Annotated in this window: 226 protein-coding genes and 53 pseudogenes (2 of these 279 only partly in view); 59 read left to right on the top strand and 220 right to left on the bottom strand. The window is 38.3% G+C overall.

What is annotated here, in order from left to right; genetic code table 11:
- From prfB to G4D76_RS17110, 8 genes and pseudogenes are all read right to left on the bottom strand, one after another.
- Nucleotides 1-467 (bottom strand): annotated as a pseudogene (gene prfB / locus G4D76_RS11670) (peptide chain release factor 2); it reaches 632 nt to the left of the window's first position.
- A 15-nt stretch (nt 468-482) separates the two neighbouring features.
- A pseudogene (gene secA, locus G4D76_RS11665) lies at nt 483-3,007 on the bottom strand (preprotein translocase subunit SecA).
- 138 nt (nt 3,008-3,145) lie between these two features.
- Complete coding sequence (gene hpf, locus G4D76_RS11655) at nt 3,146-3,706, bottom strand: ribosome hibernation-promoting factor, HPF/YfiA family (RefSeq protein ID WP_026859909.1); 561 nt, start codon at nt 3,704-3,706, stop codon at nt 3,146-3,148.
- A 45-nt stretch (nt 3,707-3,751) separates the two neighbouring features.
- Nucleotides 3,752-4,432: a ComF family protein gene (locus G4D76_RS11650; protein WP_213809961.1), complete on the bottom strand. Its 681-nt coding sequence runs from the start codon at nt 4,430-4,432 to the stop codon at nt 3,752-3,754.
- On the bottom strand, nt 4,429-5,349 hold the full coding sequence (locus G4D76_RS11645) for a helicase-related protein (protein ID WP_250129966.1): 921 nt from the start codon (nt 5,347-5,349) through the stop codon (nt 4,429-4,431). Before G4D76_RS11645 ends, G4D76_RS11650 begins: the two co-directional genes overlap by 4 nt.
- Nucleotides 5,346-5,666: a hypothetical protein gene (locus tag G4D76_RS15365; protein WP_250129965.1), complete on the bottom strand. Its 321-nt coding sequence runs from the start codon at nt 5,664-5,666 to the stop codon at nt 5,346-5,348. Before G4D76_RS15365 ends, G4D76_RS11645 begins: the two co-directional genes overlap by 4 nt.
- Before the next feature lie 59 nt (nt 5,667-5,725).
- Complete coding sequence (locus G4D76_RS17115; protein ID WP_371814485.1) at nt 5,726-6,136, bottom strand: DegV family protein; 411 nt, start codon at nt 6,134-6,136, stop codon at nt 5,726-5,728.
- On the bottom strand, nt 6,102-6,524 hold the full coding sequence (locus tag G4D76_RS17110; RefSeq protein ID WP_371814690.1) for a DegV family protein: 423 nt from the start codon (nt 6,522-6,524) through the stop codon (nt 6,102-6,104). The genes G4D76_RS17115 and G4D76_RS17110 overlap by 35 nt, the downstream gene beginning before the upstream one ends.
- 151 nt (nt 6,525-6,675) lie before the next feature.
- On the opposite strand from G4D76_RS17110, the pseudogene G4D76_RS11635 reads away from it, so the two are divergent.
- Nucleotides 6,676-7,303: pseudogene (locus G4D76_RS11635) on the top strand (YigZ family protein).
- Here the strand turns inward: G4D76_RS11635 and G4D76_RS11630 are convergent.
- A pseudogene (locus G4D76_RS11630) lies at nt 7,304-8,352 on the bottom strand (glycosyltransferase family 4 protein).
- A gap of 352 nt (nt 8,353-8,704) precedes the next feature.
- On the opposite strand from G4D76_RS11630, the gene G4D76_RS11625 reads away from it, so the two are divergent.
- Nucleotides 8,705-9,544 (top strand): GGDEF domain-containing protein, encoded by an 840-nt coding sequence (locus G4D76_RS11625; protein WP_250129964.1) that lies wholly within the window; start codon nt 8,705-8,707, stop codon nt 9,542-9,544.
- A gap of 29 nt (nt 9,545-9,573) precedes the next feature.
- Here the strand turns inward: G4D76_RS11625 and ytxJ are convergent, their stop codons facing one another.
- Both ytxJ and G4D76_RS11610 read right to left on the bottom strand, forming a co-directional pair.
- The gene (ytxJ, locus tag G4D76_RS11620; RefSeq protein WP_026859902.1) at nt 9,574-9,894 is read right to left on the bottom strand and encodes a bacillithiol system redox-active protein YtxJ; all 321 of its coding nucleotides are present in this window, start codon (nt 9,892-9,894) and stop codon (nt 9,574-9,576) included.
- A gap of 359 nt (nt 9,895-10,253) precedes the next feature.
- Nucleotides 10,254-11,147 (bottom strand): EMYY motif lipoprotein, encoded by an 894-nt coding sequence (locus G4D76_RS11610; protein WP_213809960.1) that lies wholly within the window; start codon nt 11,145-11,147, stop codon nt 10,254-10,256.
- A 135-nt stretch (nt 11,148-11,282) separates the two neighbouring features.
- Between G4D76_RS11610 and murB the strand changes: the two genes are divergently transcribed.
- Nucleotides 11,283-12,200 carry a UDP-N-acetylmuramate dehydrogenase gene (gene murB, locus G4D76_RS11605; RefSeq protein ID WP_213811046.1) on the top strand — a complete coding sequence of 306 codons (918 nt, stop codon included), beginning with the start codon at nt 11,283-11,285 and terminating at the stop codon, nt 12,198-12,200.
- Between the two features lie 308 nt (nt 12,201-12,508).
- Here the strand turns inward: murB and G4D76_RS15360 are convergent, their stop codons facing one another.
- The 10 genes and pseudogenes from G4D76_RS15360 to nrdI form a co-directional block, all read right to left on the bottom strand.
- A complete protein-coding gene (locus G4D76_RS15360; RefSeq protein WP_250129963.1) occupies nt 12,509-12,718 on the bottom strand; it encodes a TroA family protein in 210 nt (69 codons plus the stop codon).
- The gene (locus G4D76_RS11600; protein ID WP_250129962.1) at nt 12,718-13,647 is read right to left on the bottom strand and encodes an ABC transporter substrate-binding protein; all 930 of its coding nucleotides are present in this window, start codon (nt 13,645-13,647) and stop codon (nt 12,718-12,720) included. Before G4D76_RS11600 ends, G4D76_RS15360 begins: the two co-directional genes overlap by 1 nt.
- 111 nt (nt 13,648-13,758) lie before the next feature.
- Nucleotides 13,759-14,574 carry an iron ABC transporter ATP-binding protein gene (locus G4D76_RS11595; RefSeq protein ID WP_213809959.1) on the bottom strand — a complete coding sequence of 272 codons (816 nt, stop codon included), beginning with the start codon at nt 14,572-14,574 and terminating at the stop codon, nt 13,759-13,761.
- Nucleotides 14,571-15,524 carry an iron chelate uptake ABC transporter family permease subunit gene (locus G4D76_RS11590; RefSeq protein ID WP_026859896.1) on the bottom strand — a complete coding sequence of 318 codons (954 nt, stop codon included), beginning with the start codon at nt 15,522-15,524 and terminating at the stop codon, nt 14,571-14,573. The genes G4D76_RS11595 and G4D76_RS11590 overlap by 4 nt, the downstream gene beginning before the upstream one ends.
- Nucleotides 15,517-16,482: an ABC transporter permease gene (locus tag G4D76_RS11585; protein ID WP_026859895.1), complete on the bottom strand. Its 966-nt coding sequence runs from the start codon at nt 16,480-16,482 to the stop codon at nt 15,517-15,519. The genes G4D76_RS11590 and G4D76_RS11585 overlap by 8 nt, the downstream gene beginning before the upstream one ends.
- A gap of 144 nt (nt 16,483-16,626) precedes the next feature.
- A complete protein-coding gene (locus G4D76_RS11580) occupies nt 16,627-17,298 on the bottom strand; it encodes an SDR family oxidoreductase (protein WP_026859894.1) in 672 nt (223 codons plus the stop codon).
- 49 nt (nt 17,299-17,347) lie between these two features.
- Nucleotides 17,348-17,764, bottom strand: a complete 417-nt coding sequence (locus tag G4D76_RS11575) for a FixH family protein (RefSeq protein ID WP_213809958.1) — start codon at nt 17,762-17,764, stop codon at nt 17,348-17,350.
- 473 nt (nt 17,765-18,237) lie between these two features.
- Nucleotides 18,238-19,225: pseudogene (gene nrdF / locus G4D76_RS11570) on the bottom strand (class 1b ribonucleoside-diphosphate reductase subunit beta).
- 13 nt (nt 19,226-19,238) lie between these two features.
- Nucleotides 19,239-21,344 (bottom strand): class 1b ribonucleoside-diphosphate reductase subunit alpha, encoded by a 2,106-nt coding sequence (gene nrdE / locus G4D76_RS11565; protein WP_026859891.1) that lies wholly within the window; start codon nt 21,342-21,344, stop codon nt 19,239-19,241.
- On the bottom strand, nt 21,328-21,723 hold the full coding sequence (nrdI, locus tag G4D76_RS11560; protein WP_026859890.1) for a class Ib ribonucleoside-diphosphate reductase assembly flavoprotein NrdI: 396 nt from the start codon (nt 21,721-21,723) through the stop codon (nt 21,328-21,330). The genes nrdE and nrdI overlap by 17 nt, the downstream gene beginning before the upstream one ends.
- Before the next feature lie 370 nt (nt 21,724-22,093).
- Here nrdI and G4D76_RS11555 point away from each other — a divergent pair, with 370 nt between their 5' ends.
- On the top strand, nt 22,094-22,972 hold the full coding sequence (locus G4D76_RS11555) for a DMT family transporter (RefSeq protein WP_213809957.1): 879 nt from the start codon (nt 22,094-22,096) through the stop codon (nt 22,970-22,972).
- A 473-nt stretch (nt 22,973-23,445) separates the two neighbouring features.
- Here the strand turns inward: G4D76_RS11555 and recQ are convergent.
- The 6 genes and pseudogenes from recQ to G4D76_RS11525 all read right to left on the bottom strand — a co-directional run bounded on the left by recQ (nt 23,446) and on the right by G4D76_RS11525 (nt 29,083).
- Nucleotides 23,446-25,225 (bottom strand): annotated as a pseudogene (gene recQ, locus G4D76_RS11550) (DNA helicase RecQ).
- A 180-nt stretch (nt 25,226-25,405) separates the two neighbouring features.
- Nucleotides 25,406-26,350, bottom strand: coding sequence for a 5-oxoprolinase subunit C family protein (locus G4D76_RS11545; RefSeq protein WP_213809956.1), 945 nt, complete (start codon nt 26,348-26,350; stop codon nt 25,406-25,408).
- Nucleotide 26,351: 1 nt separating this feature from the next.
- A complete protein-coding gene (locus G4D76_RS11540; protein WP_213809955.1) occupies nt 26,352-26,609 on the bottom strand; it encodes a hypothetical protein in 258 nt (85 codons plus the stop codon).
- Nucleotides 26,610-26,693: 84 nt separating this feature from the next.
- The gene (locus G4D76_RS16190; RefSeq protein WP_256440479.1) at nt 26,694-26,828 is read right to left on the bottom strand and encodes a hypothetical protein; all 135 of its coding nucleotides are present in this window, start codon (nt 26,826-26,828) and stop codon (nt 26,694-26,696) included.
- Nucleotides 26,829-26,836: 8 nt separating this feature from the next.
- Nucleotides 26,837-28,168, bottom strand: coding sequence for a bifunctional chorismate-binding protein/class IV aminotransferase (locus tag G4D76_RS11530; protein ID WP_371814689.1), 1,332 nt, complete (start codon nt 28,166-28,168; stop codon nt 26,837-26,839).
- Between the two features lie 579 nt (nt 28,169-28,747).
- Nucleotides 28,748-29,083, bottom strand: a complete 336-nt coding sequence (locus tag G4D76_RS11525; protein WP_213809953.1) for a glutamine amidotransferase-related protein — start codon at nt 29,081-29,083, stop codon at nt 28,748-28,750.
- A gap of 156 nt (nt 29,084-29,239) precedes the next feature.
- Here G4D76_RS11525 and G4D76_RS11520 point away from each other — a divergent pair.
- Both G4D76_RS11520 and G4D76_RS11510 read left to right on the top strand, forming a co-directional pair.
- Nucleotides 29,240-30,419: pseudogene (locus G4D76_RS11520) on the top strand (MFS transporter).
- A gap of 1,197 nt (nt 30,420-31,616) precedes the next feature.
- Nucleotides 31,617-32,864: an amidohydrolase family protein gene (locus G4D76_RS11510; RefSeq protein ID WP_213809952.1), complete on the top strand. Its 1,248-nt coding sequence runs from the start codon at nt 31,617-31,619 to the stop codon at nt 32,862-32,864.
- 57 nt (nt 32,865-32,921) lie between these two features.
- On the opposite strand, the pseudogene G4D76_RS11505 reads toward G4D76_RS11510, so the two are convergent.
- The 8 genes and pseudogenes from G4D76_RS11505 to G4D76_RS11475 all read right to left on the bottom strand — a co-directional run bounded on the left by G4D76_RS11505 (nt 32,922) and on the right by G4D76_RS11475 (nt 39,823).
- Nucleotides 32,922-34,044: pseudogene (locus G4D76_RS11505) on the bottom strand (5-methyltetrahydropteroyltriglutamate--homocysteine S-methyltransferase).
- Between the two features lie 106 nt (nt 34,045-34,150).
- Entirely contained in the window at nt 34,151-34,591 is a 441-nt protein-coding gene (locus tag G4D76_RS11500; RefSeq protein ID WP_026859879.1) for an ASCH domain-containing protein, read from the bottom strand.
- Nucleotides 34,592-34,596: 5 nt separating this feature from the next.
- On the bottom strand, nt 34,597-35,490 hold the full coding sequence (locus G4D76_RS11495) for an ABC transporter ATP-binding protein (protein ID WP_213809951.1): 894 nt from the start codon (nt 35,488-35,490) through the stop codon (nt 34,597-34,599).
- Entirely contained in the window at nt 35,447-36,211 is a 765-nt protein-coding gene (locus G4D76_RS11490) for an ABC transporter ATP-binding protein (protein ID WP_213809950.1), read from the bottom strand. The genes G4D76_RS11495 and G4D76_RS11490 overlap by 44 nt, the downstream gene beginning before the upstream one ends.
- A gap of 111 nt (nt 36,212-36,322) precedes the next feature.
- Nucleotides 36,323-37,348: an ABC transporter ATP-binding protein gene (locus tag G4D76_RS17105; RefSeq protein ID WP_371814484.1), complete on the bottom strand. Its 1,026-nt coding sequence runs from the start codon at nt 37,346-37,348 to the stop codon at nt 36,323-36,325.
- A gap of 8 nt (nt 37,349-37,356) precedes the next feature.
- Nucleotides 37,357-38,052, bottom strand: a complete 696-nt coding sequence (locus G4D76_RS17100; protein WP_371814483.1) for an ABC transporter transmembrane domain-containing protein — start codon at nt 38,050-38,052, stop codon at nt 37,357-37,359.
- Between the two features lie 391 nt (nt 38,053-38,443).
- The gene (locus G4D76_RS11480) at nt 38,444-39,391 is read right to left on the bottom strand and encodes a zinc-binding dehydrogenase (RefSeq protein ID WP_371814482.1); all 948 of its coding nucleotides are present in this window, start codon (nt 39,389-39,391) and stop codon (nt 38,444-38,446) included.
- A gap of 24 nt (nt 39,392-39,415) precedes the next feature.
- On the bottom strand, nt 39,416-39,823 hold the full coding sequence (locus tag G4D76_RS11475) for a hypothetical protein (protein WP_213809949.1): 408 nt from the start codon (nt 39,821-39,823) through the stop codon (nt 39,416-39,418).
- Between the two features lie 391 nt (nt 39,824-40,214).
- On the opposite strand from G4D76_RS11475, the gene G4D76_RS11470 reads away from it, so the two are divergent.
- Together G4D76_RS11470 and G4D76_RS11465 are read left to right on the top strand one after the other, a co-directional pair.
- Complete coding sequence (locus G4D76_RS11470) at nt 40,215-41,075, top strand: alpha/beta fold hydrolase (RefSeq protein ID WP_213809948.1); 861 nt, start codon at nt 40,215-40,217, stop codon at nt 41,073-41,075.
- A 442-nt stretch (nt 41,076-41,517) separates the two neighbouring features.
- Nucleotides 41,518-41,844, top strand: coding sequence for a DUF805 domain-containing protein (locus G4D76_RS11465; RefSeq protein WP_371814481.1), 327 nt, complete (start codon nt 41,518-41,520; stop codon nt 41,842-41,844).
- 56 nt (nt 41,845-41,900) lie between these two features.
- On the opposite strand, the gene G4D76_RS17095 is transcribed toward G4D76_RS11465, so the two are convergent.
- Nucleotides 41,901-42,164: an L-asparaginase family protein gene (locus tag G4D76_RS17095; protein ID WP_342664950.1), complete on the bottom strand. Its 264-nt coding sequence runs from the start codon at nt 42,162-42,164 to the stop codon at nt 41,901-41,903.
- Between the two features lie 122 nt (nt 42,165-42,286).
- On the opposite strand from G4D76_RS17095, the gene G4D76_RS11460 reads away from it, so the two are divergent.
- The gene (locus G4D76_RS11460) at nt 42,287-43,654 is read left to right on the top strand and encodes a PQQ-dependent sugar dehydrogenase (protein WP_213809946.1); all 1,368 of its coding nucleotides are present in this window, start codon (nt 42,287-42,289) and stop codon (nt 43,652-43,654) included.
- 55 nt (nt 43,655-43,709) lie between these two features.
- Here the strand turns inward: G4D76_RS11460 and G4D76_RS11455 are convergent, their stop codons facing one another.
- From G4D76_RS11455 to G4D76_RS11430, 8 genes are all read right to left on the bottom strand, one after another.
- On the bottom strand, nt 43,710-44,675 hold the full coding sequence (locus G4D76_RS11455; protein WP_250129961.1) for an asparaginase: 966 nt from the start codon (nt 44,673-44,675) through the stop codon (nt 43,710-43,712).
- 69 nt (nt 44,676-44,744) lie between these two features.
- Entirely contained in the window at nt 44,745-45,212 is a 468-nt protein-coding gene (locus G4D76_RS11450; protein WP_213809944.1) for a GNAT family N-acetyltransferase, read from the bottom strand.
- 34 nt (nt 45,213-45,246) lie between these two features.
- Nucleotides 45,247-45,429 (bottom strand): amidohydrolase family protein, encoded by a 183-nt coding sequence (locus G4D76_RS15355; RefSeq protein ID WP_250129960.1) that lies wholly within the window; start codon nt 45,427-45,429, stop codon nt 45,247-45,249.
- Between the two features lie 14 nt (nt 45,430-45,443).
- Nucleotides 45,444-46,391, bottom strand: a complete 948-nt coding sequence (iadA, locus tag G4D76_RS11445) for a beta-aspartyl-peptidase (protein WP_250129959.1) — start codon at nt 46,389-46,391, stop codon at nt 45,444-45,446.
- Nucleotides 46,392-46,412: 21 nt separating this feature from the next.
- Nucleotides 46,413-46,790, bottom strand: coding sequence for a hypothetical protein (locus tag G4D76_RS15350; protein ID WP_250129958.1), 378 nt, complete (start codon nt 46,788-46,790; stop codon nt 46,413-46,415).
- Nucleotides 46,732-47,352 carry a bile acid:sodium symporter family protein gene (locus G4D76_RS15345; RefSeq protein ID WP_250129957.1) on the bottom strand — a complete coding sequence of 207 codons (621 nt, stop codon included), beginning with the start codon at nt 47,350-47,352 and terminating at the stop codon, nt 46,732-46,734. The genes G4D76_RS15350 and G4D76_RS15345 overlap by 59 nt, the downstream gene beginning before the upstream one ends.
- A gap of 24 nt (nt 47,353-47,376) precedes the next feature.
- Nucleotides 47,377-47,586: a hypothetical protein gene (locus G4D76_RS11435; RefSeq protein WP_213809943.1), complete on the bottom strand. Its 210-nt coding sequence runs from the start codon at nt 47,584-47,586 to the stop codon at nt 47,377-47,379.
- 18 nt (nt 47,587-47,604) lie between these two features.
- Complete coding sequence (locus G4D76_RS11430) at nt 47,605-48,507, bottom strand: LysR family transcriptional regulator (protein ID WP_213809942.1); 903 nt, start codon at nt 48,505-48,507, stop codon at nt 47,605-47,607.
- Between the two features lie 124 nt (nt 48,508-48,631).
- On the opposite strand from G4D76_RS11430, the gene G4D76_RS11425 reads away from it, so the two are divergent.
- From G4D76_RS11425 to G4D76_RS11400, 6 genes are all read left to right on the top strand, one after another.
- Nucleotides 48,632-48,838 (top strand): hypothetical protein, encoded by a 207-nt coding sequence (locus G4D76_RS11425; RefSeq protein ID WP_213809941.1) that lies wholly within the window; start codon nt 48,632-48,634, stop codon nt 48,836-48,838.
- Between the two features lie 33 nt (nt 48,839-48,871).
- Nucleotides 48,872-49,057 (top strand): hypothetical protein, encoded by a 186-nt coding sequence (locus tag G4D76_RS11420; RefSeq protein WP_213809940.1) that lies wholly within the window; start codon nt 48,872-48,874, stop codon nt 49,055-49,057.
- Complete coding sequence (locus tag G4D76_RS11415) at nt 49,054-49,233, top strand: hypothetical protein (RefSeq protein WP_213809939.1); 180 nt, start codon at nt 49,054-49,056, stop codon at nt 49,231-49,233. Before G4D76_RS11420 ends, G4D76_RS11415 begins: the two co-directional genes overlap by 4 nt.
- 104 nt (nt 49,234-49,337) lie before the next feature.
- The gene (locus G4D76_RS11410) at nt 49,338-49,847 is read left to right on the top strand and encodes a hypothetical protein (protein ID WP_213809938.1); all 510 of its coding nucleotides are present in this window, start codon (nt 49,338-49,340) and stop codon (nt 49,845-49,847) included.
- An 84-nt stretch (nt 49,848-49,931) separates the two neighbouring features.
- Nucleotides 49,932-50,771: an SDR family NAD(P)-dependent oxidoreductase gene (locus tag G4D76_RS11405; RefSeq protein ID WP_213809937.1), complete on the top strand. Its 840-nt coding sequence runs from the start codon at nt 49,932-49,934 to the stop codon at nt 50,769-50,771.
- A 24-nt stretch (nt 50,772-50,795) separates the two neighbouring features.
- Nucleotides 50,796-51,263 (top strand): hypothetical protein, encoded by a 468-nt coding sequence (locus G4D76_RS11400; protein ID WP_213809936.1) that lies wholly within the window; start codon nt 50,796-50,798, stop codon nt 51,261-51,263.
- A gap of 33 nt (nt 51,264-51,296) precedes the next feature.
- Here G4D76_RS11400 and G4D76_RS11395 read toward each other — a convergent pair whose 3' ends face one another.
- From G4D76_RS11395 to G4D76_RS11375, 5 genes are read right to left on the bottom strand one after another with little or no spacing between them, the layout of a single operon-like run.
- A complete protein-coding gene (locus G4D76_RS11395; RefSeq protein WP_213809935.1) occupies nt 51,297-51,467 on the bottom strand; it encodes a hypothetical protein in 171 nt (56 codons plus the stop codon).
- A gap of 3 nt (nt 51,468-51,470) precedes the next feature.
- The gene (locus G4D76_RS11390; RefSeq protein ID WP_213809934.1) at nt 51,471-51,794 is read right to left on the bottom strand and encodes a hypothetical protein; all 324 of its coding nucleotides are present in this window, start codon (nt 51,792-51,794) and stop codon (nt 51,471-51,473) included.
- 6 nt (nt 51,795-51,800) lie between these two features.
- Nucleotides 51,801-52,181, bottom strand: a complete 381-nt coding sequence (locus G4D76_RS11385; RefSeq protein ID WP_213809933.1) for a hypothetical protein — start codon at nt 52,179-52,181, stop codon at nt 51,801-51,803.
- A 31-nt stretch (nt 52,182-52,212) separates the two neighbouring features.
- The gene (locus tag G4D76_RS11380) at nt 52,213-52,665 is read right to left on the bottom strand and encodes a GNAT family N-acetyltransferase (protein ID WP_213809932.1); all 453 of its coding nucleotides are present in this window, start codon (nt 52,663-52,665) and stop codon (nt 52,213-52,215) included.
- Nucleotides 52,666-52,685: 20 nt separating this feature from the next.
- Entirely contained in the window at nt 52,686-52,883 is a 198-nt protein-coding gene (locus G4D76_RS11375) for a hypothetical protein (protein WP_213809931.1), read from the bottom strand.
- A 113-nt stretch (nt 52,884-52,996) separates the two neighbouring features.
- On the opposite strand from G4D76_RS11375, the gene G4D76_RS11370 reads away from it, so the two are divergent.
- The gene (locus G4D76_RS11370) at nt 52,997-53,458 is read left to right on the top strand and encodes a DEAD/DEAH box helicase family protein (protein ID WP_213809930.1); all 462 of its coding nucleotides are present in this window, start codon (nt 52,997-52,999) and stop codon (nt 53,456-53,458) included.
- 413 nt (nt 53,459-53,871) lie between these two features.
- Nucleotides 53,872-54,181 (top strand): annotated as a pseudogene (locus tag G4D76_RS11365) (hypothetical protein).
- Nucleotides 54,182-54,236: 55 nt separating this feature from the next.
- Here the strand turns inward: G4D76_RS11365 and G4D76_RS11360 are convergent.
- From G4D76_RS11360 to G4D76_RS16180, 3 genes are all read right to left on the bottom strand, one after another.
- The gene (locus G4D76_RS11360) at nt 54,237-54,656 is read right to left on the bottom strand and encodes a hypothetical protein (RefSeq protein WP_213809929.1); all 420 of its coding nucleotides are present in this window, start codon (nt 54,654-54,656) and stop codon (nt 54,237-54,239) included.
- A 228-nt stretch (nt 54,657-54,884) separates the two neighbouring features.
- Nucleotides 54,885-55,160: a hypothetical protein gene (locus G4D76_RS11355; protein ID WP_213809928.1), complete on the bottom strand. Its 276-nt coding sequence runs from the start codon at nt 55,158-55,160 to the stop codon at nt 54,885-54,887.
- 216 nt (nt 55,161-55,376) lie between these two features.
- Nucleotides 55,377-55,511 carry a hypothetical protein gene (locus tag G4D76_RS16180; protein ID WP_256440477.1) on the bottom strand — a complete coding sequence of 45 codons (135 nt, stop codon included), beginning with the start codon at nt 55,509-55,511 and terminating at the stop codon, nt 55,377-55,379.
- A 217-nt stretch (nt 55,512-55,728) separates the two neighbouring features.
- On the opposite strand from G4D76_RS16180, the gene G4D76_RS11350 reads away from it, so the two are divergent.
- Nucleotides 55,729-56,211 carry a hypothetical protein gene (locus G4D76_RS11350; protein ID WP_213809927.1) on the top strand — a complete coding sequence of 161 codons (483 nt, stop codon included), beginning with the start codon at nt 55,729-55,731 and terminating at the stop codon, nt 56,209-56,211.
- A 52-nt stretch (nt 56,212-56,263) separates the two neighbouring features.
- Here G4D76_RS11350 and G4D76_RS17090 read toward each other — a convergent pair whose 3' ends face one another.
- Nucleotides 56,264-56,587, bottom strand: coding sequence for a metallophosphoesterase family protein (locus G4D76_RS17090; RefSeq protein WP_371814709.1), 324 nt, complete (start codon nt 56,585-56,587; stop codon nt 56,264-56,266).
- A 110-nt stretch (nt 56,588-56,697) separates the two neighbouring features.
- Nucleotides 56,698-56,952: pseudogene (locus G4D76_RS17085) on the bottom strand (metallophosphoesterase); the annotation flags it as partial.
- A gap of 217 nt (nt 56,953-57,169) precedes the next feature.
- On the opposite strand from G4D76_RS17085, the gene G4D76_RS11340 reads away from it, so the two are divergent.
- The 4 genes from G4D76_RS11340 to G4D76_RS11325 all read left to right on the top strand — a co-directional run bounded on the left by G4D76_RS11340 (nt 57,170) and on the right by G4D76_RS11325 (nt 58,972).
- Nucleotides 57,170-57,553, top strand: coding sequence for a S41 family peptidase (locus G4D76_RS11340; RefSeq protein ID WP_213809926.1), 384 nt, complete (start codon nt 57,170-57,172; stop codon nt 57,551-57,553).
- Between the two features lie 233 nt (nt 57,554-57,786).
- Complete coding sequence (locus tag G4D76_RS11335; RefSeq protein WP_213809925.1) at nt 57,787-58,002, top strand: S41 family peptidase; 216 nt, start codon at nt 57,787-57,789, stop codon at nt 58,000-58,002.
- On the top strand, nt 57,989-58,420 hold the full coding sequence (locus tag G4D76_RS17080) for a S41 family peptidase (protein WP_213811045.1): 432 nt from the start codon (nt 57,989-57,991) through the stop codon (nt 58,418-58,420). The genes G4D76_RS11335 and G4D76_RS17080 overlap by 14 nt, the downstream gene beginning before the upstream one ends.
- Before the next feature lie 36 nt (nt 58,421-58,456).
- Nucleotides 58,457-58,972, top strand: coding sequence for a DUF5694 domain-containing protein (locus tag G4D76_RS11325; protein WP_213809924.1), 516 nt, complete (start codon nt 58,457-58,459; stop codon nt 58,970-58,972).
- A 45-nt stretch (nt 58,973-59,017) separates the two neighbouring features.
- Here G4D76_RS11325 and G4D76_RS11320 read toward each other — a convergent pair whose 3' ends face one another.
- Nucleotides 59,018-59,779 carry an ATP-binding protein gene (locus tag G4D76_RS11320; RefSeq protein ID WP_213809565.1) on the bottom strand — a complete coding sequence of 254 codons (762 nt, stop codon included), beginning with the start codon at nt 59,777-59,779 and terminating at the stop codon, nt 59,018-59,020.
- Nucleotides 59,776-61,296 (bottom strand): IS21 family transposase, encoded by a 1,521-nt coding sequence (gene istA / locus G4D76_RS11315; RefSeq protein ID WP_213809923.1) that lies wholly within the window; start codon nt 61,294-61,296, stop codon nt 59,776-59,778. Before istA ends, G4D76_RS11320 begins: the two co-directional genes overlap by 4 nt.
- A gap of 260 nt (nt 61,297-61,556) precedes the next feature.
- On the opposite strand from istA, the gene G4D76_RS17075 reads away from it, so the two are divergent.
- The 4 genes from G4D76_RS17075 (at nt 61,557) to G4D76_RS17070 (ending at nt 62,905) form a co-directional block, all read left to right on the top strand.
- A complete protein-coding gene (locus tag G4D76_RS17075) occupies nt 61,557-61,751 on the top strand; it encodes a DUF5694 domain-containing protein (RefSeq protein WP_371814688.1) in 195 nt (64 codons plus the stop codon).
- A 231-nt stretch (nt 61,752-61,982) separates the two neighbouring features.
- Entirely contained in the window at nt 61,983-62,234 is a 252-nt protein-coding gene (locus tag G4D76_RS11310) for a GNAT family N-acetyltransferase (protein ID WP_213809922.1), read from the top strand.
- Nucleotides 62,235-62,261: 27 nt separating this feature from the next.
- Nucleotides 62,262-62,708 carry an 8-oxo-dGTP diphosphatase gene (locus G4D76_RS11305; RefSeq protein WP_213809921.1) on the top strand — a complete coding sequence of 149 codons (447 nt, stop codon included), beginning with the start codon at nt 62,262-62,264 and terminating at the stop codon, nt 62,706-62,708.
- 32 nt (nt 62,709-62,740) lie between these two features.
- The gene (locus G4D76_RS17070; protein WP_213809920.1) at nt 62,741-62,905 is read left to right on the top strand and encodes an LPXTG cell wall anchor domain-containing protein; all 165 of its coding nucleotides are present in this window, start codon (nt 62,741-62,743) and stop codon (nt 62,903-62,905) included.
- Between the two features lie 155 nt (nt 62,906-63,060).
- On the opposite strand, the pseudogene G4D76_RS17065 reads toward G4D76_RS17070, so the two are convergent.
- The 4 genes and pseudogenes from G4D76_RS17065 to G4D76_RS11280 all read right to left on the bottom strand — a co-directional run bounded on the left by G4D76_RS17065 (nt 63,061) and on the right by G4D76_RS11280 (nt 65,790).
- Nucleotides 63,061-63,391 (bottom strand): annotated as a pseudogene (locus G4D76_RS17065) (HIT family protein).
- A 132-nt stretch (nt 63,392-63,523) separates the two neighbouring features.
- Nucleotides 63,524-64,054, bottom strand: a complete 531-nt coding sequence (locus G4D76_RS11290) for an isochorismatase family protein (protein WP_213809918.1) — start codon at nt 64,052-64,054, stop codon at nt 63,524-63,526.
- 98 nt (nt 64,055-64,152) lie between these two features.
- Nucleotides 64,153-64,796: pseudogene (locus G4D76_RS11285) on the bottom strand (uridine kinase).
- 2 nt (nt 64,797-64,798) lie between these two features.
- Nucleotides 64,799-65,790: pseudogene (locus tag G4D76_RS11280) on the bottom strand (S66 peptidase family protein).
- Nucleotides 65,791-65,943: 153 nt separating this feature from the next.
- Between G4D76_RS11280 and G4D76_RS11275 the strand changes: the two are divergent.
- From G4D76_RS11275 to G4D76_RS11260, 4 genes are all read left to right on the top strand, one after another.
- A complete protein-coding gene (locus G4D76_RS11275) occupies nt 65,944-66,381 on the top strand; it encodes an HIT family protein (protein ID WP_250129956.1) in 438 nt (145 codons plus the stop codon).
- 34 nt (nt 66,382-66,415) lie between these two features.
- On the top strand, nt 66,416-66,583 hold the full coding sequence (locus G4D76_RS11270; protein WP_213809917.1) for a hypothetical protein: 168 nt from the start codon (nt 66,416-66,418) through the stop codon (nt 66,581-66,583).
- A gap of 114 nt (nt 66,584-66,697) precedes the next feature.
- Entirely contained in the window at nt 66,698-67,111 is a 414-nt protein-coding gene (locus G4D76_RS11265) for a DUF402 domain-containing protein (protein ID WP_213809916.1), read from the top strand.
- 21 nt (nt 67,112-67,132) lie between these two features.
- Nucleotides 67,133-68,011, top strand: a complete 879-nt coding sequence (locus G4D76_RS11260; protein WP_213809915.1) for a GNAT family N-acetyltransferase — start codon at nt 67,133-67,135, stop codon at nt 68,009-68,011.
- A 125-nt stretch (nt 68,012-68,136) separates the two neighbouring features.
- On the opposite strand, the gene G4D76_RS15340 is transcribed toward G4D76_RS11260, so the two are convergent.
- The 15 genes and pseudogenes from G4D76_RS15340 to G4D76_RS11190 form a co-directional block, all read right to left on the bottom strand.
- A complete protein-coding gene (locus G4D76_RS15340) occupies nt 68,137-68,598 on the bottom strand; it encodes a hypothetical protein (protein ID WP_250129955.1) in 462 nt (153 codons plus the stop codon).
- A 1-nt stretch (nt 68,599) separates the two neighbouring features.
- On the bottom strand, nt 68,600-68,878 hold the full coding sequence (locus tag G4D76_RS15335) for a class I SAM-dependent methyltransferase (protein WP_250129954.1): 279 nt from the start codon (nt 68,876-68,878) through the stop codon (nt 68,600-68,602).
- Between the two features lie 9 nt (nt 68,879-68,887).
- Nucleotides 68,888-69,337, bottom strand: a complete 450-nt coding sequence (locus G4D76_RS11250; RefSeq protein WP_213809914.1) for a CPBP family intramembrane glutamic endopeptidase — start codon at nt 69,335-69,337, stop codon at nt 68,888-68,890.
- A 124-nt stretch (nt 69,338-69,461) separates the two neighbouring features.
- Nucleotides 69,462-69,722: a hypothetical protein gene (locus tag G4D76_RS11245; protein WP_213809913.1), complete on the bottom strand. Its 261-nt coding sequence runs from the start codon at nt 69,720-69,722 to the stop codon at nt 69,462-69,464.
- A gap of 245 nt (nt 69,723-69,967) precedes the next feature.
- Complete coding sequence (locus tag G4D76_RS11240; RefSeq protein WP_213809912.1) at nt 69,968-70,783, bottom strand: hypothetical protein; 816 nt, start codon at nt 70,781-70,783, stop codon at nt 69,968-69,970.
- Complete coding sequence (locus G4D76_RS11235) at nt 70,740-71,024, bottom strand: hypothetical protein (protein ID WP_213809911.1); 285 nt, start codon at nt 71,022-71,024, stop codon at nt 70,740-70,742. Before G4D76_RS11235 ends, G4D76_RS11240 begins: the two co-directional genes overlap by 44 nt.
- A 42-nt stretch (nt 71,025-71,066) precedes the next feature.
- Nucleotides 71,067-71,435, bottom strand: coding sequence for a VOC family protein (locus G4D76_RS11230; protein WP_213809910.1), 369 nt, complete (start codon nt 71,433-71,435; stop codon nt 71,067-71,069).
- A 19-nt stretch (nt 71,436-71,454) separates the two neighbouring features.
- Nucleotides 71,455-71,907 (bottom strand): GNAT family N-acetyltransferase, encoded by a 453-nt coding sequence (locus tag G4D76_RS11225; RefSeq protein ID WP_213809909.1) that lies wholly within the window; start codon nt 71,905-71,907, stop codon nt 71,455-71,457.
- Between the two features lie 187 nt (nt 71,908-72,094).
- The gene (locus tag G4D76_RS11220; RefSeq protein WP_256440476.1) at nt 72,095-72,583 is read right to left on the bottom strand and encodes an alpha/beta fold hydrolase; all 489 of its coding nucleotides are present in this window, start codon (nt 72,581-72,583) and stop codon (nt 72,095-72,097) included.
- Between the two features lie 30 nt (nt 72,584-72,613).
- Nucleotides 72,614-73,755, bottom strand: a pseudogene (locus tag G4D76_RS11215) (IS3 family transposase).
- Between the two features lie 109 nt (nt 73,756-73,864).
- A complete protein-coding gene (locus G4D76_RS11210) occupies nt 73,865-75,016 on the bottom strand; it encodes an alcohol dehydrogenase catalytic domain-containing protein (RefSeq protein ID WP_213809907.1) in 1,152 nt (383 codons plus the stop codon).
- 266 nt (nt 75,017-75,282) lie between these two features.
- Nucleotides 75,283-76,533 (bottom strand): amidohydrolase family protein, encoded by a 1,251-nt coding sequence (locus G4D76_RS11205; RefSeq protein WP_213809906.1) that lies wholly within the window; start codon nt 76,531-76,533, stop codon nt 75,283-75,285.
- Between the two features lie 164 nt (nt 76,534-76,697).
- Nucleotides 76,698-77,530: pseudogene (locus G4D76_RS11200) on the bottom strand (alpha/beta fold hydrolase).
- Nucleotides 77,531-77,581: 51 nt separating this feature from the next.
- Nucleotides 77,582-78,255 (bottom strand): annotated as a pseudogene (locus tag G4D76_RS11195) (metallophosphoesterase family protein).
- 42 nt (nt 78,256-78,297) lie between these two features.
- Nucleotides 78,298-78,825: a GrpB family protein gene (locus G4D76_RS11190; RefSeq protein ID WP_213811042.1), complete on the bottom strand. Its 528-nt coding sequence runs from the start codon at nt 78,823-78,825 to the stop codon at nt 78,298-78,300.
- 249 nt (nt 78,826-79,074) lie between these two features.
- Here G4D76_RS11190 and G4D76_RS11185 point away from each other — a divergent pair, with 249 nt between their 5' ends.
- Nucleotides 79,075-79,608: a class I SAM-dependent methyltransferase gene (locus G4D76_RS11185; RefSeq protein ID WP_213811041.1), complete on the top strand. Its 534-nt coding sequence runs from the start codon at nt 79,075-79,077 to the stop codon at nt 79,606-79,608.
- Nucleotides 79,609-79,660: 52 nt separating this feature from the next.
- Here G4D76_RS11185 and G4D76_RS11180 read toward each other — a convergent pair.
- The 6 genes and pseudogenes from G4D76_RS11180 to G4D76_RS11160 all read right to left on the bottom strand — a co-directional run.
- A pseudogene (locus tag G4D76_RS11180) lies at nt 79,661-80,017 on the bottom strand (TspO/MBR family protein); the annotation flags it as partial.
- A gap of 229 nt (nt 80,018-80,246) precedes the next feature.
- Nucleotides 80,247-80,732, bottom strand: a complete 486-nt coding sequence (locus G4D76_RS11175; protein WP_213809905.1) for a GNAT family N-acetyltransferase — start codon at nt 80,730-80,732, stop codon at nt 80,247-80,249.
- Nucleotides 80,733-80,751: 19 nt separating this feature from the next.
- Nucleotides 80,752-82,368 (bottom strand): gamma-glutamyltransferase family protein, encoded by a 1,617-nt coding sequence (locus G4D76_RS11170; protein ID WP_213809904.1) that lies wholly within the window; start codon nt 82,366-82,368, stop codon nt 80,752-80,754.
- 153 nt (nt 82,369-82,521) lie between these two features.
- A pseudogene (locus G4D76_RS11165) lies at nt 82,522-83,085 on the bottom strand (SDR family NAD(P)-dependent oxidoreductase); the annotation flags it as partial.
- 26 nt (nt 83,086-83,111) lie between these two features.
- Nucleotides 83,112-83,309: an SDR family NAD(P)-dependent oxidoreductase gene (locus tag G4D76_RS16175; protein WP_256440475.1), complete on the bottom strand. Its 198-nt coding sequence runs from the start codon at nt 83,307-83,309 to the stop codon at nt 83,112-83,114.
- Nucleotides 83,310-83,356: 47 nt separating this feature from the next.
- Nucleotides 83,357-84,103, bottom strand: a complete 747-nt coding sequence (locus G4D76_RS11160) for an SDR family NAD(P)-dependent oxidoreductase (RefSeq protein WP_213809903.1) — start codon at nt 84,101-84,103, stop codon at nt 83,357-83,359.
- A 170-nt stretch (nt 84,104-84,273) separates the two neighbouring features.
- On the opposite strand from G4D76_RS11160, the gene G4D76_RS11155 reads away from it, so the two are divergent.
- A complete protein-coding gene (locus tag G4D76_RS11155; RefSeq protein WP_213809902.1) occupies nt 84,274-84,882 on the top strand; it encodes a TetR/AcrR family transcriptional regulator in 609 nt (202 codons plus the stop codon).
- Nucleotides 84,883-84,946: 64 nt separating this feature from the next.
- Here the strand turns inward: G4D76_RS11155 and G4D76_RS11150 are convergent, their stop codons facing one another.
- The 9 genes and pseudogenes from G4D76_RS11150 to G4D76_RS11110 all read right to left on the bottom strand — a co-directional run bounded on the left by G4D76_RS11150 (nt 84,947) and on the right by G4D76_RS11110 (nt 94,128).
- The gene (locus G4D76_RS11150) at nt 84,947-85,891 is read right to left on the bottom strand and encodes a nucleoside hydrolase (RefSeq protein WP_213809901.1); all 945 of its coding nucleotides are present in this window, start codon (nt 85,889-85,891) and stop codon (nt 84,947-84,949) included.
- A 396-nt stretch (nt 85,892-86,287) separates the two neighbouring features.
- Nucleotides 86,288-86,755: a hypothetical protein gene (locus G4D76_RS11145; protein ID WP_213809900.1), complete on the bottom strand. Its 468-nt coding sequence runs from the start codon at nt 86,753-86,755 to the stop codon at nt 86,288-86,290.
- 473 nt (nt 86,756-87,228) lie between these two features.
- Nucleotides 87,229-87,483 (bottom strand): JAB domain-containing protein, encoded by a 255-nt coding sequence (locus tag G4D76_RS17060; protein ID WP_213809899.1) that lies wholly within the window; start codon nt 87,481-87,483, stop codon nt 87,229-87,231.
- Nucleotides 87,447-87,782: a JAB domain-containing protein gene (locus tag G4D76_RS11135; RefSeq protein WP_213809898.1), complete on the bottom strand. Its 336-nt coding sequence runs from the start codon at nt 87,780-87,782 to the stop codon at nt 87,447-87,449. Before G4D76_RS11135 ends, G4D76_RS17060 begins: the two co-directional genes overlap by 37 nt.
- Nucleotides 87,783-88,506: 724 nt before the next feature.
- Nucleotides 88,507-90,059 (bottom strand): annotated as a pseudogene (locus G4D76_RS11130) (hydantoinase/oxoprolinase N-terminal domain-containing protein).
- Between the two features lie 23 nt (nt 90,060-90,082).
- Nucleotides 90,083-91,147, bottom strand: a complete 1,065-nt coding sequence (locus G4D76_RS11125; protein ID WP_213809897.1) for an S-methyl thiohydantoin desulfurase family protein — start codon at nt 91,145-91,147, stop codon at nt 90,083-90,085.
- Nucleotides 91,148-91,150: 3 nt separating this feature from the next.
- A complete protein-coding gene (locus G4D76_RS11120; protein WP_213809896.1) occupies nt 91,151-92,224 on the bottom strand; it encodes an S-methyl thiohydantoin desulfurase family protein in 1,074 nt (357 codons plus the stop codon).
- A 5-nt stretch (nt 92,225-92,229) separates the two neighbouring features.
- A complete protein-coding gene (locus G4D76_RS11115; RefSeq protein WP_256440579.1) occupies nt 92,230-93,489 on the bottom strand; it encodes a purine-cytosine permease family protein in 1,260 nt (419 codons plus the stop codon).
- 42 nt (nt 93,490-93,531) lie between these two features.
- Nucleotides 93,532-94,128 carry a TetR/AcrR family transcriptional regulator gene (locus tag G4D76_RS11110; RefSeq protein ID WP_213809894.1) on the bottom strand — a complete coding sequence of 199 codons (597 nt, stop codon included), beginning with the start codon at nt 94,126-94,128 and terminating at the stop codon, nt 93,532-93,534.
- Between the two features lie 364 nt (nt 94,129-94,492).
- Between G4D76_RS11110 and G4D76_RS11105 the strand changes: the two genes are divergently transcribed.
- Nucleotides 94,493-94,879 carry a transposase gene (locus G4D76_RS11105; RefSeq protein ID WP_250129953.1) on the top strand — a complete coding sequence of 129 codons (387 nt, stop codon included), beginning with the start codon at nt 94,493-94,495 and terminating at the stop codon, nt 94,877-94,879.
- Here the strand turns inward: G4D76_RS11105 and G4D76_RS11100 are convergent.
- From G4D76_RS11100 to G4D76_RS17045, 10 genes and pseudogenes are all read right to left on the bottom strand, one after another.
- A pseudogene (locus G4D76_RS11100) lies at nt 94,874-97,985 on the bottom strand (type I restriction endonuclease subunit R). The gene G4D76_RS11105 and the pseudogene G4D76_RS11100 overlap by 6 nt on opposite strands.
- Nucleotides 97,960-98,544 carry a restriction endonuclease subunit S gene (locus tag G4D76_RS11090; RefSeq protein ID WP_250130325.1) on the bottom strand — a complete coding sequence of 195 codons (585 nt, stop codon included), beginning with the start codon at nt 98,542-98,544 and terminating at the stop codon, nt 97,960-97,962. Before G4D76_RS11090 ends, G4D76_RS11100 begins: the two are co-directional and overlap by 26 nt.
- Complete coding sequence (locus tag G4D76_RS11085) at nt 98,537-99,163, bottom strand: restriction endonuclease subunit S (protein WP_213809892.1); 627 nt, start codon at nt 99,161-99,163, stop codon at nt 98,537-98,539. Before G4D76_RS11085 ends, G4D76_RS11090 begins: the two co-directional genes overlap by 8 nt.
- Nucleotides 99,153-100,666: pseudogene (locus G4D76_RS11080) on the bottom strand (type I restriction-modification system subunit M). Before G4D76_RS11080 ends, G4D76_RS11085 begins: the two are co-directional and overlap by 11 nt.
- An 881-nt stretch (nt 100,667-101,547) precedes the next feature.
- Nucleotides 101,548-101,856, bottom strand: coding sequence for a pentapeptide repeat-containing protein (locus G4D76_RS17055; protein WP_371814687.1), 309 nt, complete (start codon nt 101,854-101,856; stop codon nt 101,548-101,550).
- Nucleotides 101,857-102,628: 772 nt separating this feature from the next.
- Nucleotides 102,629-103,018 (bottom strand): hypothetical protein, encoded by a 390-nt coding sequence (locus G4D76_RS11070; protein ID WP_213809891.1) that lies wholly within the window; start codon nt 103,016-103,018, stop codon nt 102,629-102,631.
- An 83-nt stretch (nt 103,019-103,101) separates the two neighbouring features.
- Nucleotides 103,102-103,356, bottom strand: a complete 255-nt coding sequence (locus tag G4D76_RS11065; protein WP_213809890.1) for a hypothetical protein — start codon at nt 103,354-103,356, stop codon at nt 103,102-103,104.
- A 338-nt stretch (nt 103,357-103,694) separates the two neighbouring features.
- Nucleotides 103,695-103,979, bottom strand: a complete 285-nt coding sequence (locus tag G4D76_RS17050) for a DUF5677 domain-containing protein (protein WP_371814480.1) — start codon at nt 103,977-103,979, stop codon at nt 103,695-103,697.
- A gap of 587 nt (nt 103,980-104,566) precedes the next feature.
- Nucleotides 104,567-104,818: a hypothetical protein gene (locus tag G4D76_RS11060; RefSeq protein ID WP_213809889.1), complete on the bottom strand. Its 252-nt coding sequence runs from the start codon at nt 104,816-104,818 to the stop codon at nt 104,567-104,569.
- Between the two features lie 725 nt (nt 104,819-105,543).
- A pseudogene (locus G4D76_RS17045) lies at nt 105,544-105,640 on the bottom strand (YolD-like family protein); the annotation flags it as partial.
- 395 nt (nt 105,641-106,035) lie between these two features.
- Here G4D76_RS17045 and G4D76_RS11050 point away from each other — a divergent pair.
- The 4 genes from G4D76_RS11050 to G4D76_RS11035 all read left to right on the top strand — a co-directional run bounded on the left by G4D76_RS11050 (nt 106,036) and on the right by G4D76_RS11035 (nt 108,672).
- Nucleotides 106,036-106,269: a heavy-metal-associated domain-containing protein gene (locus G4D76_RS11050; protein ID WP_213809887.1), complete on the top strand. Its 234-nt coding sequence runs from the start codon at nt 106,036-106,038 to the stop codon at nt 106,267-106,269.
- Between the two features lie 156 nt (nt 106,270-106,425).
- Entirely contained in the window at nt 106,426-106,746 is a 321-nt protein-coding gene (locus G4D76_RS11045) for a hypothetical protein (RefSeq protein WP_213809886.1), read from the top strand.
- Nucleotides 106,747-107,148: 402 nt separating this feature from the next.
- Nucleotides 107,149-107,598 (top strand): immunoglobulin-like domain-containing protein, encoded by a 450-nt coding sequence (locus G4D76_RS11040; RefSeq protein ID WP_213809885.1) that lies wholly within the window; start codon nt 107,149-107,151, stop codon nt 107,596-107,598.
- A gap of 663 nt (nt 107,599-108,261) precedes the next feature.
- Entirely contained in the window at nt 108,262-108,672 is a 411-nt protein-coding gene (locus G4D76_RS11035; protein ID WP_213811037.1) for a type III toxin-antitoxin system ToxN/AbiQ family toxin, read from the top strand.
- A 613-nt stretch (nt 108,673-109,285) separates the two neighbouring features.
- On the opposite strand, the gene G4D76_RS11030 is transcribed toward G4D76_RS11035, so the two are convergent.
- The 13 genes and pseudogenes from G4D76_RS11030 to G4D76_RS10970 form a co-directional block, all read right to left on the bottom strand.
- Nucleotides 109,286-109,726, bottom strand: coding sequence for a hypothetical protein (locus tag G4D76_RS11030; protein ID WP_213809884.1), 441 nt, complete (start codon nt 109,724-109,726; stop codon nt 109,286-109,288).
- A gap of 70 nt (nt 109,727-109,796) precedes the next feature.
- Nucleotides 109,797-110,792 (bottom strand): DEAD/DEAH box helicase, encoded by a 996-nt coding sequence (locus tag G4D76_RS11025; protein WP_213809883.1) that lies wholly within the window; start codon nt 110,790-110,792, stop codon nt 109,797-109,799.
- Complete coding sequence (locus G4D76_RS11020) at nt 110,785-111,750, bottom strand: ATP-dependent nuclease (RefSeq protein ID WP_371814686.1); 966 nt, start codon at nt 111,748-111,750, stop codon at nt 110,785-110,787. Before G4D76_RS11020 ends, G4D76_RS11025 begins: the two co-directional genes overlap by 8 nt.
- Before the next feature lie 82 nt (nt 111,751-111,832).
- Nucleotides 111,833-112,258, bottom strand: a pseudogene (locus G4D76_RS11015) (AAA family ATPase); the annotation flags it as partial.
- Between the two features lie 624 nt (nt 112,259-112,882).
- Complete coding sequence (locus G4D76_RS11010) at nt 112,883-113,632, bottom strand: multicopper oxidase family protein (RefSeq protein WP_213809881.1); 750 nt, start codon at nt 113,630-113,632, stop codon at nt 112,883-112,885.
- A 22-nt stretch (nt 113,633-113,654) separates the two neighbouring features.
- The gene (locus G4D76_RS17040; RefSeq protein WP_256440474.1) at nt 113,655-113,924 is read right to left on the bottom strand and encodes a multicopper oxidase domain-containing protein; all 270 of its coding nucleotides are present in this window, start codon (nt 113,922-113,924) and stop codon (nt 113,655-113,657) included.
- On the bottom strand, nt 113,921-114,313 hold the full coding sequence (locus G4D76_RS17035) for a multicopper oxidase domain-containing protein (protein ID WP_213809880.1): 393 nt from the start codon (nt 114,311-114,313) through the stop codon (nt 113,921-113,923). Before G4D76_RS17035 ends, G4D76_RS17040 begins: the two co-directional genes overlap by 4 nt.
- 115 nt (nt 114,314-114,428) lie before the next feature.
- Entirely contained in the window at nt 114,429-114,698 is a 270-nt protein-coding gene (locus G4D76_RS10995) for a hypothetical protein (protein WP_207187089.1), read from the bottom strand.
- A 191-nt stretch (nt 114,699-114,889) separates the two neighbouring features.
- Entirely contained in the window at nt 114,890-115,123 is a 234-nt protein-coding gene (locus G4D76_RS10990) for a heavy-metal-associated domain-containing protein (protein WP_213809879.1), read from the bottom strand.
- 114 nt (nt 115,124-115,237) lie between these two features.
- The gene (locus G4D76_RS10985; RefSeq protein WP_092596282.1) at nt 115,238-117,145 is read right to left on the bottom strand and encodes a heavy metal translocating P-type ATPase; all 1,908 of its coding nucleotides are present in this window, start codon (nt 117,143-117,145) and stop codon (nt 115,238-115,240) included.
- Between the two features lie 265 nt (nt 117,146-117,410).
- A complete protein-coding gene (locus tag G4D76_RS10980) occupies nt 117,411-118,088 on the bottom strand; it encodes a Crp/Fnr family transcriptional regulator (protein ID WP_143016409.1) in 678 nt (225 codons plus the stop codon).
- Between the two features lie 289 nt (nt 118,089-118,377).
- The gene (locus G4D76_RS10975) at nt 118,378-118,941 is read right to left on the bottom strand and encodes a Dps family protein (RefSeq protein ID WP_213809878.1); all 564 of its coding nucleotides are present in this window, start codon (nt 118,939-118,941) and stop codon (nt 118,378-118,380) included.
- Nucleotides 118,942-119,024: 83 nt separating this feature from the next.
- A complete protein-coding gene (locus tag G4D76_RS10970; RefSeq protein WP_092596292.1) occupies nt 119,025-119,258 on the bottom strand; it encodes a heavy-metal-associated domain-containing protein in 234 nt (77 codons plus the stop codon).
- Between the two features lie 1,158 nt (nt 119,259-120,416).
- On the opposite strand from G4D76_RS10970, the gene G4D76_RS10965 reads away from it, so the two are divergent.
- Complete coding sequence (locus G4D76_RS10965; RefSeq protein ID WP_213809877.1) at nt 120,417-121,946, top strand: multicopper oxidase family protein; 1,530 nt, start codon at nt 120,417-120,419, stop codon at nt 121,944-121,946.
- Between the two features lie 204 nt (nt 121,947-122,150).
- Nucleotides 122,151-122,477: a four-helix bundle copper-binding protein gene (locus G4D76_RS10960; protein WP_020006663.1), complete on the top strand. Its 327-nt coding sequence runs from the start codon at nt 122,151-122,153 to the stop codon at nt 122,475-122,477.
- Nucleotides 122,478-122,839: 362 nt separating this feature from the next.
- On the opposite strand, the gene G4D76_RS10955 is transcribed toward G4D76_RS10960, so the two are convergent.
- The 9 genes and pseudogenes from G4D76_RS10955 to G4D76_RS10930 all read right to left on the bottom strand — a co-directional run bounded on the left by G4D76_RS10955 (nt 122,840) and on the right by G4D76_RS10930 (nt 128,331).
- On the bottom strand, nt 122,840-123,376 hold the full coding sequence (locus G4D76_RS10955) for a YdhK family protein (protein ID WP_020006662.1): 537 nt from the start codon (nt 123,374-123,376) through the stop codon (nt 122,840-122,842).
- 79 nt (nt 123,377-123,455) lie between these two features.
- A complete protein-coding gene (locus G4D76_RS10950) occupies nt 123,456-123,707 on the bottom strand; it encodes a hypothetical protein (protein ID WP_213809876.1) in 252 nt (83 codons plus the stop codon).
- Nucleotides 123,708-123,913: 206 nt separating this feature from the next.
- Nucleotides 123,914-125,211 (bottom strand): annotated as a pseudogene (locus G4D76_RS10945) (APC family permease).
- Nucleotides 125,212-125,351: 140 nt separating this feature from the next.
- Nucleotides 125,352-126,023, bottom strand: a complete 672-nt coding sequence (locus G4D76_RS10940) for a response regulator transcription factor (RefSeq protein ID WP_213809875.1) — start codon at nt 126,021-126,023, stop codon at nt 125,352-125,354.
- Nucleotides 126,016-126,186, bottom strand: a complete 171-nt coding sequence (locus tag G4D76_RS16160; protein ID WP_256440578.1) for an ATP-binding protein — start codon at nt 126,184-126,186, stop codon at nt 126,016-126,018. The genes G4D76_RS10940 and G4D76_RS16160 overlap by 8 nt, the downstream gene beginning before the upstream one ends.
- Nucleotides 126,173-126,367 (bottom strand): ATP-binding protein, encoded by a 195-nt coding sequence (locus G4D76_RS16155; protein ID WP_256440577.1) that lies wholly within the window; start codon nt 126,365-126,367, stop codon nt 126,173-126,175. The genes G4D76_RS16160 and G4D76_RS16155 overlap by 14 nt, the downstream gene beginning before the upstream one ends.
- Nucleotides 126,368-126,513: 146 nt before the next feature.
- Nucleotides 126,514-126,969 (bottom strand): histidine kinase dimerization/phospho-acceptor domain-containing protein, encoded by a 456-nt coding sequence (locus tag G4D76_RS15315; RefSeq protein ID WP_250129949.1) that lies wholly within the window; start codon nt 126,967-126,969, stop codon nt 126,514-126,516.
- 31 nt (nt 126,970-127,000) lie between these two features.
- Nucleotides 127,001-127,276: a hypothetical protein gene (locus G4D76_RS15310; RefSeq protein ID WP_250129948.1), complete on the bottom strand. Its 276-nt coding sequence runs from the start codon at nt 127,274-127,276 to the stop codon at nt 127,001-127,003.
- Nucleotides 127,277-127,950: 674 nt separating this feature from the next.
- Nucleotides 127,951-128,331, bottom strand: coding sequence for a hypothetical protein (locus tag G4D76_RS10930; protein ID WP_213809874.1), 381 nt, complete (start codon nt 128,329-128,331; stop codon nt 127,951-127,953).
- Between the two features lie 352 nt (nt 128,332-128,683).
- Between G4D76_RS10930 and G4D76_RS10925 the strand changes: the two genes are divergently transcribed.
- Complete coding sequence (locus tag G4D76_RS10925) at nt 128,684-129,160, top strand: YdhK family protein (protein ID WP_371814479.1); 477 nt, start codon at nt 128,684-128,686, stop codon at nt 129,158-129,160.
- Between the two features lie 179 nt (nt 129,161-129,339).
- On the opposite strand, the gene G4D76_RS10920 is transcribed toward G4D76_RS10925, so the two are convergent.
- The 12 genes and pseudogenes from G4D76_RS10920 to G4D76_RS10865 all read right to left on the bottom strand — a co-directional run bounded on the left by G4D76_RS10920 (nt 129,340) and on the right by G4D76_RS10865 (nt 141,375).
- A complete protein-coding gene (locus tag G4D76_RS10920) occupies nt 129,340-129,591 on the bottom strand; it encodes a copper ion binding protein (protein ID WP_051239034.1) in 252 nt (83 codons plus the stop codon).
- Nucleotides 129,592-129,725: 134 nt separating this feature from the next.
- Nucleotides 129,726-130,156: pseudogene (locus G4D76_RS10915) on the bottom strand (CopY/TcrY family copper transport repressor).
- Between the two features lie 28 nt (nt 130,157-130,184).
- Nucleotides 130,185-132,233 (bottom strand): copper-translocating P-type ATPase, encoded by a 2,049-nt coding sequence (locus G4D76_RS10910; protein ID WP_213809872.1) that lies wholly within the window; start codon nt 132,231-132,233, stop codon nt 130,185-130,187.
- A gap of 252 nt (nt 132,234-132,485) precedes the next feature.
- Complete coding sequence (locus G4D76_RS10905) at nt 132,486-132,992, bottom strand: CueP family metal-binding protein (protein ID WP_026859513.1); 507 nt, start codon at nt 132,990-132,992, stop codon at nt 132,486-132,488.
- A gap of 107 nt (nt 132,993-133,099) precedes the next feature.
- Complete coding sequence (locus G4D76_RS10900; protein ID WP_052256062.1) at nt 133,100-133,804, bottom strand: cytochrome c biogenesis protein CcdA; 705 nt, start codon at nt 133,802-133,804, stop codon at nt 133,100-133,102.
- 107 nt (nt 133,805-133,911) lie between these two features.
- Nucleotides 133,912-135,109, bottom strand: a pseudogene (gene ccsB / locus G4D76_RS10895) (c-type cytochrome biogenesis protein CcsB).
- 40 nt (nt 135,110-135,149) lie between these two features.
- Complete coding sequence (locus G4D76_RS16150; RefSeq protein ID WP_256440576.1) at nt 135,150-136,088, bottom strand: cytochrome c biogenesis ResB family protein; 939 nt, start codon at nt 136,086-136,088, stop codon at nt 135,150-135,152.
- Between the two features lie 14 nt (nt 136,089-136,102).
- Complete coding sequence (locus tag G4D76_RS16145) at nt 136,103-136,675, bottom strand: cytochrome c biogenesis ResB family protein (protein ID WP_256440473.1); 573 nt, start codon at nt 136,673-136,675, stop codon at nt 136,103-136,105.
- Between the two features lie 92 nt (nt 136,676-136,767).
- Nucleotides 136,768-137,235, bottom strand: a complete 468-nt coding sequence (locus G4D76_RS10885; RefSeq protein ID WP_250130322.1) for a redoxin domain-containing protein — start codon at nt 137,233-137,235, stop codon at nt 136,768-136,770.
- Nucleotides 137,236-137,943: 708 nt separating this feature from the next.
- Nucleotides 137,944-138,558, bottom strand: a pseudogene (locus G4D76_RS10880) (CadD family cadmium resistance transporter).
- Between the two features lie 36 nt (nt 138,559-138,594).
- A pseudogene (locus G4D76_RS10875) lies at nt 138,595-141,015 on the bottom strand (heavy metal translocating P-type ATPase).
- A pseudogene (locus tag G4D76_RS10865) lies at nt 141,008-141,375 on the bottom strand (ArsR/SmtB family transcription factor). The pseudogenes G4D76_RS10875 and G4D76_RS10865 overlap by 8 nt, the downstream one beginning before the upstream one ends.
- Before the next feature lie 1,089 nt (nt 141,376-142,464).
- On the opposite strand from G4D76_RS10865, the gene G4D76_RS10860 reads away from it, so the two are divergent.
- Both G4D76_RS10860 and G4D76_RS10855 read left to right on the top strand, forming a co-directional pair.
- Complete coding sequence (locus G4D76_RS10860) at nt 142,465-143,145, top strand: DsbA family protein (RefSeq protein ID WP_145290252.1); 681 nt, start codon at nt 142,465-142,467, stop codon at nt 143,143-143,145.
- 3 nt (nt 143,146-143,148) lie between these two features.
- Entirely contained in the window at nt 143,149-143,562 is a 414-nt protein-coding gene (locus G4D76_RS10855) for a disulfide oxidoreductase (RefSeq protein ID WP_111747095.1), read from the top strand.
- Nucleotides 143,563-143,638: 76 nt separating this feature from the next.
- Here the strand turns inward: G4D76_RS10855 and G4D76_RS10850 are convergent, their stop codons facing one another.
- The 4 genes and pseudogenes from G4D76_RS10850 to G4D76_RS10835 form a co-directional block, all read right to left on the bottom strand.
- Entirely contained in the window at nt 143,639-144,784 is a 1,146-nt protein-coding gene (locus G4D76_RS10850; RefSeq protein WP_213809871.1) for a copper resistance D family protein, read from the bottom strand.
- A 13-nt stretch (nt 144,785-144,797) separates the two neighbouring features.
- Nucleotides 144,798-145,424 carry a copper resistance CopC family protein gene (locus G4D76_RS10845; RefSeq protein ID WP_213809870.1) on the bottom strand — a complete coding sequence of 209 codons (627 nt, stop codon included), beginning with the start codon at nt 145,422-145,424 and terminating at the stop codon, nt 144,798-144,800.
- A gap of 179 nt (nt 145,425-145,603) precedes the next feature.
- Nucleotides 145,604-146,535 (bottom strand): annotated as a pseudogene (locus G4D76_RS10840) (cation diffusion facilitator family transporter).
- A gap of 66 nt (nt 146,536-146,601) precedes the next feature.
- Nucleotides 146,602-146,922, bottom strand: coding sequence for an ArsR/SmtB family transcription factor (locus G4D76_RS10835; protein WP_213811033.1), 321 nt, complete (start codon nt 146,920-146,922; stop codon nt 146,602-146,604).
- A gap of 277 nt (nt 146,923-147,199) precedes the next feature.
- Between G4D76_RS10835 and G4D76_RS10830 the strand changes: the two are divergent.
- Nucleotides 147,200-148,151: pseudogene (locus tag G4D76_RS10830) on the top strand (arsenic resistance protein).
- Nucleotides 148,152-148,488: 337 nt separating this feature from the next.
- Here G4D76_RS10830 and G4D76_RS10825 read toward each other — a convergent pair.
- Both G4D76_RS10825 and G4D76_RS10820 read right to left on the bottom strand, forming a co-directional pair.
- Nucleotides 148,489-148,695, bottom strand: a complete 207-nt coding sequence (locus G4D76_RS10825; protein ID WP_250129946.1) for an SHOCT domain-containing protein — start codon at nt 148,693-148,695, stop codon at nt 148,489-148,491.
- A 274-nt stretch (nt 148,696-148,969) separates the two neighbouring features.
- Nucleotides 148,970-149,353: a DUF302 domain-containing protein gene (locus G4D76_RS10820; protein ID WP_164942251.1), complete on the bottom strand. Its 384-nt coding sequence runs from the start codon at nt 149,351-149,353 to the stop codon at nt 148,970-148,972.
- A gap of 603 nt (nt 149,354-149,956) precedes the next feature.
- Here G4D76_RS10820 and G4D76_RS10815 point away from each other — a divergent pair.
- The 5 genes and pseudogenes from G4D76_RS10815 (at nt 149,957) to G4D76_RS10795 (ending at nt 155,248) form a co-directional block, all read left to right on the top strand.
- Nucleotides 149,957-150,232: a metal-sensitive transcriptional regulator gene (locus tag G4D76_RS10815; RefSeq protein WP_234960586.1), complete on the top strand. Its 276-nt coding sequence runs from the start codon at nt 149,957-149,959 to the stop codon at nt 150,230-150,232.
- 113 nt (nt 150,233-150,345) lie between these two features.
- Complete coding sequence (locus tag G4D76_RS10810; RefSeq protein WP_213809868.1) at nt 150,346-151,446, top strand: DsrE/DsrF/DrsH-like family protein; 1,101 nt, start codon at nt 150,346-150,348, stop codon at nt 151,444-151,446.
- Between the two features lie 59 nt (nt 151,447-151,505).
- The gene (locus G4D76_RS10805) at nt 151,506-152,867 is read left to right on the top strand and encodes an MBL fold metallo-hydrolase (RefSeq protein ID WP_046790828.1); all 1,362 of its coding nucleotides are present in this window, start codon (nt 151,506-151,508) and stop codon (nt 152,865-152,867) included.
- Nucleotides 152,867-153,643, top strand: a pseudogene (locus G4D76_RS10800) (sulfite exporter TauE/SafE family protein). Before G4D76_RS10805 ends, G4D76_RS10800 begins: the two are co-directional and overlap by 1 nt.
- A gap of 332 nt (nt 153,644-153,975) precedes the next feature.
- Nucleotides 153,976-155,248 (top strand): annotated as a pseudogene (locus G4D76_RS10795) (MFS transporter).
- 297 nt (nt 155,249-155,545) lie between these two features.
- Here the strand turns inward: G4D76_RS10795 and G4D76_RS10790 are convergent.
- The 17 genes and pseudogenes from G4D76_RS10790 to G4D76_RS15280 all read right to left on the bottom strand — a co-directional run.
- A pseudogene (locus tag G4D76_RS10790) lies at nt 155,546-155,968 on the bottom strand (cupin domain-containing protein); the annotation flags it as partial.
- A 116-nt stretch (nt 155,969-156,084) separates the two neighbouring features.
- Nucleotides 156,085-156,621 (bottom strand): MFS transporter, encoded by a 537-nt coding sequence (locus G4D76_RS16140; RefSeq protein WP_371814685.1) that lies wholly within the window; start codon nt 156,619-156,621, stop codon nt 156,085-156,087.
- 31 nt (nt 156,622-156,652) lie between these two features.
- Nucleotides 156,653-157,441: an MFS transporter gene (locus G4D76_RS16135; RefSeq protein ID WP_213809867.1), complete on the bottom strand. Its 789-nt coding sequence runs from the start codon at nt 157,439-157,441 to the stop codon at nt 156,653-156,655.
- A gap of 109 nt (nt 157,442-157,550) precedes the next feature.
- A complete protein-coding gene (locus tag G4D76_RS10775) occupies nt 157,551-157,826 on the bottom strand; it encodes a MarR family winged helix-turn-helix transcriptional regulator (protein ID WP_213809866.1) in 276 nt (91 codons plus the stop codon).
- A 5-nt stretch (nt 157,827-157,831) separates the two neighbouring features.
- Nucleotides 157,832-158,008, bottom strand: coding sequence for a hypothetical protein (locus tag G4D76_RS10770; protein ID WP_213809865.1), 177 nt, complete (start codon nt 158,006-158,008; stop codon nt 157,832-157,834).
- Nucleotides 158,009-158,062: 54 nt separating this feature from the next.
- On the bottom strand, nt 158,063-158,197 hold the full coding sequence (locus tag G4D76_RS16130; RefSeq protein ID WP_256440472.1) for a hypothetical protein: 135 nt from the start codon (nt 158,195-158,197) through the stop codon (nt 158,063-158,065).
- A 326-nt stretch (nt 158,198-158,523) separates the two neighbouring features.
- A complete protein-coding gene (locus tag G4D76_RS10765; protein ID WP_213809864.1) occupies nt 158,524-159,081 on the bottom strand; it encodes a JAB domain-containing protein in 558 nt (185 codons plus the stop codon).
- 721 nt (nt 159,082-159,802) lie between these two features.
- Entirely contained in the window at nt 159,803-161,422 is a 1,620-nt protein-coding gene (locus G4D76_RS17030; RefSeq protein WP_371814684.1) for a type I restriction endonuclease subunit R, EcoR124 family, read from the bottom strand.
- Between the two features lie 39 nt (nt 161,423-161,461).
- Nucleotides 161,462-161,888 (bottom strand): annotated as a pseudogene (locus G4D76_RS16125) (DEAD/DEAH box helicase family protein); the annotation flags it as partial.
- Nucleotides 161,813-162,886, bottom strand: coding sequence for a type I restriction endonuclease (locus tag G4D76_RS15295; RefSeq protein ID WP_256440471.1), 1,074 nt, complete (start codon nt 162,884-162,886; stop codon nt 161,813-161,815). The pseudogene G4D76_RS16125 and the gene G4D76_RS15295, both read right to left, overlap by 76 nt.
- A gap of 12 nt (nt 162,887-162,898) precedes the next feature.
- Complete coding sequence (locus G4D76_RS10755) at nt 162,899-163,261, bottom strand: restriction endonuclease subunit S (RefSeq protein WP_213809863.1); 363 nt, start codon at nt 163,259-163,261, stop codon at nt 162,899-162,901.
- Nucleotides 163,258-163,803: a restriction endonuclease subunit S gene (locus G4D76_RS10750; RefSeq protein WP_213809862.1), complete on the bottom strand. Its 546-nt coding sequence runs from the start codon at nt 163,801-163,803 to the stop codon at nt 163,258-163,260. Before G4D76_RS10750 ends, G4D76_RS10755 begins: the two co-directional genes overlap by 4 nt.
- 38 nt (nt 163,804-163,841) lie before the next feature.
- On the bottom strand, nt 163,842-164,042 hold the full coding sequence (locus G4D76_RS10745) for a hypothetical protein (protein ID WP_213809861.1): 201 nt from the start codon (nt 164,040-164,042) through the stop codon (nt 163,842-163,844).
- A complete protein-coding gene (locus tag G4D76_RS15290; protein ID WP_250129944.1) occupies nt 164,039-164,284 on the bottom strand; it encodes a hypothetical protein in 246 nt (81 codons plus the stop codon). Before G4D76_RS15290 ends, G4D76_RS10745 begins: the two co-directional genes overlap by 4 nt.
- Nucleotides 164,265-166,027, bottom strand: a pseudogene (locus G4D76_RS10740) (type I restriction-modification system subunit M). The gene G4D76_RS15290 and the pseudogene G4D76_RS10740 overlap by 20 nt, the downstream one beginning before the upstream one ends.
- 35 nt (nt 166,028-166,062) lie before the next feature.
- Complete coding sequence (locus G4D76_RS15285) at nt 166,063-166,605, bottom strand: type I restriction-modification system subunit M N-terminal domain-containing protein (RefSeq protein WP_250129943.1); 543 nt, start codon at nt 166,603-166,605, stop codon at nt 166,063-166,065.
- A gap of 154 nt (nt 166,606-166,759) precedes the next feature.
- Nucleotides 166,760-166,897 carry a helix-turn-helix domain-containing protein gene (locus G4D76_RS15280; protein WP_256440571.1) on the bottom strand — a complete coding sequence of 46 codons (138 nt, stop codon included), beginning with the start codon at nt 166,895-166,897 and terminating at the stop codon, nt 166,760-166,762.
- A gap of 376 nt (nt 166,898-167,273) precedes the next feature.
- On the opposite strand from G4D76_RS15280, the gene G4D76_RS10730 reads away from it, so the two are divergent.
- Nucleotides 167,274-168,470, top strand: a complete 1,197-nt coding sequence (locus tag G4D76_RS10730) for a hypothetical protein (protein WP_213809860.1) — start codon at nt 167,274-167,276, stop codon at nt 168,468-168,470.
- Nucleotides 168,471-168,978: 508 nt separating this feature from the next.
- Here G4D76_RS10730 and G4D76_RS10725 read toward each other — a convergent pair.
- Both G4D76_RS10725 and G4D76_RS10720 read right to left on the bottom strand, forming a co-directional pair.
- Nucleotides 168,979-169,392 carry a universal stress protein gene (locus G4D76_RS10725; protein ID WP_026858753.1) on the bottom strand — a complete coding sequence of 138 codons (414 nt, stop codon included), beginning with the start codon at nt 169,390-169,392 and terminating at the stop codon, nt 168,979-168,981.
- An 18-nt stretch (nt 169,393-169,410) separates the two neighbouring features.
- Nucleotides 169,411-170,860 (bottom strand): annotated as a pseudogene (locus G4D76_RS10720) (SulP family inorganic anion transporter).
- A 115-nt stretch (nt 170,861-170,975) separates the two neighbouring features.
- Here G4D76_RS10720 and G4D76_RS10715 point away from each other — a divergent pair.
- Together G4D76_RS10715 and G4D76_RS17025 are read left to right on the top strand one after the other, a co-directional pair.
- Nucleotides 170,976-171,517 (top strand): annotated as a pseudogene (locus G4D76_RS10715) (recombinase family protein).
- 96 nt (nt 171,518-171,613) lie between these two features.
- Nucleotides 171,614-171,841 (top strand): helix-turn-helix domain-containing protein, encoded by a 228-nt coding sequence (locus G4D76_RS17025; RefSeq protein WP_213811031.1) that lies wholly within the window; start codon nt 171,614-171,616, stop codon nt 171,839-171,841.
- Nucleotides 171,842-172,097: 256 nt separating this feature from the next.
- On the opposite strand, the gene G4D76_RS10705 is transcribed toward G4D76_RS17025, so the two are convergent.
- Together G4D76_RS10705 and G4D76_RS10700 are read right to left on the bottom strand one after the other, a co-directional pair.
- Nucleotides 172,098-172,511, bottom strand: a complete 414-nt coding sequence (locus tag G4D76_RS10705; protein ID WP_026858757.1) for a universal stress protein — start codon at nt 172,509-172,511, stop codon at nt 172,098-172,100.
- Between the two features lie 19 nt (nt 172,512-172,530).
- A pseudogene (locus G4D76_RS10700) lies at nt 172,531-173,983 on the bottom strand (SulP family inorganic anion transporter).
- Nucleotides 173,984-174,113: 130 nt separating this feature from the next.
- Between G4D76_RS10700 and G4D76_RS10695 the strand changes: the two are divergent.
- A pseudogene (locus G4D76_RS10695) lies at nt 174,114-174,654 on the top strand (recombinase family protein).
- A gap of 601 nt (nt 174,655-175,255) precedes the next feature.
- On the opposite strand, the gene G4D76_RS10690 reads toward G4D76_RS10695, so the two are convergent.
- From G4D76_RS10690 to G4D76_RS10675, 5 genes and pseudogenes are all read right to left on the bottom strand, one after another.
- The gene (locus G4D76_RS10690) at nt 175,256-175,873 is read right to left on the bottom strand and encodes a CadD family cadmium resistance transporter (RefSeq protein ID WP_213809859.1); all 618 of its coding nucleotides are present in this window, start codon (nt 175,871-175,873) and stop codon (nt 175,256-175,258) included.
- A pseudogene (locus G4D76_RS10685) lies at nt 175,870-178,064 on the bottom strand (heavy metal translocating P-type ATPase); the annotation flags it as partial. The pseudogene G4D76_RS10685 and the gene G4D76_RS10690, both read right to left, overlap by 4 nt.
- Entirely contained in the window at nt 178,001-178,333 is a 333-nt protein-coding gene (locus tag G4D76_RS16395) for a heavy-metal-associated domain-containing protein (protein ID WP_371814683.1), read from the bottom strand. The gene G4D76_RS16395 and the pseudogene G4D76_RS10685, both read right to left, overlap by 64 nt.
- A 51-nt stretch (nt 178,334-178,384) precedes the next feature.
- Nucleotides 178,385-178,516, bottom strand: a pseudogene (locus tag G4D76_RS17020) (heavy metal-associated domain-containing protein); the annotation flags it as partial.
- 45 nt (nt 178,517-178,561) lie between these two features.
- Complete coding sequence (locus G4D76_RS10675) at nt 178,562-178,930, bottom strand: ArsR/SmtB family transcription factor (RefSeq protein ID WP_052256044.1); 369 nt, start codon at nt 178,928-178,930, stop codon at nt 178,562-178,564.
- A gap of 354 nt (nt 178,931-179,284) precedes the next feature.
- On the opposite strand from G4D76_RS10675, the pseudogene G4D76_RS10670 reads away from it, so the two are divergent.
- Nucleotides 179,285-179,731, top strand: a pseudogene (locus G4D76_RS10670) (recombinase family protein).
- A 198-nt stretch (nt 179,732-179,929) separates the two neighbouring features.
- Here the strand turns inward: G4D76_RS10670 and merA are convergent.
- From merA to glp, 32 genes and pseudogenes are all read right to left on the bottom strand, one after another.
- A pseudogene (merA, locus tag G4D76_RS10665) lies at nt 179,930-181,554 on the bottom strand (mercury(II) reductase).
- A 127-nt stretch (nt 181,555-181,681) separates the two neighbouring features.
- On the bottom strand, nt 181,682-182,269 hold the full coding sequence (locus G4D76_RS10660) for a cytochrome c biogenesis CcdA family protein (RefSeq protein WP_213809858.1): 588 nt from the start codon (nt 182,267-182,269) through the stop codon (nt 181,682-181,684).
- Nucleotides 182,266-182,628: a TlpA family protein disulfide reductase gene (locus tag G4D76_RS10655; protein ID WP_348635048.1), complete on the bottom strand. Its 363-nt coding sequence runs from the start codon at nt 182,626-182,628 to the stop codon at nt 182,266-182,268. The genes G4D76_RS10660 and G4D76_RS10655 overlap by 4 nt, the downstream gene beginning before the upstream one ends.
- Before the next feature lie 117 nt (nt 182,629-182,745).
- Complete coding sequence (locus tag G4D76_RS10650) at nt 182,746-183,027, bottom strand: hypothetical protein (protein ID WP_213809857.1); 282 nt, start codon at nt 183,025-183,027, stop codon at nt 182,746-182,748.
- 27 nt (nt 183,028-183,054) lie between these two features.
- Nucleotides 183,055-183,453 carry a mercury resistance transcriptional regulator MerR gene (gene merR, locus G4D76_RS10645; RefSeq protein WP_026867184.1) on the bottom strand — a complete coding sequence of 133 codons (399 nt, stop codon included), beginning with the start codon at nt 183,451-183,453 and terminating at the stop codon, nt 183,055-183,057.
- Between the two features lie 799 nt (nt 183,454-184,252).
- A complete protein-coding gene (locus G4D76_RS10640; RefSeq protein WP_213809856.1) occupies nt 184,253-185,686 on the bottom strand; it encodes a multicopper oxidase family protein in 1,434 nt (477 codons plus the stop codon).
- Between the two features lie 193 nt (nt 185,687-185,879).
- Nucleotides 185,880-186,113: a heavy-metal-associated domain-containing protein gene (locus tag G4D76_RS10635; protein WP_092596279.1), complete on the bottom strand. Its 234-nt coding sequence runs from the start codon at nt 186,111-186,113 to the stop codon at nt 185,880-185,882.
- A 115-nt stretch (nt 186,114-186,228) separates the two neighbouring features.
- Complete coding sequence (locus G4D76_RS16120; RefSeq protein ID WP_256440570.1) at nt 186,229-186,927, bottom strand: HAD-IC family P-type ATPase; 699 nt, start codon at nt 186,925-186,927, stop codon at nt 186,229-186,231.
- A gap of 1 nt (nt 186,928) precedes the next feature.
- Nucleotides 186,929-187,489 (bottom strand): HAD family hydrolase, encoded by a 561-nt coding sequence (locus tag G4D76_RS16115; protein ID WP_256440469.1) that lies wholly within the window; start codon nt 187,487-187,489, stop codon nt 186,929-186,931.
- A 55-nt stretch (nt 187,490-187,544) separates the two neighbouring features.
- A pseudogene (locus G4D76_RS16110) lies at nt 187,545-187,709 on the bottom strand (hypothetical protein); the annotation flags it as partial.
- The gene (locus G4D76_RS15275) at nt 187,642-188,127 is read right to left on the bottom strand and encodes a hypothetical protein (protein WP_250129941.1); all 486 of its coding nucleotides are present in this window, start codon (nt 188,125-188,127) and stop codon (nt 187,642-187,644) included. The gene G4D76_RS15275 and the pseudogene G4D76_RS16110, both read right to left, overlap by 68 nt.
- Nucleotides 188,128-188,784: 657 nt before the next feature.
- A pseudogene (locus tag G4D76_RS10625) lies at nt 188,785-189,072 on the bottom strand (heavy metal translocating P-type ATPase); the annotation flags it as partial.
- A gap of 8 nt (nt 189,073-189,080) precedes the next feature.
- The gene (locus tag G4D76_RS10620) at nt 189,081-189,758 is read right to left on the bottom strand and encodes a Crp/Fnr family transcriptional regulator (RefSeq protein ID WP_213809855.1); all 678 of its coding nucleotides are present in this window, start codon (nt 189,756-189,758) and stop codon (nt 189,081-189,083) included.
- A gap of 299 nt (nt 189,759-190,057) precedes the next feature.
- Nucleotides 190,058-190,621, bottom strand: coding sequence for a Dps family protein (locus G4D76_RS10615; protein ID WP_124011086.1), 564 nt, complete (start codon nt 190,619-190,621; stop codon nt 190,058-190,060).
- A gap of 80 nt (nt 190,622-190,701) precedes the next feature.
- Nucleotides 190,702-190,935: a heavy-metal-associated domain-containing protein gene (locus tag G4D76_RS10610; RefSeq protein ID WP_213809854.1), complete on the bottom strand. Its 234-nt coding sequence runs from the start codon at nt 190,933-190,935 to the stop codon at nt 190,702-190,704.
- Between the two features lie 963 nt (nt 190,936-191,898).
- Nucleotides 191,899-192,777, bottom strand: a complete 879-nt coding sequence (locus G4D76_RS10605; RefSeq protein WP_213809853.1) for a Cna B-type domain-containing protein — start codon at nt 192,775-192,777, stop codon at nt 191,899-191,901.
- 24 nt (nt 192,778-192,801) lie between these two features.
- Nucleotides 192,802-193,313 (bottom strand): annotated as a pseudogene (locus G4D76_RS17015) (Cna B-type domain-containing protein); the annotation flags it as partial.
- Nucleotides 193,314-193,359: 46 nt separating this feature from the next.
- Entirely contained in the window at nt 193,360-199,554 is a 6,195-nt protein-coding gene (locus tag G4D76_RS10590) for a Cna B-type domain-containing protein (RefSeq protein ID WP_213809852.1), read from the bottom strand.
- Entirely contained in the window at nt 199,493-200,428 is a 936-nt protein-coding gene (locus G4D76_RS10585; RefSeq protein ID WP_213809851.1) for a hypothetical protein, read from the bottom strand. Before G4D76_RS10585 ends, G4D76_RS10590 begins: the two co-directional genes overlap by 62 nt.
- A 750-nt stretch (nt 200,429-201,178) precedes the next feature.
- Nucleotides 201,179-202,270: pseudogene (gene hydA, locus G4D76_RS10580) on the bottom strand (dihydropyrimidinase); the annotation flags it as partial.
- 72 nt (nt 202,271-202,342) lie between these two features.
- Nucleotides 202,343-202,561, bottom strand: a complete 219-nt coding sequence (locus G4D76_RS10575) for a hypothetical protein (protein WP_213809849.1) — start codon at nt 202,559-202,561, stop codon at nt 202,343-202,345.
- Between the two features lie 14 nt (nt 202,562-202,575).
- Entirely contained in the window at nt 202,576-202,881 is a 306-nt protein-coding gene (locus tag G4D76_RS10570; protein ID WP_213809848.1) for a hypothetical protein, read from the bottom strand.
- Between the two features lie 68 nt (nt 202,882-202,949).
- Nucleotides 202,950-203,240: a hypothetical protein gene (locus tag G4D76_RS10565; RefSeq protein ID WP_250129939.1), complete on the bottom strand. Its 291-nt coding sequence runs from the start codon at nt 203,238-203,240 to the stop codon at nt 202,950-202,952.
- Between the two features lie 88 nt (nt 203,241-203,328).
- On the bottom strand, nt 203,329-204,690 hold the full coding sequence (locus G4D76_RS10560) for a hemolysin family protein (protein WP_213809846.1): 1,362 nt from the start codon (nt 204,688-204,690) through the stop codon (nt 203,329-203,331).
- Between the two features lie 223 nt (nt 204,691-204,913).
- Nucleotides 204,914-206,461 (bottom strand): ATP-binding cassette domain-containing protein, encoded by a 1,548-nt coding sequence (locus tag G4D76_RS10555; protein ID WP_213809845.1) that lies wholly within the window; start codon nt 206,459-206,461, stop codon nt 204,914-204,916.
- Nucleotides 206,458-208,023 carry an ATP-binding cassette domain-containing protein gene (locus G4D76_RS10550; protein WP_213809844.1) on the bottom strand — a complete coding sequence of 522 codons (1,566 nt, stop codon included), beginning with the start codon at nt 208,021-208,023 and terminating at the stop codon, nt 206,458-206,460. The genes G4D76_RS10555 and G4D76_RS10550 overlap by 4 nt, the downstream gene beginning before the upstream one ends.
- A gap of 57 nt (nt 208,024-208,080) precedes the next feature.
- Nucleotides 208,081-209,106, bottom strand: coding sequence for a GTP 3',8-cyclase MoaA (gene moaA, locus G4D76_RS10545; RefSeq protein ID WP_213809843.1), 1,026 nt, complete (start codon nt 209,104-209,106; stop codon nt 208,081-208,083).
- 11 nt (nt 209,107-209,117) lie between these two features.
- The gene (locus G4D76_RS10540) at nt 209,118-209,684 is read right to left on the bottom strand and encodes a molybdenum cofactor guanylyltransferase (protein WP_213809842.1); all 567 of its coding nucleotides are present in this window, start codon (nt 209,682-209,684) and stop codon (nt 209,118-209,120) included.
- 1 nt (nt 209,685) lies between these two features.
- Nucleotides 209,686-209,919: a MoaD/ThiS family protein gene (locus tag G4D76_RS10535; protein WP_026858768.1), complete on the bottom strand. Its 234-nt coding sequence runs from the start codon at nt 209,917-209,919 to the stop codon at nt 209,686-209,688.
- Complete coding sequence (locus G4D76_RS10530; protein WP_213809841.1) at nt 209,920-210,363, bottom strand: molybdenum cofactor biosynthesis protein MoaE; 444 nt, start codon at nt 210,361-210,363, stop codon at nt 209,920-209,922. It lies immediately after the preceding gene.
- A complete protein-coding gene (gene mobB, locus G4D76_RS10525; protein WP_213809840.1) occupies nt 210,350-210,820 on the bottom strand; it encodes a molybdopterin-guanine dinucleotide biosynthesis protein B in 471 nt (156 codons plus the stop codon). Before mobB ends, G4D76_RS10530 begins: the two co-directional genes overlap by 14 nt.
- A complete protein-coding gene (gene glp, locus G4D76_RS10520) occupies nt 210,817-212,079 on the bottom strand; it encodes a molybdopterin molybdotransferase MoeA (RefSeq protein WP_213809839.1) in 1,263 nt (420 codons plus the stop codon). Before glp ends, mobB begins: the two co-directional genes overlap by 4 nt.
- A 100-nt stretch (nt 212,080-212,179) precedes the next feature.
- On the opposite strand from glp, the pseudogene moaC reads away from it, so the two are divergent.
- Nucleotides 212,180-212,653, top strand: a pseudogene (gene moaC / locus G4D76_RS10515) (cyclic pyranopterin monophosphate synthase MoaC).
- A gap of 197 nt (nt 212,654-212,850) precedes the next feature.
- Here moaC and G4D76_RS10510 read toward each other — a convergent pair.
- From G4D76_RS10510 to G4D76_RS17010, 4 genes and pseudogenes are all read right to left on the bottom strand, one after another.
- Nucleotides 212,851-213,355: pseudogene (locus G4D76_RS10510) on the bottom strand (molybdenum cofactor biosynthesis protein B).
- Nucleotides 213,352-213,597 carry a hypothetical protein gene (locus tag G4D76_RS10505; protein WP_213809838.1) on the bottom strand — a complete coding sequence of 82 codons (246 nt, stop codon included), beginning with the start codon at nt 213,595-213,597 and terminating at the stop codon, nt 213,352-213,354. The pseudogene G4D76_RS10510 and the gene G4D76_RS10505 overlap by 4 nt, the downstream one beginning before the upstream one ends.
- The gene (locus G4D76_RS10500; RefSeq protein ID WP_213809837.1) at nt 213,594-213,872 is read right to left on the bottom strand and encodes a hypothetical protein; all 279 of its coding nucleotides are present in this window, start codon (nt 213,870-213,872) and stop codon (nt 213,594-213,596) included. The genes G4D76_RS10505 and G4D76_RS10500 overlap by 4 nt, the downstream gene beginning before the upstream one ends.
- Nucleotides 213,830-214,361, bottom strand: a pseudogene (locus tag G4D76_RS17010) (ThiF family adenylyltransferase). Before G4D76_RS17010 ends, G4D76_RS10500 begins: the two are co-directional and overlap by 43 nt.
- 205 nt (nt 214,362-214,566) lie before the next feature.
- On the opposite strand from G4D76_RS17010, the gene G4D76_RS10485 reads away from it, so the two are divergent.
- The 3 genes from G4D76_RS10485 to pnpS are packed head-to-tail and all read left to right on the top strand — an operon-like array spanning nt 214,567 to nt 217,033.
- Nucleotides 214,567-215,259 carry a response regulator transcription factor gene (locus G4D76_RS10485; RefSeq protein ID WP_026858775.1) on the top strand — a complete coding sequence of 231 codons (693 nt, stop codon included), beginning with the start codon at nt 214,567-214,569 and terminating at the stop codon, nt 215,257-215,259.
- Nucleotides 215,260-215,850 (top strand): hypothetical protein, encoded by a 591-nt coding sequence (locus tag G4D76_RS15270; RefSeq protein WP_250129938.1) that lies wholly within the window; start codon nt 215,260-215,262, stop codon nt 215,848-215,850.
- Nucleotides 215,774-217,033 (top strand): two-component system histidine kinase PnpS, encoded by a 1,260-nt coding sequence (gene pnpS / locus G4D76_RS10480; protein WP_250129937.1) that lies wholly within the window; start codon nt 215,774-215,776, stop codon nt 217,031-217,033. Before G4D76_RS15270 ends, pnpS begins: the two co-directional genes overlap by 77 nt.
- A 594-nt stretch (nt 217,034-217,627) precedes the next feature.
- On the opposite strand, the gene G4D76_RS10475 is transcribed toward pnpS, so the two are convergent.
- A complete protein-coding gene (locus tag G4D76_RS10475) occupies nt 217,628-218,134 on the bottom strand; it encodes a hemerythrin domain-containing protein (protein WP_213809834.1) in 507 nt (168 codons plus the stop codon).
- Between the two features lie 297 nt (nt 218,135-218,431).
- Here G4D76_RS10475 and G4D76_RS10470 point away from each other — a divergent pair, with 297 nt between their 5' ends.
- Nucleotides 218,432-219,421 (top strand): hypothetical protein, encoded by a 990-nt coding sequence (locus G4D76_RS10470; protein ID WP_026858778.1) that lies wholly within the window; start codon nt 218,432-218,434, stop codon nt 219,419-219,421.
- Between the two features lie 25 nt (nt 219,422-219,446).
- Nucleotides 219,447-220,028, top strand: a complete 582-nt coding sequence (locus tag G4D76_RS10465) for an LOG family protein (protein ID WP_213809833.1) — start codon at nt 219,447-219,449, stop codon at nt 220,026-220,028.
- Nucleotides 220,029-220,060: 32 nt separating this feature from the next.
- Here the strand turns inward: G4D76_RS10465 and G4D76_RS10460 are convergent, their stop codons facing one another.
- From G4D76_RS10460 to G4D76_RS10395, 17 genes and pseudogenes are all read right to left on the bottom strand, one after another.
- Nucleotides 220,061-220,624: a GNAT family N-acetyltransferase gene (locus tag G4D76_RS10460; RefSeq protein ID WP_213809832.1), complete on the bottom strand. Its 564-nt coding sequence runs from the start codon at nt 220,622-220,624 to the stop codon at nt 220,061-220,063.
- A 96-nt stretch (nt 220,625-220,720) separates the two neighbouring features.
- Entirely contained in the window at nt 220,721-220,981 is a 261-nt protein-coding gene (locus G4D76_RS10455; protein WP_213809831.1) for a hypothetical protein, read from the bottom strand.
- A 10-nt stretch (nt 220,982-220,991) separates the two neighbouring features.
- Nucleotides 220,992-221,261 (bottom strand): hypothetical protein, encoded by a 270-nt coding sequence (locus G4D76_RS10450; protein ID WP_026858782.1) that lies wholly within the window; start codon nt 221,259-221,261, stop codon nt 220,992-220,994.
- 104 nt (nt 221,262-221,365) lie between these two features.
- Nucleotides 221,366-223,048, bottom strand: a complete 1,683-nt coding sequence (locus G4D76_RS10445; RefSeq protein ID WP_213809830.1) for a glutathione ABC transporter substrate-binding protein — start codon at nt 223,046-223,048, stop codon at nt 221,366-221,368.
- Between the two features lie 298 nt (nt 223,049-223,346).
- Nucleotides 223,347-223,493 carry a hypothetical protein gene (locus G4D76_RS10440; RefSeq protein WP_213809829.1) on the bottom strand — a complete coding sequence of 49 codons (147 nt, stop codon included), beginning with the start codon at nt 223,491-223,493 and terminating at the stop codon, nt 223,347-223,349.
- Nucleotides 223,474-223,878, bottom strand: a complete 405-nt coding sequence (locus tag G4D76_RS16105; protein ID WP_213809828.1) for an ABC transporter substrate-binding protein — start codon at nt 223,876-223,878, stop codon at nt 223,474-223,476. Before G4D76_RS16105 ends, G4D76_RS10440 begins: the two co-directional genes overlap by 20 nt.
- Entirely contained in the window at nt 223,850-224,005 is a 156-nt protein-coding gene (locus G4D76_RS16100; protein ID WP_256440569.1) for a hypothetical protein, read from the bottom strand. Before G4D76_RS16100 ends, G4D76_RS16105 begins: the two co-directional genes overlap by 29 nt.
- Before the next feature lie 86 nt (nt 224,006-224,091).
- A pseudogene (locus tag G4D76_RS16095) lies at nt 224,092-224,241 on the bottom strand (hypothetical protein); the annotation flags it as partial.
- Entirely contained in the window at nt 224,211-224,498 is a 288-nt protein-coding gene (locus G4D76_RS10420; RefSeq protein ID WP_213809827.1) for a hypothetical protein, read from the bottom strand. The gene G4D76_RS10420 and the pseudogene G4D76_RS16095, both read right to left, overlap by 31 nt.
- Nucleotides 224,482-224,940, bottom strand: a complete 459-nt coding sequence (locus G4D76_RS10415; protein ID WP_213809826.1) for an ABC transporter substrate-binding protein — start codon at nt 224,938-224,940, stop codon at nt 224,482-224,484. Before G4D76_RS10415 ends, G4D76_RS10420 begins: the two co-directional genes overlap by 17 nt.
- Nucleotides 224,941-225,654: 714 nt before the next feature.
- Entirely contained in the window at nt 225,655-226,668 is a 1,014-nt protein-coding gene (locus tag G4D76_RS15260; RefSeq protein ID WP_250129936.1) for an ABC transporter substrate-binding protein, read from the bottom strand.
- Nucleotides 226,607-227,326, bottom strand: coding sequence for an ABC transporter substrate-binding protein (locus tag G4D76_RS15255; protein ID WP_250129935.1), 720 nt, complete (start codon nt 227,324-227,326; stop codon nt 226,607-226,609). The genes G4D76_RS15260 and G4D76_RS15255 overlap by 62 nt, the downstream gene beginning before the upstream one ends.
- A 175-nt stretch (nt 227,327-227,501) precedes the next feature.
- Nucleotides 227,502-228,323, bottom strand: a complete 822-nt coding sequence (locus tag G4D76_RS17005; RefSeq protein WP_371814478.1) for a TRAP transporter permease — start codon at nt 228,321-228,323, stop codon at nt 227,502-227,504.
- Nucleotides 228,263-228,881 (bottom strand): annotated as a pseudogene (locus tag G4D76_RS17000) (TRAP transporter large permease subunit). The gene G4D76_RS17005 and the pseudogene G4D76_RS17000 overlap by 61 nt, the downstream one beginning before the upstream one ends.
- Before the next feature lie 181 nt (nt 228,882-229,062).
- The gene (locus G4D76_RS16995; RefSeq protein ID WP_371814477.1) at nt 229,063-229,407 is read right to left on the bottom strand and encodes a hypothetical protein; all 345 of its coding nucleotides are present in this window, start codon (nt 229,405-229,407) and stop codon (nt 229,063-229,065) included.
- A gap of 126 nt (nt 229,408-229,533) precedes the next feature.
- Nucleotides 229,534-229,728 carry a hypothetical protein gene (locus G4D76_RS10400; protein WP_213809825.1) on the bottom strand — a complete coding sequence of 65 codons (195 nt, stop codon included), beginning with the start codon at nt 229,726-229,728 and terminating at the stop codon, nt 229,534-229,536.
- 253 nt (nt 229,729-229,981) lie between these two features.
- Nucleotides 229,982-230,686: the 3' portion of a TAXI family TRAP transporter solute-binding subunit gene (locus G4D76_RS10395; RefSeq protein WP_213809824.1), read on the bottom strand. It continues 300 nt past the right edge of the window; the window shows 705 of its 1,005 coding nt (coding positions 301-1,005); its start codon lies beyond the right edge, outside the window — the gene reads right to left on this strand; it ends in the stop codon at nt 229,982-229,984.

Below are 230,686 nucleotides of genomic sequence, written 5' to 3'. Positions count from 1 at the left end.
TTCACTGTAGCGCTGATACATACGGAGCAGCATTTCTGCCCAGTCCTGAGACTCTGTGCCGCCGGCACCTGAATGCAGTTCGAGCATTGCATCCAGCGCATCGTGTTCGCCGCTTAGGAGCAGATTCAGTTCATACTCTTCAATTGCCGCTGACGTTTCTTTAACGGATTCATCAAGCAGTTCCGCCAGTTCCTCGTCGTATTCTTCACGCAGCAGTTCGTGGGATGTTTCAATATCGTCCAGCGAGTCGCGCAGTGAATTAAAACCATCGACAATTTTTTTCAAATGGTTGTTCTCTGCGATGACCTCCGCTGCCTTATCGCTGTCGTTCCAAAAATCCGGGTCCAGCATAAGTTCTTCATGTTCCTGAATCTGAGTCCTTTTTCTTCTAAGTCAAGAGACCCCCTAAAGTCATTTAACTTATCTCTGCTGCTTTGTAAAAAGTTTTTTACTTCACTTAATTCCATATTTTTTCCCCTAACTTATTGTCCGTGACAGTTTTTGTATTTTTTGCCCGAGCCGCATGGGCACGGATCATTTCTGCCGACTTTAACCTGGCGTTTAACCGGCTGTTTTTTAGCTTTTTGTTTGCCGTCGCCTGTCTGCATTTGTTTTTTATCTACAACCTGTTCACGTTTCATTTCTTCATCCGTGCGGACTGTCGTCTTCAGCACAAATTTAGCAGTATCATCCTCTATATTAACGAGCATGTTTTCAAACATTTGAATACCTTCGTTCTGGTATTCACGGAGCGGATTAATCTGACCGTATGAACGGAGATGAATACCAGTTCTCAGCTGATCCATACTGTCTATATGTTCAACCCACTTCTGGTCCATCGTGCGGAGCATCATCATACGTTCGAACAGACGCATTTTTTCTTCTCCGAGCGTTTCTTCTTTCTCTGCGAGGTGAGCTTTTACTTTATCCATAACAATCGTATAGATTTCTTCAGCACCTCTGCCGCGGATTTCATCAGCATTGATTTCGTCTTCCGGCAGATACATATCCGTCAGAGTCTTAACATACTGCTCATAATCGATATCTTCTTCGGTATCGAGATCATAAAATTCAACTGTCCGCTGCACAGAGCGTTCAAGCATATCGTTCAGCAGTTCTGATACATCATCGTGATCGATAATTTCATCGCGTTCACCGTAAATAATTTCACGCTGTTTACGCAATACTTCATCATATTCAAGCAGTCGTTTACGCGCATCGAAGTTATTTCCTTCAACGCGTTTTTGTGATGATTCCACACCGCGTGAAATCATTTTGCTCGTCAGTTCTTCTTCGCTCATACCCATCCGTTCCATAATGCTCTGAATTCTTTCAGAACCAAAACGGCGCATTAAATCATCTTCTAAGGACAGGTAAAACGTACTTTCACCAACGTCACCCTGACGTCCGGAACGTCCGCGGAGCTGGTCATCAATGCGTCGTGATTCATGACGCTCAGTACCAATTACCGCAAGTCCGCCGAGATCTTTAACACCTTCGCCGAGTTTAATATCTGTACCGCGTCCGGCCATGTTGGTCGCAATAGTAACCGCGCCTTTTTTACCGGCTTCTTTAACAATTTCCGCTTCACGCCCGTGGTTTTTAGCGTTCAAGACATTATGGCGTATGCCGTGTTTTTTCAGCAGATTTGAAATCAGCTCACTCGTTTCAACCGCTACAGTACCGATTAAAATCGGTTGTCCTTTTTTGTGGCGGTCGATTACATCTTCGACAACTGCACGCAGTTTAATTTCTTCTGCCGCATAAATTTTATCTGTATTATCGAGTCTCTGAACCGGCTGGTTCGTCGGAATCTGTGTAACACGCATATTATAAATGTTCATAAACTCTTCTTCTTCGGTCTTCGCTGTCCCTGTCATGCCCGACAGCTTATGGAAGAGACGGAAAAAGTTCTGGAAAGTAATCGATGCCATCGTGCGCGATTCATTTTGAATATCCACGCCTTCTTTTGCTTCGATTGCCTGGTGCAGCCCGTCAGAGAAACGGCGGCCTTTCATCGTGCGCCCTGTAAACTGGTCGACGATTAAAATGCCATCATCTTCAACGACGTAATCCACGTCCCGCTCCATTGAGAAGTTCGCTTTTAAGGCCTGATTGATATGGTGCAGCAGGCTGACGTGCTGAACGTCATACAGGTTATCGATTTTAAACCATTTCTCAGCTTTCTCCATACCGGATTCGTTCAGCTGAATATTTCTCGTTTTAATATCGTACGTGTAGTCTTCTTCCTCTTTCAGCATTTTAGAAAACTGGTGTGCCTGTAAGTAATACGTTTCTCTTCCTTCGCTTTACCTGAAATAATTAACGGTGTACGCGCCTCATCAATTAAAATCGAGTCGACCTCATCAATTACGGTAAAGTTTAAACCGCGGAGTACACGGTCCTGTTTGTACGTCACCATATTATCTCTTAAATAATCAAAGCCAAGTTCATTATTTGTCGTATACGTAATGTCCGCCGCAAATGCTTCGCGCTTTTCAGTACTGTTTTTAGCATTCAGGTTTAACCCGACAGTCAATCCTAAGAAGTTATACAGCACTTCAAGTTCTTCCATCTGAATTTCAGATAAATACTCGTTGACTGTAATAACGTGAACGCCGCGTCCTGCCAATGCATTTAAATAAACGGGCATAGTCGCTGTCAGCGTTTTACCTTCCCCGGTTTTCATTTCTGCAATATCGCCTTTATGGAGGGCAATACCACCCATTACTTGAACTTCGAACGGTTCCATGCCGAGCGTACGTTTCGATGCTTCCCGTACTACAGCGAATGCTTCCGTCAGTATATCGTCGAGCATTTTTTCTTCTTTCTTTCTGTCACCTTCTGCAGTCTGTAACTGCTCTTTAAATTCTGCAGTTTTATTTTTAATTTCATCATCACTTAATTTTTCTATTTCCGGTGCAAGTTCAAGCACTTTCTGTGCTTGTTTTCGCAGCGCTTTTAACTCTCTTTTATTGCCATCGAACATTTTATCCAAAACACCCATGGATTTTCTCTCCCTCGTGAAAAATTACCTGTTTATACATCATTACATTTTACCACCATTATATAGGAAAATAAAATTGTAACATTAAAAAAACCCGAAGGCGGGTAAACCGCCGTCAGGGTTTCATGAAATTTGGTATTAATTTGTTTCGATTAGACCGTATTTACCGTCTTTACGTCGGTAAACAATACTAGTACCGTCAGTTTCTCTATCATTAAAGACGAAGAAGTCATGACCAAGCATATTCATCTGCAATACCGCTTCTTCAGAATCCATCGGTTTCAGCGTGAACTCCTTAGAACGGAATATTGCTATCTCGTCATTGTTTTCATTATCTTCTTGTGCACCGTTTTCAAACGCTGTTGCATTAAAGAAATCGGCCTCAGGGTTTTTCTCTCTGAATTTACGGTTTATTTTAGTTTTGTGTTTGCGAATTTGTCTTTCCAGCTTATCAATTACTAAATCAACTGCTGCATAAAGATCATCGTGTCCTTCCTCCGCACGCAATGTTAAATCTTTCATAGGTATCGTAATCTCAACTTTACCGCGTTTATTATTACGAACCTTGATGTTTACATGTGCATGTGTGTTTGGTACGTCATTGAAATAACGTTCAAGTTTTGCAACTTTTTCCTCGATATGTTCGCGGATTGCGTCTGTTACTTCAATGTTTTCGCCTCTGATTTCAACTCTAATCATGATGAGCCCTCCTTGTAGGTACCTTTGTTTCTTATCTTCATTATATCAAATGTGCTGCGCTTTTGAAAACGTTAACACATCAATATTCTGAAAATTTAATACTTTGATCACATTTGCCGCCTGATGTATTGTAATGCCGGTCGTATAAATGTCATCTGTTATAAGTACACTCTTACCCGTTAAGTTCATGCTGCTAACATTTTCAAGTAAATAAAATGGATTTGTACTGTTTAGACGCTCCTGCCTGGAGAGTTCCGACTGTCTTTTCACCTTCTGAGTACCGAGCATATCCGTGTACTTTACACCGAGTACCTCCAGTACAGCTGACGTCTGATTATAAGTCCGCTCCTTCATCCGTGCCTTTGATATTGGTACAGGCACGACGTAATCGTACTGCTTAAAGTTAAATGCACACAACAGAGCAAGCACTTCACTGAGCGCATAGTCACGCATAAACTTATAACGGTGCATGAGCAGCTTCATCTCTTCATTATAATCAGTTATCGTATACATTTTATTATCAGGATAAATGGCATGTAGAACGTGACAGTCGCGGCACATGTCAGTCTTTTCAGCCACAAGCTGATGACACCTGCCGCATCGTGCTCCCGGATATTTAAAGTTCAGTCCGGTGCGGCAAGTGAAACACAGCGGCTCATTTTTCTTAAAAAGCGAGATCAGTGTCGGTTCTTCATTAATCACCTCATGACAGTTTAAACATCTCAAAGCGTATCCCTCCCTTTATTAAATTGTCTGATGGCAGTGAGCGTCTTCGTGATGCCGGCAGTATTAAACGTTGTCATCAGCCAGATATTTCCTGTCGGATCTTTTGGTTTCCGCCCGACGCGCCCGCATATTTGAATCAGACTTGCACTATCGAACCGGTGTGCGTCGATGACAATTACGTCCATATTCAAAAACGTGACACCGCGTTCCAGAATAGTCGTTGTCAGCAGAATATCGAGCTCGCCGTCCCGCATCATCTGCACTTTCTTATACCGTGCCTTATCTCCGCTGTAGACCGATTCCAGACGTTTGTATTTAATTTCCATTACCGCAGCCAGTGATTTCATCATGTTGATATCCGGAAAAAAGATAAGAACTTTTCTATTTCCCTTCATAATCCCATCTACCAGTTCAATAAGTTTTGGCGGTATTTTTTTCTTTTTAATATACTTGTCAGCATTATGCCAGACAATGTTAGGCACAGCTAAATCATAACCGTGATAGCGGCGTGCAATCGTCACGATGTTATCTTTTCCGGCAAGTAATTTCATTTCACGTGTTGGCGTTGCTGTCATTAGAATAATCGAAGCATCATCCGCAGCCGCCCGTTTTATCGTACTCATTAACAGCGGTTCTTCCGGCAGCGGAAACGCATCGACTTCATCGATAATAACATCATAATGATGGATGCAATTAAACAGCTGATGTACGGTGCAGACTGTAAACATATGAGAGAACACCGATTTTACGCCGCTGTACATTAAATCAATCCGCACTCCTTTAAACGCATCTGCCAGTCTTAAATAAACTTCTTTAACCACATCGATTCTCGGTGAGATGAACGCCACATTCAAACCGTTTTGCCGGGCATACTTAATACCTTCAAATGTAATCTCAGTTTTCCCCGCGCCAGTCACCGCATAAACAGATTATGTTTATTCTTAATCGCATCAAGCAGTCGCGCACTCGCTTGTTTTTGTATATCATTCAGCTCAAATTCAAGCCTGTAATCAATGTTCTCGCTCTTACGCTCTGTTTCCGAGCCGTACAGCGGATTAACTGAATCAGACCGGCCAAGCGCAACGCAGTGCAGACAGTACGTAATGTGCGTATTTTCATATGAAGAATAATAAGTGTAAAACAATTGTTTGTCACGGTTGCCGCAGCGGAGGCACTGATTATTCTTTACTCCCCTGTCAAACATAATATCCGGTGCGCCGTGTTTTAAGATCATAATAATTCCTCCAATAAAAAAACCGCAGCCTGAATAAGCTGCGGTTTAAAAATATAAAATTATAAGCCGGTAGTGTCTACGTTATACGTTGTAAAACCGATGCCGAGTGCGCCTTCCCCTAAGTGCGTACCGACAACCGGTCCAAATTCCTGCAGAATAAATTCAACCTGCGGAAATTTTTCTTCCAGCTCAATCTTATAACGTTTACCAAGTTCTTCTGCGTTAGCATGAATTAAGCAGGCTTTCAGTTCTTTGCCAGCGTGCTTTTCGAATTCAGCCTCCAGCATCTCCTCAATTTTCAGCATCGCTTTTTTCTGCGTTCTGATTTTTTCGATTGCGACAATTTTACCGTCCTGAAATTCAAGAATCGGTTTAATCTTTAACAGTCCGCCGATAAATGCCTGAGCGTTCGATAATCGTCCGCCCTTTTGCAGATTAGTCAGTGTATCGACTAGGAAGAATGCGTTCATGTTGCCTTTTTTTCTTCATCTCATCAGCATCTGCAAGTATTTCTTCAAGCGGTTTTTTGTCAATATTCTGAGCTGCATATAAGGCCATAAAGCCAAGCGGTGCAGCAGCAATTTCTGAATCGACCACGTGTACGTTAATACCGTCGACGCTTGCTGCAGCTGCTCTCGCATTTTGACACGTACCGCTGAGTTCAGCTGATAAATGAAAACTGATTACGTCGGTGTAGCCGTCACGGTACAGTGATTCCAGCAGTAAAATATAATCCCCGATAGACGGCTGACTCGTCGTCGGCAGTTCATCCAGTGATGCCATTTCCGCATAATACCATTTGTTATCTATTTCATTTTCTTTTAAAACTTTATCTCCAACAACTACATTTAATGGAATTGTATATATATATGTCCGGTTAAAATATGCTCAGGCAAATAACTTGTCGAATCCACGACAACCGCAACTTTCATATGCGTCTCCTCCAATTCATCTCGTAACTATTCTACTACATATCAGACATATGATAAACTATTATTGAGGTGTTTGTATGGAACAAAAATACATGAATTACAAAAGTGCAAAAACAGAAATCGTTATTAAAAAGTCCCGGTTTTTATCGTTTATAAACGGACTGAATCAGAAGAAAAGCGAAGGCATTCATCGCTGATATAAAGAAAGAGCATAAAGCTGCCACGCATAATTGCAGCGCCTATATCGTCGGTAAGAGTGCGCTGATTCAAAAGGCGGACGATGACGGTGAGCCTCAGGGTACAGCTGGTGTGCCGATATTGGAAGTGCTGAAAAAAGAAGAGCTCTATAATGTTACAGTTGTCGTTACGCGTTACTACGGCGGAATTAAACTTGGTGCCGGCGGCTTAATCCGCGCGTATTCACAAGGGGCATCGAGTGCGGTCCAGGAAGCCGGCAGGGCTGTTGAAGTCCCGGTGATACCGCTGACTGTTACGCTCGACTACACTTTTACAAGCAAGTTTGAACATTTCCTCGGTACGACTGATGCGTCCATCGTCTCTCAGGATTACACTGATAAAGTGAGCTACGTCATTCACGTTAAAGAAAAAGGCGCTGACGAAATCGTCAACACCTTAAGAGAAATTACCAGCAACAGTTTCTATTATGAAGCAGGCGATATTATTATCGCTGAAGAAAAAGTCTGATTATGGAATTTTATTAAATACTTTCTGGAAAAAGTTCAACACCGGACGCCGGTTTGAACCGATCAGATTTGTCGCTTCGACGACAATGTTCATAGTAAACAGCAGCAGAATGCCGATGATTACCGCACCTGGAACGGTTGCGAGATACATAATCACACCGCCGATTGCAAACAAGAGGGCAATAAAGTAAATCAGCACAACGGTCTCCCTGTGGGAGAACCCAAGCTGCTGCACTCTGTGATGCAGGTGGTTTTTATCTGCGCCCATTACGGACACACCTTCCCTGTACCGCCGGATTGCCGCGAAAAATATATCCATAAAGGGCACGCCGAGTATAATAATCGGGAAAAACAGCGATATAAACGTAATGTTTTTAAAGCCGATAATCGACAGTACACCGATAATATAGCCGAGCATCATCGCTCCGTTATCACCGAGAAAAATTTTTGCAGGGTGAAAATTGTACGGCAGAAATCCGAGACATGCGCCGAGTAAAATAACACAGAGCATCATAACGAAGATATTCTGCTGGAAGATTGTAATAATTGCGATACTCGCCAGTGCAATAATCACTACGCCGTAGCCAGACCATCGAGGCCGTCGATCAGGTTTATCGCGTTAATAATCGCTGCAAGCCAAATAACAGTGACCAGTATGGAAAAGACACCAAAGTTGATTTCAAAACCGAACGGCGTAATCGTATCGATTACAATACCGTAAGAAATCGGCACTGCGATGGCAACGAGCTGGCCGAGAAATTTAATAAACGGCTTCAGATCATACTTGTCATCGATCAGACCAATCAGGCAGATAACCGCTGCACCGATAATAATCGGTTTATATTCAGTTTCAACCGGCTGAGCAAACAGCGTTACAATAGTGAAACTCAGCAATATTGCCACGCCGCCGAGATAAGGCATCGGCACCTTATGCACTTTGCGGTAGTTTGGATAGTCTACAAACCCGAAACGTTTCGCAAGGTATATAAAAAGCGGCACTATTAATAAAGATATCGCGAACGATATACATAAAATAAATAAAGTATACATATTCTCACCCGTATTTTTAATCCAATTAAATATACCATATTTGGTATAAAAAGTTTCCTTTTTAAAGAATCAAATGATAATTTTCCTTAATGAATAAATCATTGTATAATGAAGATATTAATTCATCCGGTCAGGAGGCGCGCCATGTTTATTGATTTCCTTTTAAATATCGCATTGATTATAAGCGGTATCTACCTCTTTTACCGTATTCAATTTTTCGAAGAAAAAAAGATTGTGGAAACAGGCTTGTTTCAGTCACTCTTAATGACAACATTGTCAATTTTGTCACTGCTCGTACCATTCAGCACATCACAGGGCGAATTTTCACTGTTTTTTATTCCGCTGTTAATTCTTGCAGCATATAAAATTTTACTACGGACTGATGTCAGCTGCTGTCGTATATTTTTTCTATCACTTTATTTTTGAACACAGTACCTCAGTCTATATCGTGTTTTTAGCGCTGTACATGCTGTTTCTAATGGTCGTGCCATTTATGCGTAAAATTACGAATGCGAATTTAGTTGTGACGAATATTATCTTCACTTCTTTATATATGATTGTCTTGAACCAATTCTTCTACAATATATCATTAATGACGGGTATAATACTACTCGTTGTAACATCGCTGATTATATTTGTTGCACATATGATGTATGAAGATATTAATACGATATACAGATTAAACAAACGTATCGATGATGATGAATTTATCGACCACTTAACACAGCTCGGCAATGTTAAATCGCTCGACAAATTAGTCGATGATCATTTTGAAAATGACGACACGCTCAGTCTTCTGCTAATCGATATCGATAGTTTTAAATCGTATAATGACAAGCACAGTTACGATTCCGGCGATAAAATTATCCGCCAGATGGCATCGCTGTTAAAAAATTACGTGCCGACAGGCGGTCATCTGTTCAGAAACAGCGGCGAAGAGTTTGCGATGATTATTCCAAACCTTTCATTCGATAAAACCGTCCGCCTCGGTGAAGCAATACGCAACAGCGTCGAATATTCGAAATTCCACATCAACGAAATCGATACGGTCAATGCGACTGTCTCAGTCGGTGTCGGATACAAAGATACAACCGGTGCGACGAAACGCGATTTGTTAAAAGAAGCGGAAGGCGCATTGTTTGAAGCGAAAAAACTGGGACAAAACAGAGTAATGTTTGCCCCAATCGGATAATAAAAAAACGAGCCCCGGCTCGTTTTTTTTTAATCTTCTACACTCGACAGAGTGCTTAATGTAATTTTACCGTGTGAATCGTGCCACTTCACGTTTCCTTTGGAGAAGTAAAATGCCTGCGGCGATTCATGCTTTATATCGTAAGTTTCAGAGATATAGTTAGATAGGTCGCGATGATCCTGGACGATTAAATAATAGCCGTCCATGTCTCTTTCATAATGGAACTTTTGAAATTCTTCAAAAGCCGAAGCAGATATCGGACAAGTGTTGCTGTGTTTTAAAAAATAGAATTCAGTTTTATTTTTAATTAGATTTTGAAATGCATCTATACTGGTTATTTTAGTTAACATTTCATCACACCTTTCATAACTTTATATAATTTATCACTTATTTAAAAATATAGCAAATCAGTTTAAAAACATGATATAATGCAACTGTACTGGAGGATTAATTATGACTAAAAAATTAAAACGCTGGACATTCCTTGACTCGCTTAATGCGATTCTGTTTATCGTCGTTGTACTTTTCTTTTTAGACTTTGACAACAACATTTAATGTCCTGGATATTGCTAGCAGTCTTTGCATTTTGGCTTATTACTGTAATTTTAAGAAATGTAATGATTTCAAAAATCGAAAAAGATCCGCAGCATCCTCTGCATAATATGCAGACTGGTAAAGACATAGGCAACAATGTAAAAAAATGAGACTCCTAGCGGGCCTCATTTTTTTGGTTTTCAAGTGCTTCTTCATACTGGCTGTCGAGTGTCGCTGCTGTTTCAACGAGGGGCAGCACATTTTGCAATGATACTTCCTGCAGGTTTTCAACAGAACCCATCACTTTTTTACGTTCTTCAAAATACGTGCGGTAATTATAATGCATCTCGAGTGAAATCGTACGTGCACGAGTTGCTTTATCCGTCGATATGTTCAGTGCGTTCAGTGCTGCAATATGATCATCCAGCATCGGTAATAGAATCTCGTTGGCATACTCCTCTTTTTCTTCCACGCTTTTTTTATTATGGAATTCAGTAGAATGTTCATCGAGGCTTTCACTGTTAGCATTGATTACTTCAATCAGCTGGTTAATCTCATCGATTTCCTCAGAACTTTCAGCTGATTCAATAATGTTGTCGCGCTCTTCCTGATGCGTAATAAACGACTGGCTCAGCGAGACGAGCTGTGAATTAGAGTCAATTGACAGTACATAGGAGTCTAAAAATGAAGACATCTGAGATGTAAAATCCTGCTTTACGCTGATGCTCTCACTTATAATTCTGTGTACTTCCTCGAGTTCGCTGTTTGTTACTTCGATATTATCCAGCTCTTCAGAGAGGCTGTCTGTAATGGGCACGAGATTTTCATCGACTTCCGTTTTTAAATTCTGCAGATATTCAATATCCACCTCTTCATCTGCGTAGTACATTGCCTGAAGTTTATCGAAATTCATATTATTAACAGTGCTATTAAATTCATTATTAAGGCTGATCAGCTGTTTTGTACTTTCTTCATAAGTATGTAAATCAGCTTTCAAATTGTTTCCGCAGGCTGCCAGCAGCAGAACGAGCAGACCGAACGGGCGTAATATCAGCGATTTGTCATTCATATAAGAACCTCGCTTTATGAATAATTTACTTTATTTATAATATGGTACATTATATCATAATTTATGTGAGTTTAAATTTTTCTCTATTTAAACTATAATATAAATAAGTATGATTTGAGAGGAACATTGATTTGAATAACTTACAGCTTAACCAGGAGCTTAAAAATATTAACTTCATCAATCATTAAAACAGATGAACAATTATATAAATATACTTATACAGAAACAGGCGGAGCGGCGGATATATATGTCGAAGCCGGAACGATTGAAGATACGGCAGCAGTTATTAAATTTGCTAAAGAACATAACCTCCCCGTGACATATCTCGGCAACGGCTCGAATATTATTATTCGTGACGGTGGCATACGCGGTATCGTCGTCAGCCTATTGGAGTTAAATGATATTACAGTAGCGGATAATACATTGATCGCAGAAAGCGGAGCGGCGATTATCGATGCATCACAAACCGCACTGCAGCATGGGCTGTCAGGGCTTGAATTTGCATGCGGTATACCGGGTTCTGTCGGCGGCGCGGTTTACATGAACGCAGGCGCATACGGCGGCGAAGTCAAAGATTGTCTGAAGCACGTCACTGCCATTAACGAAATGGGCGATTTCGTTACGCTGACACTCGATGAATTAGAACTTGGCTATCGTACAAGCCGTGTTCAGACAGAACACCTCGTTGTCGTCTCTGCTGAGTTTGAATTATCTGCTGATAAAGACTATGCAGACATTAAAGCTGTGATGGACGATTTGACAGAAAAACGCGAAACAAAGCAGCCATTGGAATATCCGTCATGCGGCAGCGTATTCCAGCGCCCGCCCGGCAACTTCGCAGGCAAGCTGATTCAGGATGCGGGCTTGCAGGGCCACCGCATCGGCGGCGTTGAAGTATCAAAGAAGCACGCAGGATTTATGGTTAACGTCGACGACGGCACCGCCAGCGATTACGAAGAACTGATACATCACGTACAGGACACAATACAGGAACGATTCGGCGTCGTGCTGCACCGCGAAGTCCGTATTATTGGAGATAAGTTAGAGAAATAGAATTATATATTGATTATGACGGCCGACGGATATAATGTTCGCCGTTTTTTGTGTTTTCTTGCGTTTTTGGCTACTGCGGGGAGGGGGGCGGGTTGTAAACGCCGCAATGACGCAGCAGAGGTAAAATTTTCCGTCACAGGTAGAGGAACATAACTCCTTTGCTCGCAAGATCTGTTCACAGGCAGAGGAGCATAACTCCTTTGCATGCAAGATTTGCTACACTCCCCCCTCTATTTCCAACTATAATCAAAAGAAACCGAAAACCCATCAGGGTTTCCGGTTTCTTCTCTATAGATATCATACTATTATTATTCTGCTGTTGCTGCGTCTACTGCTGCATTAATTTCTTCAACTTGAGCTAATGCTGTTAAGTAACCGCCTGCGTTTAAGTACCAGTTTTGAGGATTTAATTCATAAACATTGTCGTTTTCAATTGCGTCAACGCCTGAAGTTACTTCATTAACTAATACATCTGTTGGTGTTGCTTCGCCTTCAGATACTGCTGCACCGCGGTCCATTAATAAAATAAGTCCCGGATTAGTTTCTGCGATAAACTCGAAGCTGATTTCGTTACCGTGGCTGTCTGTTGTTTCTTCTTCGACTCCTCCTGTTCACCTGCTGAAGTGAATCCGAAATCGTTGTATAAGAAGTCATAACGTCCGCCTACACCGTGGAATGATAAGTTTCCGCCGTTAGTCTGCACGAACAGCATTGGTAATTCTGCAGCTGCAACTTTTTCGTTAACTTCTGCAAGCAGTGCATCTAAATCGTCTACAAGTTCCTGTGCTTTATCCTGCACGTCGTACATTTCACCGATAAACATCGTCATTTCTTTAACATCCTCAAAGTAGTTTGAGTTGTCTGCTGCAACGTGAATAATTTCAGCGTTTGGAGCAGCTTTTTCAAGCTCGCCTACTACGTTTGAATTTGCCTGACGTCCGTGAATCATAACAATTTCAGGGTCAAGAGCAGCTAATGCTTCATAGTCCGGCTCTTTGAGTCCACCAAGGTTTACGTAGTCTTCGTCTGATTCATATACGTCTGAAATAGTACTGCCAAGTGAAGCATTGTTTTCACCTTTTGGCAGTCCCATAATATTTTCTTCAAGGCCAAGCGCTGCAAATGTTGAAGCGACACCAAGGTCAAAAATTACGACTTTATCTGAGTTTTTAGGAAGCTCTACAGTTTCATCGATTTGTGTTCCTTGGCCTTCTTCGTCGCGTTCGCCGGATCCGATTTCGAATTGGTTTTCATAAGCAATTGTATCTGCAGATTCTTCTTCAGAAGCGTCTTCTTCAGCAGTCTCTTCTTCTGCTGTTTCTTCCGTTGCTGTTTCCTCTGATGCACTTTCTTCTGTTGATGTATCTTCTTCTGAACCGCCACTGCACGCAGCAAGTACTAGGATTACTGCCATAGTGAGCATTAAGTATAATTTTTTAAATTCCATTTTTCTCTGTTCTCCTCTTAATTGTTTTTTCAGCCCCCGCTAAAAAAAACTGCGCTACTTACTAAACACATTCGAATGCCGGATCCTCACCTCCTTTAATGACAGGCGCCGTTACGCGTTGCCGATTAAATAGTTTGCTGCGAGTTCTGAAGAATCCCCTTCGATGACCCCATCGAAGTAGAAACAAATTCTGTGTCCACAAATTGATTCTATATTAATTTCCATTTCATAGATGCCTTCAAGTACTTCTTTAGTGATGACTTCATTTGCAGTCCCGCTGATTGCGATTTTACCGTCTTTCAGTGCAACGATATTATCCGAATAGCATGATGCAAAGTTGATGTCGTGAATAACGATAATGATTGTTTTATTTTTGTCACGGCACAGTCTGCGTAAAATCTGCATAATCTGTACTGAGTGTTTCATATCGAGGTTGTTCAGCGGCTCATCGAGGAAAATATATTCCGTGTCCTGTGCAATCGTCATTGCGATATACGCACGCTGACGCTGCCCGCCTGACAGTTCATCAATATAGCGGTCTTCAAATTCCTTCAGTCCCATATAGCTGATTGCTTCGTCGATGATTTGTTCATCTTCATCATTCAATCTGCCTTTTGAATAAGGAAAACGTCCGAATGAAATTAATTCTCTTACTGTAATTTTAAGTTCCAGGTGATTCGCCTGTTTTAAAATCGTAATCTTTTTCGCAAGTTCACCGTGCGGCTGGGTGAAAATATTATCGCCTTCAAGCATAACTTCTCCGCTATTTTTATCGAGTAAACGAGTGATCATTGAAATGACTGTACTTTTACCGGCGCCGTTCGGTCCGATAAGTGAAGTAATCTTACCTTTTTCTATATCAATTGAGACGTCATCTACGACTGTTTTACTGCCGTATTTCTTAGTGATTCCCTTGACACTAATCATGTACGATTCCTCCTAAGCATTAAGTAAATGAAATAAATCCCACCTACTAAGTTAATAATAACACTTAATTCAATGTTATTCCCGAATACGAACTGCACGACCATCTGTCCGATGACCAGCGTAATAATACTGATCAGCGCTGTACCGAGTATTAAATAAGAATGCCTGAATGTTTTTAACAGTTCGTGCGCCAGATTGACGACGAGCAGTCCTAAAAACATTATCGGCCCGACGAGTGCTGTAGAAACGGACACGAGTATTGCCACGATAACGAGCAGAAAGGATACTTTACGATCGTAGTTGATGCCTAAATTCAGCGCATGATCGCGTCCGAGAGACAATACGTCCAGCGAGTGAAAGTCTTTAAAGACTAACACCAGCATGACGATAACAATAATCCCTGTAATCCCAAGCAGCGATTCGTCAATTGCGTTAAACGAACCGAACAAAGTTCCCTGTAAAATGGAGAAATCTTCCGGGCTGATTAAAATCTGCATAAACGTCGATAAATTTCCAAAGAACGTACCGAGTATAATACCGATTAACAAGAGCAGAAATATATTGTTTTTAGTTACTTTAAAGAGAAACTTAAAGACAAACAGTGTGAACAATACGAGTACACCCATACTTAAAAAGTAGTTGTACTGAGAGTTTAAAAGCAGCGGCGAACTGACACCCGCTAAAAATACAATCGCTGTCTGAATGAATGTGTATACCGAATCAAGTCCCATAATCGACGGTGTTAAAATTCTGTTTTTAACAATCGTCTGGAAGATGACTGTAGAAACGGCGATGGATACTGCTACGGTAACAATCGCAACAATGCGTTTAAGTCTGGACGGCAGCTGATAAAAATAAATGTCCGGATTTAAGCCGTACAGCGTGTAAAATGCGAGAAATCCGATTGATAAGATTGCCAGTAATATAATCATTTTAGTGTTTTTATGCATCTTTGACCCTCCTGAAAATGAGGATTAAGAAAATTGCACTGCCGATTGTAGCAATCATCAGACCGACTGAAATTTCATACGGTGCAATAACGATACGTCCGAGAATATCACAAATCATAACGAATATTGCGCCGGTAATAGCTGTTATGGTGATCGTTCCTTTCAGATGATCCCCCCGAAATATCGAGACGATATTCGGAACAATTAACCCAAGAAACGGCAGCATACCGACTGAAACAACAACAATTGCTGTCATTGCAGCAGTTAAAAACAGCCCGATATTGACGATACGCTTATAGTTCATTCCGAGGTTTATCGAAAAGTCTTCCCCCATGCCTGCGACTGTAAACCGCGAGGCATATATGAATACGACGATAAAGAGCGGAATACTGATATATAATATTTCATACTTGCCTGATATCAGCGTTGAGAAACTGCCGTGCATCCAGCCGGAAATCGCCTGGAGCATATCGGCTCTAAGTGCTAAAAATGTCGAGACACTCGCGACAACGCCGCCGAGCATCATGCCGATAAGCGGCACAAATATAACATCTTTAAATTTAATACGCGTAATAATGCTCATGAACAGCATTGTTCCAAGTAGTGCCAATGCGACTGCAAAAAATAACCTGCCCATCATGCTGAGCGCCGGGAAAAATATCAACCCGAGTAAAATACCAAGCTGTGCCCACTCTGTCGTTCCTGCTGTCGTTGGAGATACAAACTTGTTGCGTGTTAGCTGCTGCATCACAAGTCCGCAGACTGCGAGTGATGCGCCTGCGATGATAATTGATACTGTCCGTGGCAGGCGGCTATGTATAAGTATAGACATCTGATTTTCAGTTAAATTAAAGATATCCGATATATGAATTTGACTGACTCCGACAAACATAGAAAATATTGATAAAACGATCAGTAGGAAAATTAAAATATCTATCCTGAACAACTTCTGAATCATGTCTTCCCACCTTAATTGAAAATGATTATCATTGATAACCATACATGCATTATACACTTTCAGTTTTTACAATTCAAACCCTTTGTACATACTAATTTCTTATTATAAAAATAAGCTGCCTAGAGGCAGCTTACCCGTACAGCTTTAACTGATAATAATCGTTTCGCCTGTCGGTATCTCTTTATCGTGATCTAAAATTGCTTTAATTTTTTTAATTGCTTTGTGATTCTTACGCTCTTCTTCTGTTGTTTTATACGTCGGACGGTAGCTGAGCGCGTATACATCGACATCTTCGCGGCGCAGTTCTACAGATGTTGAATGCGTAAGAGCTTCAATCGCTCCTGTAACCGTATAGTATAAGTTGCGTTCGAAAACTTCTTCAAATGCCGGTTCGATAACGTTAATAATTTTAGCATCGTTCTCCACTTTTAACAGCGGACGCAGCGTGCGGATTCCAAGATATGTTCCCCACACATGCTCATACATTACATCGCTGAACTCATTAAAGCTGACGTTATACACTGTTTTATCATCTGTAAAAATCGAATGTACTAAAATAATACCGTTTAAGGAATTGTAGTTCGCTTCAATCTCATCGACGATATCCAGCCAGTCAATTTCTTTAGACTGTTCGAGCAGCACAATTTTATGCTGTCCCGGTGTATCTGCGAGCGACTCGTATACTTCCTCAAGTTCGCTGTACTCCAGGCCCGCCAGTATAATATTCGCATTATTCTGAGCCAATTCCAACGCAGTCTCTCTGCCTAATGAAGTCGCTGCACCTGACACGATATAAGTTTTACTTGTTAGATCCATAATATCCTCCTAGAATTGCCCGTAGTAGTATTACTATAATAATACACTATTATTCAACAGTCACGGATTCTTCAGGCATTGTATGAAGCTGATACGCATCAATGTGTGCAATGACACTGTATTCACCCGGTTCTTCGAATGTATACTCAAATACATATTCGCCGTTTTCAGTGTGTTCCACTTCGACCATTTCCATCGACTCTTCACCTTGCAACACTTCAAACATGACCTGATCTGCATCTGTTACGTCTTCTTCATTAGAAGTAACATGCGCTGTAAATTCAGCAGCTTCGCCTGACTGAACACTTTGTGGAGTTTGTAAATCAACTTCAAGCGATCTAATTTCATCGCTTGACGGACTATCGTGGTCCATATCACTGTGATCTCCGCCCTCTTCGTCCGAGCAAGCTGCAAGAGTTAATCCTGCAAGCAGCATAACTGATAAAAGACCTGATTTAATTTTCATTTATGTATCCCCATTTCAAAATTCTCTCTTTACAATCATACATTATTTGAGCATGACTTTAAATTCCATGTCATGACATTTTTATGACCGGAGTGTAAAATTTCTTTACGATAATCTTTGAGTTTTCTGGGGCAGATATGAAGCAGTGTCACGCCAATGCCTGTGACTCTCGGATACACATGAAACCCCGTCACGCCAGTCCCGCAGAACCCGGATACACATGAAACCTCGTCATGTCAGTCCCGAAGCAGTCGGATACACATGAAACCCCGTCACACCAGTCCCGCAGCAGCCGGATACACATGAGACCCGATCACACCAGTCCCGCAGAGCCCGGATACACATGAAACCTCGTCATGCCAGTCCCGAAGCAGTCGGATACACATGAAACCCCGTCACACCAGTCCCGAAGCAGCCGGCTATCCTCACTTCAAAAAATCGAACGAAAGCCTTCAAAAAAACACTCCTCTGATTTAGAGGAGTGCCTTAAATTTATTAATCGTTAAAACAAAGTCTTCGTCGTGCAGGGCTTCAACGTTTAATGCAAGTACGTAGCCGTCACCTTTAACACTGAAGAAGTCATGGTTTTTAGTCGTCGTATCAAGTGCGTTCTCGATAATCGGATTAAAGCCTTTTTCTTCAAAGTAAGGATCAAAGCCTAAGTTTGCTAACGCTTTGTTCGCATTGTACTGAAGATAGTTCAGTACATCTTCTGTCAGACCAAGCTTGTCGTACAGACTTTTCGTGTAAATGACTTCGTTCTCATAAAGCTCATTAAGCAATACGTACATTTCTTTGTCTGCACGTTCCTGCTCTTCAGCAGTGAGTTCAGCTTTCATTTCCTGTGCGTCAAGTCCAGTGAACACACCGTGAATTGATTCGTCTAAAAGAATTTTACGGATAATTTCACCACTTGTCGTCATGCGGCCGTACCTGCTAAATAAAGCGGGTAGTAGAATCCTGAGTAGAATAAAAATGACTCAGGAATACCGATGATACACGTGCCATGTATCCATCGTAAGCTGATGGGTTTTTATCGAGTAATTTATAATAGTTTGTAACAATCTTGTCTGCTTTATATTTCAGCTGCTCATTTTGCATTACCCAGTTATCAAGCAGGTCATCTGTTTCTTTAGTCGGCAGCAGCGTCGTAAAGATATGTGAGTATGATTTCGCGTGAACCTGCTCCATCATTCCCATAAATGAATAGACTGCTTTTTTTCTAAGGTTCGGAGTATGCAGCATAATCAACGGCATGCCGTCATCTGCCTGGTGTGTATCGAGGCCTGTTAAACCTGCCAATACCTTTTTAAAAGTATCTTTTTCATCTTCCGACAGTCCTGCCCATGATGATAAATCTTTCGACACTTTAAACTCTGTCTCGACCCACATCTGTGAGATGTTTTGGCGCCAGAAGACATTCGTCATGTCATCGTCTTTATTCCAGTTAACTGCAATCATTGTTTAATCTCCTTTATACTGCACAGCTCGTACATTCTTCGACACTGAGTAATTTATTTCTTGTATAGTACAGTGATTTTAATCCTTTATGGTGAGCATAAATGTAATATCTCGAGAGCTCTCTCGTAGAGATGTCCGAGTTCACGTAAAGAATCGTACTGATTCCCTGGTCGATGTGCTGCTGAATTGTTGCAATCATATCGATTAATTTCATCTGATCTGTGTTGAACGCACTCTTGTAGTACCACATTGTCTCTTTAGACAGGAATGGCATCGGGTAGAATGTTTCCGAGTTGCCGTAAGTTCTGCGTTCAATCGTATCAACAATCGGCATTACTGAGCTTGTAGCATTTTGCACGTATGAAATACTTTGTGTCGGTGCAATTGCTAAACGGTAAGCGTGATAAAGACCGTTCTTTTCAACTTTTTGCTGAAGTTCCGCCCAGTCTTCTTTAGTCGGAATATTGATGTGTGAGAATAATTCTGCAACTTTATCGAATTCAGGTGCAATATCTTCAGAAACATAACGCTCGAAATATTTCCCTGTCGCATAGTCTGAACGTTCGAAGTCTTTAAATGTGACGCCGCGTTCTGCAGCGATTTCCATCGATTTTTCGATCGAATAAAAGTTCAGCATCATAAAGAAAATGTTTGCAAAATCTCTTGCTTCAGCTGATTCGTATGAAATTTTATTTTTAGCGAGGTAACCGTGAAGGTTCATCGCGCCGAGTCCTACTGAATGAAGTTCATCGTTTGCTTTCTTAACGCCTGGTGCGTTTGCAATTGCCGTGTCATCACTAACAAGTGTCAATGCTTCGATTCCTTCGTGTACAGTTTCTTTCACTTTGCCCGAATCCATTACGTTAGCAATATTCATAGATCCTAAGTTACATGAAATATCGCGTTTAATAACGTCGTCCGTACCGTAGTCGTTAATTTCCGACGTTTCCTGCAGCTGGAAAATTTCAGTACATAAGTTACTGATTTTAATTTGTCCGATATCGCCTAATGGGTGTACTTTGTTCGCATTATCTTTGAACATTAAGTACGGATAACCTGACTGCAGCTGAGTTTGTGCGATTGTATTTAACATATCACGCGCATCGTATTCACGTTTTCTAACATTATCATTAGCAACTAATTTGTCGTACATTTTATCCATGTCCATGTCATCCAGTGCAATACCGTATTCGCGTTCCACAGTGTGTGGTGCAAATAAGTTGAACGGCTTATTGTCTTGTGCCAGTTCAAAAAACTTAGACGGTACAACAAGACCGGTAGAAATTGTCGACAGACGGATATCTTCATCCGCGTTTACTTTTTTAGTATCAAGGAATTCAGGCAGGTCATAATGGAAGATGTTTAAGTAAACAGCTCCGGCACCTGGACGCTGGCCAAGCTGATCTGCATAGCTGAATCCGCCTTCCAGTGATTTCGCTACAGGCAGAACGCCTTTAGCTACACCTTCGATACCTTTAATTGCTTCACCGCGTGCGCGCAGTTTAGATAAGTTAATCGCGACACCGCCGCCAATTTTACTTAACTGTTTTGCAGTTGAATCGATATAGTTGATTGAGTTCAGTGAATCTTCAACTTCGAGCAGGAAACATGAAACCATTTCACCGCGTCGTGCACGGCCTGCGTTTAGGAATGTCGGTGTTGCAGGCTGATAGCGCTGCTCCATCATCGACGTAATAAAACGTTTTGCAGTTTCAATGTTACCTTTCGCAAGGTACAGACTGACGATTATAACGTGCTGTCTGTAATCTTCCAGATACTGTTTTTTATCGTTTGTTTTTAAAGTGTAATCTTTAAAGAACTTGCTAGCTGCCATGTAGCTCTTGAAGTTAAATTCAATTGCATCTGCATGATCGATAATATCCTGAAGTGCCGTTTCGCTGTACTCTTTGAACAGGTCATAATAGAAATCGTTATCCACGAGGTAGTGCAATCTTTCAAGTTCAGAGTCAAAATGGATTGTCTTCGCTTCGACTTCCTCCATAAATACCTCAAGTGCTTCAAGATCTTTCTCTAATTTATAAAAACCGCTGTCGTCGCGCTGCGTGACTTCATTATTCAATTCAACGTGGTTGTAAGTTTTTTCATCTAATACTTTCATGCAATTCCCCTGCCCTTTCTAATTCAACTACAAATTGTGCGCGCTCATCAGGCGTTCCGTGAAGTTCAAACTTCATTAAGAGCGGCACACTGTAATCGTTGCTTATATACTCGCCTGCTCTGGCAAAATTCTGTCCCCAGTTCCGGTTGCCGCTCGATGCGACTGCGAACAGATTATAAGAGTTTACTCGTAAAAATTCTTTAACAGTATCAGGTACAGCTCCAAAGCCGTATGTCGGTGTGACTAAAATAAATGACTCATTAATTTTCTCTCTGACATTGGCGGCTGTTATTTGATATAATTCATAGGTGTCTGGAATGTCCATACTATTTAAGAAACGACGGATATTACCTGTCATTGAATAATAAGCAATAATCACTTTGTCATCTCCTTTCAAGGATAGCATAAACAGAACATATGTTCTATCCGGATGTTTCTCTATTAAAAAATTATGTTTCACTTGCTTTATCTTTGAATACCACTACATATAGTGTGTGAAACATTAATTAGACACAATATATATGGTTTAACATGTTCTATATTCTCATATTTAACTGCCATTAGCAATGTAAAAAACTGCCTTCTCTAAAAATTTCACGCTAAATAAATGAAGATAAAACGCCGTAATGCACGGTGGATATGTGATGGAATGCCTGAAATTTTTTCATAAAAAAAATAACGAAACTTTTCCCCTTTTTATTTGATGAAATTATTGAAATTATCGTACAAATTAATTTGGAGTGTTGTTAATGAACAATGTTGTAAAAGGTATTATCGCCCTGATTATTTCTTCACTTGGATTCAGTCTGATGTCTCTGTTTGTAAAATATTCCGGCGATCTGCCTACCGTACAAAAGACTTTCTTCAGAAACTTTATCTCGATGCTGATTGCACTTGCTCTCGTTCTCTATTATAGAGAGAGCCTGTTCGGAAAACGTGAAAATCAGGGTTGGCTGCTGCTCCGCTCGGGACTTGGGCTGATCGGTGTGCTGCTGAATTTCTTCACCATCGACCGGATGGTCTTGAGCGATGCTGATATTCTCAATAAATTGAGCCCGTTCTTTACTATAATACTCTGCGCTGTATTTTTAAAAGAATACATCCGGAGGTTCCAGATAATCTCAATTATCGTCGCACTACTTGGTGCAATCTTTATTATTAAACCGTCATTTTCAAGTGATACATACTTCGCGCTCATCGGTGTCCTCGGTGCAGTTTTCGCAGCCGGTGCCTATACGGTACTCCGCATACTCGGAAGCCGCGAGAAATTTTATACAGTCGTGTTTTACTTTTCATTCTTCTCGACCGTCGCTCTGCTGCCGTTCTTTATCTATCAGTTTGAACCGATGACAATGACACAGTTCTGGCTGCTGATACTCTCAGGCGTATTTGCCGCAGTCGGCCAGTTCGGACTGACAATCGCATACAGCTACGCACCGGCGAAAGAAATATCGATCTTCTTCTATTCGACAATACTGTTTACAGCACTGTTCAGTATTATCGTCTTTAATGAAGTGCCGGACATGCTGTCGATTCTTGGCTATGTTATAATCTTCGCGGCAAGCTACTACATGTACATGAAAAACCGCCCGAAGAAACTTAAAGTCGCTGGCAAGAAAAAAAGATAGACTTGTATTTATAGTTTGAATTAACGCGGTCCCGGCTCATTGAGAGTCGGGATTTTTTGCTTGTGTGGACGATTTCGTGGAAATGACGCCGACGTTTGCTTTCTACGTCTGACATGAAACCCGCTCATTGGTGAGATAAACGGCTACCTCTGATATGAAATCCGTTCATTGGTGAAATAAACAGTTACCTCTGACATGAAATCCGCTCATTGGTGAGATAAACGGCTACCTCTGATATGAAACGAGCTCATTGGTGAGATAAACAGTTACCTCTGACATGAAACCCGCTCATTGGTGAGATAAACAACTACCTCTGATATGAAACCCGCTCATTGGTGAAATAAACGGTTACCTCTGACATGAAACCCGCTCATTGTGCCACAACCGATGTTTTCAAGGCGTCTTCTAACACGTTACCCAAATAAAAACGCCGGAACTTCCAGAGTTCCGGCCGGTATTCATAACCTTAATATCTATATGCTTTTTCCGCCATGCTGCTGGATTTCTTCCAGAAAGTACGGACAGTAGTGTTTCAGTTTGTAGTTGCCGACGCCTTGAATGTGCATCATGTCCTGTTTCGACTTCGGCATTTTCTTAGCAAATTCTTTTAGAATATGATCGGTAAATATTGCGTCCTCGTCCAGTTTATATTTATCTGCCAAATCTTTACGTGTATTCAGCAGTTTATCGTATAAAACCTCGTTCGGCGATGAGTCCGTCGACACGTCGACTCTTTCGTTGTAATGTTTGCGGTACGGCACCGTGTAGATTTTAACTTTGCTGTTCAATATATCAAAACTCTTCTCGACGAGATGCATTTTGTAGGACGAATAGTGAACATAGCCGCGCATCACAAGTTCTTCGACAAGATGGTTCACGTCGCTCGTGCGGTATGAGTCCAGCACACCGAAGCGTTCCTGCGAGTCTAAACCGCGCGCCATAATATTATCTGCGCTTTCTCCGCGGAGTACTTGAATCACAAGTTCCTTCGACAGCTGGCCGTCGGTTTCCTGAATCAGTTCTAGAATTAACCGTGCTTCAGACGTCATCGGTTCAGTACGTTCATTCGACAAACAGCTCGAACACTGGCCGCATGCTTCAACGTATTCATTCGGGTCAAAGTATTTCACGATAAAACTGCTCAGGCATTTGCTCGTTTTATTATACTGCAGCATCAAATCAAGTTTTTCACGCATATGGTCTTTATACTGATCTGAAGCACTTGCACGGTCGATAAAGAACTGCTGCAGATTAACATCGCGCTGCGTGGATATAAAATACAATCGCTCAAAGCACCATCGCGTCCTGCACGCCCGATTTCCTGATAGTAGCTTTCTAAATCGCCCGGTAAATTAAAGTGAATAATGTAGCGGATATCCGGTTTATCAATCCCCATGCCAAAAGCGTTCGTCGCGATGACGATTTTCACTTCATCGGTAACGAATTTTTGCTGGTTTTCATTTCTCTCTTTTTACCGAGACCTCCGTGGTAAATGACGTTGTCGATCTCATTATCCGTTAAATATGTCGACAGCTTTTCAACTTCAGCACGTGTCGACACATATATAATACCGGACATGCCCCACACGCTCTTTAATATAAGACAGAATAAATTGTTCGCGCTGGTAAGTTCCGTTTACAGACAGTTTTAAGTTCTCGCGTTTGACGCTCGTCTTAAATACCGCATTATTTTTATATTCAGCAGTTCCTGAATGTTCTCTTCAACCTCTTCAGTCGCTGTAGCCGTTACTGCGATAATCTGCACATCCGGAAGCAGTGCTTTAAGTTCCGGAATAATACTCTGGTAGCTCGGTCTGAAATCATGTCCCCATTTTGAAATACAGTGCGCCTCATCAAAGGCGACGAACGGTATGACTGAATGGCGGATCGCCGTTTTAAAGCCTTCATTGTTAAAACGTTCCGGTGCAACATATAAAAATTGCAGTTCCCCGCGCACCAGACGTCCCATAACATCATTTAAATCTCGTTTAGACATCGTCGAGTTAATGCACTCTGCACTAATGCCGCGGCGTTTCAGTGAATCCACCTGATCCTGCATTAAAGAAATCAACGGTGAAATAACCAGCGTTGTACCTTCGAACATTAAACCCGGTATTTGATAGCACAGTGATTTCCCCGAACCTGTCGGTAAAATACCGAGCGCGTTGTCTCCGGCTAAAATGTTTTCGATAATTTCCTGCTGGCCGTATCTAAATTTATCATATCCAAAATATTCTTTTAGTATAGCTTCCATAAAATATCATTCCTACATTTATGTATGTCGTTGTTATATAATTAATCTGCTATATTATACATTATTTTTATTAAGGTTTGTTGTATTTAGTATTAATAATCCCGCAAAAAATCTCCTGCTTGGCAGTTTACACCGATAAGTGTCTACTGTAACAGGAGTTCTGTAATAATTATGAGCTATTTACATTTTTTCTTTAACGAGTTCTTTTGATATTTTATAGTCGATTGCTTTAAACAAACTGTTCACCCATAAATAGTGACCGTATGTTTCTGCATGTGCAGCATCGCTGTCGACTGCTTTAAACTTAATTTTAGAACCGCGGCGCTTCTGGCCAAGTTTGTGCATATGATAGCTTGGAATTGTACCGATATGTGTCAATTCTGTCTCAGCATCAAAATCGTTCAGTGCAATCGTCAGATTATTCTCAAGATATACTCCGCCGAGTACTCCCGGACTGACACAAGCCGCGCTCACAAAGTCAATTTCCTGTCCTTCGACTGACAGCTGAATACGGTTTTCTTCCCGCGTTACCGTGTATTCACGTTCTTCAAGTCTCTCGTATACTTCAGCCGGCACATCCGGGCGCTTCACGATATGGTAAATATCCGATAAGTAAACTTCGACAAGCGAATAGATGCCGATGCCCCAGCTGACTTTACGCTTGTTGCTCATCATATGGAAAATTTCATCGTGCAGCGCCGTGTAGTTGCGGCGCATAGTGACCTCGTCACCTGACTGCAGCACGTTTGATTTCTCTACAGCAATACCGCCGGCAATTGCCAGATACAGTCTGCTGCCGCGCGTTGAGCCCTGAAACGATAAAACGTCTCCCCGGTCCACGTGGTAAATACGGTTTGGCTGAATGTCTTCTTCGCTGACTCTGCCGTTAAAATCTCCGCCTGAATAAGCGATAATCGTCGGCTCGGTAAACTGAATCACCGCAGGCTGACCTGACATTTCAAGCGTCGGTTCATTGACGTCATTGCCGACTAATTTATTTGCGAGCATCGGTGACAGACTGTCTACCGCACCATTATACTCATTATTTTTCTGCTTGCTGTTTGTCTGTTTGTCGACGGTCTGCAGAATCGTGAGCAGTCCGCCTTCTTGTATAATTAAACTCATATTATTTCCTCCCGCTTACACTGTCGAGCACAGGCTTTACTAAAGCAATGATATAAGCTGCCGGTTCGATTGTATTTTCATTTTCCATTACTTCAACCGGGTCATAGTAAAAACTGACTGTATTTTTCGTAAACACGACTTCCCCAATATGAGGATTATCAATATTCAGATTGTTTTTATCAAACTGCGCTTTAATATTTTTAATTACAGACGCATCTTCTTGATACGTAATTATTTTATCTCCATTTGCAAAAATCATGAGTCCACTCCTCTTATCGGTAAAAGAATTCCAATTCGCCGGCAACGTATTCTGTAAAGCTACCCATGGCGATGCCAAAAACAATTATTGCAATAATGACACGACGAAACCGATCGTGATTCCGACGATTTTAATGTCATTTCTTAAGAGATACGTGACGACGAAATGCGTCAGTATGACTATTGCAACAACGAGTAATATTAAAATTAATGTAAACATAAGTCACCTCATTTACGGAGAGTGATTGCCACCCATTCCCGCGCACTATTTATCATGAACAAGTCAATTTGACCATTTTCGTATTTAAGCTGCAGATCATTCATCGTTATATTCTGTTCAGTAATAACTTTGCCGTCAATTAAAGACTGTCTCATAACACCATTAAGGATGCCTGCAGACAAAGGCGGCGTATAAAATTCCCCCGCTTCTTTAATGACGATGTTGCCGATATTAAACTCCGTAATATCTAAGTTATCATTATAGTATAAAACGACGTCAGAATCATTTGTTTTCCCACTGTACTGATGTCTCACTGTTGTTTTATGCACGATAAAGTCCGGTGCACCTAGTATAGGCGTCTTTGCGATCACGGAGATCATCGGCTGATTATTCTTATCGAGCGCCGCGTGCGAGATATTTAGGGAACCGTCACGCGACAGTGTCACACGGAGTTTATATACTCCCGAAGTGAGTTCGTTTCCTTCTATATAAGAAGCAATTGCTCTGTTGAAATCAGCTGGTGCAAAATTAAAGTGTGCTCTGCTCTTATTGAGACGATTTTCGTGATAGCCGAAACGTTTAACTTCACCGTCTATGAGGCGCATCGTTTCAATCAGTTCATACTGTCCCTGTTTTAAGAATGAAGTTTTGTGCAGTATTTCATCGAACTCGGACGAGGCATTCGAGTCGTATGTAATTCCGCCGCCCGCACTGTAAATATAACGGTCACTCGTAATTGTCAGCGTGCGGATCGGCACGTTGAACACGGACGCTCTATCCGGGTATAAAATCCCGAGCGCGCCGCAGTAAAATCCGCGTGGTGTTTTTTCCAATTTCTCTATCAGACGCATCGTCATTTGCTTCGGCGCACCGGTAATCGAGCCGCACGGAAACAATGCATCAAACGTATCACTTAATGTTACATCATCTCTGACATCCGCTTCCACTGTTGAAATCATCTGATAGACCGTCTGATATTTTTCAATCGTAAATAATTCAGCTGCTTTAACTGAATTGGCTTTGGCAATTTTCGAGATGTCGTTTCTTAAGAGATCGACGATCATAACGTTTTCCGCCTGATCTTTCTTCGAATTCCTTAAGAACTCATAGCTTGCTTTATCTTGTTTTGGATCTTCAAACCTTGGTGCGGTGCCTTTCATTGGCTTCGTTGAGATTTTACGATTGTTATCCATTTCAAAGAACAGTTCAGGCGACAGACTGACAATCTGCTTGTCGTCATAATCGATATACATCGCGTAGTCGCCGTTGTTCTGCGCGCTTAATTTTAAAAACAGCTGGTGGCTGTCGCCTCTGAAATACCATAGACAGACGCGTGGTATAGTTTACCTGATACGTAGCCCGTCCAGTATATAATTTCTGACCTGCTCAATTTTTTCAATCTCTTCACGCGTTTCACTGAGTTCAGGCGTGCTCATACTGTAAACTTCAGGCTGCTTTCATCTAAAAACTCTGTATAGGATACCGGATTTATAAATACATACGATAATATAATCATCTTTTTCATAAGTCACGCCGATTACCGCATAAAGCCCGTCTTTTTGATATTGCTCAGCTTTATTTTAAAGCCGCGTTAACGGTGTATCTTTCGTAATTACTTCCACTGGATTAGTAAAGTACAGGTTTTCTACCGTACCGTTCTTCTTAAACTTTGTATGTGCTCTCATGACTTTCCTCCGCTGCAATTCGTATAAAGTTATTGAGCTGCGCTCTGCCATGCTCCGATAATATAGCTTCCGGTGATACTGGACGCCAAACAGGATAGTCTTTATGCCGGATTGCCATTTGATGCCGTCCGCCGTGCGCCGGTAATATTAAATCTGGCGCGAGCCCCGCTGCATGTTAACGAGTGGTAACGGCAGCCTTTAAGCGCGACTTAATCTTTATATAGTCCTTTGCCGTCATGGTACACATCGTAGGCATGCCCATGAAACCGGACTTTCGCCGCGTGTAACGACTCCACCGAACATATGCCACAGCATCTGATGGCCGAGACAAATTCCTAATACCGGAAGTTTCTTATAATACCTTCCGATAAATCCAGCACTTCCGGCGTCCTTAGGATGCGACGGCCCCGGAGATATAATAATGCCGATAATATTAAATTCCTCTATCAGTTTATCGTCTAATTGATCAGGTGTGACCACTTTAATTCCGGCCTTATATGGATTGCTCTCGATGTAATGAACGAGATTATATGTAAATGAATCGTAATTGTCTATCATTAATAAATTCACTGGTCTTCTCCCTGCATGTAATTTCTTTAATAATATCATATACATATCAATTTAAATAACACAATAGGTACCTGGTATGATGAAAAACCGCCTGCTCTCATGTAGACTTAACATTAAATAAAGACAAATATCGTACTTACATAAGAAGGGTGATCTATGTCTAACCGCAAGTCCAGAATATGGACGAAAGATTTCATCATTATCGTTATCGCGAACTTTTTTATTTTTACATCGTTTCAAATGACGCTGCCGACACTCCCGCTATACGTACAGGAAATCGGCTCGAATGAAACATGGGTCGGCATTATCGTCGGGATTTTCACTTTCTCTGCCTTGTTAATCCGACCTTTCGGAGGGAAAATGCTCGATACGACAGGCCGTGCGCCGGTGTTTATAACCGGGCTCATTATTCTCGTTATCTCCTTATACTCACTCGCCATCAGTACAACGATATTGATTCTTGTCGTCGTGCGTATTGTGCAGGGGGTCGGCTGGGGGCTGTCGAATACAGCATCCGGCACCATCGCTTCAGATTTGGTACCGAAAGACCGCCGGGGAGAAGGCCTCGGATTTTTCGGCTTGAGCGGTAACCTCGCACTCGCTATCGGGCCTGCTCTCGGGTTGTTTTTAGTAAATCATATCGAATTCTCTACACTGTTCATTATTTGCGGATCGCTTACGTTAATCGCTTTAGTGCTCGCGTTAAATGTGCGCTACGTAAAACCGGAACCGCTGACAGATGTGGAAATGCAGGAAGATGCTGATACTGCATCGCGCTTTAATTTTGTTGAGAAAAGAGCACTGCCCGCTTCTGCATTACTGTTTTTCATTACACTTTACTTTCGGCGGTATTGCAACGTTCCTGCCGGCATATACATTTTCAGAAGGCTTTCAGCCTCATTATATTCAAATTTATTTTATACTTTACGCATTCGCACTCGTTACGACACGCTTCTTCGCCGGACGCATCTACGACCGTCGCGGACTCGCCATTGTCTTTATACCGGGTATTATTTTAATTATTGCAGGTCTTACACTGCTCGCAATTTTAGACAGTCCGATAATCTGTTCGCCGGAGCAATTTTGTACGGCCTCGGTTTCGGTACAGTCCAGCCCGCACTGCAGGCCTCTGCCATATACCACACCCCCGTAAGCGCGGTATGGCAAATGCGACATTCTTTTCTGCCTTTGATTAGGTGTCGGGCTCGGCGCCATTACATTCGGGCTCGTTGCACAATATGCAGACTACAGTTCAATATACTGGATCAGTGCAGCCAGCGGCGTTCTTTCCCTTATATTGTTCTTTATCTTAAGAAGCGCACGGAAAATTGTATAGAAAATTGCGTTCAAAATGTTTAGCTCCTCCTGAAATAGGCAATGTATTCTAGTAGAACATCGTATTTATAATTTTAGGAGGTCTTAAAGATGGGTTGGTTATGGACAATTATCGTCGGCGGTATTTTAGGCTGGCTTGCAGGAGCAATTATTAGTAAAGATATTCCATTTGGTATATCGGTAACATTTTAGCAGGTATCATCGGTGCATCAATGGTAACGCACTCGGCCTGGACATTGGACCAACAATAGGCGGCATGAGCGTCATTGGTACACTACTCGGTGCAATTATTTTAATCCTGGTAGTATTCATTTTTGGAATGGTCAAAGGCAACAAAAAGCGTAAATAATGATGATTAGAGCGGAATCCTTCAGAAGGGATTCCGCTTTTTGATGTCGCTGCGTCAAATAGGGTTGATTAATAATTTAGTCTGAATGCCTAACTTACAGTTTTCTAAAATACGCAAAATTTCGATAGCCAAGAGCACTCTCTTTAAAGCTTTATTGGCTTAGCACTTTTTCGGTGATAAGTCTTTACTTCTGCTGGATTATCACACATTTATGCCGATTTCGGTGATAAGTCACTGTTTATCACAAGTTGTGGCCGAATGATGTGATTCGGTGATAAGTCGTTGGCTTCTTCTGGACTTATCACCATTTATGCCGATTTCGGTGATAAGTCACTGCTTTTATCACGAGTTGTGGCCGAATTGATGTGCTTCGGTGATAAGTCGTTGGCTTCTTCTGGACTTATCATGCATTTAAGATTTTTAATGAGCAGGATCGTTCTCAAAAACACAACCTTCCTCATTTTCAGACCTATTATGAGCAAGAATCCATTTTTTCATTGCACCTTGCTCATTTCACACAACATTATGAGCAGGATCGTCCTCAAAACACAACCTTGCTCATTTTCAAACCTATTATGAGCAAGAATCCATTTTTTCATTGCACCTTGCTCATTTCACACAACATTATGAGCAGGATCGTCCTCAAAAACACAACCTTGCTCATTTTCAGACCTATTATGAGCAAGAACCCATTTTTTCATTGCACCTTGCTCATTTCACACAACATTATGAGCAGGATCGTCCTCAAAAATACAACCTTGCTCATTTCACACCGTCAAACCAACTTATCTGCCCCCTTTTTGTTATAATCGGGGTGCATCACATCAATATTTGCAAGGAGTTTTACATATGAAGAAGTTTATCAACGCAACGATTTATGGTGATTCGGATTCAACTGAATTTTTAATTGAAGATAAAAAATTTAAAGCAGTCGGCACTAACCTGGGTCATGCCGATGAAGTCATCGACCTCGAAGGGAAACTCGTGCTCCCGCCTTACGTCGATCCGCATCTGCACCTGGATTACATTTTCTCAGGTCTCGGTGAAGGTAATGCCAACGTTTCCGGTACATTATTTGAAGGCATTCAGCGCTGGAGTGATAACAAAAAAGATTTAACAGAAGATAAAGTCCGCGAATCTGCACTAAAGGGCATAAAAAAAGAAGTGAGTCACGGTGTGCAGTATATTCGTACGCACGTAGATGTGACTGATCCCAACCTGACTGGAATGAAAGCTCTCCTTAAATTACGTGAAGAGTTAAAAGATATCGTCACATTGCAATTAGTAGCTTTCCCTCAGGAAGGGTTCTTCCGTTATAAAGGCGGTCCTGAACTCGTAAGAAAAGCCCTCGAAATGGGTGCCGATGTTGTCGGTGGAATTCCACATTTCGAAATTTCTTACGAACACGGTGTCGAATCGCTCAAACAAATTGTCGATTTGGCACTCGAGTTCGATGTCATGATCGACATTCACTGTGACGAAAATGATGATCCGAACAGCCGATTTTTCGAAGTACTGAACGCGCTCGTGATGGAAAAAAATTATGGTCCGAAGACAACAGCAAGTCACACGACAAGCTTCGGTGCGGTTGAAGCAAGTTACGCCAACAAGATGATGGGCTTATTCAGAGAGTCGAAAATCAACTTTATTTCATGTCCTACAGAAAATGCACACTTGCAGGGACGAGGAGATGTTTATCCGAAAAGACGCGGTCTGACTCGCGTGAAGGAACTGCTTGAGAATGGTAATAATGTAGCATTCGCACAGGATTCAATCGCGGATTACTGGTACCCGCTCGGCAACGGCAACATGATGAATATTCTCGATAACGGCATTCACCTTGCTCATTACACTCATATCGATGAAATTAATAAAGCACTCGAGCTGATTACAACTAACGGTGCAAACGTAATGAACATTGAGGATTACGGTATCAAACAGGGCAATTCAGCAAACTTTATCGTGCTGGATGCACACGATGCATACGAAGCAGTACGTGAACGGGCAGAAGTGCTCGCTTCAGTTAGAAATGGTGAGTACTTATTCAAACGTGAAGTTCGTAAAAATGAAATCGAAGTCGATTTCCTAAAAAAATAAATCAACACAAAAAAGACGCTGTCAGGAACCTGATTCCTATACAGCGTCTTTTCTATTTTACGCGCCCCAAACTTCATCGGAGATTTCTTTAACCAGCTGAAGTTTTGCCCACTGCTCATCTTCAGTAAGATTATTTCCTTCTTCCGTCGAAGCGAATCCGCACTGCGGACTGAGACACAATCTGTCTTTACTAATGTATTTCGCCGCTTCTTCAATGCGGGAGATAATATCTGCTTTGTTTTCAAGCTCCGGAACTTTGGATGAAATCAGCCCAAGTACAACCTGCTTATCACCACTCACTTTAGCAAGAGATTCAAAACCGCCGGCACGTTCTGTATCGAACTCAAGGTAGTAGCCATCAACGTTTTCTTTACCGAATAATTCATCCGAAACTTTATCATAAGCACCTGACGATGCCCATGTTGAACGGTAGTTTCCGCGGCAGACATGCGTCGTTATCGTCAGTCCTTCAGGTTTCCCTTCAATCGCGCTGTTGTTAAGCTCGACGTACTGTTCGCTCAGCGACTCAATCGTCAGGTCATCGGTTCTGTTCTTCCAAAAATTCTCGTCGACAATCATGCCCCAAGTACAGTCATCCAGCTGCAGATTTGTACAGCCTGCTTCATGCAGTTCCTGAATGAATGTGCGATACGCTGCTGCAATATCCGCAAGCAGTTCTGTTTCATCCGGATAAATTGCTTCCGTCGATTCTTTATTTTCCGGGCGTGTCAATTCTCTTAAAAACTGTGCCGGTGCCGGAATTGTCTGGCGTGCAATAATCGTCGTCGGCAAATTGATTTACATATTTAAAATGGTCGATAAACGGATGATTCTCTCCGCTTATTTTGCCTGTCAGACGTGCAGTCTCAGCTCTCGTTTCAATCGCAACGAAGTTGTAGCCATTCTCAACATCAGATTTTTCAACCCCGTTAAGACCCCAGAAGAAATCGAGATGCCACCATGAACGGCGGAACTCCCCATCGGTAATTGCTTTTAATCCTATATCCTTCTGCTTTTGTATAAGTTCTTTTATCGTTTCGTTTTCAACTGAAGTAAGCTCATCCTGTGAAATGCTGCCATTTTTAAAATCCTCGCGTGCTGCTTTTAATTTAGCCGGTCGTAAAAAACTCCCGACGTTATCAAATTTAAACGGTGCTGTTTTAACTGCTGTGACTGACATAACTGACCACTCCTTCATTTGTTAATATGAATTTATAGTAGCACGGGGTCACGGCAATAGCATTAACGTTTAAATTCATGGTTAGTTATAACTTTTAGCTATATCATTATACGTATATCAATTTAAACTCTTCCACAACGATTTCCTCAGACTCGTTAAATTCGAGTCCCATTTCCGGATACAGCCATTCAAAGAAATCGATATGCGCCTGTCTCCAATACGATAAAGTCCGGTCGCCCTCGCCTTCTTTATAAGCGATTTCTTCGCCGGCATCTTTAAAAATAATCGTATAAACTTTCGTACATTCGATAATACATTTCGGAGTATCATTTTCACCGAGGATGATACTTACTTCTCCAGCTTCAGGGAGACTTTCATTTTCCACCTCGTACTCTTTTAAACTGCTGCACGTTAAAGTCTTCTTTCCTGAAATGACGAGTTCCGCCAGTTCATCCGGAGCAACTCCGAACTGCCATGCTGTATAACTCTTCTTTTCGTAATCCGGATATTCATTAGTAAATTCTTTCCAGTATTTTTCTTCCGTCATTATTATCATCCCATCTGCATTTCATACATCTTGCTGTAGTTTTGACCTAACTCTATTAATTCCTCGTGATTACCCTGCTCTTTAATTTCGCCGTTTTCCAACAGAATAATTTGATCTGCATGCTGAATCGTTGAGAGTCTGTGCGCGATGATAAATGTTGTACGGTCTTTCGATACAACATCCATTGCGTATTGAATCAGCTGTTCTGTTTCTGAATCAATATTGCTCGTCGCTTCATCCAGCACGAGCACTTTAGGGTTAAACGCTAGAGCTCTGGCAAATGAAATCAGCTGTCTTTCACCTAGAGAAAGCGTCGCGCCCCGCTCTGCGAGTTCTGAATGAATACCGTCAGAGAGCCGCGCCATAAGCGGTGCTGCCCCGACGTCTTCCAATGCTTTTAATACTTCCTCTTCTGTAATGTCCTCATTGTTCAGCCGCACGTTGTAAAGCAGTGTACCGCTGTATATGAATGGATCCTGAAGCACAATCGACATAAACTGCCTTAAGCTCTGTTTATCGATTTCCTTCGTATCATGCTCATCAAAATAAATAGCACCATGGTTCGGATCATAAAAGCGCATTAAGAGATTAATAATCGAACTTTTACCTGAACCGGTATGTCCGACAAGTGCAATCGTGTCGCCCTGTACTGCATCGATATTTATATTTTTTAAGACATCTCTTTTGCCGTCGTATGAAAAATTCACATTGCGAAATGAGATGTTGCCATTAAACTTATTCAGCGTCTGCCCTTCTTTTACTTCCGGTTCAGCATCCAGCATTTCAAGTACTTTATCTGCTGCGACGCGTGCCTGCTCAAATATGCTCAGCTGGCTGATAATATTAAACAGCGGGTTAAAGAAGCGCGTAATATACGACAAGCAGGTACATAATACCAACTGTCAGTGCACCCGTATCTCCTAAAAACGTAGTCGCAAATATATACACGAGAATGGCGAACACCAGCGAACGGATCGTATTTGCAAGATTTTCACCTGTTAAGCTTTCAAGTTTTACGAGCCCTTTGGCACTGTCGTAATACTCATCATTAATCTTTTCAAATTCATCTTTAATCTGATCTTCACGGTTAAATACTTGAATAATCGGCATGCCATTAATCGACTCATTAATCATAGCGTTCATATCGCTATTTCTCTCACGTTTTATATGATTATTGTCGTTTGAATATTTTTTATACAGTACACCCCAGATAATAACAATTGGAATGAACACCAGCATGACAATACCTGTCCAGAAATGGACGTACAGCACGATGCCGACAATACTGAATATCGTTAATATACTCACCATAAACATCGGAATAACCGATGCGAACAGCTGCAGAATCGATTCAGTATCATTGGTAATTCTCGCGACCACTTTCCCTGCCGGCAAATTATCAAAGTATCTGATCGGCAAATTCTGCACGTGTTTAAAGACATCGAGCCGCATCTTTTGAATTGCTCTTGTACCTGCTGAAACTAAGACGATTTGAGCGAAGTAGCTCGTAACCGCATGCAGCAGTTTTATCGTTAAAAACAGTGCAATTAAATATAATATCGGCTGTATGACAATGTTGCCTGCGCCGAGTTTTATATGTGTCCAGTATCGCTGCGGCAATCAGCGGTCCGGCTAATTCAAAGCCGACCATGCAAATCATTAAGAGTATACCCCCTGCAAACATTCCTTTGTACTGTTTGATATAGGGTAATAGTTTTACCATTTCCTTCATTACGACTCACCCCCTGTAATGAAATAGTCATTCTGTTTTGAATACCAGCCGCTGCCGTTCGACAATGCCTGATGTGTTCCTGATTCGACAATTTTACCGTTTTCTAAAACGATAATTTTATCGGCATGATGCACTGCTGATAAACGGTGCGTAATGATAATCGTCGTTTTATCTTTGCGGTTATCTTTAATGTGGTTAATAATTCGAGTCTCTGTCCGTGCATCGACGGCACTTAAAGCATCATCCAGAATTAAAATATCCGGCTGTTTAATCAGACTGCGTGCAATCGAAATCCGCTGCTTCTGCCCGCCGCTTAAGGAAACTCCTTTTTCGCCGACAAGCGTTTCGAGACCTTCCGGCATACGTGCCAGATCTTCATCGAATGCACTTAATTTAATCGCTTCCGTTAATTCCGCTTCAGTTGCGTCGGGTTTCCCGAACATAATATTCTCCCTGACGGTTCTTGAAAACAGAATATTTTCCTGGGAAACATAGCCGAGCTTATCTCGCAGTTTTTCGCGGTTAAGGCTTGAAATATTGACCCCGTCGATAATTAAGTCCCCGCTACCTTCCGGGTAAATTTTTAACAGCTGTTTGATAAACGTCGACTTGCCGCTGCCGGTTTTACCGACGATACCGAGCGTTTCCCCTCTGTTCAGCTCAATCGTTATATCTTCAAGACTATTATGCTGTGCTGTCGGATATTTAAATGTCACTTCGTTAAAGTTAAAATTAGTTTCTTTAACTGTCGCTTCTCCAATATCGTTTAAATCGTCCGTTTCATCGAGGACGTTTTGAATACGATCATACGATGCATTACCGCGCTCCATAATATTGAACATACCGAGCGCAAACATCGGCCAGATCAGCATGTTCAAATACACGTTAAACGTAATAAGCTCCCCGACGGTAATAATCCCGTTATTCACAAGCACTGCACCGTAGCCGAACGATATCGCAATACTTGATGACACAACGATAATCGTCAGCGGCTGGAAGAATGCATCGAGCTTTTCAACTTTCATAAATTTATTTAAATAGTTTCAGTTAAGCTGTGGAATCGTCTATTTTCTGCATCTTCCTGTACATAGCTGCGTGTTAAACGGACACCTTCCACTACTTCGAGCACCGCATCGTTCATTACACCGAATGCTTCCTGGGAAGATTTATGACGCTTGTTAATCATCCTGCCGAGACGCTGTTCAATAATTGCAAGCAAAGGCAGCGGCAAGAGGGCGAAGAATGTCAGCTGCCAGCTGATTGTAAAGCCCATAACGAGTATGATTGTCAGTAAAAACGTTGTCGAATCAAGGAGCGTAATAATTCCGAAACCCGTAGCCATATTGACCGTCTTTAAATCATTCGTTGCTTTTGCCATTAAATCACCGGTCTTGCTACGTTCATAAAACCCAGGTGACAAGAGCAGAAACTTCCGCATTAAACGGCTTCTGATAATGGATTCGATTTTAATTGCCCCTTCAAATAATAAGTAGCCCCACCAATAACTTACAACATAAGTTAAAACAATAACTGCTGCAAAAATAAGCAGGATATTCCACATTATTGTTTCCGTCATCTCTCCGTTATTAATTAAATCGATGGTCCGGCCGATCAGCTGCGGCGGAATAATATCCATTACGTTCGCAATAAGTAAAAATAGAACGATAAGTGTATAACGCTTTTTGTTCGAGAAAATATACCAGCTGATTTTCCTGATGTAATCTAACATAATTCACCTTTTTCTCAAAAGTTCCCCTTTGAATTATTTCGCTTTGATGTCTTTTCCCCCTCCAAAAGCACAAAAAAGCGCGCACTATTAATGTGCACGCTTAAAAATGGCATAAAAATAGAGAGGACATGCCTCTCCATTTTCAAATATATCTTATTATCTATTATCCAGAATAATTTATAGTTGTGAAATTAGAGAGGTATGGATATTTGGTTGTGAAATTGAAATCTGATGAGTTTGCTGAATCAATAATTTCATAACGCCTTACCTCCTGTTCATAATTTTGTCACAAATCAATCATAAATTATCTTTTTACAATTTGCAAGCAGAGTTTTCAAATAATTTAAAATTTATAAAGTAAAAGCAATTTTCCCCATCATACCAGCTTTATCTAGATGGTCGAACGCCTCTTTATCTCTTCCATTTTAAAAGTTTTATCCATAACTGGTTTAATGTCGTGTTTTTCAATAAAATCAATCATGTCGTGAAGCTCTTCAGCACTCGCCATCGTTGAACCGAGTAAGTTAAACTGACCGTAGAAAAACTTGCGCAGATTAAAATCAACCGTATCTCCTGCAGATGCACCGAACGCCACTAAAGTGCCGCCTCGCTTCAGTTGATCAACTGATTTGTTAAACGTTGCCGCACCGACACTTTCAATTACGAGGTCAGCTTTCTCTCCGTTCAGCTGTTCATCCCAGTCAATTTCAGAATCAATCGCTTTATCAGCACCGAGTTTCAATGCCTCAGCACGTTTTTCTTCAGAACGTGATGTAACAAAAACAGTGGCACCTTTAGCCTTCGCAAACTGCATGAGGAATGTCCCCGCTCCGCCGGTCGCACCGGGAACCAGCTCTGTCTGTCCCGCTTTAAGCTGTCCTCTCGTAAACATCGCGCGGTAAGCAGTCATGGCGGATAAGGCGAGCACTCCCGCTTCTTCCCAGTTTAAATGCTCAGGCTTCAACACAGCGTTTTCAGCCGGAAGTGTAATGTACTCAGCAAAAGTTCCGTTAAACGGAAAGCCTGTAATTTCAAAACCTTCCGGCGGCACCGCACTGTTTTTCTCCCAGCCGAGCGCAGGATTAACAATCACTTCGTCGCCGACTTTAACATTTGTCACGTTAGTACCGACAGCGTCGATAACCCCTGCACCGTCCGATCCGAGAACAAGCGGCGAATCGCTTTCATTATGTCTGTTCGGGATAAATAAATCTCTGTGATTTAATCCCGCCGTTTTTATTTTAACGACGACTTCATCGTCACCCATTTTATCCTGTTCAACTTCACCAAACTGTATACCCTCTAAACTCTGTACACCTTCATGATATATAGCTTTCATTCAAAAGAACCTCCTTCGTAAGATTTACTTTGTCGGTTTGACAGTAACGCCGCCTGCTTCGCTATCCAATATCCAGTTAGCAGAAAGCATGTTTTCTAAATCCTTTTGCTGATCTTCTGAAATTTCAAGTCCAGAAATAACAAACTCGTCCACCTGGTAATCTTCATCGGCAAACTTGCCGAATTTCATTTTAATTAAGTTTTTCAGACCGTTGAAAGTCAGAAACTTCACTTTGTAGCCGTCGTTCACAATTGCCTCAAAATCAGCATTTTTGCTCAGTTCCACTAAAGCATCAAAGTCCATATTTTCTTTAACAGCCTTGAATTCCTCAAGATTATTCGCTTTAATATTTTCAATAATTTTATCGTTGCTGATGCCATTGCTTCTCAGCGTTTCAATCGCATAAGCTTCCATTAACGTAATTGATTCCATGTGTGTGCCTCCTAAAATAATGTTAACGCTATTGTATCATTTAGCGTGTTTTATGAAACGATAAATGGCTTGATGCGGGGAGATTCGCGCCTGCTTTTTGTGTTGTCAGCGCTCATGCGGCTGAAAATTCATTTTCGAGCGCATGTGGAATTCGTTCATTGAGACAAGAGAGTTTTTTATCCCAATGAACCAGTCACGATGGGACAATTGCCTGTATTTGCCTCAACGAACAACTCACAATAAGATGATTATCAATTTCCGTCCCAACGCGCAGCTTACATTGGGGTAATTAGCCGTATTCGTCCCAATGTAGAATACCTAATCAGCACATTTATGGGTATAAACATATTAAAGCTGGAATTTTCAACCTAAATATAAGGAGAATGATAAGATGGACAGTCACTACATAACAGTTAACAGCACTAAGCTGCATTACGTTACAGGAGGTAAAGAAGACGGTCCCGTGTGTCTCTTACTTCACGGTTTCCCGCAAAGCTGGATTACATGGCGAAATGTAATTCCGTACCTCGAAGCACATTATAAAATTATCGCTGTGGATCTTAGAGGTTACGGGGATTCCGATAAACCTGAAGGCATTGAAAATTATACGAATAAGATTATGGCTCAAGACATTACTGAGATTCTTGCTGCACAAAACGTCACGACTGCTTACGTTGTCGGACATGACCGCGGCGCACGTGTGGCCCGCCGATTGGCATATGATCATCCCGAATTAATTAACCGTCTTGCTCTCATTGAAATCATGCCGATGGAATATGTGTACTCGTTATCCGCTGAAGAAGCCGCGAAAAAGTATTGGCACTGGGTATTTCAGGTTGTGCCTGATTTACCGGAGACTTTAATCTCAGGCAAAGAAGAAGAGTATTTAAAATTTCTGTTAAGCCGGGGTGATGGTTTATTCGAATTACTTAATTCAGATGGTTCATGGGATAAATATCTTAAATCCTGGAAACAACCAGGCGCAGTAAAAGCAGCATTGAATGATTACAGAGCCTCGTATAAATTTGATTTACCAGAATATCAGGAGAAAATGAAGCCAGCAGATAAATTAAATATCGACACACTGCTGCTCTGGGCGGAAAATGGAAATCTGTCAGGATTGCCTGTTGAAGATATTTGGAAACTGTCAATTAATAACGTGACCGGCTATGAACTTAAAAACTGCGGACACTACCTGCTCGAAGAAAAAGGCGAAGAAGTCGCACAGTATATTCTTGAATTTGATAAATAAGCAAGTCATCTTGCTTATATTCATTCACATGCGGTTGAAAACTTCGCTGTGACCCGATGTAGATTACTCATACGGTCGATAATTCGACTGTGACCGCATGAAAACATCACATACGGTTGAATAATAATTTGCAGCCGGATGAAGGATTCTCATCCGGTCAATTGTTAATTTACGAGCGCATGAGAAACTGCATGATTCAAACCCCGCTTACAGCTAAATATTGTATACTGTAATAAAAGCATACGTGAATAATTACACCATACAGTTTTAGGGGGATTCATATGATAATTAAAAGTTACACAGATTTCTGGAAACGTACTTTCGACTTCAGCGGAAGATCGACCCGCTCCGATTTTTGGGTGCCTTTTTTAACTCACATTTTTATCTTTCTTTTCGTTTTTTATTTGGAGCAATCATAGATGTTCCTCTTGGTCGATATGTTGTGCTGATTACGATGGTACCTTCATTTACCATAACGGCCAGACGCCTGCATGATACAAATCGTACGATGCTGTTTGCAATCCTTTTTCCTATCAGCGCTGTCGCCGCACCTACAGGAGGTATTGCAGCTTTTATAGGAATGTTTGCCTGGCATGGGACTGACGGTGATACTACGGTCGGCATCGTCTTAGTCATTAGTATATTATTTCTCATTTTTGGAACAATCATTTCCATTTACAGTTTAATTCTGTTCGTTCTGCCCGGTAATAAAGAACCGAATAAATACGGATCGGGTGGCAGCTGTGTAACGTCCAGTACAGATATATAAACACAAAAATACCGCGGCAAATCCTCATTTGCTGCGGTTTCTTTATCTATCAGTATTTAAAATTTTTTGCTGTCGTACGAGCCGCTGTTTACTGCCCCGTCTTTTTCAAATTGCGAAATTCCGCCCGAAAAGTCGTAGGCGACTTTCACATCACCGTCGTCGGATGCGCTCGTAATAACCACTTTAATGCCTGCATTGACAGCTCTTTTTACACCAGAAGCAACGAGATTATTCGCATGTCCGCGCCTTATCGTTTCAATAACAAGCCCTGCTACTTTATGCTCAACTGCACAGTCGATAAATTTCGCATCTGTACCTATTTACTGAGTTTATCAAACTCAGTGCAAATCCAAGTCCAGAACAGAATTATTGAGTTTTCAGAAAATTGTGATAAAATTAATTTAAAAGGAGTTTAATATTTTAGGAAGGGAGAGGAAAAACGATGACGAAAGTTTCGTGGTCAAGATTAATGTTCTTTACAATGCTAATCTTTGTATTGGCTTTGGCAGCGTGCGGCAATGGTGATACTTCAGACGAAGCATCAACTGATGATTCAGAGATGGCAACAGAAGAGTCGGCTGACGACTCGGAAACTGCTACTGAAGAATCAACCGAGGATTCAGAGACAGCAACTGAAGAGTCGACTGAGGATTCAGAGACTGCAACAGAAGAAAGTGCTGAAACTGAGCCAAAAGTGACTGAGTTTGAGCCGGCATTCCCAGAGCAAACAAGAGCACCTGCAGTAGAGACTGAAGCGGAATTGGACGTAGAGGTTGTTGCTGAGGGTCATGGGGTGTCTTGGGGTATGGAAGAATTTGATAATAACCGTTTACTTGTCACGCAAAGAGATGAAGCAGAACTTCTTATTGTAAATCTTGAAGATGGTTCTGTTTCAGATCCAATCGAAGGGACTCCGGAAGTAAATAACGAAGATCAGGGTGGTTTACTCGATGTAGCTATTGCACCTGATTTTGACGAATCAAGATTAGTATTTATGACATTTGCTCAAGATGTTGATGAGGGTACCTTAACTGCTGTCGGTAAAGGTGTTTTATCAGAAGATGAAGCCTCACTTGAAGATTTTGAAGTCATCTTCCAAGCAGAACCAGCATATGATGGTACCTTACACTACGGCGGACGTATTATGTTTGATGATGATGGCAACCTGTTCTTAACAACTGGTGAGCGTTCAGATGATCCGATTCGCGAACGTGCGCAAGACTTAGATGCTTACCTAGGTAAAGTCATTCACATTACACCAGACGGGGAAGCAGTAGATACGAATCCATTTATCGAAGATGAAGATGCACTAGATGGTATTTACAGCTATGGTCACCGTAATATCCAGGGTGTGGATTATCATCCTGAAACAGGAGACTTATGGATTGTTGAGTTCGGTCCGCAGGCCGGGGATGAACTGAATATTGTTGAACCAGGGTCTAACTATGGATGGCCGACTGTATCGTATGGTATTGAATACAGCGGTGAATTAATCAATGATGGTATTTCAGAACACGAAGCTCAAGGCTTTGTTGAACCTAGATATTACTGGGATCCGACAAGTGCACCAAGCGGTATGTCATTCTATGATAATAACGCAATTCCTGAATGGGAGAACAACTTGTTCATCGGCGGTTTAGCGCCGAACTATATTGTACGTGTCGTTATTGAAGATGACATCATCGTCGGAGAAGAACGTCTCTTAACTGAAGAAGGCGAACGTTTCCGTGATATTCTTGTAACTGAAGATGGCGCGCTTGTTGCAGCTACTGATGGCGGTATGATTTATAAAATTACTGCAGCAGAATAACTGCTAAATCAAAAAGACCGGAGCAAATCCCCATTTGCTCCGGTTTCTTTATTCATCAGTATTTAAAATGTTCTGCGGTGACTTCTTCTCCTGCAGCCAGCATCACTGCCAGTTTCAGTCTCGCTTTTTTACTGTCGTACGAGCCGCCGTTTATCGCACCGTCTTTTTCGAACTGTGAGATTCCGCCTGAAAAATCATATGCGACCTTAACGTCACCTTCGTCGGAAGCACTTGTAATCACAACTTTAATTCCTGCATCAACTGCTCTTTTTACACCGGCAGCTACTAAATCATTTGCGTGTCCTCTGCCCATTGTTTCAATGACGAGTCCTGCAACTTTATGGTCAATTGCACAATCTATAAATTTTGCATCTGTGCCTAAGGCACATTTAATAATATCAACTTCCGGCAACTCACTTTCAACTTCATATGTATAGTTGTGTGCCGCATACTGATAGATCTTAACATCGTGGCCGTCCACCAAACCTAAATATCCTGTGCCTCCGCCTGAAAAGCCATCGACGTTCATGGCGCTAACTTTCTTCACGAATCTCGGCATAAATATTTTCGAGTTAAATAATACACTGACTCCAATTTTTGCAGCGCCAGCATCAGCAGCCAGCGTAATCGCATCCTGCAGATTTGCATATGCATCTGTCCCGACTAACTCCGGTCCCCTCTGTGAGCCTGTAAGGACAACGGCTTTTCCTGCCGGAATAACCTGACTTAAAAAGTAAGATGTTTCCTCAAGTGTATCGGTGCCGTGGGTAATGACGATGCCATCCACATCATCTTCACTGAGCGCTCTCAGCACTGCGTCCTTTATCGTCATTAAATTCTCAAAAGTGATGGCACTGCTTGAAACTTTTATAATTTCTTCCACACTGATATTAATATCCTCGTGTAAATCAAGTTTTTCCGCGAGTTCTTCTCCGCTGATTAGACCCGTTTGCTGCAGCCCCGTCTTCGGATCGCGTTTGCTGGCAATTGTTCCCGTTGTCAGCAGTTTGATATGTGACATACTCATTCCCCTTTATGTAATACTTTTGACCATATACAGTATAACAATAATTCGGGAAATGTAACCGCTTTACAGGTAATATTTCATCACAATCATTTCGCCTTTACTGCCCATCACACGATTGTCTGTGTCGACATAACCGCACTTTTTATATAAACCCTGTGCCGCAGTGTTTTTGACGTTAACCCCAAGCACAATGCCGTCGATATGAGGAATATGCTCTCTCATAAATTGAGGCAGCAGTTCAAGCGTTTTTCTCGCGTAGCCTTTACCCTGATGTATATGATTAGTGGAAAAAGAACGAAGTAAAATATCGTTCGGCTGATCGGAATAATGCTGCACTGCATCATTTTCATGGAGGACAAAGAACGTGACCAGTTCGCCATCATCCATACCGAGTATTGTGTGCCTGTCGTTATTGTTTTTAGATATCTCCACCGCTTCAAGAGGCAGAGCACTGTAGTAAAGCTGCTCCTCCGGCAGATAATAATTATTAATAAGATTGTCGTATTGCGGGGTGTAGTGGATTAGTTCCATATACATCCTCCTGTATAATTTCTTTAAAAACAGTCTACTCAAACGTCCCTTTCACAATAACCACTTTGTTTTCAATCATGTGCTGCCCTTTAGCGATGACGTGCTCGATTTCAAATGTGTCTTTAGACAATATATAATCTGCATCTAAACCTTCTGCGATTACACCTTTGTTTTTAAGCTTCAATGCTTCTGCGGTATTCGCTGTGACCAGTCTCAATACTTCTTCGACCGTCAGCTCTCCGCTTTTATCGTCTTAACTATTTGTTCATACATCGTTCGTGTACTCGCTACGCCTAAGCCCAGCAACTCGCCAGCTTCATTAAATACCGGCAGACTCCCGTTGCCGTCTGATGAGATGGTCAATTTAGACATATCACCCTTGTTCTTTTTATAATACGCAATCCATTCAAACGTTTCTTCATCTGCCGTAATATCAACAAAAGCACCGCGTGAAGCAAGTTTTATCGCGTCATCAAAAAGTGCCTTACTGCGTGTGACATGTGTGACGTGCAGGTTTGAGGCGGGCAGTTCATATTCATCAAGCAGCTGATGCAGAATCGATAAGTATGCTTTTCCAGGTCCTGTATGGAAGTGTGTAATGCCCGCTTTACCACTCAACATACCCCCGACTCTTGTCTGTCCGACTATCTTCGCCAGTTCGTGTACACTCGGCTGTCCCGAACGTGAGTCTGATATTGCGATTTCTGCAGTACCGATTACCTTATCGATTAAAATCGCATCGTCTTTTACATTTCCGGTAATCGTCGGTGTCTGTACATCGTAATTTCCCGTGTAAATATATGTAGAGATGCCTTCAATTTCAAGTCCCCGTGCTTTTGCGAGCAGTGATTCCAGATGACGTGTTGTTCCATCTGTTCCAAGGAGTCCTGCAACTGAAGTAATACCAGACTGAATAAGATCACTCAGCTGAACTTCCGGTGTGCGCGTTGCAAATCCGCCTTCTCCGCCGCCGCCGACGAGATGTATATGAGGATCAATAAAGCCAGGTGTAATGATATACCCGCCAGCATCAATGATTTTATAATCCACACCAATACCAGTAATTGATTCTTCATTAATATCTCCGATTTTCGCAATTTTATCGTTGAATATTAGAATAGATTGTTTTCCTAAACTTTCCGGTGCATATACTTCAGCATTTTTTATTAAAGTTATCATTCAATCATCTCCTGTATTTAATTATCCTTCATACTTCACTTGATATTTATTAACTACTTTAGCATAAAGCGATGCCAGCACTTGCTGGAACAGCATTCCGAATACGACCGGCATAGCGACTTTAGCCGGGAAGTAGGTAACTGCAATCACTGTACCGACAGCAATGTTTCTCATGCCGCCTAAAAATACAAGCGAAGTCACAGTCTTTGTATTTCGAAATAGTAAATGCCCGAATATTAAAGCGAAACCATAACCGGAACCGGCGAGTATAAAGACGAACAGGATAACCCCGATCAGTTCTAAAGTGATATCTGTTAAAAACGGGGCAACCGCACTGCTGTTAATCGCAACAATACCGAACAGGCTCAGTTTCGAGAACGGTGCGAGCGTCTGGCTCATCTTTTACCTGACCTCTTCTTAGTTCGCTGATTACCAGACCTAAAATCGACGGGATCACAATCATCCAGATTAAATCCAGAATAATTGAAGCTGTATCCAGCGTTACCGCTTCACCTGCGAGTGCATACAAAATCACCGGCAGTATAAACGGGGCAAGCAGTGTATCGATTAAGATAATCGACAGTCCGAGCGGGAAGTTCCCTCTGCATATGCTGATCCAAATAATACTCGTGACACCCGTCGGCACTGCCACTGAAATCACAAAACCGATAACAAGCAGGTGATCGTCAAAAATAAGTGTTGATAAAAAATACGCCCATAACGGCATAAATAAATGTATAAATAAAATAACAAATAAAATGGCGCCGGGATGTTTTTTAAACACTTTTACATCAGTAAATCTCATACCCAGGCTACCTGTAAATGTCATAAACGCAAATAAGAACGGGACTAAAAATAATAGATGAGCGCCGATATTATGAAATATCACCCCGATTAGAACACATAACGGCGTTAATATCGGCATCAATGACTGTATCTTGCTGTTAAAGGCATTCAGCACGTCTGCATCCTTCTTTCTGATTGATTAATCTTTTTTATATTTTTTCAGACCATCCAGTGCTTTTTGATATTCCTGACGCTGGCACATTGTAAGATTCGGGTCTGCCAGTCTCTCTTCTGCCCCTTCAATATTTCTTTTCACTTTTTCCTGATTCACATTACTGTTATATGCTTTATTTTTCTCGACACTTTTCCCTTTAATCAGCTTTACTGCTTCATTAATCATTTTCTTCATGAATGTTCACCTCTTATTTTATTCTTCTATTGCCGGTTTCTCTCTTACAGCTTCTGTCAGCATGTCAGCAAAGTTCTGTGCTGCTTTTGACAGCCTGTGGTCTTTCAGCCAGATTAATCCAACATCCCCTGTCAGGCGTTCTGATTTTGCGATTTTATGTACGTTTACCGGATACTCTCTGTACAGATGAAGCAGTGATTCAGGCACAATGGATATACCAAAATCAGTGGATACGAGTTCCATCATCAGCTTCAAATCAGAAAACTCGGCAATGACGTCCGGCTGTATTTTCGCTTTGGAAAATGCTTCGTGTATAGAATAATATACACCTAGTCCTTCAATACTTGGGAGAACCAACGGGTATTTTCCAATTTCTTTCAGTGTTGCATCACCACTGAAAAGTTTCTTCTCTTTTGAAGTCACGACGTAAAATGGTTCGCTGTATAAATGCTGCAGCGTAAAATCGTTAATTTCGAGGGGCAGTCTGACGATTGCCAGTTCTATTTCTCTCATCTTTAATAAGTAGCACAGCAGCGATGATTCGTTTTGCTGGACCTTATATTTAATCTTCGGGAACCTGCTTCTGAAGTCATGAAAGACTTCGTTCAGATTGGATAACGAAAAAGTATTAATGCCGACTGATAATCTGCCGTCCATACCCGCACCGACGTCTGCGACTTCACTTTTTGCTTCTTCCATCATCTGCGTAATTTGAATTGCGTATTTATATAATGTTTTACCCGCTTCTGTCAGTTCCAAAAACTTCCCGCTTCTTTCAAACAATTTTTCCCCAAGCGACTCTTCCATGTTTTTCAGCTGCTGGCTTAATGGCGGCTGCGACATAAACAGCTTCTTAGCGGCTGCTGATACTTGCTTTTCTTCTGCCAGCACTATAAAGTACCGTAATTGACGAATGTCCATGTTCCCACCTCATGTATATGATAAAAGTAATTAAAACCAATTATATTAATATTTTATGTATATCAATTTCAATGCTATCATAAGTATAAAGATATGAATAACACGAAACACTGGGGGACACGATTTGAACAAAATTTACAATAAGAATACTTTTCTGCTGCTTTTCGTCATTGCTGCCATTTCACTTAATCTCCGTTTAGGCATTACATCTGTCGGTCCGCTTATGGATACAATCCGCACGTCACTGTCCCTGTCCAATGCACAGGCCAGTCTTCTGACTACTGTTCCCGTTCTATGTATGGGAATCTTTGCATCACTCGCTACTGTTTAATAAAAGTACGGTTCTAAATTCACATTAATACTTATGCTGTCAGTCTTAGGTGTCGCAACAGCACTTCGCGGTTTCTTACCTGGCTTCTCAACACTGCTTATCACTGCATTTCTAATCGGTCTTGCGATTGCGGTACTCGGTCCGACAATGTCTTCTGTCATTAAAAATATTTCCCGGGGCACGCGGCCATTGCTATCGGAATTTCAACGTTCTTTATGAGCATGGGCTCTGCAGCAAGTGCTGCCTTCACAGGAATATTTTTTGAAGTGTCCGACTCGTTTATGTTTGCACTGGCTATCTGGTCAGCATTCGCATTGTTCGGCGTACTGGTCGTCGCTTTCGTCTTAAAACCGGCGACAGCAGCGAGCTGCCTAAGCAGAAGTGACAACAGTTAAACAAGTTCCCTTCTCCCTGGAAACAGCTTACACCCTATCTGTTCATGCTGTTTTATGCACTGCAGGCCGCCTTATATTTCTCAACAATTACATGGCTTGTGCCAATGTCAGTCGAAAACGGCATGACGATGATTCAGGGCGGTATGCTGTTAAGTGCCGTAATGTCCGTCCAGGTTATATTTAACCTCTTACTTCCAATAATGATGGAGAAATATCCGGGACGTAGAAACGGATCTATTTTATCCTCTTGGCAGGAACCGCTGCGACATTATTTGTTCTGGACTGGAGATCACACGTTAATGTGGATTGGAGCATTTATGATGGGCATTCCGCTCGGCGGCTTATACTCTGCGGCCTTGATGCTGCCGCTTGATGAAACACTTACCGCAAACGGGGCGAACTCCTGGACTGCAATGATGCAGACAGGCGGCTGTATTATCGGCGGACTGTTCCCGTTTGTTATCGGCTTTATTTATGACTCAACACAAAATCACAACTACACGATGATTATACTGCTTGTGATATATGCACTGGCATTTATACTGATTACGATTATCGGCAATAAAAAAGAAAATAATTTCGATAAATTTATAGTAGAACCTTCTGACATCTAAGTCGGAAGGTTTTTTCTTTCTTACTGAAATAATTGTGTTTATACTTATTGTAAGGATATTAAACTGACAGAAAATGGTGATTCGATGAGCGAAAATATTGTGGCCATTACGGGACCTACTTCAGGTATCGGTAGAGCAACGGCTTTAGAATTATCTAAGAAGGTTGACCGGATTGTACTCTTAGTCCGGAATTTAAATAAAGGTAAAGTCTTAAAAAGTCAAATAGAAGAGCAATTGACGGTTCAAGTGGATTTAGTTCATTGCGATTTAAGCGAACTTGCTTCAATCGAAAAAGCGGCAGCTGAAATGAAAGAGAAGTATGACTCAATTAATCACCTTGTTTTAAATGCAGGCGTGGTTTCTTTATCGAGACAGGAAACTAACGACGGTTTTGAAATAATGATGGGCACGAATTATATCGGCCATTTCTATCTGACTCATCTGCTGCTTCCGCTGGTACTTAACAGTGAAGTAAAACAAATTGTTGTCGTGTCATCGAACGGTTATAAATTCTCACCGATAACTGCACCGTATTTTAAACGGAAGAAATTTAATCCGGTTACGGGCTACGGCCAGTCAAAACTTGGAACGCTTTACTTAATGCAGGCATTATATGATGCGTATCATGAACAGGGCTTGAAAACGACTGCTGTTCATCCGGGTGCTGTATCGACTAATTTAGGTAAAACGCCGAAAAATGAACGCTTCGGCAATCTGGTTTATAAAGCACTGGATCCGTTTTTTCTGTCCCCTGATGAGGGCAGTGCATCGACAGTACTCGCTGTGCAGTCACCCGAAAAATATAACGGTAAGTATATGCATAATGGAGAAATTCTCCCGCTCAAAAAGCATGGTAATGATATAGATGCACGGAACTATCTCATATCAGCGACACTGGATGTACTAAATTTAACTCACTTATAAATATAAATAGTAAGGCGTGATGCTATGACTGTGCTTTTAATGTTACTTTTAACTCTATCCATGTATCCGATAGTGAAGATTATATTTTATATGCCGATTTCGGCATTACTGAAAAATAATCAGAACAGAAAGTCTCTTTCACTTATTTTAACTGCGGTAATGACAGCTATCCTGTTTATAATCCTGCTTGTTCTTGCGTACACAACGATGGGTTACACACTGACAAACGATAAAAGTATTTTCGATTCTGGACCCGAGTTTTATTCCTTTATTGGATTCACCTACGTTCTTGGACTATTTGCAGCAGTGGTTTTATTAGTTTTGAAATTCATCAATAGGAAATCGTCAGAACCACTTGAAGCAGCTGATACTGATTCAAAAGCCCTGATTGAAGATAAACAAAATAAGCTGTCAGGCTTCGAGAATATTATTCTGACCCTCGTAATTGCTGGGTTTGCTGGATTTATTCTTTTTATCTTTTACATTGTATAAAACAGGTGACAGACGAAACGTCTGCCACCTGTTTTAGTTAAAGATTGCCCTTATTACCTGCATAATTAAACGCGGTATATAGAGTACTATCTCAAATATTCCGAATGCTGTATCAGTCTTACTCACCGGCCCTGCAAGCTGTCTTTTATTCTTTGATCGCAACTTCGCAGGGTCGATGTATTCAGGATCCTTTGATTGATTCATATTCTATCCCTCACTTCTCAGCAAAATCATCTCATTCTCTTTAATTTTAAGCTGTCTTAATTTCTCTTCGTCTGCACTATCAGAGATTAGAATATCAAAACTTGTATCGTATATTTCTTTTGCTTTCAATTTCACTTCTTTAAATTTCGTATCTGCTGCAATCTCATATTGCGTATTCTGTATCTTGTTGAATAAATCATTTGCTCTGACTTGTGCGCTTAAATCAGACTCGTTTACTTTTGCTTCAATAATTGCTTGTCTGACTGCATATTTGATAACAAAATAAAATACAAATGCTGCGAATAGTATTGCGATAAATGTTCCCATTACGAATTACTCCTTAGATGAATTATTTTCTTTAACGAATTTATATGAATTGAAAAAGAATGAAATTACAATAATTACCACAAATATTATTGTTACTCCTATACCGCTGACTCGTAAAAAATCTGGTGGATAAGGATAGCTTTCAGTATATATGTTGAGACTGTTGCTAAATATAAAAAACAACATTGATGTAATAAAAACTATATTAACAATTTTACTTAACACTGTTTCTTTAACCAGTATCAAATCACCGTCTTTGACTTCAATCCGGTCGGTGCGGTCCAACGGTTGATCGTAAGTCAGTGTACCAGATTCCCCCGGTATCTCCATAGTTCTTGTATGAAAACCGCCGAGAAACCACGTTGCCCTTTTCACAGTAATCTTCATGCTTTATCCCCTTTCAGCAAAAACGCATTCTTCATAATTCCTGAGAAAGTCTAACCATATCGATACATTGTATTCCGTTCTCAAAAATCTCTTCTTCATAGTGTCTTATAAAGAAATCCTTATCCACGCCTGTAATCCTGAAGCCGCATTTCTGATACAGTGCGAGTTGATCAATACTTGAGTTTCCAGTACCAACTTCAAGCGTTTTAAAGCCCAGGTCTTTTGATTTTTGAATTGCATCTTTAACCAGAGCTTTCCCTATACCTTTGCCCTGATGTTGTTCATAGACTGCGATATTAATCAGTTCAGCGGTGTCATCACTAGTTTCCACCAGTACGTAGACACCTACTGCCTGATTATCGATTTCCGCTATATAACAGTGACCTCTGTCCAAGTAGTCTTTAACAACTGTTTCGGACGGGTCAGCTGTCAGCAGTAATGCCATCGGCGGTTGTTCATTCTCTGTCAGTAATCTTGTTTCCATGCTTTATCCCCTTTAAAGCATTATTTCATAATATCCGCTTCCGATGCTTTCTTCGCTTTAACCGCTCTGTAAGTAATCGTGAAGAGTATTGCCAGTAAGTTCAAGCTGAACATAGCAATGTAGTACGTACTGATATTACCTTCCAGGATGTAAGTCCCGTAACGTAAAGTGTTGAGTGTGAGCAGAACATATAAAAAAAAAAACCCACCATTATTCATAGTCTTTATCCCCTTCGTTATTACACTCTTCTCTATTTATGTATTTATACTTATCTTATCATATTTTATATGTGGTAAACTCCTAATAATACAAGTGTCAGGGGGATATTCTTATGAAGATAATATTGATATTTGGTCCGCAGGCAGTCGGCAAGATGACTATAGGTGAAAAAGTTGGTTCAGCGTTTAATCTGCCGCTTCTCCACAATCATGTCACGCTGGATGCGATATGGCCGTATATCGGCTGGAATAAGGATACTTTCAGATTGTCTGATCAGATTCGTATGGGGATTTTTGAACATATTGCTGAAGATGAGTCACATGAAGGAATAATTTTCACGTTTGTCTGGGCATTTGATATGCAGGAAGACTGGAATTACATAAAAACAATTAAAGAGATTTTTAATAAGGAACCTCATGAAATTTATTTCGTGGAGCTGGCTGCTGATCTTGAAGAGAGAATCAGACGGAATACGACTGAGTACAGACTGGAGAAGAAACCTTCGAAAAGGAATATTGAGTTCTCACATGCAGAACTGACGAGCTCCAGAGAAACATCGACTGAATTCATATGAAAATGAGATTCAGGAAGATAAATATCTCAAGCTGGATGTGACAACCCTAACTGCTGAAGAGTCGAGTGAGAGAATAATTGATTGGATTAATGACAACTAGAATATATAAGGGGATTTAAAATGGAAGTATTTATAGAATGGCTTATCATTTTTCTACTTTTTCTTGCAACAACATTCGCAGTTTCAATTTTTGTTAATTTTATGAACCGAGATGACAAAAGACTGCCGTGGAAAAAATAATTATCTTTGCAGTGAGTTTCAGTGTAATATTCTGTGGCGTTGCATTTATTTTAGACACGCTTAGAAATTATTAATATTACAGACAAATCTAGATTTATACATTATGTAATAGTTGAATTTCATATTTAATCTTTGCCTGAATGTTGCACTATTTTTACAGAGAGAGTGTTTGTTTGAAAAATGAATTAATAACTTCAAAAAAGCATGGTGTAATTAGCTATAGTTCTCTAATAATAGGAGTTATTTGTTTCTTCATGGTTTTTACCAACTACAAGAATAGCTAACGTTGGAAGTTTAGCTGGAGATTATATAACATTTGTATTTACTGGTGTGGGTATCATATTATCCATTATTGGACTTGTGAGAAAAGCAGAGAGAAATACCATTCCAATTATATCTTTAGTCCTTTCCTCGTCTTTCTTTATTTTTTGGTTTATCGTAATTTCCTTACTGGTTACTGGTCAAATGGACTTTGCTCCTTGATTAAAAAACTAATCTCTCACCCTGAAATAATGGAGTGAGAGATTTTTGTATTGGCCTATCTGTTTAGCAAAATCAGTTTATGTGTTTTAAAGAAGAATCCAATTAATGCAATGACGAATATGATTCCGAAAATAATTCGTTCCATCATCATCAATTCTTCATAGTTGGGATATTTCGTAAAATTAATAATCCCAAGGCCACTTGAAAACAGGTATATCATCAATGCAACAAATAATAAACTAAATAATTTTCCACTCATTGTTTCTTCAACTTGAACAATATCTCCGCTTTTTACATTAAGACAATCACTCCGGCCAATTGGCTGGTGATATTTCAATTCCCCTTCGTCTTCATCTGTCCGAATTTCCATATCCTGTGAGCCGTAAAGTGTGCCGACCGATTTATTATTGTACCTTAATCTTACGGGCATAAATGCACTAAGAATCCACAGCTTCCTTTTAACTTTTACACTCATTTTTCCCCATCCTTTGTATCTAGTTAAATAATAGTGCTTATCATAATGATTAGTTCTGTTAATTCATATAAAATAAAATCCGACACCTACGATGACTACATCGGCAAAAAGAAAGACTGCCAAATAAATATAATTTTTATATGTTTTTCTTCCTGTCTTGCCGTGCTTCTCACGGCTAAATACCCCAGTATAGAAATTGCTATTATACTTACTGCAAACAGAATAAGATTATTCATATTTGTTTCCTCTCGAACTGTCCTGAAAATCTATTTTATACTTTGAGAGTTCTAATAAACCTTTTTTCTGAAGCACGTATATTATTATAAGTGCAAGAACTGGTGTGAAAGAAAGGAAAACACTTCCTATTGTCATCCAAACCATAGGTGCAAGTACAAAAAGTGAACCAAAGTATGCAGATAACCCATTGTTTTTATTTAAGCCGGATGCAAATAGAAACAGACCGGCTGCTGCAAGAATAAGAATCGATATATCAAGTAATATCATATCCACCCTCCTAATTACTTTTGTAATATCTTCTTTTATACCTTTGATTAATAGTCACTTCCCCTGTTATATGCGAGTTGTTATTCATAGATAACGGATTTCAATGATGTCTCATTTCCGTATAAAATCTCAGCATCTCTATGTCAGATCCTTGATTAAATTCAATCATCTGCACAGTGATATCTTCGCTTTCACCAGGTTCATTAAAGTGGATTTCTAAAGTATCTTTTCCTCATTTACAGAAACCTCACTGCCTTTTTCAATATAGGCATAGATAACTTTTTCTGAAAAATCATTTTCCACCATGAACAAATCGCCTTTCTCAGGCTTTTCTGTAATTGACGGATGCATCTCACCTTCAGAACTTTCACTAACTGTAGTGGTTTCATTGGTACTGCATGCTGAGACTGTGAATAATGTTAAACAAAATCAAAGTTTTCTTCAAATGAATTCTCCTTTACTGATTCATTCTGAAATTTCATTTTTACTCTGCTATTATTTACAGTGTAACAAATTATATGAATGCTGTTTTTCCATCTATATCATCAGGAGTCTGGAGCATATCAAAATGAAAATTTTATCACTATCTAATTTCTTTCTGTGTACAGCTATATTAAGCATACATATTTTACATTTAATTTCTGTATGGAATACAATACCGGATACTATCTTCTTAATGTATTCAGGTGAAACTCCTAGTCAGACCGGCCCAAAAGAATTATTATTCTTAGTCCCTGCATTAGCATTATTATTATGGCTCGTCATTCTTTTCTTAAACTCTAAAAAAGAAAAGTTCAATTACATAAACTTAACTGAAAAGAACAAAAAGATTCAGTACAAAGCAATGGATAGAATGCTGGTATCAATACAGATATTATCTTTTATCGGATTCATCAGCATTAATGAATCATTCCTGAGAGATACATTAGGATTAAATTCAGCATTCTATATAACCGCAGGATTAGTTTTCGCTATTCTGTGTGCAGTGCCTCCGATTATATGGACAATCTGGTCAAGGACAGCTCTAAATAAATTTGAGATTCGTTATTAGTTAAGTGTTATACACAGAGAAAGTCCAAATCAATTTTGATATGGACTTCTTATTATTTTTTTAAATTTTTATTATTTCTAACATGGTATGTCTTTCTGCTAGGTAGTTCTAAACAGTTTAACTGTCCACCGTATGTGGCAGCTCCATCAATTCCTATTATATTGTTATCACCAAAATAGACGTTGTGATCTTTTTTCTTACGAATAATAGAGACCGGTGTATGACCGAAGACAACCGTTTTATAATCTGCATACTTCTCATAAAATAATTCTCGAATCCATAAAAATGTATGACGTTCATTTTCTTCAAACAGAATATCCGGTCTGATACCTGCATGAACGAATATGTAGTTATCCTGTTCGTAAAAATAATCCATTGCTCTGATAAAGATACATGGTTTTTAAACTCATCAGTTTCAGGCAGCATCGTGCTGTTGATTGATGAATCGTAACTTTGTAAAGTAGAAAGTGCTCCTGCTCTCTGCCAGCGCTTCCATGCATCAGGCTTATTATCGACAGCAGACACCATCATGTCATCGTGGTTTCCTTTTAAAACGATTGCACCTTGTTCCCTTAATTCCATTACACGTTCCAATACTCCTTTCGAATCTGGACCTCGGTCTATGTAATCACCAAGTAAAATTAACTGATCTTTATCAGCAGTATATTTCACCTTTTTTAATAACTTATTTAAAAGTTTTAACTCCCCATGAATATCATTAATAATTAATGTTCTTCGCACAGACTTCCCCCTGAAAAAATAATCTATTCTTTAGATAATTACCTAAGTGTATCTTCCTCAATTTTTTAATCTTCATGACTCTCCTCCTGAAGAACATATTCAGAAACACATCTTTGATTTAAGAATACTATATACAGTAAGCGTTTACAAAAATGATAGTACAGATATAATTGAATAAAAACGAATCATTTTTTAACTTAATAGATGGGGTGAATTTATGTATATAGATATTTTTAATGAAGTTGTTGATATCATGCAGAATGATTATGCCGGATATAAAGATAAACAAGGATGGGATTTTCCTGATAAATATCGTGAAAACATTCAAAAATTAAGTAATCAACGTCAGATAGATGATTATACTTTTATAAACATTGTTAATGATTATCTATTAGATTTTAAAGATCCACATATGTTTTTCATTGCTAAAGATGAGCATTCAAAAACAAATAAGGATATCGGATTTAAAGTAAGACGTTTTAACGATGTTATCTACGTTACTGAGGTTATGAGTGAAACAAGATTGAAAGTGGGAGATAGAATAATCGCTTTAGATAATCTTGCAGTAAGTGAATTATCTCTTAAAACAAAAGAGAATTGAGAGATGAAATACCTGAACGTCAGAGATGGGAAAGCATTATTGAAAATACGATACAATATACATAGAGAATAATGGTCACGAAGTTACGAGTTTTAATCTGAAACTTTACGAGAAACAACCGTACACACCCATTCATTCTTTAGAAAAGCTAAATCATAATACATTAAAATGACGCTTACCGATTTCTTTTCCCCCGATCCTATAGAAAAGATTTTAAAGGATACAAAATAATTTTGAGTGATTTAAAAAATCTCATCATAGACGTACGTAAAAACAGAGGCGGCAGTGATGCAAGTTTTGAGCAGCTTTTACCTTTATTTTTTCCAAAAGGAAAAACGATTAACCTCGATAATTATAAAATGGATTTTAATATCACAAAAAGAACGGCAGATTTGCAGATTAAAGGACTTAAGTCATTAAAAAACACTTCAACAGATATATGCTTTTAAAGAAAACTTAAATAGTATTATTGATTTCTTTAAAGAAAATTCCGGTAAAGGATTCATCTCTTTTGAAAATGGTGGAGAATTTGAAGTTGAAGGCTCTGAATACCCTAAAAATATAATTGTATTAGCGGATGTATATTGCGGCAGTGCAGGTGATATATTCGTAGACATTGCCAGCAGATCGTATAAAGTAACTGTCATAGGAAGACCGACAGCTGGATTAAACGATTATTCCAATTTAATTAATAAAGATTGGAATGAAAAGTTCTCACTGTATTACCCGACGTCCAGAATGGTTTCTCTCGATAATGGTATCAAAGACACAGGAGTGAAGCCTGATACATGTGTGAAATGGACACCTGAACATCTACAAACAGATATAGATATGAATACTGCTTTAAACCTTATAAAAGAACAATAATTTAGAGTTTACTATCTCATTTTTTAAGGAGTGACCATGATGAAACCGGAAATAATGATTGTAGGTACTCAACACTATCATGAAGTATTCAGTTACTCAGATCCGGACGAACAATTTTTGGAAAGTGTTAACACTCTTAGGAATTCATTAATCAAATTCCAGCCAACTCGTATATGTATTGAACAGGATGAAAAAATCCAGAACGTTATTAATGAAAGCTTCTACAGGTATAATCCAGCTATTTTCTACAAAAATGAAGCTTATGATTTAGGTTTTTATATTGCTAAAAAATTAAATCTATCCTCTGTGATAGCCATGGACTGGATGGAACAGGACTACGGGGTTCACGGAATGAGTAATGTTTACGAATGGGCTAAAAACAACGATTTCTCGTTCATTGAATTGATTGATGAGATAAAGGTTCATCATGATGAACTTAGTAAGTTGAATGACTCTCATAAAATAACTTTGAAATTGAATAAACCTGACAGCTATAAAAGGGATGAACAGTTATATGGCCGTATTGCATACGGCGCTGCTAAGTTACCATAAAAACGCGATTTACGATACCACGTAAATCGCGTTTGTCATTACCACTTAAATCGACGTATCGATACCATCGATTTTACGTAAGGATTCACCACTTAAGATGAGTTTATAGGATTTTGAACATGCACGATCTAAAATAGCGTCCGCAATCGCACCGCCACCTAATTTTTTGTGCCATTCTGCTGAAGACATCTGTGAACACAAAATTAAAGATTTCTCGCGACTCCTTAACTCAAAGACTTCCATCAAATGCTTTTGCTCCTGTTCTTTAGTCGACGTTAAGAGAAAATCATCAATCACCAGCACATCTATTTTCATGAGTTTCTTCAACAATTTATCTAACGTGCCATGAAATTCAGCGAGATCAATATCATTCAATAATTCAGTCATCCGATAATATTTACCTGTAAATCCAGATTCAATCGCATGATTGACGAGAGCGTTGGCTAAATAGCTTTTACCTGTACCTGTCGCCCCTTGAACAATGACATTTCGATGATGTTGAATATAATTGTTGGTTGATAATTGTTCAATACTTTCTTTGCGTAATCCTCTGGTCGATTCATAGCGGATATCTGAAATCTGTGCCTCTTTATGTGACAGAGTGGCTTGTTTTCGATACCGTTCAATGCGATTATCTTGTCTGATTTGATACTCTTCGTTAACGATTACTTCTAAATAATCCAGTGGCGTCAACGCATGATTCTGCTCTGACAAATACATACTATGGAGCTGATCTGCCATTGTTGTCAGTCGCATCTCACGTAACTGACTGATAATCATTTGTAAGCGCTGTTGATTATTGCTCAATAATCAGCCCCTCTCAAAAAGGATTGTTCCGGACTTTCCGGGGTGCTAGACTTTAAGTGGGACGTGCCAGTGTTCAGTAATTGCGTGATTAAGCGATAAGCTGGATGAGATGTACGTTCTAATGCATGATGGCAGGCAACATTCAGGGCGGAATCTGAATGAGTGTCTGCCAATTTCAATAGTGCGTGGACCCGTTTGTAGTGTGTTTGTTCCGGGCCATCCGAAAACATCTTTTCAACGACTAAATGGACGTCGGGACCAATATGTCGCGCCCACTTCAAATAGCGTTGACTATTCCACTCGCCATGTGTCGCACTATTTTTAGGTAAGTGCTCGAGGACCGTAGTATAGCCGCCCGGCAGTTTATTCAATGTCTCATGCTCACATAACATGCGGTCTTGATACCATACCTGGATCTTTTTCGCATAAATTTTAAGTTTGAGACGCTGACCGATATATTGATACGGCACAGAGTAATGGTGCTTCTGATAACTGATATGCGCATTATTATAAACCTTCACTGTTTTATATTCACAGTACTCAAATGGGACAGTTGGCAAAGATTGAAGGGCCGTACGCTCCATGTCGTTAAACATAGAGAATCGAGAGCCTGGCTTCTTTTGAAACGGTTTTTGATTAAAACGATTCAGTTCTTTTCTTAAGTAATCATTGTAATCATCCAAGCCAAAGCATTGATAATTCCGCATGCGTGCAATAATGTGGGTCGTTAATGATTTGACCGTATTTTCAACAGTCGCCTTATCCTTTGGCTTGCGTACCCGAGTCGGTAAAATAATCGTGTGATAATGATTCGCCATCGATTCGTACGTTTCATTTATTTTAAGCGTCGTTCGGGTATGCTTCGTTACGCCTGTTTTCAAATTATCGGGGACCAGCACGGTCGGCACCCCTTGAAAATATTCAAACATCTGAAGATGTGCATTAATCCAACTGGGCTGCTTCATATCATGACAGCCCATCGCAAATCCATATCCACTGAAGGGCAACACAGCGACAAACAAGTACCCATAAATCACTTCACCGGTATCTGGATCGATCCAGCGTATTTTTGTGCCGGCCCAATCCACTTCCACACGTTCACCTGCTTTGTGTTTCATGACATGCGTAAATGACTTCTGACTCAGATAATCATTAAAATACTTTTTAAATTGCGTCAAACGATAGTACGGTTGACCAGTATGCCGGCACATATCGACATACTCTTCCCATAATAACTGCATTGTCACACCCGGCTGGGCGAGCGACTTGGATAACGATGCGTAATCCGGCAAGGTGTAATGCATGTCTCGTTGAGTGGGTTTGGATGGCCTGGGTCCAAACAATGTATCGAGCCGGTCGGCATCCCAGCCACTTAATTCTTTGTAGGTTAGTTTGTGCTGACTGGCGGTATCGATGGTGCGTTTAATGACGGGCCGACCGGATCCGACCATGTCACTGATTTTCCTTTGACTGAATGATAATTCATTCAATCGGACAATCTCTAAATAATTGGGCATTGACTGCCACCTCCATAAATATTTTATGCCGCTGTTGTGCGACATAAAACATTTATAGCACTAATGAGATTGAAAAAGTAAGTCATAAAAAATAATCCTCTATCAGAGGATTAGGTGCGTCTATATTATCCGATTTAGGTGGTAACGAGCGGTGCGATTTGGGTGGTATCAAACGCAACGACGCAGTGGTAACTTAGCAGCGCCGTAAGCAGTATGTTGCTTCTAGGTAATGATTGGAATATTTCAATCCCCTGGCTGACATGGTGGTACAAAAGAAATATGATTATACTAACCACATCACGCAGAATTTAAATAACAATGATAAAGTAATGGTTATAGTTGGTTCTGGTCACATTTATATTTTAAAGCAACTCCTGGAAGCATCAAATAATTTCAATGTCATAACTTTTTATGACTGGACTAAAAAGAATAATATGGGAGTTCCTCATGATTAGAAAAGCAAATTTAGATGATGCTGAAATATTGCACAGATTTTAGTACTAGCTGGCAAGTAAATTTTAAAAACATTGTTCCTGAAGAATATTTAAATCAAATGAGTGTACATAAAATTACCAAGGGTGTTAAAAAATCGTTAGAAGTAAATAATTTATTCGTATATGAAAACGATGATATGATAGTCGCTTTCGTCGGGTGCGGGTCAAATAGACTTCAAGAGCACCCGGAATATGAAAGCAGAATTACACGCTATTCATGTTCTTCCTGATCAAAAAGGTAAAGGTATCGGCAAAGATTTATTCGAAATTGTTAAAGTAACTTTAATAGAACAAAAATATACAAATATGATTCTTTCAGTATTTGAAGATAACCCTGCTACAAAATTTTATGAAAAACTAGGCGGTAAATTTCTAGATACGAGAACGGTTGAATACGGCGGAAAGCAATCCATAGAAAGATTATACGGTTGGAATCTTAGCTGAATATCTATTATTTTTTCGGAGGTCATCATGTCCAAATCAGAAAAAGCGATAATTACAAATATGTGTATGATAGAAAACGATAAGGGCCAAATCTTAATACAAGATCGTGTCAGCAGTAATTGGCCTGGTGTGACTTTCCCCGGTGGGAAAGTTGAAAAGAATGAGTCTTTCGTAGACTCAGTTATTCGGGAAGTGTTTGAAGAGACCGGCCTGGTTATTAAAAATCCGCAAATATGCGGTACAAAACAGTTTCAGACTGAAGATGATGAAAGATATATTGTGCTGATGTATAAAACCAATCAATATTCTGGTAATCTTCGTTCATCTGATGAAGGTGAAGTATTCTGGATTGATAAATATGAGCTTGGAACATATACCCTGGCTAATGATTTTGATGAAATGTTCAGAGTGATGGATTCAGATGTTCTCTCGGAATTCTATTATGACGATTCGTGGAATGTGAACCTTAAATAATATTACCCCCTAATGAAAGAAGGTTAATTTAAATGGATCTCTTACTAAAAAGTCTAATGATCTTAGGTTCAGCTATTTTAATATTTAACGCTGCTGCTAGACCTGATAGTATACTGCTATTCTCCATTGTGGGGATGCTGTTGATTATGGGGGCAGGATTTATATTGCTGTACAGAAGAAGTAAAAACGAAAATTAGTATACCCAACTTTAAAAACGTCTGACCAGTAATATGGTTAGACGTTTCGTTGTTATACTTATAAATCTATTGTTTACTTAACATATCAATACCTTAGTTAATTGATAAAGTTTATTGAGAACTTTATCAGATTAATTACTTCTCTACCGGTAAGTTCATATTTTATTAGTTAGAAATTTATATGTATGCTCTAAATCGATGTTTCTATCTGTTTGTAAATAAACCTTTACATTATCTGATTCAGTTCTTGGTATGACATGAAAATGCACATGCTGTATACTCTGCTCTGCGTTTTCCCCGTTTGATTGGTGTATTATAATCTTTTTTGTATTTATTGTTCACCATCACAGACACTCGTGCTCTGAGATTCATTAAGTCGCTTAGAATAAGTGGGTTTTCAATATCATGAAATTCTTTATAATGCTGTTTTGGACTAATTAAAATGTGTCCTTCACTAACTGGATACTTATCTAAAAAGCAATACAATATTCGTTTTCATCAATAATATATAGTGATTTTTCATCTATTAAATCACAGAAAATACATTCACAGTTTTTCATAGATAAACACCTCATTCTTAATCGCTAAAGCAGTCTTTATATAAAATTCTCACTATTTTTAATCTTTATATTCTTGCTCATACTCATCGAAATCGAGAACTTCAATAACATTAGACCAATGTAAATATGTCCCAACAAAATCCCTGATGTCCAGCCCCGGCATATCATATGTGTTCTCATCATTGACTGTTCCTGTTGCATTTTCAATAAAAGTAACCTGATAACCTCTGTCATAAGCTGCTATTGCTGTAAATTGACAACAAAACTCTGTGTTAAACCCGGTTATAAAAAGGTGATTTACATTCATTTGCTTTAACAGATCGCTGAGATTAGTCTGAAAAAAAGCACTGGGTGTTCTCTTCTCAATTACAACTTCTGCATAATCTATTAGAGAGTTATGTAATTCGGAACCTGAAGCTCTTTTATAAAAAGGACTTTTCTCGTCATCACTTATATTCTTTATAAAATATACAGGCTCGTTATTATCTTTAAAATCTTTAATGATATTCTCTATATTTCCAAGTTCCTTTTGAAAATCTTTAATATTAATAATAGAATTTTGTACATCTATAACCAGTAAAGCTTTCATATAGTCAACCTCTCTCATACTTCTATATTTCAATATTCATATTCAACTTTCTACCAATAAAACTAATTTCTATATATTCCATTATTTTATTTTTTCATCTAACAAGGGTTTTTTTCAATAAAGTAATCATCATTAGAGTTTCTAATAACAATATCAAAAGTTTTGCGATAAGGGTGCATGAATACTTCATATTGAATCCTGCGTTCTTCATGTGATAGTTTCAGATAATCTAAGTTCGTCCCTCTTTCTAATATATCTCGAGATGACCTTCTCATGATTTCTGTTTCCCCATCAGTATATAAATATATTTTCAAATCAAATAGCTCAGTATTAGTAAACGCCACGCTCATGCCTTCTATAATATTTATTTGATTTTTTGAGGTAATTAAATAACTCTTTTTATAATGTGTATCTAGTGTGTACAAATCCAATCCGTCTTTAATCATATTTATATCTCTTTCTAATGATGAGATATTATGAGCTCCTGGATGACAGGCTGTCATTTTATAAGTATGATTTTCATTCTCATATTCATAATTTATTTCAGTATACTTTCTTAGACTGGCAGAACCGATAATGTAAGGGTCTGTATTCATATAATTCACTTTATCCTGTCCTAGCAGCTTCACAAGATTATTTGCGAATGTTGTTTTTCCAGAAGCACCATGACCTGATATTCCTATTATTATTTTTCTTTACTATTATTTACTGATTCTATTATTGTCTTCAGAATTCCCTCCATAATTATAACCACTTTTCCAGGCATAGTACTTGTTTAGTATTGGCATCAAGTTTAACTTTCTTTCCTATAGCTAATGGATGCATAGGGTGTGTATGGCAAGTATCGAACTCAGCTAATATAGGAATATCATTTATATCTACTTGTTCCATTAATATATCTGCCGGCTGTTTACCAGTACCCAAATCATCATATCGTTCGTGTTTACCGAGAATGATGCCTCCTACTTTATCAAAAATGCCATGTAATTTAAGCATAGCGAAATTCTTTTCTACAATAGACGCATTTTTCATACTGTCCTCAATCAGCAATATATCCCCGTATTCTATTTCAGGAAAATAAGATGTACCAATAGACCCATACATTGCATTGAGATTTCCACCTATTAGTGTTCCTTCTGCTGATCCTTCCTGCACTGTTATCCACTCATTTTGATACAGAGTTTTATCCTCTGTTTTTTCAAGCCAGTTAACCGGCTCATCCGACCAATATTTTGGCATTGGCACTTCATAAGGCAAGCTATTATTCTTCATGAAATAGTTAGAGAATAATTATATGTATCATCAACGAGTGGCTCAAATTCACCGAAACTCGGAATAAGAGCAGGACCATAATAAGTTGGAATTCCTGTTTTAGCATACAAAGCTAATAATACAGCTGTTACGTCTGAATAACCTACAACTAATTTAGGATTATTTCTGAACGACTCATAGTTTATATACGGCAATATACTATTAGAATTTGTCCCGCCAATCGTAGACATAATCATTTTAATTTCAGGGTCCAGCAATAACTCGTTTAATTCCTCTGCTCTTTTTTTAGGAGAACCTGAACGATATGTTTCTGAATGACCTGTAAGATTGCCCTCAACAATTATAAAACCTTTATTCTCTATAAAATTTTTCGCACGCTGATACCTTTTATAAGCAGTAACTGTTGAAGGAGATGATGGTGAGAATATCCCAATTTTATCTCCAGATTTTAATCGGTCTAACATCTTATCCCCTGCTCTCTATTCTCTAAATTGTTAATTAGATTTAAATATTTATTTTTAAAAAACTCTCGCAATTTATTTCGTTATGTTCAGTTAATATTAATTATATATAAGCATTTCCAATTTTAATAGTTTTAAAATTCTGAAACATATATAATGAAGAAAGATGTTATTAAATCATTAGCAGGTGATTCCATGAATAATTGTGAATTATGTTTCCCTAATTTAAATCCAAATCAAGTTGTGATCTACGAAAATAACAGCTGCAGATTGTTGATGCTTAAATCAAATATGAAAAAAGGTAATGTTCTGGAAGGTGCGGGAATTATTGTGACAAAAGCACATAGAAAGTCACCTTTTGATTTTAATGAGGAAGAATGGATAGATATAAAAAAGATACTGGATCGAACAAAAGAATACATAGATAAGAATCACCAGCCTGATGGTTACAACATCGGCTGGAATGTTAATAGAACTGGTGGACAGCATCTGGAGCATGCTCATCTACACATCATCCCAAGATATTCAAACGAACTTCTCGCCGAAAAAGGTATACGCAGCCATTTAAAGAGTGAGAATAATAAACGCGAATAAAGAAATTATTTAAAATTTCTTACAGGAGGAAAACATGGAGATAATCGATAAAAATTTTGTATATACTTTTACTGTAATTCAAACAATTATATTAGGTTTCTTAAACATTGTGACATTTAAAAAGATTGATACTTTAAATAGAAACTTCAGAGAGGCTGTTACTACTTTTAATACCTTAAGAAATGCTCGGAAGAAAATTTAATTAGTCAGAGGTAATCGTATGAGAGAGATTGATATTTCAGTCTATAAATATAATAGACAAGTACACTATGAATGGAAGACCTCTTTAATATAAGTAGATAAAAATTATATATTGGTGAAAGGTAATATTGGCAGAAAGTTAATTCATCACACTAAAAACAAAGTATTTGATTGCCCAAATAGATCTCTAGAGTTCTTCTCACTAAATGAAGGTTTTACAGTAAATATTGATATTGACGAGTTAGGACAGGCTGAGTACTATTGTAATATTTGTTTGCCTGCGGAGTTTGATTCAATTGAAGGTACTGTTTCCTTTATAGATCTAGACTTGGATTTATTGATTGATAACAGCGGTGATAGAAAAGTCGTTGACGAAGATGAATTTATTTCTAATTCAATTGCCATGAATTACCCTAAAGAAACCATTGATTATGCGAGAAATAGTTTGAGTAGCTTAGAGCAAAAGATACTTTTAAAAGAGTTCCCATTTGATGGTTTTTTCAATTATTATATAAAAAAATCATTATAAAAATACAACGAGGAGATTTATATGTCTATTATAATATCAGCCCCACAAGACATTGGAAGTTTAACGGATTATATTGCACATTGTAATTCTCAGATAGAACAACATATTGGATTCTGTGGAGAAGATAGTTCTGCAATTTTAGAAGAAATGAAAAATGATTTTTCTGACTTAAGTATTGAAGAATCGTTTTTAGTAGCCTATGAAGATTCTATGATCATTGGTGCTATAGGATTAGATATTGATCGGGCAGATAGCTCTGCAGAGGTTTGGGGACCTTTTGTCAATAACAATGATTTGAAGCTAGCAGAGATACTGTGGAGCGATATTTTAACTACCGTGCCTGCAGAAATTAAAAATTTTAAATTTTTTATAAATAAACAGAATAGATTAGTTGAAACATTCCTTAGTAATATAAAAGCTAATTTTCTTGGTACGCACTCTCTGCTTAATATTGATAGTAAAAAATTTGATAATACAGACTTTCGAAAAACAGTTAATATAAGCGACCTTTATATTAATTCCTTTATAGATTTACACGACAATATTTTTAAAAATGCATATTATAACGGCCGTAAAATTTTAGACAGATTGAATAAAAATAACAGACTATTAATATCAGCTAAAAATGATAACGATATTGAAGGTTATGCCTATATAGAAATTGCCCCCGAGTATCATGAGGCTGATATAGAATTTATTGCAGTTCACCCAGATGCGAGAAGTAAAGGTTTAGGTAAAACACTCCTATATAATGCATTACAAACAATCTTTGATTATCCTGAAATAGACAGTGTCAGTCTGACAGTCTCTCATGAAAATATGGTCGCCCTAAACCTGTATAAATCTGCAGGATTTCAAGAGTTTTACATTTTAAATCACTTTAACTTTAAAAGAATATGAAAAGTGTGAGTAGTGTATTACTGTTCTGATTGCCAATATATCCATATAAATCTTGCAGAAACAAACTGAAGATATAAAAACGAGAGAGCTTTCCTTCCGGATTGCTCTCTTGTTTTGTGCGCAGGTTATTTAATTAACTTTATCCGGTAAGACATACACTCTTCTAAAGAAGCATGTTCATGATACTCCATATTGTCATAATCCATCGCACCATGCGGAAAATATCCGATTATATTTAATCCGGCCTGTTTACATAGCTTATATATTTCATCAGGTGTGTAGCATTTCAAATACTGTGTCTGATTAAGCTCTTCATCTTTTGCATGCCACCAGGTATCCATCATAATATCCGCTTCAAAGTCATATGAATACTTACGTTTAATGTGTGGCATATTACGCGGACTCAAATACATTTCAACACCATCAGCTTTTTTCCAATGCTCCGGCTGATAGATATCAATGAGTGCACAACCGTCATCTTCCAGCCAATGTTTAATATTCTTGAGCAACTTTAATTGGTCTTCATCTGAACCGACACCAAAACCATCGATATAAATAATCGCATCAAATTTCTGAGGAATCGTCACATCAAAAACTGCCGTGAATCGTTTCAATGTTATCCGGATTGAGAGATTTTGCTTTCTCTGTCATTTCCTTAATTAATTCTACCGTAATAATCTGATCTACCTGATTTGAAAGTGCACGTGCTACACTTCCATCCCACGCACCAAGTTCAAGCATTGTCCCTGCCGGTTTACCAGCCTGTTCCAATATTTCATTTGCTGCTTCTGTATGATACCCCTCCGGATAATTACCTATAAACTCATACTGCATCTTATAAAACTCGTTTGCCCAATTATTTAACATATCTATCTCCTATCTTTCAAACCACATTGTTATCAAATACATCGGAAAGTTCATTAATCCATGCATAAAAATAAGTAACCAGATGTTGCGGTATTTTGCCCAGAAATACCCTAAAAACAGACCCATTATTCCATGCAGTACCAGCGCGTGTGCTGTTGAATCAATCAGACCACCTGAGCCTTGAATTCCTGTGTGCCATAATGCCCATAATACCGCGCTTACACAAATCGCCGGCCAAATACCAAGTGCTGCTTCTAATCTTGACTGCAGCCACTTTCTGTAAAACAACTCTTCCAATACTGCGTTCAGAAGCAAAGAAATCGATGCTCCTGCTAATAATGTAAGAAAATCCATTTCATAATTACTTGCTTCAGACATGGGATTCAGCAAGTAAAATACGAGCCACACAGCAACAACCAGTAATGGTGTTTTCCATCGGCGAACACTTTTTACAGTCACAGCTTTTCTAACTGAATCCCTCTTAATTATAATTAAAGGAATAATGAACAGCAGTATCAGCTTGTATATATAAAATAAATCGAACACATATATTTTGGTGTAGCAATCATAACTAGAATCAATGCTACTGCCAGAGATACCAGTATCCAAGTTGATTTTGGCACTCTTTATACAATGACTGAATCTTTTCTTTTTTCCATGGTGTCATTGCCACTAGAAGGGGAAACAACGCCATCATCCATACTTGCCAAATAGCAGTCTCATTCTCAAAGTCTGCGCTAATCTGAACCATGCCGTTGTGAACTACAAGCATGTATATTAAAGACAGCAGAATTAAAAGTATTGTTGAAATAATAATCGTAAATCCGACAGTCCTGTTCGTCATTTTAATGCCCCTTTAGAGTTTATTTCACATATACTATTCCAAATGACAGATACGTTTTTCTTACGAATATTTCTTCTCAATACTCTCAAATTCTTTCATCAACTTTTTCCCATCCACAGTGTATTTCTCAATATCACTGTGCTTAAATGATTTTCCATCCAGAAATACTGTATTGATATCTAATATACCTTCAATTTTTTCTATAGGATTACTTTCAAGAAGGAGATATCCATTATCTTCACCAATTATTCTTTTGCATCCAGAGAAGCTTTTTTCAGAATCTCAAAATTATTTAAATTAAAACGCTTAAATTCATTTAACTCTTCAATCATACTTAAACCCGGGTAAACCCATGTGCCGGCAGGTGCATCTGTCCCAGTATATACTTCGCCACCTAATTCAAGATGTTTTTCAGTAATAGCTTTAACCTGTTCATATTCCCATTTCTGACGGCTTCTGAAATGATCATTCAGCTGTGAATCAATCTCATTGAACTGATCATCTACTGTGAATACTTTATCCTCATCCAGCAGCTTCATTTGTTTCGACTGATCCAACTCCGGAGGGTTAAAAATACGCCCTTCTGCTAAATGTCTATATAGTGATAGAGTTGGTACAATTTTAACTTCTTTTTCAATTAAGTAAGTCAGCACCTCAGTTAATCGCTGCTCACTCACTTCGATTTGACTGATACGTTCAAATTCATCGACAGAAATTTGAGTATTATAATCCGGATAAAGACTGTGAACGATACTGGACGCATGCTCCAGCCATTTTACACCGTGATCTGCAGCTTTGATTGAATCAATCGATTTAGTGTGGAGTATATCAACAGCTACTTCCAGATTTAGTTTACTGCTCTTTTTAACGACAGCTTCCAGGACGTCTTCCTGAATATTACCGTAAACTTTAACGAACTTTGCATCCTGTTTATGTAACTCATCGACAGCCGCCAATGCAGTATCAATATTATTTTTAGAAATATTACCGTATGGCGTCGGCCCCCATAATCCAGGTTCACCGTCTATAAAACGGTAAGTTGCATATTTTTGGCGGAACATCGTCAATCAGATTAAGCATCTCAAAATTGCCGCCTGTATTTCTGACAGAAGTTACTCCGCTGTATAAATAATGCCTCGCACTCGTCGGTGTGATATGTGTATGCATGTCCACAAGACCCGGCATCAGAAATTTACCTGTACCATCAATGTTTAAATTATCTTCTGAAGGAATGCTCACATCCTTCACTTCGATTTTCTTGTCTTCGAGATTAACCCAACTAACATTTTTAATTTCTATCAAGCTGTCCCACTCCCCAGTGTTAAACCACATTCTTTATATAAATTACATCCATTCTATAAACTCGATTCTGTTACCAAAAGGGTCTGAAGTGAAGAACCTGTTTGCACCTTCCAATTCATCATCTTCAATAACCTCTATGCCGTTTTCCCGAAGTCGTGATTTTAAGTTATCTATATTTCTAATCTCAAATGCAGGATGAGCTTTCGTCGCAGCTGTAAAATCTTTTTGAACTCCGATATGCAATTGCTTATCGCCTAACTGAAACCACACCCCTCCTCTTTTGGCTAAATTAGAAGGTTTAGGTATTTCTTTTAGATTCAGAATGTCTCCGAAAAACTCTCTTGCTTTGATTTCACAACCAGCAGGTGCAGCTAATTGAATGTGATCGATTCCTATAAAGTTAAAATGCATTTAATACACTCCCAGTTAATTATTTTTCATTCAAAATTAATTTATAAATTAGTTCCCCTTCAGGATCATATTCACCTGTAAACTTAAAATCGAGATTCTCATACAAATTACGAGCCGCTTCGTTATCTTCAACAAAACTTAAATAAACCATGCTTACTTGATATTTTTGCTTCACAATCTTAATTAACTCTTTCATAGCGAGTTTCCCAAAACCTTTACCCTGATATTTTCTATCAATAATGATTCTGTCTATCCAAGTGTCGGGATTGTCTCCAAAAGCACCGTACATGGCAAATCCCACTAAATCCTTATCGTAATATACAGCAACCGGACACCATTGCTCATACATTTCTGCTTCTTTCAGACACTCATCGACGGTCTCAATAAATGACTGCTGATCCGCCTTCACACTTATTTTCCTTACTTCGTCGATATTATCTGGATTTATTTCTTTAATATTAATGCTATTCACATTTCGCACCTCAGTCTTTATGAAACTGTGCTTTCTATAAAACTTTTAAATTTAACTTCTTCAATATCAGGCATATGATTACTGTATTCAAAAGTTTCTAATGTTGCGTTGGGCATTAAAGCTGCTGCTTCTTTACTGAAGACATAGGGACACTGTGCATCATGAAGCCCACAATATATGTATGCCCTCACATCACTTTTTTGAGATCTTCTCTGACATCATAATTCTTTAGTTCGTCAGTAAAATAATCTATTTTAAACATTAATGTTCTGCCGCTTTCTTTCCGTTTCAGCATGTCATAGTATGCATCTTTTCTGTAAAATGGCATCATTATCCATTCTTTAGACAGTTCAATTCTTTCTTCTCTTGTTACCTCTGAAGCTCTCATTTCGGAAAAAATTCCTTTCATTCTTTTATTATTTGGATTATCTGTGCAGTAAATACTTCCTGGATGATTCATATATTCCCCTGAGGCACATAAACCACCTGCAATGATTTTAGTTAATGAATCGGGATACATTACAGCGTATTTTAATGCTAAAAAGCCACCGGTAGAATGACCTGAGAATGTCCATTTATCAATATCCAAAGCTTCTCTTATCGCTTCTAAATCATGAATAGCATCATCCATACTGTACGTGTACTCCTCTGATTTATCATCAGATGTGTCCAGCACCCCTTAAGTTAATTACATACACTTGGTATGTCAACAGAATATTAGACAGGTTTTATAGAAGTTTTCTTTATACTCCTTTGGTGTGAGATAATCCAATGCACCATGAGGTCTGATTGTGTTATACCAGTTTACATAGTCGAATAGTTCGATGCTTAACTGTTTTAATGACATAAAAACATATTGTTTAATAAACTCAGTTTTCATCGCTTTGAAGGTAGTTTCAGCCACAGCGTTGTCATAAGGACACCCTTTCATGCTGAGTGATCTTTCAATATCAAAGCCATCTAAAACTTCATCAATCAGCTGGTTATCGAATTCTTTTCCTCTGTCTGTGTGAAACATCTGCACATCTCTTAAATCATGCTTAATGGTGCTGATTGCCGACGAGACCAACGCAGCATTTTTTCTTGAACCTGCACTGTACCCAACAATTTCTCTATTAAAGAGTAATAAATACACATATGTAATGCCATTTTCCTGCCACTTTTACATAGGTTAAATCGCTGACAATGACTTCCATCGGCTGTGCTCTATTAAAATTTCTGTCTAGACCATTCGTGATCAGACGCTCATTCGATTTCGATGGATAGGGCTTGTAGCTTGCGACAGTGTAGGTTGATACTAGGTTGTTCTGTTTCATGGTCCGACCAATACGTCTTCTCGAAACTATCAAATCTTGTTTATGTAACACTTTTTTATTCTTCGGGTGCCAAAACATTTTCGATTAGAATGAAATACCTGAATAATCGTTTCATTAATATCGTTGTCTCGCTCATACTGCGTATTAGTTTTATGTTTATTAATTTCAAAATAATAGGTGCTCCTAGAGATTTGAAGGACTTTGCACATTGCTGACACTGAATATTTGTGTGCATTCTTACGAATGACTTCTATTTTCGTCCCATGATCAGCGCTGCTTGCTTTAGAATATCGTTTTCCATTTTTAACTGTTGATTGTCCTTGCGAAGTCTTCTGATTTCACGCTCTTCTTCAGATAAATTATCGATATGATTAAATGAGCCTGTGTTCTGATGATTTTTAACCCATTTATCTAAAGCTGAAGCTGTGAGATCATACTCCCGTACAATTTCAGCTTTTGACTTACCATTTTCAAATAGTCGAACCATTTGTAGTTTAAATTCAGGGGTAAATGTTCTTCTCGTTCTTGTCATAATAAAATCGCCTACTTTCATTGATTTAACAGTAACCTCCCTCATGGGAGTTGTCCAATCAAGTGTAGACGATTCAAATTTAATATCAGGGAACAAAAGTTTTTATACTCTATTCTGGTTTAAATATAACCTTGATGTTGTTATCCTTCTTCTCATCAAATACTTTGTAAGCTTCGTCTGCCTCTTCAAGCGGGAAAGTATGTGTAATAATTTCTGTAGGATCAAATACTTCATCTTTAATCATCTCGTAAAGTTTAGGCATTAAATGAATAACAGGGGCCTGTCCACTTGTTATTTTAATATCACGGTTAAATATTAAATCTAGAGGGAAATTATCAGCAGGTGATCCATAGATACCAGTAAGCTGTATTGTCCCAAACTTTCTTACTGATTCAGTAGCGGTAAGTATAGGACTTATTGTTCCACGTTGTTGAGAATTCTCAGATAGCTCCCGTTCTGGACTCGATTGCTGTCCATCCATTCCTACACAATCAATAACAACATCTGCGCCGCCTCGAGTTTTTTCTTTAAGAAGTTTACCTATTTCTTGTTCTTCATCAAAGTTATACACTTCAGCACCATTGTACTTTTTGGCGTGATTGAGACGATGCTGTACATTGTCAATCGCAATCACTCTCTCTGCACCTTTTTGTTTCGCAAACTTCTGCGCCATTAAACCGATAGGGCCACAACCTAATACAATGACTGTATCTCCGGGTTTAACGCCTGAGTGTTCTACACTCCAGTAAGCAGTAGGTACAACGTCTGATAAGAATAAAACTTGCTCGTCTTTTAGATTGTTATCAGGAACCTTAAATGAGGAAAAGTCAGCATGAGGTACTCTTAAGTATTCTGCCTGTCCTCCCCAGTGATTACCATGAAGGTTACCAAAACCGAATAATCCACCATTATCTAACTTCCAGTTCGCTGGTGTTTCATTAGAATTGTCACACTGAGATTCCATGTCGTTATTGCAGTAGAAACAGTCCCCACACCCAATATTAAAAGGTATTACCACACGATCCCCTTTCTTTAGTTTTTTTACATCTTTTCCTACCTCTTCAACAATACCCATCGGTTCATGTCCAATGACAAAACCAGGTTCCATGAATAAATCACCTTGATGATATAAATGTAAATCTGAACCACAAATCCCAGATGCTGTTATCTTTATAATTGCATCAGTTGATTCAATAATCTTAGCATCTTCAACTTCTTCCATCTTCATCTTCTTATGTCCTTGATAAGTGACTGCTTTCATGTAATAACACTCCATTCTAAATATTATTTACATCCATGCTGAAAATATACCTCTTTCCACGACTTATAAACATAAATCTTTTATAGAATCAATCATCTTAGTATGAGAATGCATACTCATTCTCTTCATAAGAATATCTTCATTTTATAAAATGGATCCTATAAATTAGACACTGATTAAAAAAGTCTTTATTTAATATGAGGCCAAACGAACTTACTTTAAGTTTCTAATCCCCATAATAATTCCCCCGGAATTTATATTAGCTTCTACAATATCTCATACTTTTTCTCAACTTCTTCAAACATCCTCATCATTTCTTCTACTTCTATAATATGATTTGCAATTTCCGAGTGTTTAAAACTTTTTCCTTCTACGAAAACTGTGTTGATATCCAGTATATTTTCGAACTGTTCAATAGGATTTCCATTAAGAAGCAGATAACTGTCATCTTCTCCGGTAACTGCTTTCGCTTCTACTGTTGCTTTTTTCAGTATGTCAAAAGCATCTAAGTTAAAAGACTTAAATTCATGCAGTTCTTCTATCATGCTTAAACCAGGGTATACCCATGTGCCGGCAGGTGCATCAGTACCGATATATACTTCCCCGCCAATTTCTAAGTACTTTGCAGTAATAGCTTTAACTTGTTCATACTCCCACTTCTGCCTTCTTCTAAAATCGTCATTAAGCTGAGCATCAATCGCATTAAATTGATCATTTACAGTAAATACTTTGTCTTCATCCAGCAGTTTCATTTGTTTCGACTTTTCAACCTCTGACGGATTAAAAGGCCGCCCTTCTGCCAAATGTCTGTACAGTGATAAAGTCGGTACAATTTTTACATCTTTTTCTCTTAGGTGAGTCAACACTTCTATTAATCTCTGCTCATCCACTTCAATTTGGCTGATACGCTCAAATTCTTCCGTGGGAATTTGAGTATTATAACCAGGGTAAAGACTGTGAACAATACTTGATGCATGCTCCAGCCATTTAACTCCGTATGCTGCGGCTTTCAGGGAATCAATAGATTTTGTATGTAGCAGGTCAGCAGCAACTTCCAAATTCAATTCACTGCTTTTTTTAACGATTGCCTCTAAAACATTTTCCTGAATATTACCGTATACTTTGATGAATTTAGCACCTTGTTTATACAATTCTTCAACACCATCTAGCGCGGTATCGATATTATTCGTAGAAATATTTCCATACGATGAAGGTCCCCATAATCCCGGTTCACCGTCTATAAAACGATAGGTTGCATATACTTTAGGAGATACACTATCAATCATATTGAGCAGTTCATAATTGCCGCCTGTGTTTCTCACGGTTGTAACCCCGCTGTATAAATAATGCTTTGCACTGGCCGGTGTAATATGAGTATGCATATCTGCCAGACCCGGTATTAGAAATTTACCTCTGCCATCAATTTCAATCTTATCTTCTGAATGAATACTGATATCTTTCATTTCAATTATTTTGTCTTCAAGATTAATCCAATTTACATTTTTGATTTCTATCAAGCCGACTCACTCCCCTAAGTTTCGCTCAAGTTGCTTTAAACTATATCCATTATATAAACTCCAGCCTGTTACCAAATAGGTCTGACGTGAAGAACCTATTAGCATTTTCCAACTCATTATCTTCAATCACATCTATCACCTTTTTTCGAAGCTGAGATTTTAAATTACGAAACTGTGCTTTCTAAAAACTTCTTAAATTTATCTCCCTCTTCAATATCCGGCATATGATTACTGTATTCAAAGGTTTCTAATGTTGCATTAGGCATTAAATCTGCTGCTTCTTTACTGAAAACATAAGGACACTGTGCATCATGACGTCCGCAGTAAATTATGCTCGCATAGCACTTTTTTGGAGTTCATCTCTTACATCATAATTTTTTAACTCATTCGTAAAGTAGTCTATTTTAAACATTAAAGTTCTGCCGCTGTTTTTTCTTTTCAGCATATCGTAATATGCATCTTTCCTGTAGAGTGACATCATTATCCATTCTTTAGCCAATTCATTTCGTTCTTCACTTGTTGCTTCCAGCGAACGCATTTCTGTAAATATATCTTTCATACGCTGGTTATTCGGATTTTTTGTGCAGTATATACTATCTGGATGGTTCATATATTCACCTGAAGCACATAAACCGCCTGCTATTATTTTAGTTAATGACTCTGGGTACATAACGGCATATTTCAAAGCTAAAAACCCGCCGGTAGAATGACCAGCAAAGGTCCATTTCTCTATATCAAGCGCTTTTCTTACCGCTTCCAGATCATGAATCGCATCATCCATACTGTAGGTATAGTCTTCTGTCTGGTCATCAGATTGCCCCGCACCCCGTAAGTTAATCACATGTACTTTATAATGCTCACTTAACTGCTGAGACATAATATCACCGTTTGAATTATATTCGCTGTACAAATGAGTATATGCTAGCGGCTCCCCTTGACCGTACGTAAACACTTCAAAAATGCCTCTCGCTGATTCCACTAAGTTAGTTTCAAACATAATTAATCCCCTTTTAGAAAAGAAACTTCACAATAAAGTGATAACCTTTCTTTATTTTTTCGCCACAGAGTGCGTTCTCTTACCGGGCAATTCCAGACAGTTGAGCTGCCCGCCATAGGTCGCTGCTCCATCAATACCGATAATATTATTTCTCCAAAATAAATATCATGATTCTTTTCCTGCCGGATGGCTGATGTTGGTGTATGACCAAAAATCACAGTTTTGTCCCCTGAGTATTTTTCATAAAATAATTCTCTAATCCATAGGAAGGTATGCGGATCAGTTTTCTGAACAGGTGTATCCGGACTGACTCCTGCATGGACAAAAATATAATCTTTTGTTTCATAGTAATAATCCATCTCCCTTATAAGAGAAATATGTTTCTCAAACTCGGCTCCAGCTGAAAGTATTACACTCTCTATAGACGAATCATAACTTTGCAATGTCATAAGTGCACCGTTTCTTTCCCAGCGTCCCAGAGCTCCAGATACTCCGTCTACAACATTCAGCATCATCTCGTCATGATTACCTCTCAATACAACGGCACCATTTCTCTTTAATTCACTTACTCGATTCAAAACCCCTTTGGAGTCTGGTCCCCTGTCAACGTAATCTCCTACGAGGATTAATTGATCCTCGTCTGCATCATATTTCACCTTTTCCAGCAAGCTGTCAAAAAGTTTTAATTCACCATGAATATCACTGATAGCCAGTATTCTTTTCATGAGCTGTCCCCCAAATAATGTTTTTACATTTTCTGCGCGTGTTTAAGTTCTTTTATCGATTATTTCTTTGACAAATGCTTCTTTATAATCCGTGTATTCCCTTATCCCCTCAGAGTTGTTTCTTAGAAACTCCTCTTTAATATTTAAATACCGATGACGTGCATGTTCATTATTGTTTAAATAATCCCTGAAAAATATAAGATTCTTCCACAATGGTTTCTGATACTCAACCAAGTGGATATAGTGAGTCTTCACCTGATAGGAATTATCCTTAAATTTTGCCAGAACAATCTCTCCCGGCCGATCCACTTTCAGTCTTAAAAAACATGCTTTTTTAAAAGACTGCAGCAGCGGCTTATCAACTGACTCCAAATTATCCACTCCAACCAGCAGATCAATAATCGGCTTGGCCAGCATAGCTTTTATTGCTGTACTCCCAATATGTTCAATACGTCCCTCTTCAAGCTCTGTACTTTCCAATAAATCTTTTTTGACCCTTTCAAACTCCGCCTTCCAATCGCTGTTGTAATCAACAATTCTTACTTCATTACGCCCCAGCCCTAACTTCATCAAATGCATCCCCTTCGATTAAATTTGATAAGTTTTTATCTCTCTTATTAACCAGTATATAAATCTAAGGCCATGCTTCATAGTCTTAAAATTCAAAAAATATTTTGCTATAATGGATGTAAGGAAAATCGGTGATACGTTTTAAACGTAATCGCGAAAAAGGGGAAGATTTTTTGAGAAGCATTACAGAACTATTTGACGACTGGGCAGAGAATGATGAAGAAATTGATGATATCGGCGGACCTTTAACTGGTTATCGCGACAGTATTAAAAACACATAAGAATTACCCTGAAGCAGCTGAAAATGTTTTAGATATTGGCATCGGTACAGGAAATTTCATTGCTGAATATATTGAAGATGCGAAAAATGTTTACGGGGTTGATATCTCGCCGAAAATGCTTGAAGAGACTAAAAAGAAGTTTCCTTCAATCAAAGTGGAAACAGGAGATTTTAATAATATTCCATTTGAAAGTGATTATTTTGATTTAATCACATCGAGCTTCAGCTTCCATGAAGTACCTTTATCGAAAAGAGAAGATGCTTTCAAAGAAGTCAGCAGATTATTAAAACAAGGCGGCACCTTGAATTTGTTAGATATTGGCTTTAATAATAAAAGCGATATGGATGACGCTAAAGAGAAATACAGAGAAAAATGGGATGATTCAGAACAATACCCTTTCGAGTATGAACTCCGCCAATACGCTGAAGATGCAGGCTTAACAGTTGATAAAATAGATTATCCATCTGGATTGCATATCAACTTAATTGCGAGAAAGAGATAGGGAAATGTTGAACCTAAACAGGTTGACACTATTTAGGTTTTTGTTTTTATTATTAAATATCCTCTGCATACTCTTCTTTATCATGATTCAATGCAACAAATCCTGCGTTAAGATAAGTTGCATAAGCAGTCCAAACTACATACGGCACCAATAACAAGCCTGCGAATTTATTCGTCTTGTAAAATGCAACAGTTGTCAGTAAGACGCTCGCAAATAAGGCATAGCTTTCAATTAAAGCGGTGCCTCTCAATTTAAATCGGAAGTACAGAATGCTCCATAAGTAATTCAGCCCGAGCTGCGAGTTATACAAATAGGCATTTTTCGAAGAATCTTTTCGTGATGACTTAGTAATCGTACGGGCAATACCCATCGTTGTATAAAGAATCGGCCATACAATACCAAACGCTTCTTTCGGCGGTGAAAACGCAGGCTGTTTAAAGTCCTGATAATCCTTTTTTGCATTTTTGTCGAAAGTAAACCTACAATACTGCCGCCTATAACCGGTAAAGCAATATCAGTAATACGCTCCAGCTTGTTCATTAAAAATCCTCCTTTAACCATTAGTCATATATACCCTTAATTAAAAATATGACACGGAGGAATTGCTGAAAGAATAGGAACGCATCAAATCGTGCGATCTAAATTTTTAATACCATTCTCACTGTTTTAAGAATATGACTATCGAAATTATCATCATACTCGTCAACTGTTTTAAATCCCTTTGCTTTGTAGAATGCCGTTCCAATTGTATTATCTTTCTCCACATCGAGATGAATTTCTCTCACGTTCTCTAACTTTTTAATTCCTGTATTTAACAGAGCAGATCCTATTCCTTCGCCCTGATATTCCGGTAACAAATATACTGCACTTAGTTCTGCCTGTCCTTTTTCATTAACCGAAGAAAAATTGGTAAATCCTGCAATCATGTTATCCGCTTCTGCTACCAGCATTAAAGAGTTGCTCAAACGCCATTCCATCATCTCATCATTATAAGCACCTTTTAAAAAATTCTCCTGGATATTATTTGGAATGATGCCCTCGTAAGTCGCATTCCAGCTCTTCTTCGCTACGTCCTGCACTTCTTTTGCATCTTCAATCAGCATTCTCCGTATAGTATAGTCCATTACTCTGCCTCCTTGGAGCTTAGTACGCTGCGATATGCCCGTCCGCCCTATTTTCCGTGCCACCGTAGAGTATGCCTATTTCCGGGTCTCTCCATATAATCTGTCCCCGACCAAATGAGCCTGAGTCCAGTTTCATTTCAATATTATGTCCCCGTTTAACCAGGTCTTCTGCGATTTGATGCGGGAAGTTCTTCTCCACCCATACTGTCTTATCCTTAATCCACTGCCAGCGCGGTGCATCCAGTGCAGTCTGCGGGTTATGGTTAAAGTCGATTGTATTCATGGCTACCTGTACATGGCCCTGCGGCTGCATAAATCCGCCCATTACGCCGAACGGTCCAAGTGCATACTCACCTTTAGTAATGAAACCCGGAATAATCGTATGGTACGAACGTTTATCAGGGCCCAGTGCATTTGGTGATTCCGGATCCAGATTAAAATCGCAGCCTCTGTTCTGCAGTCCGATTCCAGTCTCGGGCACAACGAGTCCTGAGCCAAAGCCCATATAGTTACTTTGTATAAAGGACACCATATTTCCTTCTTCATCCGCTGTACACAGGTATACCGTGCCGCTCGCTTTCGGTTCACCCGCTTCAGGCTGTCCTGCTTGATCTGTAATTAATTTCAGGCGTTCTTTTGCGTACGCTTCATCCAGCATATCTTCAGCAGTAACATCCTTCATGTACTCCTGATCTGCAATGTATTTCTCCCCGTCTGCGAATGCCAGCTTCATCGCTTCAATCTGCTTATGATATGTATCCGTCGATTCCTTATCTTCAATCTCCATATATTTTAGTATATTTAAGGCTGATAAAGCGATAATGCCCTGAGTGTTCGGCGGGATTTCCCAAATATCGTAGCCTCTGTAGTTCACTGATATCGGATCGACCCACTCAGGTTTGTAGGCTGCCAAATCTTCTTTTCTTATGTAGCCCTGATACTGTTTGGAAAACGCATCTATTTTCCGGGCAATATTTCCTGTATAAAACGATTCACATTCAGTTTCAGCAAGTTCTCTTAATGTATCCGCCATGTTCTGTGACTTCCAGATTTCACCGACTCTTGGTGCACGGCCGTTAGGTGTGAAAGTTTCAAACCAATGGTCGAACTCATCACCTTCAAACGCTTCTTTAAATCTGACAGCCGCTCTGTCCCATAACTTTGCGAGCACGGGTGATATTGGATAACCCTCTTCTGCGTACTGAATGGCCGGCTGCAGCAGCTCTTTAAAAGGCAGCTTGCCGAAACGTCTTGAAAGTTCGGCCCATGCACCAGGCTGGCCGGGTACAGTGACCGGAGTAAATCCGTATTTTGGAATCTCATCGTAGCCGGCAGCTTTTACTTTATCGATTGAGATAGACGCTGGCGACTTACCGCTGCCGTTTAAACCGTAGAGCGTATCCTTGACCCAGACGAGTGCAAACGCATCTCCGCCGATACCGTTAGTTGTCGGTTCAACCACAGTGAGCGCTGCAGCAGTGGCAATGGCAGCATCAATCGCGTTGCCACCGTTCTGCATAATAGTGAGCCCGGCCTGAGCCGCTAGAGGCTGTGAAGTAGCAACCATCCCCTTTTTAGCGACCACAGGATTGCGCTGTGAATGATAAGGATTGAAGAGCGTGTCGAATTGTTTCATTAAACTGTCCCCTTTGTTATGAAGCTTTTGTTTATATAAAGATTATCACAAGAGAAAAGGCGGGACAATTTTAAATCAGATTTTTCTAAATATTAAAGGTGCCCGTCAAAATTGACAGGCACCTTTATAATTCATTAATTCTTTTACTGGGATTTATTCACCTGTAGTCGCTGAAATATCTCCAGCACTTATTGTAGTACCGCCATCTATGACTTGTGTAGTCCCTGTAGTGAAGTTAGATTCATCACTCGCTAAATAAACCATTAGATAGGATACTTCTTCCGGCGTTCCTACTCTTAATAATGGCTGTCCTTTTTCAGCAGCTTTACGCATTTCTTCTGTTGGGAATCCTTCACGATACATATCTGTATCAATTGTTCCCGGGTTAACTGCATTCACTCGAATGTTGTCTTTACCAAATTCTACAGCAGCTGCTCTCGTTAGACCAGAAACAGCAGCTTTGGCCGCAGTATACGTTGATAGTCCCCCGCTTGCATTAATAGCTGCAATAGATGAAAGGTTAATTATAGAACCTACTCCGGCTTCTTTCATATAAGGGAGTACCTCTCTCATTCCAACAAATACGCCCCATGTATCGACATCAAGTACCTTATTCCATTGCTTATGTGTTAGTTCTTCAAATGGTGTGTATTCAAAAATCCCTGCATTATTTATTAATACGTTTAACTTACCGAATTTTTCATTACCTTTTTTAGTTACTTCTTTCCAATCTTCTTCTGAAGTTACATCGTGCTTATAAGCAACGGCTGAATCAGGGTATTCACTATTATTATTTGATCTACCACTTCTGAAACACCTTCATAGTTAAAATCTGTTGCAATAACTTTTGCACCTTCTCTTGCAAATACCATAGCATGAGAAGCTCCCATACCTTTCGCAGCCCCAGTAATTAGCGCTACTTTACCATCTAACCTTGCCATATTAAAAATCTCCTTTTGATATTGTTTAGAATTTAATATTTTATAAATTAATGTGCTGTCATACCAGCATCAACTATTTGCTCAGTTCCTGTGACATATGAAGAATCATCTGATGCAAGATAAAGAACAGCTTTTGAAACTTCTATTGGATCTGCTATACGTCCAAGTGGAATATCTTTTAACGCATCCCCACCTGATTCATCAGTAGCATCTGCCATCATTTGTGTTTGAATAAATCCTGGGTGTACTGAGTTAACTCTAATATTTTTATCACCGTACTCTACTGCAGTTGCTTTAGACATGCCTCTAACAGCAGATTTACTTGCTACATACGCTAAGCTTGGGAAACCATAGTTAGCTACAATACCAGCAATAGAGGAGATATTTACAATAGAGCCGCCTCCTGCTTTAACCATTGAAGGTAATACTGATTTCATACCGAAAAATGCACTGTTCTGATTGATTGCACATACCTTCATATAATCTTCTTCTGTAAGATCTTCAGTTTTAGCAATTGGGCCTAATACTCCCGCATTATTAACTAACACAGTAATATCACCAAATGTTTCCACTGCTTTTTTCACAGCGTTCTCCCATGATTTTAAATCAGTAACATCGTGTTCTATAAATACTGCATTTTCACCCAGTCTATCTGCTAAAGCTTGTCCACCTTCTTTGTTAATATCTGTAATTATTACTTTTGCCCCTTCTTCAACAAATACTGTTGCATGAGATTCTCCCATTCCTTGTGCAGCACCTGTGATTAAAGCTACTTTGCCATCTAATCTACCCATATTGTTTTCCTCCTAATAAAATTGTTAGCGCTTTAATTTCATTCAATAGTTTGTAAAGCACCTTGTATATTAAGTATAATAGTGAATACAATCATACATCCAACAAACCCTTCACGATTTTGCACACATTTTAATTATTTGTATAAAATAATGATAGAAGGTAGGTAACCATGAGAAAACAAGATCTATATCTCGATAGTCGCATTGTCAGAACTAGGAAATCATTAAAAAATTCTTTATTAATACTTATTATGGAAAAGAATTTTAAAGATATAACTGTCACAGATATTGTGAAATCATCAAATATAACAAGGGGTTCATTCTATAATCATTACACCAATAAAAATGAACTTCTTGAAAGTTTATTTTCTGATGTTTTAGAAAATCTGATTTACGCATACAGAAAACCTTTTCTGGACAACAGACCTTTTGTTTTAAGTAAACTCCCATCTTCTGAGGTCATCTTATTCAATAACGTTTATAAGCATTCCAATTTCTATTCAATTATTTTAAACTCTGATGTATCTGCAGAGTTTAAAGAAAAAATTTATATATCATTTAAGAAAATAAATGAGAAAGAGTTAAGAGTAGAAAATGATAAGATAGAAAGTGATTTAATAGCAAGTTACATTTCTTATGCTATTGTCGGTTTAGTATCTCAATGGGTCATGGACGGATATCAGCAGAGTCCTGAATTTATGAACTCACAATTAATAGAATTGATGAGAATTTCACCCAATAAAACATTCCATACAAGAGTCCCTAATTATAAGTACTAAACAAAATTTAATTTATTTAAAGACATAAAAAAACTGCGTAAGCTTATTACTTACGCAGTTTTTGTTATTCCATTGTTTTCAAAACATCATACAAATGTTCTTTAAATAACTCTCTGTTTACTTTTTCACAAACTCTGACATTCGGTTCTTTGCCTAACCGTCCATTGATATCAACGAGACTGTAACCACGTGTCAGTTCTCCTTTTGTTTCCACATCTACATAATACTTGTTCGATTGAGCCATAATCTTTTCATCCGCTGCGATTGCAACCAGCAGCGTATCAGGATGCGTCGTTCCATTCAGTTTATGTACTTCTTTATTAAATTTCTTCACTACTTTGTTCACGTCTTTAAAGAACTGTGAACCTGCGGTACCGAAACTTTCAATCTCAGTATGCTCTTCATCGAACATCAGAGAATAATCCGTACACATATCCCAGCCGACCATAGTCATTTCAATACCTGACTGCAGCACTAATTTAGCAGCTTCAGGATCAATGTAAAAGTTATACTCAGCAGCCGGCACGATATTACCCAGTGCATTATTCGTCCCGCCCATAATATACAGATGATCAATCTTCTCAGTAATACCCGGATCCTTTTTAATCGCCATAGCAATATTAGTTAAAGGTGCAATCGCAAGAAGCGACACTTCACCGGGATTATCGTTAATAGTATCGATGATAAAATCAATCGCATGCGTCGATTCGGCAGAACGCTCAGGTTTAGGGAAGAAAGAATCACCCATACCATCGCTGCCGTGCACATCCTCAACAGTCGTATGTTCCTGCTCAGTCTTACCAAAAATCGGTCCGCTGTATCCAGGATAAACAGGAATATCAGTCTTACCAGCAACCTGAGTCGTATATAACGCATTATCAATCTGCTGGTTGAAATCAACATTACCACCGGTGATTGTAATGCCCAATACATCGAAATTATGTAAAGCTGTTAGAATTGCTATCGTGTCATCGCCTGCAGTGTCAGTGTCTATGATTATTTTTTTCAATATAATTACCTCATTTATAATTTTTATGGTCAGCTTACTTATCTATCTATTGTATAACAAAGAATTCTAAATTTTTCTATTTTAATGTACAGTAAGGTTATATTATTTTATTTAAAGGAAGTGTTTCTATGGAAGGCAACGTTAGATATATAAGTGAATATCTGCGAGGTGCAACGAAATTAATAATTCCAGTCTATCAAAGAAACTATGACTGGAAAAAAGAACTGTAAAATGTCTCGCCATGATAGCCCTCCGTACAGATAGTTTATTTAAGTATAAACAAGATAATCTTTAAGGCATAGAAAAACCCGAATAAGAGACGCTTTTTATAAGCTGTTTCTTATTCGGGTTACAGTGCATTCCTCTATTGAACACCTTTTTCGTATACCAGTCACTTTACAGAGATAACAGTAATATTGCATACCCCAGCATTCCTGAAAAAAAGGCCGGAAAACTGCTTTCCCTCTCTTCAGGCAGTTCCTCCTTCATTACATTCAGTATGACACCGCCTGCTATAAAGGCCGATAGGACTGAAATGACAAGTATATTGACTTCTGTAAAAGCGGCGATTATCCAGCCAATCGTAATCGATACAGCGAGCACCCACCGGCCGTAGCGGTCATAGTCTTCTTTATGAGTCGCACGCAGTCCTTTATCATTTGTTACAAAATGAATGCCCATCGCAATGAAGTACAGCAGCATCCCCCATTTCGATTGGTACTCTCCCTGCAGGAGCAGGTATCCAATAATTGCATTATAGAGCGCGAAAGAGCCAATGTGGACCCAGAAAATTAAATGATGCTTTATATGCCCCTGATTCTCCACCATGTCTTTTCGAGATTTTTGCAAGCTGTTCCAAACCATAAAAAATGACAAGCCCAACAGAGCAATGATATAGATATGACTTTCCAGAAACTGCAACCTGTAACCGTCAAGTAGAATTCAACACTTGGGGGTGCGGACAAAATCTTTGCCTTCTTTGGATAATATACTGTCAATTGAACTCACTGTATTTCTCTTCTTTTTCTACTACACTCTTTTTATCGAGTGTGTGGGTGTATTTTGTTTACGCATCCGTTAATATCAAATTCGAAACGAATTGCAACACGACCGCAGGTACACGAAGTGCTTGGTGTTGCAATTTGTGAAGGTTTTGATAGGATGCACAAGTAAACAAATACATCTGCATACGAGTAAGAGTGAGGGAACTGAACGAAAAAAAGAAACGGTAATCTGCAAACGTTACTGCAGATTACCGTTTCCTCAATGTTGATGTAAATACAAATTAGATCTAATGTGTACAAAATTATAGACCGCTCATCTAGCGGTCTATTGTTTTAGAAAAAATGTGTTTCCTTTAAAGATATGTGGCTATTATCGCCTAGTATAATATGGTCTAAAAAGACTACACCTACGATTTCTCCTACTTCTTTCAATCTCTTTGTAACTTCAATGTCCTCGTTAGAGGGTGTCGGATCTCCACTGGGATGTGAATGTGCGACAATGACTGCTGATGCTGAACATTTCAATGCTCTACTATATAAACACTTCGGGTCTACAATACAAGTATTTGTTGAGCCTTTGAAAACCATTTCTGTATGGATAATTCTTTTTTTGTATTAAGGAATATCGCATGAAATTCTTCTTGTTCATTTCCTATGAATTTTGGTTTTAAAAAGTCATAAGCTTCTTTGGGACTTCTGATTTCTTTAATATCTTCTTTAGTATTATATTCGAGAATTGTTTCATGAACAGCAATTAATTTTTCTTTATCTCTTCTTGTGAAATTTTCATTGTTTATGAAAAATAATATGTTCAACACTTCTTTTAGTTCCATTGTTTCAACATACGCCTGGGCTTTCTTGGATAATAACGAATAAATTTTGTGCATATTTAACAGCTCCTATTTTTTCTACTACACTCTTTTAATCGAGTGTGTGAATGTAATTTGTTTACGCATCCGCCAAGATCAAATCCGAAGCTGATTGCAACACTACCGCAGGTACACGCAGTGCTTGGTGTTGCAATTAGTGAAGTATTTGATAGGATGCACAAGTAAACAAATGCATCTACACACGAGTAAGAGTGAAGGAACTGAATGGATAAAAGAAACGGAATATGTCAGATTTAGATCTGACATATTCCGTTTCTCCAATGCATTTCATTTATATTAATAAAAAAAGCCCTATCCATACTGATAGGGCAAAGTCATCCTCCCGAGATAACTTTGTAAACAAAATAACTCATAAAATGGAGTTAACTTAAATTATATCTGTATTACATGAATAAGTAATCAACTTCTATTATTTCATATATAGGAATTGATTACTCTTGCTAATTATAATCAATTTAGAGCTTTAGACTATGACTTCTAGCCTTCACTCTAATGATACTTTAAATCTATTTGACCAGTAGAGATACGTCAATATTTTATAAAACGTCTTAAATTCACTTTCTCATCATTAGATTTCATGAGAACTATATTAATATTACCTTTGATGAGAATAAAGACAATATCAGAATGAAATACAGAAGAGTATTGTTTGAAGAAAGTATTTCATTATTAACAATTATCGACCACTTGAATTATTAATATTAAGTTAACTCAATTTCTTTCACTTTTTAAGCGGGCCGGCAGCTTTCACCTTAATCCTAGTTGCATTGCCTGGTAAATAAGCTAATGGAACGTCTTCAAAACTAATAATTTCTGTTTTGTTTTCATCTGCTCCTGCCTCTACAGCTTCTCTAATAGCTATTTTCTTAATCTCTTCCAAGGTTTCTTCTCTTTTTCCAGGATCAATACTGTAAATTTTCTCTACTTCACCACTTATATCTGAGATAGCTGAACCTATCGCATTCGCTACCCCGCCATTGTCTGGAACTACAACCTCACTAGTGCCTTCTAGGTCACCTTTAATTAAGGAGCTTCCACCACCAACGAGGACTACAGGTACATCTTCTGCACTAGTTTTCATTCTTTCAATTGAGCGTTCAATCATTTTTAAGATCTCGTTATAAATATTATCTATTAGTTGTGAATCTATATCGGAAACTAGCGTTCTATCTCCGAGCTCTAATATACCTTTAGCGACCGCAATATCTGTAACCGTTAATGTATCTCCACCAAAAATCTTTGCTTTTTCAGGTAACAAATATCCCACACTATCAGGACCTATTTTGAATTCATCCTTTTCTATACGAACAATCGTTCCACCGCCAAGTCCTAAGGAATAAATATCTGGCATTCTAAAGTTTGTTTGAACACCACCAAGTTCAACAGATAATGAAGACTCGCGTGGGAAACCATTATTTAAAACGCCAATATCAGTAGTAGTTCCTCCTACATCTACAATAATTGCATTTTGAAAATCAGAAAGGAAACTTGCACCACGTAAACTATTGGTAGGGCCGCAAGCGACCGTTAAAATAGGATATTTTAAAGTGTAATCTTTAGACATTAGCGTCCCATCATTTTGACAAAAGTATACATTTGCATTAATTTCATTTAGCTCTAAAGCTTTTTCGAAACCATAAATAGTTTTTCTTGCGACATCAATAATAGACGCATTCAACACTGTAGCATTCTCTCTTTCTAATAGCCCGATGCTACCAATTTCTGATGATAATGAGAACGACACATCATCACCCATAACGGCTCTGAATATCTCTCTCGCTCTTACTTCATGTTCATTATTTACAGGTGAGAAAATTGATGTTATTGCTACAGAGGATACTTTACCTTTTAGCTCTTCTGCTATTTCCTTTAATTCATCTTCATCCAATTCACTAATTAAATCCCCATTAAATTCATGTCCCCCACGTACTTGATAAGTATTTTTACCTATTACTTCTAGTAAATCATCAGGCATACTGTAAAGAGGTTCTACTGCTGTTCCTGCAGGCGCTCCTGTACGTACTACACCTACACTGTTTAATCCTTTTCGAGTTACAATTGCATTGGTACATTGAGTTGTTCCTAGCATTGCATGAGTAATTTTGGATTTATCAAAATCAATGTCATCTAGTAACATTTTAATTACATTTCTGATACCTGTCTCTATATCATCTGTTGTTGGGGACTTAAACGAAGTAATAACATTCATCTCATCGTCCAGTATGGCTCCGTCTGTATTAGTACCCCAACGTCAATCCCTAATTTATAAGTCATAACAATCTCTCCTTTACTAATTTTTAATTTAGTTCTTCAATTGGTGTATATTCATGTTCGTAACCGAAGTATTTAGGTCCCACGGTTTCTATACCACGTGGGGTACGCCACTTCGGATCTGCTGGCATACCAAGAATTACTACTCTCATGCCGTATTTTAATCCTTCAGTAGTAATAGGCATTCCTGTTTCAGCATCTAAAACAGTTATTAGATCTGGGGTTATACATTTAGGATTACCATCTACTAAACAAATTAAGTTCTCATTTTGAAATTCCAGACTTGCGGTAAATCCTTTATTCTCGTTTAGACCATCAAATTTGGCACTTCCTTTAACAAATCCACCATCTGTCTTTCTTTCAATATCTGTGATTTTTCCATTAAATAAGATGTATCCCTTGAGTTTTACTTTGAGGTCTTCGATAGGATTTTTGGAGTTTAGTATGATGTGGCCTAGCTCCTCTTCTAGAGTTAAAGAGTTTAGAATTGATGACTCTTTAACTTGAGCACCAGTCATAGGATAAATTGCATTTAACAGTGACCCGCCCATGGTCATCGTTGCATTTCTAGCTATCTTTTCAGTCCACATACCATCAACTGCATTGAGAACTATTGAGTTTTTCTTTTCATCTGCTAATACCATTGGTGAAGCATTTATATCATCCAAATAAAATGTTACCATCTGTAACTCTGGAAAGGCTCTGCCCATACCATCTGCATCTACGACAGGTAAGCCTGTCTGTGCAGCCAGTGCTAAAGGTAACAAGGAATTTACCCCGCCAGCTTCAATCGGCATAGTTGCGGTAATTTTTTTTCCTAAATACTCTTCAAGGGCACTAAATGCTGCTAAGGATTCATCCCCACTAGGTACTTTTTCTACCATCACTGTTGGTGCTCCCATCATCGCTGAAGGAACGACTAAATCATCGTCATTTAGTTCATCTGCTGAAATTAATTTAACAGGACCATATTTTTCTATTGCTTGCAGTGCCATGAGCTTACCGATGTAAGGATCTCCTCCCCCACCAGTACCTAAAAGTGCAGCGCCTATTGCCATATTCTCTATTTCTTCTTTACCTATTAATCTCATAGATTACACCTCATCCTTAAATAAATTTTCTACCGGAACATAATCGTAGTCATATCCAAAGTATTTCGGGCCAACGGTTTTAATACCTGTTTCAGTTCTCCACCGAGAGTCCGCTTTACTCACAATTACACTACATCTCATTCCGAATCTTAAATTTTCTGTAGTAACTGGAATACCTGTTTCATTATCTACCAGTGTAATTAAATCTGGGGTTGTGCATCTAACCTCTTCATTAATCAAGCAAATTAAGTTCTCATTTTGGAATTCAATGACACAATGTGATTCACTATCTTCTAAACTGAGTAAACTAGCTCTTCCCCTAACAAAACCCCCAACAGTTTTTCTTTCAACGTCTATAATTTTTCCGGTAAATAAACAAGACATACCAAAATCTTTTACTAGATGAGCAATGGGATTCTTAAAGTTTTTAATCACTTTCCCAAACTCTCTTGCTAGTGAAACTGTGTTAGGAACTGCATGTCGCTTTAATTCTAGTGCATCGAGTAAATAAACACCATTCATCAATGAACCACCTAAAGTGTCAACTAATGATCTGGAGATTTTCTCAGTCCATTTTAACTCTTCGGTTGTGACTACAAATGAATTTCCTTTTTCATCAGCAAATATAGATGGAGTATTAGATATTCCTGCGATAGAAAAAGTATCCATTTGCATCTCAGGGAATGCTCTACCCATACCGTCAGCATCAACAACTGGTATACCTTTCATAGCTGCAATGACAAATGGAATCATAGAATTAACACCACCTATCTCAGAAGGTACTATAGCATCAATTTTATATCCATAATACTTTTCGTACTCTGTGTATACATTTTCAAGGCTTTCAAAATTCGGGATTTTTTCAACGCCTACCGTAGGAGCCCCAACCATACAAAATGTAGCGGCTTTTTCATTCACACCCAATTCATCAATACTAATTAACTCTACTCCTCCGTACTTTTCAATAGCAGATAGAGCCATTAATTTACCAACCAAAGGATCACCACCACCACCGGTTCCAAGTAAAGAAGCCCCAAGAGCTATATACTCAATATCAGACTCATTCATTGATTCCATAGTTATTATCCTCTCTTATCAAGATTAAATTTACTGACAATAAATTGTAAAATAAATGCTACTAAAAATGCATCCATGGCAGGTGCATTCGTTAACGTAAGAAGCCCGAAACCTAGAGGTTGAGCTGAAGTCATAAATGCTATCAAAATAGCTATCCCCCAAATTACTAAACTTGGTATATTTAAATTGATAATTGTATCTATTTTATTAAAGTCATAACGGTATTTTCTTAAAAAGAAATCTGCAACATACAGCCCACCTACTGGAGGAATCATGATACTTAGAATATTTAAAAAAGTAATGAAATTATCATAAATTCCCAATACTGCTAGAGTAGTACCGATTACCCCTGCAAAAATTGTAATTATGTATTTTGGTATTGATTTAAATACTACCGAGAAACCAAGGGCGGATGAATATAGGTTGGTATTGTTTGTTGTCCATTGAGCTAAAATTAATACGAGCATTGCTCCAGTTCCCCATCCAATTCCAATCATTATAGCGACTACGTCGGCCTCACTCGTTGCTTTAGCAAGTAGTACAGCTAATATTAAAACAACAGCATAACCTAAGAAGTAACTTAAGAATGAGGCAATGATAGTATCCTTAGAAGATTTAGAGTATCTTGAGAAATCTGGCGCAATAATTACTCCTATTGCCAATGATCCTATGACAAGTGAGATTCCTCCACCCATCGTAATAGGGTCCATAGTCAGTGCTGCATTATTCAGTTCATTTAAGTTATAATTTTTTAATACCACATAGCCAGAGCCTATCAATAGGACACCTAATAGTGGTGTAGCAACTATACTCAGCTTTTCTAATCCTTTATATCCAATCATCGAAGTGATTGTCATCAAAGCACCACCGAAAATCATCAACCAAGTTCTGCTGATCTCAATACCAAAAACATCTACAAATACGTTATATAAGCTGGATCCAAACAAATCTAGTTGTACTCCGAACCATCCAAATAAAGAGATAGCTATAACAATAGATACAATAAAAGAACCGAATCTACCTAAAGTAAATGAAGATATCATGGCAACAGATAATCCAGTCTTGTTTCCCACTATTCCGCAAAGAGCATTGAGTATTGCAAGTAAGAAACAACCTACTCCTGCGGTAATCAGAGCCTGTGTAAGGCTCATACCACTCCCTAATGCACCCCCAAGTGCTGTAGCCGCTAGCGCTACAATACCTGCAATCCAAATCATAGTTAGATAGAACCAACTTTTACGTTCTTCTCGTGGTACGGGTTTAATCTCATAATCTTCTATTAATTTTTTTGTTCTCTAATTTCCATATTAATCCTCCTCATTACCTAAGATAGCTCCATAAGCATATGACATTAGTTGTTGTGCATTTTTAACTTCAGTTTCTATTTTTTCGCGTGAGTACAGATTGGTACTCCAAAAAACTCCGTTACCTATAAGTAAAAAATAATCTAAAACTTGCTTTAATTTCTTGCCGTCATCAGTCTTATGTATTGTGGCCAAGCTATTCAACAGATTATTGTATAACCATGAGTTGTAATGCTCCAAGTAGTCTGAAACCTTATTTTTAACATCGTCATCACTACTTTCTAGAAGTTCCAAATATACTTTCCTTTCATCAGAATTTTCAAAATGATGTATAGCAATTCTCTCTAATAACGAGTTCATAGAAATCAAAGGAGAAAGGTCTTTATTTTTATCATAGGTTTCTTTCATTGCTTGAAAATGATTTTTAAGCACTCTATCCAAAACACTTAACATCACTGCCTGTTTGTTATTAAAAAAATAATAGATAGAAGCACTTTTAATATCACTATCATCGGCTATTTTTTTCATCGTTGCTCCATTGTGTCCATATAAAGCTATATTTTTAATTGCTGCATCAATAATTTTATCTTTTGTATCCATTTTTTCACCACCTAATGATTAATAGGTAGATTAACACAAATATTCTGTCTTGTAAATATATTCTGATAATTTAAAGGAGGAAAATAATATTGGTTTATAATCGCTGAAGATCTTAATAAATATTCGACTAACTTAAAGTACTTTACTTATTGCTACTAAGAAATGAATGTTTCGGGTCAAATCGTTCATTTCAAGGAGAGATTTTAGTATTATCTGACATTATAAAAAATTATTATTTTTATAAAAGGAGCGAGAATCTAATTGAGATTCTCGCTCCTTTTATTTTAGGTATTATGAATATGCAGTAAATGAATCGTCTACACTTGATTGGACAACTCCCATGAGGGAGGTTACTGTTAAATCAATGAAAGTAGACGATTTTATTATGACAAGAACGAGAAGAACATTTACCCCTGAATTTAAACTACAAATGGTTCGACTATTTGAAAATGGTAAGTCAAAAGCTGAAATTGTACGGGAGTATGATCTCACAGCTTCAGCTTTAGATAAATGGGTTAAAAATCATCAGAACACGGGCTCATTTAATCATATCGATAATTTATCTGAAGAAGAGTCAAAAGTAGAAGATCCTTTAAAAGAAATAGCAGCACTTTATTTTATTGAGATTAGGAAATTAGATGGGTCTGATGAAAATATAGCATATAACAATGGTTTGCAAGTTGAAATAAAAAAAGCGTACTATAGCTTTAGCTCCAGTACGCTTTTTATGAGAATAGACAATATCTTATAGACTATTTGCCATAAGCTCTGCTTGTTCTACCACATTTTCTACCGCAAGTTTTTGTAAATCAGGTGGGTATCCATATTTCTTTAATAGTTTTCTCACTGTAACTCTCATTTTGGCTTGAGCATTTTCTCTTATGTGCCAATCAATACTCATATTTTCTTTTACTGCCTTAGTTAATTCATGAGCAATTGCTCTTAATTCTTTATCACCCAGAACTTGTTTCGCTGTATCGTGAGATGCTAAGGCATCATAAAATGCTATTTCATCAGCATTTAAACCTAGTGCTTCTCCTTTTTTTAGCTTTATCAATATTTTTTGCTATATCTATTAACTCTTCTATCACTTTTGATGAATCGATAGAACGTTTATTATACTGGTTAATTGCTCTATCAAGCATCTCAGAGAATTTTTTCGACTGTGTCGCATTGGTCCGCATTAAAGATTTCACTTTACCTTTTAGCAGACGATCCAGTAAGGCCACCGCAACATTTTCTGTGGCAAGGCTTGAACGTCTTCTAAAAACTTATCTGAAAGAATCGAAATATCAGGATTCTCTAATCCTAATGTTTTATAGATATCCACGACTTCATCCGTCACGACTGATTTTGAAACTAATTGGTTCAGTTCTGCTTCAATTTCAGCAGATGTCTTTGTTCTCTTACCCCCTGGGCTTGGTGGAGCGATTAGTTTTAGTACACCTGACTTAACAGATTTAAAGAATGCTATTTCACTGTTCAGTTCTTGTGCTTCTGCTTCAGTTGCACAGAGTGCGTATGCTTTAGCTAGCTCAGTCACTGTATTGATAAATAATTTCTTGTCACTCTCTTCGAGTGCCAGTACATAGTTTACTGTATTATTGAATGCAGCATAACGTTCGCTACGATTCTCAGACTCATATCCTGCATAATCGTGTTCGTATAATAAGTCCTGTAAAATATCATACTTGGTCAGCATCAATTCTATCGCTACTTCTGTATCAATACCTGTTTGGTCTCGGTCGTCAGCAGTACTCTTTTAATGCTTCTTTCAGGCTATCTGCGATGCCGATATAATCTACGATTAAGCCACCTGGTTTATCCCTGAACACTCTGTTCACTCTGGCAATCGCCTGCATGAGGTTATGCCCTTGCATCGGTTTATCAATATACATTGTATGGAGTGACGGAACATCAAAACCAGTCAACCACATATCACGAACAATGACTAATTTAAGTTCATCATTTTCATCTTTCATCCTTTTCTCCAGTGTCACTCTACGCTGTTTTGGACCAATATGTCTTTGGAAATTTTCAGGATCACTCGATTGACCCGTCATCACCACTTTTATGACCCCTTTGTTATCATCATCCGAATGCCACTCCGGTTTTTGCCGGACAATTTCATCATACAATTCGACAGCGATCCGTCTGCTCATCGCTACAATCATGCCTTTACCTTCTATCGCTTTCTGTCGTGTTTCAAAATGCTCGATAATGTCTTTAGCTAACGTTTCAATTCTTGGTTTAGAACCAGCTAGTGCTTCAACACGGGACCATTTAGACTTCAATCGGTCTTTTACATTGTCTTCTTGTCCTTCGGTAATATCTGCATAAGCATCGTCGATTTTAACGTCATCGGGCATATTTAAAGGGATAATGCGGCTCTCATAATTATTTTAACTGTAGAACCATCTTTGACTGATTGTGTCATATCGTAGATATCAATGTAATCTCCAAATACTTTTTCTGTATTTTTATCAGTCGAGACCACAGGAGTCCCTGTAAATCCAACAAATGATGCATTAGGTAATGCGTCTCTTAAATACTTGGCATATCCATATTGATATCTTCACCTTCCGTACCGATTTTTGCACTAAAGCCATATTGAGTCCGATGCGCCTCGTCTGCCATCACAACAATATTCTTCCGATTAGATAAAGTACGCATGTACGCCTCACCTTCTTCAGGTGCAAATTTCTGCATTGTCGTAAATATAATGCCTCCGGATTCCACAGATAACAAGTCAATCAAATTTTTCGTACTTTCTGCTTGTTTTGGTGATTGTCGCAGTAATCCTTTTCCGCGTCGGCCTTTAGAATCTGAGAACGTTCCAAATAACTGATTATCCAGGTCATTTCTATCTGTCAGTACGACTATTGTGGGGTTATTCATCTCTTGAATGAGTTTTCCACTAAAGAAGACCATCGTTAGACTTTTACCTGAACCTTGAGTATGCCAAATTACTCCCGCTTTACCGTCACCTTCATCTGACGAGGCTTTAAGCGTGCTTTCTACTGCTTTATTTACTGCATAGTACTGGTGATATGCAGCAACTATCTTAGCGACTTTACCATCACCTTTATCTTGGAATAGAATAAAGTTTTTAAGCATATCTAATAAAACATGCTTATTTAACATTCTGAGATAAGCACTTCCAAACTCGGTATAGACAGCGTGGCTTCAGTCTCACCATCATTTGTTCGCCAATGCTAAAACGGTCTAATCAGCGGTTAATGAACCGACTTTAGTATTCAGTCCATCAGACGTCACTACAAAGGCATTGTGATTAAATAATTGCGGTACTTACTTTTATAAGTTTGAAGTTGATTAAATCCTTGATAAATCCCGACAGATTCATTGTCGCGTTTTTAAGTTCGATGACAACTAATGCTAGACCGTCACAAAAAGTACGATATCGGGAATTTTTTGAATGTTCCCTTATCTACGACCAATGTTTTACCGCTAAAAAGTATTATTCTCGGATTTTTAAAATCAAAGATGTTTACTAAATCGACCAGTGTCTCTCCGTCTTCATTGTAGTGCTCCACTTCAATTCCATTCGTCATATATTCATGAAACGTCCGATTATTTTCAATTAAGCTTGGAAACTGTTCAATAGAAATTAGGTGAATGGCTTGTTTAATTGCTCCATCAGCTACATCAGGATTAATTTTTCTTAATGCTGCGCCTAAGCGCTGATCTAAAATGACATCTTCGTAATTATCGCGTTCTGAAGCGACTCCTACATGACTGATATCATTACCATGCCTGACTTCATAATCCAACTGTTCAAACCACTCTAATGACAACTGTTCTAAATCATCTTCATTGAAGAAGCTTTGCATGTTCATCTACCTCCAAATCATCTGGGAGTTCAATTTCTCCTGACATTAGTTTAGGGAGTAGCGTATCCCGTAATTCAATAAGATTTTTATTTTGTAATTGATATGAACGAATTGAATTAAATAAAGGTGATACAATCTCTTGGAACTTAGTAAGTGTTTTTATATCTGGAACCAATATTGGCATAGCTTTTATAATTTTTGAATTTACAGCGGTTGCTATAGATGATGTATTTCCTAGTTCATTGTAATTAAAATATTTTAGATACAAATAAGTATACTCATATGGCGGTGACTTATCAGTTTGTATGAAATGGGCTATCGCTTCATTCGTTGTTAAATCTGTATGAGCAATCTTCACCCTACCTATAGTTAGTTTAAAACTTAAAAGAATACTATTTTCAGGAGCAACTTTAACTCTGTATTCTTTAACTGCTTTGGGATTTAAATATTCTTTTGTGTCAAATAAATATGGTCCATCCTCTTTCATATCACTTATAGAAACCCATTTCTCCCCTTCATAATCACTGAAAAGATCTCTAAGTTTCCTAGGGGGAGTTTTACCTATGTTGATAGAAAAATGCTATCCGCTCTTGTTTTATCCACCCTATTGGTAATGAATCTATAAACTGTCCTTCCCCTGATTTATATGAGATATCTTTATCAGATGGAAACTCAAAGTCAACAAACCATCTTTTGAACAGCGTTTGGGATAGCTCTTCGAGGTTTGCTATAATCTTCTTATTTAGTTCTATTTTTATATCTATTCGTGATAGAATGCTTATTATGTTAACTTGATCATTAGAATCATGTATTTTTATTTTAATATTATCTAAGTGATTGCGGTTAAGAGTCGGTACGCTACTGCCAGACTGATAATTATTTAAATCCAAGGTTTTCAAGAAATAATATACATATTCAGGTTTATTATTATTGAAATCTTTTACATACAGAGTAGTATTCAGTGGCCAAAAATCTTGTTTAATATAGAAAACCTCTCCAATCAATCCACTTCTTCCCGTTATAACACCAGGACCTTGTACTTTAACATCATTATGATTTCCAGTAATTCCAGATGAAGAAACTATTGGAATAACTCCAGGAGTTCTTTTATTAGTTGGTAAATCATAACCTCTTTTTAATGTAATGAAATCTTTAAAGAGTATATCTCTCATCTTATAAGCCATAGCCTAATCCCTCCAAAGATTTACGAATATCATCCTCAAGTTCTTTGGATTTAACAAACTGTTCGCTCAATTCACCAGTAATACGTTCCATTTTCTGTTCAAATGGTTCAGAATCTTCTTCAACATCGGATAGACCAACATATCTACCAGGTGTTAGAATATATTCGTGGCTTCGAACCTCGTCTATTGATGCAACCTTGCAGAACCCCTTGACATCTTCATACTGGTCATCGCTTGTACCTCTCCAAGCATGGAAAGCACTCGCTACTTTTGTAATATCTTCATCTGAGAATTCTTTAAGAGTACGGGTAGCCATATAGCCGATATTTCTTGCATCGATAAACAATATTTCATTTTTCCGTTCGTTTTTACCATTCTTTTCTTTGTTTTTAGTAATAAACCATAAACAGACTGGAATTTGTGTAGAATAGAACATTTGTCCTGGTAAAGTAACGATACATTCTACTAAATCTTCTTCAATCAAATTTTTTCTAATTTCAAGTTCTGCAGTAGAGCTTGTGGACATCGATCCATTCGCTAATACAAAGCCAGCTGTACCCGTAGGTGCTAATTTAGAGACCATATGTTGTATCCACGCATAGTTTGCATTCCCTTTAGGTGGTAACCCATACTTCCAACGATAGTCATCCAGAACTCTTTCTTGACCCCAGTCACTTGAATTAAACGGAGGATTCGCAAGAATGTAATCTGCTTTTAATCCTTTATGCTGGTCGTAATGAAAAGTATCAGCATGTGTGTCACCTAGATTATTATCTATACCACGGATTGCTAAGTTCATTTTCGCTAACTTCCAAGTTGTTAAGTTATATTCTTGTCCGTAAATCGCTACATCACCAAGTTGGCCCTGATGATTTTCAATGAAACGTTCACTTTGTACAAACATGCCACCTGAACCACAGCATGGGTCATAGATTCTACCTTTATATGGCTCAATCATTTCAACTAACAATTTCACAATTGATGCAGGTGTGTAGAATTCCCCAGCGTTTTTACCTTCCGCACTCGCAAATTTCGCGATGAAATATTCGTAGACTCTGCCAAGAACGTCTTGTTTTTTACTTTCTGAGTCTCCCACTTTAAACGTGAAAATGTCAATAATCCCACCGAGTTTAGATTTATCCAATCCCGGTCGAGAGAAATCTTTTGGTAACACGCCTTTTAACGATTCATTTTCCTTTTCTATCGCAATCATTGCCTTGTCGATAATCTGACCGATTTCAGGTTTTTTAGAATTGCTGTTTATGTATGTCCAACGTGCTTCTTTTGGTACCCAGAATATATTTTCTGCCATATATCATCTTTATCTTCTTCATCAGCATATTCATCTTGTAGCAACTCTTCGTGCTTTTCTTCAAATGAGTCTGAAACATACTTCAGGAAGATGAGTCCCAGTACTACACTTTTGTATTCTGACGCATCCATGCTGCCGCGTAACTTATCTGCAGCTTGCCAGAGCTTTTCTTCAAATCCAATACTTGCCATAATGTATCGCTCCTATATAGTGATTTACCTCAATTCTATAATAGAAACTATGCAATTGTAAGAACTACCTCCTGATTGCGCATGTATCGTTTTATACTGAGGCTAAAACTAAATTAATTCTTAATTGACCTGTATAGTATATCTTGTCACTATTATTTTAAATTTAGCATTTTCATAATTATTTTGTACTATATCAGACGATAATTTGTACTTTAGTTAAAAAAACCCGGCTTATCTTCACACGAAGAAAGTCAGGTTTTCAAGTTTGATATGCAAGATAAAAATTAAAATATATGTAATTTATGTGTAGAAATGACATCAAGGTTTCTAGTAATCCTTAAAGGTATAATAAACGGTCGTTTATTGGAAAGTTATTAAGAAAAATAAAGTTTGTCACAAATAAAAAAATTGTTGGAATCTCCAACAACTTTTTATCATTCCCCTCGAGTAATCGAGAGAGAGTTTTGTTAATATAACGAATTAACCCTATGAGAACTATAACAAAAGTTATAGAGTCAGAAACGCAATCGAAGAAATTCTTAATGTTGTTTATCATAGGCACAACACCTCCCAGAAAACTAGCAAACACAACGTGATCCGTAGTCTTTCGTTTGCTTACACTTTTTCAAGCCCCGGGGGAATCAAATATAGTATATCATTTTTTTAAGTATTTGTTACTAAATTCATAAAACTGGCCATATGTTAGTTGGTTTTTAATAAATCTATTGTTCCTTTTATTGATTGCTATTACCACACGTAAAAATTCATGTTCAGTGAAATCATTTAAAAATAAAGAAAGTACTCCCTTATTTAATTTTTTACCTTTAGAACTTTTAGTAGTGAAGACATATGCTGTTTTAAACCGGGAGACTCTATTCAATCTAAGTATTTTTTTCTAATTTTTCAGAGACAAATACATTATCAAAGTTACTTTTATAGATATTCAGGCTCTCACTTTTGAAATTTTTTACCTTTTCAAATTTACAATTAATAAAATGACAATTAATAAATTCACTGTTTAGGAAATTTGATTTAGATAAATTCACATTATAAAACACAACATTTTTAAATATAGTATTTTTAAAATTACTATGTTTTAAATTGCATCCTATAAAATCTACATTATTTAATTTATATTTCCTAAAAATAATATAGGTAATATTAGAGTTGAAGAATCTAACATTTTCTATAGTTTTATTATAAGAAATAAATTTATACCTATTGCAGTTTCTATGATTTTATATTTCATTAGTTTATCTTCCTTTAGTTTAGACATTTATTGTTAACATTCCATTCCAATCGAGTCTCTATTTTTGAGTTATATGAATGAAAAAGAACTGTCAAGATTATTTTGACAAATGAAAAAATATAAAAGATAGTCTCAAACTAATATCTCGTCATATTATTAGTATTTCAGCTTCAAATCCTTCTCTATCAATCTTTTATTTCTGCTAAAAAGCCCAGTAAACTTTTAATTTCACTGGGTCTGTATTATATAATATTCAATATTCTCCATCATCTAAGTGTGTCCTTTAATATAAATACAAGGTATTTAATAAATTTCAGTAAATAATCAGCCTTCTAAAACTATTTATATATAAATTTGTCACTAGTCGCTTTCTATATCTCTAATTCATTTAAGTGTTTCTTTATCGTTTCGATAATTTCCGGTATTTCCTTTACTTCTCTTAAAGAATGATAAATTATTGTTCTAAAGTCATTTTCTTCAGTTTTATTTTTTAGGCTTTCTATTGAACATCTGTAATCATTAATAAAAATTCTCTGTGAATATAATAAGAAATAATAGTTTTCCAATACTCTTCTTGATTAAAATCAAATGCTTTTTGAAATTATCCTCTAAAATTTTAGATATTAGAATAAAATAGCTAAAAGGAATAAATGAACGAATGAAGGGGATGACTTGAAATGAAGATGACATATCAATAACACTCAGGGCTTGCCTTATATTACCAAAACAATTAAAAAGAAAACTTCACCATCTGTCATTTCTGTCACATTAGCATTATCAAAGTATTCTATTTTAGAATTTTGTATCCTGACTTCCCACTTATCTTTAACATTATCTCCATTAAATAAAGGGATTGTAGGCTGATTTTCGTTTAGATACCTAGCAATATCATTAGATTTTTTTATTTTTTGGTTGTATTCTCCCATACTTTCTATGCCTTTAAATAAACTTAAAAAAATTGTTTCTGACAATCGATAGAGTTCCTCAGAACTTAAATTTAATACTTCAGATAAGTGTCTTAATGGAAATACTAAAAGATTTCGTTTTAAATTTTCTATAATTGTAATATTGTTCTTCACAGTTTTTTTTATAACTTTATTCATTTTAGTTAAATAAACTGTATCATTTACCATGCTTATGGATTTTAAATAGTCGGGTAAAGGATCATCGAATACATGGTAATCTCCTAAAATAAAAAGCTTTTCTGGGAATAATCTTCAGTGTCAAAATCTGTAGCAGCAGTAAAGCAATGCACTTCTTTTTCTTTAAATAAATATTCAAACATAAGGTTCACTATATTTCTTTTCCCGTACCAGAAAATATTGATTTTATCAATCATCTCAGGTGAAATACTTTGTTCAGAGATTTCATCTAATTCTTTTAACAATTCAAGATATTCTTTTTGTGTTTGTGTCACTTCCTCTAATAAAATGTCTTGCATATTAAAGAACCTCCCACAAACTATCGGGTAAATTATATTGATCCTTAAGTAGTTTCAAGTGTTTATTCATAACCATTACACAGTCATTCGCTACACTAGGTAACTTTTGTAGATCATCAATATCAGGAATCACGTGATATAAATGCCCTGGAGCTGAACACTTTAATAAAGAACTCTCTCGTATAGCACCCCAAAGACCATGTTCATAATCCGAATCATAATCATAATAAAATTTCCAAAGTTTTCTTCATCAACTTCTTGAAATTTTTTTCTGATATTTCCTTTTCCAAAATAACTCGTATCAATATCTATAAACTCTTCCATCTTAAATTCTGATATTAATATTCAATAATATTATAATGAACATGAGAGTTTTCAATTTGCGGTTTTTCCTCATAGTAGCGTCCATGTAGCAGTTTAAAATTACCTATACCATAATCTTGAAATTCGCCCCAAATATCATCGTGCTCTTTTTCGTTTTTCAATAGATATTTAGTCATCATATAACTTTCAATTATTGATCTCGTTATAGTTCGTCCGGATATTGTATTTTCTAAATTGTGATCAACCAACTCTATCAATCTTTTATATGAATATGTTGTAATCCCAAGTAAAACAAGCATTTTATTGTCAAGAGGTCTTGTTTTTTAATAATTTTGTTAAGTAATTCAATATTTTATAAACATTATTTTTGTATTTCTTTAAGTCTATCTCGTCATTTTTATCGTTTTTATATAGAATACTTCACATTCTGTCAAAAGACTTTTTTTTCCAAAACTCTGTGACGAAATTTAAATTAACACCTACTTCATCTAGGCCGATATGAGCTAACGCAGCTTCTGATGACCTCACTATTGGTCTGTACATTTGCATGATCGGATTGTCATGAGATGTTTTATGGTAATTTAACATCGCTTCATCAATTGCACTTTCATGAAGTGTGTGGAAATTAAAAGATAACATTGCTTTGTATAAATTAAATATCTAATATCAGTGGACAAGTTACTCTGATGATCTGTTAATTTATCAATCATACTGTTTAAATCATCTATTCTCTTTTCAATTGATGAATTATGACCTTTAACTGCTTTTATAAATTCTTCTGACATATCTGAGTAAATTAAAGAAAGAGGTTCTAATGCTTTTACTACATTTAATTCACTTAATAAAGTGTAAAACTCATTCTGCTCAGAATCATCCATTTCAAATATTAAAGACATTTTAGGTAATGGAACTTATTATTCTTATCAGTTGTGTTTAAGTAATTTAAAATTTGTCTACACTTCTCTAATTGTTCTAATCTTTCACCATGGCTAATAATTAATCCTAACCAGATATACTCCGGAATACGCCCATAATACCAAGATTTTTCTTTTACCATTTCTGAAACAATAGTATTAATTGGAGTGATCAGTTTGCCTTTTTCAAATTTATGGTCAGACAATTTACTTCTTTCATACATTCAATCTCCTCCTAAGCAAAATAAATAATAAATTTTAAACACGGTCAAGATTCTAAACCATCGTAAATTTTCTTTAAAACATGTTTATGCTTTTTTTAAAAGGTTTTAACAAGTCATTTTAGAAAGTCTATTCTTCTTGTATTTTAATACCTTCGCTTCTCCCTCGTCGCCCTTCTTTGATACCTCTCCACTTCTTTAACATAATTTTTTAGTTCATACTTTTGACTTGCTTTGTTTTCATCTATTTTGTGGATATAGGTTATGCATGATTACTACTATGATTTTCTTAGGTCGGAAAACTCATTTTAAGCGTATCATATACGACCATTTTAGAGTCTAGATTAATTTTAGATGATACCTTGCATCTTCTTTAATTTTCATTTTACATGTATATAGTTTAAAATTACAGTGTCACTTTCGATGTTATTCTGCACTGATTTAGGTGATAACTTACACTATAGTTAAAAAGCCTAACTTATTTTTCATGGAGACAGCTGGATTTTAAAGTTAGTTATGTAAATTAACACTTAAAATACGTGCATTTTATCGCCAAAAATGACACAAGTATTCGACACTGCACCGTAGAAAAACTTCATATCCTTCTGACCAATACCTTATAAATACATTTTAATTTAATAATTCCACTAATAATCGTTCATTATAAGCAACCATACCCTCATTAATCAGAGGTTTTCCAATCTTTGCATGATCTTCCATGATCTTAGCAATACGCTCGTATTGTTCCGGCATAGTTGCGAAAGGTTGCCATTTTATCATCCCTCGCCCCTGAGGAATATTACTATTTAGTTGCTCTCTTGGTATTGCTTACGGCGTAAATGTTACCACCAAAATCGCACGCCTCGATACCACCTGAATCGAAGCATATGTCACCACTATCCTCATTCTGAGGTTTTTTTATGCCAGATTATCTTTAAAATGGTAAGCGTGCTAAATGCTTTGAGTGTCGCATTCAAGTGACATTCGGCACATTTATGGAGATGGCATTCAATGCGATGAGATTGATGATTTACCGTCCAAGAGGCAGAGGCGCCAATGCAGCAGAAAGATGATGAAACAAAGCGTCTTGCCTGAGAAAATCAAGAATTTTAAATGACCAATCAAAAATTGATTTACATCAATTATTTTAACGGCAAAAAGTCGTATACTTGAATTGTAGAGAAAGAAACGGATAAAAATTATAAATAGGAGAGTATATTATGCAAAAAGCAACCATTCAATTAGAAACTTTATCATGTCCATCATGTATCCAGAAGATTGATAACGCTGTAAAAGGTTTGGACGGTGTGGAAAAAGACAGCGTCAAAGTCATGTTCAACGCAAGTAAAGTCAAAGCAGATTTTGATGAAGCAGTCACAACGATTGAAAATATAGAAAATGCGATTGAAAACCTAGGCTACCCGGTCGTCAAATCAAAAGTAAAAGTTGCCTGATCAAATTAATCATTTTCACTTTAACTGATCCCAGATATTCCATCGATTGTCTGGGATCTTTTATCATGAATCAAAAAATATGTAAGGGTTTAATTTCAACCAAAGTGGGTACACTATAATTAAGTTTTAAGATGAATATATCTTGGAGGGAATATTATGAGTGAACATAGTCGAGACTATGAAAAGTATCATGAAAAGTTGAATTTCCTTTTGAAGGACCACGGGGCGGAATTTGATGAAACGAAAGTGGATTTAAACACTATCGAGTCATTACACTCTAAAGTAAATGATCTTTGCAGGGCCCACGGGGGCGAACCGGGTGAGATGGAAAACTATACTTTGGAGAGTCTTCATCCTAAACTGAACCAGGTCCTGAGAGGCCATGGTATACAATACGATGACTCCCATCTGGACAAATCTTCCATCGAAGCTGTGGATACAAAACTGGATTTGCTAATAGATGCGCATCACAAGTAACTGGATTTCGAGGCTGGGGAGGTTCCAGTTGTCATAGGAATTAATATCTCAAGTTTGATGGTCTAAACCCCAAAAATCCTATAACCAGAGGGATACTTGGGGTTTTTTATATGAAAAATGCGTGACATAAAATGTCTCTGTTTAAATACTTTGTTTTATTAGAAAAATATTCCATCGAATATAATTCGAATTTCATGGTTTATTTAAAACGCAGTCACCCATAGAGCTTCTAATGGTGGTAACTGGTATAATCTTTATCATTAACTAGGCTCAAAATCGCTCTGTCAGTACTGAAAATCACGAAATTCAATGATAAAAATATTAAGATGATGGAAAATTAGGGCGGAGGTCTCTTCGCCTTTTTACATATTGGCATATAATAGGGGTGAGGAAGGTGTTTGAATGAAAAAATATTCACTCCTTATGATGTTATTCATTCCATTTATTTTGACTGCATGTATCACACCGATCACTCCGGATTTACTTGATGAACCAAGCCCCAGGCAGGACCTGCCCGGTTCAAAAAATGATTTGCATATGACAGTCGGGCAGCCGGAGGAGACAATCATCGAACTGAACATTATAAATTCCGGCCACTCTTTATTTGGTTACGGTGAGTTTTTCTATATTGAAAAGAAAGTCGGAAGCGAGTGGTATATGCTCGCTTTTGACGACATGGCCTTTTCTGATTTTTTAGAATTTGATAATTATGGTAAGGTGATATCCCCTGGAGAAATTGATGAAATCATTATCGATCCTGAAGAGTATCACCTGACTTTGAACAGCGGTGTTTACCGTGTCGTCAAAGCTTTCAGGTATCATGGAAGAGAACGTATTCTGGTTGACAGATGAGTTTAAAGTGATTTAACCCTATAATTTAAAACGCTGGAGGCATAATATGGAACTCGGCAAAGTGGCATATTTATTTATCGGCAAGGCAACATACGGTGATACAATGCGGAAAGAAAATGGACCGTGAATGGGCGACGGCGATTTACCGCAGAGAAACGGATGGAGTGGTGCATCTTTACGGGGATAGTATAAAGTGGTACTCACACTGCCGATTCAGCTGGTAACAATAACGCGATTTGCATGGTATCGTAATCGTGTTTTCATGGTAACTCTGCAGCGCCGTATGCAAATAAATTTAAAATTCATTATAAGTATTAATAGGGTAGACGCTAAATAAACATTAACCCAAGTTCCTAACTAGGCGTTTGCCATTGACAATAGCTCATAATACTAATTAAGGTAATAGAAATATTGGTGTTTCACTACCATAAAATGTGACCTATAAATTGGCGTTTCACCGCCATTAAGCGTGACCTATAAAATTGGTGTTTCGCTGCCAGATAATGCGACCTATAAATTGAGAAGGGGATAGTGATTAAATCACTATCCCCTTCTCTTTATAGAAAAAGAAGGAGAAATAATGACAGATGATAAATTAAGTTTCTTTAGAATAAACGATGATTATATTAAATTTTTACGAACTATTGATTCAAAAAATTCTAAATAACGAATGAAAGTAGAGTCAGACCCTATGTTGGTATCCTTCTTAATATTGGTACCATTCAATATTACGCACCTCTATCCTCCTATAAACCTGAAAAACACGATAAGATCAGAAACAATTCAGTTATAAAAATCTATGGTAAAGACCAGACGGAGAAATTGGCAGTTCTCCATATAAATATGTTTCCTGTCCTTCCTACTGAAGTTGAGAAAATGGATTTTAGTAAAGAGGAAAGGCATTATCAAAGACTGCTACAAAAGGAATACAGTTACATAATTAGTAATCAAGAAGACATTCAACAAAAAGCTAGGAATTGGTATGAAGATGTAATCAAGGCAGATAATTTCCCTGCTAAAATTTCTTGCGACTATAAACAGTTAGAAAAAGAATACGTAAATTTTAAGAAGTAATTTTCATGGAGATATTTAAGATTCAGTTCAGTAAGTCCTTCTCCCTTTCGCCAGTTTTAAGTGTGATTTTATGAACCTTTAGATAAAAACCTAGCTCCTTCCTTAATATACGAAGAGGAATAGACTTTAAGTAAAATATAGATTAGTACTGGGCACAATCTGGTTTATAGTGAGAGCTATATTTCATCTCCTTTGATTTTTCCAATAAATGGTGGTAATTTGGAAGTAATCCGATATCTATAATCGAGCTTATTACTGAAGATATTAGGCTTATTTGTCCAAAAAAATAAATCATCGGTTTTGCCCATGGGGACACGTCTTAATCTTGTAGTGGATTACTAATTAATATGATTGTGAATCTTTACTCTTTTGATGAATTTTAGTAACCATATTTATTCCTAAACGTATATAGAACTTTTTTCTATTATCATCCCAAAATTTTCTTTCTTCCAAAGTCTCTTTAGTAGCATGTCTAAAAATTTGTGTGTCTTGTCTAAATTTTTTTAAATCATTATTATCTAAAAAACCATAGAATAAATCTGAAGAAATCTCTTTAAATTTCTTTTTTTCTTTTAAAAAATATTCTATGCAATTGCATAAAGTCGCTAATTGGTCATCTACCGTTTGTGTCTAAATAGCCCCTGCCATTCGAAATATCTTTGATTATATGGTCTAGGTCTTTATTCACATTAAATGAGCTGTAATCACTTCTATTGCATAATTTCAACTTCGTAATTAGCTCCCTACGCTCTGACCAAGGAATAGAATCTGATGCTCCATAGCCTTTATTAACTCTGATATAACTTCTTATCTCATCATATGCAAAACTTTTAAAGTTTTGCTGTCTTTGAATTGCATTCGGAAATTGTTTAATATAATATCCTTTATCCTTCAGCCATTTTATTATTTCTGTATACTCTTTTTCATCTTCTATTGTTAAATCGCTGAATTCTTTTGTCCCATTTCTTTTAGGCTTTAAGGTCTCTTGAAAACTGGCAAACAAAGATTCTATATCTTCATATTCATAATTAGGTAATCTTATCAACTGTTTCATTCCTTTACTTATCTTCTCTAACTCTTCAAAATCAATCTCCTTAAAATAAATACTCCTAATGTTATTATTGTTACTTTATAAAGGTCTTTGGTACTAATTCTTGATTGATAAAATATAAATTATTCTTACTTCTAGTACAAGCGACATACAGTTTTTTTAAAGTAGTTGGTGCTAAATCATACAATTTATCTGGAAATATTTTTAGTGTAGCTGGGTTTAAAATCACACACACATCATTAAATTGTTGGCCTTTTGAGTTACCCCAGTTATCGCAATTTCCCAAGTAAGTGGATGACTTATTGTAGAACAATTTTTTAATATTATTGTTATTCATAATACTAACTATCTCTTCTTTTTCATCTATAACTTCAATTTCACTTTCCTTCAAGTTATGGGAATCCATATCTATGCCTAAATTGCTTGTGACAAATTCGCTTATATTCCTTGAACACCTATAACTTTTGTTAAGAGTTGATTCATCAAAATGATACCCATTATTTTCAAATTTTCTTTTGTAAGCAGTATAATTTGAAAATAAAGTTGCACTCTTATTTCCTCTTCGACTTGTAGCAAATGTAGATTGATAAAAATCCCCAACTAGAGTTACTGGGATTTTTAAGTTACTCAATGTCATCAGCCAATCAAAATCATCAGAGTGCAGATCTTGAACTTCATCAATATAAAGATGATCAAAATATTTTTCTATCCTATTTAAATAATTTAATTCTTCTCTCATTATAAATCTGGATAGTTGATTAGAATATATTTGACTATTGTCATTAAAATACCCTTTGAGATAATAAGGAGGACGATCAAAACATATACCATTATTTGTACGGTTAATCTGCAACGGTCTAAAACAAAATCCGTACAAAAACTCAAATAAACCAAATACACGTATGTTCTCGGGAGGATAAGAGAATTTATTAACTATTTTCTTCTTTAAAGATTCTTTATTTGCCACAGTATATGTAATCACTGCACTTCTTTTTTCTGTACTTAAGTCGTTTAAAATATGAGTTGTTTTTCCAGAACCAGCTACCGCATGTAACATTAATTTATCCATTGACACGCCTCGCACAAATGTTTAGGGATGGTAAACTCATTATAGAAATCATCATCAATATTTTTTCGAGTATCCTAAAGGCAGATTCAGCTTTATTGGCTAACATATAATCTTGAAAACCATTACTCATCTGTGGTGTTTTAAGGGTGCGATCTAATAAAGATGTGTTGTTTCTATATATAGAAACTTCGAAAGTATAATCTTCTTCGTTTTCTGGAGCAAATACTTTAATATTATCAGATTGATATTCATTATATAAATCTAATATATTTTTTGCATAGTCACCATCGTTATCAGTTATCACAGCAACTTTTTTTCCAAGTTCTAAAGCTATATTTAAATACCTTTTAAATGAAAGTCCTCCAACTGAAATAATAGCAATATTTTTATTATACAGTTCTGTACCAAACATTCTTTTAAACAATGAAGACAAAAGAATATACTCGGCATTTCCTTCTACAAGAATTATCTTATTGGCTAAAATAAAGTCGAGAACATTTGTATCTGGAGCTTTCATAAAGAAGCGAGCTGTTTCATCATCTAAATCTTCTAACTTAATTGCGCTCCCATTCGCCAGGAAAATTGCATTCTGCAAGTCTAGCCTAGTAGTTATCATATTACTATGAGTAGCAATAAAAACTTGATTTTCTTCAGCTTCAACCATTTTTTGTATTAATTTCATGTTTAAATGACTAAGATGGTTTTCAGGTTCCTCTATTAAAACTATATTACTAACCTTTTGACTTCTTGATAAGGCAAAATCAATATTAAAAAACATATGATCCCCTTTACCTAGTTGAGAAATATCTACATTTTCTTTTCTGATAGTTAAATTCTCTTCTAGGAATCTCCCTCTATGTGAACTCAAACTAAGCTCATACTCCCCTTCCTTATCGAAATTTAGTTCGTTGGTAGAGAAAGTTTCTGTTTGTTTTCTATACTCATGCTGTAACCTTATGCGTTCATTAGCACTGACTTCTTCTTTATAAAGATTTTCTATGAATCTTTGAGTAGCATTGCTTGAATTTATTCTAGAAGAATCAATAAAAGAATCTTAAATATCTTTTATAACTATTATAATTTCTTCCATCAAAGGTTTTAAAATCAATTTTGTAATAATCAAAAGGAAATGTATCGCTTTCTCGTAAGGATTTAGAGATTTCTTCTGAATAAGTATCATTAGGTTCTATTTTCATAACAAGACCGCTGAATTCTTCTCCTTCTGAATTATGTTTTCCCTCTAGCTCAAAATTAGTGTTTGAATCAATAAATATCTCTATAGATAATACTGGCAAATTATTATATTCTCTATCACTAATGAGAAAGTCATTTATTATCTCTGTATTAAAAAGAGACTGCTTACCGACCTTCTCTATTACTTTATCATTACCTGATAAGACATAACTAATCCCTTCTATAATAGAGGATTTACCAGCGCCATTTTCACCAATAAAGATATTTTTTTTGGATTTAAATTCAGATCAAGATTTTTAAATTGTTTGAAGTTTTTAATTTTTATTGTTTTTATAAACATATTTAAGCTCCCATCCGTCTTACTAAATATTTAATTCTAAACTATAGGAAATATAATACTTCCTCCCATTTCTCATTATATATATAATTTAAAAAATTAAGTATTTAAATTACATGTTTTAATAGGGTAGATCCTAAATAGACATCACAGGGATATTGATTTCACTGGTTTTAGTGTCATTTTGATATCTTGCACTGATTTAGGAGCTAACTTGCACTATAGTTAAAAAACAACTTATCTTTTCCTGAAGACAGTCGAGTTTTAAAGTTGGTTACGCAAAATAACATCGAAAGCGACACATACTTCGCTAAATATTAAATACAATAATTAGGATGAAGTTCATTAAAGAGGAGCCCTTTGCCGATTACACCTGCGTTTTATCAGATATCCCCAATTAATCATAAAGACATTAATATTTTAAAATTTAAAAATGTCCATTACCTCTAAATATAGAGATAATGGACACAGTCTATAATGACTGATTAACATTTATAAAATAAGTGATGCTTCTGGGATTTTCGATAGACACCCTATTAATACATAGTAATTTTTACTTTTAATCAATTTCTACATGACCCATCATGCCATGTTCTTCATGCTCTAATATATGGCAATGATACATGAACTTACCCGGTTTGGTAAATTTCAATAAAATATGAACCGTTTCACCTGGGTTAACCAGCACTGTATCTTTCCAACCTTGTTCATTTCTGGGCGGTATCTTACCATCCCGATCTAAAATTCTAAATTGCACACCATGAACATGGTAAGGATGAATTAAATTTTCCATTTCATCCTTGGCGTTGACAATTTCCCAGACTTGATATTCACCCAGAGGCTGAGTAGTGTCAATTCTATCAGGGTCATATTTCCTGCCATTGATGGATACACGATAATCTGTTCCGGCCATCAACATCAATTTCTTTGGATACTTAGCGACCTCATGTGGTTGAATAACTGGAAGCATCTCTGTGCGAAGGGACATGTTCGGATTAAAATCGGCATTGTTTTTATTCTCTCCGCGCCTGATTGTTAAACCGGTCACTCCGTTAACAAATAATTTAACTTCTTCTTCCTTATAACCTTCCAAGTCAATAATGATTTCAGCACGTTCACCTGCAGACAAAAATAAATGCTTGAGTTCAATTGGATAATTTAACAAGCCACCGTCTGTGGCGATTTGATAAAATGTAGTGTGGTTTTGTAATGAAAACTCAAAATTTGTTACGTTCGAACCATTAAGCAGACGCATTCGCAAGTAGCGCCCGTCAGCATCAAAGGTGGCGTTTGCTGTACCGTTCAGCAACAATGTGTCGCCTCCCGTACCATCAATACTTTTTATCGTCGTAATCCAACTTGTACCCGTCAACCAGGAAACGATCTTGTACGACAACCGGAATATCATCCACCCCATACTCATGAGGGAGGTGTTTTTTCAATCGCTCGGTATTTTCATCTTCCACTATAATCATCCCACCTAAGCCTTCATACACCTGCTTTGAAGTCAAACCGTGCGGATGGGGGTGATACCATAATGTTGCTGCTTCATTATCAACATTAAAGTCAATTGTTTTTGTTTCATCAGGTTCAATAGTCATTTGTGGTCCGCCATCTGAAGCTTCGTCAACAATGAGACCATGCCAATGATAGGTGTCACTTCATCCATATCATTGCCGGTATGAATCTTGACCTGTTGATTTTTTTTAAGCTTTATCGTCGGCCCTAACAAATCTCCATTATAACCCCGAGACGGCGTTTTTCGTCCGGGGATGATTTCTGTTTCTCCGCTCCGGGCTCTGATTTCATATTCTATTTGGCCGTCTGTCTGGCTGGTTGGTTCGAGTAAAGAAGGGATATTCAATGGACGTGATTCGATGTCATTTTCAATGATTTTAACTTCATCATCACTGCGGAATATTGTATCTAACGATGAGGGCTGGTAACTCATATCCAATTTTTTAAAATGATTGTCTGAATTAATCAGCATTCAATCTCTCTTACATATTTTAAATTACATGAAAATTTTATGCTTTTATATAGTACCACCCTCGCATCATATTTTGATGCGGGGCGGTTAAAAGATATCTTATATTATTCTAGTTCTATTTTTTTGCTGCTTTTGCCTTACTTTTACGAGCTTGAACTGATTCTTCCGTCGGGTAGGATACCTCCATTGTTAATATATTCGCTTTAAAAATATGAATCATGGTGGTTATATCACCGTCCACTTTTTCCAGGCCGCAAATATTTTCATTTTCAACGACTTTAATACTGTTCAAAGCACTCTGAGGCGTCTTTCCTTCAATATTTTCAAAAATCACTTTTGTGCCATCAACCAGATTGTAAGTGAAAGTGTATTTGTTCATTTTCATATCTCTCCTTCTCATAATCTCGACTATATTCACTCATAATAGTCTCTCCAAAAATATTTATCTTAAACTTAATTATAGTGTACCGGCTTTGGTTAAAGTTAAGCTCTTACCTATCTATTGATTCATGATAAAAGATTCCAGACAATCGATTGAATGTCCGGAATCAGTTAAAATGGAAATAAATAATTTGATCAAGCAGTTTTTACTTTTGATTTGATGACCGGATAACCCAGTTTTTCAATCACATTTTCTATACTTTCAACTGTTGTCACTGTTTCATTGAAATCAGCTTTGATTTTACTTGCGTTGAACATGACTTTAACGCTGTCTTTTTCAACACCATCCAATCCTTTTACCGCATTATCAATCTTCTGGATACATGATGGACATGATAACGTTTCTAATTGAATGGTTGCTTTTTGCATATTATATCTCACCTATTTATTCTTATTCGTTTCCTTCTCTATAATTCAAGTATATGGTCTTTTGCTGTTATAAAAATTGATGCAGATCAAGTTTTGAATGTTTTTTAAAAGTTCTTAACTTTTTCTCACAGAGCGTCTTGTTCCATAATCATTCTGCTTATTAGCATTTTTACCTCTTGGCCGGTAAATCATCAGTCTCATAGCATTGAAGATTACAACAAGGATACTCAATTCATGCACCAGCATACCAATCGTCATGTTCATCCAGTTACTGAATAGTAACGCCGTCAGCAGGATCAGTACCACACCGACTGCGATGGCTATGTTCTGCTTCATATTGTTCGCTGTCGCTTTTGTCAATCCTAAGGCATGTGGTAATCTGCTGAAGTCGGAGTTCATCAAGACAACGTCTGAGGTTTCAATTGCAACATCTGTTCCGCTGCCCATGGCAATACCGATATCGGCCAGTGCCAATGAAGGACTGTCGTTCACTCCATCTCCGACAAACGCTACAATTTGCCCTTCTGACTGAAGTTTTTCAATATAAGCTGATTTGCCTTCCGGCAGCATATGTCCATGTGCTTCTGTTAATCCAAGTTCGCTGGCAACGGCATCGACAGTTCCCTGGTTATCGCCGGAAAGTACAACCAGGTTTTTAACACCCAGTTTTTTTAAGTGCTGCAGGTCTTCTTTAACACCTGGCCGAATTTGATCCCGGATTCCCATCAATACTTGTAATACGCCATCAACTGCTGTAAGCACAAGAGAGTTTCCATTTTCCTCATAACGTTTCAGATCTTTTTTAACCTTGTCATTCAGCTCAACATTTTCTTTTTCCATTAAATACACATTTCCTACCGCGACGCTGTGGCCGGCTACTTTAGCGACGATACCACCGCCTTTTACGACTTCAGTTTCATCTACTTCAGAGAAGTTCGCTGGTCCAATATCCTGCAGCACAGCTTTTGCCAGCGGATGATCTGATTCCCGCTCTACACTGGCAAGATATCCAAGTACTTCATCCATGTTATCTCCATAAAATTCTTTTTCTGCAACTTCAGGATTTCCAATGGTCAATGTACCCGTTTTATCAAATACCATTGTGTCAACATTACTGAAGTCATTGATGACCTCACTTCCTTTAAGAAGTACACCATTACGTGCACCATTTCCGATACCGGAAACGTTGGATACAGGGACACCGATTACTAAAGCACCCGGACACCCGAGAACCAGAACTGTAATGGCCAATTCAATATTTCTTGTAAACGCCCAGACGATGATACCCAGTACCAGAACTGCCGGTGTATAGTATTTCGAGAATCTGTCGATAAAGCGTTCGGCTTCCGATTTTGAATCTTGTGCTTCTTCTACCAATTCTATAATCTTACCAAACGTTGTATCTTCACCGACACGGTCGGCTTCAATTTGAATCGTTCCGTTTTCTAAAATTGTGCCTGCGAATACTTCTGATCCGTTCACTTTACTCACTGGAACGGCTTCGCCGGTAATGCTTGCCTCATTAATATGTGCTTCACCGGTTAACACTGTACCATCGACGGGTATTTTCGCACCTGTTTTTACTAATAAAACGTCGCCTTCATCCACATCATCAACGTCCACTTCTTCAAATTCACCAGCCGCATTTTGTTTCAAAGCACTTTCCGGCGCCATTTCCGTTAATTCTTTGATGGCAGATCTTGTCCTTTTGAGTGTGCGCTGTTCCAAATAAGATCCAAATAAGAATAAGAATGTAACAATCGCTGATTCTTCATAATTTTGAATCAGCACGGCGCCGATGACGGCAATTGTGACTAATACGTCAATACTGATAACTTTTACTTTCAATGCCTGATAAGCTTGAATTGCGATTGGTGTAATCCCAATGACAGATGCAATGATGAGTGACAAATCGAAGATGAACATGTTACCCAAACCAAATCGGCCATAGAACCCAAGTATGATTAATGTCGCACTGACCAACGTAATCAAGTTTTTCATATCTAATATAGCTCTCTGCATGATATTTCCTCCATCTCTCTATATTTTCTTGTTGGTTAAAGTATAAAGTTTTAGCGTCGTATAAAAATTGACTGAGGTCAAGATTATAAAATTTCGGTGTGGCCACCCTTTGATTAGTCTGTTAACAATCTCTATGGCGCTCAACTGAGCGATTACAGATGAAAATTAAATTAATGAAGGCTCCTTTTTGTAAACGTCAGAAGGGATCATAGATGAATCAGTCAGATTTTGGACTGTTGGTTCGGGCCGATAGACAGTCAATCAATTAAACATACGTCTCCAGCTCATCCAAATCGACAATCATCCTGCCGGATTTGCTAATTTCCAATATGCCGAGTTTCCTGAATATTGAGAGGTTACGGCTGACCGTTTCGCGTGCGAGACCAATCATGTTCGCCATCTCATGCTTGGTGAGCTTCAACGTGATTTCACGCCGGCCATCACCAAGTACAAGCCCATGGGCATATGCAAGCCGGCGAATCAGCAGGAGGACTTGCTTGCCCGTCGGTTTTGAAATCTTCTCCTGGAGCCGGTACTGGAGGTCGATGATTATTTCTCCTATATAATTGAGCAGTTTGACCGCGATATTCGGATTTTTCCGGATCACATCTTCAAAGTCCCTTTTATCTATGAAAACTACTTCGGAATTTTCGCTTGACACTGCGCTTGCCAAATAAGGGTCACTCCTCAATATCGCATGGTGCGGAAACATCTCATTTTTGCCGAGGAAGTTGATGATCTGCTCACGGCCTTCTTCATTAATGAAGTATATTTTTATGTTGCCTCTGATTACAAAATAGACATTGGTCATTGCTTCCCCCATATGAAACAGGTGGGTGTCTTTTTCTATATTTTTATGATAAGAGATTTCAGCGATAGCAGAAATCTCTTCTTTGTTCAAAGCTTCAAAAACCTTCATGGATGATAGGTACTCTACAAACAACGATTTCGCCTCCTTTCAATATTTGATGGTGACATTCTGGTCCACGGAAAAGTCTTGCGTAGTGATAGATCACATTCTGTAGGACTCGATAAAAATATAATGAAACTGAACGTCAATTCAAATTCAAGATCTCATTACCCCGTGGATTCGATTATAAGTGGTTTCATCCGTGATGACTTCATCAATCAGGCGTTTCATCTTAAATTTATTCAAAAGCAGCCTAGCCAAAAAAACAATTTATTTTTTTGGCTAGGCTAAATTACAAATATTTAATGTGCGCAAGGTAAGTTTATTCTTCGTCATCATCCACTTCAAAATCATCGTCATCTTCCAATGCTTCTTTGCCAAGATAGGCTTGCAACATCCAAATATTTTCATACAAATACTTTTTGAAAGCAATCAATGTATCTTCCAGCACATCATCGCCTTCTTCTCGTGCCAAATGGATAGCACGAATGGTTAAGCCACGGGTGCTTCTGAAATCTTCAATCACATTTTCAATCATTTCTTCTGCTTCCAAATACTTGTCAGCTGGGTCTTCTAAAAGCATGGAATATTTCTCTAATTCAGCAGTTGTCGAAGCTGGTTTATGGCCGGAAGCAATCAATCGTTCCGCGATTTTATCGAACCACTCTTCATTTACGTTGTACAGTTCTTTCAATTTGTCATGGAGACTGAAGAAATGCGGTCCCTTCACATACCAATGATATTGATGTAACTTTACATGAATTGTGTGGATGTTCCCTAAAATATGATCTGCAATGGCTGCTGCGTTGATTTTTGTATGGTGGACATGCTCTTTATGCTCTTGCTCCTCTTTCAATCTTTCTTGCGGTGTTTTATCTTGTGTCATTTTTGTTCCTCCTCCTATTGTTTTTACTATTTGCTTACACTATTGCTAAACAAACTGTGGAAATAATTTCATTTTATTGTAAACTAGACAGCTTTTACTTTTGATTTGGTGACCGGGTAGCCGAGGTTTTCGATCGCATTTTCTATATTTTCAATCGCTGTGACTGCTTCATCAAATTCTGTTTTGACTTTACTTGCGTTGAACATTACTTTGACGCTGTCTTTTTCAACACCGGCCAATCCTTTTACGGCATTATCAATCTTCTGGATACATGATGGACATGATAGGGTTTCTAATTGAATGGTTGCTTTTTGCATAATATATCTCTCCTATTTATAATTTTTATTCGTTTCCTTCTCTACAATTTAAGTATACGACTTTTTGCCGTTAAAAAAATTGATGTAAGTCAATTTTTGATTGCTGATTTAAAATTTTTTATTTTCTCTCGTAAAGCGCTTTATTTCATTATCTTTCTACTGCATTTGCACCTCTGCCTCTTGGACGGTAAATCATCAACCTCATGGCATTGAATGGAATTTTCATAAATATTTTCTCTTTTTAAGATCACCTGGCTGTAAAAAAATATTCAGCATGAGGAAGATGATATATTAACCAATTCAAGTTGTAGCGAGTCGTGCGATTTTGATGGTAATGTTTAAGTGGTCGTAATGGTAATATTAGAGCGCCGTATACACCTTGCTTAGTATTTATTTTAGATTTATGATCAATTGTATTAAATTAAGTACAGAATATTGTGGTTCACAAGAATACTCTTTTAAGAATGTTTGAAAACATTCGAAATAGATCAAAATAAACGTTCTTAAACATATAAAAATAGTTTACGAACGTTCAATATTCTGCACATACTTTTACGAACGTTTTACAGTTATAACTAGAAAAATAATCTTCTGGTTAAACAATTTGTAGATGTGTTTTTCTCTATTAAATTTTTGATTGATTAGAATAGACCCTAAATAGACATAATTATATTGCTGAATATATTGCATGTCATTTTTGACGATAAATTGCATATATTTTAAGTGTTATTTTGCATAACCAACTTTAAAGCCTAGCTGTCTTTGTGAAAAGATTAGCTGGGTTTCTTAACTATAGTACAAATTATCGCCTAAATCAGTGCAAAATAACATCGAAAGTGACAGTTGGAACATACAAGGCTGTGTTCTACCTTTTTTCAAATGTGTTATAGTGCAAAATAGCGCTTAAAAACAGGCGTAAAATAGCGTCTTAAGTGACATCCTTTTACCGTATGCACTATTTTGTGTGTAAAACGGTCGTTTTTTAAACTTAATTTTACATGTAGTTTTTGTCATATTAAATACTCATTTTATGCACGGATTCTCGAAAATTATAATCTAGTCTAATACATAAAGGAATGACAAGTTCTTTATTAAAAGTAGAAAGAAGGGATTGTAAAGTATGAGAAAAAAGAACCTATTGATAAGCTTGTTTCTCTGATGATGGTCATTGTTTTATCAGCTTGTACAAGCAATGACGGAGAAGCATCTGTAGAAGATACTAACAATGGAAAGGATTCAAATGAACAGATGAATATGAATGAGGACAATGAAAATTCTATGGAAGAAAATATGAATAACTCCTCCAGTGAAGGAGAAATGAATAATGGTTCCATGGGTAATGGTCATATGGATCATGATGATGTGGTAAGTCTAATTGATTCGACAGGAGAGAATGAACTGAATATCCCCCCTGTACTCAAAAGCGACAGCAACAAAGGAACTGAGTATACAATACGCGCGCAAAAAGGAGAAACAGAAATATTTGATGGCGTTCAAACAAAAACATATGGCTATAATGACTCGTTTCTAGGTCCCATGCTTCAATTTGAAAAAGGAGATACTGTGAAAATAAACTTAATCAATGAACTCAATGAAAATACCACTTTTCACTGGCATGGATTGGAAGTGCCAGGGAATGACGATGGTGGTCCACACAATGTATTGGAGCCAGGCGAAGAGAGTACTATTGAATTTGAAGTGACACAGGAAGCTGCCACATTGTGGTTCCATCCCCACCCGGAAGGAAAAACCTCTGAACAAGTGTACAACGGACTTGCTGGGTTAATTTATATCGAGGACCAAAATTCAAAAAATCTCGAATTACCAAGTGAATATGGAGAAAATGACATTCCTCTCATTTTCCAGGACAGAGTCTTTGATGACGAAAAACAGTTGAATTATAAAGCAGCAGCAAATGAAGATGGCACTGTCGGAGATACATCATTAATTAATGGAACATTAAATCCAAAATTAACTGTAGATAAAGAAAAAGTAAGGCTTCGACTTTTAAATGGCTCAAATGCAAGAAACTACACCGTTAAACTAAATACAGAAGATGCTTTTGTACAAATCGCAACGGACGGCGGATTTTTAAATGAACCGGTCTCAATGCAAGAAATCACACTCACGCCTTCAGAACGGGCCGAAATAGTCATTGACTTCTCACAAGTTAAAACTAATGAAGAGATTGCTTTAGTAAACAAAGAAGGTACCACGCTCTTACCTTTTGAAATCACAGATCAAACAGGTAAAACCATAGATATACCTGATGAAATGAATGACTTTTCAGTTACGGAAGAAGAAAAGAATTTACCAGTAACAAAAGAAATTGAACTTTTCGGCATGATGGATCAGGTAACGATAAATGGTAAAAAATTTGACTCTGAAAGAATTGATTTTACGCAGGAACAAGGTGTCACCGAAGTATGGGAAATCTATAATAAACCAGACATGATGGGCGGCATGATTCACCCGTTCCACATCCATGGTGCTCAGTTTAAGATCCTTTCCAGGAATGGAGAAGCACCACCTGAGAACGAAAGAGGCTGGAAAGATAGTTTTTCCGTTGCCCCGGATGAGACTGTAAAAATTGCCATTCAGTTTAAAAATAAAGGCATATATATGTTCCACTGTCACATACTTGAACATGAGGACAATGGGATGATGGGACAGGTTAAAGTAGAGTAAGCTCCAAAGCTTCAATCTAATAACAAAAAAGGAACTATTTCTTGATTTTTTCTAGACGAATTACAATATTGAATAAGTGGAGAAGGACAATCATCATTAAAATTATGTGCATTTTCTATGGAGTTTACCAATATCGGTTTATATGCGAAATGGATGGGAATTCAATTAATGTAAGTGCATTCAATTCTATAGGAGGGATTTAAAATGGCTCATGAACAACATCAACAACTGATTCAGACGTTACATGAATGTATGGAAGCCTGTAACCACTGTTACGATGCCTGTCTGAGGGAAGAAGACGTAAAAATGATGGCGGAGTGTATCCGATTGGATCGTGAATGTGCAGATATCTGTGCATTCTTAGAACAGGCTCTGACAAGAAATTCACCATTTTCTTCTGATCTGGCGGCAGTATGTGCCAAGGTCTGCGAAGCATGCGGCAACGAGTGTCAAAAACATGACCACGATCACTGCCAGAAATGTGCAGATGCGTGCTTCAAATGTGCAGAGGCTTGTAAAGAAATCGCCTAAGCACAACACTTAGAAAGAAGTGGTATGTCGGAACTTATTCTGGACATACCACTTCTTTTATTTCCGGTTAAGATTGTACCCAGCATTTTAACGAAAATATACATTAAGGTGTATTTGCATTATTAATTAAGAGCGCCCTTGATTTTGACAATACTTATAAGAGACGCCTTAGTTTAGACAAGGTTATAAAAAACAGTTGAGTTCGCTTAGAACCATCGTTGCAAGGAGGAGTAAACCGAATTCCCTTCAAAACAGTCATTAATGTATCTGTTAATTCATATAATAAAAAGAGCTTATCCATGCAGATTATCCATTTGAGATAGATAATCCAGTAAAGATAAGCTCTTTAATATCATCTGTTTTTATTCAACAGGTGACAATTCACTTTCTGTCACCCATTTATGATTTTCTACTTTTTCTCCAGTTGTTGTTGTGAAGTCAAGCATATATACAGTAGTGTCTTCAGCAGATTCTATCACAGCGGTTGCACCATCCATGCCTTTCATGTGATCCGCATCCAAGGTCACTTCAGTGCCGGGCTCCAGTGGTGCTTCTCCTGGACCTTCCAATTCTTCATGGATGACCCATTTATGATTCTCCACTGGGTCTCCACCAGTTGTAGGGTAATAAGTGACACTATAAGCAACAGTATCAAATGCGCCTGCAATTGTTGCTTCAGCACCATACATACCTGGCATATGATCGGCTTTGATAATGGCTTGGCTACCCACTTCATAAGTTGGATCTTCTGCTTCCTCCAGACCGTCAGGGACTACACCAGTGCTGGACATCTGTTCAGCAAAAATGGATTGAATCGTTTCTTTCACTTCTAAAATACTGGTGCGTATATCATTAATTTCTGCTTCAGTCTCTTCAATGGATGCATCCTGGTTTTCCATTTTTTTGGTCACAGCATCCAAATGGTTGTCAGCGGCGTTTAAGCGATTCAGCAGAGATTCCAGCTTGTCCAGATACTCTTTAGAGCTGTACTTCATCAACTGTTATAGGAGGGCCTTCGATAGATCCTTCGATTGCCTCCAGCTCAGATTGGATAGCGTCCGTTTTCTTCTCAACCTTATCCAGTCTCTTTTCAACCTTTGCTTCCCCCTGTGCTTGTCCATTGGCTTGGGGAGCTGCGTTGATGGAATCTGCCGAAACTTGTCCTGCTGAGAAACTGATTCCAGTAACGGTTGCGAGTGTGACGACTATTTTTGTAAATCTGTTATTCATTTTACATTCCTCACTGGTATTTTTTCTAAGAGATATTTACCTTAAATGATACAAGCAATCCAATGCCATGCCTTCTAATCATTTTAAATTTCTATTGATTCACCTTCCTGAAAAAGCATCACCCCCTTTTGTAACTGTGATACTCTTCCCTTTTAGAAGAACACGCATGGCTCGAGATTAAAAATGCTTTAATGCGCATGCCCTTCTTACCCATCATTACGGTGTTTAAGAAATACATACTCCCCTATGAAGATGATGATAATGAAAATGATGGAGACGACAACAATCAGCCAGTCATTCATCAGTTTGACCCACATAAAAGCTGCCAGTACAATTCCATCAAGTATGAATGCGGTCATGACAATGACTGGATTTGCATCCACCTTATCCCTCAGATGTTTAAATACACCCCATTGCACAATCATATCCATCACAAGATACAATATGGCCCCCGACTGAGGCGATACGACTGAGGTCGAAAATGACGGCCAGTACCATCGCAAGTACAATTGTGTATACCAGCGTATGCTTTTGAATTCGTCCTGGCATGCCAAAGTGCTTATGTGGAATCAGCTTCATATCTGTCAGCATGGCAAGCATGCGTGACACCGCAAAGACACTGGCAATAATACCGGATACTGTTGCGATGATCGCAATGCCGACGGTAAACCATACAGCGTAGTTTCCAAATGCTGGCCTTGCGGCTTCTGCAAGCGAGTAGTCTCTGGCTGCAATGATTTCGTTTAACGGCAGATTGCTGGATACCGCCCATGCAACCAGCAGATACACAAAAAGACTGATGGAAATGGATGCGACAATCGCCCGGCCGATATTCTTATGGGGCTTAACGATTTCAGAGCCACTGTTAGTGATCGTCGTAAACCCTTTGAACGCTAGGATGGTGAGTGCCACAGCTGCAATCATGCTGGTAATAGTTGCGTCTTCCGTACTTCCACTGCCCTCTGCGGGTGTAATGGAAAAACCGGCGACCCATAACCCGCCCATCGCAAAGACGACAAGTCCAATTATTTTAAGCAGGGACACAATCGAAGTAAACGTCTGAATGAAACTGTTGCCAGAAATATTAACCAGGAATGCAAAGAGCAAAAGACCAACAGCGAGCACAGGCACCAGGTAGCTGGTTGCATCCATATTGAAAATCTGCAACGTATAGGTACCGAAAGTACGGGCCACGAGACTCTGGTTGATGACCATGGATACGGCCATCAGTATCGCTGCAGAAGCAGTGACGGTACCCTGACCATACGCTTTTGCCAAAAACATGCCGATACCCCCCTGAAGGATATTCATTGCTCATCTTGACATAGGAATACGCACTGAATCCAGTTACAATCCCTCCGACGACAAACATGATCGGGAACCACATGCCGGCAAGTGCGGCAACCTGACCCAGCAATGCAAATATTCCGGCACTGATCATAACCCCTGTCCCAAGACCGATCGCACCAGTCAGAGATAAGCTGTCTTTTTTATATTCGCTCATTAGTATCACCTCAGAAATAATAGTCTCTAAAAAATATACCCATGGTTTGTGCAGTTAGTGTGCAGTTTTTAAAATATTCAAATTAATTTTAGCAATGTGCTCAAAATCTACATTTTTAAACAATCGATAATATGAGAAAGCTACTTTCTAATCCACTTGTAGCCCACGCCCCACACCGTGTGAAAGTAATCATCGATAGGAAAGCCGACTTCCCGAATTTTTTCCCGCATATTTCTAACATGGGAATCCACAGTACGTCCTTCCGTTTCAGAATGCATGCCCCACACTAAATCAATCAATTGATTTCTAGAAAATACCCTTCCTGGATTTTTCATGAGTAATCCAATGATTGCAAATTCTTTTGGTGTTAATTTTATAAGCTGTTTTTTATAGGATAGTTCAAATTGATCTTCGTCCCATAACAGTCTTTCGACTTCAATCCGGTTGACAGGTCTTGTTCTTCTTAGTAATGCATCCATTCTTGCAACCAATTCTTCTTCATTAAAAGGTTTTGTTATATAGTCATCTGCACCCAGCTTGAGTCCTTTTACAATATCTTCTTTCTGCTCACGTGCAGTCACCATGATAATAGGTACATCTGAGTATTGCCGTATTTCTCTGCATACTTCCCATCCATTCATTTCAGGCATCATGATATCCAGTAGAATAAGATCAAACTTCTCTTCTTTAACAAACTTAAGCCCTGCTTTTGCACCTACTGCTTTTCGACAAAAATAAGGGTAAGGTTTCAAGTATAATGTCAACAGTTCGAGCATTCTCTCTTCATCATCGATTAACAGCACTTTATTCATTTACATTCTCCTTCTTTAAAGATATGACGAAAACAGTCCCCTTGCCGAGTGTACTTTCTACTCCAATCTCGCCACCATGCAACTCCACAATTTCTTTAGCGATTGTCAGCCCGAGACCAGACCCTCCGCTTACCCGGGATCTAGACTTTTCAGAACGATACAGTCGATCGAATATAAAGGGTATATCTTCTTCTGGGATTCCTTCTCCGTATCTGAATAGTTGTTAAAATTTCATTTTTATTTTGAATAACTTCCATTGTGATATGACCTTTCTCGGGAGTATACTTTATTGCATTATCTAATATATTCAATATAACTTGTTGAATTCTTTCGGGATCTGCCATAACAACCAAGTTGTCCGGACAATGAAAGAAAAGCTCTATCTTTTTTTCATTGAGCGCTGGACGGATTCGTGCTAAAACCGTCTCAATCAAAGCGCTAAATACTACCCTCTCTTTTGTGATGGTAAATTCATTATGATCGATTTTAGCTAATTCAAATAGATTTTTTTCAGGTCTGCTAAATGCTCTGTTTCTTCCTGAATGATTTTAATGTATCTATTCCTGTCCGTCGTGGATATTTCTTTTCTGCTAATAATATCCGTATACCCTTTCATATAGGTTAAAGGTGTTCGTAGCTCATGCGATATACTCCCTAAAAATTCATTTCTCTCGTTTTTTAAACGTTCCAGATCTTGCGACAGCAAAGTAATCGAAGTCGCCAAATCTCCAAGCTCATCTTTTCGATGTGTATACAATTCCACGTTATGATTGCCTCTACTTAATTGTTCTGTCGCTTTTTTCATCCTCAATACCGGTTGGGTAATAACTCTGGAAAGAATAAACACCGTTATAACAGTCAGAAGTAAAGTCAATAGACCCACAAGCCAAAACTTATGGCTGAGATGATCAATAATCCGTTCGATGCTATCACTTTCAGCAAACATAAAACATGCCCGCTATGTGTTTCGTTAAAAGTTAGGGGGCTGTCTGTCGAGACATTTTTTCTTCTGACCAATTTGATTTCAGGATAACTCCTTCTTGTGGTATTTCACCATAATCAGTATGTTCAATAACAGTTATCATTTCTGGTTCAACCGGATCAGAATTGGTGATTATCTCTCCATTCTCATCTGTTATCACCACAATAAACTGATTCTGACTCCATAATCGCAACATGTTCCAATGTCGTGGTTGTATAGTTTTCTCCAATACGTCTCTGTGTGTATTCCCCCGGGCCAATAAATCCCCCATCACTTCCTCCACACGATCAGCGACCAGATTTGTATATAGGATAGAATAATATGATTTCAATAATAAGAATCACCAGAAAAACCAAAAGTCCGATTTTTAAAGCTAATTTATTGAACATAAAAGCCTCCTCAGTTTTCTGCAACAGCATAAATCGTAATAGATCATCTTATCTTTTGTTCATTAGTCATATTATATAGAAAAGTAGTATTTTTATTATGAATAATTCAGCTTATTTTACTTTGCCCACAACTAAAATTTTCTTCCACTGTTCTTCTGATTCATCTTTAGATACATAAGTATTTCCATTTATAGTATGGATTGCTAACTCATCTTCGTTCTGCGGATTGATTGCAACATACAAAACCATCATCTTTCATTTCCGGTATACTAACGATTGTTTCATCAGCACTTTAACATCTCTTTTGATGAGTGGCGCCTTTCCATCATGTGTTGCATAATAAAAGTCTTCTCCATAGAAATAAACAGTACCTGCTTGACTCGAATATGTAAACCTCTTAAATTCATCTCCATCATCTTCTGATGAGAATTATTCCAGTGGAGGTAGCAGCTGCAACGAAGTTTGATTTTGAAGGATGTATGACTAAGTATAACACCTCACCATCAAGACCTTTTACATGGACTCGTTCCCAAGTTTTCCTCTCGTCAGCACTTTTTTAAAATCTTTTATTTAATTGGGAATTGATCTTAGGATTCAATAGAAAAATATCATGGCTATTATATCCTACTGCAACAGCACGGTAATCTGTCTCTCCTTCAAATTTAATATGCTCCAAAGTTCTACCACCGTCAAAACTGCGTTGAATGCCAAATGGATTCGGAATATCCGAATCTCTTCCTGGCTGGCCGGAAGTATAAAAGCCTTCATCTATTACCTTAAATCTCATATAATCATTATAATTATTATAATTGCTAATAGTTTTATACAATTCATTATCACGAAATATCTTCAACCCACCATGAGTTGCAAAATATAATCCATCATTTTCGCCTGAGAATCCTATTCCATGATTATATCCACCACTCTCTTTATACATTTTATTATTTAAATATCGATTTTTCGTGCAGATTTGAAGGAAGCGCTGAGATATCATCCACGGTTAATAAACCTTTAAATTGAAATCCAATATGTCGAGTCGGTAATATTATTTGATTAAATACATTTATTTTTCATTGAATCTGCACGTAAACTGCAAAAGTTATGGGTAGAGTTCTCAGTAGAACTAATAAAATGGAGGTATATACATGGTAAAAAACAAATATTATTAGGGTTTCTTTCCATATTCGCTGTATTTAATGGCTGCCTGTGGTAATGGGGAAACTCAGCCTAATGAAGATGAAGAAAGCCAAAGCACTGAAACAGAGTCCAGCTCTGAGGAGGAAATGGACATGGAATCAGATTCCGGCGGTCGTATGGAACATTCAGCTGATGAGATGTCCAGTTCCGGTGAAGTACCTGAAGACTTGAAAGAAGCAGAAAATCCAACTTATGCAGTTGGAAGTCAAGCGATTATTGAAGCAGAACACATGCAAGGTATGGATGGTGCTGAAGCAACAATTTCCGGTGCTTTTGACACGACTGTCTATACTGTCTCATACACACCTACGAATGGTGGAGATCCTGTCGAAGATCATAAATGGGTCATCCATGAAGAATTGGAAGAGCCTGGAGAGGCACCCCTTGAACCAGGTGATGAAACTGTAATGAACGCCTCACACATGGAGGGCATGGAAGGTGCAACAGCCACGATTGACTCAGCTGAAGAAACGACTGTCTATATGGTAGATTTTGTTACAACAGATACTGAAGAAGAAGTGCAGAATCATAAGTGGGTTACAGAAAGTGAACTGGCACCTGTGGAATAAATTAGTGAATAGTAATATAGGATAAAAGCATGGATTCCTGATTACAAAGAAAAAATCCGGCAAATCTTGAATTAAGATTTGCCGGATTTTTTATCTTGGTCTCTTTCTACAATTATTATATAGAATCAATATGACATAAAAAGATGATACTCTAAATTCTTAAAATCTTTTGTCATTAACTAGCTGCAGCATGAACACGCAGAACCATCTTCTTTATCAATATCCTCTTTAATCTCGTAGCCGGTATTTTGAATAGCACCTTTGATGTCTGCCAAATTAATTGTACTGTCATTAAATGTTACATCTACTTTACCTTCAGGAATTTGAGCTTTGACTGATTCAACGCCATTTAATTGACTGACACTTCCCTCAACTTTATTAACGCAAGCCCCACATGACATTCCTTCTACATTAAGTGTTACTTTTGACATATAAATTCCTCCTTAAAATTTAATTAGATTACGCTATACAAATTCCATCATACCCCAGGCAGGTATTTTATATTTTCTCTATTTTTTATTTAACCAATCAATTATATGTCTTAATTCATTGTATCTACTGCTGATTAACACTTACATTGACCTGGAACACAATTACATGGCACTACGTCAACTGCATCTCTTTTTTCATCTCTAACACTTTTTCCAACTCTTCTATATCTATATAGCTTAATGTTGATTTTGAAATTAAATCTGCAATAATTTTTCCAATGTCTTTATTACATATATTATCGAAAGTTTGTTCAAGTGTACTTTTAAGAAAGTCACTTTCTTTTAAATTAGTTGAATAAATGTATTTGTTGCCGTCCTTTTCTGTGTTTAATACACCTTTATCAACAAGTCTGCCAATAAGTGTTTTGGTCGTGGCCGGTTTCCAATTCTTTTTATTTTCTATAATATCTCTAATGTCTTTACTCGTAGTTTTATTTTGTGCCCAAACGACCCGCATGACTTCCCACTCGGAGTCTGTGATATTTGAATCAATTTTCATAGTCATATTCTCACCCTAACTTATGGCATTTATGTTATTCAACTTCAAATCTATGCAGTAACTGTGCATTGATTGCTACGATAATTGTACTGAGACTCATCAAAATCGCACCTACAGCAGGACTGAGTATTATTCCCCAAGGCGCCAGTACTCCTGCTGCCAATGGGAGAGCAATCACGTTATATCCGGTTGCCCAAATCAGATTCTGTATCAGTTTATTATATGTTTTTTTAGATAGGCTGAATATTGCAAGAATATCTTTCGGGTTACTGTCAACGAGAACGATGTCTGCACTATCTATTGCAATATCTGTACCTGCGCCCACAGCGATGCCAACATCTGCTTTAGTCAATGCAGGTGCATCATTGATGCCATCTCCTGTCATTGCAACGATCAATCCACGTTCTTGGATTTCTGTCACTTTGTCGGCTTTCTCATCGGGCATCACTTCCGCATAAACCTCATCAATTCCTATTTGTTCTGCAACGTAATTTGCTACTTTCTGATTGTCCCCAGTCAACATGATAGCTTTAATATTTCTCTTATGCAGCTGTTCAATTGCCTGCTTAGAACTTTCCTTAATTTTATCTGCCAGTGCAATGGCACCTGCTAATTCTTCGTTTACCAAAAGAAAAACTACCGTCTTACCTTGTTCTGACCATTTATTAAAGTTCTTATCGTCAAAATCTATTTTTTGTTTACGTACATATCCCGGACTCACTACTTTGACTTGTTTATCATCAATCGTCCCTTCAATTCCTACACCAGTAATTGAATTGAAATTTGACATTTCAAGCAATTCAAGTTCTTTTAACTTGGCTTCATTGAGTATACCTCTCGCAATAGGGTGTTCCGAGTCATTTTCTATTGTTGCTGCATAACTTAAAAGGGTATTTTCGTCAATATTATTGAAAGTCTGTATATCTGTAACACCAAATTTACCCTCAGTCAAAGTACCCGTCTTATCGAAGATCACAGCGTTAATTTTACGAGCCTTTTCAAACTGTGGACGTTTTCGAATTAACAAACCGTGCTTTGCAGCAAGTGATGTAGATACTGAAATAACCAACGGTGCTGCCAGACCTAAAGCATGAGGACAAGCAATAACCAAAACTGTTACCAATCTCATGATAGCAGTATCTATAGTTGCTCCAACACTTATCCAAACGATAAATGTGATAATACCGGCAGCTAAAGCGATATAGAATAACCATTTAGCTGCTTTATTAGTTACATCCTGAGTTTTCGATTTAGTACGTTGTGATTCTCTAACCATATCTATAACTTGTGTCAGATAAGATTCATTCATCAGTTTCTCTACTTCAATAGTGAGAGAACCTTCTCTGTTTATTGAACCTCCAATGACCTCGTCATCAACGGATTTTCCAACTGGAACAGATTCACCCGTTAACATTGATTCATCAACTTGCGACTTTCCTTTAACGATTTTACCATCCAGCGGCATTTTTTCTCCGGGTTTTACTAATAGTAAATCACCCGCTTTAATATCATCAATCTGAACTTCTTCTGTTTCACCATTTTCAGTGATACGGTTTGCCGTATCAGGCATTAATGATGCGAGGGACTCCAGAGCCTTGGAAGCATTGTTAATAGCTCGCATTTCAATCCAATGTCCCAGAAGCATGATTAATACAAGAGTTGCCAGCTCCCAGAAAATTTCTTCCCCATTGAATCCAAAAACAACTGCCATACTATAGAAGTAAGCGACAGAAATCGCCATTGCTATTAATGTCATCATGCCTGGTTCTTTGTTTTTCAATTCATCGTAAGCGCCCTTAATGAATGGCCAACCCCCGTAGAAATAAACGAACGTGGCCAACGCTGCCACAATATAACTATCTCCAGTAAATTGCCAATCCACACCTATGAAATTTTGAATCATCGGAGATAGAAGTACAATTGGAATTGTGAATATCAGGATAATGAAGAATTTATTACGAAAATCTGTCACCATATGCGCATGATGATCGTGTCCGCTATGATTATGGGATTCGTGGCTCTCCTCATGGTTATGATGATTTTCTTCATGCTCAGCATGATTATGATTACCTTCTTTATTCATTTTTTTCCCTCCTACATTATGATACGACTACAACTGTAATCGATTTATTAACTTAATTTTACCTCTGTAGTCGTTATTTGTCAAGCTATTAATTTACTAAGTTTATTATAAAAAATATATGTGCAGAAACTATCCACTACATGTATTTAAAAACTAAGTAAAAATAAATTAACTGCTACTCTGCGATTTAACATTGAATTAAAAATGCAGATTCCACAACACTAAATAGCATTGGGTAATCTGAATAATATATTATTTAAGCTGTAAATCTGTCAGACAGGTGCTGTCATTCTCAAAAGTTGAAAAATTAGATTCAACTTTTTTTCCATCATAATTAATTTCTAAAGAGTAATTTTTATCTCTTGGCAGCCAAAAATCCAAGAAACCATTCTCAAGGGTAGTCAACTTCTCATCAACGTGAACTTCTCCATCTTCATCTGTAATTTTTACATCCATCTCTTCATTCATCAGCTCTCCCTGACAACCTGTTAAGCTATGAAATTCACAAGGATGTGTATATGAGATGTATGGTGCAATAGATACAAAAAATTCATCGTCTGGCAAAGTATAGACATTCTCATCTCCACTATCTTTAACAATAAGTGTTTTATCATTTATAGATGCTGATTCTACAATATTACTAGCGCTTAATTCCGAAACCATTTCTTTAATATTTGATTCGTTCGATGCTGAGTCATCACTACAACCTGTTAAAATAAAGATTACGCCCATCAAAACTGGCATTAAATATTTTTTCATCCAGATTCCTCCTTGATATTTAATTTTAACAATAATTTTTAAACAAATTTTATAAATATATCATTTCTATGAAAGTTATATAAACAAGTCATTTAATGTATTCATAATTAGAAGCCTTGAAAATCTCCAAAGTACGGCTGCAGCCAAATGATAATCTGAGTCAATCCATCAAAATACAGAAGTACACCCATTAATATCATGATGACCCCACCAACTTTCATAATCGTATTCGAGTATTTCAGCATCCAGCGTGTACGAGATACGAAAAAGCTCAATATAAAGAATGGAATTGCAAAGCCCAGACAGTAAATAACCATTAACATTAAAGCATCGTTTGGTGCACTGGCACTCATTGCGAAAATTGCTCCGATAATCGGTCCATTGCACGGCGTCCATCCGGCACCAAAAGCCATACCTATTAAAGTTGAACCTAAAAATCCTGACGGTCTGTTTTTAAATTTTAATTTCCTCTCTTTCATCAGGAAATTAAAATTAAGCACGCCGGTAATGATAAGCCCGAAGAAAATAATCAAGATTGAACCCAGTTGTCTGATCAGATTCGCATGTTCAATCAATATTCCGCCTAAAAAGGACGTGCCAAACCCCAGGGCTATATAGAATAAGCTGAATCCCACAAGAAAGAAAAGTGTGTGGAATATTGCGCGTGCATTGAATTTTTGATTTTCTACTTCATTATAACTCATTCCTGTTATGTAAGAGATAAAAGCAGGAAATACTGGAAGTACACAAGGTGAGACAAAACTTAAGAATCCAGCTCCAAATGCAAGTAAGAAAGTCATTTCACTACCCAAAATAACACTCCATTCATATTGAGATTTTACGATAATTCGAACGAACTCCTAATATATTTTCTCAGAATTTTTTATATTCTGTTAATAATAAACTATATCTAATCCAATTATGCATATGAATGAAGTCCTGCAACAATTAAGTTTATTGCAATTAAGTTAAACAGTATCAGTATAAACCCGATTACTGCCAACCATGCAGATTTCTCCCTTCATATCCTCTGTTCAATCTTAGATGCAGGAAAATAGTATAAAACATAAATGTGATAAATGCCCAGGTTTCCTTCGGGTCCCAACCCCAAAACCTGCTCCATGCAATTTGTGCCCAAATCGCTGCGAAAAATATACCACCAAGTGCAAACAACGGAAAACCTATAATTACTGAACGATAACCTATCTCATCCATTAAGTTTAAATCTGCTTTATTTGCAAGTGGTTTGATAATTGCTGACAATCTCCTTCTGAGTATCAGACGAAGGATCCCGTAGATTATCACTCCCAGCATGACAGACCATATTACCGTGTTCAATGATTGAGATTGAATGACTGGCGGTAAATTAATTCCTGAATGGAAATGGTCCGCAGGTTCATATTCATTATTACCTAAGTGTTCCACTGCAATTGCACCTTCAAAATTAATCAAACTTGGCAAATGATAGTCTGCAACTATCGTCTGTCCTCGCTGATCTGTATACATGAATTCATCACTGTAATCAACTGCACCTTTCATGATGAGTGTCGTCGCGATGTAGACCAAAACAATCACCAAACCTGCCATAATCACTTCAAGCATACGCGCCCGCCATGATTTTTCATCATGAGGAATTGCTTTCAGCAGGTAAATCAGTCCTGCCACTGCACTCATGGATAAAATACCGTAAGAAATCGTCACTGTAATGACGTGGATTGCCAACCAGTTACTCTGTAGCGCCGGAATCAGGGGATTAACATCTGTCGAAAACATGCTGCCATAGGCAATGAGAATTAACGCTAACGGAATGACGAATAATCCTAAAATTTTTGTTTTGTAGTAATGATATGTAATTAAGTAACCTAAAATTAACATTATTGAAAAAGTTGCAATGAACTCATACATATTCGAGACAGGTGCATGTCCGGTTGCTGTCCACCTTAATAAGAAATAAGTAATTTCCATAATAAAAGCCACTATAATCATTATAATAGAAATAAATTCTGCGGTTTTCTTATTAGACTTAACACTTAACGCAAGTGGTATAAGAGAAATCAATAAGTAAAAAAGGCAGCAGTAATCAGCCAGTTACTAATCGATAATAGTGTGGATTCCATATTAATTCCTCCTCATCTCTGTTTATATTTCATTATTATTTTAGCTATCTCTATCTAAAATCTCATCGTATCCGGATTCTCTCAATACAGGATTTATATCTTTCTTTAGTCCAAAATAATTTTTGTTTGTATGCGCACTGATACTGAATCCATCATCAGTATTAACCCATATTCGTCTATGATTAATGTATGAACCAATAAATAGTCCCACTAAAAATATCACAAATCCTGTTGCTATCAATGGCATTGTCAGGTCTTTTTTTAGGGTCAAAACAGTAGCCCAGTGATTTTCATTTTCAACAAATTTTACATTATACTTGTTATTCTCTGTGATATCGGTTGAGTTCATAATTTGAATTAAACTGAGTTCACTAGATTCACTATCGAAAATTTCAAATACAAAAGCAGGGTTTGTAGCTACAGGTGTTTCGGAGATAAGTGCTCCATTCTCATCTATTTCAAGAAAATCTGGAGCATACGCTCTAATATTGACATTCACACCATCTACAACTTCATAATTTTGATGCGGATTATCCAATTCTATTGTAAAAGGTTCCCCAACAGGTTTATCATCATTGTCTTCAAGCTGAAATGTCATGGACTTCATCTGAGAATTATCATAACTTGCCTGATAAATTTCAAATAGATCAAAGCGGTATGGATGATTCACCTGTACACTGTAATCCTCTACCTTCTGTAAATCAGGTGCAGAACCCACTACATCCATATTTTCATTCTCATAAAAGCTAAAATCCGTCTGATAGTTGCTGACGACAGTCTCATTTATATTCTTTAGTGTATTATCATAGACCGTCCCGGATTCTTCATCGTATATATCTATGGTAAATTTATTGTTCTTCACATAATATTTACCATTTGTTTCAGGTACTTGAACCGTTTCACCTTCAGTAATGTAGATCAATTCATCTACATACATACCAGGAAAAAATCTCAACATACTACCAAATAATAGAAGAATTAAACCAAAATGATTTATGTAAGGGCCCCATCTGGATAGTTTTCCTTTTCAAATAGATAGTGATTGTCGTCTTCTTTTACTTTATAACCTTTTTTCTTTAAGCCCTCGACGACATCTGCAGTATTACGGGAACTTCCCTGATGTAAATTCAAGCGTTGTCTCTTATAAAAAGACGGGTGCTTTTTAGCCCGCTGATTTTTTAAAGACTTGAACAACGGTATACCCCTGTCGATACTTGCTGCGATGAGCGAAAGTGCAAGCAAACCAATTAGTATGATGAACCACCAGGAAGAATATAAATTATGAAATCCCAGTTCAATATAAATTTTTCCTAAAGTACCGTAATTCTCTGTATAGTATTGTTGTGGATTGGCCCCCACTGGTATAAAATACTCCTGAGGAAAAATCGTTCCTATAGACGAAGCAATAGTGATGATTGCTATGATCGTTACTCCGACTTTTATTGAAGTAAAGAAAATCCAAATTTTATCAAAAATACTTTTAGAACGGGTTTTCGAACGAATTGCACTGCCATCATAGCGCATTAAATCTTTTATTTTATTTTTATCGTAATCATTATTTATCATTTTCCCGCACGACTGGCATAATTGTGTCCCCGGGGGATTGACATAATTGCAGGATTCACATGTTATCTTCCTAGATTCCATTAAAGCTCACCCTATTCAGAAGTAGATTGTTCCACAAAGCTGTAAATATCGTCTACAGTTAACTGATATTCTTTCTTATCCACGACAATACCGTTTTTATTGATTGCTATTGTCGTCGGCAGTGGTCCGACTTGATAAGCTTTAGTCACATCTCTGTTTCGATCCAATGCGATTGGAAAATCAAGTTTTTCATCTAAGCTGGATAAGAACTGATTAATCTGCTGCTCATCCTCCGAAACATTTATTGCAATGATTTCATAATCATCATGTCCCTCATTATAAATTCGGTTCATATCAGGCATTTCTTCACGACACGGTTTACACCAAGTCCCCCAGAAATTCAAAATAACACCTTTTTCTGAATTGATATCCGATAATTGTATTGAATCACCATTTAACGTCTCCAATTGAAAATCAATTGATTCATCGCCTACTTGTAAGGCTTTTGTATCAGAAGTTAAGTTGAACCATAAGGTCACACCTAACAAAATAATGACACTCAGTATAATACTGATTCTTAAATCTTCCTTGTTTTTTTCTTCATACTCTTACACCTCCAGTAGCAATTACTTTCATCTTGCACCTCATACATAGTTAATTTTGAAAGATAATTTTCAAACAAACTTACTATTCTATTAGAATAAGAAATCATTCGTACACTAGTCTTATTACCAATTTTAGCTATTAAAAATTCCCATCTAATTATTTAGCTTAAATCAAATTTTTAAAGAAACTGTGCATTTTATTAGTATTTAATGTGACATTTCAAATTATGAATAAATTTAAATTCAACACTAAAATAAGCCAGATAAATTTGCTTATGAAAATCGGATGTTTTGAGTAGATCCTAAATAGACAACACTAGAGTGTCTCTTTCACCGATGAATTGCATATATTTTAAATACTATTTTGCACATACTACTTTAGAACCCAGCTTGTCTTCTTACGAAGACAAGCTGGGTTCTTTAATTATAATGCAAATTATCGTCTGAATTAGTGCAGAATAATTACGAAAGTGACAGAAGGGGTAACCGGATGTGAATCGGTGATTAAAGTTTAGCAGACCTTTGTCTTAAATCTGGGTGTGACTTTTGACTTTATTTTGCACTTATTTAAGTGATATTTTGCACTAAAATTAAGCCGATATCTCACATTAAAAGAGAGATATCGGCTTATAAAATTTTCTATTAAAATAGGAATGAGAACAGAGCGTTGAATGTGCCATTTTCAAATAGGATATAAATTCCTAATCCTATAAGACGATTGGAACGATCCAACGTTCATATTTTCGATTTTATCTGAAACAAAATTCAAGGAAGCCAATCGATAGCTGATTAGACATAGAACACCAAATGATCATGAAAACAATGACGGCAATAATGATTTCCATCATATTTAAAGTCGTAAAGTACGGTATATAGATAGCGAAATCATCCGCACTGGAAGCCAGTACAATGAAAGTGACCGTTATGAATAATTGATTGAATCTGCCTGAAGAGAAAAGGGAGAGAATGTTGCCTTCATCTTCGTCTTCTTCACCTTGAATCCATATTTTTAACACAGGTAAAGCGGCAGCAGTCCAAGCAGTCCGATCATCCATTGTTGGGGAACTAGATTAGCAACGCCCAATGACACCAGAAGACTCGCGAGTATAATAATGACTGTCCCAATATATTGTCCAATCCAGATATGTTTTATTGATTACTCTTTTTGATTTGCGAAAACAGAAGAATCAGTATGACGAGATAGTCGATTCCTGTCGCTACATAGATGGCAGCAGCTGTAAATGCCGTTATAATCATTTTTCCAACTCCAATATTCGACATCAGTACTTTTACTTATCTGGGAAGAACCCAGCTTAATTCATCTTCCTTCACACGCATAAGCCTCAAACCATTCAAGGCCACCACTAAAGTGGCACCCATGTCCGAGAGAATCGCAATCCATAGTGTCAGCCATCCTGGGATGACCAACAATAGAGCAATCAGTTTGATTCCAATGGCAAAAGCGATATTCGCTTTGATGATGTTCAATGTTTTACGGCTAAGTTTGATGGTAAAGGGCAGTTTCCTCAGGTCATCGCCCATTAAAGCGACATCCGCTGTTTCAAGAGCGGTATCTGTACCGGCGCCACCCATAGCGATACCAACGGTGGAAGCTGCCAGCGCCGGGGCGTCATTGACCCCATCGCCGACCATGCCTACATGACGATAATCAGTTTTTAGTTGCTTGATTACGTCTAGTTTATCCTGCGGGAGTAATTCAGATTGAATATCTGTGACACCGACATGTGAACCAATCGCACGGGCAGTACTATGATTATCCCCCGTAAGCATGACTGTTTTTTCGATGCCTGCCTGATGCAGCTTCTGGATTACCGCTTTACTTGATTCGCGGACTTCATCCGCGACTGCAATGATTGCCTGAACTGTATTTTTCGTTCCTGCAACCATAACGGTCCTACCTTGTTCTTGAAGTGTTTTGACATCACTTTTAATTGAATCATTGAAATTAGCTGCCTCTATCTCTTCAAATAATGCCGGGCTGCCAACGTAATACATTTCATTATTGATTTTGCCCCGTATCCCTTTGCCTGTAATGGAAGAAAAGTCTTCGACAAAAATATCAGAATAAGGAAGGTTATAACTGTCTGCCTTCTTTATAATCGCGGATGCCAATGGATGCTGGGAACGATCTTCCAATGCTGTGATGACTGCCAGCATTTCCTTTTCATCAATTGCATTGTCGATTAAACGATAATCAGTTACAACCGGGACGCCTTTTGTGAGTGTGCCGGTCTTATCAAATGCAATGGCCTTTAATCCACCCATTTCTTCGAGGTAGACCCCGCCTTTTACAAGGACTCCCTTCTTGGCAGCATTTCCGATTGCCGAAACAATCGCTATCGGCGTGGAAATTACCAATGCACATGGACCTACAACGAGAACCGCTAACCCTTGATACACCCAAGTGGACCAGCTCGCACCGAAAAATAACGGGGGTACAATCGCAACCAGCACTGCGACAACCATAATGGCAGGCGTATAATATTTTGCAAATTTATCAACGAATGCCTGGGCAGGAGCACGCTCACCTTGTGCTTCTTCCACCAGATGAATGATTTTGGCAATGGTCGTATCTTCAACCAATTTAGTGATTTTAACTTCCAGTAAGCCTTCTTCGTTCAGTGTCCCTGCAAATACTTCATCATCGATCGATTTTTCAACCGGCACTGATTCACCTGTGATTGCTGCCTGGTTGATTGCAGAGTAGCCATTGACAATTACGCCGTCCATAGCAATTTTCTGTCCAGGCTTAACAATCATGATATCGCCCACAGCAATATCATTGACGTGCACTGTCATTTCCTGTCCGTTGCGTCTGACAAGTGCCTCTTTAGGAGCAATATCCATCAATGAACTGATGGATTGCCTTGCTCGATCCATCGAGAAACGCTCCAACGCTTCGCTGATGGCAAACAAGATGACAACAATGGCGACCTCGGCCCATTCTCCGATGATGACACCGCCAATCACTGCGACTGTCATCAGGGTTTCATATCAAATTCAAACCGGACTAAATTCTGGAGACCCGTTTTCAGCATTGAAGCCCCTCCGACAATCATGGAAGTGATGAACAGCAGTGGTGTAAGAATATTGTCATCACCATTCACCAACATTGAAATGAAGCCAAAAGCGATAAACAGTAGCGAATAGAGCAGAGTGCTGTGCTTTTATAAAATGGAATGGTTACTTCCTTTTCTTTTTTGTCTTGTCCACTTTCTTCCAGGGATTTCTCAGGCACCACTTTGAGGTTTTCAAACGCCCCTGCTTCTTCCAGTTCCTCAACCGTTGCAGAACCATATACAGAAATTTTTGATGCGCCAAAATTCACCTTCGCATCTTGAACTTCAGGTAGTTTCTTCACATTATTCTCAAATTTCCCTGCACAGTTCGCACAGGAAAACCCCTGAACACGGTAAACTTTTTTTTCTTTATTTACTTCTGGTTGCGTTTGACGCATAGACTTTTCAGGCACCACTTTGAGGTTTTCAAATGCCCCTGCTTCTTCCAGTTCCTCAACCGTTGCAGAACCATATACAGAAATTTTTGATGCGCCAAAATTCACCTTCGCATCTTGAACTTCAGGTAGTTTCTTCACATTGCGCTCAAATTTCCCTGCACAGTTCGCACAGGAAAACCCCTGAACACGGTAAACTTTTTTTTTTCTTCAGTCAGCTCTGCAATCCCTTCAGACATTGGTTATCACTTCTTTCCTATGTATTAATGCAATCGTCATGATTTCTTTAATATGCTGATCTTCCAGTGAATAGAACGCGAGTTTCCCTTCTTTCCTGAATGTAACGATGCCTTCTTTGTAGAGCGTGCGTAAATGATGAGATGCATTTGCTACAGTCACACCGAGTATATTGCGATATCACAGACGCATAATTCCTCTTCCTTGCATAAGGAATAGGTGATTTTTGCCCTATTCACATCGGCAATAGCCTTAAGCATCTGTGATATACCGGCAATATCTACAGTTTGTAAATTCTCTTGCATCCGGTTAACCTTTTCTTCGTCATAACAAAAAACTTCACACGTTTCTTTCTTATTCATACATACACCTCATCATTCAAATATTGTTTGAGTATAGCATAACATCTTGTTTTTCTTTATTCAAGCAGACGTTTGAATAATAATAAATTTGTATAAGTTTTTCTCGACATAGAAAGAATTTTCTGAAATAAAGCTGAAAGAAATTACGATATCGTAAGTGAACTTTATTGTGATAAATAATTTATTCGTTCTTAAAAGTACAATTTTACGAACTATTTGAAAACATTTGAAATAGATCAAAATAAACGTTCTTAAACATATTAAAATAGTTTACGAACGTTCAATATTTTGCATATACTTTTACGAACGTTTTTCATTTATAATTAGAAAAATAATCTTCTGGTGAAACAATTTGTAGATGTGCTTTTCTCTCTTAAATTTTTGATTAATTAGAGTAGATCCTAAATAGACAACACTAGAGTGTCTCTTTCACCGATGAATTGCATATATTTTAAATACTATTTTGCACATACTACTTTAGAACCCAGCTTGTCTTCTTACGAAGACAAGCTGGGTTCTTTAATTATAATGCAAATTATCGTCTGAATTAGTGCAGAATAATTACGAAAGTGACAGAAGGGGTAACCGGATGTGAATCAGTGATTAAAGTTTAGCAGACCTTTGTCTTAAATCTGGGTGTGACTTTTGACTTTATTTTGTACTTATTTAAGTGATATTTTGCACTAAAATTAAGCCGATATCTCACATTAAAAGAGAGATATCGGCTTATAAAATTTTCTATTAAAATAGGAATGAGAACGGTACGTTTAATGCTTTGACTTCCCTTCTCTTTTAAAGTGTTATATCTAAACTGTATAAATATTTAAAAAACAATCTATTGACGGTCCCCTTAGCTAAGATCTAATTCGAAAAAACAAACCACTTTGATTAATTCTTTTCAAGGTGGTTTGTTTTTTGTTCTACGATTCTTAAATAAGCCAGTATTTTAAGTAACTTTATTTTCGCATATAGATTGGTATGCTGATATAATTCCAGTTTTGACATAAATTCGAACAATACATGATTGGCTCATTAAACGAAGAGTTTGGTGATACAATTAGTGTTAAATAAAAATAGGCAGGTGTTTTAATGAAAAGAAGTAATTCCTCTACATTTAAATTTATTGTAATTGCTACCCTGGCTATTGTGGTATTGGTTATTGCAGGTGTTATTATCTACAATACTAATTCCCAATCGAGTCAGGGAATGGTATCAGGTAAGCAACCTCCAATTGAAGACCAACCGACATTAGGCGATTCAGATGCGCCTGTTACAATAGTAGAATTCGGAGATTTCAAATGTCCAGCTTGTAAAGCTTGGGGATCAGATGTTTTTCCAAAACTGGTAAATGACTATGTCGATACAGGAGAAGTGAAGTTCTCTTATGTAAATGTCTTATTTCATGGAGAAGAGTCTGAATTAGGATCATTAGCAGCTGAATCCGTCTATAAACAAAATCCTGATGCTTATTGGGAATTTCATAAAGCGCTCTTCGAAGCACAACCGAGTGATGACCACGATAGAAGTTGGATTACAACTGAAAATATCCTTGAAATAGCGAGCGGAGTCTCAGGTATTGATACAAATGATTTGAAATCTTCGATTGAAAATAATTCAGAGATGGACGCAGTGAATAGAGATTCGGAGCTGGCTTCAGAAATTGGCGTTCAATTCACCCCAACTATTATGATAAATGAGACAATAATAGAAGACCCATTCGATTATGAGTCAATTAAAGAGGTAATAGACTCTGAATTAGAGGAAAATTAAGATATGAGAAAAACAGATATTTCTCAGCTATTATTATATGTAGCATGGTTGGTCTCAATTATAGCAACACTTGGCAGTCTATACTTCAGCGAAATACAAAGCTTCATTCCTTGTGAACTTTGCTGGTACCAGAGAATCCTAATGTATCCTTTAGTATTGATACTTGGAATAGCCACCTTTCAAAATGATAAATCTGTTAAGAAATATGTATTACCAATATCAATCATTGGCAGTTCAATTTCTCTCTTTCATTATTTAGAACAAAAAGTACCTGGGTTTGCGGAAATTAAACCATGTGCCAATGGTGTGCCATGCAGTACCGAGTATATTAATTGGCTTGGATTCATCACAATACCATTTTTAGCCTTAATTGCGTTCTCATTAGTTTCAGCATGTATGCTTCTTGTTAGAAAATAGAAAATCATTATTAAAAGAGGTGTCATCAAAATTGATGGCACCTCTTTTGCTTATATATTGATTTGTTTTACTGCACCTATTGCACACCTAAAATAATTCCAACGTAAATGGATATAGACATCAGTAAAGAGGAGAATGTAGAAGCGAAAACAGACTTTTTTCGTACAGCTGAGTATATGGTCAATAATAAAAACAACAAACCTAAAGCGAATAACAGGTAGTTTTCCAAAGCAAATGACATGGTGACATTGAACACGCCCCCCTGTTCAGCATTCTGGATAGTGTTTACAATATCTCCATCGTACAATGCATTAAATAGGGGGGAAGCCCCCTCTGTTTTTACCAGTCTATAAATTTGATGCGGTGGCCAGGACTGCCCCATAAAGGCTGTCAGCCCGAACACAACCAAAGCATAGATACTTTCCAGTCTTGCCCATTTTAAAGGGTTGAATGACGCATTATTTTGCTGCTTCCTAAACAGAAATCCATTTATCAAAGCGAATATTACAAGTGAAATGATAAATATATGCTTCAGAACCAATGCCTGGCCGTAATTCACTATAAGACTGTTCTGATATTCCTGCAGCACAGAAGCGTTCACATCATCATATGAATCAATATCAATTTCCATAGTAAAGTACCCTGTAATGATCGCGATTGCAAGGCATATTATTGCCACTGGAGTAAACCATTTCAAAAATGGTGTCCAATTATGTTTATCCTTGGAAAACCAGCTGATTACAAAAAGAATTCCTATCCATATGCTAATTGACATGAAATGAAGTGTATGTACAATGAATCCTTGCCATTCGGTAATGGTGGCAGCATGTGCTGAATTTGTGTAGCCGAACAGCATCAATAAGGTTAAAACCAAAGCCCACATTTTTAAATGCAACTTTTCTGTCAGGTGCCTGGCTCTCAATACAAATATGAGAATGATGGATATAAAACTGATAAACAGCCAGGCTTTGCCAATTTCAAAGGTCAGTATTACATTCATTAAGGTTGACCAGAGACCCATATCTCCAGCCAATATACTTGCCGTTCGAAAAACTGGAAAGAAAACGGTTATAGGTATTAAAATAGCCGTTAAATATAGTAACTTTTTGGGCACGTTCAAAGTTGTCCTCTTATCTTCCGGAACGATATATAAAATCAAAGAGCCGATGAGGAGCGAGAAACAAATGTATAATATAAATTCTGTCAAGGAAACTAAAAGCATTTCAATTCACCTCCTACTTTTTGCGTTTATCAGTAAATAACCAGATTGCAAATATTGTACCAATAACTACAAGAAGAATTATGATTACAGTACTTAACGAAACTCGATCATTTACGGTATCCGTCTGTTCTCCGGTTGTATTTTTTGAGCCGGAAGATTGATCATTCGGTTCATCCCCCACCCCATCAGTATTATTCTGACCGGCATCATTTGTTTCGGTATTAATATTATTCTCATTTTGATTGACACCTTTCTGAATTTTACTATCTTCAGTTTCCAATATTGAGAAAGAATACCCATCCTCAATCAAATGCCCATCACTTCCGATGATCTTCCAATTCACTCTATACGTTCCTGATTCGAGCACATCTTTAAATGTTGCTTTCATTTCATCATCTTCTATATCAATAGCTGATGGTTGAAGCTCCTGACCCTCTTCATTCGTAAGGTAAAGGGTGCTCCCATTTTCAATCTTTGTACTAAAGTAGAGTTCTATTGTATCTATGGTTTCTTCGAGTTGTTCTCCATCCACTGGGTCGGCTGCTTCTAAAACAGAGTGTCCACTGGCTTCTTCGAACGGAATCGCAACAAATAACAGTGTAGCCGCTATAACCACATACATTATTCTTAAATCAAACATGTAACATTCTCCTGTTCAAGCTGCCATAATTTATATAGTAATCATATCATTTAATCAACTAAAAAGATGTGTGCTGTAAGAGTTGTAATGAAATCGTCAAATATATAGTAATGAAGTGTGCTAAAAAAGCTGCCATTAATATTATGGCAGCTTTTTCATAATGCAATATATTCTCTTATTTAATGTTCATGATTATGCTCCATATTGTCATCCTTGCACATTACAGAATCTTTATGAGGATGATTATCACTTTCCATCTGAATAGTTGCATGTCCAATATTCTCGTCTTCCAACTTTTGTTCAATTGTTTTCAACATTTCCTGACTTTCCTGAACAAAAATGGTTCCATCCACTACCACATGGCATGAAAGTGCATTTTTACCACTTGTAATACTCCATACATGCAAGTCATGCATGTTATTTACACCAGGAATGCTCTCTATGGTTTTAATCACTGCATCAATTTCAACATTTTTGGGTGTCCCATCAATACATGAATGGACTCTTTTGTCACACGCCACCCACTTATTAATACAAGCACTGCGACAATCACACTTGCCAACGGATCTGCCCACCCCCAGTTGAAGAAGATGATCATCAAAGCTGCAACAATGGCACCCACTGAACCAAGTAGATCGCCTAACACATGTAAAAATGCTGCCCGTATGTTCAAGTTTTCCTTTGTATCCCCGCCGCGCATGAGGAGCCATGCTACAAGGATATTTATCAGTAATCCAATAGTAGCAATGATCAACATGCCAGTAGAGGCCACTTCAGGCGGGTCCGTAAACCGTTGGTATGCCTCATAAAAAATGTAGATAGCAATCAGTACCAGAGTAACTCCATTAAATACTGCTGCCAGAATTTCAAACCGTTTATATCCATATGTTTTACTATAATCAGCAGCTTTTTCTCCAAGTATAAAAGCCAACAACCCAACACCTAGCGAAATTGAATCACTTAACATATGACCCGCGTCAGCTAGTAAGGCGAGACTGTTGGTCAAGAAACCCCCAATCGCTTCAATAACCATATATGTTGTGATAATGATAAAGCTAATCAAAAGCGTTTTTTTGTTTGCACCATGTGTATGGTCATGTTCCTGAGCCATTCGATTACCTCCTGTTAATATTTGCAGATAAGTATATTTAATTGAATTCTATATATAGTTCTTTCATCAGTGATGACAAGCGTGATCAATCGTTTCTTTCAACATGTTCATTACATGTGCATCATCATGGGAATAATATAGGGTGGTACCCTCTCTTCTATACTTGACCAAGCGTAAATTCTTCAAAAATCTTAGTTGGTGAGAAACAGTAGATTGTCTCAAATGTAAGTTTTCAGCAATATCATTCACAGAATATTCTTTAAGGAAAAGCAAATTCAGTATTCTGATTCGCGTCGGATCACTTAATGCTTTGAAAGTCTGGGATACAACAAATAAAGTTTCTTCATCGAGATCTTTATTATTATCAACAGTTTCGTCTTCCTCAATGTCTTTTATGATTGGTCACCTCTTCCTGGTTATAATGATAACTTTCAATGCCAATATGCTTATATCAACATATACTCATATATTAAAAATGTTTGGCACTATTGTCAAGACCTCCTGAGTATTATAAAATTTGTCCTTCTAATTTATATACAATTGCATCTATCTTTTTCCTATCACTTCAATTGAAAATCAAGGCAATCATTGATAGATTATTTATACTGATTTGCAGAAAGGTTCATCTTATAAGAAAATTTTTAAATGGAAAAGAGATTTATTTATGGGGACATTAGAAAAATTCCAAACTTTTATTATACTATTCGCTGTTGGGTCAGGTCTTTTATTAGGACAATTAGGCGTAATTGAACAATATGCAGAGACTCTGGTTGTTCCGTTCTTATTCTTAATGCTCTATGGATTGTTTTTGACGATTCCACTGCATCAATTAAAAAAGGCATTTTAAATATCAGGTTCCTTGGATCCAGTACTATCATTAATTTTATATGGACACCAGTATTAGCCTGGGGTTTAGGGGCTATTTTCTTATCAGATCATCCGGCTTTATGGATTGGTTTCATTATGCTTATGGTGACACCTTGCACAGATTGGTATCTGGCATTTACAGGCATAGCAAAAGGGAATGTGTCTCTTTCAACATCCGTTCTACCGATTAATTTGATTCTACAAGTCGTATTTTTGCCTGTGTATCTACTACTATTTGTTGGAAGCATTGAAACGATACCCCTCTCGACACTTATAGAGAGTATATTGATTGTATTGATCGTTCCTTTCGTACTTGCTCACCTTACGAGATTCCTATTGAGAAGAAAAGAATCAGTTTTAACCAACAAAGTTATACCCTTTTTTAGCAATGCTCAGATTTTTTTTTGTCATTAGCCATTATGGCAATGTTCGCTTCTCAAGGTTCATACTTACTTGATAACTTGGAAGTCATTTATATTTTAATTATACCTATTTTGATATTTTTTGTTATCAACTATGTATTAGGTCGTCTGATGGGAAGAATCTTGAAGTTTTCCTATGAAGATTCGGTCAGCTTAAGTTTGACGATTATTGCACGAAATTCTCCGGTCGCCTTGGCTATAGCTGTCACAGCATTTCCCAACCAACCACTCATTGCTTTGGCTTTGGTTATCGGACCTTTAATTGAATTGCCTGTACTTGCCATTGTGTCCCAAGTACTGCTTTTCACAAAAAAGAGTGAAAATTGAAAGAGAGTCCGCACTAAGTTTACCATGTTAAGAAGATATGGACTGGATATGAACAGTACGAAACGCATCGCGTACTCACGCAAGAAATATTGGCGCTTGGCCAACACGCCCGACGTTCAACGGACCCTTACAACAAAGAGACTCCGCCAATGGAGTTTAGCGGCGCTAAGCCCCATTGGCGGAGTCTGCTTACGCAAAATATTGAACCGTCGTCTACGGAACCGTACGTACGATGATGTGAGAGGACGGGAATTAGTTATTCCCCCCTACTCGATTTTGTTTACTGTCTCTGACCCGTCTTTTTCATTCGATACAAGACGATTAGACGGTAGCCGTTTCACTCTTTGGTTAACATCCTTTTTCGTTTTTCGTATTCTTCTTCGCTAATTTCTCCTCGCGCAAATTGCTCTTTTAAAATCGACAGGGCTCCATCTTCCTTTTTTGTTGCTCTGGTAGTAACCAGTCGGTAAATTCCATAAATAACCAATCCTAGAATCACAATCCAAAAGAGCATCATAAATACGCCCATTCCACCTGACATCATAGAAATTCTCCTTTTTTTGCTGAGTTTCATTTACTGCATTTTCTAATTTTTTCACTATATAAAAACCCGGAAATATGACAACTTTTCGTGTGGAAATCCCGTCGACTCCAGTCTACTTTTACTGTACATCTAAAGTGGTTCCTGGTTCATCACCTGATTTATAATATCTTGGGGAGATAGAGGTTTTACCGTCCTGTCGAATTCCTCCCAACACTCAGCTCAGTTATTACCGACCGGCGTATATTATCCTATAAAAAAATATAGTCGACAGTCGTTACACCGACTTGTCGATACAACCAATCAATCGTTCTTCAATATCCACGGCAATTTTTTTTATGGAATCGTTCTGCACCATTTCAATCAGTGCACTCGGTTTTGGCATCCCGATTTTTGTTGTACCGTTTTCTTCATACACCACAATTTTACAAGGCAGGAAGTAGCCGACCAGCAAATCTTCTGACAGAACTTGGTTCGCTTCCTGTGGGTTGCAGACTTCAAGTACTGTAAATGGCGTATCAAAATCGGTACCTTTTTCCTGGAGTTTGGCCGTCAAATCGAAATTCCACAGGACACCAAACTTTTCTTCCTTTAGATTCTCTTCAAGTGTATGGACAGCTTCGTCCCTGCTTTTTGATGTTTCTACTGTGTAATTAAACATACTTATTGCTCCTCTCTTTTTGTATGCGTACTCTTGGTATAATTCCCTCTTTAGGAGCCGAATCAAACATTTTTGTTGAAATGAGTCGTTAGAACTTAACGAAAATTGATGGGACTGAGCCTTCTGCTTCAGCCGGTCTTTCATCATTCACTGGCCATAAGGGTTAACAGGGATATATAGGAAATGGAGATGCCTTCAGTATCTCTCATTTTTTCATAAAAATGCTTAAAGTTATATCCCTCATACTGTGCGCGATACAACCGGATGATTGTCCGTCTCAGATGCGGATCAATGGCTGTGGCGGGCTTTCTCCCGGTAGATATAGATCAATCGGTCGATCACAGGTGAGATTCAACTCAATCTCCACCTGTGTTTTTGTTCTCTGTCCATTCACGACGGCTTTGATGACGCGATACTATCCTGTTCCTTCACAGTCAGATACTCCTTCATGCTGTCCCCTCCTAGTGTGTACTCTATACGCAGGCGGGTATATAAGGAACAGATATGACCACACTCCATATACCTAGGGGGGTATTTGACAAATGCAATTTCAACCTCTATAATATGAATATATCAAAAAAGAAGGTGATGTTGTTGGCTACACTGGAAGAACAGACTGTTTATGATAAAGCAGTAATCAATCGTATTAATCGTCTTCAAGGTCAGATCAACGGCGCACTGAAAATGATTGAAGAAGGCAAGGACTGCAAGGATGTTGTCACCCAATTGAGTGCGGCCAAGAGCGCCCTCGACCGGTCGATGAACGTCATTGTCAGTGAAAACCTTGTACAGTGCGTCAGAGAAACGATGAACAACCCGGATGAGGATACAGATGCGCTCGTCAAAGAAGCAATTGAATTGCTGAATAAGAGCAGATGACTTCATCTGTTTTTATTTATCCTAAAAAATACCCCGCAGGGTATTTGACAAATCAAAAAAACATTGTTAGTATACCCCTATAGGTATTAAAAACAGGAGGATGATTTAGCACTATGAAAAACACACAAACAAAGTATCACGTTAATGATGCCGACCAACTGGTCGAAGCCAATGAATATCTACTGGATGTCAGAGAACCTTTCGAATATGAAATGGGACACATTGCTGAGGCGGACAATGTATCCGTAAATGAAATTGAAGAACGCCTTGATGAGCTGCCCAAGGACAGAAGAATCCATGTATATTGCCAGCGGGGCAAACGTGGGGCAAATGCAGTGGAAATACTGGATCGTCATGGTTTTAACGCGGTTAATCTTGAAGAAGGTTACTCCGCCTACACTGGAAAGTTCGACAGTGCAATCACAGCTGCAGAAGAAAATGCTCCCGCCTCAAATGAAAAGATTGGAATCGATCCAAACCGGGTAAAGGTGGAAGCAAGTGGACTGCAATGTCCCGGCCCCCTTCTCAAGGTGAACGAAGTGATGGGAGAGCTTGAACCCGGTCAACAGATGGAAATCACGGTCACAGACTTCGGCTTCTGTACGGATGTCGAAGCATGGGCCCGTAAGACAGGGCATTCCATTCTTAAAAATGAAAAATCAGAAGACAAGGTCATGGTGGTGCTGCAGAAGAACGCCCCTCAGGCCAAAGCTGAGGGTGAAGGCCATCAGATGGTGGAAACGAAAGACGGAGCAACAATGGTCGTATTCAGTGGCGATATGGATAAAGCATTGGCGTCATTCATCATTGCTACCGGTGCAAAAAGCATGGGCAAAGATGTCACGATGTTCTTCACATTCTGGGGACTCAATGTTATCAAAGATCCAAATGCACCGAAAAAGAACAAATCCGGCCTGGATAAGGCATTCAGCATGATGATGCCAAAATCTGCCTCCAAACTGCCAATCTCCAACATGAACATGTTCGGACTGGGATCCAAAATGATTCAATATGTAATGAAGAAGAAAAAGGTCGACGCGCTTACTGAAATGATTGAAAAGGCGGATAAACTCGGAGTCAAAATGATTGCTTGTACAATGAGTATGGATATCATGGCCATTGATGAAGATGAACTTCTCCCTAATGTCAATTTCGGTGGCGTAGGCACTTATCTCGGCGATGCAGAAAACGGCAACCTGAATCTCTTCATATAATTTGAAGAGGCTGTCCCATCCACACTAACCAATCAAAAAATTTTAAGGAGTGTATATCAATGTTCTTTAAACAGTTCTTCGATAAAAAACTTGCACAAACTTCCTATATGGTCGCTTGTCAGAAAACACAGGAAGCCATCATCATCGACCCAAAACGTGTCATTGATGAATATCAGGAAGTAGCAGAGGCTGAAGGTTTCAATATTACTCAGGTGGCGGAAACACACATCCACGCCGACTTCGCGTCCGGTCTGCGTGATGCGTCACAACGCTTCAACGCCACAGCTTATGTGTCCGACGAAGGCGATGAGAACTGGAAATATGAAAATATGCCAGAAGATACCGTCTACCTGAAAGACGGCGACATCATCAATGTCGGCAATGTCGAATTGAAAGTGATCCACACCCCAGGCCATACACCTGAAAGCATCTCTTTCGTGCTGATCGACCGTGGTGGCGGCAGTGATGAACCGATGGGCATCTTCACAGGTGACTTCATCTTCGTTGGCGACATTGGCCGTCCCGACCTGCTCGAAGAAGCAGCCAAAATGGAAGGCACAACCGAAGAGGGCGCGAATGCGATGTTCGCTTCCCTCAAGAAGATGAATGACTATCCGGACTTCATGCAAGTATGGCCAGGCCATGGAGCCGGCAGTGCATGTGGTAAATCCCTCGGTGCTGTGCCATTGTCCACTCTTGGATATGAGCGCAAAAATAACTGGGTGTTCGAATACGAAGATAAAGATGCCTTCATCAAAGAATTGACAAGTGACCAGCCAGAGCCGCCAAGCTACTTTGCACAGATGAAGAAAGTCAATAAGGAAGGCCTGCCTGAATTCAAGGTGAAGGAAGTCGAAATCGGTACACCTGATACGCTTCCAGGTCAGCTGTTCGACCTCAGAAGCAAGGAAGAATTCAAAAAAGGATTCAAAAAAGGCGCCATCAACATCCCGTACAACGACAAATTCCTTCAGTTTGCCGGATGGTATATCGATTATGGCCAGCCGATGACAGTCATTGCAAATCCGGAAGACAGCAGAACGCTCCAGGAAGATCTTGCATCCATCGGTTTTGACAACCTTAAGCTGATCGTACCTGCTGACAAAGCCGACAAATACTTCGATGACTCATATGAAAATGTGTCACCTGAAGACTTGGTTAAGAACTATGAAGACAAGCATATTCTGGACGTCCGTTCCACTTCCGAGTACAAGGAAGGCAATGTCGAGAATGCGCACCATGTCCACTTTGGACATCTCGACGAAAAAGAAGTTCCATTCAGCACAGACGATACAATCTATGTCCACTGTCAATCCGGTGTACGTTCAGCCATCGCAATGAGTGCACTTAAAGCACGTGGCTTCGATAATGTCGTCAATATAGAAAAAGGCTATGCCGGCATTAAAGAAGCGATGAACTAATGGACATTACTTTTATAATCGTTATATTTCTGATCGGATTCATCGGTTCCTTCATCTCGGGGATGGTAGGAATCGGTGGTTCCATCATCAAGTATCCGATGTTGCTTTATATTCCATCCATGCTTGGAATCGCTGCATTCACCTCCCACGAGGTAGCCGGCATCAGTGCCGTACAGGTTTTTTTTGCAACGATTGCTGGTGTATGGGCATATAAAAGCAGTGGTTATTTAAACATGAGATTGATTGCCTATATGGGTGGCGCCATACTCATCGGCAGTCTTTTCGGCGGATATGGATCAGAATTTCTCACCGAGACCCAGATAGATATCGTCTATGCAGTACTTGCGACAATTTGTCATCATGATGTTCCTGCCAAAGAAAGAAATCCCATACAATCCTGGTGATGACCTTGATTTCAATGCGCCGCTGGCAGCAGCGCTTGCGTTTATAACTGGTGCAGCAGCAGGCATCGTCGGTGCAGCAGGGCCTTCATTCTTGTACCAATCATGCTTGTCGTGCTTATAATACCCACCAGGGTAACGATTGCCACAAGTCTGGCGGTCACTTTCATTTCATCCATCGGTGCCACGATTGGGAAAGTTGCCACAGACCAGGTACTCTATGGACCTGCAGCCATCATGATACTTGCGAGTCTCATTGCAGCACCGATCGGCGCAAAAGTGGGACAGAAGATGAATGTTAAAATACTCCAATGGATTCTGGCCCTGCTCATCCTAGGAACTTCTTTGAAGATATGGGGAGAAATCTTTTTTTAAATGTTATATTCAAATAAGCAAGGCAGTTTGCCTGGATTCTTGTAACTCAAAAATGTATTCCAATAGTGTACTGTCCCATGGCACTGCCCAACGACCCAGAATATTGAAACAAGGATCTCCTGTTGGTTATAAAGTTCTATTGTTAACAGTACACCCATATAAAATGGATACCGGTCATTTGTAATCACTCAAAATATTCTTTAATCAGAAGAGCATTTTGAGTGTATCACGAGTGACCTTTTTTTATGGTTAACTCAGTTATATAATCAACGAAATGAGAAAAATAATAATCGTTGGAACTTCTTTTTATTCTCTTTAAGGAGGAGACAGTTTTGAGTAAAGTACAAATCGGAATTAAAGAAAATGCATTAAATTTTATACTTCTGGTTATAACAAGCTTCTTTGTGGGTTCAATGGTTGGCGTGGAAAGAACTATTCTTCCCATCATTGGTAAAGAAGATTTTGGTTTAGCATCAGCAAGTGCAGCATTGTCCTTCATTATAAGTTTTGGATTTTCAAAGGCAATAGTTAATTACTTTGCTGGTGCCATCGCTGATAGATTGGGGAGAAAAAAGTCCTTTTAATTGGTTGGAGTATCGGCTTATTCGTTCCTTTATTAGTGATATTCGCAACTTCATGGTGGATGATTGTAGTTGCAAATATTTTCTTGGGCATCAATCAAGGATTAACATGGTCTATGACAGTAAATATGAAAATAGACATCTCCAAACCTAAACAAAGAGGGCTTGCTGTTGGGTTAAATGAATTTTCAGGATATACAGGATTAGCTGTTATGGCCGCTGTTTCTGGTTTTATTGCATCCAATTTTTCGGACCGTCCTGAACCTTTTTATCTAGGTATTTTCATTGTGGTAATCGGTTTTGTCTTATCATTACTCGTGAAAGATACTGAGGGACATATAAAACTTCAATCAAAATCGCCTAATAATGAGGGCCCGCCTTTATCTGCAAAGAAAATTTTCAAAATTACCACATATGGTGATAAGAATTTATCTAGTATCACTTTTGCAGGATTAAGTACAAACCTTAAAGATGGCATGGTTTGGGGGTTATTTCCTCTATTCTTTTCCATGGCTGGCTTGACTGTTTCAGAAATTGCCGTAATAGTGGCGATTTATCCGGCATCATGGGGAGTGTTTCAACTGTTCACTGGAGCTTTAAGTGATAAATTGGGAAGAAAATGGCTAATTGTTAGTGGAATGTGGCTCCAAGCCCTTTCTCTATGGATGATTTTACTTGTTGATCAATATAGTTTCTGGTTAATAGCAGCGATTCTTTTAGGACTAGGAACTGCAATGGTATACCCAACCTTACAAGCTTCAATCAGTGATGTAGCAAAACCAAAATGGAGAGCTTCATCTATGGGGGTTTATCGATTTTGGAGAGATAGTGGATACGCCTTTGGTGCAATATTTGCTGGTTATTAATGGATATACTCAACGTAGATTGGGCAATGGGATTAGTTGCTCTGTTACCTTTAACCGCTGGACTCATAGCAGCAATTCGATTAGAGGAAACCTCACCAACATTCAAAACGGTAAGGAAAAATCATAAGGACTTTCCAAAAAATGATTTTCGTTTATAGAGTGAGTAAAACTATAGTAATTATTATTAAAATGAAGTAGGATTTTTCAATAAAGTTTAGGGAGATTCTAAATAGATATTAATAGTAAATTGATTTTACTGATTATCACTTTAGTCTTTTTTACATGTAAATGAAGAAACTCCAACACTTTTGTTAAGAAAGGGATATTGGAGCTTTTTCTGTACTTACAGCAACTACCGATCAGTAGCATTACGTAAACTTTTGTAATAAAAAGGCTAAAACAGGAATCAGTAAGGATTTCTGCTTTAGCCTTAAAAATTATGCTTTATTTAGAATTTAATCTTCATGATTTTCTTCAGCAGCCATACCATCGGCCCTAGTTTTATGCACTGTTCCATGAGGATGCTCTGGTGGTGCATAGATAGAATAAACTTTTAGTGGTTTATCACCTTTATTTGTTACATTATGCCATTTACCTGCTGGAACAAAGATTGCATCATCATCCTCAGCGTTTTTTTCAAAATCCAGATTGTCTTCACTGTCGCCCATCTGAACAATCCCCTGACCTTCTTCAATCCGAAGAAACTGATCAATGTCCGGATGAACTTCCAAACCGATGTCTTCACCGACTTCGATACTCATTAGAGTAACTTGCAGGTGACTGCCGGTCCATAAGGCAGTTCGATAATTACTGTTTTGCTTTGTGACCTCCTCAATATTAGTCACAAATGGGTTTGCACCGTAGTCTTTTAATTCCATGAATAATCCTCCTTGTTAATAATTGTTATTATTTGATAATATATATAAACTATACCCATTTAGGGATAGTTTAAACTGAATTTAAGTTTTAACTACTAAAACGGATGGTTCCACTTTTAGTTTTCCTGTTGTGAACCTTTATTTTTCATAAAGAAAGTCGTTGCAAATGTGATGATTGCTAAAACAACAGTACCTATAAAAATGGCGTGAATTCCAATTTCAGTTCCATTATTAGAGAATATGGAATAAATGACACCAAAAATAGTTACCCCAACCGATTGGCTCAATGTATTAACAAAGGAGTTTAATCCCATTGCACTTCCTAACTCTTTTTCAGAAACATTGGATTGAATATATACAATAAGAAGAGGTACGATTAATCCCATACCTAATCCTAATAGAGCCGTACATAAGTAAATTAAAACATCTGGCGTATTTCCATTAGCAAAAGTTAATAATAGGGTTCCAATAATCAACGAGATTGCTCCTAATTTCATAATTTTTCTAAATTGAATTTTTCCTACAAGGAAGCCAACTATAAAAGAGCCGCCAGTCCATAAAATCAGATATGGTGTTAACATTAATCCTGATTGGGAAGCATTGTTTCCCATAACTGCTTGTCCCCAAGTAGGAATATAGGTAATAATCCCAATAGATAAAGCACCTACAAATAATGTAAGGACGTTAGCTAATACAACGCCTCGATCTCTGAATAATACTTATTGGAACGAGTGGTTCTACTGCTTTTCTTTCAATCAAGATAAAGGTAATTAAGGAAATAATCCCTATAGTTGCTAGGCCTATAATAATTGGATTAGTCCAACCCAAATGCACGCCTTCTGATAACACAAAAATTAAGGAAATCGCACTTATTGCAAAAGTGATTGCACCTGCGTAATCCACTTTATGTTTAAGACCATCAAGCTCATCATGATAAAAGACAACGATAAATATACTGGCTATTACCCCAATTGGTAATGTAAGTAGAAAAATATAACGCCATGACATCATATCAACAAGAAATCCTCCAAGTAAGGGACCAACAACACCAGCAATTCCATAAATTGCCGTTTCCCATCCTTGTGCTTTGGCTCTTTCCTTTTCATTTTTAAATATGGTGCCAATAATAGTACGACATATAGGAAATACGGCACCTCCACCAAATCCCTGAATGGCTCGAAATACAATTAGTTGATTCATCGTAGTCGCAATTCCACTACCAAGAGAACCAATTAAAAAGATGCTCATGCCAATAATGAACAGCTTTTTAATTCCATAAATATCAGCTAATTTTCCCATGATAGGTGCGGATATAGCACTAGCCAACATATAAACTGAAAAAATCCAACTAATCATTTCTAAATTAGATAAATCACTTGCAATGCTCGGTGCTGCTGTACTAACAATCGTAGCTTCCATCGCCGCTAATGCTGTGGCGATTAAAACCCCAGTAAATACAAGATTTCTTTTCATTTATATATATTCCTTTCTTTAATGGTTATTAAACATAATTATGTTGCATAACCATATAGCATAACAATCTACGTGAAGAAATGTATTTTCATCATCTCTTCTAATAGCTTTATTCATTATTCTCCTGATTAACCTCTTCTACCGCTGTTTTAAAAACAGTATTCAATTCTTTAATCGAATCAATCATAAGTTCATATTTTTTGGAATCTACTTTTAGAAGCTGTTCAGCAATTTTGCGTTTATATTTCAGATAATATTTATCTAAAAGGTTATAACCTTCATCGGTCATCTTTACTATAATAACTCTTTTGTCCGTTTTATCAGGTGTTTTTTTAACTAAACCCTTCGTTTCAAGTTCATTGACTAATTTAGTGATATTAGGCAAAGTAATTAATATTTATTAGCAATATCTGAAACTCTAGCTTCTCTTCCTAACTGATAAAGAGTGTATAGAACGTATATATGACTTGTTCTAATATTCTCCGGAAAGGTAGGAAAAATATTTGTTGTATCTTTGGCAAGATAGATAGAATCTAGTATTTCATCCAATATTTTATCAGCAGTCATTTTAACAACTCCTTTGGTAGTTTATATAACGCAAAAAGATGTTACGTAAAATAATTATGTTGCATAAGTAATTACAATTTCATTTTTAAAAATATCAGCAATTTTACTTTGGGAGTAACCTACGCTTTCTGCAACATTGCGGACAAAATTTTTGCCTTCTTTGGATAATATACTGTCAATTGAACTCACTATATTTCTCTCCTTTTTTCTACTACACTCTTTTTATCGAGTGTGTGGGTGTATTTTGTTTACGCATCCGTTAATATCAAATCCGAAACGAATTGCAACACTACCGCAGGTACACGAAGTGCTTGGTGTTGCAATTTGTGAAGGATTTGATAGGATGCACAAGTAAACAAATACATCTGCACACGAGTAAGAGTGAAGGAACTGAACGGAAAAAAGAAACGATGCTCTGCAAGCGTTACTGCAGAGTATCGTTTCCTCAATGTTTATGTAAATACAAATTAGATCTATTGTGTACAAAAAATATAAACCACTCATTTACGAGCGGTTTATTGTTTTAGAAAAAATGTTTCCTTTAAAGATTGGCTATTATCGCCTAGTATAATATGGTCTAGAAAGTCTACCCCAACGATTTCTCCTGCTTCTTTTAATCTCTTTGTAACTTCAATATCTTCGTTAGAGGGTGTCGGGTCTCCACTGGGATGTGAATGTGCGACAATGACTGCTGATGCTGAACATTTCAATGCTCTACTATATAAACACTTCGGGTCTACAATACAAGTATTTGTTGAGCCTTTGAAAACCATTTCTGTATGGATAATTCTATTTTTTGTATTAAGGAATATCGCATGAAATTCTTCTTGTTCATTTCCTATGAATTTAGGTTTTAAAAAGTCATAAGCTTCTTTTGGACTTCTAATTTCTTTAATATCTTCTTTAGTATTATATTCGAGAATTGTTTCATGAACAGCAATTAATTTTTCTTTATCTCTTCTTGTGAAATTTTCATTGTTCATGAAAAATAGTATGTTTAACACTTCTTTTAGCTCCATTGTTTCAACATACGCTTGGGCTTTCTTGGATAATAACGAATAAATTTTGTGCATATTTAACAGCTCCTATTTTTTTCTACTACACTCTTTTAATCGAGTGTGTGAATGTATTTTGTTTACGCATCCGTCAATATCAAATTCGAAGCTGATTGCAACACTACCGCAGGTACACGCAGTGCTTGGTGTTGCAATTAGTGAAGAATTTGATAGGATGCACAAGTAAATAAATACATCTACACACGAGTAAGAGTGAAGGAACTGAATGGATAAAAGAAACGGAATATATCAGACCTAAATCTGATATATTCCGTTTCTCCAATGCATTTCATTTATATTAATAAAAAAGCCCTATCAATATAGATAGGGCTAAGTCATCCTCCCGAGATAACTTTGTAAACAAAATAACTCACAAAACGGAGTTAACTTAAATTATATCAGTCTTACATGAATAAGTAATCATCTTTTGTTATTTCATATATATGACTGAAATTGATATATTTGAATTGATTAGTCTTACTCACCACAATCATTTTAGAACTTTCATCTACAATCCCTAACTCGCACTTTAATAATACTTTAAAGCCATTTGACACTATTTAATTTTTATACTTTTAAATAGTGATTCTTCTAAGATTCGTTCATTATTAAGCTTTTTTCGCTTAGTAACTGTGCTTCCACTTTAATATTATCAACCATTAATCTAGTGATATTCTCATGATAAGAAAGCACTGTCTAGCTTATTTTAACAAAAGAAATAATAAAACCGCGTTTACAATCAATCATACTTACCTTTGATTTTCGGTATCACCTTAGGCAGTTCATTCGTTAATTTCATATTATGTTCCAATCGGTTTTGACCCATTGGATTGGTTGCTGATGAAAAGTCTAATGTGCGTGTTAAGTCTACAATGTAAGGAATGTCCTCTGGATTTTGATTAGAATAGGCTTCGACAGATTTTTCGAAAATTTGTGAATTGATTCCCCACTCTTTGGAAAGTTCATAAATCACTGCTCTCTTTTTGCCATTCTTCCAATTTTCGAATGCTTCATCAAATCGTATCTCCGTGGATACACGGCCTGGCTTAAGTTCTGCTTCAACAAATTCTTTTAATAATTGTGCTTTTTCATAATCGCCTAGATTACTTAATTCCTCAATTTGTTGATACACAATCCGTAGGGTTTCAGCATCTACTGTTTGTTTTCCATTAGACGCTGTGGCTTGTTCACCCATTAACTCTAAAATATGGCTCGCATCAATCACTTGCGTCCTGACTAGTCTTGTTTTGCCAGGAAGGGACGTCGGAATCGGTGGTAGATCTGAATCTTCACCCTCTTGAGTACGGAGGTTACGATAGGCGCCTATATAATTTAGCCATGTCTTCTCATCGAATCCAAATGTGTCATTATCCCATTTAAATTGATAATATTGTTCGACTAATTGCATCTGCTCAGCCGCATCTTTAAAGTGTAATAAAAATGTTTCTTTAGTCTCCGTGTCATTCTGTATTTCTTGCCAGGTCGTGGGGTCTGACATAATTGATTTTATTTTTTCCATCTTTATATTGAGCTGTTCGACCGCTGTCTCATATGGCTCGACAATTGCTTTGCTGCTCGTTCCGCCTGTACCATACAGTTTTAATGCAGTATCGACTTTCTCCTCCGTCATTTTCGGATACTGAAAATTAATGATCGAACCAAATTCTTTATCCGGGCCATGGACGCGGTTCGTTCGTGAATACGCTTGTACTAAGCCGTGTAATTCAAGTGACCGGTCAACATACAGTGTGTTTAATAGTTGCGCATCATATCCCGTCAACAGTTGATCGGCGACAATGACTAAATCAATGTTTTTCGGATTTCGCCCACTCCCGCCGCGGGTCGCTCGAGTAATTAAATCTTCGAAGTACGCGTCTGGCCCCTGTTTTTTATCCCCTGCAATAAACTCGATACCTGTAAATGCCGCATAATTTTTGAACATATCTTCAACCACTTTAGGATCCACTGGTTCAGGGTCCTCGTCCCCTCCAAAACTAAATGTCATGGCGACATTGAATGGGGCATCATGCTCTGCAAGTTGTCTTTTAAATTCTTCAAAATATGCGAGGACGCGTTTTTTATAAGCCACCGTCAAAATCGCATTAAACTTTCTCTGTTGTGATTGTGACTCCCAGTTCTCAATAATTTCTTCGACCACGCGCGGAATATGTGTCTCATCATGATACTCTAACAATTTTCTTTTGCTGGCTTGTTTTTCAACTTCTAAGTCATCCCAGCTATATACAAGGCGTTCTATTACTTTATCTGATTTATCGGGGAATGCCTGTTTTTCATCTTCTATAATGGCTTCTTTTAAGTCTTCATAGCTATTAAATTCACCGGTATTAATATAATCCACATGAAACCCCAACACATTGCCATCAGAAATGGCTTCATCAATGGTATATTTGTGTAATTCAGGGCCAAACAATTTTTCAGTAGTATCAATCACTTCACTGTTCTTATCAAACATTCCTTTTGCTTTATTTTCTTGGTATAGTGGTGTGCCTGTATACCCAAAGAATAAGCCTTTTTCTCTAAAATGCGCTTTAATCGTTCCCATCATCCGGCCCATTGTGGTCCGATGCGCTTCATCAATGATAAAAATTTTTCTTATCTTTTAAACAATCGTCTTGATTGTCTTCTAAGTCATCCACTAAGTTACTCAGCTTATATGTTGTTGTCACAACAATCCCACGATTCGGTGATTTCATAATCTTTTTGAGCTGATATGTATGTTGGGTATCATCTACGGTGACCGGTTCATAGGCGGCATAAGCTTTAAAATTATCACTGGTCCGTCTATCCAGTTCTCTTCGGTCCACAAGGAATACGACTTTATCAAATCCGCCTCGAGTGGATAAAATAACGCCGTTTTAAAACTCGTAATTGTCTTTCCCGATCCCGTTGTATGCCAGACAAAGCCCCCATGGGGGATTTTGTCTGCGGTACCCCAACCAAAAGCGGCTGTTTCAACCGCTTGTAACGCATGGACTTGATAAGACCGCATCAGCATATGGCGTCTATTCTCTGAATCTAACGCCTCATCAATCACTAAGTAATCGCCTACCATTTGATGGGCCATTGGAATTCTTAAAAATTGACTGATAATATCTTCCCAGTGATTCACTGGTGTATTGTCTGAATCCGCCCAATGAAACACAAAGCTATCATTAAAATCATGGACTGTTTTCGGTGTCGCAAAGTAACGTGTGACTACTTCCGACGTCATGACCATCATTTGTGAAAAAGCAAGAAAATTATGCGTGTATTCTCCGTCTTGATAATACCGTTTAAACTGTCTAAACGCCGCATCTAACGTTTGATCTGAACGCTTTTGTTCGATATTAATTAAAGGCAAGCCATTGATCAGTAAGATTAAGTCAAAACGATTGCCCTGTGCACTCTCGACTTCCCTTGCGATTTTATAACTGGAATCGCCGCCACTGACTTCTGCTTTTTTAAAAATGGTTAGCGTTATTTGTTCGCGGGTAACCCCGGGCAGTGAATCCCGATGAATGCCATCAATTTTTCCTTTCGAGGCTTCCATGGCCAGTAATTTAGAAGCTTCATAACTATTTTCAAGTTGGTTCACTCTAGACATGACCTGTTTAAATTCATTATCCGTTAAGGGCACGCCTTCTAACTGATCGGCATTGATCCGATTGAGTTCCCCACGCCAATGCGCCACTAAATCATCCACCGTTACTTTTTGTCTATTCCCATTTAAAAAGTCTGGCGCTGTCCATTTATATTTTTGTAGTTCTACGACAAATTTCTCTTGAAAATTGTATTCTGACGCATTTTTGTCTGTCCGACGCATATCGTCCCTCCTTTACACAAACATTTCATGCAGGTACGCTTGTTTGGTTGCTTTGAGCTTTTCAAGTTTTTGTTGGTGCGTTGCAATCATTTCGTCAAGATGTTTGAAAAATTGACCGATTTTTTGTTGTTCTTTTTTACTAGGTAATAAAACATCAAAATTGGCGAAGATAGAAATCCAGTGACGTTCATGGCTTTGTGGTTCGTATTTTATATTTTTAAGTAAAACATAAATAAAATATGAACTATTATTATCCTTAAAACGTAAAAGTTTCATAGCCGAACTTTTAACTTTAAATGAAAAATCAACATAATGTGATGATGTAGTAAAATCATCAAATATAATTATGGGTTCTTCAGAGGTAGCATTTTTCACGTTTTTGTTTCATGAGTATAACCTAAAATAAAGCTTTGTCCGGCAGTTAATACTGGTATAGGATTACTATCGTTATACTTTGTATTATTGACAAGGTATTTTGTTGGTTGCTCGTAAATTAACAGATTTCCTAAAGTTTCAAATGACCACTCATCCACAAACCCTTCAAACCTTCTTTTCGGTACGCGTTCACCTTCCGCAGGAAACATTTCAGCAAGATAGGCGGATTTTAAAGCTTTTGTTTTGTCTATTTTTCGTTGCTGTATTGCAATCATTTCATCAAGATGTTTAAAGAATTGACCGATTTTTTGTTGCTCTTTATTTGATGCTGGTAATGCAAATTTTGTATTAGAAACAATTTCCCAATCTGATCGAGGCATCTTCGTTCCAGTAGATAAATTTGCAATCTGTTGATATTTTTCTCCTTGAATTAGAGCATATATTAATTCACTATTATTATCATTAGGTCGAAGTACCCAAAAGTCACCCACCGCAATTCCATCAAAATCTGCTAATAACCAATTTTTTAAATATGGTCGCAATTTTCCAAATAAAATATCTCCTGAATTAAATTTAACTCCTATTTTTTCACTTTTCTTTTTATAATATCTTTATTTAAGGTGCCTAATCCTGAATTAATATCTTCAAACTCTACTCTGGGGATGTCTTCTTTACTCTTTTCTGATAACCTAAACACTATTTCTAAAAACTTTGATTTTCTCCACTCTTTCTCAAACTCTTCGAATCTTCTTTTTGGTACTAATTTATTTTGCTTTATCATTCTCTCACCACTAGTTGTGCCATCATTGCTTCCAGTTCTTTCTCTAGTTTGTCACTTTCTGCTTCCAATGTGGTTAATGTTTCAGAATAACGATTTTGTAGTTGTTCAAGGGTCGCTAAGTCTTCTATTAAAGGATTTTCAAGTAAACGATTGACTGTTGGAATGATGGACCCAAACCACTTTTCATACATCAGCGTGTCAATTTCTTCATTTGTTAATGCTTCAATTCGTGCTTCTGTCATTTCTTTTAAGTCTGTCTCTAATTGTTTCACTGCTTTTATTTAACGTTGCGCGTTCATTTAATAATGATTCAACTTGCATTAATAGCGTCTCCTCTGTACTGTCTTGTTCTGCTGCTTTCAACGCTGATTTGACGGATCCTATTAAGAAAGCATCTTCTTTTTCGTTTAGTGCATCGCTCAATGCAATGTCTTCATCACTGTCTTCTACTTTGGCGGCTTCAACCAGGTCTGTGAGTGTGGCTTCAATCTCTTGTAGTTTGGCTTCTTTCGTTTCAATCTCAGTTAATTCAGCATTAAATAATTTAGTTTTAATTAATTCGTTGGGAACCAAACTGCCAATCCAACCGTCTTGCACTTCACGCTTCTTATTCCCCTGTCCTTTGGTCACCATACGCGGGATACGTTTACGGCCTTCTGTATAAAAATCTTTCAGGGCAATCACTTCCGTGTCTGCCATTAATTGCTCTTCCCAAATATTTGCGATCACTTGATAACCATCATATTCATCGACATGGTCAAATTCGAGTAAGATGTCTTTAATTTCAATCACCATTGTTTCTCGAATGCCTCTGATTTCATCGACATCGTCCACTGATTTAAGGATCGTCCAATATTTATCTTGATAATGCTGTATTTTTTCTGTGAGTGCTTTAGATTTATCTTTAACATAAGGTGCATTTAAAACTGCCTCTGTGATTTCATCTATCGAGGCAGTTAACGAAACATAACCCTCCCGTATTTCTTCTAAATACTCATTAATCACGTCTGGTACCGTTGACTGTAAAACAGAAAGTTGCGCAATATTATCATAAGGAATCCCACCCAATAAGTGAGCATCGACATCGTCTGGAATATTCCCATCAATCGATTCAATATAACGCGGAATATTTAAGTTGTATTCATTGTCAATGATTTCTTCTCGGGTGGCTAAATGACTATAGCCTGGGTCTTCACTCCGCACGACATATGTATCCACAATCTTGGCGATATCTTTTTCTCGTAAGACATTCTGTTTCCCTTCTTTTGTAAACGTATGAGACGCATCAATCATTAAGACAGGTGCATTTAATTCACGATTTTTCTTTAAAATAATGACAGTGACGGGTATGGGTGTATTGGTAAATAACTTATCTGGTAGCCCAATAATCGTATCGATATAATTTTTTTCTAATAGTCGCTGACGAATGTGTCCTTCTGTGCCCCCTCTAAATAACACCCCATGAGGTAAAACAATGGCCATTGTCCCTTCTTGCCCTAAATGATATAAACCATGTAAGAGGAACGCATAGTCCCCTTTCGAATTGGGGGGTAACACACCGGACACTTCAAATCTTGGGTCACTAACTTTTAAATCTGCTTGATTCCAATTTTTCACCGAATACGGGGGATTCATCACGACAGCATCAAATTGAACGCCTTCACTTGGTCGGTCTGGATTTTCTGGCCAATCTTCTTGTAAAGTATCCCCATTACGAATGGACATCTTTTCTGGTCTGACCCCATGAAGTAATAAGTTCATGCGTGTTAAGTTATAGGTTGCTGTATTTTTTTTTCTCCGTAATAATTTAATCGTTTTTGTGCATCTTTGTTTAAATGATTTCTCACTGTGAGTAATAACGACCCGGACCCCACTGTCGGATCATAAATCGATTCAATATTTGAAGTCTTTGCAACGATTTGTGCCATGACCTCACTGATTTGACGGGGTGTATAGAACTCACCCGCTTTTTTACCGGATTCCATAGCGAACTGCCCGATTAAATATTCATAAGCATCCCCTAATACGTCCCCTTTTGTAAGGCCACCATATTTAAATCAGAAAAGAGCAAGATGAGTTTTTTTATATTTTTACTCCGTTCATTTAGATTGCTACCCAGGGCTGTATTTGTTAAATCAAGTGTTGAATTCGAAAATAGCCCTCTGAAATCATCAGATTCGCCTGTGACAGCAATGGTCCGTTCAAAGTTACTTAAACTATCAATCACTTTTTGAACTTCAAAATTACCGTCATTAATATCTTTTAACCATGTTTGATAGAGATAATCGGGTAAGACATAATACCCTAAAACATCACCAATCATTTTAGTTAATTGCTCACCGTATGTATCATATGCTTCATAGTATGCGGCAACGACCTGATCTCCATCGGTGTCTTCTAAACCACTTGTTGTTTTAAATGTATCCAATGTTTGATCACTTAAAAACTTATAAAACATTAAACCCAACATATAATCCTTATAACGACTGGCATCCATTGACCCTCTTAAGTCATTGGCACCATCCCAAAGTCTTCTCTTTATCTCATCCGAAGTCATCATCATTTAATCTCCCTTAAATTATATTTATGTTCGACTGCTTGTATCAATTGTACTTCTTGTGACACCGGTTTTTCTATGTATATTTATTATATTTTCAACGCATCTCAATGCGACGGTTTGAACCGATTCTAGCGTATCGAATAAGCATCATATCCTGCTATGTATTCAATTTCTCCTGATTGATTACATTATATATCGTCCCTTTTGACACACCGGTCATTTTCATTATCTCATTGATGGTATATGTTTTACTATGATAGAGTGATACAATCATATTCACTTTCTCTTGAGTGATTCGTGGTCGTCCACCGACCCTGCCTCTCGATCGTGCGGATTCTAACCCTTTTTTTGTTCTTTCACTTTTCTGAATCCTTTTTAGTCGTTTTTACCGTATTAAACACGCATCGATCCTATCAATGTTCACAAATCAAAGCGCACAGCTGATGCTTGAGTTCAAAAACTCATGTACTTTTATATTATTTATACGTTGATTATTATACGAGTTTTTAGTCTTTAATCACAGATTTAAAGGACCATTTATTCTTCCACAAAATGGTCCAATTAACGGTTGTTATTTAGAATATCAAATTATATAGTCTTGTCATATATAATAAACAATATACGGTTATATATGTAGCAAACTAAAAGTAATATATTGGAGGGAATAATATTTGGTTAAGAATTTAGATGAACTTATACAAAACATCGAATCAATTAATGAAGAATTTGATGAGCAAGTTGAAGAACAAAGTTTTATCGAAAAACTAGATGAAAATGGAAGAAATAGATTTAATAATATGCACATCGCTTTCAAAGATATAGAAACAAGGTTTACTAATGCTTTAACCTATATGGTACCAGAGAGCAAAATTAATAATAATAATATCAGCAATGCTATCAGTTGGGTTAAAAGCGGATTAAAAAGTGCTGACAACTATAATAACTACAATACTAACAGCAATTTTTCTAAAGGTTTTGCTATTTTAGCCGACTTGGCATCGGCAATGCCTTTACCAGTAGCAGAAGCAAGTGAACGGTTAAAAGATGCTGCTAGATCATTATTTTCATCTATTGGTCAATATCAAAGTAGATACCAAAGAAATATTGAAGAATTAGAAACAATGAGAGATCAATTGATTAATACCACTAATAATTTAGAGGAAAAAGAGCACTATATAAATGAAAAGTGGAATGAATTAGAGAATAAAATAAATGAGAAACAACAAGTATTAGATCACCAATATTCTCAATTTCAGTCTGATTTTCTTAATAATCAAACTGATCGTTCAACCGCATTTAATAGTTTTATTAAAGAATTAGAAGACGAAAAAAACAATATATTAGAGCAAATAAAAGATTCTTTCGAGGCGGAAAAGTCAGACTACTTAGAAAGCTTAAAAGTAGAAAAGGAAAAATTTCTAAATGAATGGGAAAATGATTTTCAAACTCGAGATGAAGAATTAAAAAATGAACATGATAATTGGAAAAATGATTTAGAGAGTGAAAGCGATCAATTAATAAAAGATTTACGTAAAAAACAAGAAGAGGCTGCTAGTATTGTAGGAAATGTAGCAAATAACGGTATTGCAGGTCATTTTGCTAATGAAGCTAAAAATAAAGCTGAATCCGTATGGTGGTGGAGACTTTTTACGATAATTGCTTTTGCAGCGACTATAGTAGTAGGATTCTTTTTACTGATTCAACAAGTTGGATCTGACAGTGGATCTATGAGTGTCACAGAACTAATATCTCGCCTAGTAGTAACTGCCGCACTTGGTTCATTAACTGCTTATTTAGCAAAATTAGCATCTAATGATGAAGAAAGTAGAAATATAATAGTTCGATGGAAATTCGTTTGCGGACATTAAACCCTTATTTGGACGCTTTCGAAGATGAAGAACAGATACGATTAAAGAAAGAATTATTCCCAGTAATCTTTAGAGAAGATGAAAAAAGAAGAAAGAAAGCACAGATGAAAAGGTAGATAATAAAAAAGTTTAAAATTTTTGTCTATTTATAATAGACCCTAAATAAACATTATAAGACTATTGATTCCATTAGTTTTGGTGTAACTTTATATTTTATTTTGCACTTAATTTAAATGTTGTCTTACGAAATTTTATGAAATTATGTATCTTACATTTAACTATACTTTAACCATTTAGTTCACACTTAATAAGTATTTCATCCGGTGATTAGCCACAAACACCTGGAGATCAACTTATTTCTTCTACATAAATTTCACCTTGAATATGAGTATGCATGCTTTATTTATTTAATTAATTTCGCTTATATATTCTTCTATGTATAAATGGTTTTTTTGATAAAAATTTAAAAAGAAGCGTCTATAGGATTTTCTATAGACGCTTCAAATGTTTATTTAACAATCATTACTGGAATTTTCGAACGTTTGGCAACTTTGTGACTCACACTTCCCATTACCATTTCCTGCAGACTATTCAATCCCCTATTGCCCAAAACGACTAATTGATACTGTCCTTTATTGGCAAAAGCGACAACAGTTTCATTCGGCACACCATGTTCATAATGAATCAGGTAAGGAATATCGTTCGATTCATAAACACTAATAATTTCTGACAGTTTTTCTTTTCTCTTATTAATAATACTTTCTGAAACTCCACTGTGTAGCACATCGTCTTTAGAATCTGCTGGATCGATGACATTGAGTATGGTAACTTCTGACTCTTCATTGATAAAATTTAACGTTTCCTTTGCGGCTCTGATACTATTATCAGAACCGTCTGCGGCAAGCAAAATTGATTTATACATCGAAATTCCTCCTATATCTTAAGTAAGGTGCTGTTCATTCAACTGGCTCAGTTCTTTAACAATTTTACGACTGTCTGTATTTAATTGTTTGATATAAACTGTATTACCTTTTTCCTCAAACTTTCTTACGATGGTATCAATCGCATCTACTGCGGAGTCATCCCATAAATGAGCTTTGGAAAAATCTAATTGAATCGGTTTATCATATTCTTGAAATCAATTTTTTCAATTGTTGTATCAATTGATGCAAAGAAAATCTGACCTTCAAAATGCAGCGTAATAGTATTTTCCATTTCTTCCAGATACACATCGACTTTTGAGATTTTCGTCGCAAAGAAGAGCGCACTGAATATAACACCCACAATAACACCGATTGCAAGGTTATGTGTAAATAATACAATAGCTACTGTGATGAGCATGACGAATGCATCAGTCCTTGGTGCTTTTTGCACATATCTGAAAGAACTCCAGTCGAATGTACCAATAGAAACCATTACCATAATACCGGCAAGTATTGGCATTGGAATCTGAACAACCCAATTGCCCAGAACAATAATCATCAATATTAATACAACACCCGCACTGAGAGAAGACAATCTAGTTGTGGCACCTGATTTCACGTTGATAACTGATTGACCAATCATGGCACAACCACCCATACCACCAAAGAATCCTGTAATAAAGTTTGCGATACCCTGACCGCGGGATTCTCTGTTTTTGCTGCTGTAAGTGTCCGTTGCGTTATCGACTATTTTAGCAGTCAGTAAACTTTCTACGAGACCTACAATAGCCATCGATAGCGAGTAAGGTAAATAATCATTAGGGTTTCCATGGTAAATGGAACATCTGGAATAAAGAAGCTTGGGAGAGATCGCTCAATATTTCCTAAATCCCCCACTGTCCCTACGTTAGAACCAAAAATAATATAAATACCTGTCAAAAGTAAGAGTGCAATCAATGGTGCAGGTACCTTCTTGAGGAATCTCGGAACAATATAAACGATAAGAAGTGTGACAATTACATAGATGTAAGTATCAATGGATATACCGAAAATATGTTCAATTTGAGACATAAATATCATAATACCAAGGGCATTAACGAAGCCAATCATTACTGAGTTCGGAATAAACTTCATTAACTTTCCAACTTTTAACAAACCTAGAATCAGTTGAATAATTCCCATGAGTATTGTCGCTGCCAATAAATAATCAACGCCGTATTCACTGACAAGCGGGACTATAAGTAATGCGATTGCACCGGTTGCTCCCGAAATCATAGCTGGACGACCGCCGACAATCGAAATGATTACAGCAATAAGGAATGAAGCATACAACCCTACCATTGGATCGACTCCAGCAATAATTGAAAATGCGATGGCTTCTGGAATCAAAGCCAATGCGACGACGACTCCAGCCATAATGTTAGTACCCGGCGCAGTCAGCCATTCTTTTTTAAACTTTTCTTTCATAAATACACTTCCTACTCTTTTAAAATAACTAAAGTAAGTATAACAGAATAGTTCCATATTTATACCCCTTTATGAGAATAAATGTTATACTTTCTAAAGAAAGGAGTGTTATTTAATGAAATATGGCTACATTAGACCAATTGATTTATATGATGTTATACCTGAACAAGAGAAAAAAATAAAAATTTATACTCATAACATTATAAGGGAAAATCATACAGATACTAAAAATCGATATCAATTAGATAGATTGCTTAATGATATATTGAAGCCAAATGACCAACTGTATGTTACTGATTTATGTATTTTAGCAGATTCAACCAAACAGCTTGTCGATATTGTCAATTCTTTAGACCGCGACTTTATTTCAATCCGTATTATCAATCCTTCTATGTTTATCAGCCCTACACCTCGATATACCTTTAATCAAATTTTAAGTGAAATCTCAAATTTTCAAAGTGACGTAGTCAGATTTAGGACCAAAGAAGGAGTAAACAGTGCTACAAAAAAGGAAAACAGATGGGAAGACCAAAACGGAACGATGAAAATATTAGAAAAGCGATAGAAATGTATACGTTAAATAAATTCACATTAGATGAAATTAAATCTGCTACAAATATAAGTCGAGCTACTCTATATAGACATTTAGATAAATAGTCTTATAAACGGATATTTTGAGATGATATATTATAAGGGAGGTAATTTTTTGAGCCAGTATGTTTATGGGTGTAATCGAGTGGACACCCGTCAACAATATTTATACATCATTCTGATTTATTAGAAAGATATAATTTTGAGGAGAGTTTAAAAGATTCAAGAGGAAGGAATCGAAAAGGCGGCCGCCCAAGAGTTAAAATCACCGATATTACAAAAGCTATTAATCTATATAATACGGGAGAATACAGTGTAAAAGAAATTATTGAAACGATTGGCATTAGCAGAACTACTTTTTATCGATATTTAAACTGTAATAAAAAATAGAACCACTGTACTTTCATCACTGATTATAAAAATTTTCATGTATCTTTTACGACAGATAATATGCTTTTTCCTCATGTAAAATACTTCACTAAAGTAAAAAACTTCTTAAACCTATAGGTGAAAAAATATATCTCATTAACGGGTCATACGTTACGAGAGTTACCATAAATGATATATTCCAAAAATTTAAGAGATGTTAATTATAAAGAAACGACCATTGAAATGAAGTACATTACAGTAGTCGTTTCTTCAAATGTTATTTAACTATCATTACTGGAATTTCTGAACGTTTTGCCACTTTATGGCTCACACTTCCCATTACCATTTCCTGCAAACTATTCAATCCCCTATTGCCAAGGACGACTAACTGATAGTGTCCTTTATTGGCAAAAGCGACCACAGTTTCATTGGGTACGCCATGTTCATACTGAATCGTGTAAGAGATGTTATTCGTCTCATAGAGATTTATAATCTTTGATAATTTTTCTTTACGTTTATGCATAATACTTTCTGAAGGACCACTGTGTAATACATCATTTTTAGAATCAGTAGGGTCGATCACATTGAGTATTGTTACTTCTGTTTCTTCATTGATGAAATTTAATGTTTCTTCTGCTGCCCTGATACTGTTCTCAGAACCATCGGCGGCAAGTAGAATTGATTTATACATTAATATCTCCCCCTTATTATTAAGTCAGATGTTGTTCATTTAATTGACTCAGCTCTTTAACAATCTTACGACTGTCTGTATTCAATTCCCTGATATGAACAATGTTGCCCTTTTCTTCAAACTTTCTTACAATCGTATCAATTGCATCTACTGCAGAATCATCCCATAAATGAGCCTTAGAAAAATCTAATTGAACAGGTTTTTCGTATTTCTTAAAATCAATTTGTTCAAGCGTTGTATCAATAGATGCGAAGAAAATCTGTCCTTCAAAACTTAGCGTAATAGTGTTTTTCATTTCTTCTAAATGAACGTCTACCTTCGAAATTTTTGTAGCAAAGAAAAGTGCACTGAATATAACCCCTACGATAACTCCGATTGCAAGGTTATGTGTGAACAATACAATAGTGACGGTTAATCAGCATCACGAAAGAATCTGTACGAGGCGCTTTAGCGATATACTTGAATGAATTCCAGTCGAATGTACCAATAGCGACCATCACCATAATACCCGCAAGTATTGGCATTGGAATTTGGACAACCCAATCACCGAGCACGATAATCAGGAACATTAGAAACACACCAGCAGTGAAAGTAGATAGTCTTGTTGTGGCACCCGACCTCACATTAATGATTGATTGACCAATCATGGCACAACCACCCATTCCACCAAAGAATCCAGTAATGAAGTTTGCGATACCTTGACCGCGGGATTCTTTATTTTTACTACTGTAAGTGTCTGTTGCATTATCAACAATTCTAGCAGTTAGTAGACTTTCTACCAGTCCGACAACCGCCATAGAGAGCGAATAAGGCAAGATAATCATCAGAGTTTCCATTGTAAATGGAACGTCTGGAATGAAGAAGCTCGGCAGAGATCTTTCGATAGTGCCAAGGTCACCGACTGTACCTACGTTAGATCCGAAAATAATATAGACACCCGTTAAGACGACAAGAGCGATTAATGGTGCAGGTACTTTTTTAATGAACTTTGGAAATACATAGACTATAAATAATGTAGCGATGACGTAAACATAACTATCGATAGATATTCCAAAAATATGTTCAATTTGCGACATGAATATCATAATTGCCAGCGCATTAACAAAACCAATCATCACCGAGTTTGGTATAAACTTCATCAATTTACCAACTTTTAACAGCCCAAAAACTAGTTGAATAACTCCCATGAGTATTGTCGCTGCCAGCAGATAATCGACCCCGTAATCATTGACTAGCGGCACAATAAGTAACGCGATTGCCCCTGTCGCAGCTGAAATCATAGCTGGCCGTCCACCAACGAATGAAATGATTACCGCAATAAGAAATGATGCATATAAACCAACCATCGGATCGACTCCGGCAATAATTGAAAATGCGATTGCTTCAGGAATTAATGCTAATGCAACTACCACACCGGCCAAAATATTCGTACCCGGCGCTGTCAGCCATTCCTTTTTAAATTTTTCTAACATAATACACTTCCTACTCTAAATTAAATATATAAAGTAATTATAACAGAAGAGTTTCATATGTACTTCCCTTTATGAGAATAATATATTTAAATTTAATGTTACAATATTGTAAAGACAGGAGTGGAATTAAATGAAATACGGTTATATAAGACCTATTGAATTATATGATGATATTGAAAATCAAAAGAAAAAATTAGAAGAACATACTAAGGATATCTATATAGAAGAACATGCAGAAAATAAACTTAGAAATCAGTTAGACTCTTTGCTTCATGAGACACTGAAAGAAAATGATGAATTGTTTATTACAGATATATGTATACTAGCCGACTCAACAAAACAGCTAGTAGATATCATTGACTTATGCAGTAAAAAAGGTGTACGTATCCTTATTATCAATCCGGACATACTAGTTTCTGCTGCTGCAGAATATAGTTTCCAACACATTTTAAATGAAATTTCTAATTTTCAAAGTGATGTTGTCAGATTCAGAACACAATTAGGTGTTAAAAAGGCAAGAAAAGATGGAAAGAAAATGGGAAGACCTAAACGAAGTGACGATAATATAAAAAGCAGTTGAAATGTATATGTTAAAAAAATACACACTGGATGAAATTAAAGCTGCTACAAATATAAGTCGCGCTACTCTATATAGACATTTAGACAAATAATCTCATAAACGAATATTTTTGAGACGTTTGAGTTTTTTAATTGTTTAATACAAATACTAGGATTGTCATTTTTGACGATAAATTGCATATATTTTAAGTGTTATTTTGCATAACCAACTTTAAAGCCCAGCTGTCTTTGTGAAAAGATTAGCTGGGCTTCTTAACTATAGTACAAATTATCGCCCAAATCAGTGCGAAATAACATCGAAATTGACAGTATTTCTTTTTTAAAGTGTTATATAGTTGCCTAATAAAGGTAGATCCTAAATAGACAACACTAGAGTGTCTCTTTCACCGATGAATTGCATATTTTTAAATACTATTTTGCACTACTACTTTAGAACCCAGCTTGTCTTCTTACGAAGACAAGCTGGGTTCTTTAATTATAATGCAAATTATCGTCTGAATTAGTGCAGAATAATTACGAAAGTGACAGAAGGAGTAACCGGATGTGAATCGGTGATTAAAGTTTAGCAGACCTTTGTCTTAAATCTGGGTGTGACTTTTGACTTTATTTTGCACTTATTTAAGTGATATTTTGCACTAAAATTAAGCCGATATCTCACATTAAAAGAGAGATATCGGCTTATAAAATTTTCTATTAAAATAGGAATGAGAACAGAGCGTTGAATGTGCCATTTTCAAATAGGATATAAATTCCTAATCCTATAAAGACGATTGGAACGATCCAACGTTCATATTTTTCGATTTTATCTGAAACAAAATTCAAGGAAGCCAATCGATAGCTGATTAGACATAGAACACCAACCATGATCATGAAAACAATGACGGCAATAATGATTTCCATCATATTTAAAGTCGTAAAGTACGGTATATAGATAGCGAAATCATCCGCACTGGAAGCCAGTACAATGAAAGTGATCGTTATGAATAATTGATTGAATCTGCCTGAAGAGAAAAGGGAGAGAATGTTGCCTTCATCTTCGTCTTCACCTTGAATCCATATTTTTATACCCAGATAAAGCGGCAGCAGTCCAAGCAGTCCGATCATCCATTGTTGGGGAACTAGATTAGCAACGCCCAATGACACCAGAAGACTCGCGAGTATAATAATGACTGTCCCAATATATTGTCCAATCCAGATATGTTTTATTTGATTACTCTTTTTGATTTGCGAAAACAGAAGAATCAATATGACGAGATAGTCGATTCCTGTCGCTACATAGATGGCAGCAGCTGTAAATGCCGTTATAATCATTTTTCCAACTCCAATATTTCGACATCAGTACTTTTACTTATCTGGGAAGAACCCAAGCTTAATTCATCTTCCTTCACACGCATAAGCCTCAAACCATTCAAGGCCACCACTAAAGTGGCACCCATGTCCGAGAGAATCGCAATCCATAGTGTCAGCCATCCTGGGATGACCAACAATAGAGCAATCAGTTTGATTCCAATGGCAAAAGCGATATTCGCTTTGATGATGTTCAATGTTTTACGGCTAAGTTTGATGGTAAAGGGCAGTTTCCTCAGGTCATCGCCCATTAAAGCGACATCCGCTGTTTCAAGAGCGGTATCTGTACCGGCGCCACCCATAGCGATACCAACGGTGGAAGCTGCCAGCGCCGGGGCGTCATTGACCCCATCGCCGACCATGCCTACATGACGATAATCAGTTTTTAGTTGCTTGATTACGTCTAGTTTATCCTGCGGGAGTAATTCAGATTGAATATCTGTGACACCGACATGTGAACCAATCGCACGGGCAGTACTATGATTATCCCCCGTAAGCATGACTGTTTTTTCGATGCCTGCCTGATGCAGCTTCTGGATTACCGCTTTACTTGATTCGCGGACTTCATCCGCGACTGCAATGATTGCCTGAACTGTATTTTTCGTTCCTGCAACCATAACGGTCTTACCTTGTTCTTGAAGTGTTTTGACATCACTTTTAATTGAATCATTGAAATTAGCTGCCTCTATCTCTTCAAATAATGCCGGGCTGCCAACGTAATACATTTCATTATTGATTTTGCCCCGTATCCCTTTGCCTGTAATGGAAGAAAAGTCTTCGACAAAAATATCAGAATAAGGAAGGTTATAACTGTCTGCCTTCTTTATAATCGCGGATGCCAATGGATGCTGGGAACGATCTTCCAATGCTGTGATGACTGCCAGCATTTCCTTTTCATCAATTGCATTGTCGATTAAACGATAATCAGTTACAACCGGGACGCCTTTTGTGAGTGTGCCGGTCTTATCAAATGCAATGGCCTTTAATCCACCCATTTCTTCGAGGTAGACCCCGCCTTTTACAAGGACTCCCTTCTTGGCAGCATTTCCGATTGCCGAAACAATCGCTATCGGCGTGGAAATTACCAATGCACATGGACAACCTACAACGAGAACCGCTAACCCTTGATACACCCAAGTGGACCAGCTCGCACCGAAAAATAACGGGGGTACAATCGCAACCAGCACTGCGACAACCATAATGGCAGGCGTATAATATTTTGCAAATTTATCAACGAATGCCTGGGCAGGAGCACGCTCACCTTGTGCTTCTTCCACCAGATGAATGATTTTGGCAATGGTCGTATCTTCAACCAATTTAGTGATTTTAACTTCCAGTAAGCCTTCTTCGTTCAGTGTCCCTGCAAATACTTCATCATCGATCGATTTTTCAACCGGCACTGATTCACCTGTGATTGCTGCCTGGTTGATTGCAGAGTAGCCATTGACAATTACGCCGTCCATAGCAATTTTCTGTCCAGGCTTAACAATCATGATATCGCCCACAGCAATATCATTGACGTGCACTGTCATTTCCTGTCCGTTGCGTCTGACAAGTGCCTCTTTAGGAGCAATATCCATCAATGAACTGATGGATTGCCTTGCTCGATCCATCGAGAAACGCTCCAACGCTTCGCTGATGGCAAACAAGATGACAACAATGGCGACCTCGGCCCATTCTCCGATGATGACACCGCCAATCACTGCGACTGTCATCAGGGTTCGCATATCAAATTCAAACCGGACTAAATTCTGGAGACCCGTTTTCAGCATTGAAGCCCCTCCGACAATCATGGAAGTGATGAACAGCAGTGGTGTAAGAATATTGTCATCACCATTCACCAACATTGAAATGAAGCCAAAAGCGATAAACAGTAGCGAATAGAGCAGAGTGCTGTGCTTTTTATAAAATGGAATGGTTACTTCCTTTTCTTTTTGTCTTGTCCACTTTCTTCCCGGGATTTCTCAGGCACCACTTTGAGGTTTTCAAACGCCCCTGCTTCTTCCAGTTCCTCAACCGTTGCAGAACCATATACAGAAATTTTTGATGCGCCAAAATTCACCTTCGCATCTTGAACTTCAGGTAGTTTCTTCACATTATTCTCAAATTTCCCTGCACAGTTCGCACAGGAAAACCCCTGAACACGGTAAACTTTTTTTCTTTATTTACTTCTGGTTGCGTTTGACGCATAGACTTTTCAGGCACCACTTTGAGGTTTTCAAATGCCCCTGCTTCTTCCAGTTCCTCAACCGTTGCAGAACCATATACAGAAATTTTTGATGCGCCAAAATTCACCTTCGCATCTTGAACTTCAGGTAGTTTCTTCACATTATTCTCAAATTTCCCTGCACAGTTCGCACAGGAAAACCCCTGAACACGGTAAACTTTTTTTTCTTTATTTACTTCTGGTTGCGTTTGACGCATAGACTTTTCAGGCACCACCTTGAGGTTTTCAAATGCCCCTGCTTCTTCCAGTTCCTCAACCGTTGCAGAACCATATACAGAAATTTTTGATGCGCCAAAATTCACCTTCGCATCTTGAACTTCAGGTAGTTTCTTCACATTGCGCTCAAATTTCCCTGCACAGTTCGCACAGGAAAACCCCTGAACACGGTAAACTTTTTTTTTTCTTCAGTCAGCTCTGCAATCCCTTCAGACATTGGTTATCACTTCTTTCCTATGTATTAATGCAATCGTCATGATTTCTTTAATATGCTGATCTTCCAGTGAATAGAACGCGAGTTTCCCTTCTTTCCTGAATGTAACGATGCCTTCTTTGTAGAGCGTGCGTAAATGATGAGATGCATTTGCTACAGTCACACCGAGTATATTTGCGATATCACAGACGCATAATTCCTCTTCCTTGCATAAGGAATAGGTGATTTTTGCCCTATTCACATCGGCAATAGCCTTAAGCATCTGTGATATACCGGCAATATCTACAGTTTGTAAATTCTCTTGCATCCGGTTAACCTTTTCTTCGTCATAACAAAAAACTTCACATGTTTCTTTCTTATTCATACATACACCTCATCATTCAAATATTTGTTTGAATATAGCATAACATCTTGTTTTTCTTTATTCAAGCAGACGTTTGAATAATAATAAATTTGTATAAGTTTTTCTCGACATAGAAAGAATTTTCTGAAATAAAGCTGAAAGAAATTACGATATCGTAAGTGAACTTTATTGTGATAAATAATTTATTCGTTCTTAAAAGCACACTTTCACGAAGGCTTAGAAAACAACTAAAAACAATCAAAAAAAGTTCATAAATATCTCAAAACACTTTACGAACGTTCGTTGTTTTAACTACACTTTTACGAACGCTTTTGAGGTATAATTTGAGAAAAGAAACGATTTACCAGGTGAATTATGGAGTATCGTAAATTTGGTTACATTCGTGTCAGCATCACAGATCAAAGTGAAGGGCGTCAATTGGAATCCATGAAAAAAATGGGCGTCATAGAACGTGATATCTATCTAGACAAGCAAAGTGGAAAGAATTTTGAACGAGCGAATTATCAGCTGCTTAAACGAGTTATTCGTAAAGGTGATATTTTATATCCATTCGCTTGATCGGTTTGGTCGGAATACAGAAGAAATTCTTCAAGAATGGAATGATCTTACGAAAAATATTGAGGCTGACATTATGTATTGGATATGCCGCTACTCGATACGACGCAGTATAAAGATAGTATGGGAACATTTATTGCAGATTTAGTTTTGCAGATTCTCTCCTGGATGGCTGAAGAGGAACGAGAACGCATCCGGAAACGGCAGCGCGAAGGAATTGACTTGGCCTTACGTAATGGTATTTAGTTTGGTAGGCCGCCCGTTTCTATTTCAGGGGTACCGCCAACATTTCGGAAATTTTGTACGTTAAGGGAATTTCAACCTAAAAAAGTCGAATTCCTGTACGCTAAGGAACCGACTTTTTTAGATTGGCTTTCTCAATTATAGCCACCGGATAGTTTGAGTGTATTTTCTTCACATAGTTAAGCTACTATAAATAAGAGCTTACCCTGCACAACAAGATAATTTTGATACATCTTTATCAAATGTAAGTGCAGCTAATTTTAATCCTTCTGCCATTGTTAAATATGGTGCAAGGATTTCTTTTAAATCATCTACGGTTAAACCAAACTTAACGGCTAAAGTCGCTGCATAAATCACTTCACCTGCATTTTCAGATACAACATGAACCCCTAACATTTTCAATGTTTTCGAATCAGCAATAAGCTTAAAAACACCTGTTGTTTCATGATTTACTATCGCTCTTGGAACAGCATCTAAAGGCAATACGGAGGTTTTGACCTCATAGCCTTTTTCTTTTGCTTGTTCTTCTGTTAAGCCTACTGTTGCTACCCTACTGGATTTGTAAATGTCACGCCGGGAACCACTGATAAATCTAGTTTTTTATTTAATCCACCGATTGCATTATCGGCAACAATTCCACCTTCATATGCTGCTAGATAGACAAATTGAGGCCCTAATGTAACATCTCCTCCGCATAAATCTTTTCATTACTTGTTCTAGCATAATCATTTATCAGTATTTCTTTTCGTTTTCCGACTTTAACCCCAGCTGCATTTAAATTCAACGTATCCGTATTTGGTTTTCTTCCTGTTGCAACAAGCAGCTGCTCTGATTCAATCACTTTTTTCTTGCCATCTACTGTAACATGAACCTTCTTTATCTCTCCAGATTGTTCTACACGCTCAAAAGTTGCCCCTTTTACAAGGTTTATTCCTTGTTCAATTAAAGCTTTTTCTACTACTTCAGAAATCTCTGGGTCATACTCTTTTAACAGTCGCTCACTTCTTTGCATAAGCGTTACTTCTGAACCTAAGTTATGAAACAATTGGCCAAGCTCCATTCCGATATATCCTGAACCGATCACCGTTAATCGTTTAGGTACCTTTTTTATTTCAAGGAGCGTTGTACTTGTTAAATACTCCACTTCTTCAAGTCCTGAAATCGGCGGGAGAGAAGGAGATGCACCCGTTGCAATTAAAAAGCGTTTTGCGGAAAGTTTCTCCCCATTGACTTCAACCGTCTGTTCATCAGTAAATTTTGCTTCACCTACAATTAAGTCAATTCCATATTCATCAATTAGATCCACATATTTTTGATTGCGAAGCTCACTCACTAATTCATCTTTTTGCTTGATTAAGGGTGCTAATTCCACTTCTCCAGCAGATGTTTGTAATCCCGTAAATGGATTTACTTTTGCTAAATGATTAATTTCTCCAGCCCTAAGAAGTGTTTTTGATGGAACACAGCCAATGTTTACACATGTTCCGCCAACGGTTCCACGCTCAATCATGGCTACTTTTGCCCCGTATTCAATCGCTTTGATCGCAGCTGAAAAAGCCGAACCACCGGAACCAATGATAAGTAAGTCATAATCGCCTTCATTACCTAACACCACATTTTCTTGTGATGATATTCTTCTATTTCTCCAGGTTGATATTTCGCCTCATCAATAGCCTTTTTTGCACTTTCATCCCAATATCATCGGGTAATTCAAATAATACTTCACCGTGACGAAAACTAGCTTCTACATTCTTGGCACCAATATTTTCAAGTGCAACTGCTACATGTTCTTCACAACCCATACAAGTCATGCCACTAACTTTCATACTGATTTTCTTAGTCATTTTTTAACACTCCTTTTAATTATCGAAATATGCCACCCGGACCAATTCCCCCAATTAAGAACTATAAATTCCTGAAATTAAAAAACAATGGAGGAAATAAATTGGATCATTACCATATTTTTAGAAAGTAATTGTTGGACATATCTTTTTGAAACCAAAGAACAATGGTTATGGAAGTAACGACAACACCCATACCGATTGAGTACACAATAAATTTAAGTATAACCATCAATAACGAATTACCTTGCATAGATTCAGTGAGTACAAATAAAAAGGCTGGCAACGTACAACTTAATGATGTGATTCCATAAGCAATACCATAGAAATAAACTGATCGTTTACCTTGTTTAATATTAACTCTTAAAGGTAGAGAAACTTTTTTTCCAAGCAACATCCCTAGTCCTAAAAGAAAGATAAGTACGCCCATTAGAAATGACCAAATTGGAAAAACATTGATTAAAGCTCTACCTAATAACGATAATAGAAAACCGGCTATCACAAAAATAGTTAGAAATCCCAACGTCATAGACAATCCTAACCATAGCCCCTTTGATATTGTCCTTATTAAGGAACGCCTCGTTTCAACCTCTCCTTCACCAATTAAATAACTAATATATGAAGGCAACATAACAATCCCGCAAGGATTAAACGCAGCAACCATTCCTGCTGAAAAAATAAAAATAAAGGGAACCGTCATGAACTACTCACTCCAATACGTGTTAGTTCCTTTTGTAAATCATCGAAGGAAGGGTTAACCGCGTGATATATAACTTCTTGATTGCTATCTATTAAAAAAACTTCTTCCAATTGTTTTACTTTATACTTTTTAGTGAGTTCATATTCTTTATCGATTAAATGTGTCCATTCTCCACCATATTGACGTTGGAAATCCTTTAAATCTTGTTCTGTATCTTGTAGGGGATCCATATCAACAGTTATAAGTTGAACATTGTTCCCATATTTATTATGAATCTGTTTAAATACCTTTTCCCCTGCTACACAAGTCGGACACCAAGATGCCATGAAATAAATGAGTGTTGGCTTCTCGGAACTTATTGGTTGTGTTTTTTCATTGTTTATCGTGTTGGTTCCATTGGATATTCCACATGCTGAGAGGCTTACAATAATGAGAGCTGATAATAAAATCTTTTAAAGAACAATATTGATTTCAAATCACTCCCCCCCTTTTTCTTCTGTTTCACTGAATTTAGAATGGCAACAATCCTGACATGTATTACGACTACCTCTTCTTTTTACCAACATAATCAGTCCGACAATTAACAAAACAGCACCAAATATCCAAACTTGTTTTCCTATTAAGAAAGCACCCATAGAACTCAATCCAATTGCAATTAAAAGGATTGGTAAAGCGCAACATAGAACCAACAATGCTGGTATTCCTAAAAACAATAATTTATCATTATCCTTTACATTTTTTCGCTTTTGTACAGTCAATTTACATCACCTGCTAAAAAGTTGATTTTAACCCTCAAACATTTTCTCAATAATAGGGCAAGAATATAAATATTCTTCATTTGGACAACATTCTTTTAAATCATTCAACATATTCTCAACACGCATTAAATCTCTAATTTGTTGTTGTACTTCATCAACTTTTTGAGAAACGAACTCATACATATCCGAACACCGCACATCATCCTTATCTACAACACCAAGCAACTTGTGGATTTCACTTAAAGAAAAACCAAGCTCTTGCATCCGTTTAATAAACCATACACGCTTAACATCATCATCTGAATATATCCGATAACCAGCTTTCGTTCGGGAAGGTTCTTGTAATAAATTTTTTTGTTCGTAATATCTAATCGTCTCTTTATTTACCCCACATTTTTCTGCAAATGCAGTAATACGATAACTCACATAGTTCACCTCTAAATAATAATAAACCGCGTACCATAGTACGCGGTCAAGTATAATACATTTTTCTTCTTCAAGTGTCTTGCTTGTACTTTAAGGGAGCCTATCAACTCCACTTGGTTATTATTGTGATCTACTCAAACATTATAGTCAAATGACCATTTGATTGTATTTGTTATTCCTTTAAATAGTGACATAAATGAACCCGTCGGGAAAATAAGCTTTGTAAATCTGCATTTTCCTGACAGGATTACAGCTAACGAGGCCGGTTCCTTTCAATGAAGAGGGAAATTTTTTATAATAACTATTGACCCTGTACCATGATACAGGGTGCATAATATAAATGAGGAGGGAATGAAATGAAAGGTTTGACTAGACCCTAAATAAACATTATAGGAATATTGATTTCATTAGTTTGACATTTTTAATGATATCTTGCACTGATTTAGGAGTTAACTTGCACTATAGTTAAAAAAAACTTATCTTTTCCTGAATACAGTCGAGTTTAAAGTTGGTTACACAAAATAACATCGAAAGCGACACATACTTCGCTAAATATTAAATACACAATAATTAGGATGAAGTTCATTAAAGATGAGCCCTTTGCCGATTACACCTGCGTTTTATCAGATATCCCCAATTAATCATAAAGACATTAATATTTTAAAATTTAAAAATGTCCATTACCTCTAAATATAGAGATAATGGACACAGTCTATAATGACTGATTAGCATTTATAAAATAAGTGATGCTTCTGGGATTTTCGATAGACACCCTATTAATACATAGTAATTTTTACTTTTAATCAATTTCTACATGACCCATCATGCCATGTTCTTCATGCTCTAATATATGGCAATGATACATGAACTTACCCGGTTTGGTAAATTTCAATAAAATATGAACCGTTTCACCTGGGTTAACCAGCACTGTATCTTTCCAACCTTGTTCATTTCTGGGCGGTATCTTACCATCCCGATCTAAAATTCTAAATTGCACACCATGAACATGGTAAGGATGAATTAAATTTTCCATTTCATCCTTGGCGTTGACAATTTCCCAGACTTGATATTCACCCAGAGGCTGAGTAGTGTCAATTCTATCAGGGTCATATTTCCTGCCATTGATGGATACACGATAATCTGTTCCGGCCATCAACATCAATTTCTTTGGATACTTAGCGACCTCATGTGGTTGAATAACTGGAAGCATCTCTGTGCGAAGGGACATGTTCGGATTAAAATCGGCATTGTTTTTATTCTCTCCGCGCCTGATTGTTAAACCGGTCACTCCGTTAACAAATAATTTAACTTCTTCTTCCTTGTAACCTTCCAAGTCAATAATGATTTCAGCACGTTCACCTGCAGACAAAAATAAATGCTTGAGTTCAATTGGATAATTTAACAAGCCACCGTCTGTGGCGATTTGATAAAATGTAGTGTGGTTTTGTAATGAAAACTCAAAATTTGTTACGTTCGAACCATTAAGCAGACGCATTCGCAAGTAGCGCCCGTCAGCATCAAAGGTGGCGTTTGCTGTACCGTTCAGCAACAATGTGTCGCCTCCCGTACCATCAATACTTTTTATGTCGTCGTAATCCAACTTGTACCCGTCAACCAGGAAACGATCTTGTACGACAACCGGAATATCATCCACCCCATACTCATGAGGGAGGTGTTTTTTCAATCGCTCGGTATTTTCATCTTCCACTATAATCATCCCACCTAAGCCTTCATACACCTGCTTTGAAGTCAAACCGTGCGGATGGGGGTGATACCATAATGTTGCTGCTTCATTATCAACATTAAAGTCAATTGTTTTTGTTTCATCAGGTTCAATAGTCATTTGTGGTCCGCCATCTGAAGCTTCGTCAACAATGAGACCATGCCAATGATAGGTGGTCACTTCATCCATATCATTGCCGGTATGAATCTTGACCTGTTGATTTTTTTTAAGCTTTATCGTCGGCCCTAACAAATCTCCATTATAACCCCGAGACGGCGTTTTTCGTCCGGGGATGATTTCTGTTTCTCCGCTCCGGGCTCTGATTTCATATTCTATTTGGCCGTCTGTCTGTCTGGTTGGTTCGAGTAAAGAAGGGATATTCAATGGACGTGATTCGATGTCATTTTCAATGATTTTAACTTCATCATCACTGCGGAATATTGTATCTAACGATGAGGGCTGGTAACTCATATCCAACTTTTTAAAATGATTGTCTGAATTAATCAGCATTCAATCTCTCCTTCTCATAATCTCGACTATATTCACTCATAATAGTCTCTCCAAAATATATTTATCTTAAACTTAATTATAGTGTACCGGCTTTGGTTAAAGTTAACCTCTTATCTATCTATTTTCATGATAAAAGATTCCAGACAATCGATTGAATGTCCGGAATCAGTTAAAATGGAAATAAATAATTTGATCAAGCAGTTTTTACTTTTGATTTGATGACCGGATAACCCAGTTTTTCAATCACATTTTCTATACTTTCAACTGTTGTCACTGTTTCATCGAAATCAGCTTTGATTTTACTTGCGTTGAACATGACTTTAACGCTGTCTTTTTCAACACCATCCAATCCTTTTACCGCATTATCAATCTTCTGGATACATGATGGACATGATAACGTTTCTAATTGAATAGTTGCTTTTTGCATAATATATCTCTCCTATTTATAATTTTTATTCTTTCCTTCTCTGTAATTCAAGTATAGGGTCTTTTGCTGTTATAAAATTGATGCAGATCAAGTTCTGAATGTTTTTTAAAAATCCTTAACTTTTTCTCACAGAGCGTCTTGTTCCATAATCATTCTGCTTATTAGCATTTTTACCTCTTGGCCGGTAAATCATCAGTCTCATAGCATTGAAGATTACAACAAGGATACTCAATTCATGCACCAGCATACCAATCGTCATGTTCATCCAGTTACTGAATAGTAACGCCGTCAGCAGGATCAGTACCACACCGACTGCGATGGCTATGTTCTGCTTCATATTGTTCGCTGTCGCTTTTGTCAATCCTAAGGCATGTGGTAATCTGCTGAAGTCGGAGTTCATCAAGACAACGTCTGAGGTTTCAATTGCAACATCTGTTCCGCTGCCCATGGCAATACCGATATCGGCCAGTGCCAATGAAGGACTGTCGTTCACTCCATCTCCGACAAACGCTACAATTTGCCCTTCTGACTGAAGTTTTTCAATATAAGCTGATTTGCCTTCCGGCAGCATATGTCCATGTGCTTCTGTTAATCCAAGTTCGCTGGCAACGGCATCGACAGTTCCCTGGTTATCGCCGGAAAGTACCGTTTTTAAACCCAGTTTTTTTAAGTGCTGCAGGTCTTCTTTAACACCTGGGCGAATTTGATCCCGGATTCCCATCAATACTTGTAATACGCCATCAACTGCTGTAAGCACAAGAGAGTTTCCATTTTCCTCATAACGTTTCAGATCTTTTTTAACCTTGTCATTCAGCTCAACATTCTTTTTCCATTAAATACACATTTCCTACCGCGACGCTGTGGCCGGCTACTTTAGCGACGACACCGCCGCCTTTTACGACTTCAGTTTCATCTACTTCAGAGAAGTTCGCTGGCCCAATATCCTGCAGCACAGCTTTTGCCAGCGGATGATCTGATTCCCGCTCTACACTGGCAAGATATCCAAGTACTTCATCCATGTTATCTCCATAAAATTCTTTTTCTGCAACTTCAGGATTTCCAATAGTCAATGTACCCGTTTTATCAAATACCATTGTGTCAACATTACTGAAGTCATTGATGACCTCACTTCCTTTAAGAAGTACACCATTACGTGCACCATTTCCGATACCGGAAACGTTGGATACAGGGACACCGATTACTAAAGCACCCGGACACCCGAGAACCAGAACTGTAATGGCCAATTCAATATTTCTTGTAAACGCCCAGACGATGATACCCAGTACCAGAACTGCCGGTGTATAGTATTTCGAGAATCTGTCGATAAAGCGTTCGGCTTCCGATTTTGAATCTTGTGCTTCTTCCCACCAATTCAATAATCTTACCGAATGTTGTATCTTCTCCGACACGGTCAGCTTCTATTTGAATCGTTCCGTTTTCTAAAATTGTACCTGCGAATACTTCTGATCCATTCACTTTATTCACTGGAACGGCTTCACCGGTAATACTTGCTTCATTAATATGACCTTCACCTGTTAATACAGTACCGTCGACGGGTATTTTCGCACCGGTTTTTACTAGTAAAATCACCTTCATCGACATCATCCACATCTACTTCTTCAAATTCACCGTCGGCGTTTTGTCTCAACGCACTCTCTGGTGCCATTTCTGTTAATTCTTTAATGGCAGATCTTGTCTTTTTGAGTGTCCGCTGTTCTAAGTAAGAACCGAATAAGAATAAGAATGTAACGATCGCTGATTCTTCAAAGTTTTGAATCAGTAAAGCCCCGATAACGGCAATTGTGACCAATACGTCAATACTGACAACCTTTACTCTCAATGCCTGATAAGCCTGAATTGCGATCGGTGCAATCCCGATGACAGTTGCAATGATGAGTGACAAATCGAAGACGAACATGTTACCCATACCAAATCGACCATAGAATCCAAGTATGATCAAGGTTGCACTAATCAACGTAATCAGGTTTTTCATATCTAATATAGCCCTCTGCATGATACTTCCTCCATCTCTCTATATTTTCTTGTTGGTTAAAGTATAAAGTTTTAGCCTCGTATAAAAATTGACTGAGGTCAAGATTATAAAATTTCGATGTGGACACACTCTGATTAGTCTGTAATAATTTCTACGGCATCATAATATGGCAATTCTATATACCATGCAGAAGAAACCATAATCCACACTAAAGTTTGTTAAAGTAGATATATTGTTAAGTTTGCTTTGTTGGTTAATTAATATATGTAATGGACAGTTTGAGTGTAGCTGAATCGTCTTATGAAATCTCATAGACTTCTTTTGTTTTGCAAAACATCTCTAAAGTTAAAATTGAGTTCAACTTTAGAGGGGCAATTCATTAAAAGTTGCCCCGTTACATGGCTTCCCCTTTTAATACTGAATAAACAATAAAATATGATTTTCAGACATACTCACTTTTAATTTAAGGAAAAACCAGTCCTAAGTCTTCAACCTTCCAATAAACAGACGTTACCCCTGAATATCTTTAACTCCGATGGTGTGGTTTCGCTCATTACCGGTGTATGCAGGGAATAGTGAAATTATAACTCTTAATAATATGATGCAACGCCTTATATGGCATTATATATTTTCCAATGTCTAAATTACGAATTACATTCACTAATTTGCTGGTTAATACTAATTCAATCTCAATGTCATTGCGTTCAGTGCAACAACCACCGTACTGATCGACATCAGTATTGCACCGACAACCGGAGATAGTATAAGTCCGGCTGAAGCGAGTACACCTGCTGCAAGCGGGACCGCGATTATATTATATCCTGCTCCGAGCCACAGGTTCTGCACTGTCTTACTCATTGTCTTCTCTGCCAATGACAGGAAATTCATGATATCCGACGGTTCACTCTTGACCAGTATGACGTCTCCGGATTCGACTGCGACATCCGTCCCGGCGCCGATAGGTAGCTATTTATTCAAACATACGTCTCCAGCTCATCCAGATCGACAATCATCTTGCCGGATTTGCTGATTTCCAGTATGCCGAGTTTCCTGAACATGGAGATGTTGCGACTGACGGTTTCGCGGGCGAGACCAATCATGTTCGCCATCTCATACTTGGTGAGCTTCAACGTGATTTCACGCCGGCCATCGCCAAGCACAAGCCCATGGGCATATGCAAGTCGGCGGATCAGCAGGAGGACTTGCTTGTCCGTCGGTTTTAAAATCTTCTCCTGTAGCCGGTACTGGAGGTCGATGATCATTTCTCCTATATAATTGAGCAGTTTGACCGCGATATTTGGATTTTTCTGGATCACATCTTCAAAGTTCCTTTTATCTATGAAAACTACTTCGGAATTTTCGGTTGACACTGCGCTTGCCAAATAGGGGTCACTCCTCAATATCGCATGGTGCGGAAACATCTCATTTTTGCCGAGGAAGTTGATGATCTGCTCACGGCCTTCTTCATCAATGAGGTATATTTTGATATTGCCTTTGATCACGAAATAGACATTGGTCATTTCCTCCCCCATATGAAATAGATGGGTGTCTTTTCCTATATTTTTATGATGAGCGATTTCAGCGATAACAGAAATATCTTCTTTGTTCAAAGCTTCAAAAACCTTCATGGATGACAGGTATTCTACAAACAACGATCTCGCCTCCCTTCAATATTTTATGATGACATTCTGGTCCACGGAAAAACCCTGCAAAGTGATAGATCACATTCTGCAGGACTCGATAAAAATATGATAAAACTGAACGTCAATTCAAATTCAATACCTCATTACCTCCGTGGATTCGATTATAAGTGGTTTCATCCGTGGTGACTTCATCAATCAGGCGTTTCATCTCAAATTTCTTCAGTTCATTCAAAAGCAGCCTAGCCAAAAAAACAATTTGTTTTTTTGGCTAGGCTAAATTACAAATATTTAATGTGCGCAAGGCAGGTTTATTCTTCGTCATCATCCACTTCAAAATCATCGTCATCTTCCAATGCTTCTTTGCCAAGATAGGCTTGCAGCATCCAAATATTTTCATACAAATACTTTTTGAAAGCAATCAGTGTATCTTCTAGCACATCATCGCCTTCTTCTCGTGCCAAATGGATAGCACGAATGGTTAAGCCACGGGTGCTTCTGAAATCTTCAATCACATTTTCAATCATTTCTTCTGCTTCCAAATACTTGTGGGCCGGGTCTTCTAAAAGCATGGAATATTCCTCTAATTCAGCAGTAGTCGAAGCTGGTTTATGGCCGGAAGCAATCAATCGTTCCGCGATTTTATCGAACCACTCTTCATTTACGTTGTACAGTTCTTTCAATTTGCCATGGAGACTGAAGAAATGCGGTCCCTTCACATACCAATGATATTGATGTAACTTTACATGCATCGTGTGGATGTTCCCTAAAATGTGATCTGCAATGGCTGCTGCGTTGATTTTTGTATGGTGGACATGCTCTTTATGCTCTTGCTCCTCTTTCAATCTTTCTTGCGGTGTTTTATCTCGTGTCATTTCTGTTCCTCCTATCGTTTTTACTATTTGCTTACACTATTGCTAAATAAACTGTGGAAGTAATTTCATTTCATTGTAAATTAGACAGCTTTTACTTTTGATTTGGTGACCGGGTACCCCAGGTTTTCAATCGCATTTTCTATATTTTCAATCGGCGTGACTGATTCATCAAAATTTACTTTGACTTTACTTGCGTTGAACATGACTTTGACGCTGTCTTTTTCCACACCGTCCAAACCTTTTACAGCGTTATCAATCTTCTGGATACATGATGGACATGATAAAGTTTCTAATTGAATGGTTGCTTTTTGCATAATATATCTCTCCTACATAAATTTTATGCGTTTCCTTCTCTACAATCCAAGTATATGACTTTTTGCCGTTAAAAGAATTGATGTAAATCAATTTTTGATTGCTGATTTAAAATTTTTATTTTCTCTGATAAAGCGCTTTGTTTCATTATCTTTTTGCTGCATTGGCACCTCTGCCTCTTAGACGGTAAATCATCAACCTCATGGCATTGAATGCCATCTCCATAAATGTTTTCTCCTTTTAAGATCATCTGGCTGTAAAAAATATTCAGAATGAGGAGGAGGATGATATATTATCCGATTCGAGTCGTAGCGAGGCGTGCGATTTTGATGGTAATGCTTAGGTTGTCGTAATGGTAATATTAGAGCACCGTATACATCTTGCTTAGTATTTATTTTAGATTTATGAACAATCATATTCAATTAAGTACAGCATATTGTGGTTCACAAAAGTACACTTTTAAGAACGGTTTAAAAACATTGAAATAGATTAAAATAAACGTTCTTAAACATATAAATAGTTTACGAACGTTCAATATTTTGCATATACTTTTACGAACGTTATTCAGTTATAATTAGAAAAATAATTCTGGTTTAAACACTTGTAGATGTGTTTTTTCTCTCTTAAATTTTTGATTGATTAGAGTAGACCTTAATTGGACATGAAAAATATATTAAGGAATTAATTTCAACATATTTGACCATTAATTTATATGGTCTCGTTGTCCTAGGTTGGTTTTATGAATTTGTTACAAAGAAATTTCACTAAAGTGTCTAATTTAACAGTCAACAAAATATTTTCTAATATTTGTAATTCTACTTGACAGTTACAAATACTAAATAAAAGGCATATCCCCTGTAGAATACAAGGGATATGCCTTAATGTCTTTCTAATTCACAATCTTAAATTTTGAAATCTTTCTAAGTCACAAATTAAATTTATAGAGTTTCTACTAAAATCATCTACTATTTTTTCTTTCGTTTTGTAAGCATTATAGCTATACTACCCACTATAAATAAGAATATTGCCACAGTAGCGATCGAAGTTCCTAAAGGAATTCCTGTATTAGGTAAATTATCTCTATTCTGTTCGTATTCTGTTGGCTCTGTTGGCTCTGTTGGTTCTGTTGGCTCTGTTGGCTCTGTTGGTTCTGTTGGTTCTGTTGGTTCTGTTGGTTCTGTTGGTTCTGTTGGTTCTGTTGGTTCTGTTGGTTCTGTTGGTTCTGTTGGTTCTGTTGGTTCTGTTGGTTCTGTTGGTTCTTCAGGAGTATAACTATTTGTAATCACTAAGTTACCATGGTTTTCATTGTTTATACTCACTTCATATCCTTCAGGTACATTAACTTCTTCAACTGTGTAGTTGATAGCCGATCCTTCTGAATTTACAGCTAAACCAGTCCAAGTATGTGTCCAGTCATTTTCGACAGTCACTTCCACCGGCTCACCGTGTTTTTCACCATTAGCTAAGAGTTGAATTAGTACTGAATCCGGACGATTTTCATCTGCATCGTTATCATCTTTCCATACTTTAGTAACTGTTGCTGTTGTTTCTTCTGGAGTCAGTGTATTTGTTATCACACTTTCTAATCCAGTTTCTGTCTCCATAGTTTGGATGACTGCTGAATAACCTTCTACAGCGTTTTCTGTTAAAGTATAAAGAATTTCATCACCAGCAGAGTATTTCGGTAAATCTGTGAAATTGAACTGCCAGTTATTCTCTTCATTCAGTTCAGCTTCTGCGATAATTTCACTGCCGTTTAGCAGGTTAACTGTAACATTATCTGGACGTATTCCATCCTGATTATTATTATCTTCCCAAACTTTTTCACCAGCGATATCAATCACAGCTGATTCGTGAGTATTGGTAATAATAGTTGTGTTCGGATATTCATCAGATTGATTTACTGATTTCTCATAACCTTCAGGTACTTCAACTTCCTCAACTGAGTACGTAAATGCTTCTTCATTTGCATCATACTTCTCTAAGTTCTCCCATGTTTGAATCCAGTTGTTTTCTTCAGATAATGTAACTGGTTCCCCTAGAGTCTTACCGTTTGTAACAGCTGTACATTGATTGTTTCCGGACGAATACCATCCTGATTTTCATCATCGTTCCAGCCTTTAATAACTGTGTGTTCTGTTTCATATGCTCTCGTGTTTGTGATAATGATATTTCCTTCATCTTCATCATTAACAGTTACTTCATATGAACCATACTCTTCATCGATTACTTCTTCAACTGTGTAGTCGATAATTTCTCCATCAGCATTTCGGTCTAATCCTGTCCATGTATATGTCCAGTTATTTTCTTCTGAAACTTCTTCAGAACTACCTACTGCTTCACGTTCCCCTTCAACAATTTTAATTAATTGTAATTCGATTGCTTCCGGTCGATCGTTTTCCTGGTTATCAGCATCTTGCCAATTCTTAGTCGCTGTTACGCTTGTTTTTTTTCGGTGTATACGAGTTAGTCAGTTCGTACATACCAGTTTTTTCGTTAAATCCATTAGCTGTTAAAGAATAACCTTCAACGTGATTTTCATTTAAAGTATAAACAATTTCCTGACCAGATTTATACTTCGGTAAATCAGTAAATACGTGCTGCCAATCCGTTGTTTCTGTAATATGAGCTTCTTTGATTTTCTCTCCGTCAGCGAGCAGATTAACTTCTACTCTTTCGGGACGCACACCATCCTGATTATCTTTGTCTTCCCAAACTTTTTGGACAGGAATTTCAATTGATTCAGGTGTGTAGCTATTCGTAATAACGATATTTCCATGATTATGGTCATCAATTGATACTTCATATTCTTCAGGAACATTTAGTTCCTGTACTGAATAATCAATTGCTTCACCATCAGCATTCATATCTAAATCAGACCATGTGTATGTCCAATTATCTGCTGCAGATACTTCTACTGGTTCACCTTGAGGTTCGCCATGAGCTGTAAGCTGAACTTCGATTGAATCCGGACGATTTCCATCCTGATTATTACCATCATTCCAGCCTTTTGTCACTGTTACACTCGTTAAATCAGGAGTCAGTGTATTAGTAATGATAAATCCATTATTAACTTCTGTATCTGTTTCAATTACTGTTGAATAATCTGAAACGAAGTTTTCAGTTACTGAATAGTTAATTTCTGAACCATTTTCAAACTTAGGTAAGTTTGTGAAAGTATAATTCCATTCATTACTTTCCTGGTTTTGAACAACCGCAGTTTCAACAATTTGCCCACGATCGTTCAATAAATTAAGTGTAATGTTCGATGGACGTTCACCATCCTGATTATTTGCATCATCCCAAACCTTAGTAACCGGTACTTCAGTTGTCTCAGGCGTATAGCTATTAGTAATAATCATGTTTCCGCGGTCTGCATCATTAATTGATACAGTATAATCATCTGAAACATTCAATTCTTCAACCGTATACTCTACTGCTTGACCATCTGCATTTGCATCTAAACCAGTCCAAGTGTATGTCCAGTTATTTGCTGCAAATACTTCTGCAGGTTCACCAACCGGTACAAGCTCATCACCATTTACAATATGCAATTGTACAAGGATTGAGCTCGGTCTGTTACCATCTTGATTATTAGAATCATTCCAGGATTTTGTAACAGTTGCACTTGTTTCGTCAGGTGTATGTGTATTCATTACTGTAAATTCATTTGCTGCATTCGGATTTTCTGTAATTTCAGCTGTATAATCCGTTACTGCATTTTCAGTCACAGTGTAATCAATTTCTTCTCCGTTACTGTAAACTGGTAAATCTGTAAACGTATGTTGCCAGTCCCCTGACTCTTCAAGATTAGCTGTTTTAACAACTTCACCATCTGCAAGGAGGTTAATCATTACATTATCCGGACGAATGCCATCCTGATTGTCTGCATCATCCCATTCTTTAGAAACCGATACTTCAGTCACTTCAGGCGTGTATGCATTGTCGATTACCAGGTTTCCATGATTCTCATTATTAATAGTTACTTCATAATCATTCTCTTCTTCTGAAATCTCCTGAACCGTGTAATCAATGTCAGAACCATCAGATTTAAGATCCAGTTCCGACCATGTGTAAGTCCAGTTATTAACTGCAGTTACTTCTACAGGCTCACCGTAAGTTTCACCATCAGCATAAAGCTGTACAGAAATTGATTCAGGACGATTGCCATCCTGGTTATTACCATCATTCCAGACTTTTGTTACTGTAGCAGTCGTTTCTTCAGGTGTATAAGTGTTGGTAACAACACTGTTTAAGCCTGCATCTGTTTCAATCGTTTCTATTGAAGTTGAATATTCTGCAACAGTATTTTCTGTCACACTGTATCGAATTTCTTCTCCATTGGCAAACTTCGGTAAATCATTGAATGTATGCTGCCAATTATTTGCTTCGTTCAATACTATTGATGTTTCGATCTCGCTGCCGTTTAACAGATTAACCGTCACGTTGTTTGGTCTGATACCATCCTGATTATTTGCATCATCCCATACTTTAGAAACCGCTACTTCCGTTAATTCAGGCACATGAGTGTTTGTCACAGTAATATTGTTATTGTCATCAATACTTACTGCTGATTCATAACCTTCAGGTATATTAACTTCTTCAACTGTATAGTTAATTACTTCTCCGTTGGATTGATGTGCATCTAAACCAGTCCATGTCTTTGCCCATTCGTTATCCTGCGACAACGTTACAGCGTTTCCTGCTGGTTCACCGTTCGCTAATAGCTGAACTGCGATAGTCGAAGGACGCATTCCATCCTGATTATCTTCATCGCTCCACTCTTTAATTACTGAAACATCTGTTTTCTTTTTAGTATTCACAAACTCAACATCATATGTTATTTGTTCAGCACCATATGGTTCAGTTATTTCAATAACTTGTTCTTCACCGTCTATGATATATCCTGTCGGTGCTTCTGCTTCTACTAAATAGTAAGTTCTAAGCGGCAGGTTGCCAATTAGAATCTCTCCATTTTCATCGGTTTGAATCTCATCCGCAAACAGAACTCTTTCACTTTCATTTATATAGTATAACTCGAATACTGCTGAGTTATTTGCGATCGACTCTCCTGTTTCAGAGTCTGATTTAACAATTTTCAGTGCTCCGCGGTTTGGATTAAATTCACCGGATGCCCAGCTGAATTGTTCTGCCGTAAGCTCTTCAGTTGTTACAGTGCGGTTTTCAATATTATCACCGCTTAAAGTGACCTCGTTGCTTACTTTATCTCCATCTTCTGCTGTCACTACTGTTGTGTAATTTAGAATTAATATCTGGTTTAATGATTTATTAAGTTCAATATTTAGTCTCGTTCTTCCATCTTCAGTTTTAGTGTTGGATAGAACATAATCCTCACCTTCACTTAATGGATTACCATCTGCTGTTGAGATTTCAAGTGTCCCTTGTACATACTCTAATCCAGCACTGATGAAATCTGTAATTTCCGCGTTGTCTATAATTGATAAACTATCGTTTACCTGTACTTCCCAATTGACTTCATCGCCAATGTAGACATTTGAATCTTCTTGTCCGACTGATGATTTATCTAAGAAATTATCATAGTCTTTATAGTTCACAGTACCGCTATATGGATAATCTTTACCGTCCACTGAAACTGTGGCTTCATTGGTATAATTTTCCTGAGATGTATTTGGTACCGTTGTTAATAATTCTATAACATATCTTTCTGATACTTCCTGGTTAAAGCTCAATGTAAACGTATCATCGTTTACCTCAACACTATATGCTCCCGGATCTAATACATTATCCGTGATAACAGTGTCACCACCAGCATCAACTGTATAAGTAGACACTTTGATGCTGTCTTCATCAATAGAACCTTCGTACTGAAGTGTATCCGTAATGACTACGTTATTACCGAGGTTTTGCTGCTGATAGTTAGTATATAATTGCCATGCAATTTTACGTTCTATACCCCCTTGCCAGCCATTTACAATGTTACCTTCACTGTTTTCGTGAACAAGCTGTCCTTCTTTTTTACCACTGTTCCACGAGTCAGCTCTAACAGTGGTACTAGCGCCTCTGTCCACATTAATATCGTGTCCGCTCGTTGTCGTACCTGAGTAGTTGGCGTTATTTAGATATACTTGTGCCTGTCCTTCTTCATTGGGGTGAGTGTCTAAAGTATGACCGTCAACTTCAAATTGAGGATCGTACGAAGTTTGGTAATTAATCTCTAAAATACCACCATTCAAAGTGGCATATTCACCAATCAACTTGATAATAAAACCTTTATGGTAACCAGTTTCATCGTCTTCTGTTCTTGCTTCTAGAGTATAATCTTTATTTAATACCAGTTCTCCATTCACGGAATGACTGACGTTCACTGTACCAGGAATTAAAATCATCCCTTTATTAGGGAATGTATCTTCTATAACGAGTGATTCAATACCTTCCCTGATTGGATTGACTTTTAAATTCCAATCCATTGTTTTTGTATTATAGTCAATACCAGTATGGTTTTTCTCAAAGCTATTTTTAGGAGGATTGGCTGGGATTGTTGTAGAGTGCTCTTCCTCTCCAATACCTTCTCCTTCTAATGTCGCAGTATTTTCAAAACTGTCTACATCAAAGCTCGTAATTTCTGTTTCGTATTTTATAATGATGTGCTGTGTCCCGATATCTCCAAAATCAAAAGTGATATCGCCGCCTTCACTATTTGTAACGCCTTGAGCGATAGTGATATTGGCTGCTACCTCATCTCCGGCACTGTTAGTAATTTTGATATCACCTTTTGTAAGAGTAAGTCCTGGCGGGAGTGTATCAGTAACGGTTACTCCGTTAAGATCGTGCTGAGCTCTATTTAAATTAATAGTCCAGCTTATCTTTTTATTTTCATAATCAATTCCATCAGAGGTTACTTCTTTTTCTAAAAGAGGCTGCCTGTCAAATTCAACAACAGCTTCATTTCTCCCTAATTCCTCTTCGCTATCAAGCAATATGCCAGTATTTTCAAAACTGTTATGAGTCTGATATTGACCGTCACCAATCACACTATAATCTATATCTGTACTAAAATTAATGACAAAGTGTTCGTTTGCAGCTGCAGGACCTAAGTTGATTGGGAAATTATTTGATTCTATCGTTAATTCACCAACACTCGCTCCATCAACAAATTTTTCTACTGAAAACTTCTCTTCATCAACTGATAATCCTGGTGGTAAAATATCGTCAATGATTGCATTTTCTATAGCAGAACCATTCTCATTCGCTACAATAGTCCAATCTATTTGACCGGTTTCATTATTATATGTACCCGACTTTTCAATTGGATTACTTACTGTAAGCCCTGAAACTGTTGCTTTAGCTGGTAAATCAGTTTCACCATCGTGAAATACAGCATCATTTGTAAATTCCGTTTGAGTTCTATCAGTAATAGGCGTTGTATACTGTACGCGATATCCCTGATAAGGTTCCAGGTTATCGAATGCTAATTCAAAGCCGGTATCGTTAGGAATTGGTGTCACATTGTCAACTTCTCCACCAATGACTTTGTCACCATTTAAACCTGTGGATAATTCTGTGATTATAAAATTTTCAGGTGCGCCTAATCCTTCCGGTAAAATGTCAGCCAATGTAGCAGTTGTCACTGCTTCACTACTGTTGTTCATTACATCAACTGTCCAGGTAATCTCTGTTGCGTTATGATTTTGGTCAGGATGACCTTCTTTAGTAATACCACTGGATAAATTATTCGGTCTGGCAATGACATTTAATTCCTTACCAGTCGTATCGTTGAAGTTAATAACCTGTTCAATATTTTCTTCAAATTTTTGCAGATTGAAATCTAAGTTCAATCCTATTTCTCCATTAGATACATCGCCGTCTTCAATATTCTCATTGAAGATTATTTGTAGTTCACCATTTTGAATTTGATAGGTTCCGACAGTTACACCGCTCGTAACCAAAGGCTGCACCGGAGTAGTAATTTGCTCAAATACATCAGGGAGTTGAATCGTCGCTGTATCTCCGTTTTTAGCATTCAGTCCTTCTGTATGCCAATCATAAATGAGCTCTACTCTAGTCCCATCGCTAAGATCGATAGTCGAACCATCTTCGACTGCGTTACCGTTATGAGTTAAACTTCTGAACTCAAATATATTCTGTGTTACCTCAGCTAAAGGTGCAATTTCTGCTACTTCTTCAACCGCCAGAGGCACAACAATTGCGTTCTCATTTCCAATCGGGTCAATTACTGCTTCTTCAGCGTCTTCTTCTATCATGTCAGTATTGAAGTTTACCGGTACTTGCAGTACCATATCTTCATTACTCACTGCTTCAGCAGATTCTGAAAACTCTACTTCAACTACACCGTTATTATTAATTGTATAATTCCCGACTTCACTGCCACTAGCTATGATTTTATCACTAACCGCCTCAGCAGTTTTTACACTGTCTGGTAAATTATATGTTATTTTGTCATTCTTTTCATAATTATGATCAGAAGTAAGATGACCTTTCATTTCTAAAATGAACGTTTCTTCCACTACTATTGCATTTTCAACATTAATTTTTTCATTATCTGTATTTAATGCATCTTTAATATTTAAAGAATACCCTTGCTTCTCTTCTACTGCTATAGGAACAATCAGTGCTGTCATCAGCGATTGGGTTTATAACAGCTTCTTTAGTATTTTTCTCTATGTAATTCGTATCGAAGCTCACTTTGACTTGCAGTGCCATATTTTGCTTACTCACTGCTTCAGCAGTTTCTAAAAACTCTATCTCTACTACACCGCTATTATTGATAGTGTAGTTTGCAACTGCACTGTTCCCGGCTATTAATTTTTCGTTGGCCGGTTCAGAAGGTGTTACACCTGCCGGCAAGTTAAATTTAATTTTATCTTCTGCTCTATAGTTGTGATCAGAAGTAAGATGACCATTCAATTCTAAAATAAATGTTTCATTTGCTTCTATTGCATTGTCAGCAGTAATTTTTTGATTGTTTACATTTACTGCGTTTTTAATTCCTAATGTGAATCCGTGTCTTTCTTCTTCAGCTTTTGCTTTTTCAGACGCTGCCTCTTCTTCTGCTGCCAGTTTCTCTGCTTCCGCTTTTTCAGACGCTGCCTCTTCTTCTGCTGCCAGTTTCTCTGCTTCCGCTTTTTCAGACGCTGCCTCTTCTTCTGCTGCCAGTTTCTCTGCTTCCGCTTTTTCAGACGCTGCCTCTTCTTCTGCTGCCAGTTTCTCTGCTTCCGCTTTTTCAGACGCTGCCTCTTCTTCTGCTGCCAGTTTCTCTGCTTCCGCTTTTTCAGACGCTGCCTCTTCTTCTGCTGCCAATTTCTCTGCTTCCGCTTTTTCAGACGCTGCCTCTTCTTTCGCTGCTTTGGATTCTGCTTCTTTGATCAATTTCTCATCTACTTCAATACTTTGGCCATCTGATGTAACTTCAGAGGCTACAATTGATAATGGTGACATAAATACAGTACTAAACATCAATATCAATGCAAAGTATGTAAAGATTCTTTTCTTCATCAATTTATTCTCCTTGCTATAATTTATTAAAGTCAATAACAGTATACCACAATAATGTGTAAATATTCTCAAATTATTCCCAACAATTAAATAGTATCGCTTGATTTTTCAACTTTAAATATTATATTCCCTCTAAGTATCAATTAAGTATTTCTTCATTCAATAGATATCCTTGCATATGACTATATCAAAAGAATATTAATAGGTTTTTATAGACAGTTTTATATACCTTTGATCTGAGAGAATCCAATACACCGTAAGGATAATAAAATTGGTAAAGAAATATTATAGAGATAGGACGATTATTAATAAGTAGAATTTAACAGCTAACAGTAAAATATTTCTTTATAGTATTAAGTTTATTTTTATCAAGAAAATATTATTCGACTTTTATGGCTGACTGATATTTAGATACTAGATAATTTAATTTTAGGTAAGAATCAAAGAATACTTTCTTTTCGTTTTTTCTCTACATTTAGATCTTGTAAATTTAAGATATGGAAAGTAGAAAATAAAACTTATATAAACTATGAGGGAATGAACGTTATAAGTAGACCCTTATCACACAGATAGTGTTTGCTGATAATCCTCATTATTTGATGTATGATTAGGGTGTTAAATAAGCATTAGATAAAACGGATGGTTTCATGAAAGTTGCGTATTCTCATGTTTCTATATTGAATCAGAATCTTGAAAGACAGATTTCCATAAAAAAAATAATGCCCTCTGAAGGGCATTATTTTTTATAATTTACCTAAACGCCGTACCGAATGCTGTTCCTTTTATAAACGCACCCTGCCCTTTTTCACCCACGTATTTACCGTCTTTAACGACCTGTGTTCCTCTTAAGAACACCGCATCACATTCACCGATCTGGTCAAATCCTTCATACGCCGTGTAATCCAGTGCATTCAGGCTGTCTTCTACTGTAACTTTCTTCTCTACATTCGGATTGTAAATCACAACATCCGCATCATACCCTGGAGCAATGTATCCTTTACGGTGATCGAGTCCATTGTTTTTAGCAGGCATCGTCGAATAGTAATCCACTAATTCTGATCGCGTAATCTTCCCTGCTTCTACACCGTACGTCCATAACATCGGCAGACGGTTTTCCAGTCCCGGTGTACCGTTCGGAATCAGTCTGAAATCATCCAGCCCCATCTTCTTCTGATCAAACGTAAATCCGCAGTGGTCAGAGCTGACTGCATTAATTGAACCGTCTTTTAACGATTTCCATAAATACTCCTGATCGTGTTTATCTCTTAAGGCAGGTGAGCATACATATTTAGACCCTTCGAAGTTTTCTTTCGCAAGATACTCCTTATCAAACAGAAGATACTGCGTACATGTCTCACCGAAGACCGGCAGTCCTTCTTCTTTCGCTTTTTTAATTGCATTCACTGCACCTTCAGTCGTTACATGAACGATGTAAATTGGAGCATCCGCAAAACGGGCTAAGTTAATCGCCCGTTCAGTCGCTTCTGTTTCTACAATCGGCGGACGTGTTAGTTCGTGATAATACGGATCCGTATTCCCATCAGCTATAGCTTTCTTCTGCATCAGGTCAATTAAATCTGCATTCTCAGCATGCACCATAACAGTAACGCCTGCATCTTTCGCTTCCAGCAGTGCATTCGTTACCGCTTCATCATCCGAATGGAAAAACTGGCCCTTATACGCCATAAACAGCTTAACAGTCGGATAACCCGCTGCAGGCAGATTTTTAATATCCTTAAACGTTTCAGGTGTCGGATCTGTAATTACCGGGTGGAAACTGTAATCCACCATTGAAATACCCTCTACCCACCTCTTTACGGTACGCTCCACCGTTTCAACAAGGCCTTTGCCTGTTCCTGGTTGACGAACTCAATGACCGTCGTCGTGCCTCCAAGCGCTGCTGCATTCGTCGTTTCAAATCCTTTCGTTCTCTCCCCATAAACTCAAACGAAAAGTGCATTGCTGATCCACACCGCCGGGCAATATATACATTCCTTCAGCATCAATCACTTTGTCCGCTTCCACTCTTAAGTTTCTGCCGACCGCTTCTATTTTAGTCCCCTCGATTAAAATATCGCCTTTATATTCATTTTCCGTTGTTACTATAATGCCGTTTTTAATTAATGTTTTCATATGATTTCCCCTTATCAAACCTGCTCTTTTTCTTCTTTATCTTCAATCAGCCAGCGGCGATTTTCTTTACTCTCAAGCGCTTTTTGTTCACGCAGCTCCCGCTCCTGTTTAATCTGCTCCAGTTCAAGTGCCATCGACTTATTTTCAAGCAGATAATTATCCTGCTTTATCTGTTCAAGCTTACGCTGTTCAACCATCTTTCTAATTTCAAGCTTTTGATCACTCTGATTATATCCACGCTTCATTGCATATAAAGGAATACTAACTCCGCCGCCAATCAGCACAAGTGCTGTGAAGAAGAGAAATTCAAAAACGCCCATGTCATCCCTCCGATTTTTCTTAGTTACAGTTTAACATATGAAAGTTGATGATTAAGAGAGACAAAGCCCTATTCAGCTTTGTCTCTCTCTTCTTCAGTTTCTTCAATCAGCCATCTGTTGTCTTCTTTATTCTCGAGTGCCTTCTGCTTTTTCGCATTCTCTTTTTTAATCTTATCCAGTTCAATACGCATTGATTCATTTTCCAGCAAGTAGTTTTCCTGTTTAATTTCTTCCAGTCTTCTCTGTTCTTTCATTTTCTTCAGTTCCATCTTATCATCGCTCTGATTGTATCCTCTGTATATCGCATACAGCGGTATAGTGAACGTTAAAATTACAGCAGCCAGCCCTACAATATCCATATACATATCACCCCTGACTTTGATTTCATTTTACCATAATTAAAAATGAAAAAACCGGGACAGAGATGTCCCGGTTTTACTGTAAATATTATTTTTCCTTATCTCTTGAATCAACATCTTCTTCAAGTGATGCTTCATCTGATACTCTGTTGTAGTCCCTTAAGTATGCAACCTGTTTAATTGAGTGGTTTTCAACTTCCAGCACCTGCCAGCGGTCAAGTTCCGTATCGATATATTCGCCTTCTTCGATGTCAGTATTAATGCTCTGCATCCAGCCGCCAATCGTATCGATATCTTCGCTTTCCTCAAAGGCAATCTTAAAGTCGTCTTCAAGGTCATCAAGCAGTACACGGCCGTTGATATGGTAAATATCATCGTCGACTTTAATGACATCAAGTTCTTCATTTTCATCGAACTCGTCACGGATTTCCCCGACGATTTCTTCAAGAATATCTTCCATTGTAATCATCCCGGCTGTACCGCCGTATTCATCGATAATCAGCGCAATATGCACTCTTTCTCTCTGCATTTTAACCAGTGCGTCACTGATGCGTGATGATTCTGTAATCACCGGAAGTTCATGTATATAATCTCCGGCAGCGACATGTTCATCCGATACGTGATTCGTTAAGTATTCTCTGACGTTAATGAAACCGATGATGTTGTCTTTGTCTCCATTGCTTTCAGTAACAGGATATCTTGTGTAATTGTACTCTTTAATTGTTTCAATAACCTGGTCAACCGTTACCGGTTCTTCCAGTGTAATCATTTGTGTACGCGGCACCATAACGTCTTTTGCCGTACGCTCGTCAAATGAGAATATATTCTGCATGTAAGCAAGTTCTGTCTGGTTAATTTCACCGCTCTGGTAACTTTCAGTCATAATCACTTTAAGTTCTTCTTCCGAGTGCGCTTGTTCTGTCGGCATTTCTTTAATACCAACTAAACGTACAAGTCCTCTTGCTGCACCGTTCATCGTCCAAATAAATGGTTTTAGAACGACACCGAAGAAGTATAACGGGCCGCTTAATGCCATTGACATTTTTTCTGCATACTGAATTGCAACCGTCTTAGGTGCAAGTTCACCAACAACAACGTGAATGAACGTTACAATAATAAATGCTGCTGCGACGGTCGTTACTGTCTGCATTGCATCCGGTACTCCGACGAAATCAAACAGCGGGTGTAAAATAACTTCAAATGTAGATTCCCCGATCCAACCTAAACCTAGTGCTGTTACCGTAATACCCAGCTGACAGGCAGATAAGTAATAGTCCAGGTTGTGAATCATTTTCTCTACACGTATTGCTCTTTTGTCTCCCTGTTCAACCAATGAGTGAATTCTCGACATGCGTGCTTTAACAAATGCAAATTCCGAACCTACAAAAAGCATTGTAAGTACGATTAATAATATAAATAGTAATAAATTAGTTATAGTGGATATATCCAATCAGTCCCCCTCCTGCGGGGTTCACCTCCGATAATTTGTGACCGCCAGGGTCGTTTGTTCATGAAATAGATTTTGCGTTTCGTTACTTAACAGCGTATTCTCTGCAGTTCTTTTCAGATACACCTTCCCAACAGCCGTCACCTCCACTAATTTTGTTAAATTAAGAACATTATATCATATAAAAATCCGTTTTCATAAGGATATATCCATTCTATAAACTTCTTTACAATGCATCTCTGTACCGTCGATATGCTTCTCTGACCGGTCCGTCGTGATCCAGCGCATCTTCGGTGCTGCTGCTCTCGATAATTGTGCCGCCTTCAAGGTAATGCACATAATCAAACCGGTCAAGATGACTGAGGTCGTGCGTTGCCGCAAGCACTGTATCTTTTTGGAATATTTCTTCCCATATCTTATCACGAAGCCGTGTGTTTAAACTGGCTGTCGGCTCATCCAGTATCCACGTATTTTTGTTTTCTATATACATGCGGATCAGATGCATCCGTTTCTTCTCACCAAGTGATAAATACTCCGCCGACGTAATATAATCATCCGCTTTAAAATGCTCCAGTTCAAAGCGTTCAAGCAGTTCATTAATCTGATTTTCTTCAGATTCAAAATGATTAAACATCGTAATGTTTTCTTTGACTGTCGCATTGTAAAAGTCCAGCTGCTGCGGCATAATTCCCGCATCCGACTGCTTAATCAGCTGGTTGAGCAAAGTTGTTTTGCCCGAGCCGCTGCTGCCGATCAGTGCATGTTTCTCGCCCGGTTTAATATCTATATTAATACTGTTAAGTACATCGCGTTTCGTTGAAGGATAGCGGAATGTCATGTTGGATAAGGACAGTGACTGGTGTTTATCTTCCTGCACTGACGCACCTGTATCACTTACCGCTTCAACGCGTGCTTTTACCGCTTTATATTTACTCGCCGGTTTAATGACCGGTATTGCCAGTTCAAAGAAACTCATTAAAAGTAATATAATCATTGGAATTAACAGTGGATAATCGCTGCTGAACAGTACAATAATCAGGAGGATCATTCCGAGCTGAATCAGCAGGCTGACTGTATCAATGACTGCATCGAGTGACGCTTCTTTGTTTTCGTTCTTTGTAATTTTTTTATATGTTGCTTTAATGTTTTCGTTTACCTGTCTGTCTTCTTTTACAACGAACAGGTTCGTAAAGTCATGAATGTAATGATAGAGCTGTGTAAACAATGAATCCTCTACCTTATTTCTTTCATCGTACAGTTTCCCTGATATTCCGCTTATAACCAGCGGCATAATTAATAGTAAGATCAGTACTGATACGAGCAGAAGCACGAGTAACATTGGATCAATTAACAGTGACAGCACTGTCAATATAAGCGAGATAAATACCGCAACGACATACGGATAAATAATCCGGATATAGTAATCTTCAATATCGTCAAAGTAGCTCGTCAGCTTTTGAATGTAGCGCACGCTGTGCGTATCTTCAGTGCTGTTTACCGACTGTTTGAAGTACGACGCTCTTAATCTGCCGATCATTTTAAAGGTCGCATCGTGGCTTAACAGACGCTCCATATACTTCGCAGCACCTTTTGTTAAACCGAACATTTTAATCATCGCAATGATTAATATAATAAGAAAGAACGGCGGTTCAAAGAAACTTAAGCTGATCATATAACCACTCAGACCGAATATCGCCACACCAACGAGACCGCCGATAATACCGAGCACGATACTGTAGAAGATATGCATCTTTTCACCTTTTAAATACATCATACTGTGTCACCTCTTTGCAATTCGCCATTATTTAACACGTAGTGGCTGTCAGCAATCGACAGCAGCTGGCGGCGGTGAATGACTGCAATAATTGCTGATGTTTCTTTCAGCTCCGTTAAATACTTCATCACAAGCTGCTCTGTTTGGGCATCCAGGAACTCTGTCGGTTCATCCATAATAATAATTTCAGGTTTGGAGATTAATACACGCGCCATTTTCAAGCGGACAATTTCCCCGCCCGATAACGGAATATCGTGATTGACAATCGGCGTATAAATGCCCTGTTCCAGATTATCGATACTGTGAGTCAGATTTAATTTGTTCAGTATTTCCATTACTTTCTCTTCTGAATGGCTGTTTCCCGAGACATAGTCATAAATTGTCGTATCCGAGAAATATACCTGGTCAGAGACGTAGCCGATGTCAGTCGTCAGTACATCGAGCGTTCCTGCCGCAGGTTCATGCAGACCTAAGAGTGTGCGGAGCAGTGTCGTTTTCCCTGCCCCGGATTCACCTGTAATTGCCGTCAGTCCGGTTTTACTGAAGTTGAAGTTTGTGTTGTTTAAGAGAATTTTATCGTCGTGACCGACTGTCAGATTCTCTGCCGTTGCAGCCCAGCTGTCAGTTTTACCTCTGTAAGAAGTATTAATTGCCGGTTGCTTAATAATCTCTTCTGCTCTTTCGTAACTGCCGAGGGCCAGTTTTCCGTTATGGAATTCAGTACCGAGTACTTTCAGTGCGTTGTAAAATTCCGGTGCTAAGAGCAGGACGAAAAATGCAGTATAGAATGAAATATTCTGGAATATTATAATACGCAGTGCCACTTCCAATGCTACAAGTCCGATACCTAATATCGTTATAAACTCGAGCATCATCGTCGACTGGAAGGCGTATTTTAAAATATGCATCGTTTCTTTCACAAAACCTTTGTTGACACTCTCCAGTCTCTTAATGACTGTTTCTTTTGAGTTCGTATTTTTTACCGTATCCTTACCGCGGATTAAGTTTAAAAACAACGTTCCGATATTGTCAAAACGCGTTGCCTGTTTGACCGACTCTTCCTGCGTCTGCAGCCCTACCAGCACATAGTACAGCGGAATGAACGGTGCGGTAAATAACAGTATCGCCCCGGCGTAAATATCGATAAAAAATAACGTTGCAATAATAAGCGTCACTTTAATCATCGTTTTAATAATCGTCGGCACAAAAGCTGTTTCGTACGAGCGGTATTCTTCCAGATGCACGTGTAGCGCATTGATCATGCCTTCTGATTCCCGCTGTGTTTTCACATCGATACGGTCGATCAGCTGCCCAGCTTTATGTTCAATCGATTGATTCGCCGACCTCCGTGTATACAAATTGTAAAATTTATCTGTCAGGATAAACAGTATGAAAAACACACTCATATACGTCAGGGACTTTGTAATATTTAAGCCGGTACCCATCACGATGCTTTCCAGTATACGGGACAGATGATGGCCGAATACTATATAGAAAACAACGCTGATTATCGCAAGCGAACTATATAGAACAGCTTGTTTTAAACTTAAGTTCAGTTTCAAATTCTCACCTTCTAGACACAAAAAACGTGAAGAGGCCCCTTCACGTTTTCTGCAAATTTATCCGCCGATGTAGCTCATGTTGATTTTCTTTCTCTTTTGGCGCATTTCTTCTGTAATTTCAGTTCTGATTTCCGAATAACGGTCATCACGTTTGTCCCATACACCCATTAATACTTCTGTCAGTTCCTCGTCTGAGATGCCGTCTCTCATCAATGTTTTAATATCGAAACCGTCAACTGCAAACAGACAGCCGTAGAACTTGCCGTCAGATGACAGTCTTGCTCTCGTACATGTCGAACAGAAGCTTTCCGAGACACTCGTAATAAATCCGAGATAAGAATCAGCAGCATCGTTATGCTTGTACACTTTAGCCACTTCACCGTAATATGACGGGTCTAACGGTTCCAGATCAAATTTTGTCTGCAGTGTTTCAAGTATTTCTTTTTTGCTGACAACCTTATCGAAGTTCCAGCCGTTGTCGTTGCCGACATCCATAAATTCAATGAAGCGCAATGTGACCGGCAGATTTTTAAAGTATCTCGCCATCGGCAGAATTTCCTGCTCGTTTAAGCCTTTTTGCACAACCATGTTGATTTTAATCTGGAAACCGAGTCCGATTGCATACTCAATCTGTTCCAGGATGCGTGACGTGCCGATGCCGCGGTCGTTAATTTTACCGAACAGTTCATCGTCCATTGCGTCAAGACTAATATTAATGCGTCTGAGTCCTGCATCATATAATTTCTGACCGTGTTTTTTAAGCAGCAGTCCGTTCGTTGTTAAACCAATATCTTCAATGCCCTCAATAACATTCAATCTTTCGATTAATTCATGAAGGTCTTTTCTCATCATCGGTTCACCGCCTGTTAAGCGTAACTTCTTCACACCAAGACCTGCGTAAATTCTTGCGAGTCTTTCAATCTCATCAAATGAAAGCAGCTGTTCGCGCTTTAAGAATTCAAAATCATCTCCGAAAATTTCTTTCGGCATGCAGTATCTGCATCTGAAGTTACATTTATCAGTGACCGAGATTCTTAAGTCCCGTATCGGACGGCCAAATTTATCTGTAACTACCTGGGCCATGTAATTCCTCCTTATTTAATATCAGTCTTCCGATTGATATTAACCAGCGTCGTACTATTGAGATTATAAGACTCGATGTTTAAGTAATCGACATCGAGATTCTCGAAAAACGCCTTTAAACTTAACCGTTTCGTCTTCAGCTGACGTTCTACCAGCTCAGCTAAAGTGTCATGCTGATAAACCCCGATGAGCGGATGCTCTCTGTCGTTATCAGTTGTAATTGTCGTCCTGCCTGTTTTCTGTGCTGCTTCTGCCAGTATATCCAGCCAGGCTGAATCAACATAGGGAGTATCACAGGAAATCACCATCAGTGATTCTCCCGGATATTCCTTTGCTGCACGGTACAGTCCGCCGAGCGGGCCGTAATCCGCATACTCCGGATCGTCGACAATCACTTTATAATTATTAAAGCTTGTCTTTAGTTTATCATTTGTATTGATGACAATCCCGTCGATTGCTTGAACATTTTTCAACTTTTGTGCGACATGTTCGTACATCGGTCTGCCGTTTAAAATATAGAGTGACTTATCCTCACCGAAACGGCTCGATTTGCCGCCGGCTAAAATAACTCCAATCATATCAGCCCCCGCTTACCGGTGGAATTAATGCGACAATATCGTCCGATGTAACGACCTCGTCATCTTTGACAAACGCTTCATTTTTAGCAACCTGGAATACTTCGCCGTCCAGTTCAGGATAGTCGACAAAAATATGGTTCTTTAATTCACCGACAGTAATTGAGTCACCGACAAATAAATCGATAGTATCGCTGCCGATTTTTTCTTTTATACTTGCAAATACTTTAATTTCCATTTAGTTTTCCTCCACACTCGGATGATATTTGCGGGAATCGCCGATCCATTCCTGCCCGTCTTCCCATATTTCTTTTTTCCAGATCGGTACGATTTCTTTTAACCGCTCTACTGCATATTCGTTTGCACGGTAGCTGTCTGTACGGTGCGGTGAACTCGTTACAATAACGACTGCGATATCGGAAATTTCAAGTTTGCCGATACGGTGGCCGATTGCTGTAATGACACCAGGCCAGCGTTCAGCAATTTCATCGCCGATTTGAGCAAGCATTTTTTCTGCCATCGGAATATACGCTTCATATTCCAAATGGACTGTACGTGTGCCTTTTGTCCATTCACGGACATGTCCTGTAAATGTGCAGACTGCACCCTGATGTTCATTTACAGTCAGTTTATGATATTTATTTATATCCAGTTCTTCGGATACGACTTCAAACATTTTCATTGCTAATATTGCTCCATTCTTTAAACCAGTTCATTGCATTATCCTTATCATAACGCATATCAAAGCGGTTTAACACATTCGTCAGACCGATTTCATTAATATCTGTATCGCCTGCTGTAAACGAATGTGTGAGTATAATTTTTGAGTAGTTTTCATTTTTGTAGCCTTCAACGAGCACGAAATCCACACCTTCATTTTGAAAGCGCTGAAGCTGAACTGTCAGCGGTTTTTCCGGCTGTTCCAGCATCACTGAATGCCCCGGCATATTGAAGGCCGTATAATCTGCGCCCGCTTCAAAAAATCTGCCGGTATCCGTGCTGTTTTCTACATCTTCCGTAATATGATGGTGCTTAATGATTGCCACAGTATAGCCGTATTGTTTCAATAACTGCACGAAATCGAGAATTAGTGTTGTTTTCCCGGTGTTTTTATAGCCTGCTATCTGTAATGTTTTCATTTACTCCACCCGAAACTGTCTGCACCTGTTGTAACATCGGTCATCATCACTTTGACAGTATCGCCCTTTTCAAATCCGCGCGTACCGCCCGGCAGAACGATGACACCGTTGCTTCGTGCAATCGATGTAACTGCGTTTGATTTATTAAAACCGGACGGACGTGCATAGATTTTTCCTTCTTTGAAAAACAGTTCCGCACGGATAAAGCGTGAAAATGGATTCGCTTTCGTATGATCTTCATCGAGTACCGCATCGATAATCGGTGCGAATGGCAGTGCTGCTGACTGCATTAAGTTCAGCGCAGGACGTGCAAACAATTCAAAACCTGAATAGCACGCTGACGGATTACCGCTTAAACCGAAGAGCAGTTTATCGCCTAATGTACTCACTGTCGTTACACTGCCCGGGCGCATTGCGACTTTGTTGAATAATACTTCTGCGCCGAGTGCATCATAGATTTTCGGCAGCAGGTCGTAATCTCCAACCGAGACGCCGCCTGTTGTAATAATGACATCGACTTCTTCGAGCATTGATTTAATACGCGTATAAAGCGTATCGAAATCATCTGTCTCGAGTTTGTAGTGTTTCCCTGCGATGCCCATCCGTTTCAGCTGGCCCATTACCATCGGTGTATTGGAATTACGGATTTTACCGCGTTCCAGTTCATCTTCAACTTCCAGCAATTCTGTTCCTGTAGATAACACACCTACTGACGGCTGCTTGAACACTTCAACTTCGCTGTAGCCGAAGGTTGCGAGCGTTGCGACAGTACCCGGATTAATCATCGTGCCTTTTTCGACAATGACGTCACCGACTTTACACTCCTCGCCTTTTTGCGCGATATTTTCATTCGCTTTAAACTCACGGCGGATCGTAAAGCCGTCATCAGTTTCTTTCGTCTGTTCGAACATTACTACCGTATCCGCTGACTCCGGAATTTCGGCACCTGTCATAATACGGAATGCTTCATTGTCTTTTAACACGTAATCACTCGAACTGCCGGCCGGCACTTCCTCGACAACTTTGAACGCAACTCTCGTTTCGCCTGAAGCGCCTTTTGAGTGTTTGGAGTTAATCGCAAAACCGTCCATTGCTGATTTAGTAAATAACGGTACATCCGACGTCGCTGTTAAATCTTTCGCCAGCACTCTGCTGTAACTATCCTTGTAGCTGACAGTTTCTGCACCAAGCTCCGTGACATGTTCCATCAGTTTAGCCACTGCATCGTTAACATGAAGCGGTGTTCTGTTTAAAGTCATCTTTATCATCCTCGCTGTATTTAAGTTATTTATCATTTTTTTCTTAATGTCTGATATAATTTGTTTACTTATACTTATTGTACTAAATGGGAGGGTCATTATGTCTAATTTTACGCATTTTAATGAAGAAGGCCGTGCTAAAATGGTCGATATTTCAGATAAAACGGTGACGAAGCGAAGTGCAACGCTGCACAGGCGCTCTTAGATCCCGGAAATATTTACCAGGGAATTACCGAAGGCACTGTTAAAAAAGGTGATGTTCTCGGTGTCGCTCAGGTCTGGCATTATGGCGGCAAAAAATACACATCAATCATTCCGATGTGCCATCCGCTGTCCTTGTCCGGTGTCGATGTATCGTTCCGCTGGGAAACAGAAGGCGCCTACATACTGGTTATTGAAGCAACAGTAAAAACGACCGGCAAAACCGGTTGTTGAAATGGAAGCACTGACGGCGGCAAGCGCCGTTGCACTCACTGTCTACGACATGTGCAAAGCTTTAGATAAAGGCATGATTATTAAAGAAACGAAACTCCTTGAAAAGTCAGGCGGTAAATCCGGCGACTACAAGGCTTAAATATGATTGAATCCGTCTGCTTATTAATATAGGCAGGCGGATTTTTTAGGATGGGTAAAGCGATGGGACGCTTGCCTGGGTCGATTAGTCGTATTTGTCCCAATGTGAGGCGCTCGTTTGGGACGATTAGTCGTACTTGTCCCAATGTGAGGCGCTCGTTGGGTCGATTAATCGTATTTGCCCCAATGTGAGGCGCTCTAGTTCTCTTTATTCAGTTCAAACACTAAGTGATTTAATTCCGGCATCACGAGTTTTTCCATGCCCAGTTTCACTGCACCGCTTGAACCGGGGAGGAAATAATCAGCTGATGGTCATGCGTGCCCGCTGCTGCGCGTGACAGTAAACTGCGTGATCCGATGTCTTCTGTGTAGCTCAGCATACGGAAGAGTTCACCGAAGCCTTCGATTTCCTTATCGAACAGCGGCGTGACCGCTTCAATCGTTACGTCGCGTCTGGCGATGCCCGTGCCGCCTGTCGTTATAACCGCATCCCACCCGCTTCAAGGTGTTTTTTTAACCGCGTTTTGAATCGTTTCAATATCGTCTTTCACGACTTCATAATGTTCATCCGGTACAAAAGCGTTAACTGTTTCTATATAGTCAATGACGAGCTTACCGCCTTTGTCCGTCGTTTTATTACGCGTGTCACTGACTGTCAAACCGCTACTTTAATATCTCTGTCAATTCTGTCCACAATACTCATTCGTATCCGCTCCTAGCCAAATAGTTGGTTGACGATGGTTCGTGCTTTATTAAATTCTCAACGTTATGCATCAGCATTCTGCCATTTGAAAAACTGACGATACGTGTATCCCCGTAATTAAATTCGATAAAATACGGCGTCTTTTTAAATGCAATATCTGCCTGTTCCAGTGTCTCGGTCACGATATTTTCAGTCAGGCGTTCGTCGATGACCTGAATCATATCCCGGCCGCAGAATTTCATCGACTGGACTCGGTTCTGTTAATTTCTGGGTAGTCCTTAGTCTTGCACGTCGGACATGTACTGTCCGTCATATTGCCGAAATCGAACTTCATATAGTCCATATCCCAGACGTTGCCGATATGCATATGGTACGGCGCTGTAAATTGTTCCGTCAGTATTTTAAGTGCTGTCGTCACCTGGTTGCTGACGGCCATATGGACTGCCGGCGAGATAATACCTGCGGTATCGCACGTCAATGTCGTCGTCGCAGAACCGGCGTTAAGCATCTGAAGCATGGTGTTTCACCTGGTACAAAAGCTGCACTTGAGTACGAGCCTTCGACACATGCCGCGTAAATCCACGGAATCTTATATTTAAAAGCCGCGTCGTTTATCATACGTTTTCGAAGTTTATCCGTACCGTCTAACAGGAGGTCCGCATTCTTAGCGACGGACTCAATTAATCCAGCATCGCAGTGTGCGACGTGCACTTCGATATCGATGCTGCTGTTGATTTTCGATAATATCGTAGGCGGCAACAGCTTTCGGTTTTTTAAGTTCCGCATCTTCTTCGTTATATAATGTCTGGCGCTGCAAATTAGTCAGCTCGACATAATCGCGGTCGATTAAAATCAGTTTGCCGACGCCTGCTCTCGCGAGCATTTCAGACGATAAAGACCCGAGCGCTCCGAGGCCGACAATAACTGCCGTTTTTTCTCCGAGTAGCCCCTGCCCCCGCTCGCCGATATTTGAATAAAGCAACTGTCTTGAATATCTGTTATCCATTATTTTCACTCATTAATATATTAAATTTAAGTAAATCATTCTCCTCTGATTTTATCACAGACACCACCTGAAATCATTTTATTGATTTACAATATATGGGCATTCAGACGTATTGTTAAGAAGGTGTAAAGTTCATCTGTAAATTGTATGAATTGTGCTAAAATATAGTTGTTATAAGATTAAGAAATTTACGGAGGGCATATAGATGAAAAAGCTGCTAGTTGTGGATGATGAACCATCAATTTTAACATTACTGAAATTCAACCTGGAACAGAGCGGTTTTGAAGTACTGACTGCTGAGAATGGCAATGATGCACTTGATATCGCAACAACAGAAGACCTGACGTTAATCGTCCTCGATCTCATGCTTCCGGGCATGGACGGCATGGATGTCTGCAAAACACTCAGACAGGAAAAAATTAATACACCTATATTAATGCTGACAGCAAAAGACGATGAGTTCGATAAAATTCTCGGTCTTGAACTGGGGGCCGATGACTATATGACAAAACCGTTCAGTCCGAGAGAAGTCGTCGCGCGCGTTAAAGCTATTCTGCGCCGCACAAACCTCGTTGCCGCTGAAGTTAAAGATGAAGTGATTAAAATCGGGGAACTGGAAATTCATCCGGATAAATATATGGTGATGTTTAAAGGCGAACAGCTCGTCTTAACACCGAAAGAATTCGAACTTCTTCTCTATCTTGCAAATCACCGCGGTAAAGTACTCAGCCGTGATCAGCTCTTAAACGGCGTATGGGATTTCCATTACGACGGCGATACGCGTATTGTTGATGTGCATATCAGTCATCTGCGTGAAAAAATTGAAGCGGATACGAAACAGCCGGTTTATATACGGACGATTCGCGGCTTCGGCTATAAGATGGAAGGACAGGATTAAATGCAGAGACTGTGGCTGAAAATCACAGGATCGTATTTAATATTATCGATAACATTTGTACTGGTGCTGTGGTTTTTTATCAGCTCAATCATTCAAAATACATATACAGATATGACAAAAGACCATCTGATTGAAAACGCTCAGCTGATTTCTGAAGTTATTACGCTCGGCGGACTTGATGAAGACCGTGAAACGCTCGATGAATGGACGAGTCATTTTAATGAAGAGATTACGCTCCGTTATACGATTATTGCGAGAGATGGGACTGTGATTGCCGATTCTGAAAGTGATATTGAATCGATGGATAATCATCTTAACCGGCCGGAGATTGATGCGGTACTCGTGAAAAATCAAGAGCTCGGCGAGTCGGTCCGCCTGAGTGATACGCGGGATATGTCGATGATGTACGTGGCGATTCCCGTCGAAGCTGACGGCGAGCTTATCGGTGCAGTGAGAACTTCTGTGTCGACCCAGTCGATAGATAACGCCATCAGCGCTATCTGGACTACACTGAGTGCGATACTGTTCCATTTTACTCGTTTCCGTTATATCGGCGGCGCTGTTAAGCTACAATATTACGAAGCCGATTAACAGAGTGATTAATGTCACAAAAAGGCTGCAGAATAAAGATTACAGTGCGCGAATTAATGCAGACTATTCCGGTGAAATCGGTAATTTAAATACATCCGTTAATGCGCTCGCTGCAAGTCTGCAGGCGCATGTTAATGAAATAGAAGAAAGCGAAAAGCAGTTAAACAGTATTCTGTCGAACCTCGTGAGCGGCGTTGTGCTGATTGACGATAAAGGTAAAGTCGACCTTACGAATCATGCGACAGAACGCTTTTTATCGAAACACACTTCAAAAATTGACGGCAAGGAATACACATACGTATTCGGACCCCTCGGTATCGATCATTTAATCGAAACTGTTATTGAAGACAATGTGAAGCGGCACGACGAGGCGCATATTTACTTCCCGGAAGAACGTATTCTTGACGTGCATATTGCGCCGTACTACAGTCAGGGCTGGCAGCAGCGCGGGGCGATTATCGTGCTGCATGACATTACTGATATTAGGCGCTTAGAGAAAATGCGCAGTGAATTCGTTGCGAACGTGTCGCACGAGCTGAAGACACCGATTACTTCGGTGAAAGGCTTTGCTGAAACCTTGCTGAGCGGCGATGTACCAGATGAAGCGACAGCCAAGCAGTTTATGCAGATTATTTACGATGAAAGCGAGCGCTTAAACCGGTTAATTACGGATCTGCTCGAGCTGTCGAAAATTGAAAAGCAAGCAATGCCGCTGAATATTACCGAAGTCAACTTGAATGAAATTATTGGCAACTCCACGCAGACGATTTCTAAATTTGCACGCGATAAAAATATTACGCTGCATCTGCCGAGTGATGAAAACCCAATCTATGTTGAAGCAGATGAAGACCGGCTTGGGCAGATTGTGCTGAACCTGGTCGCAAACGCCGTCAACTATACTTCGGACAATGGCGATATTTATATCGACGCTGAAGAACGCTCATCGAAAGTTGTGCTGACGGTGCGCGATACCGGAATGGGCATTCCGGAAGAAGCCCTCGACCGACTGTTTGAACGATTCTACCGGGTCGACAAAGCACGGAGCCGCCACTCAGGCGGAACGGGACTGGGCCTCGCCATTGTTAAACACTTAGTCGAATCCCACGAGGGTAAGATATACGTAAAAAGTGTGGAAGGTGTTGGCTCCACGTTTACAGTCGAACTGCCGAAAACGCAGGGATAATATAGTTAGATTAGGCCGGGTGCAGAAAATGCGCCCGTTTTTTTGTTGTTGCGGATGGGGGTCAGCTGTTCTCCTCTGCTCGTGAGACGATGTTGCAGGCAGAGGAGATCGCTGCTGTGCATTATGGACTTCACAATGACGGGATAAACCCGCTACTCCGTCATTGTCAAAGTCACAGTGACGAGATAAACCCGCTACTCCGTCATTGTCAAAGTCACAGTGACGAGAAAACCTCCTACCCCGTCATTGTCAAAGTCACAATGACGAGATAAACCTCCTACCCTGTCATTGTCAAAGTCACAGTGACGAGATAAACCTCCTACCCCGTCATTGTCAAAGTCACAATGACGAGATAAACCTCCTACCCCGTCATTGTCAAAGTCACAATGACGAGATAAACCTCCTACCCCGTCATTGTCAAAGTCACAATGACGAGATAAACCTCCTACCCCGTCATTGTCAAAGTCACAGTGACGAGATAAACCTTCTACCCCGTCATTGTCCAAACTACAGTGACCCGTCAGTCTGAAAATCATATTTCTCCCCTAAAAACAACAAAACCCGCTCACATGAGCGGGTTTTCCGATTTACATCCTACCTGAACGGGGTAAACAGCAGGTTGTTTTCCAGATGCAGGAGAGTCATTATATTATCTTCGTTTTCTTCCAGTTTCTTCATTACAAAGACGTTTAATGGTTCGTTGCTGTCGACCGGCGTATAGCCGTTTGTCAGCGAGCGAATCTGCTTGAACCAGTTGACGATGTTTTTGTGTTCATCCAACAGTCTTGTAATGTGCGGTTTCAATGCTTCATATGCCGCGTCGCTGTTTTCTTCGTAGTACGTCAGCAGAAGCGGATACACGTCTGACTGTTCCGTTTCAATATGAACCGTCATTTCCCGGTAAATATTATAGAAGAGTTCGGCTACTTTATCGTATTCAACTTCTTTTTTATATTTCTTACTAAGTTTTTCAACGTAATCATTTAATACCGGCAGTTCATCCAGCAGATCTTCGTAATATTTACGTTCGATATATTTAATAATACTCGTCTGATCCATATAAGAAATATCGATGCCTTCGATACGTTCCTTCGACTGCATTCAGTTCAAAATAAGTTTTCAAGATAAAGCTGCCTTTTTATGCGATTAAGTCTTATCACCGTGATTCACAAAATCAATATCGATTTCGCGGAATACGCCTGCCGAAGATGGCACTTTAAATAAAATATCTTTTAATTTCATCGTTTCATTTATATTTGACATGTTGAATCCTCCTCGTCTATTCTTTATATTCATACCATTATTTGAAAATTTTTAAACCTTGATACCGTTTAATTCTTTATTGCCCAGGGTATTGTATAATTAATCTAAACAGCATTTATATGGAGGTCAGTCCCAGTGAACAAAAATTTAAAAATGTTAGCCACAATTATACCATTGATTGCAGTTCCCTTATTTAATGAACGTAAAAAGATAACGAAGCATCCCGATGTGCAAAAGCTCGGCGCAGTTTCAAATTCAGTATATACACGCGTGAAAGACAGCAGTAAAGATGCTGCATCAAGTGCGTATCAATCGACGAAGAATACTGCGCAGACTATCGGTACGAAAGTAAGCAATACGCTCGAGGAACGCAGTTATAACAAAGAAGTTAAAAGTTATCAGAAGAGCCTCGATCAGGAAGAGTCTCTGGAAAAACATTTTGAAAAAGATAAAGAAGCACATAAAGAAAAACGCATATCTGATAATGACGATAAAAGCCGTTCTTCTTTCGTGCCGAAAATCTTTAAATCCCACCAGGAAAAATCTGCTGAGGATATCGAAGATGGCATGACGGTTTCCGATGAACTGATGTCTTCTGATGAACCGACACCGGACATTAACACAGATAAATTAACAGAACCTGATAATCAGGAACCCGATTACGGTGAAATGTACATGTTTGATGATATTGAAGAAGAAACGGAAGAAGCAGAAAATACCTTCCAGGATGACAAAGTTCAGAACGAACTGGTACCATATACAGGTAACGCAATTCAAACTATTGAAAGCAGTGAAAAAATGACAAACATCCAGGAAATTAATGAAGAAAAAGTACTCAATGATACTGAATTCACAAGAAATTCCAATGATCTGCAGGACGAGTCTTTACCACTTCGCCAGCAGCACAAAAACATTTTAGATCCACGCAGTGCAGCTCGCGATAAGCATGTTGCAGAAAAGAAAAAAGAAAAAGAAGAGCTAAGAAACAGCAACAGCTTATTCAACAAACACCGCCGTATGAACTTTGAACATGCAAACAAGCGTAAACGTGTTGTTACAGACGGCAGTGCATACGTTAAAGACCAGTCGATTAAAAACTACGAAGAGTTAATGTTTAATAAATAAGTTTAACAGCATAGGAGCTAACTGTATGAGCGTTAAAAAAATCACCGTATTCTGCGGTGCAAAAACCGGCAAAAACGAGAACTATGAAAAAGCAGCTTACAAGCTTGGAGCTGATGCTGCAAAGAAAAAATTAACCGTCGTTTACGGCGGCGGCGCGACCGGCCTGATGGGCGCAGTCGCAAATGGCGCTTTAGCTGAAAACGGCGAAGTTACCGGCGTTATTCCCCAGTTCCTTGTCGACCGTGAAGTCGCTCATCCCGGTGTAAAAGATATGCGTATCGTACAGTCTATGCACCAGCGTAAGCTCGAGCTTGAGTCCGAAGGTGATGCGATTATTATGATGCCGGGCGGTGCAGGCACGCTTGAAGAGTTCTTTGAAGTCTTCACCTGGGGTCAGCTCGGTCTGCATGAAAAACCCATCGGCATATTAAACGTCGACGGCTACTTCGATACTTTAAAAATGGTCATCGATAAATCAATTGAAGAAGGCTTTTTAGAAGAACGTTATCTGGATATGCTGTTCATCAGCGATAATCTAAACGATATTCTGGAAGGCTTTGAATCATATGTCCCTGTTAAAGTGAGAACTTACGAAGATTTAAAATAATATGCCAAAACAAAAAGAGCACGGATTCAAAATTACAATTTGAATCTGCGCTCTTTTTGTGTGGATTTTTTAAACAGTACATGCTGTTTTAGAGAATGCCCGTCCATAATATCAGGATGGTCAAAAGTTTTCACCGGCTCCATACCGATTTTCTCCATAATATTTATCGATGGAATATTCCGTACCGCCGTATAAGCATATACTTCTTTAATGTCCGTCTGGCGTTCTACGAACTTCAACACCCCGCGGGCGGCTTCCGTCGCAAATCCCTGGTTCCAGTGTTTCTTTTGAAGCCGCCACCCTATTTCAATGCAGGGCAGGAAGTCAAAATCCAGACTGTCATCTGCTTCCAGCACGTGAATGCCCGTAAAGCCGATAAATTCATTCGTATCTTTCCGTTCCACCGCAAACAGACCAAAGCCTCTGTCGACGATGCACTTTTGAGCAACGCGTGCATATTCAACAGATTCTTCCGGTGAGGCAATTGATGGAAAATAGCGTCTGACATCCGGATCCTGATTCATTCTTATAAATGTTTTTAAGTCGCTTTCCTGCCAGTCGCGCAAAATCAGACGTTTTGTCTTAATATACTTCATTTTATTTCAGACCTATCTATTAAAGTTCTGATTCATTTTTAATTGGCACATCGCGGCGTATATAACTGATTAAACGCACGGTAAACTCTTGGTTTTCTAAATCGTAGTCTTCAAGATTTTTCTTTTGTTATCAGTCGTTACGACCGCATCGATTAGATCGACTGTATGCTTCATTTTAAACGTAATGGTAAAAGCTTCAAACCCCTGTTCCGGCGCCGGTTTTTTCACGACAACACGATTAATTGAACCGTGGACATCTTCAAATTCACCGCCGGCAGCTGACTCGAGTTCTCTAGCCAGTTCCATAAGCGTCATCTTTTTACCTTCGATTAAATAAAATTTCTCTTCATGCATCATTAAAACTCCTTTACTCTTCGTTTTCTGGCTCTTCTTGTTCTTCTGTTTCTTCTTCAGGCTGCTGGTTTTCTTCGAATTCTTTTTCAAGTGCTTCCAGCTCTGATTCTTTTGCATCAACATTTTGCTGGAGTGCTTCATTGTCACCCTGCAGTGTATTAATCTGATCTTCCAGCTCTGTAATTTCCGTATTGATATTCTCTAAATCTTTTTCTGCCTGAGTTGCCTCACCGCTGCACGCCGCAAGTCCCAGTACGAGTATTAACATCATCAGTTTTTTCATATTCACCTATAGTTTATCTTACCCAATATTATACCATTCATATGTATTTTTTAAATTTATAGAAAAGAACCCGGCAAAAATATGCCGGGTTCCTTAAGCTTTTACTATTCTTCAATTGTTACCTGATCAAGGTGATAAATACCTTGTGCATCAACCCAGAAGCCTTGAACGTTAGAGTTCATACCTGTTAAGTAGTTCTGATGGTGAATGTATGCCATTGGCGCTGCTTCAACCAGCTGTTCCTGAAGTTCAGAGTAGATTTGCAGACGTGCTTCTTCGTCTGTTTCACGACGTCCCGCTTCAAGTAATTCATCCACTTTATCGTCTGATAAGAATGAACGGTTACCTGGGTCACCATGCATTGATGAGTGGAATAACGGATAAGTTCCATAGTCCGCGTCACCTGTTACAGTAGACCATCCAAGAACGAACATGTCGTGGTTACCAGCTGCTGTTTCTTCTAAGTACGCGCCCCACTCCATTTGCTGAACTTCAAGGTTAATACCAATTTCCTGAAGTGATTCCTGCAAGTAGATTGCAGTGTTAACACGTTCTGGTGAATCATTAGTCAGAATTGATATATCGAATCCATCTTCGTGTCCTGCTTCAGCCATTAATTCTTTTGCACGTTCGATATCGTAAGAGATACCTTCAACGTTTTCATCGTAACCGAATACACCTGGAGCAAGCGGCCCGTTAGCAGGAATACCTACGCCGTCGTATACACCGTTAATGATTTCTTCACGGTCGATTGCATAAGAAATTGCCTGACGTACTAAAGGATCGTTTAATGGTTCTTTTTCAGTGTTATAACCGATGTAAGAAAGTGACATTGACTCTGTTTCGTCAAGTGTAGTGTCTGCACCGTTTGCAATGCGGTCGGCATTGCTTGATTCAACTGCGCCGGCAACGTGTGAAGTTCCCGCTTCGATTTCAGCAATACGTGAAGCAGTTTCAGGAACTACTTTAAACGTTACTGTATCAAGTGTTGCAGCTTCACCGAAGTAATCATCATTGCGCTCAAGCACAACCTGTTCACCTGGTGTACGTTCTTGTAATTTGAATACGCCTGTTCCTACTGGATTTTCTGTAACATACTGACCAAGGTCAGATGAAATTGCATCCTGAACTTCTTCAGCGTCGCCGCTGTCGCGTAATTCGTAGTACTCGTCTGCTGTCATCTCTTCACCTGCAGCATCAAGCGCCTGCTGGTAGTCTTGATCGATAACATCTTTACTGATCATTCCGCCGCCATCATGCGCAAGGTGTGCAAGTAATGGTGCGAATGGATATTCCGTCGTAATTTCAACTGTGAACTCATCTACAGCTTCAACATCAGTAATCATTTCGTATAAGAACATACGAGGTGATGCCATAGCCGGGTCAAGTACGCGGTTAAGGTTTGCAACAACAACTTCCGCATTGAAAGGTGTGCCGTCATGGAATGTAACATCATCACGGAGAGTAAAGCTCCATGTTGTGTCATCTACCGGTTCCCATTCTGTCGCAAGACCGGGTTCCACTTCCATATCTTCATTCAGGACAGTCAGTCCATTGTATAAATTGTAACGAACGTTTGATGATGGTACATCGTTATTACCATGCGGGTCCATTGATACGATGTCACTCATTTCAGAGATAACAAGGTCCTGGCTCCCAGCCGGTGTACCTTCTGCTGCGCCGTCTTCACTTTCAGGCTCAACGTCGCTGTCGCTTGTACAAGCTGCCAGTACTAATGTGAACATCAGCACTAAACTTAAAGTAAGCAGTTGTTTAAGGCTCTTCATTATGTATTTCCCCCTCAAATAATTTTAAATTTTAGAACTATTTAAAATCCTAAAATTTCACTCTTATAATATTACCGTAAAACAATTTTTCTTACAAGGTTGAATTTTGAAAATATTAACAATATAATAATTTGCTGTTAAATTATCAATCCTCAGCCTTTTCTCACTATATCATGGACTTTATTCAAAATAAAGCGCTTTCAATAAATTTTTATAAGTTCATGCATAACTGAAAAAATATAAAATATGCAGTCATGACATTTCAAAAAGTCATGACTGCATAGTGAAATTTTTATATTTATTCCTCTTCGATATAAGTCCCGCTGAAGTCCAGCATATTGTAGCTGTTAGCTTTAAATTCGTGCACGTTATCGTTATGTGCATTTAAATATTCACCGTGACGAATAAAAATTGACGGTGCTTCTTCAATAATAATCCTGTGCATCGATATAAAGTGATTCGCGTGCGGCTTCGTCCGTTTCCTGACGCGCATCATCTATAAGCTGATCAAGTTCAGGGTTGCTGTAAAATGCACGGTTCCCATTATTACCGGCATTATCCGTATGGTACAGCGATGCGATTGTTTCATCTGGATCTCCTGTTGTATTCCCCCAGCCGAGAATGAACATATCGTGTTCGGCGTTGCCGGTCGCATCTAGATAAGCGCCCCACTCGACTTGTTCAACATTCAGCGTTACACCGATTTCACTTAACGACTCCTGGAGCCATAATGCAGCGTCCAGACGCTCGGGGTTATCGTCATTGACCATGAGATTAATCGTTAAATCTTCTGCTCCAGCTTCAGCAAGAAGTTCTTCTGCACGAGCCATAATAATCGAGACCTTCTAATTCTTCAGAGTGGCCGAGTAATGACGGTGCCAGCGGACCATTGGCCGGTATGCCGGAACCGTTATATACGCCGTCCAGAACCGTTTCACTGTCAAAAGCATGTGAAATTGCCTGACGGATTTTTGGATCATCAAACGGTTCTTTGCTTGATTAAATCCGATAGTCAACGTTTACAGCATCACTGCGCATAAGTGTCATACCGTCTGTTCTTCAATACGGTCCGTGTTGCTCGTCAATGTAGACAAGATTGCATCCGATGAACCTGATTCAAGTTCTGCAATACGCGTTCCCGGCTCAGTCACCACTTTAAAAGTTATATCCTGAAGCAGTGCCGGTGTATCCCAGTATTCATCATTGCGGGAAACGACAGTTTCTTCACCCGGGTTTCTCGATTCAAACTTGAAGTAGTTTGTCCGACAGGTCCGTTTTCAACCATTTCGCCGACAAACTGACTGATGTCTTCGACAGCAGCATCATACTCTTCGCCGCCAGCAGCTCTCAGTTCATAATACTCATCGAGTGTTAAATCACTTTCTGCCTGTTCCAGTGCGTTTTCATAATCTGCGTCGATTAAATCTTGCTGATCATTTACCTGCACCATGCGATAAATTATTTAAGAGCGGCGCATATGGGTATTCTGTAACGAGTTCAATATTGTAGTCATCGATAATATTTACTTCGCTGACCATATCAAGAAGCGACGCGCGGGCAGAAGTCCTTGCCGGATCCTGAATACGTTCTATGTTTGCTTTGACTACATCAGCATTAAACTCGCTGCCATCGTGGAAAGTCACACCTTCACGCAATTTAAAAGTCCACGTCGTTTCATCAACCTGCTCATACTCCTCAGCCAAAGCCGGGATGATACTTAAATCCTCATCGTGAGTTACTAGCGGTTCGTAAATCGTATCCCGGATCTGCTCGGAAGGATCATCATTACTCCCGTGGGGATCGAGTGACACAATATCAGACGGAATTGCAATGGTCATTCTGCCGCCGTCTTGTGTTTCAGCTGAATCACCGTTAGCAGCCTCTTCGGTCAACGTTTATCGTCTGTACATGCTGCGAGAATGAACAGTAAAAATGCTGTCAGTGAGATAAAACTGAACTTCTTCATGGAAAACGCCCCTTCGCTTATAATATTATTTTATATCACTCATACCCTGTTTAACAGGAAATGTTTTCAAATTCAATAAAATTTTCAAGTTTTTTACAGTGAGCGATGAGTTGAGCCCTCGGGAGTACCTCGCGGGTTTGACATGGTAATCCGAAAGCTGCCGGAGTACCTCGCGGGTTCGACATGGTAATCCAAATGCCTCCGGACTACCTCGCGGGTTTGACATAGTCATCCAAAAGCTCCCGGATTACCTCGCGGCTTCGACATCGTCATCCAAAAGCCTCCGGATTACCTTGTGGGTTCTACATCGTCATCCAAAAGCCTCCGGATTACCTCGTGAGTTCGACATCGTCATCCAAAAGCCGCCGGATTACCTCGTGAGTTCGACATCGTCATCCAAAAGCCGCCGGATTACCTCGTGAGTTCGACATGGTCATCCAAAAGCCTCCGGACTACCTCGTGGGTTTGACATGGTAATCCAAAAGCCTCCGGATTACCTTGTGGGTTCGACATCGTCATCCAAAAGGCCGCGGATTACCTCGTGAGTTCGACATGGCATCCAAAAGCTCCAATACACCAAAAAACCACCCTAAATCTTATAATTAAGATTTAAGGGTGGTTTATCGTGTTAATTATTCAGTTACTGCATTGAAGTTTCTCTGAAGTCGAAGATGTTGTATGCATCGCCTTCGAATCCTTCAACGTGATTGCCGTGTGCATTTAGGTTTTCACCGTGGCGGATAAAGATTGCCGGCGCGTCGTCTACTAAGATTTGCTGAGCGTCCATATAAAGCTGTTCGCGTTCGCTTTCTTCAGTTGACTGGCGGGCTTCGTCTAAAATGCTGTCCAGTTCCGGGTTGTTGTAGAATGAACGGTTACCAGTGTCACCGATGTTATCGCTGTGGAATAATGGCGCGATTCCGTTATCCGGGTCACCTGTTGAGTTGCTCCAGCCGAGGATGAACATATCGTGTTCCCCTGCACCAGTCGCTGCGAGGTACGCGCCCCACTCGACTTGTTCAACATTTACTGTAATTCCTAATGTGCTTAATGATTCCTGTAACCATAATGCAACATCGACACGTTCAGGGTTATCATCGTTAACCATTAAGTTGATTGTTAAGTCTTCAACGCCTGCTTCATCAAGCAGTTCTTGTGCACGTTCCATATTGTAGTCTAATCCTTCAAGGTCTTCAGAATAACCAAGTACTCCCGGTGCAAGCGGTGCTTCTGCCGGTGTGCCTGAGCCATTGTAAACTCCTTCAAGTACAGCTTCACTGTCAAATGCATGAGTGATTGCCTGACGTACTCTCGGATCGTTGAATGGTTCTTTTTCAGTATTGAAACCGATGTAGTCGATCGATACTGAGTCATTACGTAACAATGTTACGTCTTCATTGCTGTCCACACGTTCAATATTACTTGAAAGTGTAGCAAGAATTGCGTCTGATGAACCTGACTCCAGCTCAGCAATACGTGAACCCGGTTCTGATACTACTTTGAAGTTTACACCGTCAAGCAGTGCAGTATCTCCCCAGTAGTCATCGTTACGTACAACAGCTGTCTGCTCGCCAGGGCTTCTTGATTCAAACTTAAAGTAGTTTGTTCCAACGGGCAGATTCAACAAGCTGACCGACAAATGAACTGATTTCATTCGCTACAGCTTCGTGTTCGTCGCCGCCTTCAGCGCGCAGTTCGTAATACTCTTCAAGAGATAATTCACTGCCAGCCTCATCCAGTGCCTGCTGGTAATCAGCATCGATTAAATCTTTACTGATCATTTTACCTGCACCATGCGTTAAGTTGTTCGCAAGCGGTGCGAAAGGATACTCTGTAACGAGTTCAACAGTGTAATCATCGATAATGTTAACCTCACTTACCATGTCTAACAGGAATGAACGCGGTGAAGCTTTCGCTACATCTTTCACACGTTCGATATTTGCTTTAACTACATCTGCATTAAATTCACTGCCATCGTGGAAAGTAACACCTTCACGAAGTTTAAACTCCCATGTTGTATCGTCAATCTGTTTATACTCTTCAGCTAATACAGGAACGATTTCGAAGTTTTCATCCTGCGTTAACAGCGGCTCATAAATTGTATCGCGGATTTGTTCAGACGGCACATCGTTACTGCCGTGCGGGTCCATCGATACAGCATCACTAGGCATTGCCAGAGTCAGAGTACCGCCTTCCTCAGATGCGGCCTCTTCACCTTCAGTTGTTTCCTCTTCCACATTACTATCATCAGTACATGCTGCGAGAATAAGTATTAATACACCGAGTAATGCCATAAAACTAAACTTTTTCATTTGATTCCCCCCAATTCCCAGAAGTGCAAAAGAACTTCTTGTAATATTCAGAATTTTACACTAGAAGATAAAATTGCACAACTGTTATTTCAGAAAATTATAATCATTGTATACGCTTACTAATTTGAGAATGAATATAGGCTGGAAGTTAATATAATTACAAGCAAATCACCCCTCAGCCGGATACCTTATCCAGTTGCAGGGGTGTCTTTAACTTTATCAATTTATGCAGCTGCCGGTTCTTCTTTTTCCATTTCGCATAGTTAAGTATAAATATAATAATCGCTATACTTAATCCAATCACATCAGTGTATGTTTCCGGAACGACAAGCAGAATAGCTGAACCTATAAGTACTGCTCTTAATAACGGATTGATATGTGTTTTAAAGAATCCTTCAAGTCCCGCCGACAGCGCTATCAGACCGACGGTCGTGCTGGCGAGTACAGTGGCGACATCTATAAAGCTTGCGAGCGGATATTCTCTCGCATTCGTCATCAGTCCCTCAACATCTACTAACAGCATTGCCGGTTCGTAGATGAAGATAAACGGAATTAAGAATCCTGCGAGTGACAATTTCAGCGCCTGGAAACCGGTTCTCATCGGATCTCCATCTGCAATTCCTGCACCGGCGAATGCAGCTAAGGCAACCGGCGGTGTCACGTTTGCAAAGATACCAAAGTAGAATACAAACATGTGTGCTAACAGAATCGGCACACCGAATTCAGCAAGTGCCGGTGCTGCCATAGTTGCAGTAATGATATATGCCGGTATTGACGGCAGACCCATACCGAGCACCATTGATGCAATCATCGTAAAGAACAGTGTCAGGAATAATGATCCTCCGCCTAATCCTGCAATTGCAGAAGTCATTATCGCACCAAAGCTCGTTAACGATACGACACCGATAATAATTCCGACAACCGCACAGGCAATCATTACTGATAACGCCTGCTGGGCACCAAGTGCAAGGCCGTCAAAAATATCTTTAAATGACATGCGGTTGTTTTTCTTAATGATGCAATAATAATCGTCAGGAATATCGTATAGATTGCTGCTCTCGGTATTGGCATGTTCATGAACAGCATAACGACTAAACCGACAAGTGGAATAATCAGGTGTCCGCGTTCTTTCATTACCTGTTTAACTCTCGGTAAATCTGCCTTCGGAATACCTTTTAAATCACGTTTTCCCGCTCTGTAATGGACTTGCAAAATTACAGCAAAGTAATACAAGAGCGCCGGGAGCAGCGCAGCGAGTGCGATAGTACCGTAATTTATACCCGTAGTTTCGGCCATAATAAATGCACTCGCTCCCATAATCGGCGGCAGAATTTGTCCGCCGACTGATGCACTGGCTTCAACTGCACCGGCGAAATTTTTGTGATAACCGATTTTTTTCATTAATGGTATGGTAAATGCGCCTGTACTTACTACGTTTGCAACTGCTGCACCGTTAACTTCCCATGAATCCGCTTGAAACAACGGCAACTTTAGCTGGTCCGCCCCGCTGGGCACCGGCCAATGCCATTGCCAAGTCGTTAAAGAATTGACCCATTCCAGATTTTGTAAAAATGCCCCGAATAAAATAAACAGGAAAATAAAGTTTACAGACGCCCTATAGCAGTAGAGTACAGTCCTTCAGTTTTCAAATACAGCTGTCCGAATATATCACCGAGATCAAACGGACGCGTCATCATCATATTCGCAGCAACACATATGACTGATAAATGGATATACTAAAATATTAACGCAAGTATCGGCAATATCCAGCCGGTCACACGACGTGCCGCTTCAAGAATTAGCAGCACAGTAACAATTGCCATAATAATATCAACGTTATTCGGAATGCCGCCGCGTTCAGTAACAATTGCCTGATATTCTATTAATATATATCCGGCAGTAAATAAACTTGCCGCTGCCAGCACCCAGTCTAAGATTGGAAGTTTCGACCGGTCCTGCTTTTTAAACATCGGGTAAAGCATATAAACTAGTGCCAGTCCGACCGCAACGTGTATAGAACGCTGCTGCAGTGCAGGCATCGGATTAAAGACCATATATAAATGGAACAGCGAATACAGCACTGCAAGTATTGTTACAGTCCAAACGGTACCTTTACTGCTGAATTTCCGTGTTCGTGCATCTTTATCATATTTCTCCTGGACTGCCTGAGTGTCCGGCGCAACTGCCGGTTCTGTTGCTTTTTCATATTAACCCCCTGTTAATTGTTTGATTAACGATATGTATTCTATTGTAATTTCCACTGCGGTATACGGCTCGTATAATTCGTACAGCAAGATTTCTTCATCATCCTGCACAATTTTAGTTTCGACATTATCAGAAACATTAAGGTAATATCGGGATACGGATCGTTTATCGTGTTTTACGAAACCATCTTTTGTCATTTCAGCAGGCTCATCCGAATCACTTGGACCCCTGCGCCAAACGTTTTAAAATGCGATCCGTTAAAATAAAACTCTCATCTTCAACGCTGTACACTTCAAACCATTCTTTTTTTCAATCGAATGAATCCAGTGAATTTCAAAGTTTCAGGGGGAAGATAAAGGTCTTCACTGATTCGACATTACATTTTTTTTGAGGTACCAGAAAGATGAAAAGGAGCACAACTAGCATGCTCCCGTAATCATCCATTTAAATTTACTGCTCATCGTAATACTTTTGGGCTCCAGGGTGAATATCGATTACTGCACTATCTTCTGCTGTTTCAATATTAATATCATTCGCCGCCTGGTGAGCATTGCCTAAAGTATCCAGATTTTCAAACATGTATTTCGTTAAGTTATAAACATCATCTCTCATATCCGAACGGACAACGAGCGCGTTCATAATCGCAACAGTAGGCACTGCTTCTTCATTACCGTAAGTATCTGCCGGAATTTCCAATGCTTCAAAGTAATCCGCATCTTCACTCAGCACATCTACAGCTTCCTGTTCGATTGGTACAATTTTGAGGTCTACTGAATTTTGCAGCTCCAATACAGATGCGTTAGGCAATCCGCTTGTCAGGAATGCTGCATCAAGCTGTCCGCCGCGCATTGCTTCAGAAGCTTCCGCGTATCCTAAGTAATCGACTTCGATATCATCGTAAGACATGCCGTGAGCTTCCAGTACCGCACGTGTTGCAATTTCAACACCCGAGTTCTGGTCTCCGACTGCAACGCGTTTTCCTGCAAGATCTTCAACACTTTCAATACCCGCGCCGTCAGTAGAAATCAGCTGTACGTAGTTCGGATAAAGAGCTGCAACCTGCTGGATATTATCAATCGGTTCTGAGAATGTCTCTTCACCATTTACAGCCTGTGTTAAAGCATCACTCATCACAAATGACATTTCCACTTTCTC

It is taken from the genome of Jeotgalicoccus sp. WY2 (assembly GCF_018437745.1).
GTDB classification, from domain to species: Bacteria; Bacillota; Bacilli; order Staphylococcales; family Salinicoccaceae; genus Jeotgalicoccus; species Jeotgalicoccus psychrophilus.
Note: the sequence above shows the minus strand (reverse complement) of the source record. Positions and strands in the feature narration are given on the sequence as shown.

Excerpts from the sequence above, each read along its gene's own strand:
- G4D76_RS11370 (WP_213809930.1), top strand. The coding sequence starts at position 52,997 with ATGAAGATAATATTGATATTTGGTCCGCAGGCAGTCGGCAAGATGACT.
- G4D76_RS11070 (WP_213809891.1), bottom strand. The coding sequence starts at position 103,018 with ATGAATAAAGTTATAAAAAAAACTGTGAAGAACAATATTACAATTATA.
- G4D76_RS17040 (WP_256440474.1), bottom strand. The coding sequence starts at position 113,924 with ATGACTATTGAACCTGATGAAACAAAAACAATTGACTTTAATGTTGAT.
- G4D76_RS10440 (WP_213809829.1), bottom strand. The coding sequence starts at position 223,493 with ATGCACAGGATTATTATTGAAGAAGCACCGTCAATTTTTATTCGTCAC.
- G4D76_RS10725 (WP_026858753.1), bottom strand. The coding sequence starts at position 169,392 with ATGTATAAATCAATTTTGCTTGCCGCAGACGGTTCTGATAATAGTATC.
- istA (WP_213809923.1), bottom strand. The coding sequence starts at position 61,296 with ATGCCCAATTATTTAGAGATTGTCCGATTGAATGAATTATCATTCAGT.
- G4D76_RS16190 (WP_256440479.1), bottom strand. The coding sequence starts at position 26,828 with ATGTTTACATTAATTTTAATATTACTCGTTGTTGCAATAGTCATACTG.
- G4D76_RS11240 (WP_213809912.1), bottom strand. The coding sequence starts at position 70,783 with ATGTTCCGCCAAAAATATGCAACTTACCGTTTTATAGACGGTGAACCT.
- G4D76_RS11260 (WP_213809915.1), top strand. The coding sequence starts at position 67,133 with ATGTCTATTATAATATCAGCCCCACAAGACATTGGAAGTTTAACGGAT.
- G4D76_RS16145 (WP_256440473.1), bottom strand. The coding sequence starts at position 136,675 with ATGATAAATAATGATTACGATAAAAATAAAATAAAAGATTTAATGCGC.
- G4D76_RS11350 (WP_213809927.1), top strand. The coding sequence starts at position 55,729 with ATGAAAATTTTATCACTATCTAATTTCTTTCTGTGTACAGCTATATTA.
- G4D76_RS16135 (WP_213809867.1), bottom strand. The coding sequence starts at position 157,441 with ATGAAAAGAAATCTTGTATTTACTGGGGTTTTAATCGCCACAGCATTA.
- G4D76_RS15290 (WP_250129944.1), bottom strand. The coding sequence starts at position 164,284 with ATGACAGAAGCACGAATTGAAGCATTAACAAATGAAGAAATTGACACG.
- G4D76_RS11045 (WP_213809886.1), top strand. The coding sequence starts at position 106,426 with ATGAGTGAACATAGTCGAGACTATGAAAAGTATCATGAAAAGTTGAAT.
- G4D76_RS11400 (WP_213809936.1), top strand. The coding sequence starts at position 50,796 with ATGACTGTGCTTTTAATGTTACTTTTAACTCTATCCATGTATCCGATA.
- G4D76_RS10950 (WP_213809876.1), bottom strand. The coding sequence starts at position 123,707 with ATGAATAACAGATTTACAAAAATAGTCGTCACACTCGCAACCGTTACT.
- G4D76_RS17100 (WP_371814483.1), bottom strand. The coding sequence starts at position 38,052 with ATGTTAGATTACATCAGGAAAATCAGCTGGTATATTTTCTCGAACAAA.
- G4D76_RS11375 (WP_213809931.1), bottom strand. The coding sequence starts at position 52,883 with ATGAATAATGGTGGGTTTTTTTTTTTATATGTTCTGCTCACACTCAAC.
- G4D76_RS16175 (WP_256440475.1), bottom strand. The coding sequence starts at position 83,309 with ATGGCAAGGTTAGATGGTAAAGTAGCGCTAATTACTGGGGCTGCGAAA.
- G4D76_RS10485 (WP_026858775.1), top strand. The coding sequence starts at position 214,567 with ATGAAAAAGCTGCTAGTTGTGGATGATGAACCATCAATTTTAACATTA.
- G4D76_RS10570 (WP_213809848.1), bottom strand. The coding sequence starts at position 202,881 with ATGGGCGTTTTTGAATTTCTCTTCTTCACAGCACTTGTGCTGATTGGC.
- G4D76_RS11125 (WP_213809897.1), bottom strand. The coding sequence starts at position 91,147 with ATGAGATTAATAGGTAAAGAAGAAATAGAGAATATGGCAATAGGCGCT.
- G4D76_RS11430 (WP_213809942.1), bottom strand. The coding sequence starts at position 48,507 with ATGGACATTCGTCAATTACGGTACTTTATAGTGCTGGCAGAAGAAAAG.
- G4D76_RS15360 (WP_250129963.1), bottom strand. The coding sequence starts at position 12,718 with ATGGACCGCGGTGCAGCAGTATCTGAAGGCGAAGCAACACCAACAGAT.
- G4D76_RS11355 (WP_213809928.1), bottom strand. The coding sequence starts at position 55,160 with ATGATATTACTTGATATATCGATTCTTATTCTTGCAGCAGCCGGTCTG.
- G4D76_RS10825 (WP_250129946.1), bottom strand. The coding sequence starts at position 148,695 with ATGATGTCAGGTGGAATGGGCGTATTTATGATGCTCTTTTGGATTGTG.
- G4D76_RS10640 (WP_213809856.1), bottom strand. The coding sequence starts at position 185,686 with ATGCTGATTAATTCAGACAATCATTTTAAAAAGTTGGATATGAGTTAC.
- G4D76_RS11210 (WP_213809907.1), bottom strand. The coding sequence starts at position 75,016 with ATGAAAGCAGTCACTTATCAAGGACATAAGAAGATGAAGATGGAAGAA.
- G4D76_RS11230 (WP_213809910.1), bottom strand. The coding sequence starts at position 71,435 with ATGCATTTTAACTTTATAGGAATCGATCACATTCAATTAGCTGCACCT.
- G4D76_RS10505 (WP_213809838.1), bottom strand. The coding sequence starts at position 213,597 with ATGAAATTCTGCGGCCGGGATATGATTCAGGTCATCGACGAACGCCTG.
- G4D76_RS11450 (WP_213809944.1), bottom strand. The coding sequence starts at position 45,212 with ATGGAACTAATCCACTACACCCCGCAATACGACAATCTTATTAATAAT.
- G4D76_RS15295 (WP_256440471.1), bottom strand. The coding sequence starts at position 162,886 with ATGCGTCGGACAGACAAAAATGCGTCAGAATACAATTTTCAAGAGAAA.
- G4D76_RS11595 (WP_213809959.1), bottom strand. The coding sequence starts at position 14,574 with ATGATTAGTGTCAAGGGAATCACTAAGAAATACGGCAGTAAAACAGTC.
- G4D76_RS10660 (WP_213809858.1), bottom strand. The coding sequence starts at position 182,269 with ATGACGGTTCCCTTTATTTTTATTTTTTCAGCAGGAATGGTTGCTGCG.
- G4D76_RS11585 (WP_026859895.1), bottom strand. The coding sequence starts at position 16,482 with ATGATTCAGAAGTTGTTCAGGATAGATATTTTAATTTTCCTACTGATC.
- G4D76_RS15350 (WP_250129958.1), bottom strand. The coding sequence starts at position 46,790 with ATGAGCCAGACGCTCGCACCGTTCTCGAAACTGAGCCTGTTCGGTATT.
- G4D76_RS10855 (WP_111747095.1), top strand. The coding sequence starts at position 143,149 with ATGAGAAAAACAGATATTTCTCAGCTATTATTATATGTAGCATGGTTG.
- G4D76_RS11360 (WP_213809929.1), bottom strand. The coding sequence starts at position 54,656 with ATGAGTGTAAAAGTTAAAAGGAAGCTGTGGATTCTTAGTGCATTTATG.
- G4D76_RS11480 (WP_371814482.1), bottom strand. The coding sequence starts at position 39,391 with ATGAAAGCTATATATCATGAAGGTGTACAGAGTTTAGAGGGTATACAG.
- G4D76_RS10400 (WP_213809825.1), bottom strand. The coding sequence starts at position 229,728 with ATGACAAAAGATGGTTTCGTAAAACACGATAAACGATCCGTATCCCGA.
- G4D76_RS10845 (WP_213809870.1), bottom strand. The coding sequence starts at position 145,424 with ATGTTTGATTTAAGAATAATGTATGTGGTTATAGCGGCTACACTGTTA.
- G4D76_RS10745 (WP_213809861.1), bottom strand. The coding sequence starts at position 164,042 with ATGATAAAGCAAAATAAATTAGTACCAAAAAGAAGATTCGAAGAGTTT.
- G4D76_RS10955 (WP_020006662.1), bottom strand. The coding sequence starts at position 123,376 with ATGGAAAACCAGGATGCATCCATTGAAGAGACTGAAGCAGAAATTAAT.
- G4D76_RS10905 (WP_026859513.1), bottom strand. The coding sequence starts at position 132,992 with ATGAAAAAATATTTAATGCCAGTTTTGATGGGCGTAATCTTTATTTTA.
- G4D76_RS11405 (WP_213809937.1), top strand. The coding sequence starts at position 49,932 with ATGAGCGAAAATATTGTGGCCATTACGGGACCTACTTCAGGTATCGGT.
- G4D76_RS11325 (WP_213809924.1), top strand. The coding sequence starts at position 58,457 with ATGATGAAACCGGAAATAATGATTGTAGGTACTCAACACTATCATGAA.
- G4D76_RS11420 (WP_213809940.1), top strand. The coding sequence starts at position 48,872 with ATGCTGTCAGTCTTAGGTGTCGCAACAGCACTTCGCGGTTTCTTACCT.
- G4D76_RS11120 (WP_213809896.1), bottom strand. The coding sequence starts at position 92,224 with ATGGAATCAATGAATGAGTCTGATATTGAGTATATAGCTCTTGGGGCT.
- G4D76_RS10990 (WP_213809879.1), bottom strand. The coding sequence starts at position 115,123 with ATGCAAAAAGCAACCATTCAATTAGAAACGTTATCATGTCCATCATGT.
- G4D76_RS11590 (WP_026859896.1), bottom strand. The coding sequence starts at position 15,524 with ATGCATAAAAACACTAAAATGATTATATTACTGGCAATCTTATCAATC.
- G4D76_RS11455 (WP_250129961.1), bottom strand. The coding sequence starts at position 44,675 with ATGTCACATATCAAACTGCTGACAACGGGAACAATTGCCAGCAAACGC.
- G4D76_RS17050 (WP_371814480.1), bottom strand. The coding sequence starts at position 103,979 with ATGCTTGTTTTACTTGGGATTACAACATATTCATATAAAAGATTGATA.
- G4D76_RS15260 (WP_250129936.1), bottom strand. The coding sequence starts at position 226,668 with ATGAAATCAGTTCATTTGTCGGTCAGCTTGTTGAATCTGCCCGTTGGA.
- G4D76_RS10535 (WP_026858768.1), bottom strand. The coding sequence starts at position 209,919 with ATGGAAATTAAAGTATTTGCAAGTATAAAAGAAAAAATCGGCAGCGAT.
- G4D76_RS16105 (WP_213809828.1), bottom strand. The coding sequence starts at position 223,878 with ATGGCTCGTGCAGAAGAACTTCTTGCTGAAGCTGGAGCAGAAGATTTA.
- G4D76_RS10975 (WP_213809878.1), bottom strand. The coding sequence starts at position 118,941 with ATGACACAAGATAAAACACCGCAAGAAAGATTGAAAGAGGAGCAAGAG.
- G4D76_RS10460 (WP_213809832.1), bottom strand. The coding sequence starts at position 220,624 with ATGAAGTATATTAAGACAAAACGTCTGATTTTGCGCGACTGGCAGGAA.
- G4D76_RS10615 (WP_124011086.1), bottom strand. The coding sequence starts at position 190,621 with ATGACACGAGATAAAACACCGCAAGAAAGATTGAAAGAGGAGCAAGAG.
- G4D76_RS10475 (WP_213809834.1), bottom strand. The coding sequence starts at position 218,134 with ATGCAGTCGAAGGAACGTATCGAAGGCATCGATATTTCTTATATGGAT.
- hpf (WP_026859909.1), bottom strand. The coding sequence starts at position 3,706 with ATGATTAGAGTTGAAATCAGAGGCGAAAACATTGAAGTAACAGACGCA.
- G4D76_RS11460 (WP_213809946.1), top strand. The coding sequence starts at position 42,287 with ATGACGAAAGTTTCGTGGTCAAGATTAATGTTCTTTACAATGCTAATC.
- G4D76_RS11110 (WP_213809894.1), bottom strand. The coding sequence starts at position 94,128 with ATGGATACAAAAGATAAAATTATTGATGCAGCAATTAAAAATATAGCT.
- moaA (WP_213809843.1), bottom strand. The coding sequence starts at position 209,106 with ATGGCCCAGGTAGTTACAGATAAATTTGGCCGTCCGATACGGGACTTA.
- G4D76_RS10420 (WP_213809827.1), bottom strand. The coding sequence starts at position 224,498 with ATGGTGCAGGTAAATGATCAGCAAGATTTAATCGACGCAGATTATGAA.
- G4D76_RS10820 (WP_164942251.1), bottom strand. The coding sequence starts at position 149,353 with ATGTTTAATTACACAGTAGAAACATCAAAAAGCAGGGACGAAGCTGTC.
- G4D76_RS11145 (WP_213809900.1), bottom strand. The coding sequence starts at position 86,755 with ATGGTTTGGAACAGCTTGCAAAAATCTCGAAAAGACATGGTGGAGAAT.
- G4D76_RS17075 (WP_371814688.1), top strand. The coding sequence starts at position 61,557 with ATGGTGGTACAAAAGAAATATGATTATACTAACCACATCACGCAGAAT.
- G4D76_RS11025 (WP_213809883.1), bottom strand. The coding sequence starts at position 110,792 with ATGGATAAATTAATGTTACATGCGGTAGCTGGTTCTGGAAAAACAACT.
- G4D76_RS17005 (WP_371814478.1), bottom strand. The coding sequence starts at position 228,323 with ATGTCATTTAAAGATATTTTTGACGGCCTTGCACTTGGTGCCCAGCAG.
- G4D76_RS15365 (WP_250129965.1), bottom strand. The coding sequence starts at position 5,666 with ATGATCTTAAAACACGGCGCACCGGATATTATGTTTGACAGGGGAGTA.
- G4D76_RS11545 (WP_213809956.1), bottom strand. The coding sequence starts at position 26,350 with ATGAGTTTAATTATACAAGAAGGCGGACTGCTCACGATTCTGCAGACC.
- nrdE (WP_026859891.1), bottom strand. The coding sequence starts at position 21,344 with ATGAAAGTATTAGATGAAAAAACTTACAACCACGTTGAATTGAATAAT.
- G4D76_RS16180 (WP_256440477.1), bottom strand. The coding sequence starts at position 55,511 with ATGCATCCGTCAATTACAGAAAAGCCTGAGAAAGGCGATTTGTTCATG.
- G4D76_RS15255 (WP_250129935.1), bottom strand. The coding sequence starts at position 227,326 with ATGAAAAAGTTTAGTTTTATGGCATTACTCGGTGTATTAATACTTATT.
- mobB (WP_213809840.1), bottom strand. The coding sequence starts at position 210,820 with ATGAAAACATTACAGATAGCAGGCTATAAAAACACCGGGAAAACAACA.
- G4D76_RS11555 (WP_213809957.1), top strand. The coding sequence starts at position 22,094 with ATGAACAATGTTGTAAAAGGTATTATCGCCCTGATTATTTCTTCACTT.
- G4D76_RS10690 (WP_213809859.1), bottom strand. The coding sequence starts at position 175,873 with ATGATTATAACGGCATTTACAGCTGCTGCCATCTATGTAGCGACAGGA.
- G4D76_RS10450 (WP_026858782.1), bottom strand. The coding sequence starts at position 221,261 with ATGAAAAAACTGATGATGTTAATACTCGTACTGGGACTTGCGGCGTGC.
- iadA (WP_250129959.1), bottom strand. The coding sequence starts at position 46,391 with ATGATAACTTTAATAAAAAATGCTGAAGTATATGCACCGGAAAGTTTA.
- G4D76_RS15285 (WP_250129943.1), bottom strand. The coding sequence starts at position 166,605 with ATGATGATGACTTCGGATGAGATAAAGAGAAGACTTTGGGATGGTGCC.
- G4D76_RS10540 (WP_213809842.1), bottom strand. The coding sequence starts at position 209,684 with ATGATTGGAGTTATTTTAGCCGGCGGCAAATCGAGCCGTTTCGGTGAG.
- G4D76_RS15275 (WP_250129941.1), bottom strand. The coding sequence starts at position 188,127 with ATGCAGAGGGCTATATTAGATATGAAAAACCTGATTACGTTGATTAGT.
- G4D76_RS11390 (WP_213809934.1), bottom strand. The coding sequence starts at position 51,794 with ATGGGAACATTTATCGCAATACTATTCGCAGCATTTGTATTTTATTTT.
- G4D76_RS15270 (WP_250129938.1), top strand. The coding sequence starts at position 215,260 with ATGCAGAGACTGTGGCTGAAAATCACAGGATCGTATTTAATATTATCG.
- G4D76_RS17115 (WP_371814485.1), bottom strand. The coding sequence starts at position 6,136 with ATGAACGCATTCTTCCTAGTCGATACACTGACTAATCTGCAAAAGGGC.
- G4D76_RS10805 (WP_046790828.1), top strand. The coding sequence starts at position 151,506 with ATGTTCTTTAAACAGTTCTTCGATAAAAAACTTGCACAAACTTCCTAT.
- G4D76_RS10970 (WP_092596292.1), bottom strand. The coding sequence starts at position 119,258 with ATGCAAAAAGCAACCATTCAATTAGAAACCCTATCATGTCCATCATGT.
- G4D76_RS10765 (WP_213809864.1), bottom strand. The coding sequence starts at position 159,081 with ATGCACAAAATTTATTCGTTATTATCCAAGAAAGCCCAAGCGTATGTT.
- G4D76_RS11410 (WP_213809938.1), top strand. The coding sequence starts at position 49,338 with ATGTCAGTCGAAAACGGCATGACGATGATTCAGGGCGGTATGCTGTTA.
- G4D76_RS11470 (WP_213809948.1), top strand. The coding sequence starts at position 40,215 with ATGGACAGTCACTACATAACAGTTAACAGCACTAAGCTGCATTACGTT.
- G4D76_RS11310 (WP_213809922.1), top strand. The coding sequence starts at position 61,983 with ATGAAAGCAGAATTACACGCTATTCATGTTCTTCCTGATCAAAAAGGT.
- G4D76_RS10995 (WP_207187089.1), bottom strand. The coding sequence starts at position 114,698 with ATGAAAATGAACAAATACACTTTCACTTACAATCTGGTTGATGGCACA.
- G4D76_RS11510 (WP_213809952.1), top strand. The coding sequence starts at position 31,617 with ATGAAGAAGTTTATCAACGCAACGATTTATGGTGATTCGGATTCAACT.
- G4D76_RS10940 (WP_213809875.1), bottom strand. The coding sequence starts at position 126,023 with ATGAATAAAGTGCTGTTAATCGATGATGAAGAGAGAATGCTCGAACTG.
- G4D76_RS17035 (WP_213809880.1), bottom strand. The coding sequence starts at position 114,313 with ATGCTGATTAATTCAGACAATCATTTTAAAAAATTGGATATGAGTTAC.
- G4D76_RS10530 (WP_213809841.1), bottom strand. The coding sequence starts at position 210,363 with ATGAAAATGTTTGAAGTCGTATCCGAAGAACTGGATATAAATAAATAT.
- G4D76_RS16155 (WP_256440577.1), bottom strand. The coding sequence starts at position 126,367 with ATGGCAGATCCCGAAAGAATTCAACAAGTTATATTGAATATATTAGAT.
- G4D76_RS11540 (WP_213809955.1), bottom strand. The coding sequence starts at position 26,609 with ATGATTTTTGCAAATGGAGATAAAATAATTACGTATCAAGAAGATGCG.
- G4D76_RS10590 (WP_213809852.1), bottom strand. The coding sequence starts at position 199,554 with ATGACAGCACTGATTGTTCCTATAGCAGTAGAAGAGAAGCAAGGGTAT.
- G4D76_RS11385 (WP_213809933.1), bottom strand. The coding sequence starts at position 52,181 with ATGAAGATTACTGTGAAAAGGGCAACGTGGTTTCTCGGCGGTTTTCAT.
- G4D76_RS10850 (WP_213809871.1), bottom strand. The coding sequence starts at position 144,784 with ATGCTTTTAGTTTCCTTGACAGAATTTATATTATACATTTGTTTCTCG.
- G4D76_RS10925 (WP_371814479.1), top strand. The coding sequence starts at position 128,684 with ATGGAATCAGATTCCGGCGGTCGTATGGAACATTCAGCTGATGAGATG.
- G4D76_RS11040 (WP_213809885.1), top strand. The coding sequence starts at position 107,149 with ATGAAAAAATATTCACTCCTTATGATGTTATTCATTCCATTTATTTTG.
- G4D76_RS11270 (WP_213809917.1), top strand. The coding sequence starts at position 66,416 with ATGGAGATAATCGATAAAAATTTTGTATATACTTTTACTGTAATTCAA.
- G4D76_RS10585 (WP_213809851.1), bottom strand. The coding sequence starts at position 200,428 with ATGAAGAAAAGAATCTTTACATACTTTGCATTGATATTGATGTTTAGT.
- G4D76_RS11105 (WP_250129953.1), top strand. The coding sequence starts at position 94,493 with ATGAAAGTAGACGATTTTATTATGACAAGAACGAGAAGAACATTTACC.
- G4D76_RS11190 (WP_213811042.1), bottom strand. The coding sequence starts at position 78,825 with ATGAAGTTAGGGCTGGGGCGTAATGAAGTAAGAATTGTTGATTACAAC.
- G4D76_RS11175 (WP_213809905.1), bottom strand. The coding sequence starts at position 80,732 with ATGGACTATACTATACGGAGAATGCTGATTGAAGATGCAAAAGAAGTG.
- G4D76_RS10960 (WP_020006663.1), top strand. The coding sequence starts at position 122,151 with ATGGCTCATGAACAACATCAACAACTGATTCAGACGTTACATGAATGT.
- G4D76_RS11575 (WP_213809958.1), bottom strand. The coding sequence starts at position 17,764 with ATGAAAATTAAATCAGGTCTTTTATCAGTTATGCTGCTTGCAGGATTA.
- G4D76_RS15335 (WP_250129954.1), bottom strand. The coding sequence starts at position 68,878 with ATGTTAAATAATTGGGCAAACGAGTTTTATAAGATGCAGTATGAGTTT.
- G4D76_RS10810 (WP_213809868.1), top strand. The coding sequence starts at position 150,346 with ATGAAAAACACACAAACAAAGTATCACGTTAATGATGCCGACCAACTG.
- G4D76_RS11170 (WP_213809904.1), bottom strand. The coding sequence starts at position 82,368 with ATGAAACAATTCGACACGCTCTTCAATCCTTATCATTCACAGCGCAAT.
- G4D76_RS11160 (WP_213809903.1), bottom strand. The coding sequence starts at position 84,103 with ATGGGTAGATTAGATGGCAAAGTAGCTTTAATCACAGGTGCTGCACAA.
- G4D76_RS10675 (WP_052256044.1), bottom strand. The coding sequence starts at position 178,930 with ATGAATAAGAAAGAAACATGTGAAGTTTTTTGTTATGACGAAGAAAAG.
- G4D76_RS15315 (WP_250129949.1), bottom strand. The coding sequence starts at position 126,969 with ATGTTTGCTGAAAGTGATAGCATCGAACGGATTATTGATCATCTCAGC.
- G4D76_RS11060 (WP_213809889.1), bottom strand. The coding sequence starts at position 104,818 with ATGTATGAAAGAAGTAAATTGTCTGACCATAAATTTGAAAAAGGCAAA.
- G4D76_RS11275 (WP_250129956.1), top strand. The coding sequence starts at position 65,944 with ATGAAGAAAGATGTTATTAAATCATTAGCAGGTGATTCCATGAATAAT.
- G4D76_RS11380 (WP_213809932.1), bottom strand. The coding sequence starts at position 52,665 with ATGGAAACAAGATTACTGACAGAGAATGAACAACCGCCGATGGCATTA.
- G4D76_RS10985 (WP_092596282.1), bottom strand. The coding sequence starts at position 117,145 with ATGCAGAGAGCTATATTAGATATGAAAAACTTGATTACGTTGGTCAGT.
- G4D76_RS11135 (WP_213809898.1), bottom strand. The coding sequence starts at position 87,782 with ATGCACAAAATTTATTCGTTATTATCCAAGAAAGCCCAGGCGTATGTT.
- G4D76_RS10555 (WP_213809845.1), bottom strand. The coding sequence starts at position 206,461 with ATGATGTATTTAAAAGGTGAAAAGATGCATATCTTCTACAGTATCGTG.
- G4D76_RS11340 (WP_213809926.1), top strand. The coding sequence starts at position 57,170 with ATGTATATAGATATTTTTAATGAAGTTGTTGATATCATGCAGAATGAT.
- G4D76_RS11290 (WP_213809918.1), bottom strand. The coding sequence starts at position 64,054 with ATGAAAGCTTTACTGGTTATAGATGTACAAAATTCTATTATTAATATT.
- G4D76_RS10705 (WP_026858757.1), bottom strand. The coding sequence starts at position 172,511 with ATGTATAAATCAATTCTACTTGCCGCCGATGGTTCTGAGAACAGTATC.
- G4D76_RS11580 (WP_026859894.1), bottom strand. The coding sequence starts at position 17,298 with ATGGATCTAACAAGTAAAACTTATATCGTGTCAGGTGCAGCGACTTCA.
- G4D76_RS16395 (WP_371814683.1), bottom strand. The coding sequence starts at position 178,333 with ATGCGTCAAACGCAACCAGAAGTAAATAAAGAAAAAAAAGTTTACCGT.
- G4D76_RS10635 (WP_092596279.1), bottom strand. The coding sequence starts at position 186,113 with ATGCAAAAAGCAACTATTCAATTAGAAACGTTATCATGTCCATCATGT.
- G4D76_RS10965 (WP_213809877.1), top strand. The coding sequence starts at position 120,417 with ATGATGGTCATTGTTTTATCAGCTTGTACAAGCAATGACGGAGAAGCA.
- G4D76_RS11305 (WP_213809921.1), top strand. The coding sequence starts at position 62,262 with ATGTCCAAATCAGAAAAAGCGATAATTACAAATATGTGTATGATAGAA.
- G4D76_RS11155 (WP_213809902.1), top strand. The coding sequence starts at position 84,274 with ATGAGAAAACAAGATCTATATCTCGATAGTCGCATTGTCAGAACTAGG.
- G4D76_RS11245 (WP_213809913.1), bottom strand. The coding sequence starts at position 69,722 with ATGACGAACAGGACTGTCGGATTTACGATTATTATTTCAACAATACTT.
- G4D76_RS17060 (WP_213809899.1), bottom strand. The coding sequence starts at position 87,483 with ATGGTTTTCAAAGGCTCAACAAATACTTGTATTGTAGACCCGAAGTGT.
- G4D76_RS11415 (WP_213809939.1), top strand. The coding sequence starts at position 49,054 with ATGAGCATGGGCTCTGCAGCAAGTGCTGCCTTCACAGGAATATTTTTT.
- G4D76_RS10465 (WP_213809833.1), top strand. The coding sequence starts at position 219,447 with ATGAGCGTTAAAAAAATCACCGTATTCTGCGGTGCAAAAACCGGCAAA.
- G4D76_RS10920 (WP_051239034.1), bottom strand. The coding sequence starts at position 129,591 with ATGTCAAAAGTAACACTTAATGTAGAAGGAATGTCATGTGGGGCTTGC.
- G4D76_RS11500 (WP_026859879.1), bottom strand. The coding sequence starts at position 34,591 with ATGACGGAAGAAAAATACTGGAAAGAATTTACTAATGAATATCCGGAT.
- G4D76_RS15310 (WP_250129948.1), bottom strand. The coding sequence starts at position 127,276 with ATGGGGGATTTATTGGCCCGGGGGAATACACACAGAGACGTATTGGAG.
- G4D76_RS10575 (WP_213809849.1), bottom strand. The coding sequence starts at position 202,561 with ATGAAAACATTAATTAAAAACGGCATTATAGTAACAACGGAAAATGAA.
- G4D76_RS10930 (WP_213809874.1), bottom strand. The coding sequence starts at position 128,331 with ATGTATAAAGAGAGTGGTGGATATAATCATGGAATAGGATTCTCAGGC.
- G4D76_RS10445 (WP_213809830.1), bottom strand. The coding sequence starts at position 223,048 with ATGAAGAGCCTTAAACAACTGCTTACTTTAAGTTTAGTGCTGATGTTC.
- G4D76_RS10770 (WP_213809865.1), bottom strand. The coding sequence starts at position 158,008 with ATGACTGCTGATAAAATATTGGATGAAATACTAGATTCTATCTATCTT.
- G4D76_RS10455 (WP_213809831.1), bottom strand. The coding sequence starts at position 220,981 with ATGATGCATGAAGAGAAATTTTATTTAATCGAAGGTAAAAAGATGACG.
- G4D76_RS11050 (WP_213809887.1), top strand. The coding sequence starts at position 106,036 with ATGCAAAAAGCAACCATTCAATTAGAAACTTTATCATGTCCATCATGT.
- G4D76_RS17070 (WP_213809920.1), top strand. The coding sequence starts at position 62,741 with ATGGATCTCTTACTAAAAAGTCTAATGATCTTAGGTTCAGCTATTTTA.
- G4D76_RS10565 (WP_250129939.1), bottom strand. The coding sequence starts at position 203,240 with ATGGATATTGTAGGGCTGGCTGCTGTAATTTTAACGTTCACTATACCG.
- G4D76_RS11030 (WP_213809884.1), bottom strand. The coding sequence starts at position 109,726 with ATGAAACAGTTGATAAGATTACCTAATTATGAATATGAAGATATAGAA.
- G4D76_RS11395 (WP_213809935.1), bottom strand. The coding sequence starts at position 51,467 with ATGAATCAATCAAAGGATCCTGAATACATCGACCCTGCGAAGTTGCGA.
- G4D76_RS10500 (WP_213809837.1), bottom strand. The coding sequence starts at position 213,872 with ATGCTTCAGATGCTTAACGCCGGTTCTGCGACGACGACATTGACGTGC.
- G4D76_RS11475 (WP_213809949.1), bottom strand. The coding sequence starts at position 39,823 with ATGGAATCAATTACGTTAATGGAAGCTTATGCGATTGAAACGCTGAGA.
- G4D76_RS10860 (WP_145290252.1), top strand. The coding sequence starts at position 142,465 with ATGAAAAGAAGTAATTCCTCTACATTTAAATTTATTGTAATTGCTACC.
- glp (WP_213809839.1), bottom strand. The coding sequence starts at position 212,079 with ATGACTTTAAACAGAACACCGCTTCATGTTAACGATGCAGTGGCTAAA.
- ytxJ (WP_026859902.1), bottom strand. The coding sequence starts at position 9,894 with ATGTTAACTAAAATAACCAGTATAGATGCATTTCAAAATCTAATTAAA.
- G4D76_RS10610 (WP_213809854.1), bottom strand. The coding sequence starts at position 190,935 with ATGCAAAAAGCAACCATTCAATTAGAAACTTTATCATGTCCATCATGT.
- G4D76_RS11610 (WP_213809960.1), bottom strand. The coding sequence starts at position 11,147 with ATGAATGACAAATCGCTGATATTACGCCCGTTCGGTCTGCTCGTTCTG.
- G4D76_RS11600 (WP_250129962.1), bottom strand. The coding sequence starts at position 13,647 with ATGGAATTTAAAAAATTATACTTAATGCTCACTATGGCAGTAATCCTA.
- G4D76_RS10910 (WP_213809872.1), bottom strand. The coding sequence starts at position 132,233 with ATGAATAAAGAAGGTAATCATAATCATGCTGAGCATGAAGAAAATCAT.
- G4D76_RS11085 (WP_213809892.1), bottom strand. The coding sequence starts at position 99,163 with ATGGCTTATAAGATGAGAGATATACTCTTTAAAGATTTCATTACATTA.
- G4D76_RS11435 (WP_213809943.1), bottom strand. The coding sequence starts at position 47,586 with ATGAAGAAAATGATTAATGAAGCAGTAAAGCTGATTAAAGGGAAAAGT.
- G4D76_RS17090 (WP_371814709.1), bottom strand. The coding sequence starts at position 56,587 with ATGGATTATTTTTACGAACAGGATAACTACATATTCGTTCATGCAGGT.
- G4D76_RS17105 (WP_371814484.1), bottom strand. The coding sequence starts at position 37,348 with ATGAAAGTTGAAAAGCTCGATGCATTCTTCCAGCCGCTGACGATTATC.
- G4D76_RS11065 (WP_213809890.1), bottom strand. The coding sequence starts at position 103,356 with ATGCAAGACATTTTATTAGAGGAAGTGACACAAACACAAAAAGAATAT.